Source organism: Methylorubrum thiocyanatum (assembly GCA_014138645.1).
GTDB lineage: Bacteria > Pseudomonadota > Alphaproteobacteria > Rhizobiales > Beijerinckiaceae > Methylobacterium > Methylobacterium thiocyanatum.
Window position 1 is genome coordinate 391146 of the sequence record JACJIB010000004.1, and the last position, 226671, is coordinate 617816.

Here is a 226671-nt window from a genome sequence, read left to right on the forward strand (position 1 = left end):
AGGAAGGAGCCGAACAGGAGGATCGAGCCGAGATCGCCGTTGGCGAGCAGGTGGGCGGTCGCCCAGATCTTCACCGCGAGCAGCATCGGGTGCTTGAGACGGGCGCGGAGATGGCCGGGCAGGTAGGTCGCCGCGAGGCTGATGAAGGCGAACAGGGTCAGCAGCACCGCGAGGTGCCGGGTCCAGAGCGGCGGCGACCAGACCGGGATCATGCCCTCCTGCCGGTAGAGCCCGTAGCCGTAGACGGTGAGGATCAGGCCGAGCGCCGAGAGCAGGGTGTAGCCGAGCTTGAACCGCCCCTCGCCGATCCGGCCGATCACCTCCGCACGCCGGGCGCGGGCCATGGAGAAGGCGTGCGTGCCGAGGAACAGCACGAGGCCGAGGATCAGAACCAGCATGGGGCAGCCTGTGGACGGCGCTCGCTCCGGCGGATGCGGACAAGCTCCCTGTAACGGTTCAAAACGCAATCTTTTGGCGATGTCCAGACTGACTCGCTCCCTCGTCGCAGCGCTCGCGCTCTCGTGCGGCGCCGTGCCGCCGGCCCGCGCCGCCGCGGAGCCGCCGCTCTCGGCGCTGACCCTGACGGGGCCGGAGCGGACGATCTTTTCCGCCACCCGCGACGCCTGCGACGGCGCCGACGTGCCCGACGCCTCGGCCCGCGCCTTCCGCGACGCGTCGGGGCAGATCGTGGTCTTCGGTCTGCACTACCGCAACCGGGCCCTGCGCGGCCCCGATTTCGACAGCCTGAAGATCGATTGTCGCGTGGTGCTCGATTCGGGCGAAAAAGCCGATCCGGCGCTCTACGACGACCGCTCGTGGATCACCGCCACCTGGACCGAGGACGGCACGAACATCGCCGCCCTCCTCCATCACGAGTACCAGGCCAACGAGCACGAGGGCCGCTGCCGCTCCAAGGTCTACCTGGAATGCTGGTACAACACGGTCACGGCGGCCTTCTCCCGCGACGGGGGCCTGCGCTTCACCCGCGCGACGCCGCCCGCGGTGGTGGCGGGCGCGCCGTTCCGGCAGGAGGAGGGCCAGGGCCGGCACCGGGGCTTCTTCAACCCGTCCAATATCGTCGGCGACGGGCGCACCCGCTCCTTCCTCGCCTCGACCACGGGTTGGGACCGGCCCGGCAGCGATCAGGAGGCGGGCGTCTGCCTGTTCCGCACCGAGCGGCCGGAGGATCCCACGAGCTGGCGCGCCTGGACCGGCACCGGCTTCACCGCCGCCTTTCCCGACCCCTACCGCAAGACGGTCAAGCTCGCCGACACCTGCAAGCCGATCGCACCGTTTCCCGCGCCCGTCGGCGCGGTGGTGCGCCACCGCGGCAGCGGCGCCTGGATCGCCGTGTTCATGGCGGCCAAGGGGGGCGCCTTTCCGGAATCGGGCTTCTACTGGAGCACGTCGCACGACCTGCTGAGCTGGGACATGCCGCGGCTGCTGCTCGCCGGCGCCACGCTCTACGACGATCCCTGCCAGGCGAAGGGCCGGCTGATCGCCTACCCCTCCCTGCTCGATCCGGAGGCCAAGGGCCGCAACTTCGACGATGTCGGCGAGGGCGCGCTCCTCACCTTCGCGACCCTGCGCCTTGACGGCTGCTCCATCACCTCCGACCGCGACCTCGTGCGGCGGCCGGTGGCGATCAAGGTCTGGCCGTGAAGGAGGAAGGCTTCGGGTTCGCCGGACCTGCCCCGACCCGCTTCCGCCGTCATTCCGGGGCCGCGTGAGCGGAGCCCGGAATCCACCCGTGATGCACGGTTCAACGTAGCCTCACGAATGGATTCCGGGTTCGCCTGCGGCGCCCCGGAATGACGACCTTCAGGTTTCATGGCAGCGACGCCGCATCCGGAAAGCCCATCCCGCCAAATCAGCTTCGGAGCCGTCACCAACACACACCCTCACCCCAAACCGAGCGCCGCCTTCTCCTCCAGATAGGCGGCGCGCACGGCGTCCTTGCCGTAGGCGCGCTCCAGCCGGCGCACGGTGAAGTGGGCGCGGCCCATGGACTGGAAATGGTCCATGAAGGCGGCGTTGACCGCCGCCCCTCCGAGCGCCCCGATCACCGGCACGGCCTGGGCCGCGACCTTCTGCGAGACGACGAGGCCGAACCGGGCGGCGATCTGGGCGGTGAGCCGCACCAGCGGCGGCGCCCCGGCATCGAGCAGGGAGCGGTGGGCGGCGTAGCGGGCCGCCTCCGACATGGTCTTGGCGAGCGCCGCGCGCACGGCGAAATAGCCGCTATCGGCAAGCGCCGTCTCGGCGCCCGCGCGCCCGCCGAGCGCGAAGACCTGCACGCAGGCGAGCGCGCTCTCGGGATCGCTCAGATCCTCGCCCTCCTCCCGGGCGATCTCGGCGATGGCGCGCAGCATCAGGGTCGTGGAGACCGGCAGCTCCACCGCCAGCGTCGCGAGGCCGAGCACGCCGCCGACGGCGCCGGTCACCGCGGCGAGCGCCTTGTGCCGCGTGTCGCTCGATCCCAGCAGGCGGCTCAGGCGGCTGCCGGCCTCGGTCTCGATGCGCTCCACCGCCGTTCCGGCGGGCTTCACGTCCTTGTCCGGCAGCGTCGCGAGCGCCACCCGCAGGGCCGTGCGCATGGCGCCCTCGGTGGCGCTGGCCACGGTCTCGGTGACAGGCGCCGGCAGGGCGCGACCGATCATGTCGAGAGGGGCGCCGGCCGCCGCCGAGAGCCGCGCGGCGAGCCCCGGCTTCTCCAGCACGGCCACCGCCCGCCGCAGCACGGCGCGGTCGGCTTCCGACAGCGGGGGTCCGGCCGGCGGGTCGACCGGAACGGGAAGGGTTTCTCCGACAACGGCAAGGTCAACGGCACGGTCGTTCACGTCTGCGCCCTCGCGGCTTTTGGCGAAATCTCGGGGCTGGCTTCGGCTGAGGCAAGACCGACGGGGCCGGTTGGGTTCCCCGCCCCGGTCGCGGGCGCCCCCTCCGGCTCGGCCGGCTCGGGCGCCGTCCGCTGCGGGATGCGGCCGACGGCGAAGCACAGGGCGACGACGGGAATGCCGACCGCCGCGGTCATCGCGAAGAAGGTCGGGAAGCCGTAGGCCGCCACCACGAAGCCGGAGGTGCCGGCGACCAGCTTGCCCGGCAGGGCGTAGAGCGAGGAGAACAGGGCGTATTGCGTGGCCGCAAAGCCCGGCGTGGTGAGGCTCGACATGTAGGCGATGAGCGCGATGCCGGCAAACGAGCCGCACAGGCTCTCGATCGACACCGCGATGGCGAGCCGCCACTGTTCCGGCTCGCCGAGCGCCAGCCACGCCAGCGACAGGTGCGAGGCGGCGGCGATGAAGGCGCCGATCACGAGGGTGGGGAACATGCCGAGCCGGGCGATCGACCAGCCGCCGGCGAAGCCCCCCGCAATGCCGACCCAGATGCCGAACAGCTTGACGATGGTGGCGATCTCCGCCTTGCCGTAGCCGAGCTTGATGTAGAGCGGGTTGGCCATCACGCCGGAGACGAAGTCCGGCATCCGGTAGAGCGCGACGAGCGCCAGCACCGCGAACAGGGCGTTGCCCATCCGGGCGTGGAGGTCGGTCAGCGGCTCCAGCACCGCGCGGCGCACGGCGGTGGGCAGGTCGCGCTTGCCCGTCGCCGCCTCCCGCGGCCGGTCGTAGGGCGTGGCGAGGAGCGCCGCGATCAGGCCGACGCTCATCAGCGCGGCCATCGAGAGATAGGCCAGCGTCCAGCCGCCATAGGCCGCGACGTAGAGCGCGCCGGCCCCGGCCAGGATCAGGCCGAAGCGGTAGCCGAGATTCGAGGTCGCGGCCATGATGCCCTGCAGGTCGGTGCCGGCGGCCTCGATGCGCCAGCCGTCGATCACCACGTCCTGGGTCGCGGCGCAGAAGGCGACGAGGAAGGCGCCGACCCCGAGGAGTGCGAGCTGATCCTTCGGATCGGCGAAGGCCATCAGCACCAGGGCCAGGGCGGTGGCGATCTGCGTCGTCACCATCCAGGCGCGCTTGCGGCCGAGACGCCTCGCCAGGAACGGCACGTCGACCCGGTCGATCGAGGGCGCCCAGAGGAACTTCAGCGAGTAGGGCAGCGCGACGTAGCTGAACAGGCCGATCGTCTTGATGTCGATGCCGGAATCGGCGAGCCGGAGGGTGAAGGTGCCGAGCACGAGCAGGAGCGGCAGGCCGGAGGAGAAGCCGAGCGCCAGCATCTGCGCGACGCGCTTGTCCTCGGTGATGTCCCGCAGGCGCAGCTTGCGCGGCTGCGCTTTCGGGGACGTCTTGGAATCCGCCGCCATCGCGTAAACCTCCCTGGAGCCCCCGCCGGGCGGGAGTTCGTGGACCTCGGACACCGCAAAGGCCCGGCCGCCCGGACCTTCGCGCATCTTTGACATCGACTCCGCAGAAAACATGACGGGCTTGCGGCCGTCAGCCCCACCGCGCCCCTTGCGGGCGGGGCGCGACTTAGGAATCCTCGCTTCCGTATGAGACTGACATGGTTGACGGAAACGTAACCACAGGATCCCGCATCGGGCCTGCTGCGTGCTTGGCCGCACGGAACGGGGGCGGGGCGGGCTCGTTGGAGTCGCGGGGCCGGACGCTGCGGAAAGCGTCGGGTGACTCCGGTTCGCGCGCCGTGCTCGACAGCGGCGCGCCTGTGTCGGCGTAGAGATGACGGGTTTTCCCACAGGAGCGAGCCTGCCCACGGGCGTCACGGTGGAGGTCTTCGCGGCGGCCTTCGAGGCAAGCCCGACGCCCATGGTGGTCACCGACCCGCGGCGGGGCGACAATCCGGTCGTGTGGGCGAACGGGGCCTTCCTGGCGCTCACGGGCTATGGCCGCGAGGAACTCTACGGCCACAATTGCCGCCTGCTGCAAGGCCCCCTCACCGACGAGGCGGTGCTGCAGCGGATGCGGGTGGCGCTCGCCGCCGGCCGGCCGTTCGAGGGCGAATTGCTGAACTACCGCAAGGACGGCACGACGTTCTGGAACGGCATGACGATCAACCCCGTGCGCGACGAGGCCGGGGAGGTGGTGTTCTTCTTCTCGGCCCAGGCCGACATGACCGACAAGCACCGCCTGGAAGTGGCGATGCGCGACGCCAACGACGCGCTGGAGCGCGAGGTCGCCGAGCGCACCGCCGACCTGCGCTCGGCGCTCGAACAGAAGACCGCCCTGCTCCACGAGGTCGATCACCGGGTCAAGAACAACCTCCAGGTCATCTCCTCGCTGATGCTGCTGAAGGCCCGGCGCACACCGGAGGGCGATGCCCGCGACGCGCTCCAGGCCATGGCCGACCGGATCGGCGCCCTCTCCACCGCCCACCGGATGCTCTATTCCGAGGGCGACGTCTCGCGCTTCGATTTCCGGGAATTCACCGCCGACCTCATCGCCGACCTCGCCGCCGGCCTCGACGAGGAGCGTACCCGGATCGAGACCGAGGTCGATTCGCTGGCGCTCTCCGCCGCCATGGCCGCGCCGCTGGCGCTGCTGATCCACGAGCTGGCGACGAACGCCCTGCGCCACGCCTTCCCGGAGGCGCGCCGGGGCCGGGTCGCCATCGAGGCGCGGCGCTGCGCGGCGGGGATGCGTCTCGTCATCGAGGATGACGGTGTCGGCATGGCCTCGGCGCCCGACAATCCCGCCGGCTTCGGCCGGACCCTCGTCGAGATGGTGGTGCGCCAGTTGCGGGGAAACCTCGAATGGTCGGATGCGGGGCCCGGCACCCGGATCGCGATTACGATCCCGCTCACCGAGGCCGACGCGCCGTGACCGGCCCGCTCGTGGACCATCCACTCCGTCTCCGCCGGATACGAGGGGCACGCGGAGGCGTTCCGTCCGCAGCCGATCCGGCGAAGCTCCCCGTTTCGCGGAGAGGAACGAGGATGGGGGAGCCGCGATGGCCGAGGTGAGGGAGGTGTTGGGAGAGGCGCCGGAAGAGACGGCCTTGCGCATCCTCGTCGTCGAGGACGAGGTGCTGATCGCCCTCGAACTGGAATGCCTCCTCGAAGATCTCGGCCATGTCAGCGTCGGCGTGGCCGGCTCCTCGGCGGATGCCATCGCGCTGGGCCGCACCGCCTCCCCGGACGTGGCGCTGGTGGACATCCACCTCGTCGACGGCCCGACCGGGGTGGAGGTGGCGCGCCAGTTGAGTCGCGATCCGCACATCACGGTGGTATTCATGACCGCCAACGCCAAGCGCATCCCGCCGGATTTCGCCGGTGCGCTCGGGGTGATCGTCAAACCCTATTCCGAGCGCGCCGTGGCGGGCGCCCTCGCCTACGTCGCCCAGTGCCGGGCCGGCCGGCCTCCATCCGCCGACGCCCTCGACGGCTTCCATCTCGCCCCGGCCCTGGGCGGCGGGGCCTGGACCGGAGGGGCGCCGTAACGGACGGCCCCCCGCCCCCCTCACGCCTTCGGCACGTTGCGCTCCAGTTCGTCGAGCCACGCCCGGGCGCTGGCATCGGACGGCGCGCGCCAGTCGCCGCGGGGCGAGAGCGAGCCGCCGGCCGAGACTTTCGGGCCGTTGGGCAGCGCCGAGCGCTTGAACTGGCTGAAACGGAAGAACCGGTCGAGGAACACGGCGAGCCAGCGCCGGATCTCCGGCAGATCGTAGGCGACGCGCTTGGCCTGCGGGAAGTCCGGCGGCCAGTCGCCGGCCGCCGCATCGCCCCAGGCATGGAGCGCGAGGAAGGCGATCTTCGACGGCGGGAAGCCGTGGCGCAGGGTGAACCACAGGGAGAAATCCTGGAGCGCGTAGGGGCCGATCTTCCCTTCCGTGCTCTGCGGCCCCTCGCCTTCCGCGGCGGGCACCAGTTCCGGCGAGATCTCGGTGTCGAGCACCGCCCGCAGCGTACGGTTCTCCTCCTCGCCGAACTGGCCGGAGGCGATCACCCAGCGGATCAGGTGCTGGATCAGGGTCTTGGGCACCCCGGCATTGACGCCGTAATGGCTCATCTGGTCGCCGACGCCGTAGGTGCTCCAGCCGAGCGCCAGTTCCGAGAGGTCGCCGGTGCCGATGACGATGCCGCCGTTCTGGTTGGCGAGCCGGAACAGGTAGTCGGTGCGCAGGCCCGCCTGCACGTTCTCGAAGGTGACGTCGTAGACCGCCTCCCCGCGCCCGAACGGGTGGCCCATATCGGCCAGCATCTGCCGGGCGGCGGGGCGGATGTCGATCTCCTCCGACGTGGTGCCGAGCGCCCGCATCAGGGCGTGGGCGTTGGTCTTGGTCTCATCCGACGTGGCGAAGCCCGGCAGGGTGTAGGCCAGGATGTCCTTTCGCGGCAGGCCGAGCCGGTCGAAGGCCTTGGCCACGACGATGAGCGCGTGGGTCGAGTCGAGGCCGCCGGAGACGCCGATCACCGCCCGCTTGGTCCCCGTGGCGGCGAGCCGCTGGGCGAGGCCGGCGACCTGGATGTTGTAGGCCTCGTAGCAATCCTGCGCGAGGCTGGCCGGATCGGAAGGGACGAAGGGGAAGCGCTCGACCCGGCGCTCCAGGCCCAGATCCCCCTGCGGCGGGTCGAGCCGGAAGGACACGGTCCGCCACGGCCGGAGGCCGTGATGGCGGGCGTTGTCGTCGAGGCTGCCGGCCTGGAGCCGCTCCTGCACGATCAGGTCGAGGTCGATATCGGCGAGCGTGACGACCGGGCCTGCGGGAAAGCGCTCGCCCTCGGCCAGCCGCTTGCCGACCTCGTCGATGCTGGTCTGCCCGTCCCAGGACAGGTCGGTGGTGGATTCGCCCATGCCGGCGGCGGCGTAGACGTAGGCGCACAGGCCGCGCATCGAGGCGGCGCGGGTGAGGAGCGCGCGGGAATCGGCCCGGCCCACGGTGATCGGGCTGCCCGACGGGTTGGCGATCACCGTGGCGCCGGCCAGCACCGCCTCCATGCCCGGCGTCTGCGGCACCCAGAGATCCTCGCAGACCTCGATGGCGAGGCGGAAACCGGGCAGGTCGTCGGCGGCGAAGATCAGGTCGGTGCCGAACGGCGCCTCCGCCCCGCCGAGGCGGATCGTCTCGCCCAGGATGCCGGCGCCGGAGGCGAAGTGGCGCTTCTCGTAGAACTCCCGGTAGTTCGGCAGGTAGCTCTTCGGCACGACGCCGAGCAGCCGCCCGCCCCGGATCGCCACGGCGCAATTGTAGAGCCGGTTGCGCCAGCGCAGGGGCGCGCCGACGACGAGCAGCGGCGTCAGCCCGGCGCTCTCGGCGACCAGCCGCGCGACGCCCGCCTCCACCGCGTCGAGCAGGGTCGCCTGCAGCAGCAGGTCCTCGATGGCGTAGGACGAGACGCAGAGTTCGGGAAAGACCGCGAGCGCCGCGCCGGCCCCGTGCGCCTGCCGCGCGAGCCCCAGAATGTCGGCGACATTGGCCGCCGGATCGCCCGGATGGCTGCGCCCGGTGCAGGCGGCGACGCGGGCGAAGCCGTGCCGGTAGAGGGAGCGGAAGTGCTTCGGAGTCGATGTCTCTGGGCTCGGAGTCGTCACCGGGTCTCGCAGCTCACCTGATACGGCAGAAAGTCCTGCCAAGCGCCTCTGCGGACAACCGATTTCGGTCCCGAACCACGGCCGCCCCGGAGGCGGGCCGCCGTTTGCCATCGGATCTCGAAAAAGCACCGCAAAGCGCCAACCGCGTTCGACGATATCCGGTTCGCGCCGCGCTTGCACCGGCCGGGCTGGGGAGCGGGGCTGGGACGGCCTGCCGGAGGGGAGGGCAAGCGTTCGTTAACGACGATCCGCCTACCGTGGGGCTCGAACCGCTCCGCAGGAGCCGGACCTTGTTTCGAGTCATCTCACAGATCATGCGCGCATCGGGACGGCCTCCCCATTCCCATCGTGATCCCTCGCGGCCGAGCCGCGGCGGCGACCGCCTCGACCGGTCGATCGGCGGCATCGCCCATCGGCTGATGAGCCTGCGCTCCAATCTCGCCCGGCGCATCGCCGGTGCCCCGCCGGCCCCGCCGCGGGCGCTGCCGCACGCGCTTCCGCATCCGGCCCTGCCGCATCCGGGCGCCGACGGGTTCGACGCGGGCACGGTCCCGAGCTGGCTGGTGCCGCCGGGGACGATGCTCGGCCGTGCGCCGGCCGGGCAGGAACCGTGGACGTCCGAGCCGTGGGCGCCTGCGGAGGAGGGGCTGTTCGAGATGCCCGCCCCGGTCCATCCCGGCCAGCACGGCGCCACCCAGGGTCTCGTTCATGACGGCCAGCCGGACATGCCGTTCGAGAGCCGCATCGATCCCCGCGCCTCCGGCCCCGGCGTTCTCGTGCGCACCCCGCGCCGCCCGGCGGCGATCGCGCCGGAGACCGGCACGGTCGCGCACGCCCTGCCCGTGTCCCAGCCCGCCCCGGGCGGGTCCTACGGCGTGCCGCAGGCGCCGCTGCCCGAGGCGGTGCGCTTCACCCGCACCCCCGACACCGTTCTGATGGAGCGCCGCCGCCAGGCGCTGGAGGCCGAGCGCGAGGCGCAGGCCCGAGCCCAGGCCCTGCTCGACGCCCAGGCCGCCGCCGAGGCCGCGGCTTTGGAGGCGCAGCGGGCCCGCGAGGCGGCGGAGCACGAGGCCGCCGAGCGCGCGGCGCAGCTCGCCGCCGAGGAGGCCGAGGCCGCCCGGCTGCGCGCCGAGCAGGCCGTCTCGGAGGTGCCGAGCTGGCGCCGCCCGTTCGTGCCGCCGCCGGGCGTGAGCTTCTTCCGCACTCCCGACCGCCGCCCGAAGCCCGTCGTTCCGATGCAAGGGAGTGGGCAAGGGGCTGGGCAAGGGACTGGGCCGGGGGCTGGGCAAGGGGGCATACAAGAGGCCGGCGCCGTGCCGCAGCCCATGCCTGAGCCCGTGATCGAGGCACCGCGGATCGAGGCGCCGCGCGCCGAGGCCGAATCGGCCACGGCCTTCGCCTCGCTGTATGCGCCCTTCATTCCCCCGGTCCCGGCCGAGCCGTCCGACTGGTCGGACGTGCCGGACTGGTCGGCGCTGCACGGCTGGTTCGGCCCGGCCGAGGCGATGGTCGAGGTCGCCGAGACGGTCGCGCCTGCCGCCCCGCGTCCGGTGCTGAACGCCATGGCCGCCCGCGCCGCGATCCGCTCGGCCCGCTCGGCCCTCGCCGAGGCCGCGCCCATCCTCCCCGTCCTGCCGCACGCCGTGGCGCCCGCTCCGGTCGCCGCCGCGGCGCCGGTGCCCTTCGCCGCGCCGCCGGTCGCGGTACAGCCGGCTCCCGCTCCGATCGCGATGGCGCCGCAGATCCCCTCCCCTGCCCCGCAGGCGGCGGCGCCGCTGACGATCGCGGCGCGGCCGGTCCTGCTGCGCACCAAGCCCGGCAGCGAGAGCGAGGAGCCGGCCGCCGAGGTCGTGCCGGCATTCGTCACCGAGACGTTCGAGGAGAGCGCTCAGGAGGCCGCTCCCGAGATCGCCCCGGAGACCGCCTACGCGTTCGAGGAAGGCGCCGCGGAGTCCGTGGCCGCCGTCGAGCCCGCCCCTGAGAACCGTCCGCGGGCGATCCTGCCCGAGCGGCCGATGCTGATCCCCGCCGGCCGCCATCTGGAGGCATCCTTCGTCGGCAACGCCGATTACGAACTGCCCTCGCTCGAACTGCTGGCCGAGCCGCCGGTCGGCGATGGCGAGGAGGTCGATGCGGACGAATTGGAGCAGAACGCCCTCAACCTCCAGCAGACCGTCCAAGACTTCGGCGTGCGCGGCGACATCCTGGCCGTGCGCCCCGGTCCCGTCGTCACCCTCTACGAATTGGAGCCGGCCCCCGGCACCAAGTCCTCCCGCGTCATCGGCCTGTCGGACGACATCGCCCGCTCGATGTCCGCCGTCTCCGCCCGCGTTGCCGTGGTGCCGGGCCGCAACGTGATCGGCATCGAGCTGCCGAACCCGGTGCGCGAGACCGTGTACCTGCGCGAACTCCTGGCCTCGGTCGATTTCGTCGAGACCAAGCACAAGCTCGCCCTGTGCCTCGGCAAGAACATCGGCGGCGAACCGATCATCGCCGATCTGGCCCGCATGCCCCACCTGCTGGTGGCCGGCACCACCGGCTCGGGCAAGTCGGTGGCCATCAACACCATGATCCTGTCGCTGCTCTACCGGCTGAAGCCGGAGGAGTGCCGCCTGATCATGGTCGATCCCAAGATGCTGGAGCTGTCGGTCTACGACGGCATCCCGCACCTGCTCTCCCCCGTCGTCATCGACCCGAAGAAGGCGGTCATCGCCCTCAAATGGGCCGTGCGCGAGATGGAGGAGCGCTACAAGAAGATGTCGAAGATCAGCGTGCGCAACATCGACGGGTACAATGCCCGGATGAAGGAGGCGCGCGAGCGGGGCGAGATCATCACCCGCACGGTCCAGACCGGGTTCGACCGCACCACCGGCGAGGCGGTGTTCGAAGAGCAGGAGATGGACCTCTCGGCGCTCCCCTACATCGTCATCGTGGTCGACGAGATGGCCGACCTGATGATGGTGGCGGGCAAGGACATTGAGGGGGCGATCCAGCGCCTCGCGCAGATGGCGCGTGCGGCGGGCATCCACCTGATCATGGCGACGCAGCGTCCCTCGGTCGATGTGATCACCGGCACGATCAAGGCGAACTTCCCGACCCGGATCTCCTTCCAGGTGACGAGCAAGATCGACTCGCGCACGATCCTGGGCGAGATGGGTGCGGAGCAGTTGCTGGGCCAAGGCGACATGCTGTTCATGGCCGGCGGCGGGCGCACCACCCGCGTGCACGGACCGTTCTGCTCGGATTCCGAGGTCGAGACGGTGGTGGCCCACCTCAAGGCGCAAGGCCGGCCCTCCTATCTGGAGGCGGTCACGGCCGACGACGGCTCCTCCGACCAGCCGGAGAAGCCGGCCAAGGGTTCCCGCGCCGCGGCCAAGGCCGAGAAGGACGACTTCGCCGAGGCCGAGGAGGCCGACGCCCCGGTCTTCGACATCGGCGCCTTCGCGGCGACCGCGGGCGCCGAGGGGGGCGAGCTCTACGAGCAGGCCATCGCCGTGGTCCTGCGCGACCGCAAGGCCTCGACGAGCTACATCCAGCGCCGCCTGCAGATCGGCTACAACCGCGCCGCCTCGATCATGGAGCGGATGGAGATCGAGGGCATCGTCGGGCCGGCCAACCATGCGGGCAAGCGCGAGATCCTGGTCGAGGGTCTCGCGGGCGCCCCGTCCGGCGGCTACGACGACGAGTGATCCAGATCCGGCCCCCGTCGCATATTCGCCACAGGGGCCGGCTCTACCCGCGAACACGACATCCGACGCGCCGCCGTGCCGGTGCGTCCGCCCCCGGGACGACCCGCGCCCCGCGCGCCCGTAAGCTTTCGGAGATGCCCACACGATGACTGGCCGACGCCTCTCCCTCGCCGCCGGTCCGCTGCTCGTCGCCGCGCTGGCGCTCCAGCCTCTCCCGGCGGAGGCCCAGGTCTCGTCCTTCCTCGACGGCCTGTTCGGCCGCAAGGAGGAGCCGGCGCCCCCGCCCCCCGCCCCTGAGCCGGAGGCTGCCCCGGCCCCGGCCAAGAAGGCGGCGCAGAAGCCCGGCAAGGCGACGGACAAGGCGGCGGAGAAGGGCTCGGACAAACCGGCCGAGAAGACCGGCAGCCTCAAGGCGGCGGCCAAGCCCGGCGCGGCGACGCCGGCGACACCTGCGGCGAGTTCCGGCACGCGGGTCGCGGCGGTGGGCGCGCCCAATCTCGGCGCCTCGCTGCAGGACGCCGACCCGGCCACCGTGGTGGCGGCGGCCAATGCCTATTTCAACGGCTTCCAGACGCTGACCGGCGGGTTCATCCAGATCGGCGCCGACGGGCGGCGCATCGGCGGCAAGCTCACACTGGCCAAGCCTGGGCGCCTGCGCTTCGAGTACGACCAGCCCTCCCCGCTCGAAGTCGTGGCCGACGGCACCTCGGTGGCGGTGCGCGACCGCAAGCTCGGCACGCAGGATCTCTACTTCATCTCGCAGACACCGCTGAAATTCCTGCTGCGCGACAAGATCGACCTCGCCCGCGACCTGACCGTGACCGAGGTCACCAACGATCCGGGCGGCGTGCGCATCGCCCTGGAGGACCGCTCGACGCTCGGCGGCACCTCGAAGATCCAGCTCTTCTTCGACGGCGAGCTGAAGACCCTGTCGCAGTGGCGGATCACCGATCCGCAGGGCTACCTCACCACCGTGCAGCTCTCGAACCTGCAGAAGGGCAAGGCGGTCGATGGGTCGCTGTTCTTCATCAATTACGGCCGCTCCGAGGACAAGGCGATGCAGCGGCAGATCGACGGGCAGAATCCCTGAGGCATGGAGCCGGACTGCGGAAGACAACATGGATTGATTTCCGCCCCGAGCCGTCAGATCTCTTCACAGCATCCTATGTTATGGCCGGCAATATTCTTGGAATAACTTCGCGAATACGATTGCCCGAGGGCGCGTTTTAAGGATCCGTTGAGGAAGCGGCGGCCCAATGGAGGGGCCGCCCACGCGGGGTGGTCTTAACGGAACGCTGTCCGGCCGCATGTCCGCCCTCGCCGCCCCGTCGCCTCCGGCCACCCCGTCGTTCGCGGCGGCGCTGGCCGAGATGGCCGTCCCGCTTCTCCTGCTCGACGCCGCCGGCACGATCACCTTCGCCAACGCCTGTGCGGCGGCGCTGCTCGCCTGCCCCGCGCCGGCCGGCCTTCCCCTCCCCGCTCTGCTGGCGGCCTGCGGTGCCGCGGAGCCGGAGGGCGGTATCCTTCCGGAGGCGCTGCGCGCCGCGTGGCCTGTCCGGTCGCGCCTCACCCTCGGCGACCGCCTCGTGGAGGCCGCGCTGGCGCCGCTCTCGTCCGGCGGCTTCGCCCTCACCTTCGAAGACGTGACCGAGCTGCTGCGCGGCGCGGCTCTGGCGCGGCAGGAGCCGCTCACCGGCCTGTGCAACCGCGTCGGCCTGCACGACCGCCTCGACGCGGCGCTGGCCGAAGCGGCTCACTCGGACGCGCCCCTCGCGGTGCTGATGCTCGACCTCGACCGGTTCAAGGCGGTCAACGACACCCTCGGCCACCCGGTCGGCGACGCGCTCCTGCGCAAGGTCGCCGAGCGCCTGCGCAAGGCCACCCGCAGCGGGGACGTCGTGGCGCGGCTCGGCGGCGACGAGTTCGCCATCATCCAAGGCGGCCCCTCCTCCGGCGCCGAGCAGCCGCAGGCGGCCGAAGCCCTGGCGCGCCGCCTCGTCGATCTCGTCGGGCGCACCTACGTCGTCGACGGCCACATGCTCAATGTCGGCGTCAGCGTCGGCGTCGCGCTCAGTCCCGCCGACGGGCGCAACGCCGACGACCTCCTGAAGCATGCCGACCTCGCCCTCTACCGGGCCAAGGCCGAGGGCCGGGGCACCTACCGCTTCTTCGAGCCGGCGATGAACGCGCAGATGCAGGCGCGCCGCAGCCTGGAGATCGACCTGCGCCGGGCGCTCGCCCTCAAGCAGTTCGACCTCGCCTTCCAGCCGCAGATCCAGCTCGAAACGGGGCAGGTCGTGGGCTTCGAGGCGCTGCTGCGCTGGAACCATCCCGAGCGCGGCCCGGTCTCGCCCGCCCTGTTCATTCCGCTGGCCGAGGAGATCGGCCTCATCGTCGGCATCGGCGAATGGGCCCTGCGCACCGCCTGCCGCGAGGCGGCGGGCTGGACGCAGCCCGCCTCGATCGCCGTGAACCTGTCTCCGGTGCAGTTCCGCGGCGGCCGGCTGGTCGAGACCGTGATGCACGTGCTCGCCCAGACCGGCCTCGACCCGGCCCGGCTGGAACTGGAGATCACCGAAGGCGCGCTCTTGGAGAACACGGACAGCGTGCTCGACGTGCTGAACGGCCTGCGCGCGCTGGGCGTGAAAATCTCGATGGACGATTTCGGCACCGGCTACTCGTCCCTGAGCTACCTGCAGAAATTTCCCTTCGACAAGATCAAGATCGACCAATCCTTCGTCCGCGGCATGGAAGGCAATGCCGAGTGCGGGGCGATCGTGCGGGCCATCGCCCGGCTCGGCGCCAGCCTCGGCATGCGCACCACCGCGGAAGGGGTCGAGACCGCGACGCAGCTCGACGCCATCCGCGCCGAGGGCTGCACCGAGGTCCAGGGCTACCTGACCGGGCGTCCGATGCCCGCCGCCCAGGCCGCCGCCCTGCTCATTCCCTCCCCCGCCGCCCTTCCCGCCGACGCCGCCTGACGCGCCAGGAGTTTTCCGTGAGCCAGCCCGTGCCGACCCAAGATTCGGGAAACCAAGCCTCGCCGAACAAAGATCTGCGCCGCCTCGTCTATTACAGCCGCAACCGGGTCACCGGCGCGCCCGCGGCGATGGACGAGACGATCCGCGGCATCCTCGCCGCGAGCCGCACCAACAACGCCCGCGTCGGCGTCACCGGGGCGCTGATGTTCAACGCCGGCTGCTTCGCGCAGGTGCTAGAGGGTCCGGGGGCGGAGGTGGAGACCACCTTCGAGCGCATCCAGCAGGACGAGCGCCACGGCGAGGTCTCGCTGCTCGCCTTCGAGGCGGTGGAGAGCCGGCTCTTCACCGACTGGTCGATGGCCTATGTGGGCGCCTCGCCGACGGATGCGGCCCGCTACGGCGACATGGCCGGCGAGAGCGGCTTCGATCTCTCCCGGATGACGGGCGACCGGCTCTGCGCCGTGCTGCACGGCCTCGCCCTGGAGGAGGAGGCCGCCGCGGCGTGACGGTTTTACGAGGCGCGCGGGTTGGGCTAACGGGGCGGCATCCCTCGCCCCGCTTCGCAGGCTTCTCCCGTTGCGCCTCACCGTCACGACCTGGAACATCAACTCGGTGCGCCTGCGCATCGAGTCCGTGCTGCGCTTCCTGCGCGAAGAACAGCCCGACGTGCTCTGCCTGCAGGAGACCAAGTGCCCGGACGAGCTGTTCCCGCTCAAGGCGTTCAAGGGCTCGGGCTACGAGAACATCGTCTTCGCCGGGCAGAAGGGCTATAACGGCGTCGCGATCGTCTCGCGCTTTCCCCTGCTCACCCGCGACGTGATGCGCTTCTGCGAGCGGGCGGATGCGCGCCACATCTCGGCGGTGCTCGGGCCCGAGGCGGGGCCGGCGGCGGGGATCGTGCTGCACGACTTCTACGTGCCGGCTGGCGGCGACGTGCCCCACCGCGACCTCAACCCGAAATTCGCGCACAAGCTCGACTTCCTGTCCGAGCTGCGCGCCTGGGGCGGGCGGCGCGTCTCCGGTCCGGCGATCCTGGTGGGCGACCTCAACGTCGCGCCGCTGGAGCACGACGTCTGGTCGCACAAGCAGCTCCTCGACGTGGTGAGCCACACCCCCGTCGAGACCGAGGCGCTGGAGACCCTGCGCGGCGAGGCCGGCTGGATCGACGCGGCCCGGCTCCTCACCCCGGAGCCCGAGAAGATCTACACGTGGTGGAGCTACCGCTCGCCGAACTGGGAGCTGGCCAACAAGGGCCGGCGGCTCGACCATGCCTGGGTCTCGCCGGACCTCGCCGGCACGGTGCGCAAGGTCGCGGTGTTCCGCGCGGCGCGCGGCTGGGAGAAGCCGTCCGACCACGTGCCGGTCACGCTGTCGCTGGAACTCTAGCCGGGGAACGCGGACGCCCCTCCGGGCATTTGGCCTCCAACGGAACCGTCACATGGAGTCCCACCGGATGCGCTCGATCCTGCGCCAGATCCTCGTCGTCTTCCTGCTGCCCAAGGCCATCTCGTACCTGCGTCGCCGCTACGGCGGCGGCCGCGCCGCGGGTCATCACCGCTCGTACTAAGATCCGGGATTCCAAAGGGATCATCCCTTTGGCGGGGCGCCGGGGTGGAACCCCGGCTTCCCGTCAACCAGGGCTCCGCCCTGGACCTGCGAAAGGACTTGTCCTTTCGAAACCTGAATTGGCCGCCACGCGCCGGCGGCTGTAGCCGAACCAGATCGCCAGCCCAAGGCCGAGCCAGGCTAGCAGCCGCAGCCACGTATCGCCGGGTAGGCTCACCATCAGGGCGAGGCAGGCGAGGATCCCGAGCACCGGGACGACCGGACCACCGGGCACCCTGAAAGGCCGCGCCCGCTCCGGCTCCGTCCGGCGCAGGATCAGCACGCTGGCACAGACGAGAATGAAGGCGAACAGCGTGCCGATGCTGACGAGTTCGCCCAGGACATCGATCGGCACCAGCGCCGCGACCGCGGCGGTCGCCAGCCCGATCAGCCCCTGCGCGACGAACGGCGTCCGGCTCCGTGCGCCGATGCGCGAGAAGACATCCGGCAGCATGCGGTCGCGGGCCATGGCGTAGCAGATCCGCGCCTGCCCATAGAGCGCGGTCAGCGCCGCCGTGGTGAGCCCGATCAGGGCCCCCAGCTTGATCGCCGCCGAGAAACCGGTGAGCCCCGTCACCGCCATCGCCTTGGCGATCGGATCGGCCACGTCGAGCTCGCGATAGGGCACGAGGCCGGTGAGCACGGCGGCCACCGCCACGTAGAGCGCCGCGGTGACGAGGAGCGAGCCGAGCAGGCCCACCGGCGCGTCCCGCTGCGGGTTGCGGGTCTCGCCGGCGGCGGTCGAGATCGTCTCGAAGCCGACATAGGCGAAGAACACGACGCCTGCCCCGCGGAAGACCCCACTCCAGCCGAAGGCGCCGAACGCGCCCTCGTTCGCCGGCACCAGCGGGTGCCAGAGGTCAGGCCGCAGATGCAGGGCGCCGAGACCGAGGAAGGCGAGGATGATCGCCACCTTCAGCACCACCAGCACGGCATTGGTATGGGCGGCGCCGCGGTTGTCGCGCATCAGCAGCGCGGTGAGCGCCAGCGTGACGAGGGCCGCCGGCAGGTTCACGAGACCGCCCTCCGCCGGCGCCGCGGCGAGGGCGGCCGGCAGCCGGAAACCGGCATCGGCCATGAGGCTCTGCGCGTAGCCCGACCAGCCGACCGCGATGGTCGCCGCGGCCATGGCGAATTCGAGCACCAGATCCCAGCCGATGATCCAGGCCGGCAGGGCGCCGAGCGTCGTGTAGGTGTAGGAATAGGTCGAGCCGGCCACGGGGATCATCGCGGCGAGTTCCGCGTAGCAGAGCGCCACCAGCCCGCTCGCCACCGCACCGAGCACGAAGGAGAGCATCAAGCCCGGCCCGGCGAAGTGGGCCGCCGCCGTGCCGGTGAGCACGAAGATGCCCGCCCCCACCGTCGCCCCGACGCCGATGCAGACGAGGCTGAACGCCGAGAGGTTCTTGGCCAGCGTCGGCCCGCCCGCAGCGGCCTCGTCGGCGACGAGGGCGGCGATGGGCTTGCGGGCGCCGAGGGCGGGATGGGGCATGAGGTCTCGCGGGCCTTGGAGCGGATCGCGTCCGGCAACGCGAAATCCACGCCGGTTGTGAGGCACGCGGAAGCGGATGTCGCCGGGGCGGCGGCGGCACTGGCACTTCCCGGGATTTCGTGTATGGTCCGCGCCGCCTCGACCCGGCTGACGGGCGGGGCTTGTGCCGCTTGCGGCTGACCGTGCTGGACGACATCCCGGCACCGGCCCGACCGCGAGTATTTCAAAGGCGCCCTTCCCCTCCCGTGGGCGGCGCCTCCGACCCAAACCTCATCTGAAAGGCCTGCGATGTCGATCACGGCAGAGCGCAAGACCGCGCTCATCAAGGAATACGCCAAGGGCAACAAGGACACCGGCTCGCCGGAGGTCCAGATCGCCATCCTCACCGAGCGGATCACCAACCTGACCGCCCACTTCAAGACCCACGGCAAGGACAACCACTCCCGCCGCGGCCTCCTGAAGCTGGTGTCGCAGCGCCGCTCGCTGCTCGACTACCTGAAGCGCAAGGAAGAGGCGCGCTACCGCACCCTCATCGAGCGCCTCGGCATCCGCCGCTAAGGCCATCCACGCGGTCCTTCGGGGCCGCGTTTTCACACGTGCTCTCAGCCGAAGTGGAGACCGGTTCGGCGCCAAGAGAGCACGGCACACCAAGAAGGATTGTCCGGGCATGGGGCCCGGCCGATCCGCACCGGGCGGCTTGAAGGCAAAGGGCGCCAGGGCAGGATCGCGAGACGCTTCCGTTCACGCTGGAGCGTCTCGCCGTCTTGCCTCTGGCGGCGCCGGGTTCGCCCGACCCGCATGTTCGAAGGCAGAAGACACACATGTTCGACGTACAACGTGAAGAGCTGATCTGGGGCGACCGCAAGCTCGTCCTCGAGACCGGCAAGACCGCCCGCCAGGCGGACGGCGCCGTGGTCGCCACCTACGGCGAGACCACCGTGCTGGCCACCGTGGTCGCGGCCAAGGAGCCCAAGGCCGGCATCGACTTCATGCCGCTGACCGTGAACTACCAGGAGCGCGCCTACGCCGCCGGCCGCATCCCGGGCGGCTACTTCAAGCGCGAGGGCCGTCCCTCCGAGAAGGAGACCCTGGTCTCCCGCCTGATCGACCGTCCGATCCGTCCGCTCTTCGTCGAGGGCTGGCGCAACGACACCCAGGTCGTCGTCACCGTCCTTTCGCACGATCTCGAGAACGATCCCGACATCGTCTCGATGGTGGCGGCCTCCGCCGCGCTGACGCTGTCCGGCGTGCCGTTCATGGGCCCGATCGGCGCGGCCCGCGTCGGCTACCTCAACGGCGGCTACAAGCTGAACCCGCTGGTGACCGAGGTCGCCGAGTCCACCCTCGACCTCGTCGTCGCCGGCACCCAGGATGCCGTGCTGATGGTCGAGTCCGAGGCCAAGGAACTCTCCGAGGACGTGATGCTCGGGGCCGTGATGTTCGGCCACAAGCACTTCCAGCCCGTCATCGAGGCGATCATCCGGCTGGCCGAGAAGGCCGCCAAGGAGCCGCGCGACTTCTCCCCACCGGAGAACGCCGACGTCGAGAAGGCCGTCCTCGACATCTGCGAGTCGGAGCTGCGCGACGCCTACAAGATCACGGTCAAGCAGGACCGCTACAAGGCCGTCGACGCCGTGAAGGCGAAGGTGGTCGCCGCCCTCTGCCCGGCCGAGGGCGAGCAGAAGTTCAGCCCTGAGAAGGTCAAGGCCGCCTTCAAGGAGGCGCAGTCGAAGGTGGTCCGCTGGAACATCCTCGACACCGGCTCGCGCATCGACGGCCGCGACGTGAAGACCGTCCGTCCGATCGTCTCGGAAGTCGGCGTGCTGCCGCGGGCCCACGGCTCGTCGCTGTTCACCCGCGGCGAGACCCAGGCCCTGGTCGTGGCCACGCTGGGCACCGGCGAGGACGAGCAGTTCATCGACGCGCTCGAAGGGACGTACAAGGAGCGCTTCCTGCTCCACTACAACTTCCCTCCCTACTCCGTCGGCGAGACCGGCCGCATGGGTTCGCCCGGCCGCCGCGAGATCGGCCACGGCAAGCTCGCCTGGCGCGCGATCCGGCCCGTGCTGCCGCCCGCCCACGAGTTCCCGTACACGATCCGCGTGGTCTCCGAGATCACCGAGTCGAACGGCTCCTCCTCCATGGCCTCGGTCTGCGGCGGCTCGCTGTCGCTGATGGATGCGGGCGTGCCCCTGCGTCGTCCGGTGGCCGGCATCGCCATGGGCCTCATCCTCGAGGGTGAGCGCTTCGCGGTGCTGTCCGACATCCTCGGCGACGAGGATCACCTCGGCGACATGGACTTCAAGGTGGCCGGCACGGACGAGGGCATCACCTCGCTCCAGATGGACATCAAGATCGCCGGCATCACCGAGGAGATCATGCGCGTCGCCCTCGCCCAGGCGAAGGACGGCCGTGCCCACATCCTCGGCGAGATGGCCCAGGCCCTGACCGCGGCCCGTCCCGAGCTCGGCGAGTACGCGCCGCGCATCGAGACGATGCAGATCCCCACCGACAAGATCCGCGACGTGATCGGCACCGGCGGCAAGATCATCCGCGAGATCGTCGAGAAGACCGGTGCCAAGATCAACATCGAGGATACCGGCGTCGTGAAGATCGCCTCCTCCGACGGCAAGGCGATCAAGGCGGCCTATAACTGGATCCGCTCCATCGTCGCCGAGCCCGAGGCCGGCACGATCTACGACGGCACGATCGTCAAGATCATGGAGTTCGGCGCCTTCGTGAACTTCTTCGGCGCCAAGGACGGCCTCGTCCACATCTCCGAGCTGGCGCCGCAGCGCGTCGCCAAGGTCGGCGACGTCGTCAAGGAAGGCCAGAAGGTCAAGGTGAAGTTCCTGGGCGCCGACGAGCGCGGCAAGATCCGCCTCTCGATGAAGGTCGTCGATCAGGAGACCGGCGAGGACATCACCGAGAAGCTGAAGGCCGAGCGCGCGGAGCGCGGCGAGCCGGAGCGCGAGGAGCGCAGCGACCGGGGTGATCGCGGCGACCGCGGCCCGCGCCGCGACCGCGGCGAGCGCCGCCGGGAGTCGTCGGGCGAGTAAGCCCTCCCTCACCTCTCCATCGCGTACTTGGAAGAGCGCGGTCCCTCCGGGGGCCGCGCTCTTTGCTTATGGACCGAAGCTTGTGGCCGAGTGGTTTGCACGGCACCCGGCCGCGCCGACGACTTGCGCAAAAGATTTGCTGCGTTCGATGCTGCTCGGCTCCGCCGCCTGTACAAGCATCGCACCGGTTTTAATCCAATCCATTCAGGCGCAAGTCACCGAAATCAACACCGGCCTGCCGACGGCTCAAGCGGTCCATCCGCTCGCCGCGTCCCCCTCGGTCGGTGGCATCACCCTCGACATGATCAGCCTCGCCGGTTCCGGGCTCGGGCGCGGCGTCGTGGTCGACAGTTCGGGCTCGCAGGTCGGCTATGTCGCCCAGCGCCTGCGCTCCGCCACCAAGACCGACACGCCCTTGATCGACACGCCGCAGGCGATCTCGGTGGTGACGGAAGCGCAGATCCGCGACCAGAACGTCCAGTCGATCGGCGAGGCTTTGCGCTACGTTCCCGGCGTTGCCATCGCCCAGGGCGAGGGCCACCGCGACGCGATCCTGATCCGCGGCCAGCGCACGACGGCCGATTTCTTCGTCAACGGCATCCGCGACGACGCGCGCAACTACCGCGACCTCTACAACACCCAGCGCATCGAGGTGCTCAAAGGCCCCAACGCGATGACCTTCGGCCGCGGCGGCGGCGTGGTCAACCGCGTGCTCAAGGAAGCCGACGGGCTACCTCTATCAGGACGCCAGCTTCGCATCGTCGGACAACGCGGTGCGCCTGCCGAGCTTCTCGCGGTTCGATGCCGGCGTGTTCTACGAATTCAGCGAAACCATGCGCGCTCAGGTCAACATCGAGAACCTGTTCGACCGGCGCTCCATCATCTCCGCGCACAACAACAACAACAACATCCTGCCCGGCGCGCCCCGGACCGTGCGCTTCCAGCTGATCGCCCGGTTCTGACCCCCGGGACCTCGCCATCTTGAGCCTTCCGGGGGAGTCGCGCAGAACGCGCTGTACGATCCCGGGAGGCCCATGATGTCCGACGATCTCGTCTTCTACACCCACCCGATGTCCCGCGGCCGGATCGTCCGCTGGATGCTGGAGGAGGTCGGCGCGCCCTACCGCACCGAGATCCTCGGCTACGGCGCCTCCATGAAGGCGCCGGCCTACCGGGCGATCAATCCGATGGGGAAGGTGCCGGCGCTGCGCCACGGCGGCACGGTCGTGACCGAGTGCCCGGCGATCCTCGCCTATCTCGCCGACGCCTTCCCGCAGGCCGGGCTCGCCCCGGCGCCGGATCACCGCGACCGCGGCCCCTATTACCGCTGGCTGTTCTTCTGCGCCGGCCCGCTCGAAGCGGCGGTGACGAACGGCGTGCTCAAGGTAGCCGTGCCCGACGATCCGCGGATGCAGGGCATGGTCGGCTACGGCAGCCTGGAGGCGGCGCTCGACACCCTCGAAGGCGCGGTCTCCGGGGTTGCGTTCGTGGCGGGCGACCGCTTCAGCGCCGCCGACCTCTACGTCGCCTCGCATCTCGGCTGGGGGATGCAGTTCGGCACGATCCCGAAGCGCCCGGCCTTCGAGGCCTATGCCGGGCGCCACCTCGCCCGGGAGGCCGCCGTGCGGGCGCGGGCGATCGATGACGGGCTGCTCGCCGAAGCCGGACAAGCCTCGTAAGCCGCCTCGCGACGGAACGGCCCTGCCCGCTCCGCGTTCGCCCCGCGAGCGCCAAGAGGAGCTGATCCACCGTGAACGAGATGATCGAAGACATTTTTTCGGGCGAGCCGAACCTGAGCATGACCGAGCGGGCGGTCTCCGTCGCGCTGGGGCTCGGCATCGCCGCCGCGGCGGCCCAACCCCGGCCGAACAAGCTCCTGAGCCTCGCCGCCCTGGTGGTCGGCGTCGGGCTGGCCGTGCGCGGCGCCACCGGCCACTGCGCCGTCAAGGCCGTCACCGCGGGCGGACGCGACCTGACCGGTTGATCGCCTCCGCAGATCCGGACCGGCCGGCGGTCTCTTCGCTTCATCGCCGCCCGGTCCGACCCCCCGCAACGAAAAAAGGGGCGCTCCCGAGGAGCGCCCCTTTTGACTGTCGCCGTGGGCCGGATGTCAGAGCGAGCGGCTGCTGGTGCGGCCGGCGATGAAGCCGTAGATCGCGAGCACGACGCAGGCGCCGACGATCGAGCCGATGAAGCGGGCCCCCTCGTTGGGTCCGTACCAGCCGACCGCCTGACCGATGAAGGTCGCGACGAAGGCGCCGACGATGCCGAGGATCGTCGTCATGATGAAGCCGGCGGGCTCCTTGTCGCCGGGCATGATGAACTTGGCGATGACGCCGGCTACGAAGCCGATGATGATGGTCCAGAGAATTTCCATGTCGTTCCAACCCCGAAAAGCGTCTTCGATCTGAAGTTCCGGCCGGAAGACTTGGCCGTATTCGCAGGGCAAACGCACGAGCCACGATGCCGGTTGCCTCGGGAAATGCGCGAGCGGCCAAAAAATCGGGGTGTGCCGCCCCGGCCCGATCTCCGGTCCGGTGCCGCTTCCTCCGGCGCGGCGCACGAACCTCTTTACGGGCAACCGCTCGGGACGGCAGAAGGGTCCGCCTCCTTCACGAACCGAGACCGGCGACCACGACCATGACCATCGAACGCTACGAAACCGGCCCGCGCATGTCCCAGGCGGTCGCCCACGGCGACCTCGTCTTCCTGGCGGGCCAAGTGGCCGCCGACGTGGTCGGCACCGGCGTCACCGCGCAGACCCAGCAGATCCTGGAGCAGATCGACCGGCTGCTCATGGCGGCCGGCAGCGACAAGTCCCGCATCCTGTCGGCGACGATCTACCTCGCCGACATCGCCGGCTTCGCCGAGATGAACGCCGCCTGGGACGCCTGGGTCGACAAGAACAACCCGCCGGCCCGCGCCACCGTCGAGGCGCGGCTCGTCGCCCCCGAATACCGCGTCGAGATCGCCGTCACCGCGGTGCGGGGCAAATCGTGATCCGGCGGCGCCTGCTGGGAGGGCTCGCCGCCCTCCCCCTCCTCCTCGCCGCGACCGTTGGGGTGCGGGCCGAGGAGCGGGTCGTCAACATCTACAACTGGTCGGATTACATCGACCCGAAGGTGCTCGACGACTTCACCAAGGAGACGGGGATCAAGGTCGTCTACGACACCTACGACAACAACGAGATCCTCGAGACGAAGCTGCTCGCCGGCAAGTCCGGCTACGACGTCGTCGTGCCCTCCGGCCCGTTCCTGCAGCGCCTGATCCGGGCCGGGATCTTCCTGCCCCTCGACAAGGCGAAGATCCCGAATCTCAAGCACGCCTGGCCCGAGATCACCGGCCGGCTCCAGGCCTACGATCCCGGCAACACCTACGCCGTCGATTACATGTGGGGCACGACCGGCATCGGCGTGAACCTGGGCGCCGTGCGCGAGCGACTGGGGGCGAACGCGGCGCTGAACAGCTGGAGCCTCGTGCTCAATCCGAGTTCGATGGCCAAGCTCAAGGATTGCGGCGTCATGCTCCTCGATTCCCCCGAGGATCTGATCCCGTCGATTCTGCCGTTCTACGGCTACAAGGCGGATTCGAAGCGCTGGGACGACATCACCACCGTCACCGACGCGCTCTACAAGGTCCGCGGTTCGATCCGAAAATTCCACTCCTCGGAATACATCAATGGTCTTGCCAACGGCGATATCTGCCTCGCGGTCGGCTATTCCGGCGACGTGATGCAGGCGAAGAAGCGCGCCGAGGAATCGAAGAACGGGGTCGAGATCGCCTACTTCATCCCGAAGGAGGGCACGCTGATGTGGTTCGACACCTTCGCGATCCCGAAGGATGCCGCCCACCCGGCCGAGGCCCACGCCTTCATCGACTACATGATGCGCCCCGAAGTGGCGGCGGCCAACACCAACTTCGTGGCTTACGCCAACGGCAACCTCGCCTCGCAGAAATTCGTGAAGCCGGAGATTCTCAACAATCCCGGCATCTACCCGGACGCGGCGACGATGCAGCGGCTCTCGGTCAACACCGCCTGGAACGACTCGACCCAGCGCTTCGTCACCCGGGCATGGACACGGGTGCGCACGGGGCGCTGATCCTGTTCGGCGGGTTTCGAACGCAACACCCTCGGCGGGGATGACCCTCCACCATCGCGATACCCAACGGCTGCAGCGGCGTGGTGCGGCCCGCCACGGAGTCCGGGTTCGCTGATCAGCGAACCCGGAATGACGGCGGTGAGGGGATGGGTTCGAAGCCCTGCGGTGCTGGGGGCGTCGCGGTGGCGCCGGAAGACGTTCTCGGATCGGACACGAAAAAGGGCGGCCTCTCGGCCGCCCTTTTTCCGTTTCGAGCGTCTGCTCCCGCCCGCCTTACTCGGCCGCGGCCGGGGGCAGTTCGCTGAGTTCGGCGGCGTTGGCCGCGTTCTCGGCGGAGCGCTGCTGCAGGATCAGGCTGTCGCGGCGGCGCGCGATGGAACGGATGTCCGCCGCGAGCGAGCCGGTGCCGGCCGGGATGAGCGAGCCGACGATGACGTTCTCCTTCAGGCCCTCCAGGGTGTCGACCTTGCCGTTGACCGCCGCCTCGGTGAGGACGCGGGTGGTCTCCTGGAACGAGGCCGCCGAGATGAACGACTTCGTCTGCAGCGACGCCTTGGTGATGCCGAGCAGGACCGGAACGCCCTGGATCGGCTTCTTGCCCTCGGCGAGCAGCTTCTCGTTGTACTCGGCCAGCTCCGTCCGGTCGATCTGGTCGCCCGTCAGGATGTCGGAGTCGCCGCCGTCGGTGATCTCCACCTTCTGCAGCATCTGCCGGACGATCACCTCGATGTGCTTGTCGTTGATCGACACGCCCTGGAGCCGGTAGACCTCCTGGATCTCGTTGACGAGGTAGGCGGCCAGCTCCTCCACGCCCTTGATCGCCAGGATGTCGTGCGGCGCCGGGTTGCCGTCGACGATGTAGTCGCCGAGTTCCACCACGTCCCCGTCCTGCAAGTGGATGTGCTTGCCCTTAGGGATCAGGTACTCGACCGCCTCCGAACCGTCATGCGGCGTCAGCGTCAGGCGACGCTTGTTCTTGTAGTCGCGGCCGAACTGAATCGTGCCCGACTTCTCGGCGATGATCGCCGCGTCCTTCGGACGACGCGCCTCGAACAGCTCCGCCACCCGCGGCAGACCGCCGGTGATGTCGCGGGTCTTGGCAGACTCCGTCGAGACGCGGGCCAGCACGTCGCCGGCCTTCACCTTCGCTCCCGGATCGAGACCGATGATGGCATCGACCGGCAGGAAGTAGCGGGCATCGGAGCCGCGGGCGAGCTTCACCGGCTTGCCGTCCTGATCCAGCACGAGCATGGCCGGCTTCAGGTCGGAGGTGCGGGCCGAGCCGCGCCAGTCGATGACGACGCGCTTGGCGATGCCGGTCGACTCGTCGGTGGTCTCCGTGATGGACTGGCCATCGTAGAGATCCTCGTAGCCGACGATGCCATCCACCTCGGCGACGATCGGACGGGTGTAGGGATCCCACTCGGCGATCCGCTGCCCGCGCTTGATCGTGTCGCCCTCGTCCACGCGAACCTTGGCGCCGTACTGCAGACGGTGGACCGCCCGCTCGGTGCCGTCCGGCCCGACGATCACCACGGCGACCGAGCGGCCGGTGGCGATGAGATCGCCGTCCGAGTTCTTGGCGAGCGACCGGTTGCGGATCTTGATCGTGCCTTCGAAGCTCGACTCGATGAAGGACGAATCCGCGATCTGCGCCGCGCCGCCGATGTGGAAGGTGCGCATGGTGAGCTGAGTGCCCGGCTCGCCGATCGACTGCGCCGCGATGACGCCGACGGCCTCGCCCATGTTGACGGGCGTGCCGCGGGCGAGGTCGCGCCCGTAGCAGGTGGCGCAGACGCCGCTCTTGGTCTGGCAGACCAGCACCGAGCGGATCTTCACCTCCTGGATGCCGGCGGCGTTGATCGCCGGCAGGTGGCGCTCCTCGATCGTCTCGCCGGTCTTGACGATGACGGTGCCGTCCTGGGCCACCAGATCCTCGGCCGTGGCACGGCCCAGGATGCGGATGGCGAGCGGGGCGACGACCTGGCCGGCATCGATGATGGCGCGCATCTTGATGCCGTTGGTGGTGCCGCAATCCGTCTCGCGGATGACGGCATCCTGCGCCACGTCGACGAGGCGGCGGGTCAGGTAGCCCGAGTTCGCGGTCTTCAGCGCCGTGTCCGCGAGGCCCTTACGGGCGCCGTGGGTGGAGTTGAAGTATTCGAGAACGTCGAGGCCTTCCTTGAAGTTCGAGATGATCGGGGTTTCGATGATCTCGCCCGAGGGCTTGGCCATGAGACCGCGCATCGCCGCGAGCTGCTTCATCTGCGCGGGCGAACCACGGGCGCCCGAGTGGCTCATCATGTAGATCGAGTTGACCTGCTTGTCGGCCCCCTTGTCGTCCTTCTGGACGGCGGAGATCCGGCCCATCATCTCGGCGGCGAGCTTGTCCGAGCACTTGGCCCAGGCATCGACGACCTTGTTGTACTTCTCGCCCTGGGTGATCAGGCCGTCGTTGTACTGCTGCTCGTAATCCTTCACGAGCGCGCGGGTGTCGTCGACGATCGACCACTTGTTCTCCGGCACGACCATGTCGTCCTTGCCGAACGAGATGCCGGCGCGGAAGGCGTGGCTGAAGCCAAGCGCCATGATGCGGTCGCAGAAGATCACCGACTCCTTCTGACCGCAGTGGCGGTAGACGGTGTCGATCATCGCCGAGATTTCCTTCTTGGTCATCAGCTTGTTGACGACGTCGAAGGGCACCTTCGGGTGCAGCGGCAGCACGCCGGACAGGATCACGCGGCCGGGCGTCGTGTCGTAGATCTTCGACACCGGCTCGCCGTCCGGCCCGAGGCCGCGCCAGCGCCACTTGATCTTCGAGTGCAGCGACACGGTCTTGGCCGCGAGCGCGTGCTCGAGCTGACCAATATCGCCGAACACGCCCTGCATCGGGTTGTTCTTGTCGTCGGCCTTATGCTCGCCGACCGCGCCGTCGGCGACGATCGAGAGGTAGTAGAGGCCGAGAACGATGTCCTGCGACGGCACGATGATCGGCTGACCGTTGGCCGGGTGCAGGATGTTGTTGGTCGACATCATCAGGACGCGCGCTTCCAGCTGAGCCTCGAGGCTCAGGGGGACGTGCACGGCCATCTGGTCGCCGTCGAAGTCGGCGTTGAACGCGGCGCAGACCAGCGGGTGGAGCTGGATCGCCTTGCCCTCGATCAGCTTCGGCTCGAACGCCTGGATGCCCAGCCGGTGCAGCGTCGGCGCGCGGTTCAGCATCACCGGATGCTCGCGGATCACCTCATCGAGGATGTCCCAAACCTCCGGCTTCTCCTTCTCGACGAGCTTCTTGGCCTGCTTGACGGTGGCCGAGAAACCCTTGGCGTCGAGGCGCGCGTAGATGAACGGCTTGAACAGCTCGAGCGCCATCTTCTTCGGCAGGCCGCACTGGTGCAGCTTCAGCTCCGGGCCGACCACGATGACCGAGCGGCCCGAGTAGTCGACGCGCTTGCCGAGCAGGTTCTGGCGGAAGCGGCCCTGCTTGCCCTTCAGCATGTCGGCGAGCGACTTCAGCGGGCGCTTGTTGGCGCCCGTGATGACGCGGCCGCGGCGGCCGTTGTCGAACAGCGCATCCACCGCCTCCTGAAGCATGCGCTTCTCATTGCGGATGATGATGTCCGGCGCGCGCAGCTCGATCAGCCGCTTGAGGCGGTTGTTGCGGTTGATGACGCGGCGATAGAGGTCGTTGAGATCGGACGTGGCGAAGCGGCCGCCGTCCAGCGGGACCAGCGGGCGCAGGTCCGGCGGGATGACGGGCACGACCGTCAGGATCATCCACTCGGGCTTGTTGCCCGAGAGCTGGAACGCCTCGATGATCTTGAGGCGCTTCATCAGCTTCTTGGGCTTCAGCTCGGAGGTCGTCGTCGCGATCTCCTCCTTGAGCGCGGTCGCGATGCCCTCAAGGTCGAGCTCCTGGAGGATGCGCCGGATCGCCTCGGCGCCGATCATCGCCGTGAAGCTGTCCTCGCCGTACTCCTCCTGCGCGCGCAGGTACTCCTCCTCCGACAGGAGCTGACGCTCCTTCAGGGGGGTGAGGCCCGGCTCGATGACGACGTAGGATTCGAAATACAGGATCCGCTCAAGATCCTTGAGCGCCATGTCGAGCAGGAGGCCGATGCGCGAGGGCAGCGACTTCAGGAACCAGATATGCGCGACGGGAGCGGCCAGCTCGATATGGCCCATGCGGTCGCGCCGCACGCGCGCGAGGGTGACCTCGACGCCGCACTTCTCGCAGATGACGCCCTTGTACTTCATGCGCTTGTACTTGCCGCACAAGCACTCGTAGTCCTTGATCGGCCCGAAGATGCGCGCGCAGAACAAGCCGTCGCGCTCGGGCTTGAAGGTGCGGTAGTTGATCGTCTCCGGCTTCTTGATCTCGCCGTAGGACCACGACAGGATTTTTTCGGGCGACGAGATCGAGATCTTGATCTGGTCGAAGCTCTGCGGCTGGGCCTGCTGATTGAAAAGGTTCATGACCTCTTGGTTCATGATCCGCTCCTTGCTCGCCGGCTGCCCCGCGCCTGGGCAGTCACGGCTTGATCCTCATGGCGCCGCGCTCGTCCGGAGCGCCGCTGGCCGTCGTCATGTTCGGAAGGCCCCGCCCCTTCCCGCTCGACCGCAGCGGCGCCTCGGGAGAAGCGCCGCCGCGGGAGGTGAACCCGGTCGTTACTCGGCCGCGTCGGCCGGCGGTTCGATCTGGTCGTTGGCCGCCTGCTGCTTGGAGTTCGTCAGCTCGACGTTGAGGCCGAGCGAGCGCATCTCCTTGACGAGCACGTTGAAGGATTCGGGGATGCCGGCCTCGAAGGTGTCGTCGCCGCGGACGATCGCCTCGTAGACCTTGGTGCGGCCGGCCACGTCGTCCGACTTCACCGTCAGCATCTCCTGCAGCGTGTAGGCCGCGCCGTAGGCCTCCAGCGCCCAGACCTCCATCTCACCGAAGCGCTGGCCGCCGAACTGCGCCTTGCCGCCCAGCGGCTGCTGGGTGACGAGCGAGTACGGGCCGATCGAGCGCGCGTGGATCTTGTCGTCCACGAGGTGGTGCAGCTTCAGCATGTAGATGTAGCCCATGGTGACCTTGCGGTCGAAGGGCTCGCCGGTCCGCCCGTCGTAGAGCGTCGACTGCGCCGAGCGGTCGAGCCCGGCCATCTCCAGCATCGTCTCGATGTCGGCTTCCTTGGCGCCGTTGAACACCGGCGTCGCCATCGGCACGCCGCGGCGCACGTTGTTGCCGGCTTCCGCCAGAGCCTCGTCGGAGAGACCCTCCAGCTCGGACGGCGAGTAGATCGCTTCCATCTCGGCCCGCAGCGGCGCGATGTCCTGGTTCTTCAGGTAGGCATCGACCGCCTTGGAGACCTTGCGACCCAAGCCCGCAGCCGCCCAGCCGAGGTGGGTCTCGAGGATCTGGCCGACGTTCATGCGGCTGGGGACGCCCAGCGGGTTGAGCACGATGTCGGCATGCGTGCCGTCCTCGAGGAACGGCATGTCCTCGATCGGCACGATGCGCGACACGACACCCTTGTTGCCGTGGCGGCCGGCCATCTTGTCGCCGGGCTGGATCTTGCGCTTCACCGCCACGAAGACCTTGACCATCTTCATGACGCCGGGCGGAAGCTCGTCGCCGCGCTGCAGCTTCTCGACCTTGTCGAGGAAGCGCTGCTCGAGGCGCTTCTTCGACTCGTCGTACTGCTTCTGCATCGCCTCGATCTCCGTCATCAGACGGTCGTCGACGACGGCGAACTGCCACCATTGCGAGCGGGGATACTCGCTGATGCCCTCGCGGGTCAGCGTGGTGTCCTTGCGGAAGCCCTTCGGACCGGCGATCGGCGACTGGCCGATCAGCACCTCGGCGAGACGCGCGTAGGTGTTGCGGTCGAGAATGGTCTGCTCGTCGTCGCGGTCCTTTGCGAGACGCTCGATCTCCTCGCGCTCGATGGCTTGCGCGCGCTCGTCCTTGTCGACGCCGTGGCGGTTGAACACGCGAACTTCGACAATGGTCCCGGTGACCCCGGGCGGGACCCGGAGCGAGGTATCGCGCACGTCGGACGCCTTCTCACCGAAGATGGCGCGGAGCAGCTTCTCCTCCGGCGTCATCGGGCTCTCACCCTTCGGCGTGATCTTGCCGACGAGGATGTCGCCGGCATGCACCTCGGCGCCGATATAGACGATGCCGGCCTCGTCGAGGTTCTTGAGCGCCTCTTCCGAGACGTTCGGGATGTCGCGGGTGATCTCCTCCGGACCCAGCTTGGTGTCGCGGGCCATCACCTCGAATTCCTCGATGTGGATCGAGGTGAACACGTCATCCTTCACGATCCGCTCGGAGAGCAGGATCGAGTCCTCGAAGTTGTACCCGTTCCACGGCATGAACGCGACGAGCACGTTGCGGCCGAGCGCGAGTTCGCCGAACTCGGTCGAGGGACCGTCGGCGATGATCTCGCCCTTCTTCACCGGCTCGCCGACGCGCACCAGCGGCTTCTGCGTGATGCAGGTCGACTGGTTGGAGCGCTGGAACTTCTGGAGGCGGTAGATGTCGACGCCGGGTTTGGTCGGGTCGGTCTCCTCCGTCGCGCGAATGACGATACGGGTGGCGTCCACCTGATCGACGATGCCGGAGCGGCGGGCGGCGATGGCCGCGCCGGAGTCGCGGGCGACCACGGCTTCCATGCCGGTGCCGACGAAGGGCGCGTCGGCGCGAACCAGCGGCACCGCTTGCCGCTGCATGTTCGAGCCCATCAGGGCGCGGTTGGCGTCGTCGTTCTCGAGGAACGGGATCAAGGCCGCGGCGACCGAGACGAGCTGCTTGGGACTCACGTCCATGAGGTCGACGCGGTCGGGGGCGACCACGATGACCTCACCCGCGCGGCGGCAGACCACGAGGTCGTCCGTCAGCTTGCGGGCGGCGTCCATGCCGGCATTGGCCTGGGCGACGTAGTACTTGGCCTCCTCCATGGCGGAGAGGTAGGCGACCTCGTCGGTCACCACGCCGTCCTTCACCCGGCGGAACGGCGTCTCGATGAAGCCGTACTTGTTCACGCGGGCAAACGTCGCCAGCGAGTTGATCAGGCCGATATTCGGGCCTTCCGGCGTCTCGATCGGGCAGATGCGGCCATAGTGCGTCGGGTGCACGTCGCGCACCTCGAAGCCGGCGCGCTCGCGGGTCAGACCGCCCGGGCCGAGCGCCGAGAGACGGCGCTTGTGCGTCACTTCCGACAGCGGGTTGGTCTGGTCCATGAACTGCGAGAGCTGCGACGAGCCGAAGAACTCGCGCACCGCGGCGGCCGCGGGCTTCGCGTTGATGAGATCCTGCGGCATCACCGTGTCGATATCGACCGAGGACATGCGCTCCTTGATGGCGCGCTCCATCCGCAGGAGACCCAGGCGGTACTGGTTCTCCATCAGCTCGCCGACCGAGCGGACGCGGCGGTTGCCGAGGTGGTCGATATCGTCGATCTCGCCCTTGCCGTCGCGCAGGTCGACGAGCGCCTTGACGACCGCGAGCATGTCCTCGCGGCGCAGCGTGCGCACGGTGTCGGCGGCGTCGAGGTCGAGGCGCATGTTCATCTTCACGCGGCCGACCGCGGAGAGGTCGTAGCGCTCGGCGTCGAAGAACAGCGAGTGGAACATCGCCTCCGCGGTGTCGAGCGTCGGCGGCTCGCCGGGGCGCATGACGCGGTAGATGTCGAACAGCGCGCCCTCGCGGGCCGAGTTCTTGTCCACGGCCAGCGTGTTGCGGATGTAGGGACCGACATTGACGTGGTCGATGTCGAGCACCGGGATCTCGGTGACGCCGACATCGTCGAGCGCCTTCAGGAGCTTCTCGGAGATCTCGTCGCCGGCCTCGGCCCAGATCTCGCCGGTCTTGGCGTTGACGAGATCCTCGGCGATGTACTGGCCGACGAGATCCTCGTCGGTCGCCTTGAGGAACTTGGTGCCCTTCTCGCCGATGAGCCGCGCGTTGCGGGCGTTCAGCTTCTTGCCGGCTTCGAGCACCACCTCGCCGGAATCGGCGTCGATGAGGTCGACGGAGGCCTTGAAGCCCTTCAGACGCTCGGCGTCGAACGGCACGCGCCAGTCCGCCCCGTCCCGCTCGTAGGAGACGCGGTTGTAGAAGGTCGAGAGGATTTCTTCGCCGTCGAGGCCGAGGGCGAACAGCAGCGAGGTGACCGGCAGCTTGCGCTTGCGGTCGATGCGCACGTGCACGATGTCCTTGGCGTCGAACTCGACGTCGAGCCAGGAGCCCCGGTAGGGGATGATGCGGGCGGCAAACAGCAGCTTGCCCGAGGAATGCGTCTTGCCCTTGTCGTGGTCGAAGAACACGCCCGGCGAGCGGTGCATCTGCGAGACGATGACGCGCTCGGTGCCGTTGACGATGAAGGTGCCGTTATCCGTCATGAGCGGCATGTCGCCCATGTAGACGTCCTGCTCCTTGATGTCCTTGACGGACTTGGCGCCGGTATCCGGGTCCACATCGAACACGATCAGGCGCAGCGTCACCTTGAGCGGGGCCGCGAAGGTGATGCCGCGCTGGCGGCACTCGTCGACGTCGTATTTCGGCTGCTCGAAGGTGTAGCGCACGAACTCCAACAGCGCCGTCGAGGCGAAGTCGGAGATCGGGAACACCGACTTGAAGACGCTCTGCAGGCCTTCGTCGGCGCGTCCGCCTTCCGGCTCGTCCACCATCAGGAACTGGTCGTAGGACGCCTTCTGAACCTCGATGAGGTTCGGCATCTCGGCGACTTCCCGGATCTTCCCGAAGAACTTGCGAATGCGCTTGCGACCGACCAGCGTATTGGCCATGAGACCTCGCTCCACCACCTCAGCGTAGGGTGTCCGGGGAAGGCCAAACACCTCCCGCCACCGGACCAAGAAGGGCCGCCCCGCCGGACGATCAGCCCACCCGAACCGAATTCGTCTTCGTTCGCCGCACGATCCCGCCCTCGGAAACGACGGCCGCCCGAAGCGGCGTTAGCCCGCGAGCCGGAGCCCGCGGGCGTGAAGGCCGGCACACCCCCGGGGGGAGTGCGCCGGATGCGATGGGCCGGATCGGCCCATCGACGGATTACTTGAGCTCGACCTTGGCGCCGGCCTTCTCGAGCTGGGCCTTGAGCTTCTCGGCCTCGTCCTTGGCCACCGACTCCTTGACCGGCTTCGGGGCGCCCTCGACGAGGTCCTTGGCCTCCTTGAGGCCGAGGCCGGTGATCGCGCGGACCTCCTTGATGACCTCGATCTTCTTGTCGCCGGCCGAGGCCAGGACGACGGTGAACTCGGTCTGCTCCTCGGCAGCCGGGGCGGCGGCGCCACCACCAGCCGGACCCGCGGCGACGGCGACGGCGGCAGCAGCCGAGACGCCCCACTTCTCCTCGAGGAGCTTGGCGAGCTCGGCGGCCTCGAGAACGGTCAGCGAGGAGAGGTCCTCGACGATCTTGGCGAGATCAGCCATGTGCGTATTCCTTGCGTATATCGGTTTGAACGGATGGTTTCGCTAGGGGCGAACGGCTCAGGCCGCTTCGTCCTTCTTGGCATAGGCCCCGAACACGCGGGCGAGCTTGGCCGCCGGCGCGTTGACGACCTGGGCGACCTTGGTCGCGGGAGCCTGGATGAGGCCCACGAGCTTGGCGCGCAGTTCGTCGAGGGACGGGAGCGTGGCGAGTGCCTTCACGCCGTCCGGGTTCAGGGCAGTCGTTCCCATGGCGCCGCCGAGAATCACGAGCTTGTCGTTCGTCTTGGCGAAATCCACCGCAACCTTGGCGGCCGCGACCGGATCGCTCGAATAGGCGAGCAGGGTCGGACCCTTCAGGAGGGGCTTGATGGAGGCGACGTCCGTGCCATCGAGAGCGATGCTGGCGAGCCGGTTCTTGGCGACCTTCACGGTGGCGCCGGCCTGCTTCATCTGCGAGCGCAGCTTCTGCATGTCGGCGACCGTGAGGCCCTTGTAGTGGGCCACGACGACGACGGCGTTCGTGGTGAACACGCCGTTGAGCGTCGAGACGAGATCAGCTTTTGCTGTCCTGTCCACTGGTGCTCTCTCCGGTTGGCGGAACCTGAGGCAGGTCCGCCGGTTGCACTTGCCGCCCGGAACGGATCTCGGCTGAGAAGCCGGAACCGTCGCCCGGGCGACGTCTCACGGCCCTGTCCCCTTGAAGCGCCATCAGGCCCCTCGCGGGTGAGATTGGTTCAAACCGATGCCTCCCTCCGGTGCCTTGGCGGCCCCGAAGCGAGGAGTGAAAAATTCGGTCTTCCCCGTCTGTGCAGGCTGTCGCCGATTAAGCCGGTTGCCCGGCGCCTGCAGTCTCGGACAGGACATAGCCGGAAACGGCGCTCAGAGCGGCTGCCCCGAGACCCTTCCGGCCATCACCACCCGGTTGCCCGGGCGGCATCTCGAATGGAAACCGACCGATCGGCCGATCCCTTCCAATGGGTTGAATTCGTGGAGCGCGGTCTATAGCGGCGTGCAAGCCGCCTGCCAAGTCCCGCACCGCGACTTTTCCGTCGCAGGCAAGTCCGCAGGCGCACGCGGGTGCCCCCCGGCCGGCCTCACCCGCGGCCCGGTCCGCCCGGTCGCCTTAACCGTCCGTTGACTCTGCTCCCGCCGCGCCGGCCGCGGGGCAGGATCCGTGTGCGCCAGCGCATCCCCCGGCCTGCGGCGGCGGCCCTACACCGCAGCGCACAAAACAGGGGATGGTTCGGGCGATGGCCTCGAAGGTGTTGCTGGCTTTGGTGGTGCTCGTCTTCCTCGTGGACGGCCACCTGCCCGGGACGCGCGAACTGCGCAACCCGGACGCCGAGGGCGGCAAGGGCGCCGGCCGCTCCTCGCTCCTGTCGAAGCGGTCCGAGGCCTGAGCCGCGGACCGCCCCGCTCCGGATCAGTAGTTGATCTGCAGCTGTCCGCGGAACAGGTCGCCGTTGGCTTGGCCGAAGCGGCCGATATTGGCCTCGCGGCGCTTCATATTGGCGTAGGCGAGCGTCAGCTCGACCGACTTGATCGGCTGGAACTCGACGCCGAGTTCCAGTTCGTCGGTGTCGAGGCGCGGCGCGTTCGTGGCCACCTTCCAGCCGCCGTCGTAGGTCTGCCAGCGGATGTAGGGCATGAACGGGCCGACCGGGGAGTGATCGACCTTGTACATCGCCTGGACGTAGCCGCCCTGGAGCGGCTTGGTCAGGATCGTGCGGGCGATGGGATCGTATTCCGGGCCCCGGCCCCAGTTCCACTCCGCCTGGAGACCGAAGGGCTGCGGATACAGGATCGCGTGCAGGCCGACGCGCTCGTCGTCGAAGCCGCGGGCCAGCGCCGTGGTGGTGCCGAAGGTGGCCTCGGGCCGGAAGCGGTTGCGGTAGGCCGAGCCGCCGACCTCGAGCACCTGCCCGCGGAAGGCCTCGCCGAGGCCGTCGAGCTCGAACGGCCAGGTCGCCATCATGACCGTCATGAGGTCGTTGTTGGCCTCGATCCGGTTGATGGTCTGGCCGTTGTAGATGCCGACGCCGAAGGCGCCGTAATTGCCGAACAGCTTCTGGCCGCCCTTGGCGAGGCGGTCCCAGATGCGCTGCACGTGCCAGGGGGTGTAGTAGTAGGTGATGCCGATGTCGCGCTCGCCGGGAATGGCGCTGTTGATCGCATCGGAGCGGTCGAGCGTCAGGCGGTTCTGCGAGGATTGCAGGTTTTCCCAGCCGTAGGGCACCTTCTGCTGGCCGAAGCGCAGGCGGGTGCGGCGTTCGTCGTCGAGGAACACGTCGGCATAGGCATCGCGCAGCTGCGTGAAGTGCTGGCGCACCTCGCTGCCGGCCTGGTTCGAGACGTTCACCGCGAAGTCGGGCTGGATGTAGAGGAACACCCGCTCGTGGATGTCGCCCTGGATGATCAGGCGCACCCGGCGGAAGGTGAAGTTGTTGCGGTCGGTGATGCCGCTGTCATGGACCGAGCGCAGGCGCGAGCGGCCGGCCGGGGCGGTGTCGTCGCCGGACAGGAACTCGTTGCCGCGCAACTGGGTGTAGCCGCGCAGGGACAGGCGCTCGAACCAGGTCTTGGGCCGGCCCGCATGCCTCGGGTCGTCGGCGAGCAGCTCGGGCGCGGGCGGCACCAGCGCGTCGTACCACGTATCCGGCTCGTCGAGGGCGAAGCGGTGCGGGACCGGGCCGGGCACGGCCGGCTGCGCCACCGCGGATTCGATCGGCCGGCCGGCGGCCGGGAAGGTGCCGGCATCGGTGGTGCGGGCGTTGGCCGGGCGCGTGGCGACGGGGGTCGCGCGCCGGGCTCCCCTGCCCTGCGCCTCGGCCTGCGCCTTGATCATCGCCTTGAGCTCGTTGATCTGGCGCTGCAGCTCGGCGACCGTCTGGGCCTGAGCCCGGGCCGCCGGCAGAACCAGTGCACTCGATAAGAGCAGCGCGGTCAGAAGACGTCGTTTCATCTGTCGAACCCCTTTTGCCGCGTTCCAGTCCGGCGTGATGACGTTCGCCGTGTTGTGCTGGGACGGGCTCCAGCCATCGGTCTTGAAGTATCCGGCACGGCGCGAACCCCGGACGGCCGAACGCACCACCGCCTCCGCCCCTGCCGCGGACGCGCAGGAGCCGGCGAAGTCGTTAGTCGGCTCAATCGCTTAGCGATCCCGGCGGCACGCCCCGCAGCCACGCTTGGCCGATAGCACCGCTCTGGAAGGATTAAAAGTAATTCTCAAAGAATCATGAGGATTCAACGCACACATTACTTATATTACGCGCTAGAGACTGGATTAATCCGTGAACTTGCAAGTTTATTTCGTCATAAAAGTGACGTCATAATGTGGTTTATTGTATTGTTACGCAATCCGATCTGCACGGCTTTTTCCGGCAGACTCTCAACCAGAGATCGGCCGCCGCGGACATGTGATCGCGGCCTCGAGAGGCAGAATCGTCACGTGCAAGCGTCGACAGGCGGACATCGCGCCGGATCGGCCGGTTTCGCGCATGCATCCACCGCATGCCGGCGGCCCGCGAGCCCCGGCTGTGTCCCCGAAGCCGCATCGGCCCGGGATCGACAGCGACATCGGCACCGGGATCCGGCAGCCCACACGACGATGTGATTCAGGCGTCTGCGGCCGCTTCCGCTCGCTCCCGCCGCTTCCGCTGCGAAGCGCCGCTCGGGCGTGTCCGCACGCATTCCGCACGCATCGTGTCGCGTCAAAGAGGGGACGCCAACGCGGCCGGCTGTGCTAGATAGGGGGCCATGCGTTGCCCTCTTCCCATCTCCTCCCGTCGGCGCATCCTGTGCGTCTTCCCGGCCTACACGCCGTCCTTCGGGACCTTCTCCCACGCCTACCCGCTGATGGGCGGGGTGAAGGCGTTCATGCCGCCCCAGGGGCTCCTGGTGATCGCGGCCTACATGCCGGAGACCTGGGAGTGCCGGTTCATCGATGAGAACATCCGGCCGGCCTCGGCCCGAGACTTCGCCTGGGCCGACGCGGTGTTCGTGTCGGGCATGCACATCCAGGAGGGACAGATCCACGATATCGGCCGGCGGGCGCACGCGGCCGGCAAGGTCGCGGTGCTCGGCGGCCCCTCCGTCTCGGGCGCGCCGGAGAAGTATCCGGACTTCGACTATCTCCATGTCGGCGAGATCGGCGACGCCACCGACCGGCTCATCGAGATCCTCGACCGCGACCTCGCGCGGCCCGCGGCCCAGGTCGTGCTCGACACCAAGGACCGTCTGGCGCTCGGCGACTTCCCGGCCCCGGCCTACGAGGCGGTGCCGCTCAAGCGCTACCTGATCGGCTCGCTGCAATTCTCGTCCGGCTGCCCCTATCGCTGCGAGTTCTGCGACATCCCGCAGCTCTACGGCCGCCAGCCGCGGCTGAAGAGCCCGGAGCAGATGTGCGCCGAACTCGACGCGATCATCAGCCAGCCGGGGCATCCGGCCGTGGTCTACTTCGTCGACGACAACTTCATCGGCAACCGCAAGGCGACCCGCGAGATGCTGCCGCATCTGGTCGAGTGGCAGAAGAAGAACAACTACCCGCTCCAGTTCGCCTGCGAGGCGACGCTGAACATGGCCAAGCAGCCCGAGATCCTCGAGCTGATGCGGCAGGCCAACTTCATGACGGTGTTCGTCGGCATCGAGACGCCGGAGGCCGACGCGCTGAAGGGCATCGACAAGACCCACAACGCCGCCGTGCCGATGTACGAGGCGATCGAGACGCTCAATTCCTACGGCCTCGAAGTGACCTCAGGGATCATCCTCGGCCTCGACTCCGACACCGACAAGTCTGAGCAGAACCTGATCGACTTCATCGACCGGTCGGCCATCCCCGTGCTGACGATCAACCTGCTCCAGGCGCTGCCCAAGACCCCGCTCTGGGACCGGCTGGAGCGCGAGGGCCGGCTCCTGCACGACGCGAGCCTCGAATCGAACGTGCTGTTCAAGCGCCCGCACGACACGGTGGTGAGTTCCTGGCGGCGCGCCATCGCTCACGCCTACGCGCCCGAGCACCTGTTCGAGCGCTTCAAGCACCAATGCGACGTGACCTACGGCAACCGCATCGTCACGCCGACCAAGGGCAAGCTCACCTTCACCAACCTGCGCCGCGGCCTGATCCTCGGCTTCAACATCATCACGCGGGTGGGCCTCCTGTCCGATTACCGCCGGCCGTTCTGGCGGGCGGCGGGCCACGCGCTCAAGCGCGGGCAGATCGAGGCGGTGTTCAACATGGGCTTCGTCGCCCACCACCTGATCCGCTTCACCCGCGAGGCGCTGCGGGGCGAGCACAACGCCTCCTTCTACGCCGCCAAGGCGGCGGAGGCCGAGGCGCAGCGCCAGCGCAGCTGGTGGGAGAACACCCGCCGCCGGTTCGTACCGGAGCGCGAGGCGGCCTGATTCCGCAGGCCGGGGCTTAGGCGCAGGCCCTCGCGGACGTCTCGCCGAACAGAGCGCGCAGCCGCGCCCGCTCCCGATCCGCGGAGCCGGCCTGCGACAGCTCCGTCATCGGGGCGGGCCGGGCGAACAGGTAGCCCTGCATCTGGTCGCAGCCGAGTTCGCGCAGCATCGCGAGCTGCTCTTGCGTCTCCACCCCCTCGACCGTGACCTGAAGCCCGAGATTGTGCCCGAGATGGGTGATCGCGCGCACGATTGTCAGGGTGTCGGCGTGCCGCCCCAGCCGGCGCACGAAGGACTGATCGACCTTGATCTTGTCGAACTTGAACCGCTGCAGGTAGCTCAAGCTCGAATAGCCGGTGCCGAAATCGTCGAGCGCGAGGCGCACGCCGAGGGTGCGCAGCGCCGTGAGCACCTCCACCGCCATCGTCGCATCCTGGATGAACACGCCCTCGGTGATCTCCAGAACCAGCCGGCCCGGCGGGAGCCCGTGGCGGCCGAGCACCGCCGCGACGCCCGCGGCGAAGCCCGGCTGGCGGAACTGCTTGGGTGAGACGTTGACCGAGACCCGCCAGGGATGCGGCCAGGCGGCGGCGGCGGCGCAGGCGGTGTCGAGCACCCAGGCGCCGATCCGCCCGATTTGGTCGGTCTGCTCGGCGAGCGGGATGAAGTCGGCCGGGGGCACGCAGCCGCGCACGGGATGGTGCCAGCGGATCAGCGCCTCGAAGGTCTCGATCTCGCCGGTGCGGCCGTTGACGATCGGCTGGTAGTAGAGCTGCAGCTCGCCCCGCGGGATCGCCCCGCTCAGCTCGTGCTCGATCCGGCGGCGCGCCTGGAGCTGCTCGTCCATCGCGGCCTCGAAGAAGCGCACCGTGCCGCGCCCCTCGTCCTTGACCCGGTACAGGGCGGTGTCCGCGGCCCGCTTGAGGGTCTCGGCGGTGCTGCCGTCGCTGGGATAGACGGCGATGCCCGCCGAGGCGCCGATCTCGATGCGTAGACCCTCGCTCGTGCCCTCGCCCTTGCCCTCACTTTTGCCCTCGCCCTCGTTCCGGCCCTCGAGATGGAACGGGCGGCCGAGCGCCGCGACCAGCCGCGCCGCGGTCTCGGCGATCTGGGCGAGGGTGCGGGTATGGGCGAGGACGATGACGAACTCATCGCCGCCGATCCGGGCGAGGGTGTCGGTCGGGCGCAGCTCGGCCAGCATGCGCTTGGCCGCCTGCACCAGCAGGGCGTCGCCCGCGGCGTGGCCGTGGAAGTCGTTGACGGGCTTGAAGCGGTCGAGGTCGAGATAGACCAGCGCCACGCTCGCCCCGTTCTCCGCCGCCGTCTCCAGGGCGAGGCTCAGGCGCTCCTCCAGCAGGGTGCGGTTGGGCAGGTCGGTCAGGGCGTCGTGCAGGGCGAGGTGGCGGATGCGCGCCTCGTCGCGGCGGCGCTGGCTGAGATCGCGCAGGGCCACCGCGGTGGCCGGGCGGCCGAGATACTCGATGGCGCGGCATGAGAGTTCCACCGGCACGGCGAGGCCCGCAGCCGTGCGGATCTCGAACTCCTCCGGACGCAGCTCCTCCGGCCGGCAGCGGCTGCGCCGCAGCAGGGCCGGAGCGTCGGCATCGGCGAACAGGTCGAGTAACGGCCGGCCGACGATCTCCTGAAGCGTGGTCTCGAACAGGCGCAGGCCCGCTTGGTTGATCTCGACCACCCGTCCGTCGCGGTGGATGAGCAGCACCTCGTGGGCGAGGTTGCCGAGCAGGCGCATGCGGCTCAACTCGTCCATGCGGCGGCGCATGAGATGCCGCTGCATCAGCAGCGCGGCGAGCCCGGCGGCGAGGACGACGAGGCTCACGAGCCCCACCGCGAGGCCGAGCTGCGTCGAACCGAGGACGGCACCACCCTCCTCCAGGGGCGCCGCGGGCGCGACGGTCAGCGCCGTCATACCGGTGAAGTGCAGCCCGCAGATCGCCAGCGCCAGCCACAGGCTGACCTCGATGCGTCGGCCGAGCCCGGTGAGGTCGCCGGCCCGGGCGAGGGCGGTCACCGCCAGGATCGCGCAGAGCCCGAGCGAGGCGTGGACGTAGGCGCCGTCGAACAGGAGCAGGCTGTTGGCCGCCATCGCGCCCACGCCCGCATAGTGCATCCCCGCGATCGCCGCCGCCATCAACATGCCGGCCGCGGCCAGCTTGAGCGGGTGGTGATCCGCCCGGCACCAGATCAGGAGCGCGATCAGCGCCCCCATCACCGCGATGCCGATCGAGGCCGCGGTGGGCAGCAGACCGTAGGCCGCCTGGGCGCTGGGCCGGAAGGCCAGCATCGCGACGAAGTGCAGCGACCAGACGCTGCAGCCGAACACCGCCGCCGCCGCGATCAGCCAGGGGACGAGGGCTCGCCGCTCGGCGCCTGCGGCCTCGGCCATCAGGGTCACGGTGGAGAAGCAACCGAGCAGGCAGATGCCGGCGGAGACGGCGACGAGGCCGGGATCGTGCTGGTTCGTGACGCAGGCGACGATGTTGAGCATGGATGGAGAGCGAGCCCGATAACCGAAGCTTGGCCTAGGCATCGCGTCTTAAGGTGCCGTTGCTCAAATTCTTTTCAGTTTTCTCATTTTCGTGAGCAAAACCAGATAAATAACGTAAGTTATGTTTCGAATATGGTTGGGATAGATCGAATCCGAAAGAGTTTTTCTCATGAGGAACCTGACACAACCATGAATACACACGATCATTGACGGCGACGCTCGATCCGCCCTAAAGGCGTCCCATCATGACGAGCCTCCTCCTCTCCGGATCGTATCGCGCGCCGCTCCCCTAAGCGGCCCCGGACTCGTCATGTCTTCAGCCGCTGCGTCGCCGGCGGCCTGAGGATCGTGGACACCCATCCCGAAGCGGACCGCCGGCCTCCCCTCCGAGGTCACACCGTGTCTGTCCCGCATCCTTCCCCTCGCCTATCGATCGGTCTCGTCGGCTTCGGCGCCTTCGGCCGCCTGATCGCCCGCCACCTCGCCCCCTACGCCACGCTGACGATCCACGATCCGTACCTGCCGGCCGGACGGGTCCCGGCGGAGCCGACGGCGGTCGCGGGCGATCTGCGGAGCGTGGCGGCCTGCCCGGTGGTGATCCTCGCCACGCCCGTGGCGAGCCTCGCCGAGGTGGTGCAGGCGCTGGCCCCCCATCTGCGGCCGGGCACGCTGGTGGTCGATGTCGGTTCGGTGAAGGCGGGCCCCGCCGCGATCCTGCGCGCGGGGTTGCCGGCCGAGATCGAGATCCTCGCGACCCATCCGCTGTTCGGGCCGCAGAGTGCCGGAAACGGCGCGGGCCACGGCCTCCGCGGCCTCAAGATCGCCGTCTGCCCGATCCGCGGACGGCGCCCCTTGCGAGCGGCGGCCTTCCTGCGGCGCGGGCTCGGCCTCGACGTCATCCTGACGACGCCGGAGGCGCATGACCGGGCCATGGCCTCGGTCCAGGGCCTGACCCACCTCATCGCCAAGGTGCTGGTGGCGATGGAGCCGTTGCCGACGCGGATGACGACGCGCAGCTTCGACCTGCTGATGCAGGCGGTCGACATGGTGCGGCACGACGCGCCGGACGTCTTCCACGCCATCGAGCGCGCGAACCCGCACGCGGCGGAGGTGCGGCAACGCTTCTTCGCGCTGGCCCAGCAGCTCGACGCCGCGCTGTCCGCAGAGACGCTGGATGCAGGCCCGGACCCGCTCGCCTCGTAGAAGCGCTATGCCCGGCGCCGGACCGTTTCAGGTCCGGCGCCGGGCATGCTGCGGCGATCAGCGATCAGACGGGGATCAGAACTTGCGCACCAGCGGCGCCGGAGCGACGGCGGCCGGGGCATCCCACTGGTAGCGGAACCCGACCGAGACGACGTCGGCGCTGACGTCGGTGGAGGCCGCGAGCGGGATGTTGCCGATGTTGTAGTCGCGGCCGGGGCCCGCCAGGAGAAGGCCGCGGTCGAAGAAGGCGTGGGCGTAGCTGGCCGTCAGCAGCACCGTCTCGCTCCAGCGATAGCTGCCGCCGATCGAGACGACGTAGCGGTCGCTGTCGGGCAGGCGCGCCGAGCGGTTCGAGAAGTCGATCGGCACGTTGTCGTAGCCGAAGCCGGCCCGCAGGGTCAGGTTCGGCGACCAGTCGTACTCGGCACCGATCGAGTAGAAGAACGAGTCCTTGAAGTTGAGCGGCAGGTGGTTGACCGTCACGCCCAGCGCCCGCGAGACGATGCCGACATCGCCGAGCCTCGACCAGTTGTCCCACTCGAAGCCGAGATTGATCCGGGTGACCGGGTTGATCGCCTGGGTCAGGCCGACGCTGACCTTCTCGGGCGTGTTGAGGTTGGCCCGCACCTGCCCCAGGGCGATGGCCTGCCGCGGGTCGGGGAAGCCGATCGAGCCCTCGATGTCGTGGTGGACCGAGGAGCGGTAGCCGACGCCGATCGCCGTGCCGGCGGCGGGAGTGACCAGGACACCGGCGGTGAAGCCCACGCCCCAGGACTCGCCCTTGATGAAGCCCGACGGGTAGAGGCCCGGGAAGGTGCCGGGCACCGGCACGGCCTGGCGCAGGGTCAGGCGGAAATACTCGACGCTCGGGCCGGCGGCGACGGACAGCCAGTCGTTGACCTTGAAGCCGACCACCGGGTTGAAGGCCAGGGAGAAGATCCGCGAGGAGCGGGCATAGACCGAGCCCGCCCAATCCTGGCGCGGCTTGGTGACGAGGCCGTAGGGCGCCCCGGTCTGGATACCGACCCAGAGCCGGTCGGTGAGCTGGTAGGAGGTCGCGCCCGAAGGCACCACGGCGCCCTGGCCGACCTCGCCGGAGGCGCCGAACGGCAGCAGGCCCGGCGCGGTGCCCACCGTCGGCGTGATCTCGCCCGAGAGATTGATGAAGCTCAGGCTCTGCTCGCTGGCGAAGCCCGGTCGCATCGTCACGGTCGCCGGGTTCCAGAAGATCGACGAGACGCCCGCCCCGCCCGAGGCCGCGCCCGCGAAGGCCACGCCCAACCCCTGTGCGCTCTGCTCGCGCAGGCCGAAGGCACCGGCCTGCGCTCCCGTCGCACCCGCCACCGAAGCGGCCGCGACGGCCCCCGCGAGCCCGAGCGCGCGGATCGTCCCCCCCGTCATTCTTATTCTCCGAAGCGTCTTCTTTGTAGACCCAAGTCCCATCCGGGATGGAAGAGGATCGCACGCGTCCGGTCCAGAGGGGGACATCCGAAAATAGAATTATATGTCAATTGAGGAATTTATGTCACGGAACCGCGGTGCCCCTGCCCACCGGGTCACGCCGCGGCATCGACTCCCCGGGCCAGAGACGGGACGGAGGCGGCCCGAGGCGGCGCTTGCACCCCGGAGCGGTCGCAGCCATGCTCTCACGCCGCGGAGAGACCTCGAGCAGGACGGAGACGCCGACGATGAAGTTGATCCGGCACGGTGCGAGCGGCGACGAGAAGCCGGGCCTCGTGGACGCGAAGGGGGGCTTGCGCGACCTGTCGGGCACCCTGCGCGACATCGCCGGACCGGGCCTCTCGCGGGAATCCCTCGACCGGCTCGCGCGGATCGATCCCGAGAGCCTGCCGCTGCTGCCGCCCGGCACCCGGCTCGGCCCCTGCGTCGGCGGCACCCGCAACTTCGTGGCGATCGGCCTGAACTTCGCCGACCACGCCGCCGAGACGGGCGCCGCGATCCCGGCCGAGCCCATCATCTTCAACAAGGCGCCCTCCTGCATCGTCGGCCCCAACGACACAGTGATCCTGCCCAAGGCCTCGGCCAAGACCGACTGGGAGGTGGAACTCGCCGTGGTGATCGGCGCCCGCGCCTCTTACGTCCACGCCAACGAGGCCCTGCGCTACGTGGCGGGCGTGTGCATCTGCAACGACCTGTCCGAGCGCGAATTCCAGATGGAGCGCGGCGGAACCTGGACCAAGGGCAAGGGCTGCCCGACCTTCGGCCCCCTCGGCCCCTGGCTCGTGACGCTGGACGAGATTCCGGACCTCAAGAACCTGTCGATGAGCCTCGACCTCAACGGCCAGCGGATGCAGACCGGCTCGACGGCGACGATGATCTTCGACGTGGCCCAGCTCGTCGCCTACGTCTCGCACTTCATGATGCTGGAGCCCGGCGACGTCATCACCACCGGCACGCCGCCCGGCGTCGGCCTCGGCATGAAGCCGCCGCGCTTCCTCAAGAGCGACGACGAGATGGTGCTGCGCATCGACGGCCTCGGCGAGCAGCGCCAGCGGGTCGTGGCCTTCGACGACTGGACCGCGAAGGTCGCCGCCGGCGAGCCGACCAACTGACGGACGATCCGGACCTCGGATGAGCGACTCCCTGCAGAACCGGTCCGGCCCGCTCGTCTTCCTCGGCGGCGGCCCCGGCTTGGCCGTCGCCTACGCCGCCGAACCGCTGCGGCGCGCGGGTCTTTCGCGCGATTGGGCCTTCTTCGAGCAGCCCGGCTGCTCCGGCGAGCCTGAGCCCGTGACCGCGGACAGCGTGCGCGACGCGGCCGCCGCCTTCGTCGCCGGGCGCGCGGGGGAGGGGCCCGTCACCCTCGTCGCCCATTCCTGGGGGGCGTGGCTCGCGCTCGCTCTCCTCGATCGCCTGCCGGCCGGGACGATCGCCCGCGCCGTGCTGCTCCACCCCGCCCCGCCGACCCGCGCCGGGCTCGACGCGGCGGTCACCGCCCTGTTCGGCCGGCTCTCGCCCGAGGCGATGGGCCGGGCCGCGCCGCTGATGGCGCGAACCGACCCGGAAGCCGGCCGGACGATCATGACGATCCTGCTGCCGGCCTATTGCGGTCGGGAGACCGACCTGCCGGATCTCGACCTCGCCCTGGTCCCGCCGGTCTATCACGGCGTCTCGATGAGCCTCGGCGCCTACGACCAGCGCGCGGTCGTGGCGGCCCATGCGGAGCGCCTCACCCTGGTCTTCGGCGAGGCCGACGTGTTTTCGCAACGGCTCTACGCGCAGCATTGCGGCGACCTGAGCGGACTGGACGTCGCCACCCTGCCCGGCGGTCATTTCGGCTTCCTCGAAGACCTCGCCGGCTTCGAGGCCATCCTGCGCGAGCGGGGCATACGCTGACACCCCGCCATGGCGCCCCCTTCCCTGCCGCTGCCGCTGCCGGACCGGCCCTCGGTCGCCGTGCTGCCCTTCGCCGATCCCGAAGGTGATTTCGACACGCAGGCCCTGGCCGACGGCCTGTCCGAGCACGTCACCGACGCCCTGGCTTGCACCCCCGGCCTGTTCGTGAGTGCCCGCAACTCCGCCTTCACCTTCAAGGGCCGCGCCGTGCCGCCGGACGAGGCGGCGGGGCGGCTCGGCGTGGCGCATGTCCTCACGGGCACGCTGTCACGGACGGGCACCCGCCTGCAGGTCCGGGCCCGGCTGCACCGGGCGGCGGTCGAGACGCCGGTCTGGATGCAGGATCTCGACGCGGACGAGGGCGCGCTCCACGCCCTGCGCAGCCGGATCGTCGCCGCGACGGTGGCGGCGGTGGCGCCCGGCCTCGCGCTCGACGCCGCGCCGGAGCGGGCCGGACCGCCGCTCGATGCCGGCGTCTACGCGCCGTTCCTGTCGGCCTACGCGAACCACGCCATGCCGAGCGCCGAGAGCGTGCGCCTGCGTATCGCCTCGATCGAGGCCGTGCGCCGCCTCGTGCCGGAACACCCCCTGCCCTACGCGCTCCTGGCGCAGTGCTACACCAACCTCGTGGTGCAGGGCTGGAGCCCGGACGCGGCGGCCGATTGCGCCGAGGGCGCCCGCCTCGCCCGTCTCGCCCTGGAGCGCGACGCGGGCGATCCGGCGGTGCTGATGATGGCCGGGCACACCCTCGCCTTCCTGGCGCAGGACTACGATGCGGCGCTCGGCCTGCTCGACCGCTCGCTGGCCCTCAACCCCAACAGCGCCGCCGCCTACGAGCGCAGCGGCTGGGTGCGCTGCTATGTCGGCGAGGCGGATTGGGCCGCGGCGCATTTCCGCGCGGCCAAGCGGCAGAGCCCGCTCGACCCCACCACCTTCCGCTTCGAGTCCGGCCTGGGACTCGCCCTCTGCATGGCCGGCGCGCACGAGGAGGCCCTGGCCTGGCTCGACCGCTCGATGGCCGAGGACCCGACCTGGACCAGCACCCACCGCGTCCGCGCCGCCACCCTCGCCTGGCTCGGGCGGCAGGCGGAGGCCGAGGCCGCCGCCGCCCGCTTCATGGAACTGGAGCCGAGCTACCGGATCCATCGCGCTATGCGCCTCTACCGGCCCTCCCCCGGCAAGGAGCGGTTCGTCGAGGGGATGCGGCGGGCCGGGGTGCCGTTCTGACAGACTCCACGGACCGGGCCCGTCAGCGACGCAGCGGGGCCGTCGCGCGGTTCTGCTCCGCGAGGATCCGGCCGATCAGGCCGTCGCAGTTTTGGGTCCGCCCGACACACTCGGCCGACAGATGGATCTTCACCTGCCCGTCCTCCTGCACGACCCTCCGGCAGATATAGGCGGCCGGTTGATCGCCGATCGGCTTGGCGAGCGTCCAGATCATCAGCCGCTTCGGGTCGTGGATCTCCACGAACGACGCGGTTTCGCGCGACACCTCCGTCCCCGGATCGGTCTTGATGGCCGCGGCCATCTCGGCAAAGGGCAGGACCTCGCGTCCGCAGAGCGGCTTGGCCGTGGCAGGCCAGGGAATAAGCGCCGCAAGAGCCGCCGATAAAAACAGCCTGACCGACCAGCGCATCGCGGAGCCTCGTGGATGACGTGCATCGAATAAGCACCACGCCTTATGGCTGCAAGAGCAGCCAGGCTCCCGTCCGCGGCTGACCGCCCGTTCGTCCGCAAAGGAGGTCCGCCGAGCATCCCGCGCGAAGCCCCTCCTCCCAAATTCCACCCCGGCCGACCGATCGGCTGGCCTAAGGCGAGGCTTGATTTTTCCCCCGGCTTCGCCCTCAAAGAAGCGCATGAGCGATACCGTGGTCTCCCTCGCCTCCTCTCAGGCGCCCGACGCCGCCATCCGGCAAGACATCCGGCATGATTGGACCCTGGCCGAGATCCAGGCGATCCACGACATGCCGTTGCTCGATCTCGTCCACCGGGCGGGCACCGTGCATCGGGCGCACAACGACCCCGCCGACATCCAGCGGGCGGCGCTCCTGTCGATCAAGACCGGCGGCTGCCCCGAGGATTGCGCCTATTGCCCGCAATCGGCCCACCACAAGGGCGCCAACCTTCCCCGCGAGCGGCTGATGCCGGTGGACGCCGTGCTGAAGGAGGCCGCCGCTGCCAAGGCTAACGGGGCGCACCGCTTCTGCATGGGCGCGGCGTGGCGCAAGCCCAAGGACGGACCTGAATTCGACGCGGTGCTGGAGATGGTGCGCGGCGTGCGCGGCCTCGGGATGGAAGCCTGCGTCACGCTCGGCATGCTGACCCAGAGCCAGGCCCAGCGCCTCGCGGAGGCCGGGCTCACCTCCTACAACCACAACCTCGACACCGGCCCCGAATTCTACGGCGACATCATCTCGACCCGTACCTACGACGACCGGCTCCAGACCCTGGAGCATGTCCGGCAGGCCGGCATCGGCGTCTGCTGCGGCGGCATCGTCGGCATGGGCGAGCGGGTGCGCGACCGGGCCGAGATGCTTCTGGTGCTCGCCAACCACGCGCCGCACCCGGAGAGCGTGCCGATCAACGCGCTGGTGGCCGTCGAGGGCACGCCGCTGGAGGATCGGCCGCCGATCGACCCGCTCGACCTCGTGCGGATGTGCGCCACCGCCCGCATCGTCATGCCCAAGGCCCGGGTGCGCCTCAGCGCCGGCCGCAAGAGCCTGACCCGCGAGGCGCAGATCCTGTGCTTCCTGGCCGGGGCCAACTCGATCTTCTACGGCGAGCGCCTGCTCACCACCGCCAACAACGAGGCCGATGCCGACGCCGAGTTGCTGCGCGACATCGGCGTGCCGGTGCCCGAGGTGACGCTGGCTGCTGCGGAGTAGGCGCAGCGGCCCCGCAGGGCCGCTTCGCCTTGACTTCACCCGCCTCCCGTGAATGGTGCCGGCTCACTCAAAAGAGCCCGCCATGCACCGTTACCGTACCCATACCTGTGGGGCGCTCCGCCCGTCCGATGTCGGGCAGACCGTGCGCCTGTCCGGCTGGTGCCACCGCATCCGCGACCACGGCGGCGTGCTCTTCATCGACCTGCGCGACCATTACGGCCTGACGCAGTGCGTGATCGATTCCGACTCCCCCGCCTTCAAGGCCGCCGAGACCGCGCGCTCCGAGTGGGTGATCCGCATCGACGGCCGGGTCCGCACGCGGCCCGCCGGCACCGAGAACGCCGAGCTGCCGACCGGGTCGGTCGAGGTCTATATCGACGATCTCGAAGTGCTCGGCCCCGCGGGCGAGCTGCCGCTGCCGGTCTTCGGCGATCAGGAATACCCGGAGGAGACCCGGCTCAAGTACCGCTTCCTCGATCTGCGCCGGGAGAAGCTGCACGCCAACATCATGAAGCGCGGCGCGATCATCGACTCGCTCCGCCGCCGCATGCGCGAGGGCGGCTTCTTCGAGTTCCAGACGCCGATCCTGACCGCTTCGAGCCCCGAGGGCGCGCGCGACTATCTCGTGCCGTCCCGCGTCCATCCCGGAAAGTTCTACGCGCTGCCGCAGGCGCCGCAGCAGTTCAAGCAGCTCACGATGATCGCGGGCTTCGACCGCTACTTCCAGATCGCGCCCTGTTTCCGCGACGAGGACGCCCGCGCCGACCGCTCGCCGGGCGAGTTCTACCAGCTCGACATCGAGATGAGCTTCGTCACGCAGGAGGACGTGTTCCAGGCGGTGGAGCCGGTGTTGCGCGGCGTGTTCGAGGAATTCGCGAACGGCAAGCGCGTGACGAAGGAATTCCCGCGCATCACCTATGCCGACGCGATGCTGAAATACGGCGTCGACAAGCCGGACCTGCGCAACCCGCTGATCATCGCCGACGTCACCGACGAGTTCGCCGACGACGCGGTGGAGTTCAAGGCGTTCAAGGGCGTCATCAAGTCGGGCGGCGTGGTGCGCGCCATCCCCGCGACCGGCGCCGCCGGCCAGCCGCGCTCGTTCTTCGACAAGCTGAACGACTGGGCCCGCTCGGAAGGCGCGCCGGGGCTCGGCTACATCGTGTTCGAGGAAGAGGGCGGGGCGCTCACCGGCAAGGGGCCGATCGCCAAGTTCATCCCGCCTGAGATCCAGGCGCGGATCGCGCAGAAGGCCGGGGCCAAGGCCGGTGATGCGGTGTTCTTCGCCGCCGGCACCGAGGCCAAGGCCGCCGCGCTCGCCGGCAAGGCGCGCATCCGTATCGGTGACGAGCTGAAGCTCTCCGACAAGGACCAGTTCGCCTTCTGCTGGGTCGTCGACTTCCCGATGTACGAGTGGAACGAAGAAGACAAGAAGATCGACTTCTCCCACAACCCGTTCTCGATGCCGAACTACGATCGCGACGCATTCCTCGCCTTGGGCGAGGAAGACGCCGAAAAGATCCTCGGGATCAAGGCGTTCCAGTACGACATCGTCTGCAACGGCATCGAGCTGTCGTCCGGCGCGATCCGGAACCACCGCCCCGACGTGATGGAGAAGGCCTTCGCCATCGCCGGCTACGGCCGGGACGTGCTGGAGGAGAAGTTCGGCGGCATGCTGAACGCGCTGCGCCTCGGCGCCCCGCCGCACGGCGGCATCGCGCCGGGGGTGGACCGCATCGTCATGCTGCTGTGCGAGGAGCCGAACATCCGCGAGGTCGTGCTGTTCCCGATGAACCAGCGCGCCGAGGATCTGATGATGGGCGCGCCCGCCGAGGCGACCCCGAAGCAGCTGCGCGAGCTGCATATCCGCCTGAACCTGCCCGAGAAGAAGGGATAGTTCTCGGACCCTCCCCCTCTGCGGGGGAGGGTGCCCGCGGAGCAGGCGGGTGAGGGGTTGGCTCCGCACCTTCCGGAAACGGCGCTCCCCCCTCCCGACCCCTGCTGACGCAGGGGCCACCCTTTCCCGCAGGGGGGAGGGAATCTGCGCGGGACCTGATGTCGCCCGATCCCACTCCCCTCACCGCCATCGTCGTCGCCCACGACAGCGCGGACGCCCTGCCCGCCTGCCTCGCGGCGCTGGCCCGCGAAGGCATCCCGGCCATCGTGGTCGACAATGCCAGCCGCGACGCCTCCGTGGCGGTGGCGCGGGCCCAGGGCGCGCGGGTGATCGCCCATCCCCGCAACGAGGGCTACGGCCGGGCCAACAACATCGGCGTGCGCGCCGCCGAGGGGACGGGCCGCGTCCTCATCCTCAACCCCGACCTCGTGCTGCAGCCGGGCGCCGCCGCCGCGCTGCTTGCGGCCGCCGAGGCGTGGCCCGATGCCGGCCTGCTGGCGCCGCGGATCCACGAGCCGGACGGGCGCTTCTTCTTCCAGCCGCGCTCGCTGCTCGCCCCCTATCTCACCAATCCGAAGGGCCGGCTCGCGCTGCCCGAGGGCGATGCCTGCGCCCCGTTCCTGTCCGGCGCCTGCCTGATGATCGAGCGGAGCTTCTTCCTCGAACTCGGCGGCTTCGATCCGAACATCTTCCTGTTCTACGAGGACGACGACCTCTGCCGCCGGGTGGCCGATGCCGGCCGCGCCCTGGTCCACGTCCACGGCGCCGTGGCGCTGCACGGGCGCGGGCGCTCCTCGGCCCCGGCGCCGGGCCGCACCTTTCGCACCCGCTGGCATCAGGCGTGGTCGCGGGCCTACGTCTCCAGAAAATACGGCCTGCCCGATCCGAGCCCCGGCCTCCTCGCCGCCAACGCGCCGAAGGCGGCGCTCTCCGCCCTGGTCCTCCGCCGCGCGGGGCTGGAGCGCTACGGCGGCTCGGCGGCCGGCGCGCTGGCCGCCCTGCGGGGGCAGAGCGCCCTGGCCCGCGAAGGATTGGCGCCGTGAGCCTGTTCTCGGGGCCGACCGTGGCGGAGGCGCTGGCGCGCCCGCACAACGCCTTCTCCGGCCTGCGGCTGGCGCTCGCCCTGATGGTGGTGGTCTCCCACGCCTTCAGCGTCGTCTCCGGCAACGGACTCGACGAGCCGCTCGCCCGCAGCACCGGCTTCTCGCTCGGCGAGCACGCGGTGAACGGCTTCTTCGCCGTCTCCGGCTTCCTCGTCACCATGAGCTACGACCGGCGCGGCTGGCGCGACTACGTCATCGCCCGCTCGTTGCGGATCGGGCCCGGCCTCGTCGCCGCGACCCTGGCGGTCTCGCTGCTGCTCGGCGGCGCCCTCACCCGGCTGCCGCTCAGCGAATACCTCGCCGCGCCGGAGCTGTGGCGCTTCGTGCGCGGCACGCTCCTGTCCTTCAAGAGCAATGCCAGCCTGCCGGGCCTGTTCGAGACCAATCCCCTGCGCAGCCCGCTCGGCACGGTCTGGACCCTCAAATACGAGACGATCTGCTACGCGGGCGTCCTCGTGGTCGGGCTGTGCGGGCTGCTGCGGCGGCGCTGGGCCGTGCCGGCGCTGACCGCCGCCCTGGCGCTCGCCCTGGCGGTGCTGGAAGTCGTGCGGCCGGAGATGCCGAAGGGGACCGAGACCGCCCTGCGGCTTCCACTCATCTTCGCCTTCGGCGCCTGCCTCTACCTGTGGCGCGACACCGTCCGCCTCACGCCGTGGCCGCTGCTCGGCCTCGCCGCCGCCCTGCTGCTTCAGGGCCACGCCCCCGCTCGGACGCTGCTGTTCCTGTCGGAGAGCTACGCGGCGGTCTGGCTCGCCTTCCTGCCCCCCCTCGCCCGCCCCGCCCTCGACCCGCCCGCCGACCTCTCCTACGGGGTCTATCTCTACGGCTGGCCGATCCAGCAGAGCCTGCATGCGTTGTTCCCCGCCGCCTCGGCGCTCGCGCTGCTGCCCCCCGCGCTTCTTCTCGCCCTGCTCGTCGCGGCGCTCTCCTGGTACGCCGTCGAGAAGCCGGCCCTGCGCCTCAAGGCGCGGGCGCTCGGACGGCGCACGCTGGGCACCATCGAGCCCGCCGGCCCCTGAATCCGAATTGATCCATCCGCGCCCCGAGCGCGTTCGAAGAGGGCGAGGCGTGTCGCCGTGCCGCCGTGGTGGGGCGCCCCGCGCGCCCTAGCTACGGTGCCGGGCCGCTCGTCCGCCGTCGGCCCGCCCTCTTCCCGGAAACCCGGATCACCGCCTGCCATGAAGGTCGTCGTGGACCTCAACCGCTGCCAAGCCTACGCGCAGTGCCTCTACGCGGCCCCAGGGCACTTCGCCCTGCACGGCAAGGAAGCCTTGGTCTACGACCCCTCCCCCGACGAGGCGGCGCGGGGCGAGATCGAGCGGGCCGTCCACGCCTGCCCGGTCCGGGCGATCACCGCCTATTCGGACGACACGACCGCCGGAGAGGCGGCGTGACGACAGCTCCCGAGCGCATCGTCGTCGTCGGCGCCTCCCTGGCGGGCCTCACCGCCGCGCAGCACCTGCGCGCGCGGGGCTATGCCGGGGCGCTCACCCTGGTCGGCGACGAACCCCATCGCCCCTACGACCGGCCGCCGCTCTCCAAGCAGGTGCTGCGCGGGCTCTTCTCCGCCGACACCACCCTGCCCCATCCCCCCGATCTCGGCGTGGAATTCCGCCTCGGCCAGCCGGCGACCCGGCTCGACCTGTCCGAGCGGGCGGTCGAACTCGGCGACGGCAGCCGCCTGCCCTACGACCGCCTGCTGATCGCCACCGGCACCCGGGCGCGGCCCTGGCCCGACCCGGAGGAAGCCGCGCTTGCCGGCGTCTTCACCCTGCGCGGGCGGGACGACGCGCAGCGTCTCGGTGCCCGTTTGCAGGCAAGGCCGGACCGCGTCGTCCTCGTCGGCGGCGGCTTCATCGGCTTCGAGGTCGCCTCGACCTGCCGCGATCTCGACATCCCGGTCACCCTGCTGGTGCGCGATGCCGTTCCGCTGGCCGCGGCGCTCGGCCCCCGCCTCGGCGGCCTGATCGGCGACGTGGCGCGCGAGAAGGGCGTCGATCTGCGCCTCGAATCTGAGATCGAGCGGATGGAGGCACGAGACGGACATCTCGTCGCCGTGACCCTGAAGGACGGCACGCGGATCGAGTCCGACTGCCTCGTCGCGGCGATCGGCACCCTGCGCAACGTCGAATGGCTCGCGGGCTCCGGCCTGGAGGCCGACGCGGGGGGCCTGCGCTGCGACGCCTTCTGCCGCGCGCTGCACGAGGACGGCGGCGTCGCCGAGGGCGTCTTTGCTGCGGGCGACGTCGCCCGTTGGCCGAACCCGCACGACGACGATGCGCTGGTGGCGGTCGAGCACTGGGGCAATGCCCGGGCGCAAGGAGAGACCGCCGCCGCCAACATGCTGGCGGGCGACGCCTCGGCGATGCGCCGCCACGACCACCTGCCGGATTTCTGGTCGCAGCAATTCGGACTGACGATCAAGCTCGTCGGCTTGGCCGAGGGCGCCGACAGCTTCGCCGTGATGCACGGCTCGCTGGAGGAGCGCTGCCTCTTGGCCGCCTACGGCCGGGACGGCCGCACCATTGCGGCGGCCTCGATCGACAGCGCCCGCTGGCTGCCCGCCTACAAGGCCGCGATCCGCGAGCGCGCCCCGTTCCCGCCGATCGCGGACGCCGTCGATCAGCCCCGCCTCCGTGTGCAGGAGCCGTAATCCCGTGAGCGGAAGCACGCTGTTCGAACAGATTCTCGATCCCGCCCACCGGGCGAACCCCTACCCGCTCTACGCGGAGATGCGGCGGGTGCCGGTGGCGCGGCAGGCGGACGGCACCTACGTCGTCAGCACCCACACCGAGCTGGCGCGGCTGATCTCCGACCCGCGGATCAGCTCGGACGACCTGCCCGACCCGCAAAAGTTCCGCTGGACCGGGCACCCCGTCACCGACCTGCTGGTGCGCCCCGTGCGCGCCGAGATCCGCAAGCGCCACCGTCCCTTCATCTTCCGCGACCCCCCTGACCACGACCGCCTGCGCGGTCAGGTGATGCGCTGCTTCACCCCCGAGCGGGTGCGCGGCATGCGGGGCAAGACCCAGAAGATCACCGACGACCTGATCGGCAAGATGCGGGGCAAGACCCGGATCGATCTCGTCGACGACTTCTCCTACCCGCTGCCCGTCACCGTGATCTGCGAGTTGCTCGGCGTCCCGCCGGAGGACGAGGCGCAGTTCCACGGCTGGGCGACGCAGCTCGCCACCGCGCTCGAACCCAACCAGCGCGGCGACGAGGAGACCCAGGCCAAGAACGAGGTCTGCTTCAACGAGATCGCCGACTACCTCCAGGGGCTGATCAAGGAGAAGCGCAAGGACCCGCAGCAGGACATCCTCTCCGACCTCGCCAATGACGGGGACGGGATGAACGACTTCGACCTGATCGCCACCGCGGTGCTGCTGCTGGTGGCGGGCCACGAGACCACGGTGAACCTGATCACCAACGGCATGCTGACGCTGCTGCGCTTCCCCGAGCATGGGGCGCGGCTGCGCGCCGAGCCCGACCTCGCGCCGCGGCTGATCGAGGAATTGCTGCGCTACGAGCCGCCGGTCCATTACCGCACGCGGCTGGCGCTCGCCGACATTCCGGTGGCCGGGATCACCATCCCGAAGGACGCGCCGGTGATCTTCTTGCTGGCCGCCGCCAACCGCGATCCGACCCGCTTCCCCGATCCCGACCGCTTCGATCCCGACCGGCCCGACAACCGCCATCTCGGCTTCGGCGGCGGGCTCCACTACTGCGTCGGCGCCCCGCTCGCACGGATCGAGGCGGAGGTTGCCCTGGTCAGCCTCGTGCGGCGGCTGAAGGGCGTGTCCCTGATCGAGGACCCGCCGCCCTACCGGCCGGGGGCCTCGCTGCGGGGGCCGCGGCATCTGCGGCTGGCGCTGGAGGGCGTGGCGGAGTGATCGCGTCCGGCGGCCGTTGGGCATCCCCTCTCCCCGCGTGCGGGGAAAGGGGATCCGCCCGCGACGCAACAGGTCATCGAGAACGTTGAAGCCAAAAGAAAAGCGCCCGGCCTCTCGGCCGGGCGCTTCTCCAAAACGTCCTGTGCGGAACGCGTCTTACGCGGTCAGCACCGTCGAGGGCTCGACCTTCACGCCCGGGCCCATCGTCGAGGTGACGGCGATGCGCTGGATGTAGGTGCCCTTGGCGCCGGCGGGCTTCGCCTTGGCGACCGCATCGGCGAAGGCCTTGATGTTCTCGACGAGCTTCTGCTCGTCGAAGGACACCTTGCCGACGCCGGCGTGGATGATGCCGGCCTTCTCGACGCGGAACTCGACCGCGCCGCCCTTGGCAGCGGCGACGGCGCCCTTCACGTCCATGGTGACCGTGCCGACCTTCGGGTTCGGCATCAGGCCGCGCGGGCCCAGCACCTTACCGAGACGGCCGACCAGCGGCATCAGGTCCGGGGTCGCGATGCAGCGATCGAACTCGATCTTGCCGCCCTGGACGATCTCGAGGAGATCCTCGGCGCCGACGATGTCGGCACCGGCCGCCTTGGCGTCGTCCGCCTTGGCGCCGCGGGCGAAGACCGCCACGCGGACCGTCCGGCCGGAGCCGTTCGGCAGGTTGCAGACGCCGCGGACCATCTGGTCGGCGTGGCGCGGGTCGACGCCGAGATTCATCGAGATCTCGACGGTCTCGTCGAACTTGGCCGAAGCCTTCGACTTCACCAGCTTGATCGCCTCGTCGATGGCGTAGAGCTTGGTCGGCTCCAGACCCTCGCGGGCGGCGCGGATGCGCTTTCCTTCGCGTGCCATGATGCCCTCCTTACGCGACGACTTCGAGGCCCATGGCTCGCGCGGAGCCACGGATCATCGCGACCGCCGCATCGACGGAGTCGCAGTTCAGGTCGGGCATCTTCTTCTCGGCGATCTCGCGAAGCTGGGCTTCGGTGATCTTGCCGACGGTCGGGCCCTTGCCCGGGGTCTTGGAGCCGGAGGCCGGCTTCTTGCCGATCTTCAGGCCAACCGCCTTCTTCAGGAAGAAGGTGACCGGGGGCTGCTTCATCTCGAAGGTGAAGGAGCGATCCTGATACGCGGTGATGATCACCGGGATCGGGGTGCCCTTCTCCATCTGCGCGGTCTTCGCGTTGAAGGCCTTGCAGAATTCCATGATGTTGAGGCCGCGCTGACCGAGCGCGGGGCCGATCGGCGGCGACGGGTTGGCGGCGCCGGCCGGGACCTGAAGCTTCACGTAGCCCGTGATCTTCTTCGCCATGGGACTGCTCCCAAATGTTGCGCGTCGCCGGGCTGCCGAGGCACGGACGGACGGGCGGTTGCAGGTCGCGGTGCGATCCGTGGATCCCGGAGGCGAAGCCGGGCGGATCTCCCGCGGGTTGTGGCGGTGCTTCCGAGGAAGCATCGCCGTTTCCGGGCCGCGGCGGGGCCACCGGCCGGAAAGGCTGACGATCAATCAGTCTTGATTGATCGCGAAATGCAAAAAAATCAGACCTTCTCGACCTGACCGTATTCCAGCTCGACCGGGGTGGCGCGGCCGAAGATCGACACCGCCACCTTGAGACGCGAGCGGGCGTCGTCGATTTCCTCGACGGTGCCGTTGAAGGAGGCGAAGGGGCCGTCGGAGACCCGCACCGTCTCGCCGATCTCGAAGGAGACCGTGTGCTTGGGGCGGTCCACGCCCTCCTGCACCTGCCCCTTGATGCGCTCGGCCTCCGCATCCGGGATCGGCACGGGCTTGGCCTTGTCGGCCCCGAGGAAGCCGGTGACCTTCGGGGTGTTCTTGATGAGGTGATAGACCTCGTCGGTCAGGTCGCACTTCACCAGCACGTAGCCGGGGAAGAACTTCCGCTCGGCGTCCACCTTGCGGCCACGGCGGACCTCGGTGACCTTCTCGGTCGGCACCATGACCTCGTCGAACAGCTCGGTCAGCCCGCGCTGGGCCGCCTGATCCTTGATGGACTGGGCGACCTTGTTCTCGAAGTTCGAGTAGGCGTGGACGATGTACCAGCGCTTCGACACGGGTCTCTCAACTCCTCGGCGTCCTGGGACGCCTGAAAAAATCTTAAGCGCCGATCCCGAGGATCAGGCCGACGCCGAAGCGCATCACCTGATCGACGGCGACGAAGAACAGGCTCGCCACCACCACCATGATGAACACCATCACGGTGGTGATCGTGGTCTCCTTGCGGGTCGGCCACGTGACCTTGCGGGCCTCGTCGCGCACCTCGCCCAGGAACTCCACCGGGCCCACCCGCTTCGGCGCGGGGCGCGCGGGCGGGGTCGGGCGCTGGGGCGCAACGGGCGCCGTGCCGCGCTTGGGGCCGCGCGCCGCGTCGGCTTTCTTGGTCGCTTCGTTCGATGCCATGGCGCAACTGAAACCGGACAGGGCTCCGGAAACCACCGATCGCGGTGCGGGGACGCTTGCGTCCCACACCGACAGCATCTGAGGATCTCGGAATGCGCCCGCTCTAGCGCAAGTGATCCGGCTTGTCGATGGGCTCGGAGGGTCTGCCGCTTGCGGGGTCTGGAGCTGCGCCGTGGCAGGAGTGGAGGGACTCGAACCCCCAACCCCCGGTTTTGGAGACCGGTGCTCTGACCAGTTGAGCTACACTCCTACGGCGCGCGCGGCGCGGTTCGCGTCATGCCGCAACCGGCGGCCCAAAGCAAGGGCGGAACGCGACGGGGCGGCCGGGGCTACCCGTCTTCCCCCTCCTCCGGGTCGAAATCCCCGCCGAGGAAGGGATAGGCCGCCTCGACGAGATAGGGACCGCCGCCCCGCGAGGTGCGGGCCGAGAACAGGGCGGCGCGCCGCGCCGTGAAGGTCAGGCGGGGAAACACGCCGGCCTCGGTGAGGGTGCGCGCCACCGCCTCCGGTCCGGCCTCGCGGTTGAGCCGGGCGAGCGTCACATGCGGCGTGAACTTGCGCCGCTCCGGCGCGGCGCCGGCCCGGCGGGCGATGCGCTCGTGCTCCTCCTGCAGGTCGGTCAGCTCCGGGCTCGGCACGACGGAGGCGTAGATCGCCCGCGGCCGGTCGCCGCCGAAGCTCGCGAGCCCGTCGAGGGTCACGGTGAAGGCCGGGCGCGCCCGCGCCTCCGCCAGACCCGCATCGAGATCGGCGGCGATGACGTCATCGACCTCGCCGAGGAAGCGCAGGGTGATGTGGTAGTCCGACGGCTCGATCCAGCGCGCCCCGGGCAGGCCGCCGCGGAAGAACGACAGCCGCTCGGCGATCTCCGCCGGGATCTCCAGCCCCGTGAACAGGCGCGGCATCGCTACTGTCCCTTCTGCTCCGGCTTCTGCTGCCCGAGGCGGCCGAGGAAGGTCTCGACGGCGGGCAGGATACCCTCGACGACCCGCTCGACGCCCTTGGCGGTGGGGTGCAGCCCGTCATCCATGGTGTTGGCGCGCTGGCCCGCCACGCCGTCGAGGAAGAACGGGTAGAGCACGAGGCCGTAGGTCTTCGCGAGATCGGGATAGATCGCGTCGAACCGGGCGCGGTACTCGGTGCCGAGATTGGGCGCGGCGAGCATGCCGGCGAGCAGCACCGGAATGTTGCGCTCCTTCAGCCGCGCAATGATCGTGTCGAGCGCCTTGCGGGTCACCGCCGGATCGGTGCCGCGCAGCATGTCGTTGGCGCCGAGTTCGAGGATCACGCCCTGCGTGCCGTCCGGCACCGACCAGTCGAGCCGGTCGAGCCCGCCGGTGCTGGTGTCGCCCGAGACGCCGGCATTGGCGATCTCGACCTTATAGCCCTTGGCCTTCAGCGCCCGCTCCAGCACGGCGGGAAAGGCGGCGTCGGCCGGCAGGCGGTAGCCCGCGGTGAGGCTGTCGCCGAGCGCCACGAGCTTGAGGGGTGAGTCGTCGGCCCGCGCCGCGCGGGGCAGCAGGCCCGCGGCGGCGACGAGCGTGGCTGCGGCGAAGAGGAGCATCAGCGCGGCCCTGCGCCGGAGCCGGGCCGGCCCCACATCGGAGCGTGGCGCCGCGCACCGAGGATCCTCGCGCCGTTCGCCCAAGCGTGACACAAGCCCGTTGCCGGGTCCGGCTTCCGCCTCGTTCGCGTGGTGCAAGACCGTATCCCTTCGCTCGAACCTGCCCCATTGCTTGCCAAGATCGGTCGGTGCCTGATGTCGAACAAGGCCGTCTCCCTGTCGCAGATCGAGCTGAGCCTCGGCCGCGGCCCCGCGCGGGTGCATGTCCTGCGCGGCATCTCGCTCGATGTCGAGCGGGGCGAGGCGGTGGGCCTCGTCGGGCCCTCGGGCTCGGGAAAATCCACCCTGCTCACGGTGATGGCCGGGCTGGAGCGGCCCGATACTGGCTGCGTCACCATCGCCGGGACCGATCTGAGCGGCCTCGACGAGGACGGGCTCGCGCGCTTCCGCGGCCGCAACATCGGCATCGTGTTCCAGGCCTTCCACCTCGTGCCGACCATGACCGCGCTGGAGAATGTGGCGCTGCCGCTCGAACTCGCGGGCGCGCCCGACCCGCACGGGCGGGCTGCGGCGGAATTGGAGGCGGTGGGGCTCGGGCACCGGCTGCGGCATTATCCGGCGCAGCTCTCCGGCGGCGAGCAGCAGCGGGTGGCGATCGCCCGCGCGCTCGCGCCCGATCCGGCGATCCTGGTCGCCGACGAGCCGACCGGAAACCTCGACGAGGCGACGGGGCGGCAGATCGTGGACCTGCTGTTCGGGCTGAAGCGGGACCGCGGCGCGACGCTCGTGCTGGTGACGCACGATCCCGGCCTCGCCCGGCTGTGCGACCGCACGGTGCGCCTGCGCGCCGGCCGGATCGAGGCACCGGCTGACGCCTGACATCCGGGGGAAATAAAAAAACCTCCCGGCGCCGGATGGACGCCGAAAGGCTTGCGAATCGAAGAGGTTGGCGCACGCGGCTCGCGCGGTGCCTCAGGCCCGCGCGGGGTGCGCCAACGGCTCAGGCGCTCAGCGGAGCGCCGATCCGGGCGCGGAGCTGGGCCCGCAGGTTCTGGTTGGCGGCGCTGCGGTCGGCATCGAGGGCCCACATCAGGCGCAGGAGCCGGCTGATCGGCAGCGCCCTGTCCTCGATGGCCTCGGCAACCTGCTGCTGGAGAGATTTCGAGGTCGTCATGAACGTCTCGGCCGTGCTCTGCATGGGATCGCATCCGGAAGCGGGCTCGCCCCCCGCGGGGCGGGCTCTTAAACGGTTCCAAATCGCAAAGCCATAGGTTTGCCGGCTCGCGGTTAGCGCTTCCTTGGAGAACAGGAAGCATCCCTCACAGCTTTGTGAAGCCGGCTCACCTCAAGCCAGCGGCGAGCGGGCATAGCCGTCGAGCAGATCCTGCGGGTCGCGATAGATCGCGACGCAGCCAGCCGCCGAAAGCTCGGCTTCGGGAAAGCCGCCGCACAGGACGCCGATCGTGGAAAGTCCAGCGCGTGCCGCGGCTTGCACATCGTAGGGCGTGTCGCCGACCACCATCACCGCCTGCTTGGAGAGGCCGGGGAGCTTGTCCAGCACCGCCTCGAAGATATCGGGATGCGGCTTCGAGCGGTCGGCGTCGTCGGAGGTGGTGACCACATCGACGAGGCCGGTGATGCCGAGGATCTTCTGGTAGTTCTCGACCTCGTCGGCCTTGCCGGAGGAGGCGAGCGCGACGGTCTGGCCTGCATCGCGAACATGGCTGAGCAGTGCCTTCACCGCCGGGAACGGCTTGGCCTGCGAAAGATAGGACCGTTTGAACAGATCCGAGCGGTAGGATTCGATCGCCTCGCCCTCGCGGGCCAAGCGCGCCTCGTCCACGAAGACCGGCAGGAGCTGGTCGCCGCCCTTGCCGATCTGGCGGCGGACCTCCGCCTCCTGCGTCTCGATCCCGAAATGCGCGAAGGCCTCGACCCAGGCGCGGGCATGCAGGTCGACGCTGTCGAGCAGGGTGCCGTCGATGTCGAAGACGACGGCCTTGATGCGGGGGGACATCCGGGGGGCTCGCCGTCAGCGCGGGAAGAGCTGGAGGCCGTCGTCGGGGAGGAGGTTGCGGGCCGGGCCGCCGGTCTGCTGGCCGCGGCCCTGCTGGTAGTAGGGCAGTTCGGGGCGCCGGTCGTTGCCGCTGCCGGAATCGTATTCCCAGGGCGCGTTCCAAGGCGCCCGGCCGCTCACCGCCGGGACAGCGGGCCCGGCATAGAACGAATCGCCCGGTCGCAGCGGCCCCGCGGCGGCGGCGCCGGCCGCCAGCATCGTGCCGAGGAAGACGGCGGCAGCCTCTCGTCCGATCCGCGCGCGCATCGCGTGTCCTTCCTCGATCATGGGAGCGCTCCACACCGGAAGCGCGAGGGAAACGGCCGAGCCTGACCGGTGTTCCCCTGCTCCGAGCGTCGGCCCGACGTCTCGACCGCCCGAAAAGCGAAGCCCGCCGGCCCCGGAGGGCGGCGGGCTCTCGAACCGCATCCGCTTCTGGTGGCGCGGCTCAGTGGAGGACGACGGCCTCGGCTCCGGCGCGGGCCTTGGCCCGGCTGGCGGCCGGCTTGGCCTTGGATGCGACTTTGGGCGCAGCCTTCGCGGCCTTGGCAGCGGGCTTCTCAGCAGCCGGAGCCTTGGTCTTCACGGCCTTGGCAACGACAGCCAGCACCTCGGCAGGCGCCTTCACCGCGGCCTTGGCGCGGCTGGCACGGGGCTTGGCGACCTTGGCCGGCGCGGCGACGGTCTCAGCCGCGACCGTCGCCGTCGTCTGCCGCAGTTCGGCCTCGGCCTGCAGCCAGTGGGCCTCGGCCCGGCCGAACACCCGGCCCTCGCCTTCCCAGATGTAGTAGGCGCGCTCGCGCACGCTGTTCTCGCACAGCACCATGACGCTCTCCCGAAATCGTCCGACGTGAGTTCGAACGATGGAAGGCCATGGTTAAGGAGAGGTTAAATGGCTTTCGCACCGCGGGAGAGACGGCGGTGGTTCGCCCGCACCTTGCGGCGATAGCCGGCCACCACCGCACCGTGGGACGCGCCCGTGGCGAGCTGCATCGCCGCCTCGCCGGCTGCCAGCACCTTCTCGCTGACCATGCGCTGCGCCTCGGCCTGGGCCGCGGTGCCGCCGGCCGCGAGCTTGGCCATCCGCAGGGCGATTACGGACTGCGCCTCGAAGGCGAGCAGGGTCGTGTCGAATCCGAGCTTCCACCACGCTGCGAACATCGAACCTGTCCTCTTTCCGTCACGCGGGCCCACCCCGCCGCGGCGCGCGCCGAGCGGGAGGGCATCGATGCTCAATCGAAGCTGCGGCCCTTGGCGGCGGAGCCGCCCAGGCTGATCTTCACCTTCTTCGGCTGCGCCGCCTGGGCGCTCCGGCCGCGCCCGGCCGGCACTTCGGCCTCCGGCGCCGCCGGGGCGGGCTTCAGCCGGGACTGGCCGTAGATCACCGAGCCGATCTCGCCGACCGCCCGGACCAGATCATCGCGCTCGCAGGCGCGGGCCACCTTCAGGCCGAGCTGGTGCATGTGGCTCTTGCCGTAGAGATAGGCGGCGAGCTTGGCCCGGGTCAGCGCCGGAATCGTCTCGAGGATGTAGGGCAGGTCGTAGTCGTCGGCGCGGTAGACCTCGCCGAGCAGTTCGAGGGAGACCGGGCATTCCGGATCGACGGTCGCGCCGGTGGTCGGGTGGGCCTGGGTCATGGGTCACCTGCTGTCGGTGCAAAGGGCGAAGGAGGGGGCGATGGAGAGGGTGACGAAAGCGGCGAAGGCATGTCGGAGGCCGGAGCTTCCGCCACGGAGGAGGGCATGAACGCACGCAGGGCGGAGGGCGCCGCCAAGCATCCGGTGCAGACCGAGGCGATCGCGATCCGGGCGCGCCGGTCGCTCCGCTCCCAGACGGATTCACGCGAAGGCCCCGCGGTCGCCGGCCCGGAGGTCCCGTCGAGCCGGGCATCAGGGTTGGCGCGGATGCGCAGGTAGAGCGGTTCCTGCGCCCGCACAGCGGGGACCGGTCCGCACAGGATCCCGTACAGCACGAGCCCGCACCGGACGACTGCGCGGCGCGCGCGCCAGCCCCGACGCGCAGAGGCCGTCCGCCGCGCGGCGCATCCGGCCGTTCGGTCCGATGTCCTGCCGGTTGTCATGCGGGTCTCGCCGTGGCGGTTGCGGGGCGCCGGTTCCCGCCGTCGCGGGATTCCGGGCCGGGCAGGATCGGCCGGTATGGTCAACAAGACCTTAACCGCAGCCTGCGCCGGAGGCGAGCCGTTCCCCCGAGAACGGCCATGAGAGCCGCAATGAGAGCCGCAATGAGAGCCGCCATGAGAGCCGCAACGCGAAAAAGCCCGGCACGCGGCCGGGCTTTTCCTTCGGAAAGTCCGGCGGTCCGGTACGGGACCGCCGGGGATCCGGGTCTTAGTACGAGCCGAACTTGTAGTTCAGGCCGGCGCGGACGACGGCGAACTCGGTGTCGCGGACCTGCTGGCCACCGCTGACGAGCACGGTGCCGGGGTTGCCGACGGAGACCGTGCGGCCCTGGTTGTCGACGGCGAAGGCGCCGCGGCCACCGGAGTTGCGATCGAGGTTCACGTACAGGCCTTCGACCTTCAGCGTCACGGCCGACGACTTGAAGAAGTTCAGGAACGAGTCGGTCGGGAGAGCGTACTCGACACCGCCACCGGCGACCCAGCCGGTCTGGAAGTCGTCGCTCGACACGCCGGTGCCGAACTCACGACCGCCGCCGGAGCCGTAGGCGAAGCCGCCGGTGCCGTACACGAGGGTGCGGTCGAAGGCGTAGCCGAGGCGACCGCGGACGGTGCCGAAGAAGTCGAGGCCCGAGAGACCGGCCGGGTTGAACACCTGCTGGGCGGCCAGCGGGCTGGTCGAGACGAAGCGGTTCCGGTTACGGCCGAAATCGGCGTACTGGGCGTCCGCCTCGACGCCGATCACGAAGCCCGAACCCGGGGTGAACTGGTAGTTGTAGCCGATCTGACCGCCGCCGACGAAGCCCTCGTTGGACTCGCGGTTGCTGAAGGCCACCACGGCGGTGGTGCCCGGGGGCACGAGCAGGGAGGCCGGGCCGACGCCGATCACGGTCGGAGCGCGGTCGTCCTGGGTGCCGAAGCCGTAACCGGCGTTGAAACCGGCATAGAAGCCCGTCCAGGTGAAGACCGGCACCGGCTGGAACACCGGCGGCGGGGCCGCGCGGCGCGGAAGGTCGGCGGCCGAGGCGGCGACCGTGGCGGCAACGAGCGCGCTCGAGGCGAGAAGCAGGCTTTTCATCGTGTCGTGTCCTGGTTTGGCGGGAGCCGGTGTTGGTGTGAAGTGGTCCGGGGGATCTCCCCGGTATCCGTCGCCCTCCTGCGATGAAGCGATGAATGCACCCGAACCCGTCAACGAAAGGTGAAGCTTACCCAGCCGTGAGCATGCGATCAGGCCCGATGTGTCCTTGCGCACATCGACGGCTCGTCTTGTCGAGAATCAGCAACAGTCAAATCCCGGAAGCAAAACATGCGGCATTACGGTTAACGAGCGGTAGCGGCCGCCGCGCAAGTTCGTATTAACCATATCGGCTCTACGCTCCAGCGTGCCGACGCTCCGATTCCGGACCCGGCCGCCTCGACGGATCGCGCTGTCCATGTCCTTCGATTCCGGTTCGCCCCGACCGCGGGGGCCTCTCGCGTGGACGATCAAGATGACGCTGATCGTCGGCCTCGGCGCCACGGCGCTCGCCCACCACCTCACCAGACCGGCCGGCATGCCGGCCGATCCCGAGGTGACGGGCTCGATCGGCGTCAAGGCCCAGGCGACGCGGCTCGATCCCTGCGCGCTCCGCGGAACCAGCGCACGGAACTGACCGCGCGCGAGGATCGGCCCGCGGCGCCCGGCACGGTCATGGGCTGAAAAACACCGTTTCGCCGCGCCTGAAAGGCCGCTCGACGGCTCCGCGATACCGGCGACGCAACCGTCTCCAGCACAGGCGGGAGGGACCGGCGCTATCGCGGTCGATTGACAAGCAGGCACAGGGGTCTAAGTGTCGCGCGCGTTCGGACGCGTGACGGCGTACCGCGCACGGCTCTCGCGATCATCCGCCGGCGCGAGCTCTGAGCCCCGGATCGGCCCACTCCACGCGCGCAAATGGTTTCCGATACACGATGTCTTTCGCCGATCTTGGACTGAGTGACAAGGTACTCCAAGCCGTCTCCGCGGCCGGCTACACCGAGCCGACGCCGATCCAGGCCCAGGCGATCCCGCACGTGCTCGCCCGGCGCGACGTGCTCGGCATCGCCCAGACCGGCACCGGCAAGACCGCCGCCTTCACCCTGCCGATGCTGACGATGCTGGAGACGGGCCGCGCCCGGGCCCGCATGCCGCGCACGCTGATCCTGGAGCCGACGCGCGAACTCGCCGCGCAGGTCGAGGAGAATTTCGAGCGCTACGGCACCAACCACAAGCTCAACGTGGCGCTGATCATCGGCGGCGTCTCCTTCGCCGACCAGGACGCCAAGCTGACCCGCGGCACCGACGTGCTGATCGCGACCCCGGGGCGCCTGCTCGACCATTTCGAGCGCGGCAAGCTGCTGCTGACCGGCGTCGAGCTCCTCGTCATCGACGAGGCCGACCGGATGCTCGACATGGGCTTCATCCCCGACATCGAGCGCATCGTGAAGATGGTGCCCTTCACGCGCCAGACGCTGTTCTTCTCCGCCACCATGCCGCCGGAGATCGAGCGGCTGGCGGACATGTTCCTGCACAACCCGCAGCGGGTCGAGGTGGCCCGCCCCTCCTCCACCGCCACGACCATCGAGCAGCGCCTCGTGGCGACGGGCGCCGAGGGCCACGAGAAGCGCAAGATCCTGCGCCACCTCATCCGCTCGGCGGACGAACTGCAGAACGGCATCATCTTCTGCAACCGCAAGCGCGACGTGGCGCTGCTGCAGAAGTCGCTGGCGAGCCACGGCTTCAACGTCGCCGCGCTGCACGGCGACATGGACCAGCGCGCCCGCACGGCGGCGCTCGACGGCTTCCGCAGCGGCGAGGTTCCGCTGCTCGTGGCCTCGGACGTGGCCGCCCGCGGCCTCGATATCCCGGCGGTGAGCCACGTCTTCAATTTCGACGTGCCGCACCATCCCGAGGACTACGTCCACCGGATCGGCCGCACCGGGCGCGCCGGGCGCGCCGGGCACGCCTTCACCCTGGCGAGCCGCGCCGACGAGCGCTCGCTCGCGGCGATCGAGAGCCTGATCGGCCGGCCGATCGAGTGGCTCGACGGCGACCTCTCCACCGTGACCGACGACACCGAGGGCGACGAGCCGCGCCGCCGCCGCGGCGCCCGCCGGGCCAGGGGAAGCGAGAAAGGGAGCGAGCGGGGCGCCGAGAAGGCCGCCGAGCGGACGGCCGAGCGGCCGAGCGAGAGCCGCTCACGCGGAGGCCGCCGCCCGGCCTCCGGCCGCAGCCGCGGCGAGGAGAGCGGACGCGAACCGATCCGCGAGGCGGAGCCGGTCTCCCCGGCCCGCGAGCCCGCCCGAAGCGCTCCCGACCGCGCCCGCTCCGAGCGCCGCCCCCCGCGCCGCGACGAGGACGACGACACGCCGGTGGGCCTCGGCTCGCACGTGCCGGCCTTCCTTCTGAAGCCGACCGGGTTCGGGAAGAGCAAGTAGCGCGTCCCGAGCGCGCTCCCCGCAGGCCGTCCTGTCCGACGGCTCTGTCGTCTGACGGCTCCCGATGATGGCGCCGTCGGCCACGGCCGGCGCTTTCTTTGCGCGCCCCTTAACGTCCTGGCGAGGTTCTGCGGCGACACTCCGGTGGAGCGGATGCTGCGGGCGGTGTGCCCCGTCCGCAGGAGCCTACGTCACCGGATGAGCCTCGGCCCCGATTCCGACCGTGATCGCAGTTTCACGCTCGCGCAGCGCAGCTTCGAGCTGATGCGCGACTACTGTGCCTGCGCGACCCCGCGCGCCTACGCGGTGTGGTATCTCTACGTGTCCGGCACGCAGCCGCTGCTGAACGATGCCGTCAAGCGGCTCACCACGCAGAACGGCACGCTGACGAGCGCCGACATCGACGGGCTCCACGACACCTATATCGACGGGCGCCGCCTCGCCGTGGAGGTGGACCGGATGAATTCGAGCCTCATCGCCGAGGTCGAGGGCATCATGGAGATGATCGAGGTCTCGATCCGCTCGACCGCCCAGTACGGCGAGTCGCTCCAGGCTTTGACCCACGACATCGCCAACACGGCCACCAGCCGGACGCGCCTGCGCGAGATCGTCACGACGATCGTGGCCAACACCCGCGACGTGACCGCCAACAACCGCACCCTCGAAGCGCGGATGCGCGAGAGCCGCAGCGAGATCGAGACCTTGCGCGAGACGCTGGAAGCGGCCCGCCTGGAGAGCCTGACCGATGCCCTGACGGGACTCGGCAACCGCAAGAGCTTCGAGGAGGCGCTTCGGCGTACCGTCGACGCGTCGCCGACCTCGGCGCATGGCGGCAAGCCGACGAGCCTGATCGTGCTCGACATCGACTCCTTCAAGCGCTTCAACGACCTCTACGGCCACCTGACGGGCGATCAGGTGCTGCGCCTCGTCGCCATCGTGATGCGCGAGCATGTCGGGCAGACGGGCGCGACGCTGGCCCGGTTCGGCGGCGAGGAGTTTGGCATCGTCCTGCCGGAGACCGGGCTGGAGGACGCCCGCGCCATCGCCGAGCGGGTGCGCAACGGCGTCACCGGGCGCGAGTTGGTGAAGCGCTCGACCGGCGAGTCGCTTGGCAAGGTCACGGTCTCGCTCGGCGTCGCGACGCAGCGGGGCGACGACAACGCGGTCTCCCTGCTGGAACGGGCGGATGCCTGCCTGTTCGCTGCCAAGCGCGCCGGCCGCAACCGCACCTACGACGAGACCGAGGTCGACGCCCTGCGCGACGTGGCGTGACGGGGCGGCGGCGCACCGCCTTCCCCATCCGCCGGCATCCGCGCCCCGATCAGGCCGGGGCGCCGGCCGCCAGGCGCTCCGGGTTCGCGGGCGTGATCGCCACGGACTCGCCGCAGCCGCAGGCCGAGGTCTGGTTCGGGTTGTTGAACACGAACTGGGACGACAGCTTGGTCGTCTGGAAGTCCATCTCGGTGCCGAGCAGGAACAGCACCGCCTTGGGATCGATGAACACGGTCACGCCCCGGTCCTCGATCACGTCCTCGCCGGCCTTCCGCTCCTCGGCATATTCCATCGTGTAGGACATGCCGGCGCAGCCGCCGTTCTTCACGCCGACGCGCAAGCCGGCGATCGGCTTCTCCGCATCGGCCATAATCGCCTTGAGCCGATCCGCGGCGCGGTCGGTCAGCGTGATCACCTTGAAACCTGACATCGTGGTCTCTCTCCTGCGGCCGGGTTCAAGGCCCGGGCGGGTGAGTCTTTTTCGGGACTAGCAAGAGATAAGCACTCCCGGGGCAGGGGTCCACCGGTGCGCCCGGCGCACCGGGCGAATGCAGCCGTGCTATGCTCAATCGGTGACGGAGGGTGCGATGGCCGATCCTGCGCAGCGGCGGATGACGCCGGACGAGTTTTTCGCGTGGCAGCTCCATCAAGACGAGCGCTACGAACTCGTCGACGGCGTGCCGGTCCTGCGCCATCGGATGATGACGGGCAGCAGCGCGCAGCACGACCGAGCCACCGTCAACATCCTCGCCTCCCTGCATACGCAGCTCCGCGGCTCGGGCTGCCGGCCGACGACGGCGGCTATCGCGATCCGAACCGGTAGTCGCGGCCTGCGACGCCCCGACGTGATGGTCGAGGGCGCCGAACTCGTCCGTGACACCTACGAGGCCCGCGAACCGCGGCTGGTCGTCGAGGTCGCCTCCCCCTCGACGAGCGCCGTCGATCGGACGCGCAAGCTGGAGGAGTACAAGCGCCATCCGACCCTGCGCTGCATCCTCCTCGTCGAGACCGTCCTGCCGCAGGTTCTTCTCTATCGCCGCAACGGCGAGGACTGGGCGATCGAGACGTTCGACAGTCTCGAAGCGATCATCGATCTTCCCGAGATCGGTGCGCGGCTGACGCTGTCGGACATCTACGACGGATTGACGTTCGAACCGCGGTGGGATCCGACCGCTCCTCCGATGGAGGGCTGAAGCGCCGACCCTGCAAGGACCGCAAGGCCGGTCGGATCTTCCCTCACCACATGTCGAGGGCGACGCGGGCCTCGTCGGACATCCGGCTCTGATCCCACGGCGGGTCGAACACCATCGTCACTTGGCAGGATTGCACGCCCGGCACCGCCGAGACCGCGTTCTCGACCCAGCCCGGCATCTCGCCGGCCACGGGGCAGCCCGGCGCGGTCAGGGTCATGTCGATCAGCACGCGCCGGTCGTCCTCGATCTGCACCCGGTAGATCAGGCCGAGTTCGTAGATGTCGGCGGGGATCTCGGGATCGTAGACGGATTTCAGCGCGACGACGATCTCGTCCGTCAGGCGGTCGATCTCTTCGGCCGGGATCGCGGAGGCCGCCGCGAGGGCGGGGGTGTTGGTGCCCCCGGTGATGGTGGCGTCGGTGCTCATCGGATCACTCCTTCCGGCCGCCGCGTCCGACGGCCGAAACGTTCCAAAACTTACGCGAACAGCATCTCGGCCTTGGCCAGGGCCTCGGCGAGCGCGTCGATCTCATGGGTCGTATTATACAGACCGAACGAGGCGCGACAGGTGGAGGTCACGCCGAAGCGGGTCAGCAGCGGCATGGCGCAGTGCGTGCCCGCCCGCACCGCCACGCCCTGCCGGTCGATCACGGTGGCGATGTCGTGGGCATGCGCACCCTTCACCTCGAAGGCGATGACGCCGCCCTTGTTCCGGGAATTGCCGATCTGGCGGATCGAATTCATCGCGCCGAGCCGCTCCTGCGCGTAGGCCGTCAGCATCGCCTCGTGCGCGGCGATGTTCTCGCGCCCGAGCTTCATCATGAATTCGAGCGCGGCGCCGAGGCCGACCGCCTCGATGATCGCCGGCGTGCCCGCCTCGAAGCGGTGGGGCGGGTCGTTGTAGGTGATCGAATCCTGGCTCACCGTGCGGATCATCTCGCCGCCACCCTGGTAGGGCGGCAAGCGGTCGAGCCACTCCTTCTTGCCGTAGAGCACGCCGATCCCGGTCGGGCCGTAGACCTTGTGGCCGGTGAAGACGAAGAAGTCGCAATCGAGCGCCTGCACGTCGATCGGGCGGTGGACCGCGCTCTGCGCCCCATCGAGCAGCACCGGCACGCCGTGGGCGTGGGCGATGCGCACGATCTCCTCCCCCGGCGTCACCGTGCCGAGCACGTTCGACATGTGGGTGAGCGCCACCATCTTGGTGCGGGGGGTGAACAGCTTCTCGTATTCCTCGACGAGGAAGTTGCCGTCGTCATCGACCGGCGCCCACTTGATCACCGCCCCGCGCCGCTCGCGCAGAAAGTGCCAGGGCACGATGTTGGAGTGGTGCTCCATGATCGAGAGGATGATCTCGTCCCCCTCCCCGATCAGCCCGGCCCAGCCCATCGAGGATGCGACGAGGTTGTAGGCCTCCGTCGCGTTGCGGGTGAAGATGATCTCGTCGGTGGAGCGGGCATTGAGGAACTGGCGCGTGGTCTCGCGCGCGCCCTCGAACCCCTCGGTCGCGGCGTTGGCCATGTAGTGCAGGCCGCGATGGACGTTGGCGTAGCCGGTCTCCATGCAGGAGACCATGGCGTCGATCACCGCCTTGGGCTTCTGCGCCGAGGCCGCGTTGTCGAGATAGACCAGCGGCTTGCCGTAGACCTTTTCCGAGAGGATCGGGAATTCGGCCCGGATCGCCTCGACGTCGTAGGGGGTGGCGGGAACGGGTGCGTTCATGGTCGCGACCTTGGATCCTTTGATGTCCGGGTCCATCGCCGCCCGCCGGAACAGGTTCGGCGTCAATGTGCTCGGCCGGCTCCCCTGGGGGAGCCGGCCGGCAGGGTCAGCCGCGTGCCGCCAGCCAGGCCTCGATCCCGCCGATCAGCGCTTCGCGTGCGCCCTCGTGCGTGACCGTCTCCACCGCCTCGCCGACGAAGGCCTGGACCAGCAGGCTCTCGGCGGTGGCGCGCGGCAGGCCGCGGGCCATGAGGTAGAACAGCAGGTCCTCGTCCGGCGCACCGCAGGTGGCGCCGTGGCCGCAGGCGACGTCGTCGGCGAAGATCTCCAGCTCCGGCTTGTTCATCATCTGACCGTCGTCGGTCAGGAGCAGGCAGTCGGACTTCATCTTGCCGTCGGTCTGCTGCGCGACCTGGCGGACGATGATCTTGCCCTGGAACACGCCGGTGGAATCGCCGTCGATCACCGTCTTGAACATCTCGCGGCCGACGCCGCCCGTCGCCGCGTGGTCGGCAAGCAGGGTCGAATCCGCGAGCTGGCCGTGGCCCAGCAGCGTCGCGCCGTTGACGACCGCGTTGGCGTCCTCGCCCGCAACGTGCAGGTAGATCTGGTGACGCGAGAGCTTGGCGCCGGTGACGAGGTTGACCGTCTCGAGCTGCGCCCGGGCGTCGAGCCGCACCGAGATCGTCGAGAGGGCGATCGCCGCATCCCCTTCCCGGTTGAGCCGGGTGTGGCGGAAGGCGGCCTCTTCGCCGATGCGCACGTCGAGGGCGTCGTTGGGCTGATAGGTCAGCCCGGACGGCCCCTCGTGGCTCTCCAGGAGGAAGAACTCGGCACCGGCCCCGATCTCGACCAGCACGCGGGTGGCGGTCGAGAAAGCCGTCTCACCCGTGCCGACGAAGCGCAGGTGAACCGGCGTCTGCGGCTTGGCGCCGGGGGCGACCGAGATCAGCGCGCCGTCCGCCAGGAAGGCGGTGTTGAGCTGGTAGATCGGGTTCTCGCGCACCTGCTCGACGGGGGCGAGGAGCTTGAGGCGGGCATCGCCTTGCGCCAGCGCCGCGTTGAGCGGGGTGACGGTCACGCCCTCGGGGATCCGGTCGAGGTCGGAGAGCGCGGCCACGAGATGGCCGTTGACGAAGGTGAGGCGCGCGGCCTCGACCTCGGCGAAGCCCGCGGCCCCCGCGACCGCAGCCCGGGCGGCGTCCTCGGACGGCGCCTCGGCGGGCGGGGCGGCTTCCGTGATGGCGGCGCGGAGATCCGTGTACTTGAACGCCTCGACTCGGCGGCTCGGCAGGCCGGTCGCCTCGAAGAAGCGGAACGCCTCCTCGCGGCTGATCGCCTGCTCGCTGGCGAAGGCCTTGCGCGAGGACTCGAACAGCTTCGAGAGACCGGCCTCGGCGGGAGAGCGGAGATTGGTGACGTCGGCCATTACGCAGCCTCGCTCGTGCGGTACTCGGCGTAGCCGGAGGCTTCGAGTTCGAGCGCCAGCTCCTTGCCGCCGGTCTTCACGATCTGGCCCTTCGACATGACGTGCACGGTGTCGGGCACGATGTGGTTGAGGAGGCGCTGGTAGTGGGTGATGACGAGGAACGAGCGGCCCTGCGCCCGCAGCGCGTTCACGCCCTCGGAGACGATGCGCAGCGCGTCGATGTCGAGGCCGGAATCGGTCTCGTCGAGGACGCAGAACTTCGGCTGCAAGAGCGCCATCTGGAGGATCTCCATGCGCTTCTTCTCGCCGCCGGAGAAGCCGACATTGAGCGCGCGCTTGAGCATCTCCTTGTTGATCTCGAGCTTGTCGGCGGCCGCGTTCACCGCGCGGATGAAGTCGGGGGTCGAGAGCTCGTCCTCGCCGCGGGCCTTGCGCTGCGCGTTGAGGCAGGCCTTGAGGAAGGTCATCGTGCCGACGCCGGGAATCTCCAGCGGGTACTGGAAGGCGAGGAAGATGCCGGCGGCGGCGCGCTCGTCGGCCGCCATCTCCAGCACGTTCTGCCCGTCGAGCAGGATCTCGCCGTCGAGGACCTCGTAATCCTCCTTGCCGGCGATGACGTAGGAGAGCGTCGACTTGCCCGACCCGTTCGGGCCCATGATCGCGGCGACCTCGCCGTCGTTCACGGTCAGGTTCAGGCCGTTCAGGATGCGGTTGTCCTCGATCTGCACGACGAGGTTTTTGATCTCAAGCATCGTTCGATAGTCCTAATTCGGTTCCGATAACCGCCCTCCCCCTCTGCGGGGAAGGGGGGCCCTCGCGTCAGCGAGGGTCGGGAGAGGGGAAACCCGGCGAACGGAAGAGGCGAGCCTGTCGGGACGTGCGCAGCCCTCGGCTGCACCGTCGCTCCTCTCTCCCGTCGCCCTTCGGGCGCCACCCTCCCCCGCAGAGGGGGAGGGGTAAGGCGCGGGTGTCGTGATCGATCAGCCCACCGAGCCTTCGAGGCTGATCGAGATCAGCTTCTGGGCCTCCACCGCGAACTCCATCGGCAGCTGCTGCAGCACGTCGCGGACGAAGCCGTTGACGATGAGCGCGGTCGCCTCCTCCTCGGAGAGGCCGCGCTGCTGGCAGTAGAACTTCTGGTCCTCGGAGATCTTCGAGGTGGTGGCCTCGTGCTCGAACACCGCGGAGGCGTTCTTCGACTCGATGTAGGGCACGGTGTGCGCCCCGCACTGGTCGCCGATCAGCAGGCTGTCGCAGTTGGTGAAGTTGCGCGCGCCCTTGGCCTTCTTGTGGGCCGAGACGAGCCCGCGGTAGGTGTTCTGCGAGCGGCCCGCGGAAATGCCCTTCGAGATGATCCGGCTGGTGGTGTTCTTGCCGAGATGGATCATCTTGGTGCCGGAATCGACCTGCTGCATGCCGTTCGACACCGCGATCGAGTAGAACTCGCCGCGGGAATCGTCGCCGCGCAGAATGCAGGACGGGTACTTCCACGTGATCGCCGAGCCGGTCTCGACCTGCGTCCACGAGATCTTCGAGCGGGCGCCGCGGCAATCGCCGCGCTTGGTCACGAAGTTGTAGATGCCGCCCTTGCCCTCGTTGTCGCCGGGGTACCAGTTCTGGACGGTCGAGTACTTGATCTCGGCGTCCTCCAGAGCGACGAGCTCGACCACCGCGGCATGGAGCTGGTTGTCGTCGCGCTTCGGGGCGGTGCAGCCCTCGAGATACGAGACGTAGGAGCCCTTGTCGGCGATGATCAGCGTGCGCTCGAACTGGCCGGTGTCGCGCTCGTTGATGCGGAAATAGGTCGACAGTTCCATCGGGCAGCGCACGCCCGGCGGGATGTAGACGAACGACCCGTCGGAGAAGACCGCCGAGTTGAGCGTCGCGAAGAAGTTGTCGGTCACCGGCACGACCGAGCCGAGATAGGTCTTCACGAGGTCCGGGTATTCGCGGATGGCCTCGGAGATCGGCATGAAGATCACGCCGGCCTTCTCCAGTTCCTTCTTGAAGGTGGTGGCCACCGAGACCGAGTCGAACACGGCATCGACCGCGACGCGGCGCTCGGGCGCGATGCCTTCCAGCGCCTCGACCTCCCGCAGCGGGATGCCGAGCTTCTCGTAGGTCTTGAGGATCTCGGGATCGATCTCGTCGAGCGATTCCGGGCCCTTACGCTTCGGCGCGGCGTAGTAGTAGATGTCGTTGTAGTCGACCTTGTCATAGTCGACGCGGGCCCATTCCGGCTCCTTCATCGTGAGCCAGCGCTTGTAGGCGTCGAGGCGCCATTCGAGCATCCATTCCGGCTCGTTCTTCTTGGCCGAGATGAAGCGGATCACGTCCTCGGAGAGGCCCTTCTCGGACTTCTCCATCTCGATGACGGTCTCGAAGCCGTACTTGTACTGATCGATGTCGATCGAGCGGACCCGATCGATGGTCTCCTGCACTGCAGGCATTCAGCGTCTCCTACCGACTCCGGCGTCAAGGACCGGGGGTTTCCAACGAAACGGCGGGTTGGCCGCCGAGAAAATGGCTTGGGCGGGCGGTGCTGAGGGTTCCTCACGAAAAGCCCGGCCCGGGCGCTTCGTGAGAGAGTCTCAGGCTGCCTGCCCTCGCCGCTGATATAGGGACGAAACGACCCGTTCGAACCCCGCCACAAAGCGTGACAGGTCATCCGCGCGCGAATTCCAGCCGAAGCTGACGCGCAGCGCCCCTGCGGCGAGCGCAGGGCTCACGCCCATCGCCGCGAGCACGGGGGAACGGGCCACTTTGCCCGAAGCGCAGGCCGAGCCCGACGAGACGGCGAGGCCCGCGAGATCGAGAGCGATCAACGCCGTGGAAGCCGGAAGGCCCGGCACGGCGAAGCTGAGCGTATTCGGCAGGCGCGGCGCGCCCGCCCCGAACACGACGACGTCGGGAGCGAGTGCCCGGAGCTGCGCTTCGAGCGCGTCGCGCAGGCCCCCGAGCCGCACCGCCTCGCTCTCCAGTGCAGCCTGGGCGATTGCTGCCGCCGCGCCCATGCCGACAATGCCCGAAAGATTCTCGGTGCCGCCGCGCAGGCGCGCCTCCTGGCCGCCGCCGCGCAGGAAGGCCGCCTCCAGGCTCACCCCCTCGGCCAGCACCAGGGCGCCGACGCCCTTCGGCGCAGCGAATTTGTGGCCGGACAGGGTCAGGGCGTCGAGGCCGAGGGTGGAAAAATCGAGCGGGATCTTGCCGACCGCCTGGACCGCGTCGCTGTGGACGAGCGCCCGCCCGTGGGCGCGGGCCAGCCGCACGATCTCGGCCAGAGGCTGCACCACCCCGGTCTCGTTGTTGGCGGCGTGGACCGAGACCAGCACGGCCTCGTCGCGGTAGGCGTCGAGGCGCGCCGCCAGGGCGTCGAGGCGCAGCAGGCCCGCCGCGTCCACCGGCAGCACCTCGACCGCTTCCGGCGCGAAGCGGTGGCCGGCGGCGACGCAGGGATGCTCGGTGGCCGAAATCATCAGGCGGGCGGGGGCGGGAAGGCCCTCCTTGCGCAGGGCGCCGGAGAGAACGGCGTTGGCCGCCTCGGTGCCGCCGCTGGTGAAGGTGACGCGCTCCGGGTGCGCCCCGAGCAGGGCGGCGAGCTGCGCCCGCGCCGTCTGCAGCGCGTGGCGCGCCGCGCGGCCCTCCGCATGGATCGAGGAAGGATTGCCGGGCAATTCGAGCGCGCGCGCGACCGCCATCGCGACCTCCGGACGCACCGGGGACGTCGCGTTGTGATCGAGATAGCTGCGCGCCGCTGACGTCATCCCGCCGTTCCGCTCCGCATCGCCCTGACAATTCCTGATTTTCTTGATTTCGCCCCCCTCCCCCGTGCTAAGCCGCGCGCAACGCGCGCCTTTTGCATCGAAGACCGAGGCCGAAACCTTGTTTAGAATAATTCCAATCGCCTAGAATTATTCTAAGAGCGCTTGTAAGTGGCGCGCGCAGCGAGTCAAGCCATCGCCGGCCGGAGGCCGGCCCGGTTCCCCGTGCCTTCCGGATGCGAGTGGGGCGGGAAGCGGATCATCTCGAGGACACCATGCCCGAAGTCATCTTTTCCGGCCCTGCCGGCCGCCTGGAAGGCCGCTATCAGGCGCCCAAGAAGAAGGGCGCGCCGATCGCGATCGTGCTCCACCCGCACCCCCAGTTCGGGGGCACGATGAACAATCAAATCGTGTACAATCTTTTCTACACCTTCGCCAATCGCGGCTTCGCAGCCCTGCGCTTCAATTTCCGCGGGGTCGGGCGCAGCCAGGGCGCCTTCGATCACGGCTCGGGCGAGCTCTCCGATGCGGCGGCAGCCCTGGACTGGGTGCAGTCAGTCAATCCGGAGGCGAAGTCCTGCTGGATCGCGGGCGTGTCGTTCGGCTCGTGGATCGGGATGCAGCTGCTGATGCGCCGCCCGGAGATCGAGGGCTTCATCTCGATCGCCGCCATGGCCAACCGCTACGACTTCACCTTCCTGGCGCCCTGCCCCTCCTCCGGCCTGTTCGTGCACGGCTCCGAGGACCGGGTGGCGCCGGCCCGCGAGGTGATCCCGGTGATCGAGAAGGTGAAGACCCAGAAGGGCGTCATCATCGAGCACCAGATGGTCGAGGGCGCCAACCACTTCTTCGACGGCAAGGTCGACGAACTGACCCAGACCGTGGACACCTATCTCGACAAGCGCCTCGGGGCGAAGCCGGAAGGGGCGTGAGGCGTGGCAGCCCGCTGGCTCGGCCAGCGGGCGATCGTCATACGAGTTCGACCCGCAAATCCCGCCCGACCGCGCGCGCGGCGCGAACCAGGGACTCCAACGTCGCGGCCCCATTCGACGGATCGAGGAGGCGGTCGACCTGAGCGCGGCTCGTGTGCATGAGTTCGGCCATTCGAACCTTGCTGATCTTCTGACGCTTCATCTCCAAGGCGATCTGCTCGGCGATGATGCTCTTGGCCGCCGCCCCCTTGACCTCTTCGGCAATGCCCTCGGCTTCGAGCCAGCTCTCGAAGGTCGATCCAATATGGGGATTGTCCGCTTTCATCTCGTCACCTCCTTTCAAGCGCCGCCGCGCCAGCTCAAGCTCTGCCGCCGGCGTCCGCTGCGTCTTCTTGATGAAGGCATGCAGGGCGATCAGCCGACCTTCATGGAAGCCGAACAGCAGGCGGGCTTCGCGGCGGCTCGGAAGCGTCGAACGCACCTCGAACAATCCGCCCGCCATCGGTCGGCAGACCGGCAACCCGATCGGCCAACCCAATTGGACCCGACGAGCATCGAAGCCGACAACGCGCTTGTCCTCTGGCGGTAGTCGCTTCAGCCATTCGCGGACCGGCTCCTGGCCGGACGCACTTCGATAGAAGACCAGAGGGATGGCCGGCGCAGCGGTCATCCGCGGAAAGTACCATTATTGGTACGCCCCGCAAGCGCTGCGCGCCCGTTCACGCCGCCTTGGCCACCGGTTCGGCCACCGCATGCACCACCGGCACGGCGGGCGCGCCCTCCCACTCGGAATGCGCGGGAATCGACTCGCCCTTCATGACGATGGTGAGCGGGCGCAGCCGCGCGTAGTCGCCGACATGGCTGTCGTAGAGCACGGTCGAGAAGGCCCCGACCGACACGCCGCGGCCCACCACGACGCGCCCGACCTTCATGATGCGGTCCTCGTAGAGGTGGGTCTGGAGCGCGGCCGAGCGGTTGATCGCCGCGTAATCGCCGATCTCGACGCAGTCGAACTCGGTGATGTCGGTCATCAGCAGGCAGGTGCCCTTCCCCACCTTCACGCCGAACAGGCGCAGCACCCAGGGCAGGAACGGCGTGCCCATCAGGTGCTCCAGCAGGACCTTGCCGGCCAAGCCCCAATAGGCCACCGCGATGGCCTCGGTGCGCATCGCCCACCACGACCACATCGGCCGCATGCCGGGGCGGTAGACCCCCATCAGCAGCCATTTGAGACAGATGACGCTCGTGGTCTGGATCAGGGCGATGACGAGGCTCACCGCCACGAAGGCGAGCGCCAGCCCGCCCCAATCCTCGGCCAGGATCGCCGGATAGAACACCCAGTCGATCGCGCAGATGGCGAGCGAGATGTAGAGCATCGGCGAGAACGAGGTGGCGAAGGCCTCGAACAGGCCGCGCCGCAGCTTGGCCCAGACGCTCGGCTCGAAGGTCTGCGCATGCGAGCCGAGATCGACCTTCTGGCGCACCGGCAGGCGGATCGGCGGCGAGCCGAACCACGTCTCGCCCGGCCCCATCTCCGCGTTGGCCGGCGGCTTCGACTTGATGCCGATCAGGACGTCGTCGGGCAGGCGCGTGCCCAGCGGCAGCACGCCGTCATTGCCGACGAAGACGCGGGCGCCGGTCTCGACGGTGTGAAGATGCATCCAGCCGCGGCGGATTTCCTCCTCGCCGACCACCACCTCGTCGGCGATGAAGTTGTTGGCGCCGACCGAGACGAGGTCGTGGCGCGAGCCGAGATTGGTCGAGATCTCGGCGCCCCGGCCCATCTTTGCCCCCATCAGCCGGTACCACGCCCGCATGTAGACGGTGGCGAAGAGCGAGGAGAGCGTCTCCAGCGTCACCTCGGAGGCAAGCGCCACCAGCCACTTGCGCAGGTAGAAGCCCGACCAGATCGAGTAAGTGCCGGACGTCGCCCGCTGCAGCACCGCCCAGCGGATGGCGGCGATGAGCAGCACCGTGCCCGCCGTCATCAGCATGGCGGTCGGCCAGGTCAGCAGCGGCAGGTAGGCGTGGTAATCGAGGTCGGTGATCTCGGAGAGGTGATCCGAGATCTGGTCGAAGATGTAGAAGGCCGGGAAGATCGGCAGCAGGCCGACCGCCGGCACCGCCGCGAGCAGGAAGGCGTAGACCGCGCCGAAGGCCGCCCGTCGGGCGGGCGAGGCGGTGGCCGGCTCGGGCAGGGCGGAGAAGTCCACGGTGCCGACCCGGCGGCCGGGCGAGCCGTCCCAGGCCTCGGCCGGACCGACCTCGGTGCCCGCCGGCACGGTGGTGAGATCGGCGATCTCGGCGTGATCGCCGATGGTCGTGTCCGGGCCGATGACGCAGGAGGTGCCGATGGCGACGTCCTCGCCGATCTCGACGGAGCCGATGACGAGTTCGTTGCCGACGACCTCGGCATTGGCGATGACGAGCCGCCCGCCCAGCGACGAGCCGCGGCCGATCGTGAGGAGATCGGCGGCGCCGACATCGAGGTCGGAGACCAGCACGTCGTCGCCGATCCTCGCGCCGAGCAGGCGCAGATAGGTGACGATGACGGGCGAACCCTGGAGCCACTTGATGTGCACCAGCGGCGTCAGGCGCTGCGCCAGCCACCAGCGGTAATAATAGACGCCCCAGAGCGGATAGCGGCCGGGCCGCGTCCGCCCGAGGATCAGCCATTTGGCGGCGATCGCGATCGTCGCGGTGACCGCGTTGATGCCGATATAGACGAGGAGCAGGACGCCGAGTTCGCCCCAGAAGCCGAGCCCGCCGCCGGTGAGCAGCAGGTAGGTGACGAAGATGCCGAGCCACTGCGCCGTGGCGAGCGCGATCACGAAGGGCAGGGCCACCGCCTGCGCCAGCCCGCACAGGACGCGGCGCAGGAGCGGGGGCGGGGCGAAGCTCAGGTCGCGGATCGCGGTCTGCGCGCCGACGCCGCCGCTGCGCTCGATCAGGCTGGCCGCCATCGCCCGGAGCGTGCGGCCGGCATAGACGTCCTGCAGGGTGATGCCGGCGAGCGCGGGCGTCTCGCGCACGGCGCCGACGAAGCGGGCGGCGAGCAGCGAGTGGCCGCCGAGTTCGGAGAAGAAGTCGGCCTCGAGCCCGATCGGCCCGTCGCCGAACACCTTCTTGGCCGCCGCCAGCAGGGCGGCCTCGGTCTCGTTGTCGGGAGCCTCCTGCTCGCCGTCGGCCGTGGCGACGGTGAGCGGGGCGATCCGCAGGGCCTTGCGGTCGACCTTGCCCGAGGTGAGCCGGGGCAGGGTCTCGACCGTCTCGAAATGGCCGGGCACCATGTAGGGCGGCATCTGCGCCGCCAGATTTTTTCGGAGATTCGCGCGGTCGAGGTCGGCGCCGCGCTCGGGCACGAGGAAGGCCACGAGGCGGTCGACCTCGTCGTCGCGCCGCAGGACCACCGCCGCCTGGTTGATCCCCGCCTCGCCGCGGATGCGGGCCTCGATCTCGCCGAGTTCGACGCGGAACCCGCGGATCTTGACCTGATCGTCGATGCGGCCGTGGAAGACGATGTCGCCGGCCTCCGTCATCGAGACGGCGTCGCCCGAGCGGTAGAGCACCGGGTCGGTCCCGTCGGACGGATAGGGGTTGGCGACGAACTTCTCCGCCGTCAGCTCGGGCCGCTTGAGGTAGCCCATCGCCACGCCGGGGCCGCCGATCAGCAGCTCGCCTTGTTCGCCGGGCCGGAGCAGGTTCAGCGCCTCGTCGGCGACATAGACGGAATAATTCGGGATCGGGCCGCCGATGGTGACGGGCCGGCCCGGCCGCATCTCGGCGGCGGTCGCCACCACGGTGGCCTCGGTCGGGCCGTAGGTGTTGAACAGGCGCCGCTCGTTCGTGGCCCAGCGCGCCACCAGCGGCTCGGGCAGGGCCTCGCCGCCGAGCAGGACGAGGCGGACGCTCGGCAGATCGCCGGGGATCATCGCGAGCAGGGTCGGCACGGTGTCGAGCACGGTGACGCCGGCTTCCGCGATGATCGCGGGCAGCGACTCGACATCGCCCATCATGGCGGGGCTCGCCACGAACAGGCAGGCGCCGACGAGATAGGGGACCCAGATCTCCTCCATCGAGAGATCGAAGGCGACCGAGGCGCCCTGGAACACCACGTCGTCGGCGCGCAGGCCGTAGACGGCGTTGCCCGAGCGCAGGAAGTGGCAGATGTTGGCGTGGCTGATGCTGATGCCCTTCGGCACGCCGGTCGAGCCCGAGGTGTAGATCAGGTAGGCCGGGTGCTCCGGGGTGAGACCCGCCGCATCCAGATCGGGCGGGGAGGCCCCTTGCCCGGCTCCTTGCCCGGCTCCTTGCCCCGCCGCCAGAACCGCGGCGGTCGTGAGCGCGGGCGTGCCCTCCGGCGCCTGGGGATGCAGGGCTTCCGAAACGAGGAGCGCCTTGGCCTCCGCATCGCCCAGGCACACCGCGACCCGCTCAGCTGGCGCCTCGGCGTCGAAGGGAAGCCAGGCGGCCCCGGATTTCGTGATGCCGATCTGCGCGATCAGCAGCTCCGTGCCGCGGGCCATCCAGAGGCCCACCACATCCCCTGGGCCGACACCGCGGGCGAAAAGTCCGGCGGCGATGGCGTCGGAGCGGGCATCGACCTCCGCATAGGTCAGAACCGGGCGGCGGCCGCCGGAGCCGGGCTCGGCGGCATCGATCAGGCAGGGGGCGTCCGCGCGCGCCCGCGCGCTCGCCCGGAACAGGGCGGCCAGGGTCTCCCGCCGGATCAGGTCGGGGCGGGCCGGCCCGCGCAGGACGGCGCGGCCGTCAGGGCCCCCGCCCGGCCCGTCCTCCCGCCGCCCCGCCTCGGCGAGGCCGCTCATCCGATGCTCTGCTGCCGATTCCACGTGCTGCCCATTCCCGGATCGGTCGAACCCCGCGCCGACGCCCAGGGCGCGCGCGATCACGCGCCCCATGCGCGGCACCCTTGGCGGTTTTGCGACAGGATCGCGCCCTACGGATGATTGCGGCCCGCCGGCCCGACCGGACGTCCCGCACAAGGTCCATATACGGGATGAGCGGCCGGGGAACCGGTGTTCCCGAACACGCCGGCCGCCGTCCCGTCAGCCCGTCACGAGGTGCAGCACCCGGTCGGCCGGGGCGATCCGCACCTGCCGGCCCCAGCCGAACCCTAAAAAATCCTGCTCGATGCCGTCGGCGAAGACCACGCCGCCCTCGTTCATCCGCGAGGTGACGACGAGGTCCGCGTCGGTGAGCTTGCCGGCCCGCAGCCGGGTGGCGGTGGCGACGCTGGGGAAGGGCTCGCGGACCCAGTAGCCCACCGCCCGCTCGTCGGGGGCGAGCGACAGGTCGAGCCCGGTCGCTTCGGAGATCGAGCGGGCCCAGCCGGTGGCGCCGGTGCCCGAGGCGACGATGAGGCCGCTGGAGGACTGGTCTTCCGATGCCGTCCCGGCCTCGATCCGGTAGCGGGCGGATTGGTGGCTGCGATGGCCAACAAAAATCTCGTTGAGGGCGAACAGGCGCTCCGTCCCGTCGATCACCGCCTCGACCATGGTGCGGCGCTCGAGGGCGACATCGCCCGCCACGCTCGCCGGCAGCAGCCGGGGGAGCCGCTCGACGGGGTTGCGCGCCAGCACGCCGTCGTAGAGGTCCGGCGCCGGGTTGACCCCGATCACCGGCTGCGCGCCGAGATACTTGGCGACGTTGGCGATCAGCCCGTCCTGCCCGACGGCGACGACGACGTCGTCCGGCCCGAACAGGAAGCGGTCGAGGTCGGCCCGCCGCACCAGGGCCTGGCGCCATTCGTCGGGCACCGCGGCGCGGGCCCGCGCCAGCACCGCGTGGAAGCGCTCGTGGCGGGCCTCGACCTGCGCCAGGCCCTCACCACGGCTCTCCAGGAAGAAGCGGGCCTGTCCCCGCGTGGCGTGGCGGGCGATCAGCAGCTCGTAATCGGTCTCGCGGGTGACGAAGACCGCCCGCGGGGTGAGCGCGGCCATGGCCTCCTCCCTCAGCGGGCCGGGAGGCCGCCGGGCCGGCGGACCTCGCCGAGCACGGTGGCGAGCAGGTCCGGGGTGACGTTGACGTGCTCGATCGTGTCGAGCTTGCCCGCCAGCGCCTGGGCGGCCAGCCCGAGCAGGATGCCCGGCGCCACGTCGCGGTAGATCGCGATGCGCGCCCGCTCGGCCTCGGCCCGCGCCCCTTCGACCACGCGGATGCGCTCGGCCTCGGCACCGGCCGCGATCCCTTCCGCCTCCGCCCGTCCTTGCGCCCGGTTGCGGGCGTTCTGCGCCTCCTCCGCGATCAGCAGGCTCTCGCGCCGGGCGAGCTCGGTCTTGGTGGCGAGTTCGTTCTCGGCGATGGCGCGCTCCTTCTCCACGGCGAGCGCCCGGCGGGCGAAGGTGGCCTCGTCGGCCTTCTGCTGCAGCGCCTCGTAGGTCGGCGTCTGCAGGGCGCGCTCCAGCTCGCTCGACGGGGCGAGGTTGGTGAGCCGCACCGAGACCACCGCGACGCCGATCTCGGCGAGCGACGGCTCGGCGGCAAGCGCCGCCTGCAACTGCCCGCGCAGGGATTCCGGCCCGGCATCGAGCAGGGCGCGCACGGGCGCCTGCCCGAGGAATTGCAGCACGGTCTGGTTGGCGAGCCCGGCGATGCGCGCCTCGATCCGCTCGACCGGCTCGCCCTGCAGCCGGCCGGTGCGCAGGTCGAGGGAGAAATCGACGCGGGCGGCGAGCCGCTCGGGATCGGCGACGTGCCAGCCGATGCTGCCCTGTACCGCCACGCTCTGGAAGTCCGCGCTGCGGCCGCGCACGAACAGGGTCATCTCGCGGTCGTCCATGGGGAGTTCGCTGATGCTCGCGGTCTCGGGGCGGAACCAGAAGACGAGCCCGCGCCCGCTCTGGCGCGGACGGCCGTTGCGGTAGCGGATGACGTAGTGGCTCGCCTCGCTGCGCAACTGGGAGAGCACGCCGAAGCGGCGGATCGTGGCCATGTCAGTCTCCTTGCGAGGGGGAGGTTGGACGGAAGCGGTACAGCTCGGCGGGGCGGTAGGAGGTGCCCGTCTCGAACCGGCCGGTGGGTTCGAGCCAGCCGCGGTCGAGCATCCGGCGGCGGAAGGCGGGCTTGTTCAGCGGCGTGCCGAGGATCGCCTCGTGCACGTCCTGGAGCTGGCGCAGGGTGAACAGCTCGGGCAGCAGGCGGAAGCCGACCTCCGAATAGTCGAGCTTGCCCCGCAGACGCCGCATCGCCAGCGCGACGATCTCGGCATGGTCGAAGGCCAGCCTCAGCGCCTCGCCCGTCGGCGACAGGACCGTCACCGGCGCTGCCGCTTCGGCCTCGTCCGCCACGCCGCGTCGGGGCAGCGCGACCGTGCCGAAGCTCAGCGTCGGCGCGCGCTCCAGCGCCTCGGCGAAGGCGGCCTCGGCCAGGAGCGCGAGATAGGCGACCGTGACGATGCGCATGCGCGGATCGCGCTCCACGGCGCCGAAGGTATAGAGCTGCTCCAGATGGGCCGGCACCCCGCCCGCCTTCTCGCGCAGGACGCGGGCGGCGGCGTCCTCCAGCGCCTCGTCGATCCCGACGAAGCCGCCGGGGAGCGCGTGGCGCCCCGCATGCGGGTGCCGGTCGCGCCTCAGGAGCAGGAGGGCGGGACGCCCGGCCGAGAGCCCCATGAGCACCAGATCGACGGCAACGGCCGGCCGCGCGTAATCGGCGGGATCGTAGCGCGCCAGGAAGGCGGCCTCGGATTCGCTGGGGCTCATGGACGCGACCTCGACTCGCTTATATCCGAACTGCGTCTTAGTTATTTTTGAGATGAATATAAGTCAAGGCGCGCGGTGCCCGTTCCGCGCGTCGCGCCGGCCAAGGCGGCCTCGTCCAACCCCGTACGGCCCCGGATTCACGCGCGCCGGATTGCCTGTTCGCGCATCATGACGCGCCGCAACCAAGCGGCGTCCCGGACCGTTCTGAAGACCCAACCAACCCGAGAACGGGACACCCGCCATGAAGACGACCGCCCTGCGCCTCACCGCCGCCACCGGCCTGCTGACCCTGATGACGGGTCTCGCCGCGGCCCAGAACCCCGACCTGACCAAGAACCCGGAGAATACCGGCCGTGCGCCCACGGCGACGGAGGCCACCAAATCCAACAGCGACCTGAAGGAGTGGCAGGTCGCCAAGTCGGCCAAGGTCGACCTCGCCCAGGCGATCGCCACCGCCGAGGGCAAGGCCGAGGGCGAGGAGAAGGGCGGCAAGGCGATCGACGCCGATTTCGAGAAGGCCGACAGCAAGAACCCGGCGCACTACTCGATCAAGGTCGTGTACCCGAGCGGCAAGCTCGTCGAGCACGGCATCAACGCCGACACGGGCGACCTCTACAAGAGCGAGAACCAGCCGATCGAGCGCTACTTCACCCGCCTGAAGGCGAGCGACTTCCAGAACGCCAAGGTCTCGCTGAAGGACGCGATCAAGCTCGCCGAGCAGAAGGCCCCCGGCAGCAAGGCCTACGAGGCCGAGGTCGAGCGCGAGGGCAACGCGGTCGAGTACGAGATCAAGCTGGCGCTCACCGACCGCGAGCAGGAGGTCAAGGTCGGCCCGGACGGCACCGTCAAGAACGACTGATTTCGCTCAATTCCTCCCTGCCGGAGGGGTGACAGCGCGAAGGGCCGCCCGGGAACCGCAGGGAACCCGGACGGCCCTTCGCAGGGCGTCCTGCAAGGCTTCGCACGCCGTCGCGTCGCGAGACGGACGGTTTCTCGGCGCGCGCGCGAGACCTCAACGGCTCTCGTGGCCCTGGCCCTTGGCGCCGGGCGAAGCGCCGGAGCCGGCATCGTTGGCGCCGGTGCTGTTGGCGGTGCCGGAGCGGCTCTTGTCGCCGGAGGTGGGGCCGCTTCCGGCCGCCCCGGGCGACGATCCCGAACCGGCATCGTTCGGCCCCGTGCTGTCGGCCGTGCCGGAGCGGCTGGTGCCCGACGCGCCCGAACCCTCGGCGGCGAAGGCGGCGGGCGCGAGCACGAGAGCGCCGGCAAGTGCGATGGTCACGGCCTTGATGGTCACGGCCCTCATGGCGGATCTCCCTGTTTTCTGGTGCGGTCGACCCTCGGGAAACCGGCGCTCCGGGGCCCTGTTCCGCCCTGCCCTCGCCCTGCCGCGACACGCCGATGGACGAGCGGGCATCGGCCCTGACCGGACCGGGGCCCGCCCGAGGCCCGGACGGGGTCGGGCGCGCGGATCCTCCGCCCGAGCCTCCCGAAGACACACTTTTGTGATGGATTAGGTCGGAACAGAGGGGCCCGGAACATCTTGAGCGGCGGCTGCCCATACGGGGCCTGTGCGCCGCCGGGGTGAGGGCCTCTTGGACGAGGCATCGCTCCTGCAAGGATCCCACACGGATCCCGGCGCGACGGGCGCTCCGCGAAGCAGGCCACCGTTCCCAGGCCCCGGACCCCGGCCCATAACCCGACGGAGGCGGCCGACGATGAGCGCACGCGACGATCTCCTCGTCTTCGCCCATATCGGCGACCTGCACCTCACCGATCCGCAGGCCGGGAACGCCCGCGACTACCGGGCCCTCATCGCCCAACTCGACGCGGCCGACGGGCTCGATTTCGTGTTCCTGCCCGGCGACAACGCCGACAACGGCCGTCCGGAGCAGTACGCGCTCGTCCGCGCCGGCCTCGACGGCCTGCGGCTGCCGGCCCACGTCATCACCGGCGACCATGACATGGAGGGCGGGAGCCTCGACGCCTTCTATGCCGGCCTCGGCGTGCCGCGCCTGCCCTACGCCGTCACGGTCTCCGGCACGCGCTGCCTGTTCCTCGATCTCTGCGGCTCCGGCTCGGGCGGCCCGGATTTCCGGCTCGGGTCCGAACAGCTCTCGTGGCTCGAACGGGAACTGGCCGGGGCCGAGGCGGAGGGCCGGGACTGCGCGCTGTTCATGCACAGCTACCCGGCCGACCTGAAGGCCGAGGGCGAGGGGGCCCGCGTCGCCGAACTCGTCCACCGCGGACCGGTCCGCCTCGTCGAGATGGGCCATACCCACTACAACGAACTCGCCAATGACGGCCGCACCGTCTACGCGGCCTGCCGCTCCACCGGCCAGATCGAGGAGGGGCCGGTCGGCTACGCCATCGCCGCCCTCGATCGCGGCGGGGTGGCGTGGCGCTTCAAGGAACTCGACCGCCCCTGGCCCTTCGTCCTGATCACCGCCCCCGCCGACCGGCGGCTGGGGTTGCACGACCATGGCCGGCCCCCTTGCCACGGCGCCGAGGGGCCGCCCAAGAACGCTCGCGCGGACGGCACGGAGATCCGCGCCATCGTCCTCGGATCGGCCGCGATCACCCGGTGCGAGTACAGCCTCGACGGCGGACCCTGGCAGCCGATGCAGGCCGGCGACGGCGACCGCCGCTATCGTGCCCGCCTCGACGGGCCGCCCTCCGCATCCTGCGCCCGGCGGATCGCGGTGCGGGCGCTGGATGCGGAGGGCGGCACGGACGAGGACGCGGTCGAGCCGGCCGGCCCTCACGCGCCGCCCCCGGTCTCGAAGGGGATCGGCAGCGACGCCGATGCGGTCGGGGCCTGGCCGGAGAAGGGCCTGATCGGAACGCAGCTCGGCCCGAACCGGAACGGGCGGCAATGGTGATCCGCAGCCCGGCCCGCGTCTCGGCAAGCGCTCCTCACGCTCTCTCGAACCACACGGAAAAGGACACCGGACGCCGATGGGCGCGCTCAGCCTGACCCCGAACCTCGCGACCTGGGGCATCGCCGCGCTGGCGACCCTCGGCGTGATCCTGCGCCCCTTCGCCTGGCCCGAAGCGATCTGGGCGGTGCTCGGCGCAGCCCTCCTCGTCCTGCTCGGACTGATCCCCTGGCAGGCCGCCCTGGAGGGCGTGGCCAAGGGCACCGACGTCTACCTGTTCCTCGTGGGCATGATGCTGCTCTCCGAGATCGCCCGGAAGGAGGGCTTGTTCGACTGGCTCGCCGCCCATGCGGTGCGGGCCGCCAAGGGGTCGGCGACGCGGCTGTTCGCCCTCGTCTACGTCGTCGGCACGGTGGTGACGATCTTCCTCTCCAACGATGCCTGCGCGGTGGTGCTGACCCCGGCCGTCTTCGCCGCGACCCGGGCCGCGGGGGTGAAGCAGCCCCTGCCCTACCTGTTCGTCTGCGCCTTCATCGCCAACGCGGCGAGCTTCGTGCTGCCGATCTCGAACCCGGCCAACCTCGTCGTCTTCGCCGAGCACATGCCGCCGCTCTCGCAATGGCTCGCCACCTTCACCCTGCCCTCTGTCCTCGCCATCGGCGCGACCTACGCCGTCCTGCGCCTGACCCAGAACGCGCGGCTGAAGGCCGAGACGGTCGCCGCCGACATCGCGATCCCGGCCCTCGGGCGCGGCGGCACGATCGCGGGCATCGGCATCGTCGCCACCGGGGCGGCCCTGATCGGCGCCTCGGCCGCCGGGATCGAACTCGGCCTGCCGACCTTCCTCGCCGGTCTGGCCACCGCCCTCGTCGTGCTGGCGATCAACCGGGGCGGGCTGGTCGAGGTCGCCCGGGACGTCTCCTGGGGCGTGCTGCCCCTGGTCGCCGGGCTCTTCGTCCTCGTCGAGGCCCTGGAGAAGACGGGCCTGCTGACGCGGCTCGCCGACTGGCTGGGGCACGCCGCGCAGGGTGATCCCGCCGCCACGGCCTGGGCCGGCGGCGCGCTGGTCGCCTTCGGATCGAACCTCGTGAACAACCTGCCGGCGGGCCTCCTGGCGGGCGCCGCGGTGCAGGCCGCGCATGTGCCGGACACGGTCGCGGGGGCGATCCTGATCGGCGTCGATCTCGGGCCGAACCTCTCGGTCACGGGCTCGCTCGCCACGATCCTCTGGCTCACCGCGATTCGCCGCGAGGGCGAGGACGTCTCCGCCTGGGCCTTCCTGAAGCTCGGCGCGCTCGTCATGCCGCCCGCGCTCGTCCTCGCGCTTGCGGCCCTGCTGCTCGTCTGATCCCCGCCCCTCTCCGATCCGGAGGCCGACCCGCGTGAGTGCCGCCCTTCTCTACCCCTTCATCATCGTGGCCGGCGCGCTGCAGGCGCTCGGCAATTCCATGAACGCGCAGTTGCGGGGGCGCCTCGTCAACCCGTTCCTGGCGGCCTCCGTCTCCTTCCTGCCGATCGTCTTCGTCTTCGCGACCCTGTTCCTCGTGATGCCGACGCCGCTGCCGAGCCTCGACACGCTGGCGGCGATGCCGTGGTATGCGCCGCTCGGCGGCGTGGCCGGGGCGGTGGCGGTGTTCGGCGGCCTCGCCTTCGTCGACAAGGTCGGCGCCGGCCCCTTCAACGGCCTGACCCTGACGGCCAACATCCTGACCTCGCTGGCGATGGATTCGCTCGGCCTGTTCGGATTGCCGGGCGGCGGCTTCAAGCCGATGCCCTGGCTCGGCGGGCTGCTCATGGCCGTCGGCGTGACGTTCATCGCCCGCGTCACCCCCGACAAGGGGCAGAAATCGGGGCAGAAATCGGGACAGGAGTCGGACGAGGCGGAGGCGGGGCACGGCCTCAACCCGCGGCTGCTCTACCCCTTCATCGTCGTCGCCGGCGCCCTGCAGGCGGTCGGCGTGGTCTGGAACGCGCAGTTGCGCGGGGCCCTGGTCAATCCGTGGCTCGCGGCCCTGGTCTCGTTCCTGCCGGTGGTGTTCGTCTTCGTGCTGGTCTTCCTGCTGCGGCCGAAGCCGCTGCCGCAGCGGACGGATGTCGAGGGGGTGCGCTGGTGGATGCCGCTCGCCGGCCTCGCGGGCGCCGTGGCGGTGTTCGCCGGCCTGCTGTTCGTCGACAAGGTCGGCGCGGGCGCCTTCAACGGCCTGCTGATCACCGCCAACCTGCTGACCTCGGTGGCGCTGGACCATTTCGGCTGGGTCGGCATGAAGCGGGTGCCCGCCGGCCCCTCGCGACTGGGCGGGGCGGCCCTGATGGTGGCGGGCATCGTCCTCATCTCGCTGTTCTGACCATCGGAGAAAACGTGCAGCGAAAGCCTCGCCCTTGCGCTCCCGACCTGACACGCGCAACCCGGCCCCAAGCTTCGGTCGCACCTTAAAAGGCACTGTCAAGGCAGATCGATACAAAACACGATGTTTTGATCGTACAATTCACGGGCTCGCCCGACATCCTGGCGACTAGCTGTCAGACTCTATTCACCATGGAGAAATCTACTCGCGATTCTGCCACATTGCACAATCTTGCTGTCCGGATTAGCCTCTTGTAAGCGCCCAATACGCTCCGATCCGGGAAGGACGATGCCGACGAACGACGCTGATGCCATCGCCGAGGTGGCCGCGCTGTGTGTGGCCGCCCGCGCGAAGCTTCCAGCCTCGGGCTTTCACCGGCTCCGCGTCCTGCTCGACATGCTCCTGATCGATCTCGACCGCGAGACGCCGCCCCCGGGCGAGTCCGGGGGAGAGAGCCGGCCGGGTGTCAGGGCGTCGTCGGAGACTTCGTCGGACCGCGCCTGATCGGGGCGCGAGCCTTGAGGCCGGCCGGCCTCAAGCGTCGTCGATCTGGCACACGAGGCGGATCGTCATCACGCTGTCGCCGCTGCCGTTGCGCACGGTCAGAACCAGGGTGCAATCCTGGCTGTCCTCGGCCTCGGCGGCCATCAGGGTCGTCATCACCCGCAGGGCCTCGCGGCGCAGGGCGAGCGGATCCCGGATCTCGCGGCCCACCTCGTCCTGCAGATCCGTGCCGTCGTTGATATCGAAGAAGTAACGCGGCATCGAAACAGCGCTGTATGGAAAAACCGTCCCGCTTCAATCGGATGCCGACCCGATTGCACGGAGCGGCGCCATCCGAATCGACTCGAGCAACGCCCCAAACTCGAACAACGTACGGAAGCGGGGCCCGGTTGCCGCCGTACGAGGCGCTACTCTACGACCGGAACGCCGCGACGGGGAGAGCCGGCGCCGAGATATCGGCGTCAATGTGCGAGGATCTTCGACAAAAACTGCTGAGCCCGCTCGCTGCGGGGCCGGTCGAAGAAGGTGTCCTTCGCCACATCCTCGACGATCTCGCCGCGATCCATGAACACCACCCGGTCGGCCACCTTGCGGGCGAAGCCCATCTCGTGGGTCACGACCATCATGGTCATGCCGTCGCGGGCCAGCTCCACCATCACGTCGAGCACCTCGCCGACCATCTCGGGATCGAGGGCCGAGGTCGGCTCGTCGAACAGCATCACCACCGGGTCCATGGCGAGCGCACGGGCGATCGCCACCCGCTGCTGCTGCCCGCCCGAGAGCTGGCCCGGATGTTTTTCCGCATGCGCCGAGAGTCCGACGCGGGCCAGCAGATCGAGGCCGCGCTGGGTCGCCGCCGCCCGCGAGCGCCCGAGCACCTTGCGCGGGGCGAGGGTGAGGTTGTCGATGACGCTCAGGTGCGGGAACAGCTCGAAATGCTGGAACACCATCCCGACCCGGGCGCGCAGCCGCGGCAGGTTGGTGGCCCGGTCCCGCACCCGCGTGCCGTCGACGGTGATCTGCCCCTCCTGGAACGGCTCCAGGGCGTTGACGCATTTGAGCAGCGTCGACTTGCCCGAGCCCGAGGGGCCGCAGACCACCACCACCTCGCCGCGGGCGACCGCGGTGGTGCAGCCGGTCAGGACGCGGACCTCGCCGTACCACTTCGACACCGCCTCGATGGCGATCATCGGGCCGCCCGCTTCGGCCGGCTGCGGCGCTGAGGTCATCGGCCCACCCTCATCGTGTTGCCCTCTCACCGGACGATCGCCGTGCGGGCCTGGAGCCGGCGCACCAGCAGCGAGGCCGCGAAGCAGATCGCGAAGTAGACGAGCGCGGCGAACAGGTACATCTCCACGAGCCGCCCGTCGCGCTGCGCCACCTTGGAGGCCGCTCCCAGGAAGTCGGTCAGCGAGAGCACGTAGACGAGGGAGGTGTCCTGGAAGAGCACGATCGTCTGCGTCAGCAGGAGCGGCAGCATGTTGCGCATCGCCTGCGGCAGCACCACGAGCCGCATCGCCTGCGCGGGGCTCATGCCGAGCGCCCGCGCCGCCGCGCCCTGGCCCTTCGGGATCGACTGGATGCCCGCCCGCACGATCTCGGAGAAGTAGGCCGCCTCGAACAGGGTGAAGGTGACGAGCGCGCTGGCAAACGCCCCGACCTGGATCGGCGTGTCCGAGCCGATCGCCCAGGCCCCGAGATAGGGCACGAGGAAGTAGAACCAGAAGATCACCAGCACCAGCGGCAGGGCCCGCATCAGCTCGACATAGAGCTTGGCCGCGTGCGTCAGGCCCGGCACGCCCGACAGCCGCAGCAGCGCCAGCCCGGTGCCGAGCACGAGGCCGCCGCTCGCCGCCAGCGCGGTCAGCGTCAGGGTGAACACCATGCCCTGCGCGAACAGGTAGGGCAGCGCGTCGCGGATGACGGAGAGGTCGAATTGTCCGAACATCAGCGCCCTCCCGGCACGGCGACGCGCCGCTCCAGAAGCGTCGCGCCCGCGATCACCACGAGGTTGAGGGCGACGTAGAGCAGCGTCGCCGCGGTGAAGGCCTCGAACACCTGGAACGAGAATTCCTGCATCGCGCGGGCCCGCGCCGTGAGTTCCAACAGGCCGATGGTGAGCGCCACCGAGGTGTTCTTGAGGTTGTTGAGGAATTCCGAGGTCAGCGGCGGCAGGATGATCCGGTAGGCGTTGGGCAGGAGCACGTGGCGGTAGGTCTGCGCCCGCGTGAGGCCGAGCGCGAGGGCCGCCTGCGTCTGCCCCCGCGGCAGGGAACGGAGGCCCGCCCGCACCTGCTCGGCCACCCGCGCGGCGGTGAAGAAGCCGAGGCACAGAACCGCCGTATAGAACGGCGCGTCCGGCATCTGCTTCACCGCCGTACCGAGATCGCGGGGCAGCAACTCCGGCAGCACGAAGTACCAGAGGAACATCTGCACCAGCAGCGGCACGTTGCGGAACCCCTCGACATAGGCCGCACCGACCGCGTTGGCCGCCCGCGAGGGCAGCGTGCGCATCACGCCGACCACCGAGCCGAGGGCGAAGGCGATGATCCAGGAACAGAGCGCGGTCGCCACCGTCCAGGCCAGCCCCGAGAGCAGCATGTCGGCATAGGTGCCGGCGCCCTCGGGGGAGGGCTCGAAAAAGATGCCCCAGTTCCAGGTGTAGGTCATCGACAGATCATCGGGCGCAGGCCATCCGCTTCGGTCGGGGCAGTCAGTAGGCGGCCGGGTCCGGGCTGTCGCTGGGGTTGGCGAAGACCTTCTGCATCGCCTCGCTCATCGGCAGCTTCAGGTTGATGCCCCGCGGCGGGATGGGTTGGGTGAACCACTTCTCGTAGAGCGCCCGCCCCTCCGGGCTCTTGTAGAGCGCGGCGGTCGCGGCATCGACCACGGCCTTGAAGGCCGGATCGTCCTTGCGCAGCATGATGCCGTAGGGCTCCGGCCGCGACTGCGCCTCCGAGGAGATCGCGTAGGCCTCGGGCGTCTTCGAGCCGGCGACGAGGGCGGCGAGCAGCACGTCGTCCATCACGAAGGCGTCGGCGCGTCCGGTCTCGACCATCAGGAAGGCTTCCGCGTGGTCCTTGGCCGGCAGGATCCGCATCCCGAGGCCGCGGGCGGTGTTGATCTCGTTGATCTGGCGGATGTTGGTGGTGCCCGAGGTCGAGACCACGGTGCGGCCCTTGAGGTCGTCGGTCTTGTCGAGCCCCTTCTCCCGCTTGGCGACGAAGCGCGTCGCGGTGAGGAAATGGGTGTTGGTGAAGGCGGCCTGCCGCTGCCGGTCGGCGTTGTTGGTGGTCGAGCCGCATTCGAGGTCGATCGTCCCGTTGGCGATCAGCGGGATGCGGGTGGCCGAGGTGACCGGATTGAGCCGCACCTCCAGCGTGTCGCGCTTCAGATGCGCTTTGACCGCGTCGGCGACCTTGAGACAGATCTCGAAGGCGTAGCCCACCGGCTTCTGATTCCCGTCGAGATAGGAGAACGGCACCGAGGCGTCGCGGTAGCCGATGGTGATCGCGCCGGTGTCCTTCACCTTCTTGAGGGTTCCGCTCAACTCCTGCGCGCGGGCCGGCGCGGTGGCCGCCGAAATCGCGAGGGCGGCGAGGAGAAGCGCGTGACTCAGGTGCATCCGGCGGACCTTCCTCTGACGACGACCGCCCCGTTGCAGCCGGGACGACATGCGTGACGGGCACGCGATCTGAACCGCATAGTGATGCTGAGCGAAGCGCTTGTCATCCGATCCGGACAGGCGCGCCGAGGCAAAGCCCAGACCATCGGCGCGACGCGCCGCTTCCCGGGGGCCGTCGGCGGGCGGACCCTCAGAAGTCGCGCTGGACCCTGATGCGGATCTGCGTCGTGTCGTAGCGATTCTCGGTATAGACCGGCAGGCCGTTCAGGGTGACCGGGCGGGTCACGTCGGCGTCGCGCCCGCCGAGCAGGCCGGTGCCGAGATAGATTCCCTCGATGCCGATATCGAGATCCTTGACCGGCGACCAGATCAGGCTCGCGCCGGCGATGATCTGGTAGGTGTCGCGCAGGATCGGGTTGGATGCAAAGGCCGCACCGATCGGCGGCGCGGTGGAGCCGACGAGGCTGTTGACGAGACTGAACGCCTCGCGCGTGCCGCGCCGAAACCCGACCTCGCCGTAGCTCCCGAAGACGGCGGAGCGCCATTCGGGCGTCCAGTAATGCAGGAGCGAGGCGGCCGCCGTGAAGCTCTTCGACAGGTCGATCCGGCCGGTCAGCGGGTTGATCACCGCGTCGGCCAGGGCCTGTACGAAGGGGCCGCCCTGCACCGGGGTGAGCTGGCTGCTATAGTAGCCGGTGAAGAACGAGTAGCCGGTATAGACCAGCGCGCCCTCGCCGTAGGCGCCCTGCAGGTAGATCCCGTCACCGGAGGCGAGCCAGGGCAGGTTGAGCTTGAGGCCGCCCTGCACCGCCCAACCGTAATCGGTCTGCGATCCCGATGCGATGCCGCGGGCGGCGAGCAGGGCTGCGGCGGCGCCGGCGCCCACCGGCCCCGTCGCGGAACCCGGCGCGGCGGTCAGGGTGGAGATGCCGGAATTGGCGATGAAGCCGCCGATATTGACGTCCTTGACGGCAGCCGAGAGCTGGGCCGAGCCCCAGCCCGCATCGTAGCGCAGCGCCCCGACGAAGTCCGGCATGCGCGAGCGCTGAACCGTGTCGACGAAGGCGGCGGTGTTGGCGGTACCGTTGGCGTTGGTGCCGAGGATGACGGGGCTCGGAGCGGTGACGAAGATGTTGTTCAGGCCGCTCTGGCCGGGGATGGTCCCGGTAGGGGCGGCCGAAGCGGCGTAGAACGGGTTCTTGCGGAGGTTCGGATCCTCCATCGCCAGCGTCGCCGACCAGCCCTCCCCCATCTTGGACGTGTAGGCCAGGAGGTTGGTGGAGGGCATGTCCGACCCCGCCGTCGCGCCGCTCAGCTCGTAATCGTGGGCGTAGAAGTCGAAGAACGAGGCGGCGCGGCCCGCCGTCAGCCCGGCGAATTGAACGAAGGCCTTGTCGGTCACGACGTAGTTCTGGACCCGGCCGAGCGCGTCCTGGCCGGTCGCCGGAAAGGCGTTGCCGATGCGCTGCTGGGTGCCCGACGCCATGGTCACGCCGACGCGGCTCGCCGCCTCCACGCGCAGGAAGGCGCGCAGGGTCCCGTAGCCGGTCTGCGTGCGCGCATCGACGTTCATGCGCAACAGCCCGCGGTACTGCGACAGGTCGCCCGCGCTGTTGGTGCGGTTCTGGACCGGGATGTACCCGGCCTCGAAGCGGGCGCGGCCCGAAACGCGCAGGCAGGTGTCGGTCCCGGGGATGTAGAAGAAGCCTGCACCGCTCGCGCTGCAGACCCGAACGTATTCGATCGGAACCGCCTTCCTGACGGGCAGGTCAGCCGCCCGGGCGGTGTCGACGGCCGTCGCGGCCGTGACGGCGATCGCGGCGCCCGCGAGACCCGCCGTTGCAACCCGCCCCATCCACCGGACCTCCACCATCCGTCCCGCCCCCTCACAGCGCCGCGTCGCCTGCCATGCCGCCTCCTTGAGGAGGCATGACGATGGCCTAGGGCACGACTGCATAACCGTTGTGCAAACCTGATTTATCCCTAGGCAACCCTAGAGAAGCTTGTTCAATACTGATACGATACAAATCTATATTTGATGCGTCACGCACAATCGCACGTTGCCGCGGATCGGCGCCGGCCTGTGACGTTTCAGCCGCACTTCCCCCCGGAACGCGACCGGCCAGGATGAAGCGGAGGAACTGATCGTGCCGACGGGACGGCTCGATGCGCGGGCGCCGGATCGGGCGGGCTCGGCCGCGAAGCGCCCCTGCCGATCCCTATGCCGATGCCCCCTGCACGGAGAGATTGAGAGACCTGCCCCCCAGCGGACGGCCCGAGAAGAGCAAATCGATTTAATCCCGAAAAATTCAGGTCATCACGGGATTTCGTCCGGGCCGTTGCAGACGGGGGACAAAGGACGAAGGCATTCCAGGGATTAAAAGACGCAGTTCAAATCCCTGATTTCGTTCCGTTTTGGACGTGTGCCTCCATGTGGAAAACCCGTTGCTGCGGGATCGGCGGATTCATGGCTCCGCCGACAAAATGCATCGATCAAAGCGGGGGTCCTTGCACTGGTATACCAGTCTAGGCGATCTCTAGCCGGCCCCGAACGAACTCTGCGGAAGAACAGGAGGCGGTGTCGTGAAGCGATCGGTTCTGTGCGCGTCGTTGCTTGCCGGCGCCTTTATTCCTCCCCTTGCCCTCGCCAGCCCCGCCCTCGCCCAGAGCGGATTTCTGGCCGGACCGGCTCCGACCGCCACGGAGGTCGCGACCGCAAAGGTGCAGGCGGGGATTACCGCATCCCGCAAGAAACAGGACGGGCCCTACTTCGCGGCCCAGCCGGCCCAGCCGCCGAACTTCCTCTACCGGGCGCTCGGCGAGCCGGAGAACTGGCGCATCAGCGGCTCGTTCCGGCCGCGGGTGGAGGGCATCGCCAACCAGTTCCGCCCGGTTCCGACCTTCCCCGCCAACGACATCCTGAACTCGTATCTCACCACGCTCTACGTGGAATACGGGATCAAGGGACCGGTGCGGTTCGGCGTGGAGCTGTTCGACAGCCGCGGCTACTTCCAGCAGCGCAACTCCTCCGCCTTCACCACGGAGATCAACGCCCTCGAACCGGGCCAGGCGTACCTCAACTTCGATACGGGCGATCTCGGCGGCGAGGGCTCGAAGAGCAGCCTGACGGTGGGCCGCTTCACCAAGAACATCGGTTCGCGCCGCCTCGTCTCGCGCCAGCAGTTCCGCAACACCATCAACGCCTATACCGGCGTGAGCTTCGACTGGCAGGGCTTGGGCAAGGACAAGTTCACGGCGCTGTGGGTGATGCCGCACACGCGTTTGCCCGACGATCTCAACGGGATCCTCGACAACGGCATCGAGTTCGACCGCGAGAGCCTGAACCTGCAGCTCTTCGGCGCCTCCTACACCTTCGCCAACATCTTCGGCGGCACGTTCGAGCTCTACGGCTACGGCCTCTACGAGCAGGATTCGGGCACCGGCCTGCGCTCGGTCCAGACCCGCGACCGGCGCCTGTTCACCCCCGGCCTGCGGCTCGCCCGCCAGCCGCGGGTCGGCGAGTTCGACTACGATTTCGAGGGGATCTACCAGACCGGTCTCGCCCGCGAGACCGCCGCGGCCGCCGACCAGCGCGACCTCACCGTCTCGGCCTATTTCGTCCATGCCGAGGTCGGCTACACCCTCGACCATGAATGGAAGCCGAGGCTGTCGCTGCATTACGACCATGCCAGCGGCGACCGGAACAACGACGGCAAGTTCACCCGCTTCGATACGCTGTTCGGCGCCCGGCGCTTCGAGTACGGCCCGACCGGCCTCTACGGCCCGGTCCAGCGCGCCAACCTGATCTCGCCCTCGATCCGCGCCGAGATCACCCCGAGCCCGGTCTGGGACGCCTTCATCGCCTACCGCCCGCTCTGGCTGGAGAGCGCCACCGACACCTTCGCCGCGACCCTGATCCGCGACCGCACCGGCCGCTCCGGCACCTTCGCCGGCCACCAGATCGAGGGCCGCCTGCGCTACTGGATCATCCCCAACGAGATGATCCTCGACACCGGGCTGGCCTACCTCGCCAAGGGCGACTTCCTGCGCAACGCTCCCAACGCGCCGGATACGGGCGACACCTTCTACGGCTATCTCAACACGACGCTGTTCTTCTGAGTGTCTCTCTTGAAACGCCCGCCGCGCCCGCAAGGGCGGCGGGCGGAGACCGGGCCTTCGTGAGGGAGGCTGAGCCGGCGTGGGTGACGACCCGTCGCCCCTGACAGGAAGCCCCGGCGGCAGGCGATTGACAGAGCCACCCGCACGGATCTCAACACCGTCCCGGCGGCAGCCGGCCGCGCGGATCCGACACCCCGGCCGGCCCGAGCATCGACCGGGGAGGCTCGCGTGGCGAAGACGACGGCGGACACCGAGACCCAGCGCTCGGCAGAGCACTCGGGCAAGGGCACGAAACCGGGCAAGAAACCGGGCAAGAATCCAGACAAGCGGGCGGGCAAGGGCAGGGGTAAGAGCGGGGGCAAGGGCGCCGCCAAAAAGGCCCTCCGCAAAGCCTCCCGGAACACCGTCGGGACGGAGCCCTCCCGCTCCGAGGAGGATCTGGCCGTCGCCACCGTGCGCAAGGTGGCGATGGAGACGGCCAAGACCCGCCCGGAACACGACCTGCTCGGTGAGGGCGAGGTGCCGGCCGACGCCCTGTGGGGCATCCACACCAAGCGGGCGGTGGCGAACTTCCCGATCACCGGTGTGCCGGTCGGGCATTATCCGGAACTGGTCCGGGCGCTCGCCCTGGTGAAGCAGGCCGCGGCGCGCGCCAACCACCGGCTCGGCTACCTCTCGAAGGCGAAGGCCGAGGTCATCGACGAGGCCTGCACCCTGGTCGCCACCGACCCGGTCTATGCCGAAGCCTTCGTCGTCGACGCGATCCAGGGCGGGGCCGGCACCTCGACCAACATGAACGCCAACGAGGTCATCGCCAATGTCGGCCTACGGCTGATGGGCCGGGCGCCCGGCGACTACGCCGCGCTGCATCCCAACGACGACGTCAACATGGCCCAGTCCACCAACGATGCCTACCCGACGGCCTTGCGGCTCGCGGTGATCTTCGCCACGCAACCCCTGGTGAAGGCCCTCGACGACCTCGCCTACGCCTTCAAGAGCAAGGCGGTGGAATTCGCCGACGTGCTGAAGATGGGCCGGACCCAGCTCCAGGACGCGGTGCCGATGACGCTGGGCCAGGAATTCGACGGCTTCCACGCCACCATCAAGGAGGACGTGGCGCGGCTGACCGAGATCGTCGGCCTCTTCCGCGAGGTGAATCTGGGCGCCACCGCGATCGGCACCGGCATCAACGCCGACCCGCGCTACGCCGCGCTGGCGGTGGAGGAGCTGTCGCGGCTCTCCGGCCAGCCGATGGTGCTGGCCTCCAACCTGATCGAGGCGACCTCCGATCTCGGCGCCTTCGTGCTGTTCTCCGGCACGTTGAAGCGCGTGGCGGTGAAGCTCTCCAAGATCTGCAACGACCTGCGCTTGCTCTCGTCCGGCCCCCGCACCGGGCTCGGCGAGATCCGGCTGCCCGCCGTGCAGGCCGGCTCCTCGATCATGCCGGGCAAGGTCAACCCGGTGATCCCGGAGGTGGTCAATCAAGTCGCCTACATGGTGATCGGCCACGACCTGACCGTGACCCTCTGCGCCGAGGGCGGCCAGCTCCAGCTCAACGCCTTCGAGCCCACCATCGGCTACTGCGTGCTGAGCTCCTTGCGGATGCTGAGCGCGGCCATCGACACCCTGACCAAGCGCTGCGTCGAGGGCATCGAGGCCGACCGCGAGCGCTGCCGCAGCCTCGTCCAGGGCTCGATCGGTCTCGTCACGGCGCTGGCGCCGACGCTCGGCTACGAGGCGAGTTCCCGCATCGCCCGCCGCGCCCTCAAGGAGAACCGGCCGGTCGCCGAGCTGGTGCTGGAGGAGGGCCTGCTGACCGAGGCCCAGCTCAACGCGCTGCTCGAACTCGAAGCCATGACCCATCCGACCCGGCGGCAGAAGGCCGGGACGGCGGGGTGAGATCCGCTCAGGGAATGACCCGGTCGGCCCGCAGCCGCTCGAACAGGTCGAAGAAGGCGTCGTCCGAGGGCTGGTAGTCGAGAAAGCCCAGGCGCCGGCTCTTGCTCATGTCGGTGACGACCTCGATTGGGCGGCCGAGATCGGCATCGGTGTGCCAGGCCGAGGCGAGGCGGTTCAGGTCGGGTTCGATCAGGCCGTGGCGCGCCGCGATCTCCGCCCAGAGCGGGGCGGCCCCCGCCAACTGGTGTTCGAGCGGGTTGACCTCGCCGTCGAAGGGGGCGGGCGTGATCCCGAACCACCGGGCGATCCGCCCCCACATCCATTGCCAGCGGAAGACGTCGCCGTTGACGACGTTGAAGGCCTCGTTGTGCGCGGCTGGCGTCACCGCCGCCCATTCGAGGTGGCGGGCCAGAAGCCGCGCGTCGGTGACGTCGGTGAGGCCGTTCCACTGCGCCGCCGAGCCGGGGAAGCGGAAGGGGCGCCCGGTCTCCCGGCACAGCGTGGCGTAGACGGCGAGCGTCACGCCCATGTTCATGGCGTTGCCGAGCGCGTAGCCGACGATGGTGTGCGGGCGGTGCACGCTCCAAGTGAAACCATCGCGCGCGGCGGCCTCGAACACCGCATCCTCCTGCGCGTAGTAAAAGTTCTCGACAGGGAGGCGCGGGAGTTCCTCGCGGAACGGCGTCGGCGGCAGGCTGCCCTTCCCATAGGCCTCGAACGGCCCGAGATAGTGCTTGAGCCCCGTCACCAGGGCCACGTGGCGCAGGCTCGTCGCCGGGCGCAGGGCGTCGAGGAGGTTTTTCACCATCGCCGCGTTGACGCGGATGTTCTCGGCCTCCGTGGCTTGGCGCAGCCAAGTGGCGAGGAAGACATGGGTCGGCGCCTGCCCGTCGAGCGCCCGGGCAAGGGCGGCCGGGTCGAGCAGGTCAGCGGCGACCGGGGTGACGCCGGCGATCTCGGGCGGGCGGCGGGCGAGCCCCGCCACCGTCCAGCCCCGCCCCACCAAGTGCCGCGCGAGATTGTTGCCGACGATCCCGCCGACGCCCGCGATCAGTGCCGTTCCCGCCATACCCGACTCCGGTCGTGTCCTCGGCTCCGTCACGACCGGTGCACGACCGGCGCGGCGCCTTACCCGTCGGAAACCGGTCTCGGGGCCATCCGTTCGGTCATACCCTCCATGCGCGGACTCGTTGTTTTTGCATCGTCCCGAAAGCCGGCGACGTTTCGGGACGAGGCTCTAGCCGGCGGTGAGGTCGACGCTCTCGCGGCCGTCGAGCACCCGCTCGGCGCGTTCCCGGTCGAGGTCGCCCTCCCAGGCGGCGACGACGATCGTGGCGACGCAATTGCCGATCAGGTTGCCGGCCGCCCGGGCGATGCCGACGAACCAATCGACCGAGAGCACCAGCACGAGGCCGATCGCGGGAATCGAGGGGACGGCGTTCAGGGTCGCGGCCAGGATCACGATGGCCGAGCCGGGCACGCCGTGGGCGCCCTTCGAGGTGATCAGCGAGACGCCGAGCACCAGCATCAGGTCACCGAACGAGAGCGGCGTGTTGGTCGCCTGGGCGATGAAGACGACCGCGAGCGTCAGGTAGATCGAGAAGGCATCGAGGTTGAAGGAATAGCCCGTGGGCACCACGAGACCGACGGTGGACTCCTTCACTCCGAGCCGCACGAGCTTGCGCATGACCTGCGGCAGCACCGCGTCGGAGGAGCTGGTGCCGAGCACGATGGTCAGCTCCTCGCGCAGATAGATCAGCAACTTGACGAGGCTGAGGCCCGCGAGCCGCATCACCGCGCCGAGGATCACGAACACGAACAACGCCACCGCGAGGTAGAACAGGGCCACGAGCGAGAGGAGCTGCGCCAGCGAGCCGATGCCGTAGCGGCCGACCGTGTAGGCGACGGCGCCGAACACCCCGAGCGGGGCCACCCGCACGATCAGGCCCATGGCCTTGAACAGCACCGTGGCCAGCGCGTCGATCAGGTCCGAGACCGCCCTGGCCTTCTCGCCGCCGACCAAAGCGAGGCTCGCCCCGAACAGTACGGCGAAGAACAGCACCTGCAGGACGTCGTTGCGGGCGAGCGCGTCGAACACGGTCTTCGGGATGACGGCGAGAAGGAACTGCGCGATGCCGCCGCCCTGCAGCTTGTGCGCGGAATCGGCGTAGCTGCCGAGCGCCCCGGCATCGAGGCCTCCGACATCGACATTCATGCCGTGGCCCGGCCCGACGAGGTAGGCGAGCGCGAGCCCGAGCACGAGGGCCACGCTCGTCATCGCCTCGAAGTAGATCAGCGCCTTCACGCCGACCCGCCCGACCTTCCTGAGGTCGCCGGCCCCGGCGATGCCGTGCACGACGACACAGAACACGATCGGCCCGACGATCATCCCGATCAGCCGGAGGAAGGCGTCGCTCAGGACCTTCAGCACCCCGGCGACGCCGGGCGCCAGCACGCCGACGAGGATGCCGGCCAGGAGCCCGGCGATCACCTGCACGAACAGGGACTTGTGGAGCGGCGCACGCGCGGAAGGCAGGGTGGCGGCTGTGCTCATCGATGGGGGCCTCCGGGGGTTGTCCATCGCGCCCCGTTGCCGCCGGACCGGCCTTAGCCTCGGCCTGAGATGCGCTTTCAGCGCATCAGGGCGCAACGTCCGATAGCCACCCGCGCAACGTAGGCGGGCACAATCCTAGACCAAGCCGGTCAGGTAGTAGACCCCGATCACGAAGAATACGGCCACGGTCTTGATGATCGTGATGGCGAAGATGTCGCCGTAGGACTGCCGGTGGGTGAGCCCCGTGACGGCGAGCAGCGTGATGACGGCGCCGTTATGCGGCAGGGTGTCCATGCCGCCGCTCGCCATGGAGGCGACCCGGTGCATCACCTCCAGCGGGATGCCCGCCGCCTGCGCCGCCTCGATGAAGCGGCCGGACAGGGCGGCGAGCGCGATGGAGAGCCCGCCCGAGGCCGAACCGGTGACGCCGGCCAGGACGTTGACCGTCACCGCCTCGTTGATGAGCGGGTTCGGGATCGCCGAGAGCGCGTCGGAGATCACCTTGAAGCCGGGGAGCGCGGCGATGACCGCGCCGAAACCGTACTCGGTGGCGGTGTTCATGCCGGCGAGCAGCGCGCCCGCCACCGCCGCCTTCGACCCCTCGGAGAAGCGCTCCGCGAGGTTGCGGAAGCCGAGGATCACGGTGGCGACGATGCCGAGCAGAAGCGCGCCCTGCACCGCCCAGATCGCCGCCACGGTCTTGATCGGCACGGTCACGGGGTGGGCCGCCATCTCCGGCGTCAGCGCCGCGCTCGCCTGCTCGCCGTAGGAGGCGGTGATCCACGCGAGCAAGAGCCGGTTGCCGATCCCGACGACGAGGAGGGGCAGGAGCGCGACCAGGGGGTGGATGACCACCCAATCCTCGACCGCCTGCGGCTCGTTGGTATGGCCCTCGCCGTAGCCCTCGTCCCCGGCCCGGCGGCGGCGCCATTCGAGGTAGGCGACGCCCACGCCGAACACGAAGAGCGCGCCGATCACCCCGAGCCAGGGGGCGGCGTAGGCGTCGGTCTTGAAGAAGGAGGCCGGGATGATGTTCTGGATCTGCGGCGTGCCCGGCAGGGTGTCCATGGTGAAGGTGAAGGCGCCGAGGGCGATCGTGCCGGGGATCAGGCGCTTCGGAATGTTCGAGCGGCGAAAAAGCTCGGCGGCGAAGGGGTAGACGGCGAAGACCGCCACGAACAGCGAGACGCCGCCATAGGTGAGGATGGCGCCGACCAGCACGATGGCGACGATCGCCCGCCCCTCGCCCAGGAGCCCGGTGACGGCGCCGACGATGGAGCGGGCGAACCCCGAGATCTCGATGAGCTTGCCGAAGACGGCTCCGAGCAGGAAGACGGGGAAGTACAGCTTCAGGAAGCCGACGAGCTTCTCCATGAACAGCCCGGAGAACAGCACCGGCACGGCGGCCGGATCGGTCAGCAGCACCGCGCCCATGGCGGCCACGGGGGCGAACAGGATCACCGAGAAGCCGCGATAGGCGATCCCCATCAGGAAGAAGAGCGCCGCGAGGCAGATCAGGAAGCTCAAAGCGGTGCCCTCCCGGAGCACTGTTCCGACGGGCCGGCCATCGGCGTACGGAGGACAATGCGAAGTCGCAGGCCTCTGGCCCCCGAGTGTCTCTCGACCATCATGTCCGTGCCGCGGGCCGTTTCAATACGGCCGCGCTACAAACCGGCCGGGACGCGTTGCCCGAACCCGGTTGCTTTGGTGCAATGGTTGCACCATGATTTGGCACGAAGAGCCGACGTGCCGTGCCGACCTATAAGATCTTCGATGCCTTCCGGATCGAGCTGCGCTCGCGGGATCATGCCCCGCCCCATATCCATGTGGTCGGTCCAGACTTCCACGCCCTGATCACGATCCGGGACCTGCAGGTGCTGCGCGGCACGATCACGCGACGGGCGCTGACCGAAGTGGTGGCTTGGGCCGAGGGACGGCGCGACGAACGGATGGCCGAATGGAGGCGCCTCAATGAGCGCGACTGACAGGATTACGGTGGGAGAGCCGCTGCCGCGCCTCGCTTCGGTCGTGGCGGGCGGGCCCTACGAGGTCGCCCTCACCTGGGCGGAGGGCGCGCGCGTCGGCCGCAGCGATGTCGTCGATCTCGCTCCGATCATCCTGACCTACAAGGTCTTCCGCCCCCTGCGCGAAGACGCCGCCCAGTTCCGCGCCGTCCGGCTCGGCGAAGGGGGTCGGTCCATCGTCTGGCCGGACGACGCGGACCTCGACATCGGCGCCGACAGCTTGGAGGGGCTGGCCGAGGAAACGATGACGAACGCCGATTTCGCCGCCTTCCTTCAGCGCCACGGGCTGACCTACGACGCGGCGGCGGCCCATCTCGGCATTTCCCGGCGCATGGTCGCCTATTACGCGAAGAGCCACGCCGTACCGCGGGTCCTGGCGCTCGCCTGCCGGTACATCGATCTTCAGGCCGACGCCTCCCGCGCGGCATAGGGACCGTCGCGGCTCCTCAAGCCGCCTCACAGGCTCCGGTGCATCACCAGCGCATCGACCGGCCCGTGCACGGGATGGCGGAACACGCCGGGCAGGCGGCCGACCTCCCGCAGGCCGAGGCTCGTCCACAGGGCGACGGCATGGGTGTTGGTGGCGACGACGATGTTGAACTGCATCGCCGTGAAGCCCTGAGCCCGGGCGGCCTCGAAGGAATGCAGGCCCATGGCGCGGGCGACGCCGCGGCCCCGCGCCATGGGATGCGTGGCGTAGGCGCCGTTGGCGACATGGTCGCCGGCCCCGAGTTGGTTGGCGCGGATGTAGTAGCTGCCCAGCACCGCGTCGGCGTCCTGCGCGACGAAGACATGGTGGGCCGGGGAGAACCAGTAGGCGAGCGCCCGCGCCCGGTCCCAGTCCCGCGGCAGGGCGTAGGCCTCGCCCGCGCGCAGGATCGGCTCCAGGATCGTCCAGATCGCGTCGTGGTCGCGGCTCTGGGCCGGGCGGATCAGCAGGTCGGTCATCGTGTTCGGGAAGGGGTCAGGGAAGGGGTCGGCGGTCGAGAACGGTGCCCGCACCGGTAGCACGAATCGGGGGCGGCCGGATCTTCCGGCTTAGGCACCTGCCCCATTCGGACGACGCGCCACGCGCGCGCAGACGAAACGTGTCCCAAGATGCGGAAGAAGCTCGAAGAATGGCCTTTCCTCCCTGCCCGCGCCCGGCGTTGACGGCAGGATTTTTCTTCAATGAGACTTCCCGTGCGGTCGCGCCGCGCGGCTGCCCAACACGATGTTCGAGGGAGCAAACGCGATGTATCGCAGATCGACGATCCTTGCCGTCCCCCCTGCCGCCGCCTTTGCCGCCGCTTTGTCGCTGGCCCCGGTCCTTCCGACGGCCGCCCTCGCGATGCCGATGGGCGGAAGCTTCACCGGCCGCGTCGACAGTCAGGCGCCGCAGGTGCTGGGGCCCAACGAGGTCAAGCTCCAGCAGACCGCCTCCGGGATCAACACCGGCCCCGGCACCCCGCTCGACGGCGCCCGGGTGCAGTGGGTGGAGACCGTCACGCTCAAGAACGGCCAGGGGCCGGTGCAGGGCACCATCACCTTCACGACGCCCGGCGGCACGACCTCGAGCCTCTACCGGGGGACGGTCACGACCGACGCCCAGGGCCGCGTCACGGCAACCGGCACCTACCGGGACAGCGCGGCCACCGGTGAGTTCGCGGGCACGAAGGGCAAGGGCAGCTTCTCCCTCGCCTACACGTCGAAGACCGAGTTCGCCGGCCAGTGGCAGGGTGAGGTGACGCTGCCGGGCCAGAAATCCTCGAAGCGCTGAGGCCCCCTTCCGGGGACATCTCAGCCGGAGACGGGGCGGGTCGCCGAACGGGGCTCCGGCGACGGCACCGCCTTGCCCGCGTCTGCGCCGGGAATCAGCGCGATCCGGCCCCAGCCGGGCAGCTTGAGGGCCGGGCGGCGCCAGTCGAGACCCGCCACCGCGCCGAGCAGGTTGAGTTCCAGCCCGTCGACCCAGCCGAGCGTGAGGCCGACATAGCCGCGCCAGGACAGGCGCAGGCCGGTGCCGCTCGGGGTGAGTTCGGCGAAGCGGCCCGGCGGCGTCCAGTCCTTGCCCAAAGCGGTCGGCGGCAGCGGCACGTCGTTGTCGGGGATGCGCGCGACGACGTGGGCGGCGAAGGTGTTCGAGTTCGGCCCCGGCCACGCCCGATAGGAGCCCTGGCTGCGATAGGGATAGTCGGCCACCGCCGCGCGGATGCCGGGGATCGCCCGCGCCGCTGCCTCGCCGTCGAGGGCCAGCACGCTCTCCGGCGCGTTGCCGAACCAGCGCCCGTCCGGCGCGTAGGCGTCGGTGCGCACGGGCGCGCCCCAGCCGACCACGTCGTAGCGGGTGTAGCGGGGCGCGCCCGCCTCCTTGATCACCACCCAGCTGTGATGGGCGAAGATGCCCCGCCAGCGCCCGACCCGGGCGGCGTAGACCCGCACCATCGCTCCCGGCACGGCGGCGGCCGGCGGCAGCAGGCCCGCGCTCGACCAGTCGGCCGTCGACCAGTTCTCCGCACGTCCCCCTTTCGCATTCCACCACAGGGCGTGGGTCGCGAGCGGCACGAGGAAGAGCAGGACGAGGAGGGCGAGAGCGAGGAGGAGAAGGCGGAGGGCAGGCAGGAGCACGTCGGGAGGCACGCTGGCAGACATCGGGTTCCGGAACAGAAGATCCCGACAGGCAACACCCCCCCCGGAACGAGACTGCAATGTCACGTCCGGCCCCGCTCGGTACAAGCGCCTGCGACGCCGCGCACCGGCCCACGCAGCGCGCGCCGTGCAGCCGCGCACCGAACGTGCCTCTGATGCAGGCCGGCCACACATCGAGGCTCGCGGCGGAAGGCGGGGCGGATAGGCCTTGCAACGTTGTAACACCCCTGTGATGAAACATTGTAACGTGACAAGGTTGGATCGACGGGAATGCGGCGCGGACGTTCGGGACGGATGCTGCTGGCGGCGGGGGCGGTGCTGAGCGCGGCCCCCGGAACCATCCCTGCGCTGCGGGCGCAGGAGGCGACCACGCTGGAGGAGATCAGCGTCACCTCGGTGAGCCCGATCCAGGGCCGGCCCGCCGCCCCCTCGCCCGCGCCGGCCACCCTCCCCGCCCGTGCGGCCGAGGTGCTGCCGGTGGTGACCAACACCTTCTCGCCGGTGACGGTGGTGCCGCAGGAGCGGATCGCCCGCGACCAGCCGCGCACGCTCGGCGACGCGCTGTTCGACCGGCCAGGCATCTCCGCCTCGACCTACGCGCCGGGGGCGGCCTCGCGGCCGATCATCCGCGGCCTCGACAACGCTCGGGTGCGCATCCAGGAGAACGGCATCGTCAACGGCGGCGTGTCCGATCTCGGCGAGGATCACGCGGTGCCGATCAACCCGCTCAACGCCAGCCGGATCGAGGTGATCCGCGGCCCCGCGACGCTGCGCTACGGCTCGGGCGCGATCGGCGGCGTGGTCTCGACCGAGAACAACCAAGTGCCGACCTTCATCCCGGCGCGCGGGGTCACCGGGCAGGTCACGACGGGCTACACCACGGTCGATAACGGGCGGACCGGCGCGGCGAGCGTCGATGCGGGTGCCGACGGCATCGCGGTCCACGCCGACGGCTTCAAGACCGCCACCGATTCCTACGCGATCCCCGGCGGCATCCAGCGCAATTCGGCCACCGAATCGCAGGGCGGCTCGGTCGGCATCTCGGCCATCGGCGACCGCGGCTTCCTCGGCCTCTCCTACAGCCATTACGACGCGATCTACCAGATTCCCGGCGGCGAAGCCGAGGAGGCGCGCACCCGGCTGACCCCGAATCAGGACCGCCTGCTCGCCCGCGGCGAGTACCGGCCGCTGAACGGGCCGTTCGAGGTGCTGCGGTTCTGGGCCGGCGGTTCGGTCTACCGCCACGAGGAGATCGGCATCGGCGAGGACGGGGTCGAGGGCGTCCAGGCGATCTTCAAGAACCGCGAGGTCGAGGCCCGCTTCGAGGCCCAGCACGTTCCGGCCTTCACCGCGCTGGGCACGCTCACCGGCGCGGTCGGCGTCCAGGCGGGCCGGCGGGTGCTGAACTCGCAGCTCGAGAGCTTCCTGCCGCCGACCGAGTCGCGGATGCTCGCCGGCTACCTGTTCGAGGAGCTGGCGGTGGGCGGCGGCCTGCGATTCCAGGCGGCGGGCCGGATCGAGGGCGACCGGCTCAACAGCATCGCGACGCTGTTTCCCGGCGACTTCCTGCCCGACGGCACCGATCCGGCGAGCTTCGCCCTGACCCGCCGCTTCGCCCCGAAGAGCGCCAGCATCGGCGCCCTGCAGGATCTGCCCTACGGCTTCGTGGCGAGCCTCAACGGCTCCTATGTCGAGCGCGCGCCCACCGGCTACGAGCTGTTCTCGCAGGGGCCACACGATGCCACCGCGACCTTCGAGATCGGCGATCCGACCCTGCGGCTGGAGCGCGCGCGCACCGTCGAGATCTCCCTGCGCCGGGCGGACGGGCCGCTGCGCCTCGACGCCACCGGCTACTACACGCGCTACACCGGCTTCATCTTCAAGCGCGACACCGGCAACCGCTGCGACGACGACTTCGCCTCCTGCGGCACCGGCGACGAGCTGCAACAGGTCGTCTACTCGCAGGCCAACGCCACCTTCTACGGGGCCGAGATCGGCGCGCAGCTCGACCTGTTCGCGGTCGGCGACGGCTGGGCGGGCCTCGAGGCGCAGTACGACTTCGTCCGCGCCCAGTTCGACGACGGCTCCTACGTCCCGCGCATCCCGCCCCACCGGCTCGGCGGCGGCGCCTTCGTGCGAGCGAACGGCTGGTTCGCGCGGATCAACCTGCTCCACGCCTTCGACCACACCGAGATCGCCCCGTTCGAGACGGTGACGCCGGGCTGGAACGACCTGCGCGCCGAACTCGCCTACACCCAGGCGCTCGACCCCGCGGTCTACGGCGCCACCGAGGTGACGCTCGGCCTCCAGGGCCGCAACCTGCTCGACGACGACATCCGCAACTCGGCCTCGTTCAAGAAGGACGAGATCCTGCTACCGGGCCGCAACCTCCGCCTGTTCCTGACGGCGCGGTTCTGAGACCGCGCGGCCTAGGGGCTGCCCGCGCCGCCTTACTTGCCCGCCGGGTTGCCGCCCGCCGCATTGCCGCGGGGCGGCTTTGCCGCCGGGGCCGCCGGGCGCTCGGGCGGCGTGACGGCGCCCGCCACCGTCCAGTGGCACACCGCCGTACCCTTGAGGGTGAGGCAGTCGTAGGCGCGGCCGTTGAGGGCGACGTGGTCGGCGAGGCCCATGACCGCGGCCCGATCCACGGGGCGGCAGCCGAGATCGGATTTCGGATCGGTCGCGAGGGCGAGCGCGGCGGCGCGATCCTCCCCCGCGCTGCGCAGGAGGCTGCGCAGGTTGGCCAGCGAGGTGCAGCCGACCGCGGAAGCCGGCCGGGCCTGCGCCTTCGGATCTCCCGCCCTGCCCCCCGTGCCGGGCGCGGTGGCCTGCGCGAAGGCGGCCGGCGCGGACAGAGCCAGAGTTACGACCGCCGGAGCGGCGAGGGTCCGGAAGACGCGGAGCAGCGGGCGGGACATGGATCGGCCTCGGGCGGCAGAACCCCTTCCCGCATGGCCGTTGCCGGCCCCCGGACCGGAGCACTGAAGCCCGCCATACCATGCCCGAGGCCCCGCACCGAGCGCCGCCGCCCCGGCGCCGCGCCTCACGATCCCGCGCGCGCCTGCTGCGTCCGCAGCTTGGCGAAGCGCTTGAGGACGCGCTCGCGGCGCAGCCGGCTCAGCCGGTCGATCCAGAAGATCCCGTCGAGCTGGTCGATCTCGTGCTGGAGGCAGGCGGCGCGCAGGCCCTCGGCCTCCTCCTCGTGCTCGGCCCCGTCGAGGTCGCGGTAGCGCACCCGGACCCGCGCGGGCCGCTCCACCGGCTCGACGACCCCCGGCATCGAGACGCTCCCCTCCGGATGCGCGGCCCGCTCGGGCGAGGCCCAGACGAGGACGGGATCGACATAGACCGCGTGCGGCTCGTCCGGTTGCAGGCGGATCACCACCACCCGTTCGGGACGGCCGATATGGATCGCGGTCAGCCCCATCGCCGAGACGGCGCCGAGGGTGTCGAGCACGTCCGCCGCCAGCGCGCGCACGCCCTCCCCCGTGGCGGTGACCGGCCCGGCTGCCCGGTGCAGGCGGGGATCGGGATAGAGGACCAGCGGACGGGCGGGCATGGCACGGCTTCCAGGCAGGACGTCTGTTCCGCTCCGTGCCCGATCGGGCCCCGCGGCGGAACGCTTGCGGGCTCCCATACCAGAGTGCGCCGCCGATGCCGCGTCAGGCGATTTCTAGGAGCTCCCATCGCGGGCCGGACCGATCGGGCCGGCGGGGGCGGCCTTTCGCCTGCACCGTGCCCATAACGATGCGCGGCGGACCCGGGCGACAAAGACGTTTTGCAATGGAGGGCGGCCGATCCGCTGTCAGAGGCCGGATCAGGGAAATATCGGAACCTGATCAGCGCCGATGCATTGGCCCCCGAACCCAGAGGGAGCAAGATATCATGACGAAGACCATGACCGCCCTGCTCGCCGGCACTGTCGTCGCGGCGAGCATCACCGTCGCCGCCCCGGCCTCGGCGCAGTCGATTACCATCGGCCCGAACGGTCCGGGGATCGACCTTCGGTCCCGGGGGCAGCGTGAGCGCGACTACGACCGCGAGATGCGTCGTCGCGACCGGGACGATTATTACCGCGAGCAGCGCTTCCGGGAACGCGACCGCGACGACCGGCGCGGTTACGGCCGCCGCAGCTACGATTACTGATCGCGGATGCGGAACGCGGATGGGGGCGGATCCCGCTTCCCATCGGCGCCGTGCTGATGCCGCGAGCGGCACAGCGCCTCGATTCGATTGAGATTCAAGGGCCGGGACACCGGCCCTTTTCGCGTTCCTGAGGGCGGCCGGTAGCCCCGAAGCGAGAGGGATACCGAAAAGGGACGCGATGCCTGTTTCGGTTGAGGGACGACCGGATTTCTCTCGCGGAATGCCTGCAAGCCCACCGCAGCGCCAACAAATGTTGTCGTAACTCAAAGATGATAGGAAAATCGGCCGCGGGATTTCACATAATTTTGAATGTCACCGCCCAAACTGCCAAGTTACCGACCCGCGTTTTTCCCGCCGACGAAGCAACCGTTCGCGAGGAAACCTTTGCGCGGCTTGCACGGTTGCCTCATCGAACATAACTATGCCTTGTCGATCGGTGGCCGACCCTGACAAGGCCTTCGATGCCCCCGGACGGGACGCGGCACCGGCTCATCTCCTCGCTCGCTTCGACGAACGGGACGGCCTTTTTCGGCCGATGGCGGGACGCATTCCGTGCGGGGTGCCGCGGCGAGCGGAGGAGGAACCCGGATGAACACTGGCACTGTGAAATGGTTCGATGAGATCAAGGGTTACGGGTTCATCCAGCCCGATACCGGCGGCAAGGACGTGTTCGTCCACATCTCCGCCGTCCAGCAGGCGGGCCTGCGCGGCCTCGTCGAGGGCCAGAAGGTGACCTTCGACGTCGAGAACGACCGCCGCAGCGGCAAGCCGGCCGCGGTCAACCTGCAGGCCGGATGAGGCCGGACCTTCGGGCTTCCGGTCCCGAAACCTGCCCCGAAACCTGATTCCGTCCCGCAACAGATCGAAAAATGTTACCGGAGCCGCCTTAAACAGGGGCGACATCTGTTGCGTGTTGCGGCGCACTCGTGCATCGACTGCGCCCGTTCTATCATACCCCGCGCCGAGTCCCGACCGTCCGGAACCTTGAGTGATCCGGCGGTCGGCCGTGTCACCGCATGAGAAAGGTCATATGAGCGCATTCGACTTCAGGAACTTCGAAGACCGCCGTCAGAACTCCCAGGCCGCCAAGGCGGCATTGCTCGAGAAGTTCAAGGCCCGTCCGGCTCTGGACGATCCGGAAGTACGGGCCAAGGCCCAGGCGCGTGCCGAGGTTGCGCGTGCCCGTGACGAGCGTGCCCGCGAGCGTGAGCGCATCCGGATCGAGACCGAGCGCAAGGCCGCGGAAGAGAAGCGCCTGCGCGAGGAAGCGGAGCTTGCCGCTCAGCTCGCCCGCGAGGCTGCCGAGGCCGCTGCGCTCGCCGAGCGCAAGGCCGCCGAGGCTGCGGACAAGAAGGCCGCCCGCGACGCGCGCTACGCCGCCCGCAAGGCCAAGGTGAAGATCCGCCGCTAAGCCTCCCGCGCGGCTCCCGGCGCCCGGGAGCCCGCATGGAACGCTCTGCCAAGCGGTCGCCCTGTCGAGACGACCCCCACGCGCCGGACGCTTCGAGCCCGGCGCGTTTTCTTTTGTCCCGGCTCCGCGCGGCAGCGAAGGACGTTCCCCCGGCGGCGCAGACCCGCCCGCCTCGACGGTCATCCGCCGCGGGATTGTCTGTGGGCAGACGACGCAGGGGCCTGCCGCAATCGTCCGACGACGCTTGGCAAGGCCGGCTCCCGCGACGTTAGATCGCCGCCGCTTCGATGATGCGCATCGCGCCGCAGGCGAAGAGGGAGGGCCAAGCCTTGCGTATCCTGGGCATCGATTTCGATCCGCCGGCCCGCCGCGGTCCGGCCGCGGCCGGCCTGCTGCTCGGGCTGGGATTGGGGCTCGGGCTGTCGTCCGCCGCCGCGCAGAGCGAGCCGCCGATCCGCAGCGCGGAGGATGCGTTCTGCCGCAGCGAGGCGCGGGCGCAGGTCTTTTCCGCACCGGACCCGCTCAATCTGGGACTGCGCGAGATCGGCCGCCGCATCTGGGCGAGTTGCATGGAGCGGACCCAGCGCAAGGGACAAGTCAAGGGACAGAAGTCGCGCAAGCGCCGCCACCGCTGAGCCCGCCTCCCTCGCGTCCGAGCGCGACCGTCCCCACATCCTGCCGGAGACAGGCGGGCGACAGGCAGGAGGCGGACACGATGGGCTTTCTCGACGGGCTGCTCGGGCACGGCAGCGACCTCTCCGCGGACGAGGTGGACCGGCAGCTCGCCGGGGTGCTGGCTCCGGGCGAGAGCGTGCGCGTCGCCTTCAAGGTGATCCGCGACCTGATGGTCTTCACCGACCGGCGGCTGATCCTGGTGGACCGCCAGGGCATGACCGGCCGCAAGGTCGAGTACCTGACCGTGCCCTACCGGGCGATCACCTCGTTCTCGGTCGAGACCGCGGGCAGCTTCGACATGGATTCCGAGCTCAAGATCTGGATCTCCGGCCGGCCCGAGCCGATCCAGCGCACGCTCAAGCGGGGCGCCGACATCCTAGGGATTCAGCAGGCCATCGCCGGCTCCTTGAAATAGACCTCCGCCATGGATTCGGAGGATGGGGCGTCGAAGGATGGGTCCGGGCCGGGCTTCGCGGTCCGGCGCCTCGGTCCCGGCGGCATCCCGTCGATGCGCGCCCTCAACGCCCCTTTTGGGCTCGCCGACCGGCTCGGCGCCCGCAAGGAAGTCCTGCCTTTCGACCTGCCGTCGGCGCCCGGCCCTTGCCATAGGGAGCGAATCCCTCTAAAGGCGCGGCCTTCGCGTTCGCTCCGGCCGGGGGCTGAACGGACGGTGCCGCAAGAGACAACCTCTCTCGGCACAGGGTTTTTCGAAGAACCCGTCGTCCGGTGTCTCCGCCTTCGATCAACCGCTCGGGCCATCATCACGGCTCGAAGGGCTTGGCGCCGAGAGAACGCGAGAGAACCGGCCCGATTCAACCCGCGATGCGCGGGCGGGCTTCCTTATGGCAAGGAAAGGCCCAAAAATGCCTCTCTACGAGCACGTCTTCCTGGCGCGCCAGGACGTGACGGCCCAGCAGGTCGAGACCATGGTCGAGACCTACAAGGGCGTCATCGAGACGGGCGGCGGCACGATCGAGAAGATCGAGTCCTGGGGCGTCAAGTCCCTCGCCTACCGTATCAAGAAGAACCGCAAGGCGCATTTCACGCTCCTCAACATCTCCGCCCCTCCGGCCGCCCTGGCCGAGATGGAGCGCCAGATGCAGATCTCCGAGGACGTGCTGCGCTTCATGACCGTCCGCGTCGAGCAGCTGGAGGCCGAGCCTTCCGCGATGATGCAGAAGCGCGACCGCGACGACCGGAAGGACCGCGACCGCGGTGACCGTCCGCGCCGCCGCGACGACGACTTCGGTGGCGGCGACCGTGGGGATCGCGGCGACCGCGGCGACCGTCCCGAGCGCAACTTCGGCGGGGAGAACTGATCATGGCCTTCGGTGCTGGTGGTGGCGGCGGTGGCCGTCGTCCGTTCTTCCGTCGTCGCAAGAGCTGCCCCTTCTCGGGCGAGAACGCTCCCAAGATCGACTACAAGGACGTGAAGCTGCTCTCCCGCTACGTCTCGGAGCGCGGCAAGATCGTGCCGTCCCGCATCACCGCGGTCTCGGCCAAGAAGCAGCGCGAGCTCGCCCAGGCGATCAAGCGCTCGCGCTTCCTCGGCCTGCTGCCCTACGTCATCAAGTAGGTCCTTGCCGGTTCGCCCTCGGGCGGACCGACCCATCATCGCGAGGGCGGCTCCCCGCAAAGGGGCCGCCCGATCGTTGGGGCGCCGTCTTCAGCCCCTAACCCTGCCCAACCGGGACAGCGGGACAGCGGACCTTATGACCAAGGACATTCCTGTCGGCGCCGGAGCCGGCCTCGTGGCGGCGCTCCTGTTCGGCGTGCTGCTCAAGGCCACGACGCTCGCCATCCTCCTCTACCTGCTCGCCCCGCTGCCGATCCTGATCGTCGGCCTGGGCTGGAGCCACCGCGCGGCGCTCGCCTCCGTGGTCTCGGGGGCGCTAGCGCTCGCTCTCTTCGTCTCGCCCTATCTCGGCCTGGCCTTTGCGGCCTATCTCGCCCTGCCCGCCTGGTGGCTCGCCTATCTCGCGCTGCTCGGCCGTTCCAACGCGGACGGCACGATCGAGTGGTATCCGACGGGCCGCCTGCTCGCCTGGGTCGCCGGCACCGCGGCGCTGGCCTTCATCGCGATCGCCGTCATCGCCTCGCCCGACTACGACACCTTCCGTGCGCAGCTCACGTCGATGAGCCGCCGGGTCGTGCAGGTCCAGGTGCAGCGCGGCCGGATCCCGCCGCCCGCCCAGACCGCCCCCTCGAACGAGGCACAGTCCGGCAACACGGATCAGCCCGCCGAATCCACCGCTCCGCAGCCGCAGGACGGGGCGCAGACCGGCGAGAAGACCGACGACCTCGCCAGCGAGGTCGCCGACGCGCTCGCCACCGTCGCGCCGGCGATCGCCGCCCAGGGTCTGACGATCCTGTTCACCTTCTATCTCTGGGCCGCCGCCCGCATCGTGCAGATCTCGGGGCGCCTGCTCCGGCCCTGGCCCGACCTGCCCTCGACGGTGATGCCGCGGGCCGCCCTTCTGGTCTTCGCCGCCGCCCTGACGCTGGCGATGGTGCCCGGCTATCCGGGCGCCCTCGGCATCGCCCTGATCGGCGCCTTCAGCGCGGCCTTCGCGCTCCAGGGGCTCGCCGCCTTCCACGACCGCAGCCGCGGCCGGCCGGGGCGCTTCGCCCTGCTCGCCGGGCTCTACGTGCTGCTGTTCCTCACACAAGGCGTGGCCATGCTCGCCCTGATCCTGTTCGGCATCGCCGACACCGCCCTCGACCGGCGCCGCCCGAAACCCCGCGGCGACGCCTGATCGAACCCCCGCTTCCAAGCACCCGAAGGAGAAGCCCCATGGAAGTCATCCTGCTCGAACGCGTCGCCAAGCTCGGCCAGATGGGCGAGACCGTGAACGTGCGCCCCGGCTACGCCCGCAACTTCCTGCTCGCCCGCGGCAAGGCCCTGCGCGCCACCGAGAACAACAAGAAGCATTTCGAGGCCCAGCGCGCCCAGCTCGAGGCGCGCAACCTCGAGCGCCGCAACGAGGCCCAGACGGTGGCCGAGAAGCTCGACGGCCAGAGCTTCGTGCTGATCCGCCAGTCCGGCGAGACCGGCGTGCTCTACGGTTCGGTCTCCACCCGCGATCTCGCTGAGGTCGTCACCAAGGAGGGCTTCACCGTCGAGCGCGGCCAGTTCGTGCTCAACCAGCCGATCAAGACGCTCGGCCTGCACACCGTGCCGGTGACCCTGCACCCCGAGGTCGAGGTCAAGGTGACCGTCAACATCGCCCGTTCGCCGGAAGAGGCCGAGCGTCAGGCCCGCGGCGAGTCGGTGACCGAGCGCGAGCAGTTCAACCTCGACGACCTCGGCCTCGAAGTCGGCCAGGCGCTCGCCGATGCCGGCGAGGGCGCCGACGACCGCGGCTAAGTCCCGGGTTCCCAAAGGGATCATCCCTTTGGCGGGGTCTCGGGGCAGCGCCCCGAGCTCCCTTCACCAGGGCTCCGCCCTGGACCCGCGAAAGGGCTTGCCCTTTCGAAACCCCCGACTTCGGCGATGAGGGCCCCCTCATCGCCGGCGGCCCTCGCGACGGCGAGGCGGCGGGCGTCCGCCGAACGCGATGATGCCGACCATGGGTCGGGATCATCGCCTCTTGGTATAAGCGGTGGAGAACGGGGATGCGCCGGGCTTCGGCGTTGACTTGTTCTCAATCCGTTCCAGCATGACGCCCGCGATTCCCGCCGCCCGGGAGCCGCGGGCGTCTCGCGTTTCGGGGCCCGTGGCGTGCGTGTTGCAGCCGGCCCGGACCGGGTCGGCTAAGGAAGGCTTCACCATCCCGAGGCAAGGTCCGGCGGGCATGAAACGGGGCGGCCGAGCCGCCCGCATCGGAGCGACGGACAAGCGCCATGGCCCTGCCCAACGCCCTCACGGCCAACTTGGAGGCGGTGCAGCCCGAATACCGGGTGCCGCCGCACAACATCGACGCGGAGCAGGCCCTGCTCGGCGCGATCATGGTCAACAACGACGCCTATTACCGCGTCTCGGACTTCCTCCTCCCTGAGCATTTCATGGAGGCGGTCCACCGCCAGATCTTCGAGGTCGCGGTCTCGCTGATCAAGGCCGGCAAGCTCGCCACGCCGATCACGCTGAAGACCTATCTCGGCGACGCCGATCTCGGCGGCGTCACGCCGATGCAGTATCTCGCCCGGCTCGCGGCGGAGGCCACCACCGTCATCAACGCGGGCGAGTACGGCCGCACCATCTACGATCTGGCCATCCGCCGCCGCCTCATCACCATCGGCGAGGATCTGGTCAACGGCGCCTTCGAGGCGCCGGTCGAATCCCGGCCGCGCGACCAGATCGAGGCGACCGAGCGCCGGCTCTACGAACTCGCCGAATCCGGCAAGTACGACGGCGGCTTCCAGAAATTCTCCGACGCGCTGACCGCGGCCATCGACATGGCGGCCAAGGCCTACCAGCGCGACGGCAAGCTCTCGGGCATCTCCACGGGGCTGACCGACCTCGATGCCAAGATGGGCGGCCTGCAGCCCTCCGACCTCATCATCCTCGCGGGGCGCCCGGCCATGGGCAAGACCTCGCTCGTGACCAACATCGCCTTCAACATCGCCAAGGCCTATCGCGGCGAGAAGCAGCCCGACGGTACCATGCAGACCGTCAACGGCGGCATCGTCGGCTTCTTCTCGCTCGAAATGTCGGCCGAGCAATTGGCGACCCGCATCATCGCCGAGCAGTCGGGCGTGCCCTCCTACAAGATCCGCCGCGGCGACATCCGCCCGGAAGACTTCTACAAGATCACCGACGCCGCCCGGGACATGCAGACGATCCCGTTCTACATCGACCAGACCGGCGGCATCTCGATCGCCCAGCTCGCCGCCCGGGCGCGACGCCTCAAGCGCCAGAAGGGCCTCGACCTTCTCATCATCGACTACCTTCAGCTCCTCTCCGGCTCCGGCAAGAAGAGCGACAACCGCGTGCAGGAGATGACCGAGATCACCACCGGCATGAAGGCGTTGGCCAAGGAGCTGGCGGTGCCGATCATCGGCCTGTCGCAGCTCTCGCGTCAGGTCGAGAACCGCGACGACAAGCGGCCCCAGCTCTCGGACCTGCGCGAATCCGGCTCGATCGAGCAGGACGCGGACGTCGTGATGTTCGTGTTCCGCGAGGAGTACTACGTCGGCAACAAGAAGCCGCGCGAGGGCACGGAGGAGTTCTTCGCCTGGGAAGCCGAGATGCAGCGCGTCCACGGCAAGGCCGAGGTGATCCTCGGCAAGCAGCGCCACGGCCCGACCGGCACGGTGGAGCTGCAGTTCGACGCCAACATCACGCGGTTCTCGAACCTGGCGCAAAGCGACCGGATGCCCGAGCAGATGTGATAAGGTCTGTCCGTACTGGCTGACCGGAGAGACGACGTGGCTCTCGCACCGAAGGCGCGGCCGCCCGCGCCGCCGACGCTGAACGAGGTCTTCGAGGCCGAGCAGCAGCTCGTCGGCCTCATCCTGGCCGAGCCCGCCATCTACGGCCGGATCGCCGCAATCCTGCGCGACGACGATTGGACCGAGCGGCTGCATCGCGGCGTCTTCGAGGTCGCGGGCCGATTCATCAGAGAGGGCCGGCCCATCTCGCCCGTGTCGGTGTTGCCCAGGGTCAGTGACGTCGCGCCCGATGGCGGACCGGCCCTTCGCTACCTCGTGGCCCTTGTCGCGAAGGCTCCCCCTCCAGCGCTCGCCGAGCCCCTTGCGCGTCTGCTGTCCGAGGCCGCGCAGGCCCGCACCGGTCCCGACCACCTCGACCGCGACCTCTATGCCTGGGCCTACGAGCAGGCCCAGGCGCTTCGCCGCGGGCAGTTCGACGCCCTCGACGCGCTCAATCTGGCCGAGGAGATCGAGGACTTGGGCGGCGAGATCTACAACAAGCTGGAGAGCGCCTTTCGGATCATCCTGATGCATCTCCTGAAGTGGGATCATCAGCCCGAGCGACGTTCACGGAGCTGGACGATCTCCATCCGGGTCAAGCGTGTTGATGCCGAGCTTCTCCTCGAACGTTTCCCGAGCCTCAAGCACCGCCTGCCGGGCGCCATGCGCGACGCCTATCGCCGGGCGCGAATCGAGGCGGCCGGTGAGACCGGGCTCGACGAGGATCTATTCCCCGCCGAATGCCCCTACAGCTTCGAGGCGATCATGACCCGGCCGGTGCCCTGGCCACCGGAGAGCGGGGAGTCCTGACCATTTCCGGAGACAGTTTCGCGGATCCGGGCCACGGCGCCCGCCTGACGGTCGATCTCGCGGCGATCGCCGCGAATTGGCGTGCGCTCGGGGCGTGCGCCCCGCAGGCCGAGTGCGGCGCCGTGGTGAAGGCCGATGCCTATGGCTGCGGCCTCGCGGCGGTCGCGCCCGCCCTGTGGCGGGCGGGCTGCCGGACGTTCTTCGTCGCGCATCTCTCCGAGGGCATCGCCGCGCGAAAAATCCTGCCGGAGGCGGCGATCTACGTGCTCAACGGGCTTCCGCCCGGCCATGCGGAGGTGTTTCGCGCCCACGGCCTGCGCCCCGTCCTCGGCGACCGCGGCGAACTCCTCGAATGGGCCGCCGCGACGGACGGCGCGGCGCCGGCCGCGCTCCACGTCGATACCGGCATGAACCGGCTCGGCCTGCGGGTCGAGGAGGCGCTGGCGCTGGCCGGCGATCCCCTGATCGCGCGGGCCGGGATCGACCTCGTGATGAGCCATCTCGTCAGCGCGGAGCTGCCGGACGACCCGCTCAACGCCGGCCAAGCCGAAGCCTTCGCCCAGGTGCGGGACGCCTTCCCCCCTCTGCGGGCCTCGCTCGCCAATTCCTCGGGCACCTGCCTCGCGGCGCGCGCCCGCCACGACCTGCTGCGGCCGGGCTACGCGCTGTTCGGCGGCAATCCGGAGCCCGGTCAGCCGAACCCGATGCGGCCGGTGGTGCGGCTCGAGGCGACGATCCTCCAGCTCCGCGCCGTCGAGGCCGGCGAGAGCTGCGGCTATAACGGCCGCTGGCAGGCCCCCGCCCCGCGCCGGCTGGCCACGCTCTCGCTCGGCTACGCCGACGGCTATCCCCGCTCCGCCAGCAACAGCGGCCACGCCCTGGTCGGCGGCGTGCCCTGCCCGATCGTCGGCCTGATCTCGATGGACCTCATCATCCTCGACGTCACCGACGCATCCGAGGCGCGGCGCGGCGCCACCGCCACGCTGATCGGCGACAGCCTCGACATCGACACGGTGGGGCAGGCGGCCGGTACCATCGGCTACGAGATCCTCACGGGCCTGGGTTCCCGTTATGTTCGCTCTTATGTAGAGTGATCGTTCGAACCGAATTCCCCTGCGCGTCCTCATCCTGAGGTGCCGGAGCGAAGCGTCGGCCTCGAAGGATCCTCCAGCCGGCCGCGCGATCCCTGGACGATCCTTCGAGACCGCTTCGCGGCACCTCAGGATGAGGCTGTGGGTTGGACGCCCCGAAAACCGCTCGGCCCCGAAGACATCCCGCCCCATGGCAAAGATCCAACAGACCTTCGTCTGCCAGTCCTGCGGGGCGGTCTACAACCGCTGGCGCGGGCGCTGCGAGGCCTGCAACGGCTGGAACACGATCCAGGAGGAGGTGCCCAGCGCCGGCCCGCAATCGGGTCCGGCGGCGACCCGGCCGTCGCGGGCGCGCGGCCGCGTCTTCCCCCTCGAAGGCTTGACCGGCGAGGCCAAGGAGGCGCCGCGCACGCCCTCGGGCATCAACGAACTCGACCGGGTGACCGGCGGCGGTTTCGTGCGCGGCTCGGTGATCCTGCTCGGCGGCGATCCCGGCATCGGCAAGTCGACGCTGCTGATGCAGGCCTCCGCGGCCATGGCGAAAAGCGGGGAGCGGGTCGCCTACATCTCCGGCGAGGAGGCGGTGGGGCAGGTGCGCCTGCGCGCCGAACGCCTCGGGCTGGCGGGGCACCCGGTGGAGCTGGCGGCGCAGACCAATGTCGAGGACATCGTCGAGACGCTGTCGCAGGGCCATCCGCCGGCGCTGACCATCATCGACTCGATCCAGACCATGTGGACCGAAACGGTGGAATCGGCGCCGGGCACCGTCACCCAGGTGCGCTCATCGGCCCAGGCGTTGATCCGCTTCGCCAAGACCACGGGCACGGCGGTGATCCTCGTCGGCCACGTCACCAAGGACGGGCAGATCGCGGGGCCGCGCGTGGTCGAGCACATGGTCGATGCGGTCGCCTCGTTCGAGGGCGATCAGGGCCACCATTTCCGCATCCTGCGCGCGGTCAAGAACCGCTTCGGGCCCACCGACGAGATCGGCGTGTTCGAGATGACCGATGCCGGGCTCGCCGAGGTGCCGAACCCCTCCGCCCTGTTCCTGGCGGGCCGCGACCACGCCGCGCCGGGCACCGCGGTCTTCGCCGGGATGGAGGGCACGCGGCCGCTTCTGGTCGAGATCCAGGCGCTGGTCGCCCCCTCGTCCCTCGGCATGCCGCGCCGCGCCGTGGTCGGCTGGGACCCCAACCGCCTGTCGATGGTGCTCGCCGTGCTGGAGGCCCATGGCGGCATCCGACTCGGCGGCCACGACGTCTACCTCAACGTCGCGGGCGGCCTGCGCATCACCGAACCCGCCGCGGATCTCGCGGTCGCCGCCGCCCTCGTCTCCTCGCTCTCGGGCGCGGCGCTGCCCTCGGACTCGGTCTATTTCGGCGAACTCGGCCTGTCGGGGGCGGTGCGGCCGGTCTCGCAGGCGCCGGCCCGGCTGAAGGAGGCGCTGAAGCTCGGCTTCGGCAAGGCGATCACCCCGCAGGGGCGCGGCGAGAGCGGCGAGCGGGCGCTGCCGACGGAGGCGCTGCGCCACATCGCCGACCTCGTCGCCGGCATCGCCTCGGGGGCGCCGCGGCGGGTCGGGGGCAAGCGGGAGCGCTCGCGCGACGATTACGCGGTGCCGGACGATCCGTTCTAGAGCATCGTCCCGAAAGGTGGCTGCCGGCTTTCGGAAAAAGACGATTTAAAAACAAGAGCCTAGCGCATCGTGCTAGATCCGATATCCAGCACGATGCGCTAGGGTCCTGGCCCGCCGCCACGGATGGGCAAAAGCCTTGATTTTGCGGCGATCGATGCAATGATCCCCGAAAGACCGGGGTGCGCGAACACTTCGGTCGTCCACGGAATGCCATGGCAGCATGGCTCTTCGTGGAGCGGGCCGAGAGACCGCGAAGTCTCCCGACCCGTGTGGCGATACCGCTACCCGAGCGATACGCGGAGGATCAGGTGAACGCTGGTCCTCCGCACTCGGCGGAACATCACACTCACGCGGATGCGTGGCACGAACCACATCATCGTTGTGCTCCGTCATGCAATCGAACGATGCCGTCGCCCGCAGACACCCGGCGGCTCACCGGGTGCGGGGCCCGTTCCAGCCCTGGCGTTTCCGCACGATTGCATACACAACCCTCGCATGAGCCCGCCACGGGCTCAGCCTTAAGGTCCGCACATTGAAAAGGCCTTCCGCGAAGCCGCCAGGGCCGAAGGTGACGGCCGAGGTTCGCCGGGGTATATCGTTAAGAACGACTGAGGACGCGCGGGCCGGGGGAACCGTCGCGATCCGGGCAAGGCTGCCTCGTCCCGCCCCTGCGAACCGAATCCTGCGATGCCGTTTTCCGTCCTCGACCTCGTGGTGCTCGGCATCGTGCTCGTCTCGGCGCTGCTCGCCGCCGTGCGCGGCGTGACGCGCGAGGTGCTCGCGATCATTGCCTGGGTGGCCGCCGCCGCGGTGGCGTGGTCGCTCCATCCGCTGCTGCTGCCGACCGTCAAGCAGCACATCTCCAGCGACACCGTGGCGCTCGTCGCCTCCATCGCCGCGATCTTCCTCGCCACCCTGATCGTGGTCTCGCTGGTGACGGTGAAGATCTCCGACCTCGTGCTCGATTCGCGCATCGGCGCCGTCGACCGCTCCCTCGGCTTCCTGTTCGGGGCGGGCCGCGGCTTCCTGATCTGCGTGATCGGCTGGGTGTTCCTGGCTTGGCTCGTCCAGGGCAAGGTGCCGGACTGGGCGGCCCAGGCCAAGAGCCGGTCGCTGCTGGAAAGCTCGGGCGAGGCGCTGGTGGCGCAACTGCCCGACAACCCTGAGGGCTTCCTCAAGCAGTTCCGCAAGCCGAAGGGCGAGGGACCGGCCGAGGAGCCGCCGCCGGAGACCGACCTCCCCGCCCAGCGCCGCAGCGAGGCCGGCCCCGAGCCGAAGCGCTAGCCTTCCGTTCCTGCCTCTGTGCCCGCGTCATCCCGAGAGCCGGAGACCGCCTTCGGGATGATCCGGACGATGCGTGGGCGCCGATCGCGCCCCATCCAGCCTCTCGCATCCGAAATCTGCCTTGCGCCAGCAATGCAGCCGGATTGCGCGCGATATGCTGGAATCGGTCTTGGTTGCGACGAAATCCGAGCCTAGGTAACGGTTTCACGACGGTCCCGGCGTCATCCCTCGCGGCAGAGGCCGCGGGCGAGAGGCGCCTCCGGCCGTTTCCCGCCGTGCCGGATGCGAGGCCCGCGTGACCTGCGTGCCTCCAAGATTCGAGATCGACATGTCAGCTGTCAGCGCGAGCGCCGATGTCCGGGATCTGGATATCGACGGCGATACGCTTCGCGAGGAATGCGGCGTCTTCGGCATTTACGGGCACGACGACGCCTCGGCGATCGTGGCGCTGGGCCTGCACGCCCTGCAGCACCGCGGCCAGGAGGCGGCGGGCATCGTCTCCTACGACGACGGCGTGTTCCACTCCGAGCGCCGCCAGGGCCTCGTCGGCGACAACTTCTCCGACCGCGGCACGATCGAGCGGCTAGCCGGCCGCTCCGCCATCGGCCACGTGCGCTACTCGACCACCGGCGGCACCATCCTGCGCAACGTCCAGCCGCTGTTTGCCGAACTCGCCAGCGGCGGGCTGGCGGTGGCCCATAACGGCAACCTGACCAACGCGCTCTCGATCCGCCGCGACCTCGTGCGCGACGGCGCCATCACGCAATCGACCTCGGACACCGAGGTGATCCTGCATCTGGCGGCCCGCTCGCGCAAACCGCGCATCGTCGAGCGCTTCATCGACGCGCTGCAGCAGATCCAGGGCGCTTACGCCATCGTCGCGCTGACCAACAAGAAGCTGATCGGCGCCCGCGACCCGCTGGGCATCCGCCCGCTCGTGCTCGGCGAACTCGACGGGCGCTACATCCTCGCCTCCGAATCCTGCGCCCTCGACATCATCGGCGCCCGCTTCATCCGCGATGTCGAGAACGGCGAGGTGGTGGTGATCTCGGAAGAGGGCGTCGAGTCGATCCGCTTCAGTGAGAAGCAGCCGATGCGCCCCTGCATCTTCGAGTACATCTACTTCGCCCGTCCCGACTCGGTCGTGAACGGCAAGAGCGTCTACGCCGTGCGCAAGGCCATCGGCCAGGAACTCGCCCGCGAGGCCCTGCCCGAGGCCGACGTGGTGATCCCGGTGCCGGATTCCGGCGTGCCGGCGGCGCTCGGCTTCGCCCAGGAAGCCGGCCTGCCCTTCGAGATGGGCATCATCCGCAACCACTATGTCGGGCGTACCTTCATCCAGCCAACCCAGACCGTGCGCGAACTCGGCGTGCGGATGAAGCACTCGGCCAACCGCGCCGCGGTCGAGGGCAAGCGCATCGTGCTCGTGGACGACAGCCTCGTGCGCGGCACGACATCCGTGAAGATCGTGCGGATGATGCGGGACGCCGGGGCCCGCGAGGTGCATTTCCGCATCGCCTCGCCGCCGATCACGTACCCCGACTTCTACGGCATCGACACGCCCGAGCGCGAGAAACTCCTGGCCGCCACCCACGACCTCGAGGGGATGCGCAAATACATCGGCGCCGATTCGTTGGCCTTCCTGTCGATCCCCGGCCTCTACCGGGCGATGGGCGAGGAGGCGCGCAACGCCGACTGCCCGCAATACACCGACCATTGCTTCACCGGCGACTACCCGACCGGCCTGACCGATCTCGCCATCGCCGGGCCGAAGCGCTTCGCGATGCTGGCCGAGGCGGACTGAACCGCATGGCCGACAAGATCCTCGACGGCCGCGTCGCCGTCGTCACCGGTGCCTCCCGCGGCATCGGTCGCGCCGCGGCGCTCGCGCTGGCCGGGGCCGGGGCCCACGTCGTCGCGGTCGCCCGCACGCAGGGCGGCTTGGAGGAACTCGACGACGCGATCCGGCGGGCCGGCGGCAGCGCGACGCTGGTGCCGCTCGATCTCACCGATTACGAGGCCATCGACCGCCTCGGTGCTGCGCTCAACGAGCGCTGGGGCCGGCTCGACGCGGTGGTCGGCAATGCCGGCATCCTCGGCAACCTGATGCCGGTGAGTCACGTCACGCCCAAGGTCTGGGATCAGGTGATGGCGATCAACGTCACCGCCAACTGGCGCCTGATCCGCTCGTTCGATCCACTGCTGCAGCGCTCGGATGCGGGACGCGCGATCTTCGTCTCCTCGGGTGCGGCCGCGAAGTGCCGGGCCTATTGGGGCCCGTATTCCGTTTCCAAGGCGGCGCTGGAGGCGATGGTGCGCACCTACGCCGCCGAGAACGAGCGGACGGGGGTGCGCGCGATGCTGCTCAATCCCGGCCCCCTGCGCACCCGCATGCGCGCGGCGGCGATGCCGGGCGAGGATCCGGCCACGCTCAGGACGCCGGAGGATCTGGCGCCGCATTTCGTGCGCCTCGCCTCGCCCGATTGGAACGAGACGGGCAAACTCTACGATTTCCCGAGCGACCGGGTTCTCGCCTTCTCCGCACCCCAGTAAGGGGGTCCGGGGCCAAGGCCCCGGCGGGTGACGGGCAGGGCCCGTCTTGTTGTAGGGTTGCTTCCATGATCGACGTCCGCTGCATCTGCGCCATCGGCCAGCGGGGCCAGCTCGGCCTCAACGGGCATCTCCCCTGGGAGGGCAACACCGATCCGCTCTTCGTCGAGGACGTGACGCGCTTCTTCGCGCTCACCATGGGCCACGTGCTGATCGCCGGCCCCAAGACCGTGGCCTCGGTGCCGGAATTCGCGTTCAAGGACCGCACCATCGACGTGATCCGCTCGCACGAGGATCCGGAAGCGGTGCTGGCCCGCTATCCCGGCCGGCGCATCTTCGTCGGCGGCGGCATCGCGGTCTGGAACGTCTACGCCCCCTACATCCAGCACTGGGACGTCACCCGCCTGCCCTACGACGGCGAGGCCGACCGCTGGTTCGACCCGGCCTGGCTCGTCGGCGGGCCGCTGCGGGCCGAGTGACGGCTTCAGGGCGCGGCAGGGCGCTACAGGCTGCCACGATGCCGGGCCGTCCCCCCAACGGATGACCATGTTCTCTCGCAAGCGCAGGCCGGTCGCGCCCCCTCCCGTCTTCGTCGGCAGCCTCGACGGCTTCGCGAACGGGCGCCTGCACGGCTGGATCTGCGACTTCCTGCATCCGGGCGACACGACGTATGTCGAGGTGCATTGGCGCGGGACCCTGCTGATGCGTCTGCCGGCCAACCTGGACAGGCCCGACGTCAACGCGATCGGCGTCGCGGGCAATCACGGCTACTGCTTCCTGCTGCCCACCCTTCCCCCCTTCGCCCGCGGCGAACTGAGTCTGGTGGCGGAGTGCAGGGGCGCGCTCCATCCGATCGCCCTCGATGCCGTGGAAGATCAGCTCGTCGCCTTCTTCGGCGCCGACCCCGAGCGCACGCCCCTCGAGCGGTGCCAGCTCCTGTGGGGGGCGAATCAGGCGCGCGACACCGTTTCGTTCAAGACCTACGAAGACGCAATCTACCTGCCCTTCACCGCGGGCAAGTTTCTCGATCACGATCCGCGCTGGGGCCTCTACACCGCCGACGGGCATCTCATCCCGGAAGCGGCCTATCGGCGCGGCAGCGACCTCGCCCTCGTCGGCCAGAGCGAGCGGATTGACGTCGGACACGAGGCGATCGACGCGGCGCCCTTCGACACGATGGTCTATGGCGGGCCTCTCCTGGCGCATTACGGTCATTTCCTGCTCACGACCCTGGCCCGCTGCTGGGCGCTCGACGGCTCCCATCCGGTGCTTTTCCACTCCTCGCCCCCGGTCCGGGACCATGAGGCGGGCTTCATCCTCGAACTGCTCCGATATGCCGGCCTGGAAGGGCGCAGCTTGTCCTTCGAGCGGCCGACCCGTCTCAGACGAGTGATCGTTCCCGAGCCGGCCCTCTACGAACAGCACAGCATCGGGACGCATTACGCGACCGCCATGGCCGCGATCGGGCGCAACATCCCCTCCCTCCCCTCGCCCGCGCCGAAGAGGGTGTACCTGTCGAAATCCCGCCTGAGTTCCGGCGTGAACGGGCTGGACGGCGAGTACTTCATCGACCTCAAGATGCGGCAGGCCGGCTTCGACATCGTCCATCCGGAGCGCCTCGGCCTTGCCGAACAGGTCAATCTCTTCCGCAAGGCCGACCTGATCGTGGGGACGGCCGGATCGGCGTTCCACACCCTCGCCCTGACCCCGCACACGCCGGCGCGGCGCATCGTCCTCACGCTGGAGCACTTCCTCAACACCAACTTCCTGCTGATCGACCGCGCCTGCTGCGGGACATCGGACTACTTCACGATCAAGGACGCGCTGCTGCCCTCGGAATCCGAGCGGTTCGCCATGAACCACGTCGTCAAGAACGCCAATCATCTGGCCGACCGGATCATCGCGCTCGCGCTCTGAGAACCGCGGCTCCGGCGCCGCTCCGGGCCGCGACCGGAGGAACGGAGGCGGCGGCCCTCTCCCGCATGGCGGTTCCGGCCCGCATTCGCTAAGGAGGCTCGGCCCGAGCCCGCGAGCGGCGGCGGGCGAGCGCAGGGTATGAAGCGGATGAGCGGAACGGACGCGAGAGCCGGCGACAGCGAGGCGACCACCGATTTCGGCTACGAGCGCGTGCGCCTCTCCGAGAAGCAGGCCCGCGTCGACGACGTGTTCCGCTCGGTCGCGCGCCGCTACGACCTGATGAACGACCTGATGTCGGGCGGCCTGCACCGGGCCTGGAAGTCGCACCTGATCTCGATGCTGCGCCCGTCGCGCACCCGCCCCTACCATCACCTGGACGTCGCCGGCGGCACCGGCGACATCGCCTTCCGCACGCTCGCGGCGGGCGGCCCCGAGACGCACGTGACCGTGCTCGACATCAACGAGGCGATGCTGCGGGTCGGCGCCGAGCGCGCCGGGCATACCTACGACGGCCAGATCGACTTCGTGACCGGCAACGCCGAGACGCTGCCGCTGCCGGCGAACCATTTCGACAGCTACACCATCGCCTTCGGCATCCGGAACGTGCCGCGCATCGACGCGGCCCTGCGCGAGGCGCACCGGGTGCTCAAGCCGGGCGGGCGCTTCCTGTGCCTGGAATTCTCCCGCGTCGACCTGCCGGTTCTGGAGAAGATCTACGACGCCTATTCCTTCCACGTGATCCCGCGCATCGGCGAGCGGGTGGCGGGTGATCGCGACTCCTACCAGTACCTCGTCGAGTCGATCCGCAAGTTCCCCTCCCCCGAGGCGTTCGCCCGGATGATCGAGGCGGCGGGCTTTGCGCATGTCAGCCACCGCCGGCTCTCGGGCGGCATCGTCGCGATTCATTCCGGCTGGAAGATTTCTTGATCCCCCGAGAGCGAGGCGCACAGCGATGCTAGGCGCGGTCTTCCACCTCGCCCGCGGCGCCCATGTCGGCTTCGTGCTCGCCCGCGAGGGCGGGCTCGCGCTGATCGACGCGGCGCAATTGCCGCCGCACCTGCGGCTCGCGCTCAAGCTCGGCCGCTCGCTGGAGCGGCGCGGCATCGCGGAGGATCCCGGCGCGAGCCCGCTGGAGCGGGCACTGACCCGGCTCGGCCCCTCCTACGTCAAGTTCGGCCAGTTCCTGGCGACCCGCCCCGACATCGTCGGCATGGCCGCCGCCCGCGACCTCGAGCGCCTTCAGGACCGGGTCCCGCCCTTCCCCCAGGACGTGGCGATACGGGTCGTCGAGCAGGATCTCGGCAAGCCGATCGCGGCCCTGTTCACCAGCTTCAGCGAGCCGGTGGCAGCGGCCTCCATCGCCCAGGTCCACAAGGCGACCGTCCTCGACACCGACGGCACGCAGCGGACGCTCGCCGTCAAGGTGATGCGGCCGGGCGTGCGCGAGCGCTTCGCCCAGGATCTCCAGGCGATGCGGTTCATGGCCCGCATCGTCAACGCCCTGCTGCCGGACGCCGAGCGCCTGCGCCCGCGCGAGGTCGTCGAGATCCTGGCCCGCTCCGTCACCATGGAGATGGATTTCCGCCTGGAAGCGGCGGCGATGTCGGAACTCGCCCAGAACACCAAGGGCGACGCCGATTTCCGCACGCCGCGCCCCGAATGGGCGATGACGGCGCGGGACGTCCTGACCTCCGAGTGGATCGACGGCGTGCGCCTCAACGACCGCGCCGGCATCGTCGCGGCGGGCCACGACCCGAAGGCGCTCGGCCGCGTCGTGATCCAGTCCTTCCTGAGGCAGGCGATCCGCGACGGCTTCTTCCACGCCGACATGCACCCCGGAAACCTGTTCGTCGATCCGCAGGGGCGGCTCGTCGCGGTCGATTTCGGCATCATGGGCCGGCTCGGCCACGCGGAGCGGCGCTTCCTCGCCGAAATCCTTCTCGGCTTCATCACCCGCGACTACCGCCGGGTGGCGCAGGTGCATTTCGAGGCGGGCTACGTGCCGCGCCACCACTCGGTGGACGATTTCGCGCAGGCGATCCGGGCGATCGGCGAGCCGATCCACCAGCGCCGGGCCGACGAGATCTCCATGGCCAAGGTGCTCACGCTGCTGTTCGACGTGACCGCCCTGTTCGACATGAGCACCCGCACCGAACTGGTGATGCTGCAGAAGACCATGGTGGTGGTGGAGGGCGTCGCCCGCTCGCTCGATCCGCAGCTCGACATGTGGACCGGCGCCGAGCCGGTGGTGCGCTCGTGGATCACCCGCCATCTCGGGCCCGTCGGTCGGCTCGAAGGCGGGGCGCGGGCCGCGATGACGCTGGCCGAGGTCGTCTCCGACATCCCCGACATCGCCCAGCGCATCCGCCGCATCATGATCCGCCTCGACGAGGAGGGCACGCGCGACACCAAGGCGATCGAGCGGCTGGTCAAGCTGGAGCGGCGCCACGCGATCATGACCAGCCTGGCCCTGTGGGGGATCGCCGTGGGGGCGCTGGTGCTGGCGTTCCGCTGACGGGCCTTCTCACGGGGCGGATTTCTCCTACACTCCCCCCATGACCGATCTGCTCGACAAGGCGATCACCGCCGCACGGAACCTCCCGCCCGAGGTGCAGGATGCGATCGCGCGCATGGTGCTGAGCTATGCCGGCGAGGGAGAGGCCGTCTACCGCTTCACCCCGGAGGAGGAAGCGGAGCAGGATGAGGCCGATGCCGCCGAAGCGCGGGGCGATTTCGCGACCGACGAGGAGGTGCGTACGATCTGGGCCAAGTACGGGCTGTAAGACGCGTGACTTGTGAAGCTGCGCCTCACACGCCCCGCCGCACGCCAGCTTGATCAGGCGCTCGCCTACATCGCGCAGCACAATCCGCAGGGCGCGAATCATGTGCAGGCGCGCCTGTAGGAGCTGATGCTCCTGTTGCCTCAACATCCTTTTGCTAGGCAGGCAACCGTACGGCGCGGCGTTCGACGTATCGTCGCTTCACCCCATCCTTACGTACTGACCTACCGCATCAGAAACGACGAGATCATCATCCGCAGCGTGCGTCACACCGCACGGCGTCCCCTGACCTGATCACCCGATCATCGCAGCAGCGGTCGGAACGTGCCGCATCGCACCCCTCCGGTTCTGAACCCGCGGCCGGGGAGGTCGGGGCTCGGCCCCTCGATCAAGGGCAGCCGCTGATGGCCTCGCCGCTCTTCCCCGCTCTTGACGCGCCGCCCGCAAATCCCCGTTCTGCGCCCATGACCTCTTCGTCCCCGAAGGCCCTCGCCGGCCGCCGCGTCCTGCTCATCGTCGGCGGCGGCATCGCCGCCTACAAGGCGCTCGACCTGATCCGGCGCCTGCGCGAGCGCGGGGCGCAGGTGCGCCCGCTGCTGACCGAATCCGCCCAGGAATTCGTCACGCCGCTGGCGGCGGCCGCGCTCGCCGGGGAGCGGACCCATACCGACCTGTTCGACCGGGAGAGCGAGGCGGATATCGGCCATATCAAGCTCGCGCGCGACGCCGACGCCATCGTCGTGGCGCCGGCCACCGCCAACCTGATGGCACGGATGGCGACCGGCCACGCGCCGGACCTCGCCTCGACGGTGCTGCTCGCCACCACCCTGCCGATCCTGATCGCCCCGGCGATGAACGTGCGGATGTGGCTGCATCCGGCGACGCAACGGAACCTCGCGACCCTGAAGACCGACGGCGTGGCGGTGGTCGGCCCCAACGAGGGGGCGATGGCCGAGGCCGAGTTCGGCCCCGGACGCTTGGCCGAGCCGCACGAGATCGCCGATGCCCTCGAAGCCCTGCTGGCACAACGCTCGGGGGGTCAGGTCTTGGGATTCCTGGCGGGCCGCGAAACCCTGAAAAAACCGCTGGCGGGGCGGCACGTGCTCGTCACCTCGGGGCCGACCCACGAGCCGATCGACCCCGTGCGCTACCTCGCCAACCGCTCCTCGGGGCGGCAGGGCCACGCGGTCGCCGCCGCCGCCGCCGCGGCCGGCGCCCGCGTCACCCTGGTCTCGGGGCCGGTGGCGATCCCCGATCCGGCGGGCGTGACCGTGGTGCGGGTCGAGAGCGCCCGCGAGATGCTGGCGGCGGTCGAGGCGGCCCTGCCCGCCGATCTCGCGATCTTCGCCGCCGCCGTCGGCGACTGGCGCCCGGCCGAGACCCGGGCGGGCAAGATCAAGAAGGACGGCAGCACGCCCCCGCCCCTGCAGCTCGTCGAGAATCCGGACCTCCTCGCCACCATCGCCGGCCGGGGCGAAGGGCGCCCGCCCCTCGTCGTGGGCTTTGCGGCCGAGACCGACGACGTGATCGCGAACGCGCAGAGGAAGATCGCGCGCAAGGGCTGCGACCTGATCGTGGCCAACGACGTCTCGGCGGCGGGCGGGGTGATGGGCGGGCTGGAGAACACGGTCCATCTCGTCGCCCGCGACGGCAGCGTCGAGACCTGGCCGAAGCTCGCCAAGGAGGAGGTCGGGCGGCGGCTGGTGGCGCGGTTCGCGGAACGGCTCGCGGCGACGTCGCGCTGAGCATCGCGCAGATTTCGAACCGTATTCGCCGATCGGTGGAAGCGTCGACGTGACTTGCGCGGAAACAACGCCTCGATCATCGGCGACGCAGAAATGTTCCGCGGCGGACGTCTTTTAAGTTTTCCGCTGCTCAGCTTGCCCTCTTCGGCCCGGCACCCAGATCTGTCCTCCACGTCATCATGAGCGACAGGAGCGACATCATGGCCAAGGCCGACCGGCACAGCATGGGGCCCGGCGCGCAGGGCAAGGGCGACGGCACCGGCGCCATGACCGAGCTGCCCGAGGGCATCCTCGGGGAGAACGAGGTTCTGAGCAACCGCGACAAGTCACGGCACTCCGACGAGCGCGGCCTCGACAGCCGCCACGTCCAGACCGAGCAGTACCACGACCATGTCGGCGCGCGCCAAAGCGGAGGCCGCGACGGCGAGGCGGAGTCCAATTCCAGCGGCCCCGCCGGGCCGATGACGAACACCTCGGGCGACACCAGCAGCCTGCGCTCGAAGCAGCGCGGCTGATCCGCGGCTGATCCTCTGCGGGGAGGGCGGCGTTCGGCCGCCCTCCCCGGCCCGGTCTCAGCGCCGACGTCCGCTCTTGCGTCAGCTGGGGCGCAGGAACAGGCCGGCGCGCCTTGAGGCTTGCGGAGGGACCGTCCCGGCGGCTTGATGCGGATCGCGAGGGAACACCGCACCGGGAAGGATCGTCATGGCGCAGGACAGCGAGGCCGCAGGCGCGCGGGCGGAACGGCTGGCGCGGTTCCGGCCCGCCTCGGGGATGGTGACGCCGCGCTTCTCCGGTCTTTCGAGCTTCATGCGGCTGCCGGTGCTCGATCCCGGGGCGGCCGCGGGCGCGGTCGAGATCGGCCTGATCGGCATTCCCTTCGACGGCGCCACCACCAACCGGCCCGGCGCCCGGCTCGGGCCGCGGGCTTTGCGCGAGGCTTCCACCGGCACGCGGGCGCTCAACCACGCCACGGGGGTGGCGCCCTACGCGCTCGCGGCGTGCGCCGATCTCGGCGACGTGCCGGTCAACCCGGTGGACGCCGCCGAGACCGCCCGGCGGATCGAGGCGTTCTACCGGCCGCTCGCGGAGGCCGGGATCGTGCCACTCACGGTCGGCGGCGACCATTTCGTCACCTACCCCGTGCTGCGGGCCCTCGGCGCCGCCCGGCCGCTCGGGCTGATCCATATCGATGCCCACAGCGACACCGACGATGCGCAGTACGACGGGTCTCGGCTCACCCACGGCACGCCGTTCCGGCGCGCCATCGAGGCGGGGGTGCTCGACCCGCGGCGCTGCATCCAGATCGGCATCCGCGGCAGCATGGACGCGGCCGACGAGCGCGACTGGGCGCTGGCGCAGGGCCTGCGGATCATCGCGATGGAGGAGGTCTGCGCCCGCGGCCTGCCGGAGGTGGCCGCGGAGGCCCGCGCCGTCGTGGGCGAGGGTCCGACCTATCTCAGCTTCGACATCGACGCCCTCGATCCCGCCTTCGCCCCCGGCACCGGCACCCCGGAGATCGGCGGCTTCACCACGCGGGAGGCACTGCACCTGCTGCGGGCCCTGCGCGGCCTCGATCTCGTCGGGGCGGACGTGGTCGAGGTCGCCCCCTCCCTCGATCCCGCCGGCCTCACGGCACTGGCCGGCGCCGGCATCGCCTTCGAGATCCTGTGCCTCCTGGCGGAGCGGGTCGCGGCCCGCGCCTGACCGCGCCGCGATAGGTCAGGTTTCGAAAGGACGAGTCCTTTCGCAGGTCCAGGGCAGAGCCCTGGTCGAAGGGAGGCCGGGGTTCCACCCCGGCACCCCGCCAAAGGGATGATCCCTTTGGAATCCCGGGATCAGTCCAGAACGGACGGTCCACCGGCGGCGGCGCCGGCGCGGGCGATGATCGGGCGGTAGACCCGGAGCAGGTCGGGATCGAGCGGGCCGGCCTGGGCCTGCATGATCGCGGCGGCCTCGGCGGCGGAGAGCGGCGCGCGGTAGACCCGGCGCTCGGTCAGGGCGGAGTGGACGTCGCAGATCGCCACGAGCCGCACGAGATCGCCGATCCGCGCCCCCTTCAGCCCCTCGGGATAACCCGATCCGTCGAGGCGCTCGTGGTGGTAGCGCACCACGTCGAGGATCTCGGGCTCGAAGGCGCCCTCCTTGGCCAGCAGGTCGGCGCCCAGCGCGGCATGCCGGCGCATCACCGCCATCTCGTCGGGGGTCAGCGGGCCCGGCTTGTTGAGGATGGTTTGCGGGATCAGCGCCTTGCCGACATCGTGCAGGAGCGCGGCCTTGGCCAGCCGCTGCCGGTCGCTCCGGGAGAAACCGAGTTCGGCCGCGAAGGCGGCGGCGAAGCCCGCCACGCTCAGGGAATGCTGGTAGACTTGGAGGTCGTGGCGCCAGACGAGGTCGAGCCAAGCGCGGATGCCGACCTCGGAAACCGTGTCGAGCACGATGCGCGTGCCCTCCTCGGCCTCCTCCGGGCTCGGGGGCCGGCCGGCGGCGGCCTCCTCGAACAGGCGGGTGACGAGGGCGGTGGCCCGCTCCACCCGCGCCTCGGGGGGCCCGCCCGTCCGCCGCCCCCGGCCGGACACGCCGCTCCCCGCCTGACCCCGTGCCTGACCTCGTGCTTGGCCCCGCGCCTGGCTCTCCGCGACGAGGCGCATGAGCGTCGGGACGATGCCGGCGGACTGGCGCGGATCGATCACCGTCGGCGTGCCGAGCAGGCGCACCGCCGCCATGTCCTGGGCGGCGTTGCCGCGGGCGAGATAGAGGCAGGGCAACCCGCTCTCACGGACGCGTTCGGCGAGCCAGACGATCCAAGCACTCCCCCGTTCGGCGGCGAGATCGGTGGCGAGGTCGACGACGAAGGCGATCGGTCGATCGGAGGGCAGGGCCGCGCCCGGCTCGATCACCCGGCAGGGCAGCACGAGGGCGATGCCGCGGGCGAGGCGCTCCGCCCGCTCGCGGCGATCCGAGACGAGGACGACCACATCCTCGCGGTGCGTGCCCTGACGCTCGTATCGGTCGCGAGGTTCCTGCATCGGTCATCCGTGGCCGCGAGGCCCGTGGCGGACTCGAAGCGTGTTTTTGCGGGATACAACAAAAGTGTTGCGAAATGCTTCGCATCGTCTTGACGGTACAACCCTGACGGTTTCGGGCAGCACAGAGTTCTGCCGCGGGAGCAATACAGCCGGAGCTGGGCTCACCCAGTGACGGCCTCGAAGATGAATTCGCGACGATTTCATGATCTATAGACTGCCCGTCATCGGTTCGGGCCAAGCACAAAGCCTTGCATTCCGCGCGCAACGCGTCTCCGCTCAAGCTCCTTTAGCCCTCGGAAGGATCGCTAGACGCCGCCATGGGGCCGCTGTCCTTCGGGACCTGACGGGCAACGGCGGATCGCGCCCCTCGGCGCCGCCCGAATTCAGTAATGTGATTTCCACATTTCCCACGCCGTCATCCGCCGCGCAGGCGTCGGATCACTCGGCGGCGACCCGTCGGCGACCGAGATCGGCGGCGTTGGCGGGCGGACCCGGACGATAGGCCTCGTCCCCGCCCGCCTCCGGCTCGTCCGTCCCGCCGATGAAGCGGCCGAACAGGCGCACGAACAGCCGCGACAGGTCGTCGACCAGCAGGAAGATCGCCGGCACGAAGACGAGCGACAGGCCCGTCGAGACGATCAGCCCGCCGATCACCGCCACCGCCATCGGCGCCCGGAACTCGCCGCCGATCCCGAGCGCCATGGCGGACGGCACCATGCCGGCGGCCATGGCGATGGTGGTCATCACGATGGGCCGGGCCCGCTTGCGCCCGGCATCGACGATCGCCGTGACGCGATCGACGCCGCGGGCCATCTCCTCGATGGCGAAATCGACCAGCATGATCGCGTTCTTGGTCACCACGCCCATCAGCATCAGGATGCCGATGACGACGGGCATCGAGATCGGCATGCGGAAGACGAGGAGGCCGAGGATCGCCCCGCCGATGGAGAGCGGCAGCGAGAACAGGATGGTGAGCGGCTGGAGGAAGTTGCCGAACAAGAGGACGAGGACGCCGAACACCATCATCAGCCCGGCGCCCATGGCGAGCGCGAAGCCCTCGAACACCTCGCCCATCACCTCGGCGTCGCCGGTCTGGCGGATGGTGACGCCCTCGGGGAGATCGGTCGCGGCGGGCAGGGCCATCACCTGCTCGATGATCGAGCCCAGCGCGTCCGAGCCCTGGAGGTCGCCCTCGACGGCGACGCGCACGGTGCGGTCGTAGCGGTCGATGGCCGTGGGGCCGCGCCCGAGCGTCAGGTCGGCGACGGTGGCGAGCGGCACCGCCGCGCCGGCCTTCACCGGCACCTTCAGGGCGGCGATCTCGGGGAGCTGCCCGCGCAGGCGCTCGGGCAGCATCACCCGGATCGGGATCTGGCGGTCGCGGGCGTTGAACTTGGCGAGGTTGGCCGCGATGTCGCCGATGGTGCCGACCCGCACCGTCTCGGCGATGACGTCGGTCGAGACGCCGAGATCAGCGGCGACGCCGGCTTTGGGCGTGATGCGGATCTCGGTGCGGTCGAGGGGGGCGGTCGACATCACGTTGACGAGATGCGGCACGCCCATCGCCTCGCGCTGGAGCCGGGCGGCGACATCGGCGACCACGGCCTTGTCGGGCCCTGAGACGATCAGCGCGAATTCCCGCTGCCCGCCCTCCTGCAGCGACCAGAAGCGGATGTCGGGGACCTGCCGCAGGACGTTCGAAATCTTGAGATCGACCTGTTTCTGGGTCAGCGCCCGCTCGCTCTTCGGCGTGAGATTGACGGTGAGGCTCGCGAGCCTGACCTCCTTCTTGCCGGGCAACTGGCGCCCGCCATCGACGAAGACGGAGCGGACCTCGGGCATCTGCCGGAGGCTCTCGACGAGGCCGTCGGAGAGGCGCTGCGTGTCGTCGAGCCGGGCACCGGGGGGCAGCTCGACCACGAACATCGTGCGGGCCGCGTCCTCCGCCGGGATGAAGCCCGCCGGCAGCAGCCGGGTCGAGGCGATCGAGCCGGCAAAGCAGGCAAGCCCCAGGATCAGCGTCAGATATTTGTGGCGTACCGACCACGCGACGAGGCGGGTATAGGCCCGCATCACCGCGCCCTCGCGCTCGTCCTCCTCGCCATGGTCGCGCAGGAAATAGGCGGCGAGCAGCGGCGTGATGAGGCGGGCCACCAGCAGCGACATGAACACCGCCGCCGCGATGGTCAGCCCGAACTGCTTGAAGTACTGGCCGGCGATGCCCGGCATGAAGGAGACGGGGGCGAAGATCGCGATGATGGTCGCGGTGATGGCGATGACCGCGAGCCCGATCTCGTCGGCGGCTTCCAGCGCCGCGCGGTAGGCGGATTTGCCCATCCGCATGTGGCGGACGATGTTCTCGATCTCGACGATGGCGTCGTCGACGAGGATGCCGGTCACCAGGGTGATCGCGAGCAGGCTCACCGCGTTGAGCGAGAAGCCGAGCGCGCTCATCACCCAGAAGGTCGGCAGCACGGAGAGCGGCAGCGCCACCGCCGCGATGAGCGTGGCGCGCCAGTCGCGCAGGAACAGGAACACCACGATCACGGCGAGCGCGGCGCCCTCCAGCAGGCCCATCATCGCCGAGTGGTAATTGCCGATGGTGTTGACGACGCTGGTGTCGATCAGGTCGAAGCGCACGCCCGGATTCTCGGCGTGCAGCGCCTCGATGCGCCCGGCGACCGCCGCCGCGACCTCGGCGTCGCTCGCCCCCATCGCCCGGGAGATCGCGAAGCCCACCACCGGCTCGCCGTTGAAGCGGGCGAAGGTGCGCGGCTCCTCCGCCGCATCCATCAGGCTTGCCAGTTCGTCGAGGCGCACCTTGCGCCCGCCGGGCACGACGATGGAGGTGGCGCCCAGCGTCTCCAGGCTCGACGAGGCGCCCAGGGTGCGGATCGACTGTTCGCCGCCGGCCAGCTCCCCGCGCCCGCCGGCCATGTCGGCGGAGGTGAGGCGCAATTGCCGGTTCACGTCGGCCGCGGTGATGCCGAGCGCGAGCAGCCGGTCGGGCTTCAGGGTCACGCGGATCTCGCGGGCGACGCCGCCGAGCCGCTCGACGCCGCCCACGCCCTTCACCCCCTGGAGCTGGCGGGCGACCACGTCGTCGACGAACCACGACAGGTCCTCGGGCGTCATGGCAGGCGCCGACGCGCCGTAGATCATGATCGGCAGGCCGGCGATCTCGACGCGGCTGATGATCGGCTCGTCGATGGTGCGCGGCAGGTTGATGCGGATCTTCGCGATCGCGTCCTTCACGTCGTTGACGGCGCGGTCCTGATTCACCTCCAGGCGGAACTCGATCGTGGTGACCGAGGCGCCCTCCGAGATGGTCGAGAGGATGTGCTTGACCCCCTTCACCCCGGCCACCGAATCCTCGACCCATTTCGTGACCTGGGTCTGCAGCTCGGAGGGGGCGGCGCCCGACTGCGTCACCGTCACCGAGACGATCGGGATGTCGATGTTGGGAAAGCGGGTGATCGGCAGGGACCGGAAGCTGACGAGGCCGAGCACCATCAGCACGAGGAACAGGACGAGGGAGGGGATCGGCTTGCGGATCGCCCAGGCCGAGACGTTGAGGCGCATGGGGTGATCCTCAGCGGGTCTCGGCAGCGTGCGCCGCCGCGGGGAGCACCGGGCGGACCCGGTCGCCGTCGCGCAGGAACGAGCCGGCGCGGGCGACCACGGCCTCCCCGGCCGCGATGCCGGAGCGCACTTCCGTAAAGCCTTCGGCCGAGAGGCCGGTCTCGACCCTGCGGGCGGAGACGCGGCCATCCGCGACGGCGAGCACGCTCGCCGAGCCGTCGGCGGCGTAGAGCACGGCGGCGAGCGGGACCGCGACGCCCTCGCGCCGGGCGACCTCGACCCGGCCGCGGGCGAAGGCGCCGATATGCAGCGCCGGATCGGCCTCGAGGCGGATGCGGACCTTGCCGAGGCGCGTCGCCCGCTCGACCTCCGGGTAGACCCGGCGCACGGCGCCGGGGGTCACATGCCCGTCCTCCCATTCGAGGCGGGCCGGGGCGCCGGCCTTCAACCGCGGCAGGGCGGTCTCCGGTACCTCGCCCTCCAATTCGATCTCACCGCGGGCAATCAGGCGGAACAGCGGCTCGCCGACCGCACTCGCGGTGGCGCCGACCCGCGCCGTGCGGCGGCTGACGAGGCCGGCCTCCGGCGCGCGGATCTCGGTGCGGGCCCGGCGCAGGCCGATCTCGCGGCCTTGCGCCCGTGCCGCGGCGAGATCGGCCTCGGCGAGCGCCAGCCCGGCCCGCGCGGCGGCGAGCCGGCCGTCGGCGCCTTGCGCCGCGGAGACCCGCTGCTCCAGGGTGACGGCGGTGGCGTTGCCGGTCTTCACCAGGGCCTGCGCCCGTTCCAGGGCCTTCTGTGCCTCGACCTGGGCGGCCTCGGCCTGGACGATCTGGCTCCTGGCCTGAACGATGGCGGCTTGCGCCTTCGCGGTGGCGGCGAGGTTGGCGGCTTCCTGCGTCTCGATCATCTCCAGCGAGAGCCGCGCCAGCACCGCGCCGCGCTCGACCCGGTCGCCCTCCTCGACGAGCAGGGCGACGATGCGCAGGCCCTCGACCTCGGGGGCGACGAGGATCTCGTCGCGGGGCACCAGCGTCCCGGTCACGACCGCCTGCTCGACGATCTCGCGCCGCTCGGCCGGGACCACGCTCACCGCAGGCAGGAGCGCGGCGGGATCGGGCACGCCGGCGGTCGGCGGCTCGGCGGCACGGGCTGGCAAAAGACCGGGCAAGAGACCGGGCAAGAGACCGGGCAAGAGACCGGGCAAGAGACCGGGCAAGGAGCTGGGCAAGAGGCCGAGGCAGGCGGCCGCCAGCAGCAGGACGGCGGATCGGGGGAGAATACGGGCCGGCATCGCGAATCGCCTCAAGGGGCGCGCCGATGCGCCGCAGCCTGCATCGGAAGGACAACCGGCGATTTCGTGGCGCGGTCACGTCACCGGCCGCATTCGCGCAGGGAGGCAGCCGGATTCGTCACAGGGGCGCACCATACCGGCTTGCGCCCGGACCTGCATCCTTAGAAACGATCGTCGTGTCGATCTCGTCCGTCACCGTGGGAGCAGGTACCCCCCGGACACAATCCGCGTTGCAACCGGGCTCGATTCACCGGGTTGTCTCGTCAAGAGATTCCCGACGACGGACGGTTCACGATGAGCATCTTCCAGATCCGGCAGAAGACCAGCGGCGCGATCCTCTGGACCGGCAGCGCCGACGACGAGCACACCGCCCTCGACGCCATGGCCCGCGAGGCCGGCTATCCCGATTACTCCGCCCTGCCCGACACCCTGCGGGCGGCGGGCTTCGAGACGGCCAAGCTCGATCTCATCTCCTGACGGTCCGTCCGGCTTTCCCTTCCTCGACAGGGCGTCCGCGGCGCGGGCGCCCTTTTTCCATCGCGCCTCAGGCGCAGCAGCCCCGTCCGGAGGAGAGCGGCGCAGGGTCCGGCTGGCGCCGCCCGGAGACGCGCTCGGCGGGCTGCGCCAGGCGGCGGACCTGCAGCCGGTCGCGGCCCTGGCGCTTCGCCTCGTAGAGCGCCGCATCGGCCAAAGCCGTCAGGGTCTCGAGTTTTGCGCAACCGCCGGCGAACAGGGCGGCGCCGATGCTGACCGTGGCGCCGGCCGGCCGCTCCCGGCCGCCCTCGCGCGCCATGCGGACACGGATCGCCGCGCCGAGGTCGCGAATCGCCGCCTCGTCCAGTCCGGACACCAGGATCACGAACTCGTCCCCGCCGAGCCGGGCCGGGATCGCCTCCCGCTGCGGGCCGGCTTCGCGCCCCTCCGCAGGACCGCTCGCAAGAACCTTCGTAAGAACCTCGGCAAGCGTCACGAGGAGGCGGTCGCCGACGGCGTGGCCGAAGCTGTCGTTGACCGCCTTGAAGCGGTCGATGTCGAGCAGCAGCAGCGCCCCCGGTTCCTGCCGCGCGGCCATCGTGCCGAGCAGGCCGGCCGCGCGGCTCTCGAAGGCGCGACGGTTGAACAGGCCGGTGAGGCCGTCGCGCTCGGCCAAAGCCGTCATCGCCTCCTCCCGGCGGCGGCGCACCGCGGCGGCCATCATCAGGGCGAGCAGCACCTCGACGACGATGCCCTCGACCAGCGAGACCTGGATCAGCAGGCCCTTGAAGCCGACGATGCTGACGAAGGCGCCGGGCAGCGGCACCAGCAGGGCCTTGGCGGCGTAGAAGGCGCCGTGAACGGTAAAGACGAAGCCGAGGCCGTCGGAAGCCGCGGTGCGCTCCTCGAAGGGCGCGCCGGCACGGGACAGGAGGCCGTGGGCGGCCCTCAGCGCCACCAGCGCGACGAGGGCGGAGTTCAGGATCGCGAAGACGGGGGTGGGGTCGAGCCCGGCGGGCAGGAGCAGGAGCCCGGCCCAGGGCAGCAGCAGGCCCCACCAGAGCGGCGCGATCCGTCGCCCGGTGAAGCGCGCGACGCCGAACAGGAACAGGAGATGGGCGACGACGAGCAGGCCGTTGGCGACCCAGACCCCGACAAGGAAGGAGATGGGTCGCAGCAGCGACAGCGAACTGCCGAGGACGATGACGGCGAAGCCGGCGCTCCAGAACAGCAGCACCCGGTTGCGCAGGGTCCGCCATTCAAAGGCCAGGAAGCCCGCGGCGGCGGCGGCCGCCACGAGGCTCATGAACAGCATGGTGACCACGTCCATCGCGATCAGGCACCCGTGCAACGGTGGCGTTGCTTTACCCGATAGCGACTGCGGTTGAACAAAGCGTTCCGCTGCGCGTTTCTACCCTTCGGCCGCGCCGGGCGGGATCACGCTCAGTTCGCGTGGCCGATCCGCATACGGTAGGCGCCGTCGGCGCTGCGCTCGAATACCTCGTTGATGCCGGCATGGCGCAGGGCCTCGCCGGAGGTGTCGGGCACGAGGTTCTGCTCCGAGACGTAGGCGACGTACTCGCTGTCCGCGTTCTCGGCGAGCAGGTGGTAGAAGGGCTGGTCCTTGCGCGGCCGGACGTCCTCGGGAATGGCGAGCCACCATTCCTCGGTGTTGGCGAATTCCGGGTCCACGTCGAACACCACGCCCCGGAACGGGTAGATCCGGTGCCGGACCACCGCCCCGAGGCCGAATTTGGCGGTTCTCATGCTGGTCTGGGTCATGACCGATAGATAGGCCTCGCGCCCCTTCCGTTCCAACGCGAGGCCAGCATGCGCGACGATCAGGGCAGATTGTAGGCCTTGGCCAGATCCGGATCCTTCTCGGCCACCAGCCGGGCGAGATCGACGATCACCTTGGCCTGCTTCCAGGTGGCATCGTCCTGCATCTTGCCGTCGATCATCACCGCACCGGTGCCGTCGGGCATCGCCTCGACGATGCGGGAGGCGAAGTTCACCTCGGCCGGGTCGGGGGCGAACACGGTCTTGGCCAGCGCCACCTGGCTCGGATGCAGGGTCCAGGCGCCGGCGCAGCCCATCAGGAAGGCGTTGCGGAACTGCACCTCGCAGGCGGCCGAATCGGAGAAGTCGCCGAACGGGCCGTAGAACGCCTTGATGCCGTTGGCCATGCAGGCATCGACCATCCGGGCGATGGTGTAGTGCCACAGATCCTGCTGCGCGGATGCGCGCTCGGCATCGCCCTTGGGATCGGACAGGACGCGATAGTCCGGGTGGCCGCCGCCGACGCGGGTGGTCTTCATGCCGCGGGACGCCGCGAGATCGGCCGGCCCGAGGCTCATGCCGTGCATGCGCGGCGAGGCGCAGGCGATGGCATCGACGTTGGCCACGCCCTCCGCCGTCTCGAGGATGGCGTGGACGAGGATCGGCTTCTTGACGCCGTGGCGCGCCTCGAGCTGGGCGAGCAGCTGGTCGATGTAGTGGATGTCCCAGGGACCCTCGACCTTGGGCACCATCACCACGTCGAGCTTGTCGCCGACTTCCGCCACGAGGGTGAAGAGGTCGTCGAGGATCCAAGGCGAGTTCAGGGCATTGATGCGGGTCCACAGGCCGGTGCCGGAGGCGGCGAAATCGGTGGCCTTGGCCATCTCGACGAAACCCTTGCGCGCCGCCTCCTTCTGGTCGGCGGGGACCGCGTCCTCCAGGTTGCCGAGCACCACGTCGACCGTCTTGGCGAGTTCGGGCACGCGGGCGCGGACCTTGTCGTTGTGCGGCGGCACGAAGTGGATCATCCGCTCGAGCTTGATCGGCAGCTCACGGAAGGGCTCGGGCGCACCCGCGGCGAGCGGCTGGAAGAAGCGGCGCGGCAGTTTCATCGGCTCTCGGTCTCCGGCTTCGCGTCGGGCTTGGCGTAGGCCCTCAGCTTATCGGCTTCGCGTTAGAGCACGGCGCCCCCCGGCGTAAAGCCGACCTTGGTCGGCTCCCTTGGTCGGCTCCGTTGGAGAACCCCGCAATTCCCGGACTGGACTCTTCTGATTGCGCGCACAAATCCGTGGCGCATCCGGGCCTTGAGGATTGCGCCACGAGCCCGATCGGAAGACGATCCCTCACGGCTTCGAAGGTTTCATCACGCGCTCCTCCGCATTCGCGCCTCCGGCCCGAAGGCCGGGATGTCCCGGAGCCGGGCGCGAAACGGCAAAGCTTGCCCGGCAAAGCATCCGGTGCAGGGCAGGCCGGACGGAACACGCCGCCGCGACCGGTGTTTCTCGGCCGAGGCGGGCTGTCGAACACAGTCGGGAGACGTGCGTCGATGCCGAAACTGTACAACGAACCGAGCTTACGGATCGCCTGGGCGGACCGGAGCCTTGCCGGGCGGCGTTGGTCCGGCCTGGGCCGTCCCCTGGCGGGCGTCCTCGTGGCGCTGACCCTGTCGCAGGGGGCGCTGGCGGGCGAACGAACGAAAAAACCTGCCGACGCGCGGCCGGACTACACCGCCGCCCAGGCCGCGACCGCGCGGCCCGAGGGCCTGCCGGCCTCGGTGCGGATCGCGGGTGACGACGTGAGCGCCTTCCAGGCGCTGATCGACGGGGCGCCCCGCGCCGCCGATCCCTGGCTGGTGCTCTCCGGCGGCGGCGAGAACGGCGCCTTCGCCGCCGGCCTGCTGGCGGGCTGGTCGGAGCGCGGCGACCGACCCGATTTCGGCGTGATCACCGGCGTCTCGACCGGCGCGCTGATCGCGCCCTTCGCCTTCGCGGCGCCGACGATCGGGGCGAAGGCCGACGCGGCGCTGAAGGCGAACTACACCGAGATCTCGGCGGCGGACGTGTTCGAGTTCGGCGGCACGCCGGATTCGCTCACCGACACGTGGCCGCTCAAGGAGCGGATCGGGCGCGCGGTGACGCCGGCCCTGCTCAAGGCGGTGGCGGCCGAGCACGCCAAGGGCCGCCGCCTGCTGATCGCCACGACGCAGGTCGACAGCGAGCGGCCGGTCCTGTGGGACATGGGCGCGATCGCTCAGCGCAACGCCGAGACCGGCGATCCCCGGGCGCTGGCCCTGTTCCGCGCGATCATCCTCGCCTCGACGGCGGTGCCTGGCGTCTTCCCGCCGGTGGCGATCCCCGCCGAGGCCAAGGATGGGGCCAATGACGGGGGCAAGGACAAGAGCTTCGCGGAGCTGCACGACGACGGCGGGGCGATGGCCCCGTTCTACCTCGCGCCGGCCGCCGCCCTGGAGGGAGAGGCGCGGCTGCGCCTGCCGACGGACCGGGTCTACCTCGTCGTCAACAACCGGCTCGAACCGGAATTCCAGATGGCCTCGCGCACCACGCTCTCGGTGCTCGGCCGCACCATGTCGGCGGCGATCAAGGCACAGACCCGCGCGGCGCTCGCGCTCTCCAAGGGCTATGCCGAGCGCACCGGCCTCGACCTGCGGATCGCGCTCATCGACGGGCGCTTCGCCAAGACCTCGGAGAAGCCGTTCGACCAAGCCTACATGAAGGCGCTGTTCGCCCACGGCGAGGCCCTGGCCCGCGACGGCAGCGCCTTCGTCCAGGCTCGCCCCCCGGCCACGGCCGCGAGCCGGCCCATTCCCTCGGAGACGACCGGCAGCGTCACGGCCTCGCGCTGAGGGGAAAACAGACGACACGCCGATTGTCGGCGATGGCCGCGGAAGCTATGTTTCGCGTTGGGAACCGGACGAGGTTTGGACCCCCGCCCGGCCCCCTGCGGGCTAGAAGGTGATGGCGAGGATCAGTCGCCAATCCCTCCACCGCAGAGTGACCGAGATGGTAACCATCTCGTCCTCCTCTGTGGTATCCGGCGGCCATCGCCGGACAAGGCATTAACAATCGGAGGCTGCACAACGGTCAAGCGATCGCTGTGCAGCCTTTTTCTTGCCCCCTCATCGAGCCTCCTCGTCGGCCGAGGCCGCAGGCGCCCCAGGGTGCGTGACGACGGCGAAGGCCGCCGAGCGCATCGTGCTGGATATCGGATCCAGCACGATGCGCTCGGCTTCTGTTTTTGCATCATCTTTTTTCGAAAGCCGGAAACCACCTTTCGGGATGATGCTCTATCCCTCCTCCGCATCGGCGGGGGCGTAGACGGCCTCCCCCAGGCGCTTCAGCGGGCCGCCGGGGCCGGAGCGCTTCCAGAGCCGGGTGTTGAGCGCCGCCACCGGATCCTGGCCCGGCAGGGAAAAGCCCTGCTCGGCGATCCGCGCCAGGATCTCGCTGGCGTGCAGCGGGCGGCCCGCCTCCTCGAGGGCGGCGAGCGCCGCCTCGATCACCGCCCGGCCGTAGCGGCGGGCGAGCACCGTCTCCGACAGGCCGGCCTCTTCGGTCGGATCCTCGGCCGGATCGGGGAAGGCGGGCACGGGCGGCCGCTCGGGCCGGGCGGGGGGCTGGGCCGAAGGGGCCGCAACGGTGGCGGCGACCGGGGCCGGCGCCGGAGGCGGGGCGGGCACGTCCATCTGAGGGGCCGCGTCCACCGCGGCCGGAGCCGGAACGGAGGGGCCGCCGAGGCGGCGTCCGAGATCGAGATAGAGGAGGAGGTCGGCGATCTGCCGTTCGAGCGCGTCGCGCTGCCGACGCAGCTCCTCCAGCCGCGCCAGGGCCTCGGCTTCCGACAGGACCATGAGGGCGTTTCCGGTCGCTCGTTCCGAAGAAGGGAAATGGGACGGAACGGACGATACAAGGGAATGGAACGGAAGACCAGGGAATTATTCCGGACACTTCATTCCATACGAGCCATTTCAGACGCTCCAAAGGAAGGAATACCCGACCTCCGAATGCCGCTGCCTCCTCTCGTTCCCTTGCGATTGGAACGCCGAAGGAATGAGAGGGGCAGAGCAGATGGAATATTCCGAATCTGCGCCTGTACGGAATGCAATCTGAGAGAACGGGCCGTCGGCCATCGCGCGACAAAAATTCCGTCAGGCGCGAGCCGCCGCGCGCGCGGGGCGGGCGGCCTTGGGCGGCACCAGCAGGCTGCCGGGATCGGCCGGGTGGAGCAGCATGCCGCCCTCGTCGAGGTCGATCCGCAGCCGCGGAAACACCTCGAGCAGGCCGGCGAGGTCCGCCTTGAAGGCCTGGCGGAAGCTGCGCAGGCTGGCATTCTCGGCGCCGAACTGGCGGTGCAGGTTGTCCCAGGTCAGCCGCAGGGGCCGCTGGAGGGCGCGGAGCCGGTAGCCGGTCCAGAACAGGAGGTCGAGCTTGCGCGCCGAGCCGGAGAAGGCGCGGGCCGCGCGGATATCGACCGGCAGGGCGTGGCGGATCAGGCTGTCGTAGAAATCCTGATGGAACGAGACGGTGCGCTGCCAGACGAGGCCGTCTTCGCCGCGCCGCCACAATTCGAGCTGGCGGAAGGGCGGCACGTTGAGGGTCGAGGCCTGCCCCTCCCCGTCCCACAGGCCGAGCTGCATCGAGCAGGCGGCGAGGCGGTTGAGCTGTTCCTTGAAGGCGCCGATGGTGCCGCGCTCGCCGCCGGTGACGGCGAAACCCATGGCCTTCATGAAGCCGGAGAGGCTGTCGGCGACCTCGATGGTCGGGCTCCTCTGGCGCACCGCCTCGGTGCAGAGGTGCAGCAGCACCAGCCGGGCCTTGGGGCCGTAGGGCAGGCCCTGCAGCTCCATCTCGCCGGTGACCGGGTTCTTGAGGCGCCCGGCCGAGAGGCTGAGCGAGTTGCGGCCGTATTCGCGCACGAAGTCGCGGGCATCGCCCGGATCGCGGTAGGGCAGGCCGCAGAGCGCCAGCACGGAATGCAGGTGCTGCAGGTTCTCCGGGCCCGTCGGCTCGTTCTCGATCACCTCGCGCACGGCGTCGCGGCGGCGGCGGTCGCGGCCCATGGCCTCGCGGGCCTCGGCCTGCGCGCCCTCCTGCGCCCGGGCGGCATCGCGCTCGCGCTGGCGGAACAGCAGATGCTCGACGATCGGCGCGAACAGGAACCCGCCCCGCGCCGCCTCCAGCTCCGCCAGCAGATCCGGGTCGCGGATCGCGGCGATCTTGGCCTCCAGCCCCGACATGGCGCGCTCTCAGAACCTCCCGCTGCGTGTCACGTCGGATCCGCCCCTCAAAGCCTTCGGTCCTGACCCGGGCGAACACCGCCGGTCTCCTCAGGTCCGCAACCGATCTGTCACGATTCGGCTCCGCGGAGTCCCGTGGCCGATCGGAGTTTTCCCGGGAATCCACGCTTGGCGCCCGGAATCCTGCACAGGCGCGTCGTCCCCGGCCGGAGGAGGGGCGGTTTTTGCGCACGCAGAGTTTCATACGCCGGCCCGCCGGCCCGAATCCGCCCGCGCAGAGTTCGATACGCCCGCCCGACCCGGACTTGTCCCCGCTCTTCCCCGGCCGAACCGGTTTTGCACGCTGAATCCGGTACGCCCCCGCGCAGAATCCGATGCGGACGACCCCGGACGGCGCGCAGAATCCGATGCGAGGCCGCGCAGAGTCCGATGCGGTTTCGCGCAGAGTTCGATGCGCGAATGGGTCTCAAGTCACGGAGCCGACACGGTTTTTCACCGCCCCATATAACCTGCTGAACTGACTCCCTAAGAATCCTTAACAGATAGCTTTCCTAAGGAGGGCAGAGGTGCGTTCGCCAAACCGAACGACGTCTTTCTCTCTCGTTTTCAAAAGGAATACAGGGAATTTTGCACAGGCTGTCCCCTTCCCTCCCCCGGATGACGCCGTCCGGCGGGCGCTGCGCCGTCCCGCCGGACGGTTTATGAGCGCAGGCGTGCCCGGAACCGGGCGGCGGATGCGGGATGAGGGTTCGAGCGATGGACGGGGCGCCGATCGACAGGCTGCGGGCGCTGATGGCGCGGTTGCGCGATCCGGAACGGGGCTGCGCCTGGGACGTGGAGCAGACCGCCGCGACCATCGTCCCCTACACGATCGAGGAGGCCTACGAGGTCGCCGACGCGGTCGAGCGCGGCGACCGGGCCGATCTGCGCGACGAACTCGGCGACCTGCTGCTGCAGGTCGTGTTCCAGGCCCGGATCGCCGAGGAGGAGGGCGCCTTCCGCTTCGACGACGTGGCCGAGGCGATCTGCGCCAAGTTGATCCGGCGCCACCCGCACGTCTTCGACGCCTCGGGCGATTTCCTGCCCCCCGACGAGCGTCCGACCGATCCGGCGGCGATCAAGGCGGCCTGGGACGTGATCAAGGCGGGGGAGCGTGCGGAGAAGGCGGCGGCCGGCAAGGGGGAGACGGGACCGCTGGCGGGTGTGTCCCGCGCGCTGCCCGCCCTCGCCCGGGCCGACCGGATCTCGAAGCGGGCAGCCGCCGTCGGATTCGACTGGCCGGACGCGGTCCAGGTCCTCGCCAAGGTGCGCGAGGAGGTCGACGAGGTCGAGGAGAGTCTCGGCGCGGGTGAACCGGACGCGGTGTTCGAGGAGATCGGCGACCTGCTGTTCTCGGTCGCCAACCTCGCCCGCCATGCCGGTGTCGATCCGGAGGAGGCTTTGCGCCGCGGCACCCTCAAGTTCGAGCGCCGCTTTACCGCCATGGCGAACCGGCTCGCCGCCGAGGGTCGGGCCCTGCAGGACACCCCCCTCCCCGCGATGGAAGCCGCTTGGCAGGCGGTGAAGCGCGACGAGAAAAAGTGAGGTCCGATCCCGGGGATCCCGAAGGGCCTTGAGGCCCTTCGGCGGGTGTTCAGGGCAGAGCCCTGAAGGCGGCGGAGCCGCTTCGCCGGGCGCTGCCCTGCACTCGCGAGAGGACTTGTCCTTCCGAAACCTTTACTTCTTCGTCCGGGGATCGCCCTTCTTCGCCGGGGTCGGACAGGGCGGCTTCGGCTTCAGGCGCTCCACGATCTGCTCCAGGGCGCGTTCGACCGCCGCCTGCTCCGGCGGTGCGGCACCGTCCTGCGGGCGGTTCGTCCGGTTCGAATCGCGGCTCTTCGGCATGGGGGCGAGCCTAGACAGGGTCGCGGGCCGAAGACCACCGGTTGAGCCGGCCCGGATACGCTGCCGGCACCGTTTTCCTCAGAGAAAAGCCTTTTTCAATTCCGGATTAAGCTTAACGAGGTGCTCCGCTCGCGCCCGTTCTTCTCGCCGCGAACGGCCAGTCGATGGCGCGCACGGCGTAGAGCGCCCACCACACCATCACCGGCTGACAGGCGAGACGGGGGCCGTGATACCACCACGTGTCGGGGATCGGCGGCACGGCAATCCCCTCGACCGCCTGCTTGATGTTGGCCGGGAACACGCAGACCGCGTAGAGCGCCAGCATGATCCCGGCGAGCCGCCGCAGCCGCGGCACGAACAGCGCCAGGGCGCCGGCGATCTCGCACAGGCCGGTGCCGACCACCACGAGGCGCGGGGCAGGCACCCAGCCCGGCATGATCGGCAGGAACCGGTCGGTGGCGGCGAGATGGACGACGCCGATGAAGCCGTAGAGGCCGATCAGGCCGAGGCGCAGCCCGCGGCGGTCGTCGCGCATCGGGGGATGCGTCAGGCGGAGCGGTCGTCCTCGGCCTGACGCTTGTCCTCGCCCGTCTTGGTGTTGCCGCGGGCCGCTTCCTCGGCCTCGGTGCCGGCGCGCTCCATCGGTCCGGGTTGCGACTTCAGCTGACCCGTCACCGGGTCCTTGGGGGAGACCGCGGCCTCGTTGCTCTGGTCGCGCTGCGCATCCGCCATCGTTGCCTCGTCCGGTCGTTGATCGTGACGGGGCAACGTTTTCGCGCGGGCAGCGGTTCGCGTGCGAGCCTCCGGCTCCGCCCGGGCCCTCGCCCGGCCCCTACACCGCGATGCCGTGCAGGTCGTAGGCGTCGGCCCGCTCGATCTTCACCGTGACGATATCGCCGGGCCGCAGCGGGCGGCGCGAGGCGACGTGAACGCTGCCGTCGATCTCCGGGGCGTCGGCCTTGGAGCGGCCGCGTGCCCCGCCCGGGCCGGCCTCGTCGATGATCACTTGCAGGCGCTTGCCGACCTTCGCCCGCTGGAGCTTGAGCGAGACGCCGGCCTGCGCTTCCATGAAGCGGCGCTTGCGCTCGGCCTTCACCTCCGGCGGCACCAGCAGGCCGAGATCGTTGGCGGGCGCGCCCTTGACCGGCTCGTATTCGAAGCAGCCGACCCGCTCGAGCCGCGCCTCGCGGATCCAGTCGAGCAGCTCCTCGAACTCGGCCTCGGTCTCGCCGGGGAAGCCGACGATGAAGGTCGAGCGGATGGCCAAGTCCGGGCAGATCTCGCGCCAGCGCCGGATGCGGTCGAGTTGGCGTTCCTGGTTGCCGGGCCGGCGCATCCGCTTGAGCACCGAGGGGCTGGCGTGCTGGAGCGGCATGTCGAGATAGGGAAGGATCTTGCCCTCGGCCATCAGCGGGATGACCTCGTCGACATGCGGGTAGGGATAGACGTAGTGCAGCCGCACCCAGGCGCCGAGCTCGCCGAGTTCGGAGGCGAGATCGTAGAAGCGCGCGCGCACCTCCCGGTCGCGCCACGGGCTCGTGGCGTAGCGGGTGTCGATGCCGTAGGCCGAGGTGTCCTGCGAGACGACGAGCAGCTCCTTCACCCCGGCTTTGACGAGCTTTTCCGCCTCGCGCAGCACGTCGCCCGCCGGGCGGCTGACGAGGTCGCCGCGCAGGCTCGGGATGATGCAGAAGGTGCAGCGGTTGTTGCAGCCCTCGGAAATCTTCAGATAGGCGTAGTGGCGCGGGGTGAGCTTGACCCCCTGCGGCGGGATCAAGTCGAGGAACGGGTCGTGGGCCGGCGGCACCGCCTCGTGCACGGCCGCGACCACGGACTCGTAGGCCTGGGGGCCGGTGACGGCGAGCAGGTTCGGATATTTCTCGCGGATTTCCTCCGGCTGCGCGCCCATGCAGCCGGTGACGATCACCCGGCCGTTCTCCGCCATGGCCTCGCCGATCGCCTGAAGCGATTCCGCCTTGGCGGAATCGAGGAAGCCGCAGGTGTTGACGATGACGACGTCCGCCCCGTCATGGCGGCGCGACAGCTCGTAGCCCTCGGCCCGCAGGTGGGTGAGGATGCGCTCGGAATCGACGAGCGCCTTGGGGCAGCCCAGCGACACGAAGGAGATCCGCGGCGCGGCGGCGCCCTTGGTGTCCGAGGGGGAGGCGGTTGCGGTCATGACGGCTCGTTGAGGCAGCCCTCCGGAACGGAGGCCCGCGCGTCCTGCATCGATGGCGGTGGATGGCCCGATATAACCGCATTGGGGCGCGGTTGCGAGCGTGGCCGGACGCTTGCGTTTCGCCACGACGCGCGGCCGACCCCCGTCGCGAGGCTTGGATCGCTTCATCGATGCTGGCGATGACGGAGCTGCGAACTCCGCCGTCCTCGCGAGGCGAAGCCGAAGCCATCCCGCCGCACCCTCCCTCATGAAGGCAGACCGCGATGGAGCGATATGAGTAAAATCATTCAGATCAATGCGTTGGAATAGATATCGAAGAAATTAGTTCAGGGCTGGAACGGCCGCGGCGCATACCCCTCCCGCGAGCCCGGAACGCGGGAACGATTGACGGGAGGCTGCCGCGCGCCCTTGGGTAAATCATAAAACGAGCGCCGCACGAGGCATGACGGCCGAGCCCATGGTCTGGACCCGCGAGATCCCCTTTATCGACCCGGTCGCGGCCGCGGCGCGGCTCGCCCGGCTGCCCGGGCTCGCCTTCCTCGACAGCGCCATGCGGCACGACACGCTGGGCCGCGTCTCGGTGCTGGCCGCCGACCCATTCGCGCGGTTCCGCTATCGCGACGGGGGGGCCACCCTGGATGGCCGCCCGATCCCCGGCCCCCCGCTGGAGGCGCTGCGGGCCTGCCTCGCGCCCTATCGTCTCGCGCCGCAACCCGACCTGCCGGCCTTTCCCGGGGCGGCGATCGGCTACTTCGCCTACGATCTCGGGGGGAGCCTGGAGCGGGTCGATCCACCGGCGCGCCGGGCGGGACTGACCGACGACATCGCCTTCAACCTCTACGACACGCTGCTCGCCGTCGATCACGGACGGCGCAGCTGCCTCCTGATCGCCACCGGCTTCCCCGAGACCGATCCGCAGGCCCGCGAGGCGCGCGCAAGGGCACGGCTCGATGCCTTCGCCGGCCTGCTCGCCGCAGGGGCCGAACCGTCCCCGGAATGGACCGGAGTCCAGCTCACATGGCGCTCGAACTTTTCGCGACAAGCGTATGAAGATGCTGTCGAAAAGGTTCGTGATTACATCCGGGCCGGCGACATCTACCAAGCCAACATCGCCCAGCGCTTTTCCGCCGACCTGCCACCCGGCTTCGACCCTTTCGCCTTCTACCGGCGGCTTCGCGAGACCAACCCCGCGACCTTCGGCGCCTATCTCGCTTTCGAGGGACTGACGGTGGCCTCCTCCTCGCCCGAGCGCTTCCTGAAGCTGGAGGGGCGGGCGGTCGAGACCCGGCCGATCAAGGGCACGGTGCGCCGCGATCCCGATCCCACCCGCGACGCCGAGATTGCTGCGGCGCTCCAGGCCAATCCGAAGGAGCGGGCCGAGAACATCATGATCGTGGACCTGCTGCGCAACGACCTGTCGCGGGTCTGCGAGCCCGGCAGCGTGCGGGTGCCGACCCTGTGCGGGGTGGAATCCTATGCCGGCATCCACCATCTCGTATCGGTGGTGACGGGCACGCTGCGCGCGGGTGCGGACGCCCTCGACCTCATCGAAAAGACCTTTCCCGGCGGCTCGATCACCGGCGCGCCGAAGCTCAGGGCCATGGACATCATCACCGAGATCGAGAGGGACGCGCGCGAGCTCTATTGCGGGGCGATCGGCGCGCTCGGCTTCGACGGATCGCTCGACACCTCGATCGCGATCCGCACCGTGTTCATGGACGGCGCCCAAGCCGTGCTCCAGGCGGGCGGCGGGGTGACGCTGCTCTCCGAGCCCGGCCCCGAATACGAGGAGACGCTGACCAAGGCGGCCCGCGTCTTCGCGGCCTTCGAGCCGGCCTTCGAGGAGGAGGGCACGCCGTGATCCTCGTCATCGACAACTACGATTCCTTCGTCTTCAACGTGGTGCGCTACTTCGAGGAGCTGGGCGAGACGGTCGAGGTCGTGCGCAACGACGCGCTCGATGTCGCCGGCATCCGCGCCCGGAACCCGGAGGCGGTGGTGATCTCGCCGGGCCCCTGCACCCCGGCGGAGGCCGGCGTGAGCCTGCCGGCGATCCGCGACCTGTCGGGCGAAGTGCCGATCCTCGGCGTCTGCCTCGGGCATCAGGCGATCGGCGCGGCCTTCGGCGGCCGGGTCGAGCGGGCGGGACGTCCGCTCCACGGCCATGCCACGCCGATCCGGCACGGCGGCGAGCGGCTTTTCGCAGGGCTGCCGCAGCCGATGCAGGTGGGCCGCTACCACTCGCTGATCGTGGCGCCGACGCCGGAGATGGAGCGCCACCTCACCGTCGACGCCGCCTCGGGGGAGGGTGAGGTGATGGCGCTGTCGCACCGCAGCCACCCGACCTGGGGCATCCAGTTCCACCCGGAATCGGTGCTGACCGAGAACGGCCACGCGCTGTTTTCCAACTTCCTCAAGGGCGCCCGCGCGTGGCGCGCGGAGACGGATCCGGCGCGCACCGACAGGCTCGCCGATGCTGTGGTCTGACGGGCGGCTGGTCGAGGGCGGCACTCTCCCCTTCGCCATGGCCGACCGCGGCCTGCTGCTCGGCGACGGGGTGTTCGACACCGCCCTCGCCGTTCAGGGCCGGGTCGCTTTCGAGGCCGCCCATGCCGACCGCCTCGCCGCCGCTGCGGCGGCGCTCGGCTTTTCCGTCGAACGGGCGCGGATCGTCGAGGCGATGCGCGCGCTCGCGGGCACCGCCCCGCTCGCGGCGATCCGCACCACGCTGACCCGCGGCCCCGGCCCGCGCGGGCTCGCGCCGCCGGCCGAGCCGCAACCGTTCCTGTTCGGCAGCGCCGCGCCGGCCCGCGCCGCCCTGTTCTTCGCGCCCCTGCGGCTGATGCCGACGGAGATTGCCCGCAACGAGACCTCGCCGGCCGCCCGCCTCAAGACGCTCGGCTATCTCGACGCGGTGCTCGCCGCCCGGGATGCGCAGGCGCAAGGCTTCGACGAGGCCCTGTTCCTCAACACCGCGGGCCGCGTCGCCTGCGCCGGCACCGGCAATGTTTTCGCGATCCTTGGCGCGACGCTGGTGACGCCGCCGCTCGGCGAGGGCGTGCTGCCGGGGATCGTCCGCGCCGAACTTCTCTCGAACCTCGCGCCGGGGCTCGGCCTCACGGTCGAGGAGCGCCCTCTCCTGCCCTCCGAACTGGAGGCCGCGGAGGCCCTGTTCGTCACCAACTCCCTGCGCCTGCTCGCGCCCGTGACGGCGCTCGGCGCGCGCGCATACGACAGCGCCGGGCACGGCACGGTTCGGCGTCTCGGCGCGGCTTTGCGGGAGGCGGTGGCGGCGGAATGCGCGGTCGGGGCGGACGCGCTCGACCCGTGATCTCAGGGTGTCAGGCGAGGGCCCCGCTCTCGACGCGCCCGACCCCTGCCCGCTCCATCGCGTCCCAGGCCCGCGCCAGCGACCCGTCGAGGTCGATGCCGCGCACGGCGTCCTCGACCACGAAGACCTCGAATCCGTCCCGGCGCGCGTCGAGGGCGCTCCAGAGGACGCAGAAATCGGTGGCGAGTCCGGCCAGCAGCAGGCGCTTCAGGCCGCGCTCGGCGAGGTAGCCGGTGAGGCCCGTGCGGGTCCGGCGGTCGGCCTCCAGGAAGGCCGAGTAGCTGTCGATGCCGGGGTGATAGCCCTTGCGGATCACCAGCTCGGCCCGCTCCGTGTTCAGGCCGGCGGCCAGTTCGGCGCCGCGCGTGCCCTGCACGCAGTGCTCCGGCCACAGCACCTGCTCGCCGTAATGCAGGTCCGCGATGTCGTAGGGCGCCTTGCCCGGATGGCTTCCGTGGAAGGAGGCGTGGCCGGGCGGGTGCCAGTCCTGGGTGAGGACGACGTGGGGCACGCGCTCGGCCAGCCGGTTGATCGGGGCGATCACCGCATCGCCCTCGGGCACGGCCAGCGCGCCGCCGGGCAGGAAGTCGTTCTGCACATCGATGACGAGCAGAACGTCGGTGCTTGTGAGAGGCATGGCAAAGTCCGAAGGTCCCGAGGGACGAGTCCGTCGGCGGGTCCGGGCGGAGCCCGGAATCCTTTGATCCTATGAGCGGGGGATCACGGCGTCATCACCGTCGTGCCGGTGGTCTGCCGCCCGGCGAGGTCGCGGTGGACCTGCGCCGCATCGGCGAGCTTGGCCCGGGCGTGGATCGGGATCTTCACCGCGCCGCTGGCCACCACCTCGAACAGCTCGGCGGCGTTGGCGTCGAGGCTCTCGCGGGTGGCGATGTGGGTGAACAGGGTCGGGCGGGTGGCGTAGAGCGAGCCCTTGGCGGCGAGGATGCCGATGTCGAACGCCTCGATGGCGCCGGAGGACGAGCCGAAGCTCGCGAAGATGCCGAAGGGGGAGAGGCAGTCGAGGGAGGCGGGGAAGGTCGCCTTGCCGACGCCGTCATAGACCACCGGCACGCCCTTCCCGCCCGTGATCTCCTTCACCCGGGCGGCGAAGTCCTCGTCGCGGTAGAGGATGACGTGGTCGCAGCCGTGTTCGCGGGCGAGTTCCGCCTTCTCCTGCGAGCCCACGGTGCCGATCACGGTGGCGCCGAGATGCTTGGCCCATTGCGTGGCGATGAGGCCGACGCCGCCGGCGGCGGCGTGGAACAGGATCGTGTCGCCGGGCTGCACCCGGTAGGTCCGGCGCAGCAGGTACTGCGCGGTGAGGCCCTTGAGCATCATCGCCGCGGCGGTCTCGTCGGAGATCGAATCCGGCACGTGGACGACGCCCTTGCTGTCCACCACCACTTCCTCGGCATAGGTGCCGGTAGCGCCGGCATAGGCGACGCGCTCGCCGACGCGGAAATCGGTCACGCCCTCGCCGAGCGCATCGACCACGCCCGCACCCTCCTTGCCGAGGATGAAGGGCAGCGAGGGGGCCTTGTAGGCGCCGGAGCGGAAGTAGATGTCGATGAAGTTGACGCCGATGGCGGTCTGGCGGACGCGGATCTGGCCGGGGCCCGGCTCGGGCGAGGGCACGTCCTCGTAGACCATCGCTTCCGGCCCACCGTAGGCGTGCACCCGGATCGCCTTCATCGCGCTCTCCCACCCGTTCCCGTTCTCGGATGACAGGCGAGATATCGGTCCGGCGCGGACAGGCAAGGGGCGCACGGCGCTTATGCCCGAACCTCACCGGCCGGGCGCCCGGGGCGCGCCCAGAGGCATTGGGGGGCCTACTCTTCCCGGACCGCGACCTGCATGCCCATGCCCGACAGGCAGCGCTCGATGCGCTCCGTGAGTTCGGGCGTCAGCTCGCGCACCTGGACGTGCAGGGTGCCGGTGTCCTCCGGGCGCACGATGACCCGGTAGCGCAGGCCCTCATCCTCCATCTGGCGCAGCAGGTTGCTGCTCGCCGTGGTCATCGCGGCAATGTGCTGATCGATCAGTTCGGGCTTCATCATCCACGGCCATCCTGTCCGCCGGCCGTGCCGGCCTGTCGGGGCGCGGCGGCGGCCTCGCCCCCGTCCCGCGGCGGCCGGACGTTCTGGACGGGCGGAAACAGCCGCGCGAGCCCGCGCGCCACCCCGGAGAGGACGGGGTCGAAGGACGAGTTGAACCGTGTCCGTACGACGTCCGGCTGCGAGGTGATGAACGGCTTCATGGAACGCCCCTCAGACGTCTTGACCACTGCGACTTCGAGACCGTGCGGCGAGACCGCGCAGCGGCTTGAACATAGGTTAGCAATGCTGCAGGCGGGATTTGGTTCATTCCGACCGGCTCCTAAACCGCACGCCTGCATCGTACCCTTGAGCCGTACCCTTGCGCCGCACTTGACCCCGCGCGGCCCGCGCCTCTGTAGGAAGGCGAGGAATGCCGGGCCGCCACGGTCCGCTTGACGGTCCGCCCGCAAGCCCCTTCCGGGCTTCGATCCCGGTGTCCTGCAGTCCTCTCCCGCCGGCCCGGTCGCCGACCGGCCGGCGCGGGGCTTTTCGAGGGTGTTTCAAGGAGTCTCCCATCGTGACGGTCCCGGTGCCGACCTCCCCCGCCCGCCCCTCGCCCGCCGCCCCGCCGGCCTTCGCGGTCGCGGTGGTGGGAGCCGGAGCCGCGGGGCTCGCCGCCGCCCTGGCGCTCGCCCGCGACGGGGTGGAGACGGCCCTCGTCGGGCGTCACGCGCCGGTGGCGGACGGGCGCACGGTGGCCCTGCTCGACGGCTCGGTGCGCTTCCTCACGGTCCTCGGCGCCTGGGCCGAGATCGCGCCGCATGCGAGCCCGCTCGCCGAACTCCAGATCGTGGACGATACCGGCAGCCTGTTCCGGCCGCCGCCCGCCCGCTTCTCGGCCGCCGAGATCGGCCTGCCCGCCTTCGGCTGGAACGTCGAGAGCGCCCGCCTCGTCGAAACCCTGCGGGGTCAGGCCCGCACCACGCCGGGCCTGACCCTGTTCGAGGCGGATTCGGCCGGCATGCGCCTCGCGGACGGGGCCGCCGTGCTGGACCTGGAGGACGGGCGCAGCCTCGCGGCGCAGCTCGTCGTCGGCGCCGACGGGGGCCGCTCGCCCCTGCGCGCGGCCTCGGGCCTGCGCAGCCGGGAATGGTCCTATCCGCAGGCGGCGCTCACCACCCTGCTCGCCCACGAGCGGCCCCACCGGGACATCTCCACCGAATTCCACACCCGCAACGGGCCCTTCACCCTCGTGCCGCTGCCCGGCGGGCACCGCTCCAGCCTCGTCTGGGTCACGACGGAGCGGGCGGCCAAGCGCCTCTCGGGGCTCGAAGACGGCGGTCTCGCTGCGGCGGTGGAGCATCAGGCCCGCTCGATGCTCGGCGCCATGCGGATCGACGGCCCGCGCGGGCTGGTGCCGATGCGCGGCCTCTCGGTGGAGCGGCCGGTGGCCGAGCGCCTCGCCCTGATCGGCGAGGCCGCCCACGTCTTCCCGCCGATCGGGGCGCAGGGGCTGAACCTCGGCCTGCGCGACGCCGCGGCGCTACGCGATGCGGTGTTCTCCGCCCGCGAGGCGAACCGCGATCCGGGCGCTCCGGCCTCGCTCGCAGGCTTCGGGCGGGCGCGGGGCGTCGATGCGCGGCTGCGCGGCGCGGCGGTGGACATGCTCAACCGCTCGCTGCTCACCGATCTCCTGCCCGTCGATGCCCTGCGCGGCCTCGGGCTCGTGGTGCTCGGGGCGATCCCGCCCCTGCGGCGCCTCGTGATGCGCGAGGGCGTGCAGCCGCGCCTGGGCGCGCCGAGCCTGATGCGCTGATTTTTGGGGAGTTTCCGGAGCAGCCGCAGCACGCGGTCAAGCTCCGAAAAAATCACAGAAAATCGCCGTAGAGATCGACCGTCTCGAAGCCGCGCGGGGCCAGCCGCTCCGCCAGAACGCGGCGGTGGCAGCGGGCCGGGTCGCGCTCGAAGCAGAGCAGGCAGACCGGACGCTCGGCGGCCAGATCCGCCAGGGCGTCGAGGGCGAGCCCGCCGTCGGCGGTGTCGAGCACCTCCTCGCAATAGATCCGGCGCATCAGCCCGGCATCGTGGGCGCGGGCCGCCTCGCGGCCGGATTTCGGCGTGCCGAGGCTCCGGAAATGCTCGTAGCCGAGCCCGGCTTCCACGAGTCCCGCCTTCAGCGCGCCTTTCGAGAAGCCGCGCTTGCGCGAGTTGGCCACCGCCCGCACGTCGGCGAGCACGGCCACGTCCGCCGCCTTCAGCGCGGCGTGCAGACGGTCCGGCGACAGGCCTTCGTATCCGATGGTGAACAGAGTCTTGCGCATCGCGGTCTCAGGGAAAATTCAGGATCGACAAGCTTTTAGATGGGGGCGTCCCGGCCGCCGGACAGCACGGGCGGCATCTATGTGCCTGCGGCGCAACGCCTTCCGGAATTCCGCCGCAATGACGGCAAAGTTCTGTTAACCGGACCGGAGGCATCGAATACCCATTGAAGTCGCACGCAAGAAGTGGCGGGCCGTCGATGTCGCTGGACACCGAAATTTCCTCGAGGCGCGCACCGGCTCCGCGCGGCTGGCTCAAGCGCGGGCTCGCCGCCCTGCTGCTGTCCGGGCTCGCGGCCTGCGCCGCCCAGAACGACTTCTATCCCACCAAGGGCGATGCCAAGCCCCATCCGGGCGTGGCACGGGCCAAGAGTCACCCGATCCAGGGCATCGACATCTCGAAATGGCAGGGGCCGATCAACTGGGCCTCGGTCAAGAGCGCGGGCACGCAGTTCGCCTATATCAAGGCGACGGAGGGCGGCGACCACGTCGACGAGCGCTTCCGCGAGAACTGGGACGGCGCGGGCCGGGCCGGCGTGCCGCGGGGCGCCTACCACTTCGTGTTCTGGTGCCGCTCGGCCGAGGACCAGATGGCGTGGTTCAAGCGCAACGTGCCGAACGATCCGACCGCCCTGCCCCCGGTGCTCGACGTGGAGTGGAACGGCCACTCGGCCAAGTGCCCGAAGAAGCTGCCCAAGCCCCAGGCGCTCGCCATGATCCGCTACATGCTGGACGAGATGGAGGCCTATACGGGCAAGCGGCCGATCATCTACACCGACATCACCTTCCACAAGGACGTGCTGGAAGACGAGCTGCCCGACTACCCCCACTGGGTCCGCTCCACCGCGGCCGAGCCCGAGCAGCGCTACGCCAACCGCAAGTGGATGCTCTGGCAGTTCACCTCGACCGGCCGCGTGCCCGGCGTGCGCGGCGACGTCGACCGCAACGCCTTCTACGGCACCCCGACCGAATGGGCCTCGTTCCTCGCCACCGATTGCGATCCGCGGGAGCATCGGCGCCTGTCGAGCCAGGGGCTCTGCACCGGCAAGTAGGACGGGCGACCAAGACGAGCGCCCGGGTGGGACAGACAAAAGGGCCGAGGCGGAGAAGAAGGAGCCGGCTATCCTGCCGCCAGCTCCCGAGATCATCTTATCCTATGTTATGATTTTTCGCGGCTTGCTCCTGAAGAGGCTCGGGGCGTAACTTGGCCGTGACTGCAATTTTTTCGTGCGCGGAAGCCCATATGTCTACTTGTAGACAGACTGCGCGCCGAGCGTTGCGCTAGGAGCCGCCTCCTGCGACCAGACGGACTTCGAGCTAGACATGCCTTCGGCCACAGAGCGGTGCTTTGAAGGCAATCTGCTCCTCGCGTGTCTGAGCCCCAAGGATCGCGGCCTGCTCCTGCCCGACATGGAGCGGCTGGAATACCAGCGCGGCGAGACGCTGTTCGCCGCCGGCCGCGAGGTGGATTTCATCACCTTCCCCCTCGACCAGACCGTGGTCACCCTGCTGATCTCGATGATCGACGGGCGCAGCGCCGAGACCGCCACGATCGGCCGCGAGGGCGCGGTGGGCGGCGTGGTCAGCAACGGCGGCCTGCCGGCCTCGACCCATGCCCTGATCCAGATCGCCGGCCCGATCCTGCGGATGGAGTCGGTGCGGCTGCAGGAGGCCAAGCGGCGCTCGGAATCCCTGCGCAACCTGTTCACCCGCTACTCCGACTGCCTGCTCGCGCAGGTGCTGCAATCGGTGGCCTGCAACGCGCTCCATCCGATCGAGGAGCGCTGCCTGCGCTGGCTGCTGACGCTTCAGGACCGGCTCGACAGCAACGTCCTGCCGATCACCCAGGAGGCGCTCGCGGCGATGCTCGGCGTGCAGCGCACCTATCTCACCCGCATCCTGCGGATGCTGCAGCAGCAGGGGCTGATCGAGGTCGGGCGCGGGCGCATCACCGTCCTCAACCGAACGGCGATCGAGACGGTCGCTTGTGAGTGTCATGCCTGCGTCAAGCGGCATTACGAGACCGTGCTCGGCGCCGTCTACAGCCCGAGCGGGCGGCTCGTCGCGATCGAGCCGCCCGAGTAGGGCCCGGGATGGGACCCCGGATTCACCCCGGGCGGTGGTCGCCGGTTTTCGGATTAAGACGATGCAGCAACAGGAACTTGACGCGTCGTCCCGGACCGGGCTTGCCCGACGCGGCGCCGGGGCGCCCACTCCGAAGGGGCATCCCGGATTCTCCACCGGGCGGCTCGGGGATTCCGGCTGGCGTCTTGTGCCCGACACATCGCCGATGCACCATCCTGGCCGTCCGGATGGCAGGTCACCGCGAGCGGCTCCGGGGGAAGGGCGCCGCGATCGTCCGGGTCACTGGGCGCGCCCCTGCCAGGGGCGCCTTTGCCGGGTCCGTCCATGAGCCGACCGCCCGACGCGTTCGCACATCCCCCCTTCGAGGCCGAGCGGCTGGCCGCGCTCGACCACTACGGCATCCTCGACACGCCCGCCGAGACCGCCTTCGACGATGCCGTTGCGCTGGCCGCGCAGCTCTGTGGAGCACCGACCGCCCTCGTCAGCCTGCTGGCCAGCGACCGGCAATGGTTCAAGGCCCGGCTCGGTTTCGCGCCCGGCGAGACCGGACTCGACCACTCGATCTGCGTTCACGCGCTGGCCGAGCGCGCCCTCCTGGTCATTCCCGACCTTGCCGCCGACCCGCGCACCCGTGCCAATCCCCTGGTCACGAAAGAACCCGGAATCCGCTTCTATGCCGGCGCGCCCCTGATCACCCCGGAAGGGGTGGCGATCGGAACCCTGTGCGTGCTCGACACCGTGCCGCGGCCCTCGGGGCTGAGCGACGCGCAGGGCGCGGGCCTCACGGCGCTCGCCCGCACGGTGATGACGCAGCTCGAACTGCGCCGCGGCATCGCCGCGCGCAAGTCCGAAGCCGCAGCCCTGGCCGACAGCGAACTGCGCCTGCGGCTCGCGGTCGAGGCGACCGGGGCCGGCATCTTCGACGACGACCTCGTGGCGGGCACCCTGGCCTGGGACCGGCGCACCCGGGCCCTGTTCGGGGTCGGGCCGGACGAGCCGGTGAGCTATGCCGGCACCTTCCTCGCCCGCCTCCATCCCGAGGACCGGGCGCGCACCGATGCCGCGGTACAGGCGGCCCTCGACCCCGCCGGACCCGGCCTGTTCGACTGCACCTATCGCACGATCGCGGCGGACGGCACGGTGCTCGCCTGGGTCGCGGCCCGCGGCACCCTCGTCGTCGAAGGGAATGGCGGACAACGGCGGGCGCGCCGCTTCGTCGGCACGGTGCGGGACGTGACCGCCGAGCGCGCGGCGCAGGCCGCCGTCGCGGCCACCGAGGAGCGCTACCGCCTCGTCACCCGCGCCACCAACGACGCGATCTGGGACTGGGATCTCGTCGCCGACCACGTGCTGTGGAACGAGGCCCTGCAGGCCGCCTACGGCTGGGCACCGGAGGCGGTCGAGCCGACCGGCCGGTGGTGGCTCGACCGCATCCATCCCGAGGATCGCGTCCGCGTGGAGGCGGATATCCGCCGCGTCATCGACGGCGACGGACAGGACTGGCACCACGAATACCGGTTCCGCCGCGCCGACGGCGCCTATGCCGACGTGCTCGACCGCGGCTCGATGGCGCGCGGGGCCGACGGCAGGCCGCAGCGCATGATCGGCGCCATGCTGGACCTGACCGAGCGCAACCGCGTCGCCGCCCAGCTCCGGGCGGTGGTCGAGGGCGCCAATGTCGGCATCGTGCAGATCGATCCGCGCACGATGGTCGCGCTGGAGGCCAACGCCAAGCTCTGCGCGATCTGGGGCGCGGAGGAAGCCGACATCGTCGGGCATTCCGTCGCCAAGTGGACGCCGGAGGCGGATGCGGCGGAGCGCGACCGGCTGCACCGCCGGCTGGCCGCGGGCGAGATCGTGCGCGAGACCCTGGAGAAGCGCTACCGCCGCAAGGACGGGCGCCTGATCTGGGGCCGGGTCAACCTCGTCTCGCAGGTGCGCGGCGAGGCGATCCAGGCCACGGCGATGATCGAGGACATCACCGCGGAGAAGGCGGCCGAGGCGCGCCAGGCGGCGCTGATCGAACTCGGCGACGGATTGCGCGACGCCGCCAGCCCCCTCGAGATCCGCGGGATCGTGGCCCGGGTTCTCGGGCGCACCCTCGGCCTGCGGGATGCGGGTTACGCGGCGGTCGATGCCGCGGATCTCAAGGGGACCGGCGGCGCCGCGCGCGAAGGAGCGGACGCAGGAGCGGAGGAGGGAGCGGACAGGGGAGCAAATCGGCGTGCCGCCTCCGCGCCGTTGCCGGCCACGCTCGCGCGGCTGCGCCGCGGCGAGACCCTGGCCGTGGCCGATCTGAGCGCCGATCCCGGCCTCGCACCGGATGCAGGCGGCTACAGGGCCGCCGGCATCCGCGCCCTGATCGCGGTGCCGCTGATGCGGCGGGGCGCGTGCGCCGGCCTCGTCTACGCCCACGCCGCCGAACCCCGGGCCTGGGACGCGGGCGAGATCGATTTCGTCCGCGAGGTGACCGGCCGGGTCTCGGTGGCGCTCGCCCGCATCCAGGCCGAGGAGCAGCAGCGCTTCCTCAACCGCGAGCTGAGCCACCGCCTGAAGAACACCCTGACCATGGCCCAGGCCATCGCCTCGCAGACCCTGCGCAACGTCAGCGACATCGCCGTGGCGAAGGAGGCGCTGGTGGCCCGGCTGGTGGCACTCGGCAAGGCGCACGACATCCTGCTCTCGGGCGAGGGCGAGGGGGCGGCTTTGGAGGCGGTGATCGCCGGAGCGCTCGCGATCCACGACGACGGCGAGCCCGGCCGCATCCACCTGTCCGGGCCGGCCCTGGAAGTCGGGCCCAAGGCCGCCCTGTCGCTGGCGCTGATGATCCACGAACTCGCCACCAACGCAGCCAAGTACGGCGCCTTCTCGGTGCCGGGCGGGCGCGTCGGCGTGGACTGGACCGTCGCGCACGGGCGCTGGCCGGAGGATTCGCAGGACGCCGAGCCGATCGTGACGATGACCTGGGTCGAGAGCGGCGGGCCGCCGGTCGCCGCGCCCACCCGCAAGGGCTTCGGCTCGCGTCTGATCGAGCGTGGATTCTCGGGGGCGGTCGGCGGCGAGACGCAGATGACTTACGCCCGCGAGGGCGTGACCTGCCGGATCCGCGCCCCCCTGAAGGGGCTTCTCGAAAAAGAATAGGACGAAAAGCGAGGCTCCGGGCAACGAACCGGCCGTTCGCCGCTTGTCGGCAAGGACGCGCCCGAGGAGCTTCATGGACAGGCCCGCTTCCCCCGACCCGCACAACGCCGTGCGGCCGCTGGCTCTCGTCGTGGAAAGCGAGACGGATGCGCGCATCGCGACGGCGGATCGTCTGGCGGAGGCGGGCTTCGAGGTGCTGGAGGCCTGGAGCGCGCAGAGCGCCCTCCTCCAGATCGAGCGTCACCCGCGGCTGCGCCTCGTCGTCGTCGATGCCGACCTGCCCGGTGCCGAGGCCCGGTTCGCCCTGACCTGCGAGATCGCTCGGAGCCGGCCGGATCTCGCCCTCATCGTCCTCTCGGCCGGCCCCGCCCCCGATCCCGGCGCGCTGCCCGAGGGCGCCCGCTTCGCCGCCAAGCCTCTGACCGCGGCGCGGGCGCGGGTGTTGCTGGACGGGCTCGTCGCCTGAGGCAGGCTCACTCCGCCGGTGTCGGCCTGGCCTCCCCGCCGCTCGCCTTCGCCCCCTCCCCCCGCAGCCGCTCGGCGGCGACGTAGAAGACCGGGGTGACGAACAGGGTCAGGATCGTCGCCACGAGGAGGCCGCCGATCACCACCGTGCCCATGGAGAGTCGGGCATTCGCCCCCGCCCCGCTGGCGATCGCGAGCGGCACCGAGCCGAGGATGAAGGCGAACGAGGTCATCAGGATCGGGCGCATGCGCATCCGCGTGGCGTGCCGGGCCGCCTCCAGGGCGTCCTCCCCCTGCTGGCGCAGATCCTCGGCGAAGGAGACGAGCAGGATCGCGTTCTTGGCGGCGAGGCCTACGAGAAGCAGCAGGCCGATCTGCCCGAACACGTCGAGCGGCATGCCGCGCAGCGCGAGGAACCCGACCGCGCCGAAGATCGCGAGCGGCGTGGCGAGCAGGATCACCAGCGGCAGGCGCAAGCTCTCGTACTGCCCGGCCAGGAAGCAGAAGATCATGAACACGCCGAGGGCGAAGATCAGCGGCGCGACGTTGCCGGCGATCTTCTCCTGATAGGCGATCTCGGACCACTCGATGGAGGTGTTGCGCGGCAGATCCTCGGCCAGTTCCTCGATCGCCGCGATCACCGTGCCGGAACTGGATCCGGGGGCGACCGTCACCGCCACCTCGATCGCCGGATAGGTGTTGTAGGACAGGACCGCCGTCGGCCCCGTCGTGAACTTCGCTTGCACCAGGGAGCCGAGGCGCACGGGCTCGCCTTGGGCGTTGAGCACCGTCAGCGCCTCCAGATCCTGGAACAGCCGCCGCCCGGACGCATCGCTCTGGACGTAGACCTGGTAGACGAAGCCGAAGCGGTTGAAGAGATTGACGAAGCTCGACCCGACATAGGTGCCGAGCGTCTCAAACAGGCGCGCCAGCGGCACGCCGAGCTGCTCGGCCTTGGCCCGGTCGATGTCGAGGCGGATCTGCGGCACGCCCCATTGCGTGGTGGGCGTGGCGCTCGCCACCCCCGGCAGCGCCTTGATCCTGTCGATGAACGTGCTGGCCGTCCGCGCCAGATCGAGGCCGCCGTTGCCGGAGCGGTCCTGGATCTCCAGCGTCAGGCCGCCGCGGGAGCCGAGTCCCGGCAGCGGCGAGGGATTGGCGATGTTGACCTGCCCGTCGGGGTCGTTCCTGAAGCGCGCCTCCATGTCCCGGATCAGGTCGTCGACGGTGGTCGTGCGCTCGTCCCAGGGCTTCATGATCGGGATGTTGAAGCCGTAGAACGGGGCGACCGTATCCGCGAGGAAGCTGCGCCCGCTGACCCCGATGGTGTGATCGACGTCGTCGCGGTCGCGCAGGGCGGTGCCGAGGCGGGCGTTCATCGCCTCCGTGCGCTGCAGTGAGGCGCCCAGCGGCATCACCACCTCGACATAGGCATAGCCCTGGTCCTCGTCCGGTACGAAGCCGGTCGGGCGCTGCATCAGCAGCAGCACGGTGGCGCCGGCAAACAGCGCGAAGACGACGAGCGTCAGGACGACGTGGCGGGCGAGCCCGCCGATCACCCGGACGACGAAGCCGGCCGAGCGCTCCAGGGCCCAGTTGAACCCCTCCAGCGGCTTGCGCCACCAGCGCGTCGTCCGGTGCTGCTCCGGCGGGTGGGGCTTCAACAGCAGGCCGCACAGGGCCGGCGTCAGGGTCAGCGAGACGACCGCCGAGATCAGCACCGAGATGGCGATGGTGAGCGCGAACTGGTTGTAGAGCTGTCCCGTCAGGCCGGGGATGAAGGCCACCGGCACGAACAGCGCGGCGAGCACCAGCGTCGTCGCGATGACGGGACCGCCGATCTCGTTGACCGCCTCGCGCGAGGCGGGCTTGGGCTCCATGCCCTCCGCCATCAGCCGCTCGGTGTTCTCCACGACGATGATCGCGTCGTCCACCACGAGGCCGACCGCGAGCACGAGGCCGAGCAGGCTGAGCGTGTTGAAGGAGAAGCCGAGCAGCGCCATCGGCCCGAAGGTGCCGATCAGCGCGATCGGCACGGCGATGGTCGGGATCAGGGTGGCGCGCCAGTTCTGCAGGAAGAGGTAGGTGACGACCGTGACGATCAGGATCGCCTCGATCAGGGTGCGCACCACCTCGTAGATCGCTTCCTTGACGAACTCGGTCGAGTCGAGGGCAACCGCGTAGTGCAGCCCGGGCGGGAAGCGCTTGGCGAGGTCCGCCATGGTCGCGCGCGTCCCGTTCATCACGTCGACCGCGTTGGCGTCGGGATTCTGGAAGATGCCGAGCGTGGCCGAGGGCTTGCCGTCGAAGTTCGAGGTGACGCCGTACTGCTCCGAGCCGAGTTCGACGCGGGCGACGTCCGAGACGCGCACCACCGAGCCGTCGGGGTTGGCCCGCAGGACGATGTTGCCGAACTCCTCCGGCTTCATCAGCCGGCCCTTGGTGACGAGCTGCAGTTCGAAGGGCGTGGCGCGATCGATCGGCAGCTTGCCGAGCGAGCCCGTGGTCACCTGCGCGTTCTGCGCCTCGATCGACTGGAGCACCGTCTCGGTCGAGAGGGCGAGCGCCTCCATCTTGGCCGGATCGAGCCAGATGCGCATGGCGTAGCGCATGTTCGAGAAGTTCAGGATGCGGCCCATGCCGGTGACCCGGCGCAGGGGCTTGATGACCTGGGTCTCGGCGTAGTTGGCCAGGAACAACTCGTCGAAGCCGGTGCCCTCGTCGGCGTAGAGCACGACGTTGCCGAGGCGCTGGCGCGACGATTTCTGGATCTCCAGCCCCTGCGCTCGCACCGCCTCCGGCAGCTTGGCCTCGGCGCGGCTCGACCGGGTCAGCACTTCCGCGGCGGCGGCGTCGAGGTTCGAGCCGACCTCGAAGGTGGCGTCGATCGAGACGCTGCCGTCGGTGGAGGAGGTCGACTGGATGTAGATGAGGTTGGGCGCGCCGTTGATCTCCTGCTCCAGCGGAATCGCGATCGACTCGTAGGCCTGCTGGGCGGAGGCGCCGGGATAGGTCGCCTGGATGTTGATGATCGGCGGCGCGATCTCGGGATACTGCGCCACCGGCAGGGTCAGCCCGGCGACGATGCCGATCACCGTGATGATGACCGAGATCACCCCCGCGAGGATCGGCCGGTCGACGAATCGGGCGAACATCCGAGGGGCCGGCTCCGAAGATTCAACGCTGCCGTGAAAGTCCCGCGTGCAACGTCTTGGGACTCCGCGTGTTCCCTTCGGTGCCCGCCGGGCGGGTTCGGGCGGGCACCCCCGTCCTGCTGTGGAGAATGGATCACGTGCGCGCCGGCGTCGGCTTCGTCATCACCGGCCTCGTCGTCGGGGCTCTCGGGATCGCCGGAGGGGCATGGTGGGGGATGGGCCATCCGATCCCCGGCTTCCTCGCCCATCACTTCAAGATGGCGAGCCGCGCCGAGACGAAGAAGGGCAACGAGGAGAAGCCGCTGGCGGTGCGGGTGGTGCGCGCCAGCCGCCAGGACGTACCGGTCGCCTTCGAATATACCGGCACGATCATCTCGCCTCGCGACGCGGAGCTGCAGGCCCGGGTGACCGGCTTCGTGGTGGAGCGCCCGTTCGAGCCCGGCGGCATGGTCAAGAAGGGGCAGGTGCTGTTCCGCATCGATGCGCGCCCGTTCGAGGTCGCCCTGAAATCCGCCGAGGCCCTGCGCGACCAGGCCAAGGCCACCCTCGCCTTCGCCCAGGCCGAGGTGAACCGCACCGAGCAGCTCGCGGACAAGGGCTTCGCCACCGAGCAGCGGGCGCAGCAGAACCAGTCCAACCTCGCCTCGGCCACCGCCAAGCTCGACGAGGCGGAGGCCGCCATCGCCCGTCAGCGGCTCAACCTCGAATACGCGGTGATCCGCGCGCCCTTCGACGGGCGCTCCAGCCTGTCGCTGACCAATGTCGGCGACATGGTGATCGAGAACCAGACCAAGCTCGTCTCCGTGGTCCAAGTGAACCCGATCGACGTGCAGATGGCCCTCTCCTCCGAGGATGCGGAGGCGGTGCAGGTCGCTCAAGGAGAGGGGCGGGTGAAGGTCCAGCTCCTCGACGCCCGGCGCGAGCCCGTGCGCGAGGCCACGATCTACCGGCTCGACAACCGCTTCGATCCCCGCACCGGCCGCCGCCTGATCCAGGCGTGGCTCGACAACGCGGACGAGCGCTACCTTCCCGGCCGCTTCGTGCGCGCCCGGATCGAGGTCGGGCGGCAGGAGCGCCTGCTGGTGCCGACGATCGCCCTCTCGGCTCAGCTCGACCAGCAGGTGGTCTGGACGGTGGACGAGGCCGGCACGGTGCACATGACCGCGATCGAGGTCGGCGACGTCTACGGCGACAACACCGCCGTGCTCAAAGGCCTCAAGCCGGGCACGCTGGTCGTGACCGACCATCTCCAGAGCCTGCGCCAGAACCTCAAGGTCGAGCCGCGCATCGGCGACGCGGTCAGCGCCGTGGGCGACACCCCCGCCCAGGGCGAGGCGCGGCACTGATCCTGAGATTCCGAAGGGATCATCCCTTCGGAGGGGTATCGGGGCAGCGCCCCGATCTCCCTTCGACCAGGGCTCCGCCCCGGACCCGCGAAGGAATCATCCCTTTCGAAGCCCCTGACTCAGGCCGCTCGCACCTGAGCGAGGAAGCCGCCGACCTCCGTGCGCAGGGCCGCGGCCTGACGGGCGAGGTCGCTTGCCGCGCCGAGCACTTGGTTCGAGCCGGCGCTGGCGTCGTCGGCGGTACGGGCGACGCCCGCCACGTCGTCCGAGGCGCGGCGCGCGCCTCCCGAGGTCTCGACGGTGGTGCGGGCGATCTCGGCGGTCGCCGCGCCCTGCTGCTCGACCGCGGCGGCGATGTCGCCCGAGATCCGCGACAGGTCGCGGATGGTGCGGGCGATGCCGGTGATGCCCGAGACCGAGGCGCCGGTGGCGGCCTCGATCTCCGCCATCCGCCCGGCGATCTCGTCGGTGGCCCGCGCCGTCTGGGCGGCGAGCCCCTTCACCTCGGCCGCGACGACGGCAAAGCCCCGGCCCGCCTCGCCGGCGCGGGCCGCCTCGATGGTGGCGTTGAGCGCGAGCAGGTTGGTCTGGCCGGCGATCTGCGAGATCAGGCCGACGATCTGGCCGATGCTGTTTGCGGCCGTGGCGAGGCGCTCGACCTCCCCGGCGGTGCGGGCCGCCTCCTCCTCGGCGGCGCTCGCCGCCAGCGCCGAGGAGCCGACCTGGGCGGAGATCTCGCGGATCGAGGCCGAGAGTTCCTCGGTCGCCGCGGCGATGCCGTCGGAGGAGCGCGCCGCCTGCGCCGAGGCCTGCGCGGCCGAGGCGCTGAGGGCGGAGGTGTCGCCCGCCGCCGTGCTCAGCGCCTGCGCGGCGCCCTCCAACTGCTGGGCTGCGGCCGAAACCGCCTCGACGATGCCGCCGACCCGGGCCTCGAAGCCGTCGGCCACCGCCATCATCGCCGCGTGGCGCCGGACGGCCTCCTCCTCGGCGCCGCGCTCCTGGGCGGCGCGGATGCGGGCGCGCTCGGCCACGCTGTCGCGGAAGGCCACCGCCGCGGCGGCGATGGCGCGCAGCTCGCCCGGACCCTTCACCGGGATCTCGACCTGCGTCTCCCCGCGCCCGATCGCGGTGAGCGCGCGGGCCATCCGGCTCAAGGGGCGCGCGATGGCCGAGCCGAGGCCGAAGGCCAGCGCCACCGAGAGCAGCAGGGTGGCGAGCGCCGCCCCGGCCCAGAGCCACACGGTGCGCTCGGCCTGCGACCGGGCCGCGCCCGCCTCCCGCGCCAGGGCGGCGGTCAGCTGGTCCTCGATCCCCTTCAGCCCGTCGATGCGCCCCGTGGCGAGCCGGAACCAGCCCTTGGCGTCGGTGAAGCCGGGCGTCTGTCCCGGCGCCGTGTCGAGGGCGAGGGCACGGATCCGGGCGACCTCGCGGGCGGATTCCGACGCGTTCGCGGAATCGAGCGCGGCGATCGCCTCCGCATGGCCCGTCTCGCGGAACAGCCCCTCGAAGGTCGTCTGATCCGCCGCCAGACCGGCGAGGCGGCGCAGGCCGGCGAGGTCGATCGCGCCCGCGGCGAACACGGCCGAGGCCGCCGCCCGCTCCTGGCCGGCGAACTCCTTGAGCGAGAGGAAGGCGGACAGGGCGGAGACGCGGGCGCCGATCGCCGGGTCGGCGGCGATCTGGGCCACCTCGCGCACGGTCCCGAGCGCGCCCGCGATGATGCCGGTATAGACAGCGAGGTTGGCCGGAACGCCGACTTCGAGCCGATCCACGGCGCCGCGATGGCGCTCGATCCCGGCGAGCCGCTCGCGCAAGGCCGCCGCCTTGCGCGCGAAATCCGCGTCGTCCCCCGCCCCGGCTTCGCGATCGGCGGCGTCTAGATCGGCGATCAGGGCGGCGCGCGCCGCATCCGTCAGCGTGCGCTGCGCGGCGAGTTCGGGAGCGAACTGGCTGCCCTTCGAGCCGAGATAGAGGCTGGAGGCGCCGCGCTCCTTCTGCGCCTCGTGGACGAAGGCGCCGATCCGCACCGAGAGGCCGACCCGTTCCTCCATCCGCGCCATCGCCCGGCCCTGTCCCGCCCGCTCCGTGACCGCCACCCCCGCGACGGCGCCGAAGGCGAGGCAGGGGATCAGGGCCACCGCGACGATGCGGGCGCGCAGGGACGACGGCAGCACCGCGGAGGGGAGGGAAACGGGCAGAGGCATGATGGAACGGTCCGTACCGAAAACGGCCGGAGCATGCGGCTCGAACGTAAACCCAAAATTGCCGCCAAGAAGAAATGCCTAATTTTTGCGCAATCAGGCTATAATTTCCGCTCAGATGGTCGTGTCGGGCGGACCGAGCGTTCCATGGTTGCCTGCGTGGTTAATCCCGCCCGGTCTCAATTAATCCGTTGCTCGATGACACCGCGCCAGCCCAGGCCACGATACGTTTCGTAGCCCGGTGTTTCGTGGAAGGCGACGAGATGTCCTTGTGAATCCCAGTAATGTCCCTGGGGCTGACCACCGGTGCGAAGCGGATAAGTCTCGGTCAGCACGCCCTCGTCCCGAGAGCAGGCGATCACGCGGTTTCGGGCATCCAAGAGCATGACACGGGTGCGGTCCTTCTCGCCGGCTCCCAGCCGGACCCCCTGGACGATGGCGCGGGCCTGGGGCCGCCAGTCGAAATGGATGGCCAGGACGCCGAGCGGGGCCCCGTCGGAGCGGCCGTCGGCGCGCACGCTCGCGCAGTAGGTCGCGACCTGCGCCCCGTCCAGGCGGGCCTCGGTCCGCACGTCGGCCGCCGTGAACGCGTCCCCGTTGCGAAGCGCTGCCGCTTCTCGGAACCAGGCTTCGGCGCCGACCTGCGACCCGATCGCGTCCGGATAGGCGTCGGGACGGCCATTGGCGATCACCCGGCCCTCGAGGTCGCACAGCCAGAGATCGAGGTAGACCGTGTAGGCCGACAGGATCACGCCGAGTCGCTCGGAGGCATGGGCCACGGCCGTCGGCGTCGGATCCAGGCCGCAGGCGACCACGGCGGCATCGGTGGCCCACCAGCGCACGTCGCAGGTGCGCTCGTAGAGGTTGCGGTCGATCAGCTCGACGGCATTCAGGGCGAGATCGACGCAGCGCGTCGCCCGCGCCTCGCTCGCGAGCCGTTCGACGGCTCCGGTCAGCTCGTCCACCCCCGTGCTGAGGCCGCGCCCGAGGGCCGCCGCCAGCGTCTCGACCTCGGTCGAGACCGTCCGGACCTCCTGGGCGACGACGGAGAACCCGGCGCCCTTCTCGCCGGCATGGGCCGCCTCGATCAGCGCATTCAGCGCCAGCAGCTTCATGCGGCTGGCGATCGACTGGATCGAGCCGAGATTGGACGAGGCATTGGATTTCAAGGTGTGCGCGGATGCGTTGACGACGTGGGCGAGTGTCAAGTTGCTCATACGAACCCCCGAGATCGATCCGTGCCGGCGCTTCCGAAACCGCACCCGATCGCGTGGATCGAGCGGTGTGTCGGGGTCTTTGGCTCGAAGCACATCCTTGCACCGAACCATCATGTGGTTCGAAGAATCATGCTCCTGCTTCGCTCGGCAGTGTCGATAAGATCGGGTTGTTTTATTAATACAAATCTAACTCAAGAGAAATCCTTATTGGGCTCGATTTGTGCTTTGGCTGCTTTTTAAGCTGCTTGGTTGATTCGTAGCGTGACTGCCGTGCCGATGAGCATGATCTCTCCAATATGATCAGGTTGCGGGCATTGGCTGCGGCATGAAGGTGCATCGGGATTCGTGGCACGGGATGTCGCACCCGGGTCTCGACATCGGTGGCCGGTGGCACATGTCCACGAAGAGTGGCACGCGGTCTTCAAGAGCAACCTGACGCCTGCCGATGCGCGGGGAGAGCACCATGTCCGCATCCGATGGAGCCGGAGGGGCCTTGTCGCCCGACGCGGCGGGTGGCCGCTTCGACCTCCACGCCATCGCGAAAAGCCTTCCCGCGCACGCATCGACCCTGCTGGTCGATACCTACCTGTCCGACCGCGCGGCGGCGAGCGTGCGGGTGTTCCGGGTCTACCGCCCGACCCCGCCGCACGACCACGAGACCTGCGACGAGGTGCTCGTCTGCCTGTCCGGCCGCGGGACGTTCTGGATCGGCGAAGCGGGACGCGAGGCGGAGTTCGGCCCCGGTCAGCTCCTGCTGTTCGACCGGCGCACCGTCCACGCCCTGCCGCAGATCCTGGAGGAGCCGCTGGTCTTCCTCTCCGTCGACACGCCGCGGCGCGAACCCACCGACATCGTCTTCGTGAACCCGGAGGACGGGACGCCCGCGACCTTCATGGCGCGCAATGCCGGGGATGGGGGAGCGTAGCCGCCCGATGATCCCCGGCCTCCTCGCCCTCGTCATCGCCGCCCTGTTCACGGGGGCCGCCCTCTACATTCTCGTCGCCGAACAGCCGGCGCGCCTGCTGATCCCCGAGCCCGCCCTGCTGGTGCAGTGGCGCCGGGCCTATCGCGGCGGCACCGCCATGCAGGGAAGCCTCGCGGTCGCCGGCTTCCTCTGCGCCGCGCTGGCGTGGTGGCTCACCGGGCGGACGGGCTTCCTGGTCGGAGGCTTCGTGCTCGTGGCGAACTGGCCCTACACGCTGATCGTGATCATGCCGGTCAACCGGCGGCTGGAGGCGCTCGAACCGCCCGCTGCGGGGCCGGAGATCCGCGCCCTGGTCGCGCGCTGGGGGCGCCTGCATGCGGGCCGCTTCGGGCTCGGGGGCGCGGCGACGCTGATCCTGCTCGGGACGCTCGCAAGCTTGACCGTTGTTTGAGCGTTGCCTGAACGTTTCGGGCCGGCATTGCCGTCGTACCCGTTCCGTTCTAGTGGTTTCGGGCCGCCCGGAACCCATCTTCCGTCCCCGGAACCTGTCTTGCGCGCGCGGCATATCCGTTGCCCGTCCGAACACAGAGGGCGCCGCATCGGTTCGCCCGGATCGTCGCAGAGAACTTGTCGTCCATGGCCAAAGCCAAAGCCCGCAAAGCCGAGACCGCGGCCGCAACCGAGGAACAGACCGACGCACGGCTCTCCGCCCTGTTCGATGCCGCCGGTTCGGCCCCGCGCGACACCCGCGTCATCTCGGTGCGCGGCGCCCGCGAGCACAATCTCAAGAACGTCGATCTGACGATTCCCCGCGACAAGTTCGTGGTGTTCACCGGCCTGTCGGGTTCGGGCAAGTCGTCGCTGGCCTTCGACACGATCTACGCGGAAGGGCAACGCCGCTACGTCGAGTCGCTCTCGGCCTATGCCCGCCAGTTCCTGGAGATGATGTCGAAGCCCGATGTCGATCAGATCGACGGGCTCTCGCCGGCGATCTCCATCGAGCAGAAGACCACCTCGAAGAATCCGCGCTCCACCGTCGGCACCGTCACGGAGATCTACGACTACATGCGCCTCCTGTGGGCGCGGGTCGGCATCCCCTACTCGCCCGCCACCGGTGAGCCGATCGAGAGCCAGACCGTCAGCCAGATGGTCGACCGGGTGCTGGAACTGCCCGAGAAGACGCGGCTCTACCTGCTCGCGCCCGTGGTGCGCGGGCGCAAGGGCGAGTACCGCAAGGAAATCGCCGAGTTCCAGAAGAAGGGCTTTCAGCGCCTTCGCATCGACGGCGAGTACTATCCGATCGACGACGTGCCGAAGCTCGACAAGAAGCTCAAGCACGACATCGACGTGGTGGTGGACCGCATCGTCGTGCGCGACGACATCGCCAGCCGCCTCGCCGACTCCTTCGAGACCGCGCTCGATCTCGCCGACGGCATCGCCGACATCGAGTTCGCCGATGCGCCGGAAGGCGAAACCCCGAAAAAGATCACGTTCTCGTCGCGCTTCGCCTGTCCCGTCTCCGGCTTCACGATTCCCGAGATCGAGCCGCGGCTGTTCTCGTTCAACAACCCCTTCGGCGCCTGCCCGACCTGCGGCGGCATCGGCCACGAGATGCGGATCGACCCCGAACTCGTGATCTCCGACCCCGCGCTGACCCTGAAGCGCGGCGCGGTCGCTCCCTGGGCCAAATCGACCTCGCCCTATTACGACCAGACGCTCGACGCGCTCGCCAGGCATTTCGGCTTCAAGACCAGCGTGGCGTGGTCGGCGCTCCCCGCGAGCGCCCGCGACGTGATCCTGTTCGGCACGGGCAAGGAATCGGTGCGCTTCGACTACAACGACGGCCTGCGCTCCTACTCGGTCAACAAGCCGTTCGAGGGCGTGATCCCGAACCTGGAGCGGCGCTACAAGGAGACCGAGAGCGACGCCTCGCGCGAGGAGATCGGCCGCTTCATGAGCGCGACGCCGTGTGCCGCCTGCGGCGGCAAGCGGCTCAAGCCCGAGGCGCTCGCGGTCAAGATCGACCGGCAGGACATCGGCGACGTCACCGCTTTGTCGGTGCGCGAGGCCCATCGCTGGTTCTCCGAGATCTCGGCAAAGCTCACCGACAAGCAGAACGAGATCGCCGTCCGCATCCTCAAGGAAATCCGCGACCGGCTGACCTTCCTCGTCGATGTCGGGCTCGAATACCTGACGCTCGCCCGCGGCTCGGGCTCGCTCTCGGGCGGCGAGAGCCAGCGGATCCGGCTCGCCTCGCAGATCGGCTCGGGGCTCACGGGCGTGCTCTACGTCCTCGACGAGCCCTCGATCGGCCTGCACCAGCGCGACAACGAGCGCCTGCTCGGCACCCTCAAGCGCCTGCGCGACCTCGGCAACTCGGTGATCGTGGTCGAGCACGACGAGGACGCGATCCTCCAGGCCGACTACGTGGTCGATGTCGGGCCGGGCGCGGGCATCCACGGCGGCGAGATCGTCGCCCAGGGCACGCCGGAAGAGCTCCTGAAGGATCCGGCCTCGCTCACCGCGAAGTACCTGACCGGCGAACTCTCGGTGCATACGCCCAAGGCCCGGCGCAAGCCCGGCCGCGGGATGCTGCGGCTGGTGGGCGCGCGCGGCAACAACCTGAAGAACGTGACCGCCGAGATTCCGCTCGGCACCTTCACCTGCATCACCGGCGTCTCCGGCGGCGGCAAGTCCACGCTGGTGATCGACACGCTCTACAAGGCGGCGGCCAAGCGCCTGAACGGCGCCCTGGAGCACCCGGCGCCGTTCGAGCGGATCGACGGGCTGGAGCATCTCGACAAGGTCATCGACATCGACCAGTCGCCGATCGGCCGCACCCCGCGCTCGAACCCGGCGACCTATACCGGCGCCTTCACCCCGATCCGCGACTGGTTCGCCGGCCTGCCCGAGGCCAAGGCCCGCGGCTATCAGGCGGGCCGCTTCTCCTTCAACGTGAAGGGCGGGCGCTGCGAGGCCTGCTCGGGCGACGGCGTCATCAAGATCGAGATGCACTTCCTGCCCGACGTCTACGTCACCTGCGACGTGTGCAAGGGCAAGCGCTACGACCGCGAGACGCTGGAGGTGCGCTACCGCAACAAGTCCATCGCCGACGTGCTCGACATGACGGTGGAGGAGGCGGCGGATCTGTTCAAGGCCGTCCCGTCCATTCGCGAAAAGATGGAGACGCTGGCCCGGGTCGGCCTGCACTACGTCCGCGTCGGCCAGCAGGCGACCACGCTCTCGGGCGGCGAGGCGCAGCGGGTGAAGCTCTCGAAGGAGCTGTCGAAGCGGGCCACGGGGCGTACCCTCTACATCCTCGACGAGCCGACCACCGGCCTGCACTTCCACGACGTCGCCAAGCTGATGGAGGTGCTCCACGAGCTGGTCGAGCAGGGCAACACCGTCGTGGTGATCGAGCACAACCTGGAGGTCATCAAGACCGCCGACTGGGTGATCGACATGGGCCCCGAGGGCGGCGACGGCGGCGGCCGCGTCGTGGCGCAGGGCACGCCGGAGGAGATCGCCGCGAGCACGGCGAGCCATACCGGCCGCTTCCTGCGCGAGGTGCTGGCGCGGCGCCCCGCCGGCAAACCGCCCAAGCCGGGGGCCGGCAAGGCTGCGGACAAGGCCGCGGACAAGGCACCCTCGAAGGCCGCACCGCGCCGCCGCGGGGCGGCCGCGGGTCGCCAGGCCGCCGAGTAGGGGCCGGCTCCGGGGCCGGTTCGGCGGGGCGCGCAACCTGGCGGCAGCCGGGTCGTCCCCGCCCCGGAAACGGGCCGGAGCGACGATTCGGCCGGCTGCGCCGCTCCGGTCGTCCCGCCCGTGGGCCGGTCCACGCCGGCGAGGGGCGGATCCCTCGTTCGCACTTGCGCAATCGCCCGGACCGTCCTGCCGAAGCATCCCGGCCGGGAGACGCGTCCAATGGCTTGATGGCAATGTACTATTTCGCTTGAATGCCGCCCTGCACCGTCGCCGGGCCAAGATCGACTGCATTAACGGATCGTTAAGAACCCTGTTGCTCCGCAGCGAAAATGCGGCTTTTGCGCAACGGTAGGGTCCGAACTGCCGAGATTGGAGGCAATCCCCTGTCTTTCGCAGCCGGTCTGTAGAATAGTTCCCGACGTCGAGACTTGAGGTGCGGCCGTAAGGGGGCCCCGGCATCACACCAGCCATCCCACTCTGGGGAGAGAGGGAGGCCAGAGGGGTGCGGGCGCTACGGGGCGGACGCCTGAAATCCTTGGGAAGGAACGAGAAAAATGATGAAGAACTGGCTCGCCGCAGGCGCGATCGCGCTCACGGCCGGAATGACGACGACCGTCGCCCAGGCGCAGACGACCACGGTTCCCGGTGAGCAGGTCGGTCTGGCCGTTGGCGCGCCGCTCCCCGAGGGCATCTACGCGATCAACACCTTCACCTACCGCAGCCCGGATGGCCCGAACGCGACCGCGGTCGACACCGCCGTCAACATTCCGATCCTGGTGTGGGCGACCCCCTACGTGCCGTTCGGCGGCCGGCTCGAGTTCGTCGTGGCCCCCCCGACCGTGTTCACCTTCAGCCGCGCCGCGGGCGGCCGTGACACCTCGATCAACGTCGGCACCTTCGTCGGCGCGATCTGGGCGTTCGACCTCGGCGGCAACATCGGCGTCAGCCTGCTCGGCGGTTCGTACCTCAACGAGCTCAACGCCGGTCGCGGCGGCGGCCTGAACATCCTGGCCTCCAACACCTACCGTGTCGGCGGCGCGATCAGCTACACCGGCGACGGCTGGAACCTGACCGCCAACCTGACCTACAACTTCTACGACTCGCCCAGCCGCTTCGACGGCCGCAACGGCATCCCCGGCTTCTTCGGCCCGGTGCAGATCTCGGACGCGTTCAACCTCGACCTGACCGCGACCAAGAAGTTCGGCAAGTTCGAGATCGGCGCGATCGGCTACGGCACGGTCAACCTCGACCCGAACCTGCTCGCCTTCGTGAACGACCCGACCAGCCGCATCGGTCGCGGTGGCCGGTTCGCCCTCGGCGGCCTCATCGGCTACGACTTCGGACCGTTCTCGGTTCAGGCCTACGTCGCCCGCGACGTCGTGACCTCGGCCGGCGTCCGCGAGAGCACCGATGGCTGGTTCCGCATCATCGCTCCGCTCTACACCCCGGTGGCTGCGGCCGCTCCGGCCCCGGCTCCGCTGGTTCGCAAGTACTGATCGCCACGCGATCGCTTCGGTCGGGGACGCGCGCAGCGTCCCCGGTCACAAGGGTGACGAAGCCGTCCAGCCGCAAGGCCGGGCGGCTTCGGCCGTTTCGGGACCGTGGCGCGGGACCGTGGCGCGGGCGCCTTTCGACGCGGCCCCGGGCGGGTGTCGGGGCGGCCGGCGCCGCCTTATCTTGTCGGAAGCGCCGCCCGGCCGGCCCCTCGCGAACGGGAGACGGACGCGTGGCGCCCACGGGCTCGCCGTCCCGGAGACCGGTCCTCGGGTGCGGTTCACGGATGGCGCGGGGCGCAGGGAAATCGAACATGTCCGCGCACGGCGAATTCAGGATCCCGGCCGCCCTGCAGCCGAAGGCCGGCGACTATTCCTACGATCTGGAGCGGGCGCTGACCTCGGTCGTCTCGCTGTCCAGCCGGGTGCCGGCGGAGGCCTTCACCGCGGAGACGCTCGGCACCGAGCGGGCGGGCAACGGCGTCGTGATCCGCGAGGACGGGCTCGTGCTCACCATCGGCTACCTCGTGCTGGAGGCCGAGAGCGTCTGGCTCACCACCCATGACGGGCGCTCGGTGCCGGCCCACGTCGTCGGCTATGACGGGGAGACCGGCTTCGGCCTCGTCCAGGCGCTGGGCCGCCTCGACCTGCCGGCGCTGCGGCTCGGGCACTCGGACGCGCTGCAGGTCGGCGAGCGGGGCGTGATCGCCGGCGCCGGCGGGCGCTCGCACAGCCTCTCGGTCGAACTCGTCGCCCGGCAGGAATTCGCCGGCTACTGGGAATACGTCCTCGACGAGGCTCTGTTCACCGCTCCCTCCCACCCGCACTGGGGCGGCACCGCCCTGATCGGACCCGACGGCGCCCTGATCGGCATCGGCTCGCTGCAGCTTCAGCAGGGCGGTTCGGGCGCGGGCCGGGCGATCAACATGGTCGTGCCGATCGAGCTCCTGCCGCCGATCCTCGCCGATCTCGAAACCCGCGGCCGGGCCGACCGCCCGCCGCGTCCCTGGCTCGGCCTCTACGCCACGGAGACCGAGGACGGCGTCGTGGTGATGGGGATCGCCGACAAGGGCCCGGCGGAGGCCGCCGGCCTGCGCGCGGGCGACGTTCTGGCCGAGGTGGCGGGCGAGCCGGTGACCGACCTCGCGGGCTTCTTCCGGCAGGTCTGGGCCCTCGGCCCGGCGGGGGTGCGGGTGCCGCTCACGGTCAACCGGGACGGGCGCCTGACACGGCTCGCGCTGACCTCGGTGGACCGCGACCGCTTCCTGATCGGGCCGAAGCTGCACTGACGGCCGGCGCCTGCCGCCGACGCGTGTCGCCGATGCGTGCGCGAGGGGGATCACACGATGAGGAAGTCCGTGTGGTCGAGGGTGGCGTGGTTGTCGAGCACGGCGATCAGGACGGCTTCCTTTCGGCCGCTGCCGTCGGCGTCGTAGAACAGCTCGCCCGTCTTCTGCTTGTAGAGGATGCGGTCGTCGGCATCCGTCTTCGCCGCCTGGGCCGCCTTGGCCGGGCCGAGGATCTTGAACTGCCCCGGCGCCAGCACGCCGATGTCGAGGCGCGAGAAGACCGCGTGGTCGAGTTGAAACACGTCGTCCGACGACGCGAAGTCGCTGACGTGATCGACATTGCCGCGGCCGGGCCGGGTGTCGAACACGAAGGTGTCGGCGCCTGATCCCCCCGTGAGCCGATCGTCGCCGAGCCCGCCCGCGAGGCGGTCGTCGCCGCCGCCGCCGTCGAGCCGGTTGTCGCCGGCATTGCCGACGAGCGTCTGGCCGAAGGCGTTGCCGGTCAGCGACAGGGGCGCCCAGCCGGTGCCGCCGGCCCCCTTGGCGAGCTGCAGGATCTCGATCTCCTGGCCGTCGGCGAGCCGGTAGCTGCTCGTCGCCACGATCCGGTCGGTGCCGTGCCCCGTCCCCTCGAACACGCGGTCGCCGGGCGTATCGACGAAGTAGGTGTCGTTGCCCGCCCCGCCGACGAGTTCGTCGCGCCCGGCCCCGCCGCGCAGGACGTCGTCGCCCGCGTCGCCGAACAGCCGGTCGGCCCCGGCGGTGCCGATGAGCGTGTCGTCGCCGGCAAAGCCGAGCACCGGGTTGCCGCTCCCGTCGGCTTCGAGCCGGTCGTCGCCCCGGCCGCCGACGATGTACGCGGTGCCCTCGTCCTTGTTGAGGAAGCCGTAATCGATCCCCGTCGCCTGGCTCGCTGCGGCGACGAGATTGCCGAAGGCCTCCGCCGGGGTGTCCGCGGCGGGGCGAAGGGCGAGATCCCCATAGAAGCGCGCATAGGCCTCAAGGCCGAAATCCTCGTAGACTTGGTAGAGCAGCGAGGCGGCGAGGTCCGCAGGCCCCCAGCCGTTGCCGTTCGGAACGCCGGTCGCCGCGCCGAGCGTGTTGGCGAGCGTGGTGCCCGCCTCCCCGAAGAAGGTCTGCGCCAAGTCTTCGAGGATGGATTGCTTGAATTCGCCGAAGGGCAGCGCGCCGAATGCGCTGCCGGGAATCCCGGCCTCCTCCATGGAGACGAAGCGGTTGACGATCGCGAACCCGGTGACGAAGGCATCCACCGTCCCCAGTTGCGGGCCGTAGAACCAGAAGTTCCGTCCGAGTTCGTAGAAGACCGTCTGATCGAAGGTGCCGTCGGCGGCCGCACCGGCGTAGAGCTGATCGAAGGCGGCGGTGGTGAGCTCGATGCCGGAGGCGCCGAGATAGCCGATCGCGTTCGCCGCGCCGCCGAGCGCCGTGGGTACCTCGGCGATGGTGAGCAGGCCGTTATAGAGCTTGTATGGGGCCGGAGCCTGCCCGGTGAGGCCGAGATAGACGTCGTAGGCGGCGTCGATCCGGTTGAGGATGTCCTCCATCACATCGCCGTCGAGGTCGTTGGCCGATGTCAGGAGGGCGACGCGCTGGCCCTGCCACGGATAGAGCGAGACGAGATAGCCGTCGGCGACGAAGTAGGGGAGCGCTCCGTCGGGACTGATCGCCATGGCCGCCCTCCTCCGCTTGGTCTCGCGCCTGTTCGGTTGGGAACGAAGGCGGCGAGGGTAGCGCGGGCGGGCGCGTCCGGGATCGGCGGCGATGGGGCACCTGCCGGCAATTGCGGCTTAAGTCTTCCGAAGTGGTTCGGCCCGTTCGCGGGGCGCCGGCCTGATCCGGCCCGGGGGCCTGGGCCGGCTTCGAGCGATGTTCAAGCGCCTCCGCCGCGACAGCGGACACCCTGCGCGACGGCGCGCCACCCTCTCGGGAGTGTCGGGAAGCCCGGGCCGATCGACGGCTTTTGCCTTGAGCCCGCCGACCGATCCAAGAGGGTAGTGTGAGCGGCGCATCCCGATGAGGGGACGAACAGAGCTCAAGAAATATAACACATGTTTATAAGATCAGCGTCCTGAATCCGTCGTCGCCTCAGTGGAGCTTGCAAGGAGAGCGTCCGGAGGTTCGAAACATCCGGGATCGGCGGGAATAATGCGCAAGATTTGCGGGTCTTTAACGTTCGATATTTTATCGAGTGTCGTCTTTTTCTGCGAGCCGATCCGACGACATGCCGAGCCTGCAACGCATCAGCACCCGATTGCCCGCGGCCACGATCGGCCTCGCGCTGCTCAGCGCGACAGCGATGGGAGCCTTGAGCTGGTCATCGGCCAAGTCGGGCCTCGTCGAGGCCGCGGGCGAGCGCCTGCAACTGGCCGCCGAGGCGCGGCGCGACGCGATCGAACTCGTCGCCGACCGGATGCTGGCCGACTTCCTGTCGGTCGCCGGGCACCCGCAGGTCGCCTCGAACGCCCCCGACCTGATCGAGACGCTCGATCCCGCCAAGCCCGATTACGCCGCCGTCACCACCGCCCTGCGCGATCTGGCGACGCCCGAGGCGCGCCTCGCTTTCGAAGCGCCCAGCACGATGTATGGCCGCCGCCACGGCAAGGTGCAGGAGGTGGCCCGCCGCCTCATCGCCGATCCGGGCTACGGCGACCTTATCGTCGTCGATGAGCAGGGCCGCATCGCCTACACCACCACCAAGGGCGCGGATTTCGCCCAGTCCCTCGACGATCCGGCGCTCGCCGGCAGCGGCCTCGCCCGCCTCGTCGCGCGGCTGAAGGCGCAGGATTCGGACGCGCCCGTGTTCGAGGATTTCGCCGCCTATCCCGTGGGTGAGGGCCCCTCCGCCTTCATCGGCCGGGTGATCACCAAGCGGGCGAACGTCGCCATGGGCACAGGGCAGGCGGCGGAGCGGTTCGGCTTCATCGCGCTGCGCGTGACGCCCGCCCTGTTCGACCGGACCCTGGCCAAGCGCGTGGGCCTCGGCGAGACCGGGCAGGTCGTGGCGGCGGGCGCCGACGGGCGCCTGCGCTCCAACCCGCCCCTGAACCAAGCGGTGCGGGCCGGCACCGCGCTCGCCGAGATCGGCATCCCGGCCGAGCGGACCCGGACGCGCGGCAGCTTCGCCTACGCGACGCCCGGGGGCGGCCACATGGCGGCGAGCGCGCCCGTCTCGGTGCTCGGCGCGCCCTGGGCGGTGATCGCCGAGCAGAGCGAGGCGGAGGCCGTGAGCGCGGCGAACGCCCTCTCGCGGACGCTGGCCCTGATCGGCCTGTGCGTGCTCGCCGGCACCGGGCTGGCCGGCCTGCTGCTCACCCGCTCCCTGGTCGTGCCGCTCGGCGCGCTGACCCGCGCGCTGCAGGCGCTGGCCGCCCGCCAGCCCCTGGCCGAGGTGCCGGGTCACCGCCGCCGCGACGAGATCGGCGACATCGCCCGCGCCGTGGTGACGATCCGCGACCTGTCGCTGGAGGAGGCGGCCCAGCAGCTCAAGACCACCGAGGCGGCACGGATGCGCGAGGAGCAGGAGCGACGCGTCCTCCTGCGCGACCTCGCCGACCGCTTCGAGCAATCGGTCGGCGCCATCGTGGCGCGGGTCTCGGAGGCGGTCGGCGGGCTCCAGGCCTCGTCGGGCCGGATGCGCCACTCGGTCGAGAGCACGGCCGCCCGCTCCACCAGCGTCGCGGGCGCTGCCCAGCAGACCGCCGGCAACGTCAACGCCGTGGCGGCGGCGGCCGAGGAACTCGGCGCCACCGTCGAGGAGATCGGTCGTCAGGTCGAGCAGGCCGCCGGCATGTCGGCGCAGGCGGTGGAGGCCGCGGGCCGCACCGAGACGACGATGGCCGCCCTCTCCGCGGCGGCCAACCGCATCGGCGACGTGGTCGGCCTCGTCTCGACCATCGCCGGCCAGACCAACCTTCTGGCGCTCAACGCCACGATCGAGGCGGCCCGCGCCGGCGAGGCCGGCCGCGGCTTCGCGGTCGTGGCGGCCGAGGTGAAGGAGCTGGCCTCCCAGACCGCCCGCGCCACCGAGGAGATCGGCCAGCAGGTCGGCGCGATCCAGGCCGCCGCCGGCGGCGTTTCCCAGGCGATTCAGGAGATCGCCGCGCAGATCCAGACCATGAGCGGGGTGACCACCAGCATCGCCACGGCGGTGGAGGAGCAGGGCGCCACGACCCAGGAGATCGTGCGCAGCATGGCCCAGGCCTCGACCGGCACCGGCGCGGTGACGGCGAGCATCGCCGCGGTGGCCGAGGAGGCGGACGATGCGGGCCGTGCGGCCGGCGCCGTCGCCGCGGCGGCGGACGCGCTCGCCGAGCAGTCCCACGCCCTGCAGGCGGAGATGGAGCAGTTCCTCTCCAACGTCCGGGCGGCCTGATCACCGATCCTCAACCCGAGGCGGTCGTCGGCCGCCTCGGGAAGTCCCCATGCGACGCCTCGGCCTACGCCGAGACCTGGCGCTGAGATCTGGCGCCGAGACTTGGCGCAGAGACTTGGCGCCGAGGCCCGCCCCGTGCGCTCACGCGCATTGATCGCGGGCCGGCGTGGTTCTATCCCGTCGCGATGACGAACCCGATCCATATCGTCGGCGGCGGTCTCGCCGGTTCCGAGGCCGCTTGGCAGATCGCCCAGGGCGGCCGCAGGGTCGTGCTGCACGAGATGCGGCCCCATCGCGGCACGGAGGCCCACCAGGGCGAGGGGCTGGCGGAACTCGTCTGCTCCAACTCCTTCCGCTCCGACGACGCCAACGGCAACGCCGTCGGCCTGCTGCATCAGGAGATGCGCAGCCTCAACTCCCTGATCATGCGCGCGGCCGATGCGAACCAAGTGCCCGCGGGCGGCGCGCTCGCCGTCGACCGCGAGGGGTTTTCGCAGGCCGTCACCGCGGCGCTCGAAGAGCACCCCAACGTCACCATCCTCCGCGAGGAGGTCGCGGGCCTGCCGCCCGAGACGTGGGGCTCGACCATCCTCGCCACCGGCCCCCTCACCTCTCCGGCTCTGGCCGAGGCCGTCGGGGCGCTGACGGGCCGGGACGCGCTCGCCTTCTTCGACGCCATCGCTCCAATCGTCCATCGCGACTCGATCGACATGGGCAAGGCGTGGTTCCAGTCCCGCTACGACAAGGCGGGCCCCGGCGGGACGGGAGCGGACTACCTCAACTGCCCGATGGACCGGGAGCAGTACGAGGCCTTCGTCGCCGCCCTGATCGCCGGCGAGAAGACGACGTTCAAGGAATGGGAGGCCACGACCCCCTATTTCGACGGCTGCCTGCCGATCGAGGTGATGGCCGAGCGCGGCCCCGAGACCCTGCGCCACGGGCCGATGAAGCCGGTCGGGCTCACCAACCCGCACAACCCGACGGTGAAGGCCTACGCCATCGTCCAGCTGCGCCAGGACAACGCGCTCGGCACCCTGTTCAACATGGTGGGCTTCCAGACCAAGCTGCGCCACGCCGAGCAGGTGCGCATCTTCCGCACGATCCCGGGGCTGGAGAACGCCGAGTTCGCCCGGCTCGGCGGCCTGCACCGCAACACCTATCTCGACAGCCCGCGCCTGCTCGACGCGACCCTGCGGCTGAGGGCGCGGCCGCAGCTCCGCTTCGCCGGCCAGATCACCGGCTGCGAGGGCTATGTCGAGAGCGCCGCGGTCGGGCTGATGGCCGGCCGCTATGCCCTGGCCGAGGCCGAGGGGACCACGCTCGCCCCCCTGCCCCCGACCACCGCGCTCGGTGCTCTGATCGGCCACATCACCGGCGGTCATCTCGAGGCGAGTGAGGATGCGGGGGCCAACGCGCCGCGCTCGTTCCAGCCGATGAACGTGAATTTCGGGCTGTTCCCGCCGCTCGAGCGGATGCCGCGCAACGAGACCGGCAAGCGCCTGCGCGGTCCCGAGAAGGCGGCGCTGAAGAAGCGCGCGCTGACCGACCGGGCGCGGGACGACCTCGCCGCCTGGATCGGGGGGACGGGCCTCCCGCACGCGGCGGAATAGAACGCGGCTGCGCCGGCTTCAGGGCGCTGCCCTGAACACCCGCCAAAGGGCCGTAAGGTCCTTTGGAATCCCGGGACCTCAGAACGGGCCGGGCTTCGACCAGACGGTGTGGTTGACCTGATCGATATAGGACAGGACGATCCGCACCACCTTGGTCGAGACCGCGCCGCCCTGGTAGTCCGGCACGGCGCCCGCGAAGCGGCGGCCCTCGCCGATGCCGTCGCGCACCGCCCGCACCGCCTCGACGAGCGAAGCCTTGCCGAGGGGCGCCACGATCAGCGTGCCGGCATCCATGCCCTCGGGCCGCTCATGCGCGTCGCGGAAGGTCACCGCCGGCAGGTCGAGCAACGCCGCCTCCTCGGCGATGGTGCCGCTGTCGGACAGGACGCAATGGGCGCTGGTCTGGAGCTTCACGTAGTCGATGAAGCCGAAGGGCGGCAGGAAGCGCACGCTGTCGGGCTGCGCGAGATCGCCGATCGCTTCCAGCCGGGCGCGGGTGCGCGGATGGGTCGAGACGACGATGGGCAGGCCGAAGGCCGCGTGCAGCCGGCCGAGCTCTTCGAGGAAGACCCGCAGCCGCGCCGGCGAATCGACGTTCTCCTCGCGATGCGCCGAGACGATGAAGAACCGGTCCGGTTCGAGGCCGAGCCGGGCCAGCACGTCGGAGGCCTCGATCTTCGGGCGGAACGCGGCCAGCACCTCTTCCATGTGCGAGCCGACCTTGAAGATGCGCTGCGCCGGCAGCCCCTCCGCCAGCAGGTAGCGGCGGGCATGCTCGGTCAGCACGAGGTTGACGTCGCTGAGGTGGTCGATGACCTTGCGGTTGATCTCCTCCGGCACCCGCGGGTCGAAACAGCGGTTGCCCGCCTCCATGTGGAAGATGGGGATCTTGCGCCGCTTGGCCGGGATCACCGCGAGCCCGGAATTGGTGTCGCCGTAGATCAGCACCGCGTCGGGCTGCTCCTGTTCGAGCACGGCGTCGGCGCGCTCGATCACGCGGGCGATCGTCGCCGCCGCGTTCGGCCCGGCCGCTTCGAGGAAGTGGTCGGGCTTACGGATGCCGAGGTCGTCGAAGAAGACCTGATTGAGTTCGTAGTCGTAGTTCTGGCCGGTATGGACGAGCACGTGGTTCGTCAGCCGATCGAGCGCCCGGATCACGAGCGACATCTTGACGAGTTCGGGCCGCGTCCCGACCAGGGTGAGAACTTTTCGCAATATGCTCGCCGCAGCGGCCCGCAAGGACTACGACGACCGCCGGCGCCGCCAAGCGCAGGGACAGGCCAAGGCGAAGGCTGAGGGCCGCTACAAGGGCCGTGTGGAGGACGTCGAGCGGAACAGAGGGATCGCGGCGATGCTCAGCAAGGGCCTGTCGTGGTCGCAGATCCAGGCTGCCACCGGCTGCAGCCGTGCCACCGTCGCCAAGATAGCGAAGCGGGCGGGTTAGTTGCCGTGCCTACCCGGTGCTGACCTGGGCGGCTAAGCCGCGAGTGCCGCAGGATCGGCAACTCGAAAAGACTATGTTCTTCAATGAGACGAATGGCGCGCCCGAAAGGATTCGAACCTCTGACCCCCAGATTCGTAGTCTGGTGCTCTATCCAGCTGAGCTACGGGCGCCTTTTTTATCGTTTCGTCGCCTTTGTGAGGCGTTTCTCTTCTTTCTTGGTCGGAGTGGCAGGATTTGAACCTGCGACCCCCACGTCCCGAACGTGGTGCGCTACCAGACTGCGCTACACTCCGATGCCGCCCCCCGAGGGCCGGCGAGCGGGCTTATAGCCGGCACTTTTCGCGCTCGCAAGCGGGTCGGTGCGCTTCTGGGCGCTTCTTTCCGAAAACAGGGCCCATTTCATCCCTGCCGCCGCGGGAAACTGAGCGCTAAGTCATTGATCGGACATGCTATCCAAAAAACTTCGCTGTTCGAACAAGAAGGTCCCCGTCGCGGGAGCGCGGCAGGGGGGCGAGGACGCCCAGGTCCGATCCGATCCATCCGACCGGCTGTCCGGGGTGAGCTTCATCGCGCAAGACCTCATCCGGCGTGTGTCGGCTGTCGGGCTGCCGGGGCTTCGACGTTCGGTCCCTTGCCGGGCCGGGGATCGGCCGACCGGGGCCGCGGAAATGGTTCCGCGGAGGTCTCCGGGGAACGGATCCGGCGCCCGCGTGCGGACAAGTCATCCGCGCGTCATCCGCGAGCGCGCCCGCGAGGCCGGCCCACGCCTCCTGAGGGATCGCCCGGCGCATCCGACCGCACAGCCCACGATTGCGGAATGATTTTTCCAATAAGCGAAACAGTTTTTTCCTGCGCGAACTTTGGTATGCTCGCTGTGGTTATGAGCGGATGTGATAGACGGCAGGGAGGGTTGCGCGTGGTTTCCGTTCAGCGGTTGAGCGCGACGTCACGTACTGACTGGGTGGACCGCGCAAAGATGCCGCATCCTCAACTGCTGCGAGACATGGCTCTCTTTGTAGAAGTCGCTCGAAGGAAAAGCTTTAGTCAGGCAGCTGCCGCGCTCGGTATGCCGATTTCTTCCCTGTCGCGTCGGATTACTATGTTCGAATCGACAGTGGGCTTGCGGCTCCTCGACCGCACCACACGCAAGCTGGCGTTGACCTCCTACGGCGAGGCCTACCTCGCTCAGGTCTCCCGGCTCGTCGACGAGGCGCAGCGCACCTTCGACGACATGATGGCGGTGGCCAAGGGGCCGAGCGGCTTCCTCAAAATCGCCGCGCCGCCGGATTTCTGGGTTCTGCGCCACCTCTCGGGGGTGATCACGGAATTCTCCGCCCTCCACGAGCACATCCACGTCCACGTCGACCTGAAGCCCGCGCCCGTCGATCTGGTGAGCGACAACTACGATCTCGCCGTCGCCATCGAGGAGCCGCGGGAGACCTCGTTGATCGTGCGCAAGGTGGCCGAGGTCGAGAACGGCATCTTCGGGGCGCCCGCCTATCTGGCCGAGCGCGGGGCGCCGATGACGCCGTTCGATCTCGAGGCGCATCAGGTCATCGTGCCGATGCAGGGCACCTCCGCCACTTGGACGCTCACCCGCGGCAGCGAGACCGTCGCGACCACCGTGGGCGGCCCCCTCTCCTGCAACTCGCTGAGCCTCGCCCGGCGCTTCGCCGTGGCCGGCCAGGGATTGACCCGGGCCAATGTGATCAACGTCGACAACGACCTCACCACCGGCCGCCTCCAGCGCGTCCTGCCGGATTGGAGCCTGCCGGCGACGCCGGTCTACTTCGTCACGACCTCGCGGCTCCTGCCGGCCAAGGCCCGCAGCTTCATCGATTTCGCCACGAAGCGGCTCGCGGCCGTGCTCGCCAACGCCTCCGGCGATCCGCGCCGCGGTGCCCGCGCCGCCCGTCCGGTCGAACGGGCTTCCCTCGCCCCCTGAAGGCCGCCTGCAGGCCGCTCACGGCAAGGCCCAGCCGCCATCGCGTCCCGCGTGGGGGGCGGCGCACCCAGGGGTGGGCGTTCTCCGCAGGGGGGCGCCCCGAAACGCAAAGGGCGGCGCGATGGCGCCGCCCTTCCGCTCGAATTCGTGTCAGTTTCTTGGATGTCAGGCGTAGACGCTCGCCGGCGCCTGCGGGAACTTCTCGGCCAGGGCCCGGCGCAGCTTCTCCAGGGCCCGGTTCTCGATTTGGCGGACCCGCTCCTTCGAGATGCCGAGGCGGTGGCCCAGGGCTTCGAGGGTCGCCTGATCCTCCGCGAGCCGCCGCTCCCGCAGGATGCGCAGCTCGCGCTCGGAGAGCACCGTCAACGCCTGCCGCAGCCAGACCAGGCGCCGCTCGCCGTCGACCAGGGCGGAGACCGTCTCGTCGGGCAGGGCCGCGTTGTCGACGAGGAAGTCCATCCGCTCGGAGGAGGCCTCGCTCTCCTCCCCGACAGGCGCATTCAGCGACATGTCCGGGCCGGACAGGCGCGCATCCATCAGCGCCACGTCCTCGCGGGAGACGCCGATCGCGCTGGCGATCCGCCCGTGGATCTCGGAGCCGACCTGCTCCTCGGTGGATTGCATCAGCCGGGCGCGCAGGCGGCGCAGGTTGAAGAACAGCGCCTTCTGCGCCGAACTGGTTCCGCCGCGCACGATCGACCAGTTGCGCAGGATGTAGTCCTGGATCGAGGCGCGGATCCACCACGTGGCGTAGGTGGAGAAGCGGACATCCCGCTCCGGCTCGAAGCGGGCGGCGGCCTCCATCAGGCCGACATGGCCCTCCTGCACGAGGTCGGCCATCGGCAGGCCGTAATGGCGGAAGCGGCCGGCGAGCGCGATCACGAGGCGCATATGCGCGGAGATCAGGCGGTGCAGGGCGCGCTCGTCGCGCGCCTCCTTCCAGGCCACCGCCAGCCCACGCTCTTCTTCCCTCGCTAGGAACGGCGCCTCCATCGCTGTTCGAATGAACTGACGCCGCATCCCCGCGATCTCTGCCATCCCCGCCTCTCTCGTTCGAGCGTTCTTGGTTCGAGCGTTCCGGATCAGCCCTCTTCGAGCCTCTTGGCCGGCGACACGCCGGACGAGGCCGTGGGGGCAAGCCATCCGTGGCAGAGGCACAACACATCGGTGCGACGCTTGTTCCCTGCGGGCGCGTGGCGTCGGAGAGGAAATGATCAAGAGGGATGCGGGCGGCGCATGAAAAAAGGGCCCGGCGTGGCGCCGAGCCCTCTGGTTAACAAATGCGAGCCGTGCAGCGTCGCGATTCGCTGGGAAGGCGCCGCCTCAGGCGGCCTCCTCCTGCACGTCGTCGTCGCCCTCGGCGTCGGCTTCCGCCTCCGCGTCGGCCTTGGCGCGGCGCGGCGACTTGGCGAGGCTCTGCTCGATCAGTTTCAGCGCCTCGGTCTCGGTGATCCGGTTCACCGAGGAGATCTCGCGCACGACGCGGTCGAGGGCGGCCTCGTAGAGCTGGCGCTCGCTGTAGGACTGCTCGGGCTGGGCCTCGGAGCGGTAGAGGTCACGCACCACTTCGGTCACCGAGATCAGGTCGCCGGAATTGATCTTGGCCTCGTATTCCTGGGCGCGGCGCGACCACATCGTCCGCTTGATGCGGGCGCGGCCGGTCAGCACGTCGAGGGCCTTCTTGACGAGTTCGGGCTCGGCGAGCTTGCGCATGCCGACGCTGTTGGCCTTCGCGGTGGGCACGCGCAGGACCATCTTGTCCTTCTCGAACGAGACGACGAACAGCTCGAGCTTGTAGCCCGCGATCTCCTGCTCCTCGATCGCGGTGATCCGCCCGACGCCATGCGCCGGATACACGACCGCCTCGCCGGTCTTGAAGCCTTGGCGGCCTGCTGCCGTCGTCTTCTTGGCTGTGGTCATGCGGAATGAGCCTCCACTGTCATTCACGCGGGGGCGCGCATCCACGCCCGCACGTTCGTCACCTCCGGGGCGGGACACCCGGCGCCTGCCCTTGTCCGGCGGCGCGCCCTCAGGCGCGGGCCGGTTCCCAGGCTTTCGCGTTGCTCCCACCACACGAAGGAACGCGCCGGGAGCGAAATGCTTCCGGCGGTCGATCGCAGCCAACCTCTTTTCCAGAAAGATGGAACTCGCCTTGCGGGCGATGAAAGGAGGGGCGCATCGGGCGTGAGCGACGGCGAGCCCTCATGTAACACGAACGGGCCGGCGAATCAAAGGATTGCCGGCGCGCGAACGCGTCCCCGCATGGGAGGATCGAAGGTTTTGCACGGCTCGGAAAGAGCGTCGCCGAAGGGATCGGCGGATCTTTCGAGGGAGGCCGTGGCGCGTTCGGATATCCGCCCGGACGGCCCACCTGCGGCGAGAAGCCGCCGCGCTGCGCGGCGGCCCGTCGGCGGGCGCGTGGCGGCGGTCAGTCGCCGGAGCCGGGATTGGGCGAGAAATGCGCCTCCAGCTTGCCGCCGACCCCGTCCCACTGCTTGGCGTCGGCGGGGGCGTCCTTCTTCTGGGTGATGTTGGGCCAGGTCTTGGCGTAATCGGCGTTGAGCTTCAGCCAGCTCTCGAGGTTGCCCTCGGTGTCGGGCTTGATCGCCTCGGCGGGGCATTCCGGCTCGCACACGCCGCAATCGATGCATTCGTCGGGATGGATGACGAGCATGTTCTCGCCCTCGTAGAAGCAATCCACGGGGCACACCTCGACGCAGTCCATGTACTTGCACTTGATGCAGTTGTCGGTGACGACGTAGGTCATGGGCCGTTCGGTCCTTAGATCCGCTTGTCCTCGCGGGGTCGGGCGTGCCTCTCGACCGGCCCGCCACCCGCTCTCGGCGCGGATGCGATCCCCTGATGCGGCGGTGTCATGCGATCCGGGCGCCGCCGCCGCCCGATTTGGAAGCGCTCTAGCCCCTGGCCGAGGGGCTGACAAGCGCGCCCTTCCGCCCGCCCTCCCCTTCGTCGCCTCTGCGCGGCGCGGAGGACATTTCGGCAACGCCCCCCGCCCGGTCTTCGATCCCGCGCGAGCACGCCGCCCGGCGGGAATCCGAAGTCGATCCGGAGTGATTTAGGTCTGCGTAGTCTTAGTCGTTGGTTAATTTTACTGTCTTCGACAATTGAGCTTGTCCCATCGGCAACCTTGACCGCTATCTGTACGTCGAACGGCGTACGCTGCCCCGGTCCCGCACGGGACGCGCGGCGGCGCCGAAGCCCATTCGAAGTCGCGTCGCGTTCCGAGGTTGTTCCATGGCCACCCCCCTGCCCCGCTCGAGCCTGTTTCCGTCCCTCGCCGCCGCCGTCGCGGTGTTCGCCCTGGCCGCGCCCGCGCAGGCCGGAGGGGCTTGCGTCAGCGCCGAGTGCTATCGCCGCGTCGTGACGCCGCCGGTCTACGACACCGTCGCGGAGCGGGTGCTGGTCCAGCCGCCGCGCACCGTCTACCGCACGACGCCGCCGGTCTACGACACGGTGTCCGAGCGGGTGCTGGTCGCCCCCGGCGGGCGCCGCTGGGAGACGCGGGTCGACGCCTACGGCCAGCTCGTGGGCTGCTGGGTGACCACGCCGCCGCGCTACGCCGTGCAGACCCGCCGCGTGCTGGTGCGGGCGCCGGAAGCGATCCCCCATACCCTGCCGCCGGTCTACGCCACCACGCAGCGCCGGGTGCTGGTGCAGCCCGCCCGTGCCGCCTGGGTACCGGCCGCCGAGCCCAGCTTCGGCGGCCCCGGCTACGGTCCCCTCGGCGTCGGCTCGATCCCGGACGCCCTCGGCATCGCCGGCGCCTCCTCGGCCGATGTGGCGGTCGGCCTCGGCTTCTCGCAGGGCAGCATCTACGACGGCTACTGAGCGCTTCCCGGCGGACTTGATTCGAGGCGGGGCCGCCGTAGCTCCCCTCCCGGCGCGCGACGGGAGGAGCGGATCATGGCAACGTTCAGGGCCTGGGTGATCGAGAAGGGCGAGGCCGGCCAGAGTCTCGCCCTGCGCGACTTCGACGAGGCCGACCTGATGGACGGCGACGTCACCGTGCGGGTCAGCCATTCGGGCCTGAACTACAAGGACGGGCTCGCCATGACGGGGAAGATGCCGGTGGTGCGGCGCTTTCCCATGATCCCCGGCATCGACTTCGCCGGCACCGTCGAGGCCTCGGCCCATCCCGATTACAAGGCCGGCGACGCGGTGGTGCTCACCGGCTGGGGCGTCGGCGAGACTCATCTCGGCGGCCTGGCCGAGCGCGCCCGGGTGCGCGGCGACTGGCTGGTGCCCCTGCCCGACGGCCTGAGCCCGGCCGAGGCGATGGCGATCGGCACCGCGGGCTACACGGCGATGCTCTCGGTTCTCGCCCTGGAGCGGCACGGCCTCACCCCCGGCGACGGACCGGCCCTGGTCACGGGCGCCTCCGGCGGCGTCGGCTCGGTGGCGGTGGCACTGTTGAAGCGCGCCGGCTGGCACGTCATCGCCGCGACGGGGCGGAGCGGCGAGGCCGAGTACCTCAAGGGGCTCGGCGCCGCCGAGATCCTGGAGCGCGAGGCGCTCGCGGGCGAACCGCGCCCGCTGGCCAAGGAGCGCTGGGCCGCGGGCATCGACGCGGTCGGCGGCAAGGTGCTCGCCAACGCCCTCGCGATGACGAAGTCCGGCGGCGCCATCGCCGCCTGCGGCAATGCCGGCGGCATGGACCTGCCGAGTTCGGTCGCGCCCTTCATCCTGCGGGGCGTCTCGCTGCTAGGCATCAACAGCGTGACGACCCCGCAAGAGCCCCGGCGCGAGGCCTGGGCCCGGCTCGCCCGCGACCTCGACCGCGGCGGGCTCGCGGCGATGACGCGGACCGTCTCCCTGGACGAGGCCGGCGGCCTCGCGAAAACCCTGCTCGAAGGTCAGGTGCGGGGCCGCACCGTCGTGGTGATCGACGGAACCGCGCCCCAGGCTTGAATGTTGCCTATCTTATGAGCAGAGCATTCGTCCGCGAGCCGGAGGGCGGCGAGGCCTTCGAGGACCTCCCCGACCGTCCGATCTCTTCCCATCCCAACTACGTGACGCCCGAGGGGCTTGCGCGGATCGAGGCCGAGGTGGCGCGGCTGGAGGCTGAGCTGTCCGGCCTCTCGCCGCAGCAGGACAAGGCGGATCACGCCCGCCTCTCGCGCGACCTGCGCTACTGGAGCGCGCGGAAGAACTCGGCCGAGCTCGTCGAGGCGTTCGAGGGCGACACGGTGCGCTTCGGCGCGACAGTGACGGTGCTGCGCGAGGACGACACGCGCCAGACGTTTCGGATCGTCGGCGAGGACGAGGCCGATCCGGCGACCGGCTCGATCTCTTACGTGGCGCCCCTCGCCCGCGCGCTCACCGGCAAGGGCGTCGGCGACACCGTGACGGTGAACGACCACGAATTCGAGATCGCCGAGATCCGCTGAACGGAAGTCGGGGGTTTCGAAAGGGCAAGCCCTTTCGCGGGTCCAGGGCGGAGCCCTGGTTGAAGGAAGGCCGGGGTTCTACCCCGGCGCCCCGCCAAAGGGATGATCCCTTTGGAAGCCCGGACCTAATCAGGTGAACAGGCTCGACACGCTCGATTCCGTGGCCGTGCGCCCGATCGCCTCGCCGAGCAGCGGCGCGATCGAGATCACGCGGATGTTGCGGGCGAGCTTCACGGCTTGCGTCGGCAGGATCGAGTCGGTGATCACGAGTTCCTTCATCCGCGAGGCGGCGATGCGCGAGACCGCGCCGCCCGAGAGAACCCCGTGGGTGATGTAGGCCGACACGTCCTTGGCGCCGGCGTTGAGCAGCGCCTCGGCGGCGTTCACCAGGGTGCCGCCGGAATCGACGATGTCGTCCACGAGGATGCAGGACTGGCCCTCGACGTCGCCGATGATGTTCATCACCTCCGACTCGCCCGCCCGCTCGCGGCGCTTGTCGACGATGGCGAGCGAGGCGTCGATGCGCTTGGCGAGCGCACGGGCGCGCACCACGCCGCCGACGTCCGGCGAGACCACCATGCGCTCGCCCGGCGCGAGGCGCTCCTTGATGTCGCGCACCATCACGGGTGCGGCGAACAGGTTGTCGGTCGGGATGTCGAAGAAGCCCTGGATCTGGCCGGCATGGAGGTCGAGGGTCAACACGCGGTCGGCCCCGGCCTCGGTGATGAGGTTGGCGACCAGTTTGGCCGAGATCGGCGTGCGGCCCGAGGTGCGCCGGTCCTGCCTTGCATAGCCGAAATAGGGGATCACCGCCGTGATGCGCCGCGCCGAGGACCGACGCGCGGCGTCGATCATGATCAGCAGCTCCATCAGGTGGTCGTTGGCGGGAAACGAGGTCGACTGGACGATGAACACGTCCTCGCCGCGCACGTTTTCCTGCAGCTCGACGAAGATCTCCATGTCGGCGAAGCGCCGGACCATGCAGTTCGCCAGCGGCAATTCGAGGTAGCCGGCGATCGCTTCCGCGAGCGGGCGGCTCGCGTTGCCGGCGATAATCTTGATGGACGACGTCATGCCGGGCGTCTCTCGGCTCGCTCTTCAAGTCATTCGCGGGACGCTACGCGAAACGATTACGTCCGAGACCGCATCAGCATCCGGCCGCGCGGCTCATACCAGCGGGGCCGGGCCCTCACAATGGCTTCCGTCACAAGGGCTTCATGCCGGTGCCCCGCCCCAGCGCGATTACGGTTCGAGCAGGCGGTGCAGGTGGACGATGAAGTAGCGGGTCTGGGCGCTGTCGACGGTGGCCTGCGCCTTGGCGCGCCATGCGGTCTGGGCCGAGGCGTAGTCGGGGAAGATGCCGACGATGTCGAGATCCTTGATGTCCCGGAAGCGCACGCCCGAGACGTCCTCGAGTTCGCCGCCGAACACGAGGTGGAGCTTCTGGTCCGAGTCGATCGTCGTGGTCACGCGCCTCTCCTGCGGGATGCCGGGCCCGCCGCCGGTGAGGCACGAGCCGTGCCGCTCGGTCGCAGAGGCGGCGGGGCCGGTCAAGCCGCCGCGCGCGCAAGGAGGGGGTGCCGCGGGGGCGGGGCGCGCGTCAGAACAGCGACCCCTGCCGCGCCGCCGGCTCGGATACCGCCTCCGTAGGCGTCCGAGCCGGTTCGGGCGCCGCCCGGCGCGGGGCGCGCTTCGGGCGCGACGCCGGTGGCGGCGGGATCTCGGCCGGGCCCTCCTCGGTGCGCGCGAACACCGCGCCGTCGGCGAACTGGAGCTGGAGCCGCGCGGAGGCGGCGGCAGCGCCCGCGGTGCGCACCGGCAGGCCGTCGGCGTCGCGCACGAGCGCGTAGCCGCGGGCGAGCACGGCCTTGTAGCTGAGCGCCCCGAGCAGGCCGGCCTGCGCCCCGAGCCGGTCGCGGCGGCGCTCGATGATGCGGGCGATGGCGGTGCGCGGACGGTGGTCGATGCCGGCGAGCCGCGCCCGCGCCTCGGCCAAGGCGATCGCCGGCGAGCGCCGGGTCAGGCGGTCGGCGAGGCGGTTCAGGCGCTCGCGGGAATCGCGGGCATTGGCGGCGAGCGCGGGGCGCAACCGCGCGTCGGCGAGGTCGAGGCGCTGGCGCTTGGCCGCCAGGAAGGCGTCGGCGCCGGGGATCGCCCGCACCAGGGCGCGGAAATCCGCCCGCTCGCGCTCGATCCGCCGCAGCATCGTGCCGCCCTGCCGGGCGCCGAGATCGTGGATCTGGGCCAAAAGTTCGGCGCGCACCGGCACCGCCATCTCGGCCGCGCCCGTGGGGGTCGGCGCGCGGCGGTCGGAGGCGAAGTCGATCAGTGTCGTGTCGGTCTCGTGGCCGACCGCCGAGATCAGGGGAATGCCGGATTCGGCGGCGGCGCGCACCACCGCCTCCTCGTTGAAGGCCCACAGATCCTCGATCGAGCCGCCGCCGCGGGCGACGATCAGCACGTCCGGCCGCGGGATCGGGCCGTCGGGGATGAGCGCGTTGAAGCCCCGGATCGCCGCGGCGATCTCGTCTGCCGCCCCCTCCCCCTGGACCCGCACCGGCCAGACCAGCACGGGCCGGGGAAAGCGGTCCTCCAGCCGGTGGAGGATGTCGCGGATCACCGCGCCGGTGGGCGAGGTGACGACGCCGACCACCCGCGGCAGGAACGGGATCGGCCGCTTCCGCTCCGCCTCGAACAGGCCCTCCGCCGCGAGAAGGCGCTTGCGCTCCTCGAGCAGGGCCATCCAGGCGCCGATGCCGGCCGGCTCCATCGAGTCGATGACGATCTGGTACGAGGATTTTCCGGCAAATGTCGTGATCTTGCCGGTGGCGACGACCTCCAGCCCTTCCTTGGGCTTCTGGCGCAGGCGCCCGAGCACGCCCTTCCACACCACCGCGTCGATCTTCGCCGAGCCGTCCTTCAGCGAGAAATAGGCGTGGCCCGAGCCGTGCGGCCCGCGATAGCCGGAGATCTCGCCGCGCAGGCGCACATGGCCGAAGGCGTCTTCCAGGGTACGCTTGAGGGCGGCGGCGAGGTCGCCCACCGACCATTCGGGCGCGTTGGCCTGGAGCAGCGCCGAGGGCGCCGGCTCTCCCGGCGGCGGGGCGGCAGGGGCGGTCGCAGGACGTGGCGGGGGCACGAGCGGCATGCGCCGGACGCTAGGGAACGGGCCGGGGGAGGTAAAGGCCGGGCGGCCGATCGGTTGGGGAAGGGCGTGCGGGTGTGGCGCAGCAGCCGCGTTCCCCCTGCCGCTCCGGCGGCGCGCGCACGCGCGGCAAGAGTGCGCGGCAAGAGATGGGGTTCCGGCTGTAGCCCTAAGAACGGCGCCCGGTCTCGGGATGCCTCAGATCAGACGCGTGAGGATCAGCGCCGCCGTCACGGCCGGGGCGGCGGCGGCCACCATGGCCCAGGGCCAGACCGGCGCGAGGCGGGAGCGGCGGTTGTCGTTGGCGGCCCGGGGGGCCGAGCGGCGCTGGACCACGTAATCCGACAGCCGAACGATCGCGGCCTCGCGGCGCGGGCGGGGGGAAGAGGCGATCGAGTGGCGACAGATCGGCATGGCAATCAACAACAGGCAAGCCCCGCCACCCGTTCCGTCGCATTTGCGGGAAACATGCTGCGACGACGGCAGGCCCTGGACGATTCGTGCCGGCCCGCTCACCACAGCGAGAATTCCGTTGCGAAATCCGTGGTCCGCAGCGGGCATTTCGGGGCGGGGCAGGGCTCGACGGGCACGGTGGCGAGCCCCCCATCCGCCCCCGCCTCGAAACGCAGGCGCACCGGCCGGTCGTCCTCCTTGGCGTAGGCGAGGCGCACCTCGAAGCGCACCGCGTCGAAGCTCTTGCGGTCGGCGTAGACGATGACGTCGCGTGAGACGGATTCGCCCGGGTTGAGCTCGGAGGGCTCGCTCGGCAGTTCGGTCGCGCCCGAGAACAGCACCCCCTGGCGCAGGATCGGCGCGCCGCCGCTCTCGCGCTGGTAGTCGCGGGCGGCGTCGAGGCTCGCCGTGCCGGTGAGCGACGCGCGGAACGCGGCCTCCCGCGCCGCGTCGCCGCCGCCCGGCTCGGAGAAGCGGGTGCGGATGCCGATCACGGTATAGGTGAGCCCGAGCACGCGCACGCCCGCCTGCCCGACATTGGTGCGGGTCACGGTCGAGCGGATCGCCACCCGGTCGCCGCGCTCGCCGACCCGGGCGAGGTCGGTCTTCACCGAGACCGAGGGCGGGGCGAGCCCCGGCTTGATCCGCGCCTCGTAGACGAAGGTGTAGACGCCCCAGACCCCTGCCCCGAGGATCGCCAGCGTCTGCACCAGGGTGTTGGCGCCCTCCAGGCCGAGCCGGCGCCGCGCCTTTCGCGGTCCTTGAGAGTCCATGCCCTGGGTCGTCATGCGGCGGGGTCTCCCTTCGCGTCGTCCATCGCGTCGCCTCGGCAACGCGAAACGCCCTTCCCCCGGCCCGGATTTTTTGGGAAGGGGTCTCGTCATGACCGAGCCCTTCTCCATCCTGCTCATCGGCTCCGGCGGGCGCGAGCACGCGCTGGCCTGGGCCATCGCGAAGTCGCCGCTCTGCGCAAGGCTGTTCATCGCCCCCGGCAATCCGGGAACGGCGCAGCACGGCGAGAACCGGCCGGATCTCCCCGTCTCCGACCACGCGGCGGTCGCCGCCTTCTGCAAGGCGGAAAAGGTCGGGCTGGTGGTGGTGGGGCCGGAGGCGCCGCTGGTGGCCGGCCTCGTCGACGACCTTCAGGCCGCCGGCATCCCCGCCTTCGGCCCGACGAAGGCCGCCGCGCAGCTCGAAGGCTCGAAGGGCTTCACCAAGGATCTGTGCGCCGAGCGCGGGATTCCGACGGCCGCCTTCGCCCGCTTCACCGAACTCGAGCCGGCGCTGGCCTACCTGAGCGCCCGCGGCGCGCCGATCGTCGTCAAGGCCGACGGGCTCGCGGCGGGCAAGGGCGTGACGGTGGCCGAGACGCTGCCGGAGGCCGAGGCCGCCGTGCGGGCGATCCTCGACGGCAGCGAGGGCGGCGCCCTCGTCATCGAGGAATGCCTGTTCGGCGAGGAGGCGAGCTTCTTCGCGCTCTGCGACGGCACCCGCGCGGTTCCGATCGGCACGGCGCAGGACCACAAGCGCGTCCATGACGGCGACCGCGGCCCCAATACCGGGGGCATGGGCGCCTACTCGCCCGCCTCCATCGTCACGCCGGCGATCGCCGAGGCGGTGATGACCCGGATCATCGCGCCGACGCTCGAAGGCATGGCGGCGAAGGGCACGCCGTTCTCCGGCATCCTCTATGCCGGGCTGATGCTGACGAGCGAGGGCCCCAAGCTCATCGAGTACAACACCCGCTTCGGCGATCCCGAAGCGCAGGTGCTGATGCCGCGCCTCACCGGCGATCTCGTGCCGGCGCTGCTGGCGGCGGCCAAGGGCGATCTCTCGGGCGTCGACATCGGCTTCGATCCGCATCGGGCCGCGCTCACCGTGGTGATGGCGGCCCAGGGCTATCCCGGCGCGGTCAGGCGCGGCACGGAGATCCGCGGCGCCGAGGCAGCCGGCGCCGAGGGGATCGTGGTGTTCCAGGCCGGCACCCGCCGGGACGGCGAAAGGCTGCTCGCCGATGGCGGCCGGGTGCTCGCCGTCACGGCGCTCGGGGCCAGCGTGCGGGAGGCGAAGGACCGCGCCTACGCGGCGGTGCGGCGGATCGACTGGCCGGACGGGTTCTTCCGGACGGATATCGGCGGTCGGGAGGTGGCCCGCGAAGAGGCCGCCTCCGGCGACTGATGCCCGATTTCCTCGATCTCGCCTTCACCGCCGCCCGTGAGGCCGCGGCGCTCGGCGAGGTGCCGGTCGGCGCGGTGGTGGTGCGCGACGGCGCAGTCCTGGCGGTCGCGGGCAACCGGCCGCGGGCGCTGTCCGACCCCACGGCGCATGCCGAGATCCTGGCGATCCGCGCCGCCTGCGCCGCGCTGCGCGACGAGCGGCTCACTGGCTGCGACCTCTACGTGACGCTCGAACCCTGCCCGATGTGCGCGGGCGCCATCGCCTTCGCCCGCATCCGCCGGCTCTACTACGCCGCCTCCGACCCCAAGGGCGGCGGCGTCGAGCACGGTCCCCGGGTGTTCAACCAGCCGACCTGCCACCACGCACCGGAGGTCTATTCGGGCTTTCGCGAGGGCGAGGCGGCGGGGCTCCTCAGGGACTTCTTTTCGCAGCGGCGGGGGTGAGCCGGGAGGCGGCGTCGAACCGCGGCCGGGCGCGGCGCGTTCGGCCCACGTCTCACGCCTCGAGTCTCTCGGCTTACGCCCGCGACGCAGCATGGAGCCCGTCCCATGGTCCCGACCTACCAGCGCGCCCTGATCGTCGGGGCCGGCTCCGGCCTCAGCGCCTCGCTCGCGCGCCTGTTTTCGGCCGAGGGGCTGAAGGTCGGGCTCGCCGCGCGCAACGTCGAGAAGCTCGCGGATCTCGCCGCGGAGACCGGCGCCGTGGTGCATGCCTGCGACGCCACCGATCCGGGCGCGGTCGAGGCGCTGTTCCCCCGCCTCGAACCGGCGCTCGGCGGATCGCCGGACGTCGTGGTCTACAACGCCAGCGGCCGGCTGCGTGGCGCCACCGTCGATCTCGATCCGGAGGCGGTGGCCCGCGCGCTCGCGGTCTCGGCCTATGGCGGGTTCCTCGTCGCCCAGGCCGCCGCCCGGCGGATGCTGCCCCACCGCCACGGGGCGATCCTGTTCACCGGCGCCTCGGCGAGCGTGAAGGGGTTTTCGGGGTCCGCCCCCTTCGCCATGGGCAAGTTCGCCCTGCGCGGCCTCGCGCAGAGCCTCGCCCGCGAGCTTCAGCCCCAGGGCATCCACGTCGCCCATGTCGTGATCGACGGCGCCATCCGCTCCGCCGCCCGGCCCGACCCGGAGGGCCGGCCCGACGCCACCCTCGACCCGGACGCCATCGCGAAGGGCTACCTCGCCCTCCTGCGCCAGGACCGCAGCGCCTGGACCGACGAGATCGCCCTGCGGCCGTGGGTCGAGACGTTCTGATCGGGCATGCGCCGGAGGCGTTCGGTTCGGCCCCGACCCTCCTCATTCCGGGTCGCTGACAAGCGAACCCGGAAGCCACGACCGGCCTGACGCCAAATTGCACCGACGCATCACGGGTGGATCCCGGGTTCCGCCGAGCGGCCCCGGGATGACGAAGAGGCGAGGGTTCCGAAGGGATCGACCCGAGCAGGATGCGGCCTACGCTTCGAGGAAATCCCGCAGCGCCCGCAGCGTCGGCTCCGGCGCCTCCTCGGCCATGAAGTGGCCGGAGGCGATGGACACGCCCTCGGCCTTCGGCGCGAAGGTCCGCTGCCACGCCGCCAGCGCGGTCTCCGGCTTGTCCCGGTCGAGATAGGCCTCGCTCGCCAGCACCAGCACCGGCATCGCCAGGGTCCGGCCCGCGGCGAGGTCGTCGCGGTCGGCGGCGCGGTCCGGCCCGTTGGCGCCGCCCGCCCGGTAATCCTCGCAGAACGCGCGGATGCGCTCGGGCACGTTCCAGGCCTGACGGTAGAGGGTGAGGGCGCGGGCGTCGAAGGCGGCGAGGTCGTGGCCCGCGGTCCAGTCGCGCAGCAGCCCTTCGAAATAGCCGTCCGGGTCGCGGCGGATCATCGCCTCCGGCTCCGGGGCGGGGCGCGACAGGAACGGCCAGTGCGGGTTCGCCCCCGGATTCGCCTCGATCCGCGCCCACTGCACCTCGGTCGGCACGATGTCGAGCAGCGCGAGCCGCTCGATCCGGCCGGGTTCGTCCAGCGCCAGCCGGTAGCCGACCCGGGCGCCGCGGTCGTGGCCGGCGAGCGCGAAGCGGATATGGCCGAGCCGCTCCATCACCGCGACGATCTCCGCCCCGATCCGCCGCTTGGCGTAGGCGGTCCCGGCGGCGGTCTCGGCCGATCCCGAAGCGGGGGCCGCCGACCATCCGTAACCCTTCAGGTCGAGGGCGATCACCCGGTGCGTCCGGGCGAGCGTCGGCGCCAGCCGGTGCCACATGGCGTGGCTCTGCGGGAAGCCGTGCAGCAGGAGCAGCGGCGGCGCCTCCGCGGGGCCGCCGGCCCGGCCGAACCACCGCCCCGCCGGCCCTTCGATCCAGAGCGGCTCGAAGCCGGGAAACAGGTCGTCGCCCTCCGCCATCCGTCCCTCCGCCCGGTCCCACCGCCGCGCCGCCTGCATGCCCGCGGACAACGGCCCGGCGCGGCGAAGGCTCCGGCCCCCGCGCAGAGCGCGACCGCCGCCTTCCGGACCGGCCGGCGCAGGCTGTCGGGACGACGCGACAGAAAAGCCGGCGCCGCAGGACCGCGCTGGCGGCCGCCTCGAACGTTCGCCGACGGATGAAGCCGGCGGAAAGATCCGGTCTTCGGGCAGTCACGCGGCGGGCTCTGCGACCGGTACACTTGGCGGCGCAGATCTTGAGCAAACTGACGAAGTTATGAGCAAGACGAATTGTTTACACTTGCCGTGGGACAGTCCGGATGTCCTACGGGGAAGCCATGCCCTTGAACGATTTCGAAGCGTTGGCGCGAATCGCCTTCGATTGGCTCTGGGTCACCGATGCCGAGGATCGATTCAGCTACATCTCTCCGGGCGCCGAGCCGATGCTGGGCCGCCCGCCCACGAGCCTGATCGGCACCAAGCGATCGGCCATGATCTGCGAGGCGGCGGGCGCGAGCCTGGCCACCTATCGCGAGACGATCACCGCCCGCCGCCCGTTCCGTGAACTGACCTACGTCTACCGGCATCCCGACGGCACGCCGCGCTGGTTCGAGATCAGCGGGCGCCCGCATTTCTCGGCCGAGGGCACGTTCCTGGGCTACCAGGGGGTCGGCAGCGACGTCACCGAGCAGCACCGGACCCGCCTCGCCCTCGTCGAGGCGCATGCCGAACTCAGCGAGCAGAACCGGCGCTTCGACGCGGCGCTGGAGAACATGACCCACGGCCTGTGCATGTTCGATGCGGAGCAGCGGCTGCTGGTGTGGAACCGGCGCTACCTGGAGATCTTCGGCCTGCCCGAGGGCGCGCTCCATGTCGGCATGGGCCAGCGCGCCATCATCGAGGTGCTGGTGGCGCTCGGTCGCTACAAGCGCGGGCTGACCGTCGATGCGGTGAGCGAGGGCACCCGCACGTCGCTGACCGACGAGGGGCCGAAGGCGGTGCTGCGCGAACTCGCCGACGGGCGGGTCATCGCGGTGACCCACCGGCCCATGGCCGAGGGCGGCGGCTGGGTGGCGACCTTCGAGGACATCACCGAACGGCGGCGCAACGAGGCGCGCATCATCCACATGGCCCGCCACGATGGGCTTACCGACCTGCCCAACCGAACCCGCCTGCGCGAGATCGGGGCCGAGCGGGTCGAGGCGCTGCGGACGGGCGCGGACGGGCAGCTCGCCGTGCTCTGCCTCGACCTCGACCGGTTCAAGCCGGTCAACGACAGCTTCGGCCACGCGGTGGGCGATGCCCTGCTGCGGGCGGTGGCCGGGCGGCTGCGGGGGCATGTGCGCGGACACGACGTGGTCGCCCGGCTCGGCGGCGACGAGTTCGCGGTGCTCTCCCACGTCGAGGACGCGGCCGGGGCCATGGGGCTGGCCGAGCGCCTGATCGAGATCGTCGCCGCGCCCTACCGCCTCGACGGGATCACCGTCGAGATCGGGATGAGCGTCGGCATCGCTCTGGCAGGGGCCGAGGACGACCTCCCGCGGGACATCGAATGCCTCCTCAAGGAGGCCGACATCGCCCTCTACGAGGCCAAGACGGGCGGGCGCGGCACCGCCCGCCTGTTCGAGCCGCAGATGGACGCGACCCTGCGCGAGCGGCTCGGCCTCGAACGCGAACTGCGCGAGGCGCTGGCGCAGAGCCGCTTCGAACTGCACTACCAGCCCCTCGTGGATCTCTCCGACAACCGCATCACCGGCATGGAGGCGCTGGTGCGCTGGCGCCATCCCGAGCGCGGCCTCGTGAACCCGGCGGTGTTCATCCCGCTGGCGGAGGAGACCGGCCTGATCGTGCCGATCGGCGAGTGGGTGCTGAGCCAGGCCTGCCGCGACGCCGCCGCCTGGCCGGACGCGATCAGCGTGGCGGTCAACGTCTCGCCGCTGCAGCTGCGCAACCGCGGCTTCGTTCAGAGCGTGCTCGGCGCGCTGGCGACCAGCGGCCTCAAGGCGAGCCGGCTGGAACTGGAGATCACCGAGAGCGTGCTGCTCGACGACACCGAGGTGAACCTCGAGACGCTGCACAGCCTGCGCCGGCTCGGGGTGCGCATCTCCATGGACGATTTCGGCACCGGTTATTCCTCGATCAGCTATCTGCGCCGCTTCCCCTTCGACAAGATCAAGATCGACCGCTCCTTCGTGCCCGACTCCGCCGGGCAGTCGGATGCCGGCGCGATCATCCGCGCCATCGTCAGCCTCGGAGCGAGTCTCGGCATCACCACGCTGGTCGAGGGCGTCGAGACCGAGCCGCAGCTCGCCACCATCCGCGCGGAGGGGGCGCAGGAGGTGCAGGGCTACCTGTTCAGCCCGCCCCGGCCCGTCCACGAGATCGCGGTCCTGCTCGAAGCCGGGATCGCCTCCGGGGCCGGCAAGGCGGCCAATCCGGCGGAAATCCCGGCCCGGACGCTGGCGGCCTGAGGCGGCTTCGAAGTCTGCCCGGCCGGGAACGCCGGCGCGATTTTCGAGCGAGATCCTTGAGAGAGATCCTCGGCAGCGGTCCTGCGCGCGGGCCGGAGGCGCCTTCGGGCCGCCGCCGATCCGGAACGCTTGGCGTCCGGCGGCGGTTTTCAGCGCCATCGACGGAACGAATCCGGCAGCTTGGCAATTTTCCAAGCCAGGAAAGACTTCCGAAACACTGCAGGACCCCGTCGGACGACGGACGTCAGGAGGATACCATGATCGGCTGGGCTGTTACCTTTCTCGTCGTCGCCCTGATCGCCGCGCTGCTCGGCTTCGGCGGCATCGCCGGCACCGCCATGGAGGCGGCCAAGATCGTGTTCTTCGTCGCGATCGCGCTGTTCCTGATCTCGGCGGTGATGGGCGCGGTGCGCGGTCGTTCCCCGCGGTTGTGACGGCGCCGCTTCTCTCGAAGCGTGCCATGAAGGGCGGTCCCGCGCGGGACCGCCTTTTCCTTTTGTGCGGACCGCCGCTCTGGTAAGGGGCGCGGATGACCGACATTCCAGACCCCTCCCCGGCCGCGCCCGCGGACCAGACCGCGGATCAGCCCGCCGCGCCCGAGGGCGAGCGCATTGCCAAGGCCATTGCCCGCGCCGGCATCGCGTCCCGCCGCGATGCGGAGGCGATGATCGAGGCCGGCCGCGTCAGCCTCAACGGCAAGATCCTGACCTCGCCCGCAATCAACGTCACCGAATCCGACCGCATCGCGATCGACGGCGAGCCTCTGCCCGCCCGCGAGCGCACCCGGCTGTGGCTGCTGCACAAGCCGCGCGGCGTCGTCACCACCGCCCGCGACCCGGAAGGGCGCCAGACGGTGTTCGACGGGTTGCCCGACGACCTGCCGCGGGTCGTCGCCATCGGCCGGCTCGACATCAACACCGAGGGGCTCTTGCTCCTCACCAATGACGGCGGGCTCGCCAAGGTGATCGCCCATCCCGATACCGGCTGGCTGCGCCGCTACCGGGTGCGCGCCTTCGGCGACATCACCCAGGCCGATCTCGACCGGCTCAAGAAGGGCGTGACCGTCGACGGCATGGAGTACGGCCCCGTCGAGGCGACCCTCGACCGGGTGCAGGGCGACAACCTCTGGCTCACCCTCGGCCTGCGCGAGGGCAAGAACCGCGAGGTCAAGCGCATCCTCGAACATCTCGGCCTCTCGGTGAACCGGCTGATCCGGCTCTCGTTCGGGCCGTTCCAGCTCGGCGATCTCGAAGTCGGGCTGGTCGAGGAGATCCGCACCAAGGTGCTGAAGGAGCAGCTCGGTAAGAGCCTCGCCGAGCAGGCCGGCGTCGATTTCGAGAGCCCGGTGCGCGAGGCCATCGCCCCGTTCGGCAGTCCGAAGAAGGCGGCCCGCGCCGCGCAGAGCCCGCGAGCCGAGGCGCCCGCGGGGCGGGGCGGCCGTCAGGGCGCCCACGACGAGGGACGCTCGGAGCCCCGCCCGGGCGCCCGCGGCGGGACGGCGGGCCGTCCGCCGCGCGATCCCGCCCGTCCGGCCGCGCCGCGCGCCGGTGCGCGCCCGGCCCAGCGGGCGCCCTCGCCCACCGTGTGGCGGGCCGATGACGAGACCCGCCCCCGCGCCAGCAAGGTGCCGCGCCGCGGCACCGATCCGAAGACCGCCCGCGCGGCGGCGGCCGAGCGCGGCCGCGAGCGGGTCGGCGCGATCCAGGCGGCCGGCGAGCGCCGGGTGCTGGTCGAGCGGCTCCAGCCCACGCCGGAGACGCCCGCCCCCGAGCCGCACCGCCGGGTCCGCTTCCGCACCGAAGAGGAGCGCTCCGCGCGTCAAGAGCGGCCGGAGCGTCAGGAAAGACCGGAGCGTTCGCGCGAGGACCGGCCGCGCCGGGATGCGCCTGCGGGCGATGCCCGTCCCCGCCGTCGCGAGGCCGGAGAGGGCGCCGCCCCCGAGCGGCGCGGGCCGCCGCGCGAGCGCCGCTTCGAGGGTGAGGGCCGTCCCGAGGGCCGCCCGCCCCGCGAGCGCAGCGAAGGCCGGCCCCAGCGCGACCGCGGCGAGGGTGCCCCCCGCCGCGAGCGTTCCGCCGAGGCGGGGGCGCCCGAGCGCCGCGGCCCCCCGCGCGACCGGCCCCGCGCCGCCGAGGGCGAGCGCCCGGCGCGTCCCCCGCGCGGGGCCGACGCGCCCGAGCGCGGCGGTTTCCGCAAGGGGCCGGGGGGCGGCTCCGGCGGCAAGCCCGGCTTCAAGGGCGGTGCCCGCGACGGCGCCAGGGGTGATTTCAAGGGCGGCGCGAAGGGCGGCCCCCGGGGCGACTTCAAGCCCGGCGGTGGCGGCGGTGGCCGGCCCGGCGGGCGCCCGGGTGGACGTCCCGGCGGAAAGCCCGGTGGCGCGCCTGGGGGCCGTCCCGGCGGCAAGCCGGGGCCGCGGGGGGGCGGCCGTCCGCCCCGCGGCGGGGCCTGAGGCCTGACGCGTGCGGATCGTCGGCGGCGAATGGCGCGGGCGCAGGCTGATCGGGCCGAAGGCGGAGGGCATCCGCCCGACCTCCGACCGCCTGCGCGAGGCCCTGTTCAACGTGCTGGCCCACGCCTACGACGACGCGGCCGAGGAGGCGGTGGTGCTCGACCTGTTCGCGGGCACCGGCGCGCTGGGCTTCGAGGCGCTCTCCCGCGGCGCGGCCCGCGCGCTCTTCGTGGATGAGGGGCGCCAGGCCGGTCTGCTGATCCGGGAGGGGATCGCCGCGCTCGGCTGCGCGGCCCGCGCCCGGCTGATCCCGCGCGACGCGACCCGGCTCGGGCCGGCCCTGGATCAGCCGGCAACCCTCGTCTTCTGCGACCCGCCCTACGGTAAGAACCTCGCCCCCGCCGCGCTCACCGCGGCCGCTTCCGGCGGCTGGCTCGCGCCCGGCGCCCTCGTCCTCGTCGAGGAGGCCGCCGCGGCCGGCCCCGTCCTGCCGCCGGGGTTTTCGGAGCTGGAGCGGCGCGGCTACGGCGAGACCGCGGTGACGTTCGCGCGGTTCGCGGGGTGAGGGTAGCGGCTACCTCTGTAGGGCTTAGCCAGTAGAGCGCGTCGAGCGGCTCACTGTTGCCGATGCATGTCCCGTCCGCAAGCGCTCGCGCTCTGCATCGATCGCTGCGGCGCCTCGCCGAATACTGCGCCAGCCGAACCAAGCCGCTACCAGAGCGAAGAGCGGGGGGAAAAGTAGCCAGAGATGGTTCATACCCGTCATCTAAGCCCGTCGAGCATGGTTCTGCCCCAATTATGTAAGCCTACCGCGACCAAAGCCCAAACGATCATTGTGATGAGCGTCACCTGCCCTTCAGGCGGAGCGGATGAGAGCGGGAAGCTGAGGCCGATGATCGGCAGCAAAAATCCTCCACCGAAGAGCGCAATGGCGATGTTATTGGCCGCCGATGCGGTGAGCTTGGTCTTCTCGTTGTGGACGAGGATGTGACGCTTGAGAGCGTCCGTGTCCTCTGCCGGGGAAGGGGGCGAGCCCGATGTCATATGAACTCCGATTGATCTCGCCCTGCTCCCGGCTCTGAAGCCACCCAGTCGCAAAGAGAGTTTAGGCCGCGGTCTCCCAGCCAATCAACCCAGGGCTGTATGAATCGCTCGGCGACCGGCCAGCTCCGGACCCGGCTGAGAACCGTTCGAGGGTGGTCGATGGTCGCATCGCATGGCTCGCCGCGCCTTTGCGGGCCGCTGCCCTATCTCGCTCGGGCTACGCCCATCCGCGAGAAGGAGGCCCGCGTCCATGCCGCCTGCCCTGCCGCCCGTTCCCCCGCTCTCCCGCCGAATCCTGCTCCAGGGTGCCGCCGCCCTGGCCGGGGCAGGGCTCGCCCCGACGCTGCTGCGCCCGGCCCGCGCCGCGGAGGCCCTGATCACCCGGCCGATCCCCTCCTCCGGCGAGCGGCTGCCGGCCATGGGCATCGGCACCTCGCGCCGCTACGAGGTGGCGGTGACGCCTGAGGCGACCGCGCCCTTGCGCGAGGCGGTGGAGCGCTTCGTGGCGCTCGGCGGGCGGGTGATCGACACCGCCCCGAGCTACGGCACCGCCGAGGACGTCCTCGGCCTCATCCTCCAGGGTCTGCGCGAAAAGATCTTTCTCGCCACCAAGGTCGCGGCCCGCGGCCGCGAGGCCTCGGAGGCCGAGACCGCGCGCTCGTTCCAGCGCCTGCGCACGGACACGATCGACCTCATTGCCGTGCACAATCTGGTCGATACGGAGACCAACCTCGCCGTCCTGCGCGCCCTCAAGGACAAGGGCCGCATCCGCTACCTGGGCGTCACGGTCTGGCGCGACGAGCAGTTTCCCGATCTCGAGACGGTGATGAAGCGGGAGAAGCTCGATTTCGTGCAGGTGAACTACGCCCTCGACAGCCGGCTGGCGGCCGAGCGCGTCCTGCCGCTCGCCGCCGAGCGCGGCGTGGCGGTGATGGTCAACGTGCCCTTCGGCCGCGACCGCCTGTTCAAGGCCGTGAAGGACAAGCCCCTGCCTGATTTCGCAACTGAGTTCGGCTGCAGGAGTTGGGCGCAGTTCTTCCTCAAATACGTGCTCGCCAACGAGGCGGTGACCTGCCCGATCCCGGGCATGGCCAAGGCGAGTTACGTCGAGGACAACCTCGCCGCCGCGACCGGGCGGCTGCCGGACGCTGCCGAGCGGCGCAAGATGGAGGCCTTCATCGATGCGGTCTGATGCTTTTGTCACTTTCGCGCGGCGCGGGGCGCTAGCGGCCATTCTGTGCACGCTCGCCCTGCCCGCGCTCGCCCAATCCGAGAACAGCAAAAAAATCGGGATCGTCGGGGCCGGCAATATCGGCGGGACGCTCGGCCGGCTCTGGATCAAGGCGGGCTACGAGGTGTTCTTTTCGTCCCGGCATCCGGAGGAGCTGAAGCCGCTCGTGGACGAACTCGGCTCCAAGGCCCATGCGGGCACGCCGGCCGACGCCATCGCCTTCGGCAACGCCGTGCTGATCGCCGTGCCCTACAAGGCCTATCCGGAATTGGGGCGCGAGAACGCCGCCGGGCTCAAGAACAAGGTGGTGATCGATGCCGGCAATGCGGTGAAGGCCCGCGACGGCGCGGTCTACGACGAGGTCGAGCGCGACGGCATCGGCGCGACCTCCGCCAAGTATCTGGCCGGTGCCCGGGTGGTGCGCGCCTTCAACGCGGCGAACTACAAGGTCTTCCAGAAGAACGCCGGCCGGCCCGAGCCGCGCATGGCGGTGCCGATCGCCGGCAACGACCCGAAGGCGCTGGAGACCGCGCGGACCCTGGTCGCGGATGCCGGCTTCGATCCCGTGGTGGTCGGCGAACTGAAGGCGGCCGACACCTTCGCCATGGGCTCGCCCGGCTTCGGCCACGACCTCTCGGCACCGGAACTGAAGCAGAAGCTCGGGGTGAAGCCTTGAGCGAGGCCCCGGCCTCTTCGTCGATCTCGAACCGCCTCGCCCGCCTCATCGACGTGAGGCCGGGCGAGGGCCCGGCGCTCGCATGGTCCTGGGCCTACATCTTCGCGCTCTTGGCGAGCTACTACGTGCTGCGCCCGATCCGCGACCAGATGGGCGTGGCGGGCGGGCTCGAAAACCTGCCCTGGCTGTTCCTGGCGACGCTGGCCGGCATGCTGGCGCTGAACCTGCCCTTCGCGTGGCTGGTGAAGCGCCTGCCGCGGGCGCGCTTCGTGCCCCTCACCTACCGCTTCTTCATCCTCAACATCCTGATCTTTGCCGGCCTCATCGCCGTGGCCGAGGGCGAGACCGCGGTCTGGGTCGGCCGCGCCTTCTTCGTCTGGCTCTCGATCTTCAACCTGTTCGTGGTCTCGATCTTCTGGGCCACGGTGGTGGACGTGTTCTCGACCGACCAAGGCAAGCGCCTGTTCGGCTTCATCGCCGCGGGCGCCACGCTCGGCGCCATCTGCGGCTCGGCGGTGACGGCGACGCTGGCGCGCGACGTGCCGACCTGGGCGCTGCTGCTGACCGCCGCCGTCCTGCTGGAGGCGGCGGTCTTCGCCATGCGGGGGCTCGCCCGCCTGATCGGGCGGCTGCACGAGGTGCCGGAGGAATCGCGCGCGGGCGAGACCATCGGCGGCGACGTGCTCGCCGGCGTCCGCCGGACCTTCGCCTCGCCCTACCTGCTCAACATCGCAGGGTTTCTGGCGCTGTTCTCGGTCACCGCGACCTTCCTGTATTTCGAGCAGGCGGGGATCGCCAAGCGCAGCTTCCCCGACCGGGGGGCGCAGACCGCCTTCTTCGCCAGCGTCGATCTCGCGGTGAACGCCCTGACGCTCGGGGTGCAGCTCTTCCTCACCGGGCGCATCACCCGGTGGCTCGGGGTCGGCGTGACCCTGGCGCTGCTGCCGGCGGCGAGCATCGTCGGGTTCGCCGCGCTGGCGCTGTCGCCGAGCGTCGCCTCGGTGGTGGTCATCTACGTGCTGCGGCGTGCCGGCAACTTCGCCATCGCCCGGCCGGTGCGCGAGGTGCTGTTCACGGTGGTGCCGCGGGAGGACCGCTACAAGGCGAAAAGCTTCATCGACACGGTGGTCTACCGCCTCGGCGATCAGGTCGGCGCGTGGTCCTATACCGGGCTGTCCGCCCTCGGCTTCGGCGGCCACGCGGCGGCGGTCGTGGCGGTGCCGCTCTCGGCCGCCTGGCTCCTCAACGCGCTCTGGCTCGGGCGGGCCCAGGCGCGGCGGCAGGCGGTGGCGCAGCAGGACAGTTCAGCGTCGTTGTCACCCCGGACGGCCTGAGACGTCCTCTTCCCTCCTGGCTGTCATTCCGGGGCGCTGACAAGCGAACCCGGAATCCACGACGAGCCGCGCTATTGCCATGTGTCCCGCATCACGGGTGGATCCCGGGTTCCGCTTCGCGGCCCCGGGATGACGAGAGCCGATGGCACGGAAGCGATCATTCGGAGATCGCATGAGGCGCCTTGTTGGGAAGGTTATTGTAAGGTCAGACTCGTTTCGTCTCCGACGACGGCTGTCTGACTCGCCGGAGCCGGTGACGATGCGGCATCGCATCACGCCGAGTGTTTCCGTGTCCGATCGGACATAGAACAGAAACACGGGCCGTGCTGTCATCCCGCGCCCTCAAGTCTCCCCGCCTCTCCGGCCGGCTCACCGGGAATCCATGGGACTCGTCCAGTACGCCCTCAAGTTCCGCATCACGACCTACGTGCTGGCCGTGCTGATGATGCTCGGCGGGGCCGGCGCGATCGTCGTGACACCGAAGGACGTGCTGCCCGCCGTCGACATCCCCGTCGTCGTCGTGGTCTGGACCTATACCGGCCTGTCCGCGCCGGAGATGGAGAAGCGGATCACGACCTATTCCGAGTTCGGAATCTCCAACAACGTCAACAACATTGCCCGGATGGAATCGACGAGCCTGCAAGGCACGTCGGTGATGAAGATCTATTTCGACCAGAGCGTCAGCATCGATCTCGCCATCGCCCAGGTCGTCTCCTCCACGAACTCGATCCGCGCGCTGATGCCGCCGGGCGTGCAGCCGCCGGTGATCGTGCGCTTCTCCGCCTCCTCGGTGCCGGTGATCCAGCTCGCGCTGACCTCGGCCAAGGACAGCCTCAACAAGGTCTACGACTACGCCCAGTACCGCATCCGCCAGCGGCTGACCCAGGTGCCGGGCTCGACCCTGCCCTCCCCCTTCGGCGGCGCGCCGCGGCAGGTGATGGTCGATCTCGACCTGCACGCGCTCCAGGCGCTCGGGATGACGCCGCTCGAAGTCACCAACGCGGTGACCTCGCAGAACCTGACGATTCCCTCGGGGCTCGCCAAGATCGGCGAGCAGCAATACCCGGTGCAGATGAACGCGACGCCGGACGCGATCGCGGCCTTGAACGAGATCCCGATCAAGGTGGTCAACGGCCAGCCGGTGCTGGTGCGCGACGTGGCCTATGTCCGCGACGGCGGCCCGCCGCAGGTCAACGTGGTGCGCGCCGACGGCCAGGCCTCGGTGCTGATGCGGGTGCTCAAGAACGGCACCGCCTCGACGCTCGACGTCGTCAACAACGTCAAGGCGGCGCTGCCCGACATCCGCGCGGCGGCCCCCGAGGGCATGGAGATCAAGCCGCTCTTCGACCAGTCGGTCTTCGTCTCGAACGCGATCGAGGGCGTGTGGCACGAGGCCGTCATCGCCGCCTGCCTCACGGGTCTCACCATCCTGCTGTTCCTCGGCTCGTGGCGCTCGACCCTGATCGTGCTCGTCTCGATCCCGCTCTGCCTCATGACCTCGCTGGCGCTGCTCGCCGCGCTCGGTCACACCATCAACGTGATGACGTTGGGCGGTCTCGCGCTCGCCGTCGGCATCCTCGTCGACGACGTGACGGTGGCGATCGAGAACACATACCGCCTGTTCGAGGAGGGCAAGCCGTTCCGCAACGCCGTGGTCGAGGGCGCGGCGGGCATCGCCAAGCCGGCCCTGATCTCGACGCTGTCGATCTGCGCCGCCTTCGTCTCGGTCTTCGCGCTCACCGACACCCCGAAGTACCTGTTCACGCCGCAGGCGCTCGCGGTCGTGTTCGCGATGCTGACCTCCTACCTCCTCACCCGCACCCTGGTGCCGGTGCTGATCGACGTGCTGGTCGCCCGCGAATACCTCCAGCACCATGGCGGCGCGGAGGACGCGCCGCGCCGCGGCCGCGTCGAGCGGGCGCTCGGCTGGCTGCTCTCGCCGCTCTTCCGCTTGGCCGGCGCCTTCCGCCGCGGCTTCGAGGCGCGGTTCGAGCGGTTCCACCGCGGCTATGTCGGGCTGCTCCACGCGGTCCTGCGCCACCGCATCGCGACGATCGTCGTGGTCGGCCTGCTGTTTGCCGGCACCGGCGGGCTCTTCGTCTTCACCGGCCAGGACTACTTCCCGCAGGTCGAATCGAGCCAGATGACGCTCCACCTGCGCACCCGCCCCGGCATGCGCATCGAGACCGCCGAGCAGACCTTCGCCGCGGTCGAGGCCGTGGTGCGCGAGACCATCCCCGAGGGCGAAATCGACCAGATCCTCGACAACATCGGCATCCCGTCGAACAACTACAACTTCGCCTTCTCCGACGGTTCGTTCGTCTCCTACAACGACGGGCAGATGCTGATCGACCTGAAGGACGAGCACGGCCCGGTGGCGGAGTATCAGCGGCGCCTGCGCGAGACCTTGCGCGAGCGCTTCCCCGACATGATCGTCTACTTCCAGCCCTCCGACATCATCACGCAGATCCTCAATTTCGGGGTGATCGCGCAGATCGACGTGCAGGTCTCGGGCCGCAACACCGTCAAGGATCTGGAGGTCGCCCGACGCATCGAGGCACGGCTGAAGGAGACGCCCGGCCTCGTCGACGTGCACCTGCACCAGATCGTCGACACGCCGCAATTCTTCGTCGATGTCGACCGGCGGCTCGCCTCCGAACTCGGCCTGACCCAGCAGCAGGTGGCCCAGAGCCTCAACGTGTCGCTGTCGGGCTCCTTCCAGGTGAACCCGAATTTCTGGACCGATCCGAAGACCGGCATCCCCTACCAGCTCTGGGTCCAGACGCCGGAATACCGCAACGACTCGCTGACCGCCCTGCAGAACACGCCGCTGTTTGCCCGCGCCAATGCAGGGGGACGTGACGGCACCGGGCCGGGCGCACTGACGCTGCTCTCCAGCATCGCGACGATCACCCGCCAGCCGACGCAGACGGTGATCAACCACGTCAACACGCAGCCGACCTTCAATGTCTACGCCGCGGTGCAGGACCGCGACCTCGGCTCGATCGCGCGCGACATCGACCGGATCGTCGCCGAGGAGCAGACGGCCCTGCCGGCCCCCGACAAGATCACCGTGCGCGGGCAGATCGAGAACATGCGCGCCGCCTTCTTCCGCCTCGGCATCGGTCTCGGCATCGCCATCGTCGCGGTCTACCTCCTGATGGCGGTGAACTATCAGAGCTGGGGCGATCCCTTCGTGGTGCTGGCCGCCCTGCCGGTCGCCTTCTGCGGCATCGTCGCGAGCCTGTTCATCACCGGCACCGCCTTCTCGATCCCCTCCCTGTTCGGGGCGATCATGTCGGTGGGCATCGCCTCGGCCAACTCGATCCTGCTCGTCACCTTCGCCAAGGAACATCGGGAGGCCACCGGCTGCTCGGCGCACGAGGCGGCCATCATTGCGGGCGAGACGCGGCTGCGGCCGGTGCTGATGACCGCGAGCGCGATGTTCCTCGGCCTCGTGCCGATGGCGCTCGGCACCGGCGAGGGCGGCGAGCAGAACGCGGCGCTGGCGCGGGCCGTGATGGGCGGCATCGCGCTCGGCACGCCCTCGACGCTGCTGTTCGTGCCCTTCCTCTACAGCCTGTTGCGGCGGGGCGAGGCCAAGCCGCTCGAGGATTATGTATGATGCGGGCCTATGTTGATGACGCTCGTCATCCGCCCATCCCCTCTCCCCGCACGCGGGGAGAGGGGGAATTCAGCTGGACCCAATAGAATCACTCGGTATCGGGACCCTCTAGGTTTCCGACGACCACGCCCACAGCGATCACAGGACGAACCGGTGAGCGAGAGAGACGGTAAGCCGGCGGCCGACATTCCGCCTCCACCCAGGAAGCGCGGCTTCGTGCTGGCCGGGCTGATCGCGGCGGGCCTGCTGGCTTACGGCGGCTACGGGCACTGGCAGCGGGCGGCCCGGGCCGAGGCGACGCGGACGAAGCAGATCGAGTTCGTGCCCAAGGTCCGCACCGAGGAGGCCAAGCGCCTCGACGGGCCGATCGAGCTGACCCTGCCGGGCCAGACCGAGCCCTTCGCCACCGCGCGGATCTATCCCCGCGCCACCGGCTATATCGCCGAGCGCCATGTCGATATCGGCGCGCGGGTGAAGAAGGGCGACGTGCTCCTGCGCATCGCCGCCCCCGACCTCGACCAGCAGCTTGCCCAGGCCGAGGCGCAACTCGGCCAGCTGGAGGCGCAGCTGCTGCGGGCGAAAGCCATGGTCGATCAGGCGCGGGCCAACGTGAACCTCGCCCAGGTCACGAATTCGCGCACCTCGACGCTGGCCGGCCAGGGCTGGGCCTCGAAGCAGAACGCCGACAACACCCAGGCCGGCGTGCTCTCGCAGCAGGCGACCCTCGCCTCCGCCGAGGCCGACGTGAAGGTGGCCCAGGCCAACATCAAGGCGCAGCAGGCCACCGTCGGCCGCCTCAAGGCGCTGACCGGCTTCGAGATCGTCACCGCGCCCTTCGACGGCGTGATCACCACCCGCAACGTCGATGTCGGCGACCTCGTCCAGGCCGATGCCGGCTCCGGCTCGCCGCTCCTGTCGATGGACCGGGACGACGTGCTGCGCATCTCGGTCAACGTGCCCCAGAACGCGGCGGTGGGCGTGCAGCCCGGCATCCAGGCCCGGATCAAGGTGCCGCAGATGCCCGACCGCCACTTCACCGGCGAGGTCGAGCGCAGCTCGGTGGCGCTGCTGGCCGCCTCGCGCACCCTGACGACCCAGGTCGACGTGCCCAACCCCGAGCGGACCCTGCGTCCGGGCCTGTTCGTCTACGTGACGCTGGCGATCCCGCGCACCGGCAGCGCCACGGTGGCGGTGCCGGCCGAAGCCCTGGTGTTCAACCAGTCCGGCACCCGCGTGGCGGTCGCCCGCGAGGACGACCGCGTGACCTGGACCGACGTCCACGTCGCCCGCGACAAGGGCACGATGGTGGAGGTGGACAAGGGCCTCTCGGGCGGCGAGCGCCTCGTGCTGAGCCCGCCCGCCGACCTGAAGGACGGCGGGCGCATCGCGCCGCAGGCGCCCAAGTCGGACAAGCCGATGCAGGCCGCGCAGCGGTAAGGCCTCTCGGACAGCGCCGATCCTATCCATGCCCTCGACCTGAGGCGGCGGGCGGGATCGGCGCCAGCTCGCCCGTTGGCCTTATCGACAGGTTGCGCGGACGGTCCCCCTCGGCTCACATCGCGTCCGGAAACGCGTCCCACGAGAAGGCTTCAGCCATGAGCGACCTCAAAACCCTTCGCAGCCTGTCCGGCCTGCCGCCGGAGCCCGCCGCTCTCAAAGGCTCGGCCCTGGTAATGATCGATCTGCAGAACACCTACCGCGAGGGCGTGATGCGCCTGGAGGGCGTCGAGCCGGCGATCCGCGAGGCGAAGGCTCTTCTGGAGCGGGCGCGCAACGCCGGCATCCCGGTCTTCCACGTGCGCCACGATGCCGGACCGGGCTCGCCCTACGACGTGACCGCGCCCATCGGCCAGATCAGCGAGGAGGTCGCCCCGCGGGACGGCGAGGCGGTGATCACCAAGGCCTATCCGAGTTCCTTCGTCGGCACGGACCTTCAGGCCCAGCTGGAGGCGGCGGGCGTCAAGGACGTGATCCTGGCCGGCTTCATGACGCATATGTGCGTGAACTCGACCGCGCGGGGTGCCTTCAACCTCGGCTTCCGCCCGACCGTGGTGGCCGCGGCCACCGCCACCCGCGCCCTGCCGGGGCCGGACGGCGCGACCGTCCCGGCCGCGGCGGTCCAGGCCGCGAGCCTCGCCGCACTGGGCGATTTGTTCGCGGTGGTCGCGCCGGATGCGGCGGCGATCCGGGAATAACACGGCCTCACGAAACTCCCGTTGTCGACCGTTCACGGGCTGGCGACGCGTGGGCGGCGGGCGTTTTGTGAGAGATGCGAAGCCGGTCCCGCCCGCCGACCGGCGCCGGGGCCGTCGGCGATGCCGCGCACTACAGGATCGCGTCGATGCCCTTGCGCTCGGCCAAGTTCAGGAGCTTGAGCGACGGCCCGCTCGGCTTCTTCTCGCCGCGCTCCCATTGGCTGACGAGCGAGGCGGTCACGTTGAGGGCCTTGGCGAAGACCGCCTGACTCATGCTGCTGGCCTCGCGGATCTGCCGGATCGCCTCTGGTTCCAAAGGCTCCACAGGCGTCAGGCAGGACAGGTCGAACCGGCGCATGGTTGCCTTGTCGATTGCACCCACGGCGTGGAGATCCGACGCGACCGCGTGGATCGATCCCAGCAGGTCACTGACGGGCGTCTTTCTCGAGGGGCTCATCGTCGATCTGCCTCCAGCCTCTCTCCGAAGCCAGCCGTGCAAGCTGTTCGTCGCTGAGGCGCGTCAGGTATCCGGCCAGGGCGCGCAGCGCCTCCGTCTCGGCCTCGGTCAGGTTCGCCTTCGCGTTCTTGGCGAAGATGTGCAGGAACACCGCCAGCTTTCCGCGCTCGTAGGCCACGATCGTGCGAAAGCCGCCGGAGCGCCCCTGCCCCCGTCTCGGGATACGCTGCTTGATGAGGGAGAGGCCGAGCTGGGCATCGATCAGGCCGCGATCCGCGCGCGCAACCGCTTCGCGCAAGCTTCCATCGGAAACACCCTCCTTCGAGGCCCGCTTCGCGAAATCCGGCGGAAGAAATGCTTTCATGGAAAGGCTCCATGAGGCCGAACATTTCAAACCCGCCGTGCCTCCCGAAACGGGAGACTTCAAGAGCATGCCGTCGGCGATTGCGCCGTCACCACCGCCAAGGCGATTGCGTCGAGCGCAGGCGCAATCTATCGCACAGAGTGTTATAGTTCAAGGATGGTCGATGCGGCGATCGGGGGAGGGATCAGGCCGCGCGGGCGCGGGGCTGCGCGGCCTGTTCCGTCGGCTGCGCGCCGCCGAACAGGCGCTGGTAGAGGGCGGCGGGGCTGTGGCTGCGGCCCTCCGAGTCGACGATTCGCACGTCGCTCAGGCCGGAGGTGATCAGCGAGAGGCCCTGCTCCAGGGCGCTCAGCAGCGAGCCGTGCTGCCAGGAATAGACGCGCGAGGCGGTGTCGGCGCTGACGGTGAAGCTCACGGAACGCATTCCCGATGTTGGATGCCGGCCGGCGACGGTGCGGCCGAGCTTGTCGAACAAGACCCGGGTGCGGGCCGTGTTCCGTAAAACTTGAGCTTTAATAGTGGCTCTTGGTTGACGAAGTCTTTGCGGAACCTGACCCTTTCGGTGGCGGAACCGCGGGCGCCCCATGGCGGTATGATGGCAGCGGCGCCATTCGCGCCCCGCAGGGCGGCCGCCCGGTCGCCTGCGTTGCCGGCCCGCGCCGGTCCCCTCACGATCGAGCGGGCGGCGCGTCTCGGGGGCCGCCGCCCGACAGCCACAGCGGAGTGATTCCATGGAATACCGGCAGTTCGGACGCTCGGGCCTCAAGGTGCCGGTGCTCAGCCTCGGCACCGCCACCTTCGGGGGCACCGACGCGTTCTTCCAGAACTGGGGCAGCACCGGCGTCGCCGAGGCGAGCCGCCTGATCGACCTCTGCCTCGATGCGGGCGTCAACTTCCTCGACACCGCCGACCTCTACTCGAGCGGCGATTCCGAAAAGATCCTCGGCGAGGCGATCAAGGGCCGCCGCGACCGGCTCCTGATCTCGACCAAGGCGACCTTCCGGGTGGGCGAGGACGTCAACGCGGTCGGCTCGTCGCGCCACCACCTGATCCGCGCCTGCGAGGACAGCCTGCGGCGGCTCCAGACCGACCATATCGACGTCTACTTCATGCACGGCTTCGACGCGCTCACCCCCGTCGAGGAGACCCTGCGGGCGCTCGACGACCTCACCCGGGCGGGCAAGATCGGCTATATCGGCGCCTCGAACTTTTCCGGCTGGCAGCTGATGAAGGCGCTGGCGACCTCGGAGCGGTACGGGCTCGCCCGCTACGTCGTCTACCAGGGCTACTACTCGCTGATCGGCCGCCACTACGAGTGGGAGCTGATGCCGCTCGGCCTCGACCAGGGCGTCGGCCTGATGGTGTGGAGCCCGCTCGGGTGGGGTCGGCTCACCGGCAAGATCCGGCGGGGGCAGGCGGCCTCGGGCGGGCGCCTCTCGACGGCGGGCGGTGCCGAGGGCGGGCCCACCGTCTCCGACGACTACCTCTACGACGTGGTGGACGCCCTCGACGCGGTCGCCGCCGAGACCGGCAAGACCGTGCCGCAGGTGGCGCTGAACTGGCTGCTCAGCCGCCCGACCGTCTGCAACATCGTCATCGGCGCCCGCAACGAGGAGCAGTTGAAGCAGAATCTCGGCGCGGTCGGCTGGTCGCTGAGCGCGGACCAGATCGCCCGCCTCGACGCCGCGAGCCGGGAAAACCCGATCTATCCCTACTGGCACCAGATCGGCTTCGACGAGCGCAACCCCAAGCCGACGGCGTGGTGAGGCGGTAACCCCCCTCTCCCCGCCTGCGGGGAGAGGCCCGTGGGCACCCCGTCGTGCCCACGGGGAGCGGAGGCGAAGCCGAAGCGGGGGTGAGGGGGCGGCTCGGAATAAGCCTCCGACGGCCACGCCCCCTCACCCTCAGCTGCCGCCTCGCTTCATGCCCCGACAAGGGGGCATGAAGCCCTCTCCCCGCAAGCGGGGAGAGGGGAGGATCGGCGACCGCAGTGATCAGCCGAGAAGGGGCGTCACATGCTGAATTCGGGCCCGTGCTTGTCGCCGTCGTCCGGCACGGGGCCGGCCTCGCCCGCCCAGGGCAGGCTCTGCCAGGGCGGCTGGCCGGCGCGAGCCTCGTATTCCTCCAGCGGCAGGGTGGCCTCGCCGCCCTCCGCGTCCCGGACCCGGACATGGGTCGGGCGCGGCTGCTTCGGCGGGCAGAGATGCAGGCCCTTGAACGAGGTCGCCATTCACAGCCCCTCCGGCTTCTCGCCCTGGGGCGAGCGGTGTTCGTGGGCGGGCCGCGTCCGCAGATAGCCCTTGAAGCGCAGATACTCGGCGACGATCTCGCAGATCGCCCGGTCCCGCGGCAGGCGCTCGACGGCACAATGCTCGTCCAGGGCCGCCACCACCTCCGGCGGGAAGGTGAGGATGCCGGCAAGCTTGGGTTGGGATGGGGTCTCGCTGTCGCTCACGCTCGTCTGCCCTTTCGCGTCATACGCCCGATCCGGCCGGCGGCAGGCCCTGTTCGGGGGTCGGAGCCACGCCGAGCCCATCCGCGTCGCCGGGCCCGGTCGCGCCCATGCGGCGCAGCAGCGCCTCGTAGGTCTGCACCGCCGGGGAGTGCGACTGAACCTCGCGGGTGTCCGCCAGCAGCCGCCGGACATCCTCCACGAACAGCGTCCGCGCCTGCCCGCCCCCGGGGCTCGCCTCGAACAGCCGGGTCAGCGCCAGTTCGAACACGCTCACGAGAAGGCCGAGCCGTTCGGTCTCGTCCGCCATGGGTCTCTCCGCTCCGGCGGCCTCCGGGGGCGCCGGGGGAGGAACGCCGCGAAGGCGCGCCGCGGTTCCCCGGTGCCGAGGGCTCGCGACTTCGTGTAAGCCCGGCCCGGAACCCCTGCCGCGCTCTTCGGGCTGTCGGTTGGCCCCCATGTCGCTGAGCTGCCGGTGCCCCCTCCCACGATCCTGTCCCTGGTCCGGCTCGGCCCGGCCGCCCATGCCGATTTGGCAGAAGAGTGCTCGGCAGACGATCGCCCGGCGCACGACGACGCGGCCGGCGCCGGCTCGTCCGGAGACGCGGTGCGGGAGACCGGGCCTCCGGCCCGTCGCGCGGGTGCCGCCGACGATGCCCATGGCAGTTTCCCTGTCGAGGGTCTGGCGCGGCTGCGCCGGGACGGGCTGCTCGCGGCGCCCCTGCCCGCTTCGCTCGGCGGCCGCGGCCTGTGCGAGCCGGATCGCGCCGACGCGCTGCGCGCCCTGCTGACGGCGGTCGGCCGCGAAAGTCTCGCCCTCGGGCGGCTCTACGAGGGGCATGTCAACGCGCTCGCCCTGGTGCTGCGCTACGCGGCCCCCGATGCCGCCGGCCGGCTCGCCCGCGATGCGGCGGAGGGCCACCTGTTCGGCGTGTGGAACACCGAGCCGTCGGAGGGCGGCCTCGTCCTCGACCCATCGGATCGGCTCCACGGCGTGAAGAGCTACGCCTCGGGCGCGGGCTCCGTCACCCGCCCGCTGGTGACGGCGCGGATCGAGGACGGGCGGCGCCTGATGCTGGTGATGCGGCTCGAACCCGGCACCCGGGCCGACCTGTCGGCGTGGCGGGCCCACGGCATGCGGGCTTCGGCCACCGGCACCGTCGACTTCTCCGGGCTCGCCGCCGCGGACGGGACGGTGATCGGCGCGCCGGACGATTACGGGCAGCAGCCCTTCTTCTTCGCGGGCGCATGGCGCTTCCTCGCGGTCCAGCTCGGCGGCATCGAGGCGGTGGTCGAGGCGCACCGCGCCCATCTCGCCGCGACCGGGCGGGCTGACGACCCGCACCAGCAGGCTCGGTTCGGGCGCGCCATGGTGGCGGTGGAGACGAGCCGCCTCCTCGTCGCGCGGGCGGCGCGTCTCGCTGCGGCGGAGGAGGCGGCGGCGGAGCGGATCATCGCCTACGTCAACCTCGCCCGTGCCGCGGTCGAGCAGGCGGGGCTCGACGTGATCGCCCTGGCCCAGCGCTCGGTCGGCCTTGCGGGCTTTCTCGAAGCGCATCCCCTGGAGCGGCTGATGCGCGACCTCGCCACCTATCTGCGCCAGCCCGCGCCGGATGCCGCCCTGACCGGCATGGCCGCCCATGTGCTGGCGGCCGGCGCGCCGCTCCACGCCCTCTGGCCCGAGCCCGCCCGGCCCGGCCCGGCGCGCCCCGCGGAGGTCGCCGGATGAGCGGGCGGCGGACGCAGACCCTGCCGGAGCGCTACTTCGCGGAGATCTACGCCTCCGATCCCGATCCCTGGCGCTTCACCACCAGCGCCTACGAGGCGGAGAAATACGCCGCCACGCTCCAGTCGCTGCCGCGGGCGCGCTACGCGCACGCCCTGGAGGTCGGCTGCTCGATCGGCGTGTTCACCCGCGCGCTCAGCCCCCGCTGCGGCGCGCTCACCGCCCTCGACATCGCAGAGGCGGCGCTGGCGGCGGCCCGTGCCCGCTGCGCCGACCGGTCCGGGATCCGGTTCGTCCGCGGCGCGGTGCCGGGGGACTGGCCGGAGGGCCGGTTCGACCTCATCGTCTTCGGCGAGGTGCTGTACTTCCTCAGCCCGCCGGACCTCGCCCGCCTCGTCGCGCGGGTCGAGGCGAGCCTCGTGCCCGGCGGTGACTGCGTCCTCGTGCACTGGCTCGGCGAGACGGACTATCCCCTGTCCGGCGATGCGGCGGCGGAGGGCTTCATCGCCGCCGCCCCGTTCGCCCACCGGCTGCACGGCGCGCGCACCGACGCCTACCGCCTCGACGTGCTGCGGCGGGCGGGCCCGCGGTGACGGCGCGTGCGCGCACAGTCCGCCACCCGCTCTGGGTGCGCCTGACCCACTGGGTGAATGCCGGCGCGTTCCTGGCGCTCCTCGTCAGCGGGTTCGCGATCCTGCTGGCGCTGCCGCGGCTGTTCTGGGGCGAGACCGGCTCCAACAGCGCCCCGGCCTGGCTCGTCCTGCCGCTGCCGGTGAACCTCGAACAGACCGG

At 70.1% G+C, this 226671-nt stretch carries 202 protein-coding genes, 3 tRNA genes and 2 pseudogenes (2 of these 207 running past the window's edge); 113 read left to right on the forward strand and 94 right to left on the reverse strand.

What is annotated here, in order from left to right; translation table 11 throughout:
* Nucleotides 1-398, reverse strand: partial view of an NnrU family protein gene (locus HNR51_RS13080; protein ID WP_141953434.1) — the 5' portion only. The gene continues 208 nt to the left of window position 1, outside the view; 398 of the gene's 606 nt are visible here — the first part of the coding sequence; the start codon lies at nt 396-398; its stop codon lies off the left edge, out of view.
* A gap of 79 nt (nt 399-477) precedes the next feature.
* Between HNR51_RS13080 and HNR51_RS13085 the strand changes: the two genes are divergently transcribed.
* A complete protein-coding gene (locus HNR51_RS13085) occupies nt 478-1662 on the forward strand; it encodes a hypothetical protein (protein ID WP_182555204.1) in 1185 nt (394 codons plus the stop codon).
* A 239-nt stretch (nt 1663-1901) separates the two neighbouring features.
* On the opposite strand, the gene HNR51_RS13090 is transcribed toward HNR51_RS13085, so the two are convergent.
* Together HNR51_RS13090 and HNR51_RS13095 are read right to left on the reverse strand one after the other, a co-directional pair.
* Nucleotides 1902-2840, reverse strand: coding sequence for an EcsC family protein (locus HNR51_RS13090; RefSeq protein WP_012456221.1), 939 nt, complete (start codon nt 2838-2840; stop codon nt 1902-1904).
* Nucleotides 2837-4264: an AmpG family muropeptide MFS transporter gene (locus tag HNR51_RS13095; protein WP_182555205.1), complete on the reverse strand. Its 1428-nt coding sequence runs from the start codon at nt 4262-4264 to the stop codon at nt 2837-2839. Before HNR51_RS13095 ends, HNR51_RS13090 begins: the two co-directional genes overlap by 4 nt.
* Before the next feature lie 373 nt (nt 4265-4637).
* Between HNR51_RS13095 and HNR51_RS13100 the strand changes: the two genes are divergently transcribed.
* Together HNR51_RS13100 and HNR51_RS13105 are read left to right on the forward strand one after the other, a co-directional pair.
* A complete protein-coding gene (locus tag HNR51_RS13100) occupies nt 4638-5738 on the forward strand; it encodes a histidine kinase dimerization/phosphoacceptor domain -containing protein (protein WP_141953429.1) in 1101 nt (366 codons plus the stop codon).
* 127 nt (nt 5739-5865) lie between these two features.
* Nucleotides 5866-6354: a response regulator gene (locus HNR51_RS13105; RefSeq protein ID WP_182555206.1), complete on the forward strand. Its 489-nt coding sequence runs from the start codon at nt 5866-5868 to the stop codon at nt 6352-6354.
* Between the two features lie 20 nt (nt 6355-6374).
* Here the strand turns inward: HNR51_RS13105 and HNR51_RS13110 are convergent, their stop codons facing one another.
* A complete protein-coding gene (locus tag HNR51_RS13110) occupies nt 6375-8447 on the reverse strand; it encodes an NAD(+) synthase (RefSeq protein WP_182555207.1) in 2073 nt (690 codons plus the stop codon).
* A 419-nt stretch (nt 8448-8866) separates the two neighbouring features.
* Between HNR51_RS13110 and HNR51_RS13115 the strand changes: the two genes are divergently transcribed.
* From HNR51_RS13115 to HNR51_RS26730, 6 genes are all read left to right on the forward strand, one after another.
* Nucleotides 8867-12136: a DNA translocase FtsK gene (locus HNR51_RS13115; protein ID WP_182555363.1), complete on the forward strand. Its 3270-nt coding sequence runs from the start codon at nt 8867-8869 to the stop codon at nt 12134-12136.
* 145 nt (nt 12137-12281) lie between these two features.
* A complete protein-coding gene (locus HNR51_RS13120; protein ID WP_012456215.1) occupies nt 12282-13226 on the forward strand; it encodes a LolA family protein in 945 nt (314 codons plus the stop codon).
* Between the two features lie 217 nt (nt 13227-13443).
* Nucleotides 13444-15117, forward strand: a complete 1674-nt coding sequence (locus HNR51_RS13125) for a putative bifunctional diguanylate cyclase/phosphodiesterase (RefSeq protein WP_182555208.1) — start codon at nt 13444-13446, stop codon at nt 15115-15117.
* A 17-nt stretch (nt 15118-15134) separates the two neighbouring features.
* A complete protein-coding gene (locus tag HNR51_RS13130; protein WP_012456213.1) occupies nt 15135-15623 on the forward strand; it encodes a BLUF domain-containing protein in 489 nt (162 codons plus the stop codon).
* A gap of 70 nt (nt 15624-15693) precedes the next feature.
* Nucleotides 15694-16503: an exodeoxyribonuclease III gene (gene xth / locus HNR51_RS13135; RefSeq protein WP_141953420.1), complete on the forward strand. Its 810-nt coding sequence runs from the start codon at nt 15694-15696 to the stop codon at nt 16501-16503.
* A 52-nt stretch (nt 16504-16555) separates the two neighbouring features.
* On the forward strand, nt 16556-16684 hold the full coding sequence (locus tag HNR51_RS26730) for a hypothetical protein (protein ID WP_276508070.1): 129 nt from the start codon (nt 16556-16558) through the stop codon (nt 16682-16684).
* Between the two features lie 63 nt (nt 16685-16747).
* On the opposite strand, the gene HNR51_RS13140 is transcribed toward HNR51_RS26730, so the two are convergent.
* Entirely contained in the window at nt 16748-18214 is a 1467-nt protein-coding gene (locus HNR51_RS13140) for an amino acid permease (protein ID WP_182555209.1), read from the reverse strand.
* Nucleotides 18215-18502: 288 nt separating this feature from the next.
* Here HNR51_RS13140 and rpsO point away from each other — a divergent pair, with 288 nt between their 5' ends.
* From rpsO to HNR51_RS13170, 5 genes and pseudogenes are all read left to right on the forward strand, one after another.
* Nucleotides 18503-18772, forward strand: coding sequence for a 30S ribosomal protein S15 (gene rpsO / locus HNR51_RS13145; RefSeq protein WP_009864833.1), 270 nt, complete (start codon nt 18503-18505; stop codon nt 18770-18772).
* A 263-nt stretch (nt 18773-19035) separates the two neighbouring features.
* Nucleotides 19036-21273, forward strand: coding sequence for a polyribonucleotide nucleotidyltransferase (gene pnp / locus HNR51_RS13150; RefSeq protein ID WP_012456208.1), 2238 nt, complete (start codon nt 19036-19038; stop codon nt 21271-21273).
* 136 nt (nt 21274-21409) lie between these two features.
* A pseudogene (locus HNR51_RS13155) lies at nt 21410-22012 on the forward strand (TonB-dependent receptor plug domain-containing protein); the annotation flags it as partial.
* Between the two features lie 298 nt (nt 22013-22310).
* Nucleotides 22311-22952 (forward strand): glutathione S-transferase family protein, encoded by a 642-nt coding sequence (locus HNR51_RS13165; RefSeq protein WP_152278344.1) that lies wholly within the window; start codon nt 22311-22313, stop codon nt 22950-22952.
* 80 nt (nt 22953-23032) lie between these two features.
* Nucleotides 23033-23257 carry a YgaP-like transmembrane domain gene (locus HNR51_RS13170; RefSeq protein ID WP_210279257.1) on the forward strand — a complete coding sequence of 75 codons (225 nt, stop codon included), beginning with the start codon at nt 23033-23035 and terminating at the stop codon, nt 23255-23257.
* A gap of 126 nt (nt 23258-23383) precedes the next feature.
* Here the strand turns inward: HNR51_RS13170 and HNR51_RS13175 are convergent, their stop codons facing one another.
* Nucleotides 23384-23650 (reverse strand): GlsB/YeaQ/YmgE family stress response membrane protein, encoded by a 267-nt coding sequence (locus tag HNR51_RS13175; protein WP_012456206.1) that lies wholly within the window; start codon nt 23648-23650, stop codon nt 23384-23386.
* A gap of 263 nt (nt 23651-23913) precedes the next feature.
* On the opposite strand from HNR51_RS13175, the gene HNR51_RS13180 reads away from it, so the two are divergent.
* A complete protein-coding gene (locus HNR51_RS13180; RefSeq protein ID WP_012456205.1) occupies nt 23914-24273 on the forward strand; it encodes a RidA family protein in 360 nt (119 codons plus the stop codon).
* The gene (locus tag HNR51_RS13185) at nt 24267-25373 is read left to right on the forward strand and encodes a polyamine ABC transporter substrate-binding protein (RefSeq protein WP_373325216.1); all 1107 of its coding nucleotides are present in this window, start codon (nt 24267-24269) and stop codon (nt 25371-25373) included. Before HNR51_RS13180 ends, HNR51_RS13185 begins: the two co-directional genes overlap by 7 nt.
* A gap of 273 nt (nt 25374-25646) precedes the next feature.
* Here HNR51_RS13185 and rpoC read toward each other — a convergent pair whose 3' ends face one another.
* The 4 genes from rpoC to rplJ all read right to left on the reverse strand — a co-directional run bounded on the left by rpoC (nt 25647) and on the right by rplJ (nt 35388).
* A complete protein-coding gene (rpoC, locus tag HNR51_RS13190) occupies nt 25647-29864 on the reverse strand; it encodes a DNA-directed RNA polymerase subunit beta' (protein ID WP_012456203.1) in 4218 nt (1405 codons plus the stop codon).
* 177 nt (nt 29865-30041) lie between these two features.
* A complete protein-coding gene (gene rpoB / locus HNR51_RS13195; protein WP_012456202.1) occupies nt 30042-34169 on the reverse strand; it encodes a DNA-directed RNA polymerase subunit beta in 4128 nt (1375 codons plus the stop codon).
* A 262-nt stretch (nt 34170-34431) separates the two neighbouring features.
* Entirely contained in the window at nt 34432-34812 is a 381-nt protein-coding gene (gene rplL / locus HNR51_RS13200; RefSeq protein ID WP_012456201.1) for a 50S ribosomal protein L7/L12, read from the reverse strand.
* 57 nt (nt 34813-34869) lie between these two features.
* Nucleotides 34870-35388: a 50S ribosomal protein L10 gene (gene rplJ / locus HNR51_RS13205; RefSeq protein WP_012456200.1), complete on the reverse strand. Its 519-nt coding sequence runs from the start codon at nt 35386-35388 to the stop codon at nt 34870-34872.
* Nucleotides 35389-36062: 674 nt separating this feature from the next.
* On the opposite strand from rplJ, the gene HNR51_RS13210 reads away from it, so the two are divergent.
* Nucleotides 36063-36212 (forward strand): hypothetical protein, encoded by a 150-nt coding sequence (locus tag HNR51_RS13210; RefSeq protein ID WP_012456199.1) that lies wholly within the window; start codon nt 36063-36065, stop codon nt 36210-36212.
* A 23-nt stretch (nt 36213-36235) separates the two neighbouring features.
* Here the strand turns inward: HNR51_RS13210 and HNR51_RS13215 are convergent, their stop codons facing one another.
* On the reverse strand, nt 36236-37774 hold the full coding sequence (locus HNR51_RS13215) for a porin (RefSeq protein WP_041371689.1): 1539 nt from the start codon (nt 37772-37774) through the stop codon (nt 36236-36238).
* A 794-nt stretch (nt 37775-38568) separates the two neighbouring features.
* On the opposite strand from HNR51_RS13215, the gene HNR51_RS13220 reads away from it, so the two are divergent.
* Nucleotides 38569-40212 (forward strand): B12-binding domain-containing radical SAM protein, encoded by a 1644-nt coding sequence (locus HNR51_RS13220; RefSeq protein WP_012456197.1) that lies wholly within the window; start codon nt 38569-38571, stop codon nt 40210-40212.
* 16 nt (nt 40213-40228) lie between these two features.
* On the opposite strand, the gene HNR51_RS13225 is transcribed toward HNR51_RS13220, so the two are convergent.
* Entirely contained in the window at nt 40229-42718 is a 2490-nt protein-coding gene (locus HNR51_RS13225) for a bifunctional diguanylate cyclase/phosphodiesterase (protein WP_182555211.1), read from the reverse strand.
* Between the two features lie 399 nt (nt 42719-43117).
* Here HNR51_RS13225 and HNR51_RS13230 point away from each other — a divergent pair, with 399 nt between their 5' ends.
* Nucleotides 43118-43921: a prephenate dehydrogenase/arogenate dehydrogenase family protein gene (locus tag HNR51_RS13230; protein ID WP_182555212.1), complete on the forward strand. Its 804-nt coding sequence runs from the start codon at nt 43118-43120 to the stop codon at nt 43919-43921.
* Nucleotides 43922-43996: 75 nt separating this feature from the next.
* On the opposite strand, the gene HNR51_RS13235 is transcribed toward HNR51_RS13230, so the two are convergent.
* A complete protein-coding gene (locus HNR51_RS13235; protein WP_182555213.1) occupies nt 43997-45322 on the reverse strand; it encodes an OmpP1/FadL family transporter in 1326 nt (441 codons plus the stop codon).
* Between the two features lie 287 nt (nt 45323-45609).
* On the opposite strand from HNR51_RS13235, the gene HNR51_RS13240 reads away from it, so the two are divergent.
* Genes HNR51_RS13240 through HNR51_RS13250 form a run of 3 tightly spaced genes read left to right on the forward strand, consistent with a single transcriptional unit; the run spans nt 45610 to nt 48505 of the window.
* Nucleotides 45610-46494 carry a fumarylacetoacetate hydrolase family protein gene (locus HNR51_RS13240; protein WP_012456193.1) on the forward strand — a complete coding sequence of 295 codons (885 nt, stop codon included), beginning with the start codon at nt 45610-45612 and terminating at the stop codon, nt 46492-46494.
* A gap of 19 nt (nt 46495-46513) precedes the next feature.
* The gene (locus HNR51_RS13245; protein WP_182555214.1) at nt 46514-47278 is read left to right on the forward strand and encodes an alpha/beta fold hydrolase; all 765 of its coding nucleotides are present in this window, start codon (nt 46514-46516) and stop codon (nt 47276-47278) included.
* 9 nt (nt 47279-47287) lie between these two features.
* Entirely contained in the window at nt 47288-48505 is a 1218-nt protein-coding gene (locus tag HNR51_RS13250; protein ID WP_182555215.1) for a tetratricopeptide repeat protein, read from the forward strand.
* Between the two features lie 22 nt (nt 48506-48527).
* On the opposite strand, the gene HNR51_RS13255 is transcribed toward HNR51_RS13250, so the two are convergent.
* On the reverse strand, nt 48528-48914 hold the full coding sequence (locus HNR51_RS13255; protein WP_182555216.1) for a hypothetical protein: 387 nt from the start codon (nt 48912-48914) through the stop codon (nt 48528-48530).
* Between the two features lie 220 nt (nt 48915-49134).
* Here HNR51_RS13255 and bioB point away from each other — a divergent pair, with 220 nt between their 5' ends.
* The 7 genes from bioB to HNR51_RS13290 all read left to right on the forward strand — a co-directional run bounded on the left by bioB (nt 49135) and on the right by HNR51_RS13290 (nt 57056).
* Complete coding sequence (gene bioB / locus HNR51_RS13260; RefSeq protein ID WP_182555217.1) at nt 49135-50163, forward strand: biotin synthase BioB; 1029 nt, start codon at nt 49135-49137, stop codon at nt 50161-50163.
* A gap of 82 nt (nt 50164-50245) precedes the next feature.
* Nucleotides 50246-52060, forward strand: coding sequence for an aspartate--tRNA ligase (gene aspS, locus HNR51_RS13265; protein WP_182555218.1), 1815 nt, complete (start codon nt 50246-50248; stop codon nt 52058-52060).
* A 158-nt stretch (nt 52061-52218) separates the two neighbouring features.
* Nucleotides 52219-53103 (forward strand): glycosyltransferase family 2 protein, encoded by an 885-nt coding sequence (locus tag HNR51_RS13270; protein ID WP_152278337.1) that lies wholly within the window; start codon nt 52219-52221, stop codon nt 53101-53103.
* Nucleotides 53100-54182: an acyltransferase family protein gene (locus tag HNR51_RS13275; RefSeq protein WP_182555219.1), complete on the forward strand. Its 1083-nt coding sequence runs from the start codon at nt 53100-53102 to the stop codon at nt 54180-54182. Before HNR51_RS13270 ends, HNR51_RS13275 begins: the two co-directional genes overlap by 4 nt.
* Before the next feature lie 159 nt (nt 54183-54341).
* The gene (locus HNR51_RS13280) at nt 54342-54557 is read left to right on the forward strand and encodes a ferredoxin (protein ID WP_141953396.1); all 216 of its coding nucleotides are present in this window, start codon (nt 54342-54344) and stop codon (nt 54555-54557) included.
* Nucleotides 54554-55816 carry an NAD(P)/FAD-dependent oxidoreductase gene (locus HNR51_RS13285; RefSeq protein WP_182555220.1) on the forward strand — a complete coding sequence of 421 codons (1263 nt, stop codon included), beginning with the start codon at nt 54554-54556 and terminating at the stop codon, nt 55814-55816. The genes HNR51_RS13280 and HNR51_RS13285 overlap by 4 nt, the downstream gene beginning before the upstream one ends.
* Before the next feature lie 4 nt (nt 55817-55820).
* A complete protein-coding gene (locus HNR51_RS13290; protein WP_182555221.1) occupies nt 55821-57056 on the forward strand; it encodes a cytochrome P450 in 1236 nt (411 codons plus the stop codon).
* Between the two features lie 156 nt (nt 57057-57212).
* On the opposite strand, the gene rplA is transcribed toward HNR51_RS13290, so the two are convergent.
* The 7 genes from rplA to HNR51_RS13325 form a co-directional block, all read right to left on the reverse strand.
* Nucleotides 57213-57911: a 50S ribosomal protein L1 gene (gene rplA / locus HNR51_RS13295; RefSeq protein ID WP_012456183.1), complete on the reverse strand. Its 699-nt coding sequence runs from the start codon at nt 57909-57911 to the stop codon at nt 57213-57215.
* A gap of 10 nt (nt 57912-57921) precedes the next feature.
* Nucleotides 57922-58371 (reverse strand): 50S ribosomal protein L11, encoded by a 450-nt coding sequence (rplK, locus tag HNR51_RS13300; RefSeq protein ID WP_003597508.1) that lies wholly within the window; start codon nt 58369-58371, stop codon nt 57922-57924.
* Nucleotides 58372-58598: 227 nt separating this feature from the next.
* A complete protein-coding gene (gene nusG, locus HNR51_RS13305) occupies nt 58599-59132 on the reverse strand; it encodes a transcription termination/antitermination protein NusG (protein ID WP_003597503.1) in 534 nt (177 codons plus the stop codon).
* 43 nt (nt 59133-59175) lie between these two features.
* Nucleotides 59176-59478 carry a preprotein translocase subunit SecE gene (gene secE, locus HNR51_RS13310; RefSeq protein WP_041371686.1) on the reverse strand — a complete coding sequence of 101 codons (303 nt, stop codon included), beginning with the start codon at nt 59476-59478 and terminating at the stop codon, nt 59176-59178.
* A 173-nt stretch (nt 59479-59651) separates the two neighbouring features.
* Nucleotides 59652-59728 (reverse strand) — tRNA-Trp (locus tag HNR51_RS13315).
* A 79-nt stretch (nt 59729-59807) separates the two neighbouring features.
* Complete coding sequence (gene thpR / locus HNR51_RS13320; protein ID WP_182555222.1) at nt 59808-60383, reverse strand: RNA 2',3'-cyclic phosphodiesterase; 576 nt, start codon at nt 60381-60383, stop codon at nt 59808-59810.
* A 2-nt stretch (nt 60384-60385) separates the two neighbouring features.
* A complete protein-coding gene (locus HNR51_RS13325; RefSeq protein WP_182555223.1) occupies nt 60386-61042 on the reverse strand; it encodes an arylesterase in 657 nt (218 codons plus the stop codon).
* 195 nt (nt 61043-61237) lie between these two features.
* Here HNR51_RS13325 and HNR51_RS13330 point away from each other — a divergent pair, with 195 nt between their 5' ends.
* Nucleotides 61238-61921: an ABC transporter ATP-binding protein gene (locus HNR51_RS13330; protein ID WP_182555224.1), complete on the forward strand. Its 684-nt coding sequence runs from the start codon at nt 61238-61240 to the stop codon at nt 61919-61921.
* Nucleotides 61922-62042: 121 nt separating this feature from the next.
* Here the strand turns inward: HNR51_RS13330 and HNR51_RS13335 are convergent, their stop codons facing one another.
* The 6 genes from HNR51_RS13335 to HNR51_RS13360 form a co-directional block, all read right to left on the reverse strand.
* Nucleotides 62043-62240, reverse strand: a complete 198-nt coding sequence (locus HNR51_RS13335; protein WP_012456178.1) for a hypothetical protein — start codon at nt 62238-62240, stop codon at nt 62043-62045.
* Nucleotides 62241-62387: 147 nt separating this feature from the next.
* Nucleotides 62388-63059: an HAD family hydrolase gene (locus tag HNR51_RS13340; RefSeq protein ID WP_182555225.1), complete on the reverse strand. Its 672-nt coding sequence runs from the start codon at nt 63057-63059 to the stop codon at nt 62388-62390.
* Between the two features lie 15 nt (nt 63060-63074).
* Complete coding sequence (locus HNR51_RS13345) at nt 63075-63365, reverse strand: hypothetical protein (RefSeq protein ID WP_182555364.1); 291 nt, start codon at nt 63363-63365, stop codon at nt 63075-63077.
* A 181-nt stretch (nt 63366-63546) separates the two neighbouring features.
* The gene (locus HNR51_RS13350) at nt 63547-63924 is read right to left on the reverse strand and encodes a DUF2934 domain-containing protein (RefSeq protein WP_182555226.1); all 378 of its coding nucleotides are present in this window, start codon (nt 63922-63924) and stop codon (nt 63547-63549) included.
* A gap of 62 nt (nt 63925-63986) precedes the next feature.
* Entirely contained in the window at nt 63987-64259 is a 273-nt protein-coding gene (locus tag HNR51_RS13355; RefSeq protein ID WP_182555227.1) for a hypothetical protein, read from the reverse strand.
* Nucleotides 64260-64330: 71 nt separating this feature from the next.
* A complete protein-coding gene (locus HNR51_RS13360) occupies nt 64331-64735 on the reverse strand; it encodes a hypothetical protein (protein ID WP_012456173.1) in 405 nt (134 codons plus the stop codon).
* A gap of 105 nt (nt 64736-64840) precedes the next feature.
* On the opposite strand from HNR51_RS13360, the gene HNR51_RS13365 reads away from it, so the two are divergent.
* A complete protein-coding gene (locus tag HNR51_RS13365; RefSeq protein ID WP_182555228.1) occupies nt 64841-65014 on the forward strand; it encodes a hypothetical protein in 174 nt (57 codons plus the stop codon).
* Between the two features lie 432 nt (nt 65015-65446).
* Here the strand turns inward: HNR51_RS13365 and HNR51_RS13370 are convergent, their stop codons facing one another.
* Nucleotides 65447-66313 (reverse strand): outer membrane protein, encoded by an 867-nt coding sequence (locus HNR51_RS13370; protein WP_012456171.1) that lies wholly within the window; start codon nt 66311-66313, stop codon nt 65447-65449.
* A gap of 355 nt (nt 66314-66668) precedes the next feature.
* Between HNR51_RS13370 and HNR51_RS13375 the strand changes: the two genes are divergently transcribed.
* The 3 genes from HNR51_RS13375 (at nt 66669) to HNR51_RS13385 (ending at nt 69963) form a co-directional block, all read left to right on the forward strand.
* Complete coding sequence (locus HNR51_RS13375; protein ID WP_182555229.1) at nt 66669-66887, forward strand: hypothetical protein; 219 nt, start codon at nt 66669-66671, stop codon at nt 66885-66887.
* Between the two features lie 298 nt (nt 66888-67185).
* Complete coding sequence (locus HNR51_RS13380) at nt 67186-68691, forward strand: DEAD/DEAH box helicase (RefSeq protein WP_182555230.1); 1506 nt, start codon at nt 67186-67188, stop codon at nt 68689-68691.
* A gap of 198 nt (nt 68692-68889) precedes the next feature.
* The gene (locus tag HNR51_RS13385) at nt 68890-69963 is read left to right on the forward strand and encodes a GGDEF domain-containing protein (RefSeq protein WP_141953378.1); all 1074 of its coding nucleotides are present in this window, start codon (nt 68890-68892) and stop codon (nt 69961-69963) included.
* Nucleotides 69964-70012: 49 nt separating this feature from the next.
* On the opposite strand, the gene HNR51_RS13390 is transcribed toward HNR51_RS13385, so the two are convergent.
* A complete protein-coding gene (locus HNR51_RS13390) occupies nt 70013-70393 on the reverse strand; it encodes a HesB/IscA family protein (RefSeq protein ID WP_012456167.1) in 381 nt (126 codons plus the stop codon).
* A gap of 157 nt (nt 70394-70550) precedes the next feature.
* On the opposite strand from HNR51_RS13390, the gene HNR51_RS13395 reads away from it, so the two are divergent.
* Nucleotides 70551-71156 (forward strand): Uma2 family endonuclease, encoded by a 606-nt coding sequence (locus HNR51_RS13395; RefSeq protein WP_182555231.1) that lies wholly within the window; start codon nt 70551-70553, stop codon nt 71154-71156.
* Between the two features lie 43 nt (nt 71157-71199).
* Here HNR51_RS13395 and HNR51_RS13400 read toward each other — a convergent pair whose 3' ends face one another.
* The 6 genes from HNR51_RS13400 to HNR51_RS13425 all read right to left on the reverse strand — a co-directional run bounded on the left by HNR51_RS13400 (nt 71200) and on the right by HNR51_RS13425 (nt 78071).
* Nucleotides 71200-71583: an SUF system Fe-S cluster assembly protein gene (locus tag HNR51_RS13400; RefSeq protein ID WP_012456166.1), complete on the reverse strand. Its 384-nt coding sequence runs from the start codon at nt 71581-71583 to the stop codon at nt 71200-71202.
* A 50-nt stretch (nt 71584-71633) separates the two neighbouring features.
* Nucleotides 71634-72878, reverse strand: coding sequence for a cysteine desulfurase (locus HNR51_RS13405; protein WP_141953375.1), 1245 nt, complete (start codon nt 72876-72878; stop codon nt 71634-71636).
* A gap of 106 nt (nt 72879-72984) precedes the next feature.
* Entirely contained in the window at nt 72985-74307 is a 1323-nt protein-coding gene (locus HNR51_RS13410; RefSeq protein WP_182555232.1) for a SufB/SufD family protein, read from the reverse strand.
* Nucleotides 74307-75059, reverse strand: coding sequence for a Fe-S cluster assembly ATPase SufC (gene sufC, locus HNR51_RS13415; protein ID WP_012456163.1), 753 nt, complete (start codon nt 75057-75059; stop codon nt 74307-74309). The genes HNR51_RS13410 and sufC overlap by 1 nt, the downstream gene beginning before the upstream one ends.
* 228 nt (nt 75060-75287) lie before the next feature.
* Nucleotides 75288-76757, reverse strand: coding sequence for a Fe-S cluster assembly protein SufB (gene sufB / locus HNR51_RS13420; protein WP_012456162.1), 1470 nt, complete (start codon nt 76755-76757; stop codon nt 75288-75290).
* A 141-nt stretch (nt 76758-76898) separates the two neighbouring features.
* On the reverse strand, nt 76899-78071 hold the full coding sequence (locus tag HNR51_RS13425) for a cysteine desulfurase family protein (protein WP_182555233.1): 1173 nt from the start codon (nt 78069-78071) through the stop codon (nt 76899-76901).
* Between the two features lie 272 nt (nt 78072-78343).
* Here HNR51_RS13425 and HNR51_RS13430 point away from each other — a divergent pair, with 272 nt between their 5' ends.
* A complete protein-coding gene (locus HNR51_RS13430) occupies nt 78344-79000 on the forward strand; it encodes an alpha/beta hydrolase (RefSeq protein WP_182555234.1) in 657 nt (218 codons plus the stop codon).
* 37 nt (nt 79001-79037) lie between these two features.
* On the opposite strand, the gene HNR51_RS27005 is transcribed toward HNR51_RS13430, so the two are convergent.
* The 5 genes from HNR51_RS27005 to HNR51_RS13460 form a co-directional block, all read right to left on the reverse strand.
* Complete coding sequence (locus tag HNR51_RS27005) at nt 79038-79670, reverse strand: type II toxin-antitoxin system RelE/ParE family toxin (protein ID WP_373325215.1); 633 nt, start codon at nt 79668-79670, stop codon at nt 79038-79040.
* Between the two features lie 49 nt (nt 79671-79719).
* Nucleotides 79720-83826, reverse strand: coding sequence for a Pls/PosA family non-ribosomal peptide synthetase (locus HNR51_RS13445; protein ID WP_182555235.1), 4107 nt, complete (start codon nt 83824-83826; stop codon nt 79720-79722).
* 240 nt (nt 83827-84066) lie between these two features.
* Entirely contained in the window at nt 84067-84960 is an 894-nt protein-coding gene (locus tag HNR51_RS13450; protein ID WP_182555236.1) for an NAD(+)/NADH kinase, read from the reverse strand.
* An 11-nt stretch (nt 84961-84971) separates the two neighbouring features.
* The gene (locus HNR51_RS13455; RefSeq protein WP_182555237.1) at nt 84972-85952 is read right to left on the reverse strand and encodes an SPFH domain-containing protein; all 981 of its coding nucleotides are present in this window, start codon (nt 85950-85952) and stop codon (nt 84972-84974) included.
* A 1-nt stretch (nt 85953) separates the two neighbouring features.
* Nucleotides 85954-86721, reverse strand: coding sequence for an NUDIX domain-containing protein (locus HNR51_RS13460; RefSeq protein ID WP_182555238.1), 768 nt, complete (start codon nt 86719-86721; stop codon nt 85954-85956).
* 241 nt (nt 86722-86962) lie between these two features.
* Between HNR51_RS13460 and HNR51_RS13465 the strand changes: the two genes are divergently transcribed.
* Nucleotides 86963-87580 carry a PepSY domain-containing protein gene (locus tag HNR51_RS13465; protein WP_141953360.1) on the forward strand — a complete coding sequence of 206 codons (618 nt, stop codon included), beginning with the start codon at nt 86963-86965 and terminating at the stop codon, nt 87578-87580.
* A 153-nt stretch (nt 87581-87733) separates the two neighbouring features.
* Here the strand turns inward: HNR51_RS13465 and HNR51_RS13470 are convergent, their stop codons facing one another.
* Nucleotides 87734-88009, reverse strand: coding sequence for a hypothetical protein (locus tag HNR51_RS13470; RefSeq protein WP_041372140.1), 276 nt, complete (start codon nt 88007-88009; stop codon nt 87734-87736).
* A gap of 427 nt (nt 88010-88436) precedes the next feature.
* On the opposite strand from HNR51_RS13470, the gene HNR51_RS13475 reads away from it, so the two are divergent.
* The 4 genes from HNR51_RS13475 (at nt 88437) to HNR51_RS13490 (ending at nt 92446) form a co-directional block, all read left to right on the forward strand.
* Nucleotides 88437-89600, forward strand: a complete 1164-nt coding sequence (locus HNR51_RS13475) for a metallophosphoesterase family protein (RefSeq protein WP_182555239.1) — start codon at nt 88437-88439, stop codon at nt 89598-89600.
* Nucleotides 89601-89676: 76 nt separating this feature from the next.
* The gene (locus HNR51_RS13480; RefSeq protein ID WP_182555240.1) at nt 89677-90945 is read left to right on the forward strand and encodes an arsenic transporter; all 1269 of its coding nucleotides are present in this window, start codon (nt 89677-89679) and stop codon (nt 90943-90945) included.
* A gap of 34 nt (nt 90946-90979) precedes the next feature.
* Entirely contained in the window at nt 90980-91942 is a 963-nt protein-coding gene (locus tag HNR51_RS13485) for a DMT family transporter (RefSeq protein WP_012456149.1), read from the forward strand.
* Between the two features lie 288 nt (nt 91943-92230).
* Complete coding sequence (locus tag HNR51_RS13490) at nt 92231-92446, forward strand: hypothetical protein (RefSeq protein WP_182555241.1); 216 nt, start codon at nt 92231-92233, stop codon at nt 92444-92446.
* A 30-nt stretch (nt 92447-92476) separates the two neighbouring features.
* On the opposite strand, the gene HNR51_RS13495 is transcribed toward HNR51_RS13490, so the two are convergent.
* The 6 genes from HNR51_RS13495 to HNR51_RS13520 form a co-directional block, all read right to left on the reverse strand.
* Complete coding sequence (locus tag HNR51_RS13495) at nt 92477-92707, reverse strand: DUF6894 family protein (protein ID WP_012456147.1); 231 nt, start codon at nt 92705-92707, stop codon at nt 92477-92479.
* 200 nt (nt 92708-92907) lie between these two features.
* Nucleotides 92908-93636 (reverse strand): amino acid ABC transporter ATP-binding protein, encoded by a 729-nt coding sequence (locus HNR51_RS13500; protein ID WP_085985431.1) that lies wholly within the window; start codon nt 93634-93636, stop codon nt 92908-92910.
* Nucleotides 93637-93701: 65 nt separating this feature from the next.
* Nucleotides 93702-94394 carry an amino acid ABC transporter permease gene (locus HNR51_RS13505; RefSeq protein ID WP_182555242.1) on the reverse strand — a complete coding sequence of 231 codons (693 nt, stop codon included), beginning with the start codon at nt 94392-94394 and terminating at the stop codon, nt 93702-93704.
* Nucleotides 94394-95116: an amino acid ABC transporter permease gene (locus HNR51_RS13510; RefSeq protein ID WP_141953349.1), complete on the reverse strand. Its 723-nt coding sequence runs from the start codon at nt 95114-95116 to the stop codon at nt 94394-94396. Before HNR51_RS13510 ends, HNR51_RS13505 begins: the two co-directional genes overlap by 1 nt.
* 43 nt (nt 95117-95159) lie before the next feature.
* Nucleotides 95160-96071, reverse strand: a complete 912-nt coding sequence (locus tag HNR51_RS13515; protein ID WP_182555243.1) for an amino acid ABC transporter substrate-binding protein — start codon at nt 96069-96071, stop codon at nt 95160-95162.
* Between the two features lie 190 nt (nt 96072-96261).
* Nucleotides 96262-97926: a porin gene (locus HNR51_RS13520; RefSeq protein WP_182555244.1), complete on the reverse strand. Its 1665-nt coding sequence runs from the start codon at nt 97924-97926 to the stop codon at nt 96262-96264.
* 728 nt (nt 97927-98654) lie between these two features.
* Here HNR51_RS13520 and HNR51_RS13525 point away from each other — a divergent pair.
* A complete protein-coding gene (locus HNR51_RS13525; protein WP_182555245.1) occupies nt 98655-100190 on the forward strand; it encodes an alginate export family protein in 1536 nt (511 codons plus the stop codon).
* Nucleotides 100191-100418: 228 nt separating this feature from the next.
* Nucleotides 100419-102089: an aspartate ammonia-lyase gene (locus HNR51_RS13530; protein ID WP_182555246.1), complete on the forward strand. Its 1671-nt coding sequence runs from the start codon at nt 100419-100421 to the stop codon at nt 102087-102089.
* A 7-nt stretch (nt 102090-102096) separates the two neighbouring features.
* Here the strand turns inward: HNR51_RS13530 and HNR51_RS13535 are convergent, their stop codons facing one another.
* The 3 genes from HNR51_RS13535 to HNR51_RS13545 form a co-directional block, all read right to left on the reverse strand.
* Nucleotides 102097-103158: an SDR family oxidoreductase gene (locus HNR51_RS13535; protein WP_182555247.1), complete on the reverse strand. Its 1062-nt coding sequence runs from the start codon at nt 103156-103158 to the stop codon at nt 102097-102099.
* Nucleotides 103159-103326: 168 nt separating this feature from the next.
* The gene (locus tag HNR51_RS13540) at nt 103327-104643 is read right to left on the reverse strand and encodes a dicarboxylate/amino acid:cation symporter (protein ID WP_182555248.1); all 1317 of its coding nucleotides are present in this window, start codon (nt 104641-104643) and stop codon (nt 103327-103329) included.
* Nucleotides 104644-104778: 135 nt separating this feature from the next.
* Nucleotides 104779-106170, reverse strand: coding sequence for a GntP family permease (locus HNR51_RS13545; protein WP_182555249.1), 1392 nt, complete (start codon nt 106168-106170; stop codon nt 104779-104781).
* Between the two features lie 224 nt (nt 106171-106394).
* On the opposite strand from HNR51_RS13545, the gene HNR51_RS13550 reads away from it, so the two are divergent.
* On the forward strand, nt 106395-106628 hold the full coding sequence (locus HNR51_RS13550) for a DUF4160 domain-containing protein (protein ID WP_210280008.1): 234 nt from the start codon (nt 106395-106397) through the stop codon (nt 106626-106628).
* On the forward strand, nt 106615-107097 hold the full coding sequence (locus HNR51_RS13555; protein ID WP_182555250.1) for a DUF2442 domain-containing protein: 483 nt from the start codon (nt 106615-106617) through the stop codon (nt 107095-107097). The genes HNR51_RS13550 and HNR51_RS13555 overlap by 14 nt, the downstream gene beginning before the upstream one ends.
* 26 nt (nt 107098-107123) lie before the next feature.
* Here HNR51_RS13555 and HNR51_RS13560 read toward each other — a convergent pair whose 3' ends face one another.
* Complete coding sequence (locus HNR51_RS13560; protein WP_182555251.1) at nt 107124-107615, reverse strand: GNAT family N-acetyltransferase; 492 nt, start codon at nt 107613-107615, stop codon at nt 107124-107126.
* A gap of 286 nt (nt 107616-107901) precedes the next feature.
* Between HNR51_RS13560 and HNR51_RS13565 the strand changes: the two genes are divergently transcribed.
* Nucleotides 107902-108426, forward strand: a complete 525-nt coding sequence (locus HNR51_RS13565) for an Ig-like domain-containing protein (RefSeq protein ID WP_182555252.1) — start codon at nt 107902-107904, stop codon at nt 108424-108426.
* A gap of 20 nt (nt 108427-108446) precedes the next feature.
* Here the strand turns inward: HNR51_RS13565 and HNR51_RS13570 are convergent, their stop codons facing one another.
* Nucleotides 108447-109298, reverse strand: coding sequence for a DUF3750 domain-containing protein (locus tag HNR51_RS13570; RefSeq protein WP_210280009.1), 852 nt, complete (start codon nt 109296-109298; stop codon nt 108447-108449).
* Nucleotides 109299-109589: 291 nt separating this feature from the next.
* Here HNR51_RS13570 and HNR51_RS13575 point away from each other — a divergent pair, with 291 nt between their 5' ends.
* Entirely contained in the window at nt 109590-111713 is a 2124-nt protein-coding gene (locus HNR51_RS13575) for a TonB-dependent receptor (protein WP_182555367.1), read from the forward strand.
* Nucleotides 111714-111745: 32 nt separating this feature from the next.
* Here the strand turns inward: HNR51_RS13575 and HNR51_RS13580 are convergent, their stop codons facing one another.
* On the reverse strand, nt 111746-112213 hold the full coding sequence (locus HNR51_RS13580) for a hypothetical protein (RefSeq protein WP_182555253.1): 468 nt from the start codon (nt 112211-112213) through the stop codon (nt 111746-111748).
* Nucleotides 112214-112338: 125 nt separating this feature from the next.
* Entirely contained in the window at nt 112339-112854 is a 516-nt protein-coding gene (locus HNR51_RS13585) for a peptide deformylase (protein ID WP_182555254.1), read from the reverse strand.
* A gap of 326 nt (nt 112855-113180) precedes the next feature.
* On the opposite strand from HNR51_RS13585, the gene HNR51_RS13590 reads away from it, so the two are divergent.
* The 25 genes from HNR51_RS13590 (at nt 113181) to speB (ending at nt 136414) form a co-directional block, all read left to right on the forward strand.
* Nucleotides 113181-113441 (forward strand): hypothetical protein, encoded by a 261-nt coding sequence (locus tag HNR51_RS13590; protein WP_012456129.1) that lies wholly within the window; start codon nt 113181-113183, stop codon nt 113439-113441.
* 588 nt (nt 113442-114029) lie between these two features.
* Nucleotides 114030-114239, forward strand: coding sequence for a cold-shock protein (locus tag HNR51_RS13595; protein WP_012456128.1), 210 nt, complete (start codon nt 114030-114032; stop codon nt 114237-114239).
* Between the two features lie 232 nt (nt 114240-114471).
* The gene (locus HNR51_RS13600) at nt 114472-114852 is read left to right on the forward strand and encodes a DUF6481 family protein (RefSeq protein WP_012456127.1); all 381 of its coding nucleotides are present in this window, start codon (nt 114472-114474) and stop codon (nt 114850-114852) included.
* A gap of 329 nt (nt 114853-115181) precedes the next feature.
* Nucleotides 115182-115487, forward strand: a complete 306-nt coding sequence (locus HNR51_RS13605) for a hypothetical protein (RefSeq protein ID WP_182555255.1) — start codon at nt 115182-115184, stop codon at nt 115485-115487.
* Between the two features lie 80 nt (nt 115488-115567).
* Nucleotides 115568-115942, forward strand: a complete 375-nt coding sequence (locus HNR51_RS13610) for a PH domain-containing protein (protein ID WP_012456125.1) — start codon at nt 115568-115570, stop codon at nt 115940-115942.
* A 448-nt stretch (nt 115943-116390) separates the two neighbouring features.
* Entirely contained in the window at nt 116391-116846 is a 456-nt protein-coding gene (rpsF, locus tag HNR51_RS13615) for a 30S ribosomal protein S6 (RefSeq protein WP_012456123.1), read from the forward strand.
* A 2-nt stretch (nt 116847-116848) separates the two neighbouring features.
* Nucleotides 116849-117103 (forward strand): 30S ribosomal protein S18, encoded by a 255-nt coding sequence (gene rpsR, locus HNR51_RS13620; RefSeq protein WP_004446294.1) that lies wholly within the window; start codon nt 116849-116851, stop codon nt 117101-117103.
* A 136-nt stretch (nt 117104-117239) separates the two neighbouring features.
* Nucleotides 117240-118283, forward strand: coding sequence for a DUF2232 domain-containing protein (locus HNR51_RS13625; protein ID WP_182555256.1), 1044 nt, complete (start codon nt 117240-117242; stop codon nt 118281-118283).
* A 38-nt stretch (nt 118284-118321) separates the two neighbouring features.
* Complete coding sequence (rplI, locus tag HNR51_RS13630; RefSeq protein WP_012456121.1) at nt 118322-118894, forward strand: 50S ribosomal protein L9; 573 nt, start codon at nt 118322-118324, stop codon at nt 118892-118894.
* A gap of 476 nt (nt 118895-119370) precedes the next feature.
* A complete protein-coding gene (locus tag HNR51_RS13635) occupies nt 119371-120858 on the forward strand; it encodes a replicative DNA helicase (RefSeq protein ID WP_012456119.1) in 1488 nt (495 codons plus the stop codon).
* Nucleotides 120859-120894: 36 nt separating this feature from the next.
* Nucleotides 120895-121707 (forward strand): DUF29 family protein, encoded by an 813-nt coding sequence (locus tag HNR51_RS13640; protein WP_182555257.1) that lies wholly within the window; start codon nt 120895-120897, stop codon nt 121705-121707.
* A gap of 2 nt (nt 121708-121709) precedes the next feature.
* Nucleotides 121710-122801: an alanine racemase gene (gene alr / locus HNR51_RS13645; protein ID WP_182555368.1), complete on the forward strand. Its 1092-nt coding sequence runs from the start codon at nt 121710-121712 to the stop codon at nt 122799-122801.
* 187 nt (nt 122802-122988) lie between these two features.
* Nucleotides 122989-124434 carry a DNA repair protein RadA gene (gene radA / locus HNR51_RS13650; RefSeq protein WP_141953322.1) on the forward strand — a complete coding sequence of 482 codons (1446 nt, stop codon included), beginning with the start codon at nt 122989-122991 and terminating at the stop codon, nt 124432-124434.
* A 687-nt stretch (nt 124435-125121) separates the two neighbouring features.
* Entirely contained in the window at nt 125122-125718 is a 597-nt protein-coding gene (locus HNR51_RS13655; protein ID WP_182555258.1) for a CvpA family protein, read from the forward strand.
* A 328-nt stretch (nt 125719-126046) separates the two neighbouring features.
* Nucleotides 126047-127522, forward strand: coding sequence for an amidophosphoribosyltransferase (gene purF / locus HNR51_RS13660; protein ID WP_182555259.1), 1476 nt, complete (start codon nt 126047-126049; stop codon nt 127520-127522).
* Nucleotides 127523-127527: 5 nt separating this feature from the next.
* Nucleotides 127528-128271 (forward strand): SDR family NAD(P)-dependent oxidoreductase, encoded by a 744-nt coding sequence (locus tag HNR51_RS13665; RefSeq protein ID WP_141953318.1) that lies wholly within the window; start codon nt 127528-127530, stop codon nt 128269-128271.
* Between the two features lie 65 nt (nt 128272-128336).
* On the forward strand, nt 128337-128747 hold the full coding sequence (locus tag HNR51_RS13670; RefSeq protein ID WP_012456112.1) for a dihydrofolate reductase: 411 nt from the start codon (nt 128337-128339) through the stop codon (nt 128745-128747).
* A gap of 67 nt (nt 128748-128814) precedes the next feature.
* Nucleotides 128815-130185, forward strand: coding sequence for a glycosyltransferase family 61 protein (locus HNR51_RS13675; protein ID WP_182555260.1), 1371 nt, complete (start codon nt 128815-128817; stop codon nt 130183-130185).
* A gap of 147 nt (nt 130186-130332) precedes the next feature.
* Entirely contained in the window at nt 130333-131112 is a 780-nt protein-coding gene (gene ubiE / locus HNR51_RS13680) for a bifunctional demethylmenaquinone methyltransferase/2-methoxy-6-polyprenyl-1,4-benzoquinol methylase UbiE (protein ID WP_041372133.1), read from the forward strand.
* 25 nt (nt 131113-131137) lie between these two features.
* A complete protein-coding gene (ubiB, locus tag HNR51_RS13685) occupies nt 131138-132700 on the forward strand; it encodes a 2-polyprenylphenol 6-hydroxylase (RefSeq protein ID WP_141953315.1) in 1563 nt (520 codons plus the stop codon).
* A 40-nt stretch (nt 132701-132740) separates the two neighbouring features.
* Entirely contained in the window at nt 132741-132968 is a 228-nt protein-coding gene (locus HNR51_RS13690; protein WP_182555261.1) for a hypothetical protein, read from the forward strand.
* A gap of 126 nt (nt 132969-133094) precedes the next feature.
* Nucleotides 133095-133259, forward strand: coding sequence for a type II toxin-antitoxin system RelE/ParE family toxin (locus HNR51_RS26735; RefSeq protein ID WP_239681557.1), 165 nt, complete (start codon nt 133095-133097; stop codon nt 133257-133259).
* A 170-nt stretch (nt 133260-133429) separates the two neighbouring features.
* A complete protein-coding gene (gene coaBC, locus HNR51_RS13700; protein WP_182555262.1) occupies nt 133430-134710 on the forward strand; it encodes a bifunctional phosphopantothenoylcysteine decarboxylase/phosphopantothenate--cysteine ligase CoaBC in 1281 nt (426 codons plus the stop codon).
* A gap of 200 nt (nt 134711-134910) precedes the next feature.
* Nucleotides 134911-135225 carry a hypothetical protein gene (locus tag HNR51_RS13705; protein ID WP_182555263.1) on the forward strand — a complete coding sequence of 105 codons (315 nt, stop codon included), beginning with the start codon at nt 134911-134913 and terminating at the stop codon, nt 135223-135225.
* A gap of 187 nt (nt 135226-135412) precedes the next feature.
* Nucleotides 135413-136414 (forward strand): agmatinase, encoded by a 1002-nt coding sequence (gene speB, locus HNR51_RS13710; protein ID WP_182555264.1) that lies wholly within the window; start codon nt 135413-135415, stop codon nt 136412-136414.
* 131 nt (nt 136415-136545) lie between these two features.
* Here speB and HNR51_RS13715 read toward each other — a convergent pair whose 3' ends face one another.
* The 3 genes from HNR51_RS13715 to HNR51_RS13725 all read right to left on the reverse strand — a co-directional run bounded on the left by HNR51_RS13715 (nt 136546) and on the right by HNR51_RS13725 (nt 142609).
* Nucleotides 136546-137736, reverse strand: a complete 1191-nt coding sequence (locus tag HNR51_RS13715) for an HD-GYP domain-containing protein (RefSeq protein ID WP_182555265.1) — start codon at nt 137734-137736, stop codon at nt 136546-136548.
* A 438-nt stretch (nt 137737-138174) separates the two neighbouring features.
* Nucleotides 138175-141318, reverse strand: coding sequence for an efflux RND transporter permease subunit (locus HNR51_RS13720; protein ID WP_182555266.1), 3144 nt, complete (start codon nt 141316-141318; stop codon nt 138175-138177).
* Between the two features lie 10 nt (nt 141319-141328).
* Nucleotides 141329-142609: an efflux RND transporter periplasmic adaptor subunit gene (locus tag HNR51_RS13725; protein WP_182555267.1), complete on the reverse strand. Its 1281-nt coding sequence runs from the start codon at nt 142607-142609 to the stop codon at nt 141329-141331.
* 294 nt (nt 142610-142903) lie between these two features.
* Here HNR51_RS13725 and HNR51_RS13730 point away from each other — a divergent pair, with 294 nt between their 5' ends.
* A complete protein-coding gene (locus HNR51_RS13730; RefSeq protein ID WP_012456101.1) occupies nt 142904-143086 on the forward strand; it encodes a hypothetical protein in 183 nt (60 codons plus the stop codon).
* Between the two features lie 67 nt (nt 143087-143153).
* Here HNR51_RS13730 and HNR51_RS13735 read toward each other — a convergent pair whose 3' ends face one another.
* From HNR51_RS13735 to HNR51_RS13745, 3 genes are all read right to left on the reverse strand, one after another.
* Nucleotides 143154-144413, reverse strand: coding sequence for a GGDEF domain-containing protein (locus tag HNR51_RS13735; RefSeq protein ID WP_182555268.1), 1260 nt, complete (start codon nt 144411-144413; stop codon nt 143154-143156).
* Between the two features lie 113 nt (nt 144414-144526).
* Entirely contained in the window at nt 144527-144865 is a 339-nt protein-coding gene (gene hspQ / locus HNR51_RS13740; RefSeq protein WP_012456099.1) for a heat shock protein HspQ, read from the reverse strand.
* Between the two features lie 59 nt (nt 144866-144924).
* A complete protein-coding gene (locus HNR51_RS13745; protein WP_012456098.1) occupies nt 144925-145974 on the reverse strand; it encodes an HpcH/HpaI aldolase/citrate lyase family protein in 1050 nt (349 codons plus the stop codon).
* 434 nt (nt 145975-146408) lie between these two features.
* On the opposite strand from HNR51_RS13745, the gene HNR51_RS13750 reads away from it, so the two are divergent.
* The gene (locus tag HNR51_RS13750; protein WP_182555269.1) at nt 146409-147725 is read left to right on the forward strand and encodes a patatin-like phospholipase family protein; all 1317 of its coding nucleotides are present in this window, start codon (nt 146409-146411) and stop codon (nt 147723-147725) included.
* A gap of 441 nt (nt 147726-148166) precedes the next feature.
* Here HNR51_RS13750 and HNR51_RS13755 read toward each other — a convergent pair whose 3' ends face one another.
* Together HNR51_RS13755 and HNR51_RS13760 are read right to left on the reverse strand one after the other, a co-directional pair.
* A complete protein-coding gene (locus HNR51_RS13755; RefSeq protein ID WP_182555270.1) occupies nt 148167-148730 on the reverse strand; it encodes an HTH domain-containing protein in 564 nt (187 codons plus the stop codon).
* A gap of 297 nt (nt 148731-149027) precedes the next feature.
* Nucleotides 149028-150116 (reverse strand): replication protein RepA, encoded by a 1089-nt coding sequence (locus HNR51_RS13760; RefSeq protein WP_012456095.1) that lies wholly within the window; start codon nt 150114-150116, stop codon nt 149028-149030.
* Nucleotides 150117-150872: 756 nt separating this feature from the next.
* Here HNR51_RS13760 and mazG point away from each other — a divergent pair.
* On the forward strand, nt 150873-151700 hold the full coding sequence (gene mazG / locus HNR51_RS13765; protein WP_182555369.1) for a nucleoside triphosphate pyrophosphohydrolase: 828 nt from the start codon (nt 150873-150875) through the stop codon (nt 151698-151700).
* A 132-nt stretch (nt 151701-151832) separates the two neighbouring features.
* Here mazG and HNR51_RS13770 read toward each other — a convergent pair whose 3' ends face one another.
* The 4 genes from HNR51_RS13770 to rimO form a co-directional block, all read right to left on the reverse strand.
* The gene (locus tag HNR51_RS13770) at nt 151833-152000 is read right to left on the reverse strand and encodes a hypothetical protein (protein ID WP_012456093.1); all 168 of its coding nucleotides are present in this window, start codon (nt 151998-152000) and stop codon (nt 151833-151835) included.
* A 112-nt stretch (nt 152001-152112) separates the two neighbouring features.
* On the reverse strand, nt 152113-152535 hold the full coding sequence (locus HNR51_RS13775) for a DoxX family protein (RefSeq protein WP_182555271.1): 423 nt from the start codon (nt 152533-152535) through the stop codon (nt 152113-152115).
* 11 nt (nt 152536-152546) lie between these two features.
* Nucleotides 152547-152732: a hypothetical protein gene (locus HNR51_RS13780; RefSeq protein ID WP_012456091.1), complete on the reverse strand. Its 186-nt coding sequence runs from the start codon at nt 152730-152732 to the stop codon at nt 152547-152549.
* Between the two features lie 100 nt (nt 152733-152832).
* Complete coding sequence (rimO, locus tag HNR51_RS13785; protein WP_141953287.1) at nt 152833-154179, reverse strand: 30S ribosomal protein S12 methylthiotransferase RimO; 1347 nt, start codon at nt 154177-154179, stop codon at nt 152833-152835.
* Nucleotides 154180-154621: 442 nt separating this feature from the next.
* Between rimO and pabB the strand changes: the two genes are divergently transcribed.
* Genes pabB through HNR51_RS13800 form a run of 3 tightly spaced genes read left to right on the forward strand, consistent with a single transcriptional unit; the run spans nt 154622 to nt 157510 of the window.
* Nucleotides 154622-156040, forward strand: a complete 1419-nt coding sequence (gene pabB / locus HNR51_RS13790; protein WP_182555272.1) for an aminodeoxychorismate synthase component I — start codon at nt 154622-154624, stop codon at nt 156038-156040.
* Complete coding sequence (locus tag HNR51_RS13795) at nt 156037-156666, forward strand: anthranilate synthase component II (RefSeq protein WP_182555273.1); 630 nt, start codon at nt 156037-156039, stop codon at nt 156664-156666. The genes pabB and HNR51_RS13795 overlap by 4 nt, the downstream gene beginning before the upstream one ends.
* Nucleotides 156653-157510, forward strand: coding sequence for an aminotransferase class IV (locus tag HNR51_RS13800; RefSeq protein WP_182555274.1), 858 nt, complete (start codon nt 156653-156655; stop codon nt 157508-157510). Before HNR51_RS13795 ends, HNR51_RS13800 begins: the two co-directional genes overlap by 14 nt.
* Nucleotides 157511-157520: 10 nt before the next feature.
* Here HNR51_RS13800 and pncA read toward each other — a convergent pair whose 3' ends face one another.
* From pncA to HNR51_RS13820, 4 genes are all read right to left on the reverse strand, one after another.
* Nucleotides 157521-158147, reverse strand: coding sequence for a bifunctional nicotinamidase/pyrazinamidase (pncA, locus tag HNR51_RS13805; RefSeq protein WP_182555275.1), 627 nt, complete (start codon nt 158145-158147; stop codon nt 157521-157523).
* Nucleotides 158148-158230: 83 nt separating this feature from the next.
* Nucleotides 158231-159202 carry a quinone oxidoreductase family protein gene (locus HNR51_RS13810; RefSeq protein ID WP_182555276.1) on the reverse strand — a complete coding sequence of 324 codons (972 nt, stop codon included), beginning with the start codon at nt 159200-159202 and terminating at the stop codon, nt 158231-158233.
* Between the two features lie 137 nt (nt 159203-159339).
* Entirely contained in the window at nt 159340-159567 is a 228-nt protein-coding gene (locus tag HNR51_RS13815) for a hypothetical protein (protein ID WP_182555277.1), read from the reverse strand.
* Nucleotides 159564-159767 carry a hypothetical protein gene (locus HNR51_RS13820; RefSeq protein WP_012456081.1) on the reverse strand — a complete coding sequence of 68 codons (204 nt, stop codon included), beginning with the start codon at nt 159765-159767 and terminating at the stop codon, nt 159564-159566. Before HNR51_RS13820 ends, HNR51_RS13815 begins: the two co-directional genes overlap by 4 nt.
* Nucleotides 159768-160123: 356 nt before the next feature.
* Here HNR51_RS13820 and HNR51_RS13825 point away from each other — a divergent pair, with 356 nt between their 5' ends.
* Entirely contained in the window at nt 160124-161362 is a 1239-nt protein-coding gene (locus HNR51_RS13825; protein WP_182555278.1) for an FAD-dependent monooxygenase, read from the forward strand.
* Between the two features lie 52 nt (nt 161363-161414).
* On the opposite strand, the gene HNR51_RS13830 is transcribed toward HNR51_RS13825, so the two are convergent.
* The gene (locus tag HNR51_RS13830) at nt 161415-161867 is read right to left on the reverse strand and encodes a DUF488 domain-containing protein (RefSeq protein WP_012456079.1); all 453 of its coding nucleotides are present in this window, start codon (nt 161865-161867) and stop codon (nt 161415-161417) included.
* A 197-nt stretch (nt 161868-162064) separates the two neighbouring features.
* On the opposite strand from HNR51_RS13830, the gene HNR51_RS13835 reads away from it, so the two are divergent.
* The 4 genes from HNR51_RS13835 (at nt 162065) to HNR51_RS13850 (ending at nt 167556) form a co-directional block, all read left to right on the forward strand.
* Nucleotides 162065-162916 (forward strand): glycoside hydrolase family 25 protein, encoded by an 852-nt coding sequence (locus HNR51_RS13835; RefSeq protein WP_012456078.1) that lies wholly within the window; start codon nt 162065-162067, stop codon nt 162914-162916.
* A gap of 271 nt (nt 162917-163187) precedes the next feature.
* Complete coding sequence (locus tag HNR51_RS13840; RefSeq protein ID WP_182555279.1) at nt 163188-163949, forward strand: Crp/Fnr family transcriptional regulator; 762 nt, start codon at nt 163188-163190, stop codon at nt 163947-163949.
* 324 nt (nt 163950-164273) lie between these two features.
* The gene (locus HNR51_RS13845; protein ID WP_182555280.1) at nt 164274-167090 is read left to right on the forward strand and encodes a PAS domain S-box protein; all 2817 of its coding nucleotides are present in this window, start codon (nt 164274-164276) and stop codon (nt 167088-167090) included.
* Between the two features lie 73 nt (nt 167091-167163).
* Nucleotides 167164-167556 (forward strand): DNA-binding transcriptional response regulator, encoded by a 393-nt coding sequence (locus HNR51_RS13850; protein WP_182555281.1) that lies wholly within the window; start codon nt 167164-167166, stop codon nt 167554-167556.
* Between the two features lie 7 nt (nt 167557-167563).
* On the opposite strand, the gene HNR51_RS13855 is transcribed toward HNR51_RS13850, so the two are convergent.
* Entirely contained in the window at nt 167564-170710 is a 3147-nt protein-coding gene (locus tag HNR51_RS13855; RefSeq protein WP_182555282.1) for an efflux RND transporter permease subunit, read from the reverse strand.
* Between the two features lie 137 nt (nt 170711-170847).
* Between HNR51_RS13855 and HNR51_RS13860 the strand changes: the two genes are divergently transcribed.
* Nucleotides 170848-172056, forward strand: a complete 1209-nt coding sequence (locus tag HNR51_RS13860) for an efflux RND transporter periplasmic adaptor subunit (protein ID WP_141953263.1) — start codon at nt 170848-170850, stop codon at nt 172054-172056.
* A 119-nt stretch (nt 172057-172175) separates the two neighbouring features.
* On the opposite strand, the gene HNR51_RS13865 is transcribed toward HNR51_RS13860, so the two are convergent.
* On the reverse strand, nt 172176-174260 hold the full coding sequence (locus tag HNR51_RS13865) for a methyl-accepting chemotaxis protein (RefSeq protein WP_182555283.1): 2085 nt from the start codon (nt 174258-174260) through the stop codon (nt 172176-172178).
* A 176-nt stretch (nt 174261-174436) separates the two neighbouring features.
* Entirely contained in the window at nt 174437-175474 is a 1038-nt protein-coding gene (locus HNR51_RS13870) for a methyl-accepting chemotaxis protein (protein WP_182555284.1), read from the reverse strand.
* A 463-nt stretch (nt 175475-175937) separates the two neighbouring features.
* Here HNR51_RS13870 and HNR51_RS13875 point away from each other — a divergent pair, with 463 nt between their 5' ends.
* The 5 genes from HNR51_RS13875 (at nt 175938) to HNR51_RS13895 (ending at nt 182886) form a co-directional block, all read left to right on the forward strand.
* Nucleotides 175938-176399 (forward strand): cupin domain-containing protein, encoded by a 462-nt coding sequence (locus tag HNR51_RS13875; protein WP_182555285.1) that lies wholly within the window; start codon nt 175938-175940, stop codon nt 176397-176399.
* A 7-nt stretch (nt 176400-176406) separates the two neighbouring features.
* Nucleotides 176407-176850: an anthrone oxygenase family protein gene (locus HNR51_RS13880; RefSeq protein ID WP_182555286.1), complete on the forward strand. Its 444-nt coding sequence runs from the start codon at nt 176407-176409 to the stop codon at nt 176848-176850.
* Between the two features lie 185 nt (nt 176851-177035).
* Nucleotides 177036-180104, forward strand: a complete 3069-nt coding sequence (uvrA, locus tag HNR51_RS13885) for an excinuclease ABC subunit UvrA (protein ID WP_182555287.1) — start codon at nt 177036-177038, stop codon at nt 180102-180104.
* 554 nt (nt 180105-180658) lie between these two features.
* Nucleotides 180659-181600 carry a transporter family protein gene (locus HNR51_RS13890; RefSeq protein WP_012456067.1) on the forward strand — a complete coding sequence of 314 codons (942 nt, stop codon included), beginning with the start codon at nt 180659-180661 and terminating at the stop codon, nt 181598-181600.
* A gap of 311 nt (nt 181601-181911) precedes the next feature.
* The gene (locus HNR51_RS13895) at nt 181912-182886 is read left to right on the forward strand and encodes a S1C family serine protease (protein ID WP_141953253.1); all 975 of its coding nucleotides are present in this window, start codon (nt 181912-181914) and stop codon (nt 182884-182886) included.
* Nucleotides 182887-182936: 50 nt separating this feature from the next.
* Here the strand turns inward: HNR51_RS13895 and HNR51_RS13900 are convergent, their stop codons facing one another.
* Nucleotides 182937-184577 (reverse strand): calcium-binding protein, encoded by a 1641-nt coding sequence (locus tag HNR51_RS13900; protein ID WP_182555288.1) that lies wholly within the window; start codon nt 184575-184577, stop codon nt 182937-182939.
* 551 nt (nt 184578-185128) lie between these two features.
* On the opposite strand from HNR51_RS13900, the gene HNR51_RS13905 reads away from it, so the two are divergent.
* On the forward strand, nt 185129-187279 hold the full coding sequence (locus tag HNR51_RS13905; protein WP_182555289.1) for a methyl-accepting chemotaxis protein: 2151 nt from the start codon (nt 185129-185131) through the stop codon (nt 187277-187279).
* 185 nt (nt 187280-187464) lie between these two features.
* The gene (trmFO, locus tag HNR51_RS13910) at nt 187465-188889 is read left to right on the forward strand and encodes a methylenetetrahydrofolate--tRNA-(uracil(54)-C(5))-methyltransferase (FADH(2)-oxidizing) TrmFO (protein ID WP_182555290.1); all 1425 of its coding nucleotides are present in this window, start codon (nt 187465-187467) and stop codon (nt 188887-188889) included.
* A gap of 78 nt (nt 188890-188967) precedes the next feature.
* On the opposite strand, the gene HNR51_RS13915 is transcribed toward trmFO, so the two are convergent.
* Nucleotides 188968-190056 (reverse strand): UDP-N-acetyl glucosamine 2-epimerase, encoded by a 1089-nt coding sequence (locus HNR51_RS13915; RefSeq protein WP_239681598.1) that lies wholly within the window; start codon nt 190054-190056, stop codon nt 188968-188970.
* A gap of 46 nt (nt 190057-190102) precedes the next feature.
* On the opposite strand from HNR51_RS13915, the pseudogene HNR51_RS13920 reads away from it, so the two are divergent.
* A pseudogene (locus HNR51_RS13920) lies at nt 190103-190333 on the forward strand (helix-turn-helix domain-containing protein); the annotation flags it as partial.
* A 93-nt stretch (nt 190334-190426) separates the two neighbouring features.
* On the opposite strand, the gene HNR51_RS13925 reads toward HNR51_RS13920, so the two are convergent.
* Nucleotides 190427-190503: transfer RNA gene (locus tag HNR51_RS13925), tRNA-Arg, on the reverse strand.
* A 46-nt stretch (nt 190504-190549) separates the two neighbouring features.
* Nucleotides 190550-190626, reverse strand: a tRNA-Pro gene (locus HNR51_RS13930).
* A 710-nt stretch (nt 190627-191336) separates the two neighbouring features.
* Between HNR51_RS13930 and HNR51_RS13935 the strand changes: the two genes are divergently transcribed.
* On the forward strand, nt 191337-192278 hold the full coding sequence (locus HNR51_RS13935; protein WP_239681594.1) for a LysR family transcriptional regulator: 942 nt from the start codon (nt 191337-191339) through the stop codon (nt 192276-192278).
* 165 nt (nt 192279-192443) lie between these two features.
* On the opposite strand, the gene HNR51_RS13940 is transcribed toward HNR51_RS13935, so the two are convergent.
* The 3 genes from HNR51_RS13940 to fdxA form a co-directional block, all read right to left on the reverse strand.
* Nucleotides 192444-193316, reverse strand: a complete 873-nt coding sequence (locus HNR51_RS13940; RefSeq protein WP_012456051.1) for an RNA polymerase factor sigma-32 — start codon at nt 193314-193316, stop codon at nt 192444-192446.
* 285 nt (nt 193317-193601) lie between these two features.
* A complete protein-coding gene (locus HNR51_RS13945; RefSeq protein ID WP_012456050.1) occupies nt 193602-194198 on the reverse strand; it encodes a CarD family transcriptional regulator in 597 nt (198 codons plus the stop codon).
* 508 nt (nt 194199-194706) lie between these two features.
* Nucleotides 194707-195045 carry a ferredoxin FdxA gene (fdxA, locus tag HNR51_RS13950; protein ID WP_141953210.1) on the reverse strand — a complete coding sequence of 113 codons (339 nt, stop codon included), beginning with the start codon at nt 195043-195045 and terminating at the stop codon, nt 194707-194709.
* Nucleotides 195046-195533: 488 nt separating this feature from the next.
* On the opposite strand from fdxA, the gene HNR51_RS13955 reads away from it, so the two are divergent.
* The 3 genes from HNR51_RS13955 (at nt 195534) to greA (ending at nt 197686) form a co-directional block, all read left to right on the forward strand.
* On the forward strand, nt 195534-196127 hold the full coding sequence (locus HNR51_RS13955; RefSeq protein WP_152278226.1) for a hypothetical protein: 594 nt from the start codon (nt 195534-195536) through the stop codon (nt 196125-196127).
* Nucleotides 196128-196202: 75 nt separating this feature from the next.
* The gene (gene acuI, locus HNR51_RS13960; protein ID WP_182555292.1) at nt 196203-197207 is read left to right on the forward strand and encodes an acrylyl-CoA reductase (NADPH); all 1005 of its coding nucleotides are present in this window, start codon (nt 196203-196205) and stop codon (nt 197205-197207) included.
* A 14-nt stretch (nt 197208-197221) separates the two neighbouring features.
* Nucleotides 197222-197686 (forward strand): transcription elongation factor GreA, encoded by a 465-nt coding sequence (greA, locus tag HNR51_RS13965; protein ID WP_012456046.1) that lies wholly within the window; start codon nt 197222-197224, stop codon nt 197684-197686.
* Nucleotides 197687-197815: 129 nt separating this feature from the next.
* Here the strand turns inward: greA and HNR51_RS13970 are convergent, their stop codons facing one another.
* The 5 genes from HNR51_RS13970 to HNR51_RS13990 form a co-directional block, all read right to left on the reverse strand.
* A complete protein-coding gene (locus tag HNR51_RS13970; RefSeq protein WP_012456045.1) occupies nt 197816-198760 on the reverse strand; it encodes a ribose-phosphate pyrophosphokinase in 945 nt (314 codons plus the stop codon).
* A gap of 168 nt (nt 198761-198928) precedes the next feature.
* Nucleotides 198929-199156: a DUF4170 domain-containing protein gene (locus HNR51_RS13975; protein WP_063987092.1), complete on the reverse strand. Its 228-nt coding sequence runs from the start codon at nt 199154-199156 to the stop codon at nt 198929-198931.
* 130 nt (nt 199157-199286) lie between these two features.
* Nucleotides 199287-200834 carry an exodeoxyribonuclease VII large subunit gene (gene xseA, locus HNR51_RS13980; RefSeq protein WP_182555293.1) on the reverse strand — a complete coding sequence of 516 codons (1548 nt, stop codon included), beginning with the start codon at nt 200832-200834 and terminating at the stop codon, nt 199287-199289.
* A 195-nt stretch (nt 200835-201029) separates the two neighbouring features.
* Nucleotides 201030-201245: a hypothetical protein gene (locus HNR51_RS13985; RefSeq protein ID WP_012456042.1), complete on the reverse strand. Its 216-nt coding sequence runs from the start codon at nt 201243-201245 to the stop codon at nt 201030-201032.
* 98 nt (nt 201246-201343) lie between these two features.
* Nucleotides 201344-202072 carry a hypothetical protein gene (locus HNR51_RS13990; protein WP_182555294.1) on the reverse strand — a complete coding sequence of 243 codons (729 nt, stop codon included), beginning with the start codon at nt 202070-202072 and terminating at the stop codon, nt 201344-201346.
* A gap of 94 nt (nt 202073-202166) precedes the next feature.
* On the opposite strand from HNR51_RS13990, the gene purD reads away from it, so the two are divergent.
* From purD to HNR51_RS14005, 3 genes are all read left to right on the forward strand, one after another.
* Nucleotides 202167-203462: a phosphoribosylamine--glycine ligase gene (gene purD / locus HNR51_RS13995; RefSeq protein WP_182555295.1), complete on the forward strand. Its 1296-nt coding sequence runs from the start codon at nt 202167-202169 to the stop codon at nt 203460-203462.
* Entirely contained in the window at nt 203462-203905 is a 444-nt protein-coding gene (locus tag HNR51_RS14000) for a nucleoside deaminase (protein ID WP_108941596.1), read from the forward strand. Before purD ends, HNR51_RS14000 begins: the two co-directional genes overlap by 1 nt.
* A 105-nt stretch (nt 203906-204010) precedes the next feature.
* Complete coding sequence (locus tag HNR51_RS14005) at nt 204011-204712, forward strand: SDR family oxidoreductase (RefSeq protein WP_012456038.1); 702 nt, start codon at nt 204011-204013, stop codon at nt 204710-204712.
* A gap of 198 nt (nt 204713-204910) precedes the next feature.
* On the opposite strand, the gene HNR51_RS14010 is transcribed toward HNR51_RS14005, so the two are convergent.
* The gene (locus tag HNR51_RS14010; protein ID WP_182555296.1) at nt 204911-205840 is read right to left on the reverse strand and encodes an alpha/beta fold hydrolase; all 930 of its coding nucleotides are present in this window, start codon (nt 205838-205840) and stop codon (nt 204911-204913) included.
* 356 nt (nt 205841-206196) lie between these two features.
* On the opposite strand from HNR51_RS14010, the gene HNR51_RS14015 reads away from it, so the two are divergent.
* The 4 genes from HNR51_RS14015 (at nt 206197) to rsmD (ending at nt 211340) form a co-directional block, all read left to right on the forward strand.
* Nucleotides 206197-208329 (forward strand): putative bifunctional diguanylate cyclase/phosphodiesterase, encoded by a 2133-nt coding sequence (locus HNR51_RS14015; RefSeq protein ID WP_182555370.1) that lies wholly within the window; start codon nt 206197-206199, stop codon nt 208327-208329.
* Nucleotides 208330-208586: 257 nt separating this feature from the next.
* The gene (locus HNR51_RS14020; protein ID WP_012456035.1) at nt 208587-208763 is read left to right on the forward strand and encodes a DUF1328 domain-containing protein; all 177 of its coding nucleotides are present in this window, start codon (nt 208587-208589) and stop codon (nt 208761-208763) included.
* A 95-nt stretch (nt 208764-208858) separates the two neighbouring features.
* Complete coding sequence (locus HNR51_RS14025; protein WP_182555297.1) at nt 208859-210775, forward strand: pseudouridine synthase; 1917 nt, start codon at nt 208859-208861, stop codon at nt 210773-210775.
* A gap of 10 nt (nt 210776-210785) precedes the next feature.
* The gene (gene rsmD / locus HNR51_RS14030) at nt 210786-211340 is read left to right on the forward strand and encodes a 16S rRNA (guanine(966)-N(2))-methyltransferase RsmD (RefSeq protein ID WP_182555298.1); all 555 of its coding nucleotides are present in this window, start codon (nt 210786-210788) and stop codon (nt 211338-211340) included.
* Between the two features lie 197 nt (nt 211341-211537).
* Here rsmD and HNR51_RS14035 read toward each other — a convergent pair whose 3' ends face one another.
* Nucleotides 211538-211819, reverse strand: a complete 282-nt coding sequence (locus HNR51_RS14035; protein WP_182555299.1) for a hypothetical protein — start codon at nt 211817-211819, stop codon at nt 211538-211540.
* Nucleotides 211820-212069: 250 nt separating this feature from the next.
* Here HNR51_RS14035 and HNR51_RS14040 point away from each other — a divergent pair, with 250 nt between their 5' ends.
* The 6 genes from HNR51_RS14040 to HNR51_RS14065 all read left to right on the forward strand — a co-directional run bounded on the left by HNR51_RS14040 (nt 212070) and on the right by HNR51_RS14065 (nt 220880).
* Nucleotides 212070-213011: an aldo/keto reductase gene (locus HNR51_RS14040; RefSeq protein ID WP_182555300.1), complete on the forward strand. Its 942-nt coding sequence runs from the start codon at nt 212070-212072 to the stop codon at nt 213009-213011.
* On the forward strand, nt 213001-213726 hold the full coding sequence (locus HNR51_RS14045) for an NADPH-dependent F420 reductase (RefSeq protein WP_182555301.1): 726 nt from the start codon (nt 213001-213003) through the stop codon (nt 213724-213726). Before HNR51_RS14040 ends, HNR51_RS14045 begins: the two co-directional genes overlap by 11 nt.
* Nucleotides 213723-215060, forward strand: a complete 1338-nt coding sequence (locus HNR51_RS14050; RefSeq protein WP_182555302.1) for an NTP/NDP exchange transporter — start codon at nt 213723-213725, stop codon at nt 215058-215060. The genes HNR51_RS14045 and HNR51_RS14050 overlap by 4 nt, the downstream gene beginning before the upstream one ends.
* A gap of 382 nt (nt 215061-215442) precedes the next feature.
* Nucleotides 215443-218685 (forward strand): efflux RND transporter permease subunit, encoded by a 3243-nt coding sequence (locus HNR51_RS14055; protein ID WP_141953182.1) that lies wholly within the window; start codon nt 215443-215445, stop codon nt 218683-218685.
* Between the two features lie 153 nt (nt 218686-218838).
* Entirely contained in the window at nt 218839-220122 is a 1284-nt protein-coding gene (locus HNR51_RS14060) for an efflux RND transporter periplasmic adaptor subunit (RefSeq protein WP_182555303.1), read from the forward strand.
* Between the two features lie 158 nt (nt 220123-220280).
* Complete coding sequence (locus tag HNR51_RS14065) at nt 220281-220880, forward strand: cysteine hydrolase family protein (RefSeq protein ID WP_182555304.1); 600 nt, start codon at nt 220281-220283, stop codon at nt 220878-220880.
* A gap of 130 nt (nt 220881-221010) precedes the next feature.
* Here the strand turns inward: HNR51_RS14065 and HNR51_RS14070 are convergent, their stop codons facing one another.
* The 3 genes from HNR51_RS14070 to HNR51_RS14080 all read right to left on the reverse strand — a co-directional run bounded on the left by HNR51_RS14070 (nt 221011) and on the right by HNR51_RS14080 (nt 222116).
* Entirely contained in the window at nt 221011-221337 is a 327-nt protein-coding gene (locus tag HNR51_RS14070) for a helix-turn-helix domain-containing protein (protein WP_012456025.1), read from the reverse strand.
* A complete protein-coding gene (locus HNR51_RS14075; protein ID WP_306424268.1) occupies nt 221306-221770 on the reverse strand; it encodes a type II toxin-antitoxin system RelE/ParE family toxin in 465 nt (154 codons plus the stop codon). Before HNR51_RS14075 ends, HNR51_RS14070 begins: the two co-directional genes overlap by 32 nt.
* A 115-nt stretch (nt 221771-221885) precedes the next feature.
* Nucleotides 221886-222116 carry a hypothetical protein gene (locus HNR51_RS14080; protein ID WP_182555306.1) on the reverse strand — a complete coding sequence of 77 codons (231 nt, stop codon included), beginning with the start codon at nt 222114-222116 and terminating at the stop codon, nt 221886-221888.
* A 316-nt stretch (nt 222117-222432) separates the two neighbouring features.
* On the opposite strand from HNR51_RS14080, the gene HNR51_RS14085 reads away from it, so the two are divergent.
* Nucleotides 222433-223467, forward strand: a complete 1035-nt coding sequence (locus HNR51_RS14085) for an aldo/keto reductase (protein ID WP_182555307.1) — start codon at nt 222433-222435, stop codon at nt 223465-223467.
* A gap of 245 nt (nt 223468-223712) precedes the next feature.
* Here HNR51_RS14085 and HNR51_RS14090 read toward each other — a convergent pair whose 3' ends face one another.
* From HNR51_RS14090 to HNR51_RS14100, 3 genes are read right to left on the reverse strand one after another with little or no spacing between them, the layout of a single operon-like run.
* Nucleotides 223713-223931 (reverse strand): hypothetical protein, encoded by a 219-nt coding sequence (locus tag HNR51_RS14090; RefSeq protein ID WP_141953173.1) that lies wholly within the window; start codon nt 223929-223931, stop codon nt 223713-223715.
* The gene (locus HNR51_RS14095; RefSeq protein WP_182555308.1) at nt 223932-224156 is read right to left on the reverse strand and encodes a hypothetical protein; all 225 of its coding nucleotides are present in this window, start codon (nt 224154-224156) and stop codon (nt 223932-223934) included.
* A gap of 19 nt (nt 224157-224175) precedes the next feature.
* Nucleotides 224176-224463 carry a hypothetical protein gene (locus HNR51_RS14100; RefSeq protein WP_182555309.1) on the reverse strand — a complete coding sequence of 96 codons (288 nt, stop codon included), beginning with the start codon at nt 224461-224463 and terminating at the stop codon, nt 224176-224178.
* Nucleotides 224464-224760: 297 nt separating this feature from the next.
* Here HNR51_RS14100 and HNR51_RS14105 point away from each other — a divergent pair, with 297 nt between their 5' ends.
* The 3 genes in view from HNR51_RS14105 to HNR51_RS14115 are tightly spaced (each overlapping or abutting the next) and all read left to right on the forward strand, a layout consistent with a single transcriptional unit that may run on beyond the window.
* Nucleotides 224761-225882: an acyl-CoA dehydrogenase family protein gene (locus HNR51_RS14105; RefSeq protein WP_239681600.1), complete on the forward strand. Its 1122-nt coding sequence runs from the start codon at nt 224761-224763 to the stop codon at nt 225880-225882.
* Nucleotides 225879-226472: an SAM-dependent methyltransferase gene (locus HNR51_RS14110; RefSeq protein WP_182555311.1), complete on the forward strand. Its 594-nt coding sequence runs from the start codon at nt 225879-225881 to the stop codon at nt 226470-226472. The genes HNR51_RS14105 and HNR51_RS14110 overlap by 4 nt, the downstream gene beginning before the upstream one ends.
* Nucleotides 226469-226671: the 5' portion of a cytochrome b/b6 domain-containing protein gene (locus HNR51_RS14115; RefSeq protein ID WP_182555312.1), read on the forward strand. It continues 487 nt past the right edge of the window; 203 of the gene's 690 nt are visible here — the first part of the coding sequence; it begins with the start codon at nt 226469-226471; the stop codon falls past the right edge of the window. Before HNR51_RS14110 ends, HNR51_RS14115 begins: the two co-directional genes overlap by 4 nt.

Excerpts from the sequence above, each read along its gene's own strand:
- pncA (WP_182555275.1), bottom strand. The coding sequence starts at position 158,147 with ATGCCTCTCACAAGCACCGACGTTCTGCTCGTCATCGATGTGCAGAAC.
- HNR51_RS13240 (WP_012456193.1), top strand. The coding sequence starts at position 45,610 with ATGAAGTTGATCCGGCACGGTGCGAGCGGCGACGAGAAGCCGGGCCTC.
- rpoC (WP_012456203.1), bottom strand. The coding sequence starts at position 29,864 with ATGAACCAAGAGGTCATGAACCTTTTCAATCAGCAGGCCCAGCCGCAG.
- HNR51_RS14000 (WP_108941596.1), top strand. The coding sequence starts at position 203,462 with ATGCCCGATTTCCTCGATCTCGCCTTCACCGCCGCCCGTGAGGCCGCG.
- thpR (WP_182555222.1), bottom strand. The coding sequence starts at position 60,383 with ATGCCGCGCCTGTTCACGGGGCTGGAGATCCCGGCGGAGATCGCCGAG.
- radA (WP_141953322.1), top strand. The coding sequence starts at position 122,989 with ATGGCAAAGATCCAACAGACCTTCGTCTGCCAGTCCTGCGGGGCGGTC.
- HNR51_RS13215 (WP_041371689.1), bottom strand. The coding sequence starts at position 37,774 with ATGAAACGACGTCTTCTGACCGCGCTGCTCTTATCGAGTGCACTGGTT.
- hspQ (WP_012456099.1), bottom strand. The coding sequence starts at position 144,865 with ATGACCCAGACCAGCATGAGAACCGCCAAATTCGGCCTCGGGGCGGTG.
- HNR51_RS13280 (WP_141953396.1), top strand. The coding sequence starts at position 54,342 with ATGAAGGTCGTCGTGGACCTCAACCGCTGCCAAGCCTACGCGCAGTGC.
- HNR51_RS13250 (WP_182555215.1), top strand. The coding sequence starts at position 47,288 with ATGGCGCCCCCTTCCCTGCCGCTGCCGCTGCCGGACCGGCCCTCGGTC.
- HNR51_RS13735 (WP_182555268.1), bottom strand. The coding sequence starts at position 144,413 with ATGGACGTGGTCACCATGCTGTTCATGAGCCTCGTGGCGGCCGCCGCC.
- HNR51_RS13840 (WP_182555279.1), top strand. The coding sequence starts at position 163,188 with ATGCCTTCGGCCACAGAGCGGTGCTTTGAAGGCAATCTGCTCCTCGCG.
- HNR51_RS13940 (WP_012456051.1), bottom strand. The coding sequence starts at position 193,316 with ATGGCAGAGATCGCGGGGATGCGGCGTCAGTTCATTCGAACAGCGATG.
- HNR51_RS13255 (WP_182555216.1), bottom strand. The coding sequence starts at position 48,914 with ATGCGCTGGTCGGTCAGGCTGTTTTTATCGGCGGCTCTTGCGGCGCTT.
- HNR51_RS13585 (WP_182555254.1), bottom strand. The coding sequence starts at position 112,854 with ATGCCCGCCCGTCCGCTGGTCCTCTATCCCGATCCCCGCCTGCACCGG.
- HNR51_RS26735 (WP_239681557.1), top strand. The coding sequence starts at position 133,095 with ATGCTCCTGTTGCCTCAACATCCTTTTGCTAGGCAGGCAACCGTACGG.
- pnp (WP_012456208.1), top strand. The coding sequence starts at position 19,036 with ATGTTCGACGTACAACGTGAAGAGCTGATCTGGGGCGACCGCAAGCTC.
- HNR51_RS14110 (WP_182555311.1), top strand. The coding sequence starts at position 225,879 with ATGAGCGGGCGGCGGACGCAGACCCTGCCGGAGCGCTACTTCGCGGAG.
- HNR51_RS13715 (WP_182555265.1), bottom strand. The coding sequence starts at position 137,736 with ATGCAGGAACCTCGCGACCGATACGAGCGTCAGGGCACGCACCGCGAG.
- ubiB (WP_141953315.1), top strand. The coding sequence starts at position 131,138 with ATGCTAGGCGCGGTCTTCCACCTCGCCCGCGGCGCCCATGTCGGCTTC.
- HNR51_RS14070 (WP_012456025.1), bottom strand. The coding sequence starts at position 221,337 with ATGAGCCCCTCGAGAAAGACGCCCGTCAGTGACCTGCTGGGATCGATC.
- HNR51_RS13900 (WP_182555288.1), bottom strand. The coding sequence starts at position 184,577 with ATGGCGATCAGTCCCGACGGAGCGCTCCCCTACTTCGTCGCCGACGGC.
- HNR51_RS13535 (WP_182555247.1), bottom strand. The coding sequence starts at position 103,158 with ATGGCGGGAACGGCACTGATCGCGGGCGTCGGCGGGATCGTCGGCAAC.
- HNR51_RS13610 (WP_012456125.1), top strand. The coding sequence starts at position 115,568 with ATGGGCTTTCTCGACGGGCTGCTCGGGCACGGCAGCGACCTCTCCGCG.
- HNR51_RS13815 (WP_182555277.1), bottom strand. The coding sequence starts at position 159,567 with ATGATGAAGCCCGAACTGATCGATCAGCACATTGCCGCGATGACCACG.
- HNR51_RS13755 (WP_182555270.1), bottom strand. The coding sequence starts at position 148,730 with ATGGTCCTGTCGGAAGCCGAGGCCCTGGCGCGGCTGGAGGAGCTGCGT.
- rpoB (WP_012456202.1), bottom strand. The coding sequence starts at position 34,169 with ATGGCCAATACGCTGGTCGGTCGCAAGCGCATTCGCAAGTTCTTCGGG.
- HNR51_RS13170 (WP_210279257.1), top strand. The coding sequence starts at position 23,033 with ATGATCGAAGACATTTTTTCGGGCGAGCCGAACCTGAGCATGACCGAG.
- HNR51_RS13770 (WP_012456093.1), bottom strand. The coding sequence starts at position 152,000 with ATGCCGAAGAGCCGCGATTCGAACCGGACGAACCGCCCGCAGGACGGT.
- HNR51_RS13355 (WP_182555227.1), bottom strand. The coding sequence starts at position 64,259 with ATGTTCGCAGCGTGGTGGAAGCTCGGATTCGACACGACCCTGCTCGCC.
- HNR51_RS13775 (WP_182555271.1), bottom strand. The coding sequence starts at position 152,535 with ATGCGCGACGACCGCCGCGGGCTGCGCCTCGGCCTGATCGGCCTCTAC.
- HNR51_RS13590 (WP_012456129.1), top strand. The coding sequence starts at position 113,181 with ATGACGAAGACCATGACCGCCCTGCTCGCCGGCACTGTCGTCGCGGCG.
- speB (WP_182555264.1), top strand. The coding sequence starts at position 135,413 with ATGGCGCAGGACAGCGAGGCCGCAGGCGCGCGGGCGGAACGGCTGGCG.
- HNR51_RS13865 (WP_182555283.1), bottom strand. The coding sequence starts at position 174,260 with ATGCCTCTGCCCGTTTCCCTCCCCTCCGCGGTGCTGCCGTCGTCCCTG.
- HNR51_RS13820 (WP_012456081.1), bottom strand. The coding sequence starts at position 159,767 with ATGAAGCCGTTCATCACCTCGCAGCCGGACGTCGTACGGACACGGTTC.
- HNR51_RS13880 (WP_182555286.1), top strand. The coding sequence starts at position 176,407 with ATGATCCCCGGCCTCCTCGCCCTCGTCATCGCCGCCCTGTTCACGGGG.
- HNR51_RS13830 (WP_012456079.1), bottom strand. The coding sequence starts at position 161,867 with ATGCGCAAGACTCTGTTCACCATCGGATACGAAGGCCTGTCGCCGGAC.
- HNR51_RS13720 (WP_182555266.1), bottom strand. The coding sequence starts at position 141,318 with ATGCGCCTCAACGTCTCGGCCTGGGCGATCCGCAAGCCGATCCCCTCC.
- HNR51_RS13745 (WP_012456098.1), bottom strand. The coding sequence starts at position 145,974 with ATGAAACTGCCGCGCCGCTTCTTCCAGCCGCTCGCCGCGGGTGCGCCC.
- HNR51_RS13580 (WP_182555253.1), bottom strand. The coding sequence starts at position 112,213 with ATGTCCCGCCCGCTGCTCCGCGTCTTCCGGACCCTCGCCGCTCCGGCG.
- HNR51_RS13670 (WP_012456112.1), top strand. The coding sequence starts at position 128,337 with ATGATCGACGTCCGCTGCATCTGCGCCATCGGCCAGCGGGGCCAGCTC.
- greA (WP_012456046.1), top strand. The coding sequence starts at position 197,222 with ATGAGCAGAGCATTCGTCCGCGAGCCGGAGGGCGGCGAGGCCTTCGAG.
- rplI (WP_012456121.1), top strand. The coding sequence starts at position 118,322 with ATGGAAGTCATCCTGCTCGAACGCGTCGCCAAGCTCGGCCAGATGGGC.
- purD (WP_182555295.1), top strand. The coding sequence starts at position 202,167 with ATGACCGAGCCCTTCTCCATCCTGCTCATCGGCTCCGGCGGGCGCGAG.
- HNR51_RS13705 (WP_182555263.1), top strand. The coding sequence starts at position 134,911 with ATGGCCAAGGCCGACCGGCACAGCATGGGGCCCGGCGCGCAGGGCAAG.
- HNR51_RS13425 (WP_182555233.1), bottom strand. The coding sequence starts at position 78,071 with ATGACGTCAGCGGCGCGCAGCTATCTCGATCACAACGCGACGTCCCCG.
- HNR51_RS14005 (WP_012456038.1), top strand. The coding sequence starts at position 204,011 with ATGGTCCCGACCTACCAGCGCGCCCTGATCGTCGGGGCCGGCTCCGGC.
- mazG (WP_182555369.1), top strand. The coding sequence starts at position 150,873 with ATGGACGGGGCGCCGATCGACAGGCTGCGGGCGCTGATGGCGCGGTTG.
- HNR51_RS13970 (WP_012456045.1), bottom strand. The coding sequence starts at position 198,760 with ATGACGTCGTCCATCAAGATTATCGCCGGCAACGCGAGCCGCCCGCTC.
- HNR51_RS13405 (WP_141953375.1), bottom strand. The coding sequence starts at position 72,878 with ATGAACGCACCCGTTCCCGCCACCCCCTACGACGTCGAGGCGATCCGG.
- HNR51_RS13990 (WP_182555294.1), bottom strand. The coding sequence starts at position 202,072 with ATGACGACCCAGGGCATGGACTCTCAAGGACCGCGAAAGGCGCGGCGC.
- uvrA (WP_182555287.1), top strand. The coding sequence starts at position 177,036 with ATGGCCAAAGCCAAAGCCCGCAAAGCCGAGACCGCGGCCGCAACCGAG.
- HNR51_RS14025 (WP_182555297.1), top strand. The coding sequence starts at position 208,859 with ATGACCGACATTCCAGACCCCTCCCCGGCCGCGCCCGCGGACCAGACC.
- HNR51_RS13340 (WP_182555225.1), bottom strand. The coding sequence starts at position 63,059 with ATGTCCCCCCGCATCAAGGCCGTCGTCTTCGACATCGACGGCACCCTG.
- HNR51_RS13360 (WP_012456173.1), bottom strand. The coding sequence starts at position 64,735 with ATGACCCAGGCCCACCCGACCACCGGCGCGACCGTCGATCCGGAATGC.
- ubiE (WP_041372133.1), top strand. The coding sequence starts at position 130,333 with ATGAGCGGAACGGACGCGAGAGCCGGCGACAGCGAGGCGACCACCGAT.
- HNR51_RS13335 (WP_012456178.1), bottom strand. The coding sequence starts at position 62,240 with ATGCAGAGCACGGCCGAGACGTTCATGACGACCTCGAAATCTCTCCAG.
- HNR51_RS13450 (WP_182555236.1), bottom strand. The coding sequence starts at position 84,960 with ATGGCCGCGCTCACCCCGCGGGCGGTCTTCGTCACCCGCGAGACCGAT.
- rplL (WP_012456201.1), bottom strand. The coding sequence starts at position 34,812 with ATGGCTGATCTCGCCAAGATCGTCGAGGACCTCTCCTCGCTGACCGTT.
- rpsO (WP_009864833.1), top strand. The coding sequence starts at position 18,503 with ATGTCGATCACGGCAGAGCGCAAGACCGCGCTCATCAAGGAATACGCC.
- HNR51_RS13210 (WP_012456199.1), top strand. The coding sequence starts at position 36,063 with ATGGCCTCGAAGGTGTTGCTGGCTTTGGTGGTGCTCGTCTTCCTCGTG.
- HNR51_RS14075 (WP_306424268.1), bottom strand. The coding sequence starts at position 221,770 with ATGCTCTTGAAGTCTCCCGTTTCGGGAGGCACGGCGGGTTTGAAATGT.
- HNR51_RS13380 (WP_182555230.1), top strand. The coding sequence starts at position 67,186 with ATGTCTTTCGCCGATCTTGGACTGAGTGACAAGGTACTCCAAGCCGTC.
- HNR51_RS13690 (WP_182555261.1), top strand. The coding sequence starts at position 132,741 with ATGACCGATCTGCTCGACAAGGCGATCACCGCCGCACGGAACCTCCCG.
- HNR51_RS13515 (WP_182555243.1), bottom strand. The coding sequence starts at position 96,071 with ATGCACCTGAGTCACGCGCTTCTCCTCGCCGCCCTCGCGATTTCGGCG.
- HNR51_RS13500 (WP_085985431.1), bottom strand. The coding sequence starts at position 93,636 with ATGATCGCCATCGAGGCGGTGTCGAAGTGGTACGGCGAGGTCCGCGTC.
- HNR51_RS13505 (WP_182555242.1), bottom strand. The coding sequence starts at position 94,394 with ATGTTCGGACAATTCGACCTCTCCGTCATCCGCGACGCGCTGCCCTAC.
- HNR51_RS13635 (WP_012456119.1), top strand. The coding sequence starts at position 119,371 with ATGGCCCTGCCCAACGCCCTCACGGCCAACTTGGAGGCGGTGCAGCCC.
- purF (WP_182555259.1), top strand. The coding sequence starts at position 126,047 with ATGTCAGCTGTCAGCGCGAGCGCCGATGTCCGGGATCTGGATATCGAC.
- HNR51_RS14090 (WP_141953173.1), bottom strand. The coding sequence starts at position 223,931 with ATGGCGACCTCGTTCAAGGGCCTGCATCTCTGCCCGCCGAAGCAGCCG.
- HNR51_RS13750 (WP_182555269.1), top strand. The coding sequence starts at position 146,409 with ATGCCGAAACTGTACAACGAACCGAGCTTACGGATCGCCTGGGCGGAC.
- HNR51_RS13370 (WP_012456171.1), bottom strand. The coding sequence starts at position 66,313 with ATGAAAAGCCTGCTTCTCGCCTCGAGCGCGCTCGTTGCCGCCACGGTC.
- secE (WP_041371686.1), bottom strand. The coding sequence starts at position 59,478 with ATGGCATCGAACGAAGCGACCAAGAAAGCCGACGCGGCGCGCGGCCCC.
- HNR51_RS26730 (WP_276508070.1), top strand. The coding sequence starts at position 16,556 with ATGGAGTCCCACCGGATGCGCTCGATCCTGCGCCAGATCCTCGTCGTC.
- HNR51_RS13875 (WP_182555285.1), top strand. The coding sequence starts at position 175,938 with ATGTCCGCATCCGATGGAGCCGGAGGGGCCTTGTCGCCCGACGCGGCG.
- bioB (WP_182555217.1), top strand. The coding sequence starts at position 49,135 with ATGAGCGATACCGTGGTCTCCCTCGCCTCCTCTCAGGCGCCCGACGCC.
- HNR51_RS13845 (WP_182555280.1), top strand. The coding sequence starts at position 164,274 with ATGAGCCGACCGCCCGACGCGTTCGCACATCCCCCCTTCGAGGCCGAG.
- HNR51_RS13475 (WP_182555239.1), top strand. The coding sequence starts at position 88,437 with ATGAGCGCACGCGACGATCTCCTCGTCTTCGCCCATATCGGCGACCTG.
- fdxA (WP_141953210.1), bottom strand. The coding sequence starts at position 195,045 with ATGACCTACGTCGTCACCGACAACTGCATCAAGTGCAAGTACATGGAC.
- HNR51_RS13725 (WP_182555267.1), bottom strand. The coding sequence starts at position 142,609 with ATGCCGGCCCGTATTCTCCCCCGATCCGCCGTCCTGCTGCTGGCGGCC.
- HNR51_RS13235 (WP_182555213.1), bottom strand. The coding sequence starts at position 45,322 with ATGACGGGGGGGACGATCCGCGCGCTCGGGCTCGCGGGGGCCGTCGCG.
- HNR51_RS13175 (WP_012456206.1), bottom strand. The coding sequence starts at position 23,650 with ATGGAAATTCTCTGGACCATCATCATCGGCTTCGTAGCCGGCGTCATC.
- HNR51_RS13565 (WP_182555252.1), top strand. The coding sequence starts at position 107,902 with ATGTATCGCAGATCGACGATCCTTGCCGTCCCCCCTGCCGCCGCCTTT.
- HNR51_RS13395 (WP_182555231.1), top strand. The coding sequence starts at position 70,551 with ATGGCCGATCCTGCGCAGCGGCGGATGACGCCGGACGAGTTTTTCGCG.
- HNR51_RS13165 (WP_152278344.1), top strand. The coding sequence starts at position 22,311 with ATGTCCGACGATCTCGTCTTCTACACCCACCCGATGTCCCGCGGCCGG.
- HNR51_RS13365 (WP_182555228.1), top strand. The coding sequence starts at position 64,841 with ATGAACGCACGCAGGGCGGAGGGCGCCGCCAAGCATCCGGTGCAGACC.
- HNR51_RS13350 (WP_182555226.1), bottom strand. The coding sequence starts at position 63,924 with ATGGTGCTGTGCGAGAACAGCGTGCGCGAGCGCGCCTACTACATCTGG.
- HNR51_RS13855 (WP_182555282.1), bottom strand. The coding sequence starts at position 170,710 with ATGTTCGCCCGATTCGTCGACCGGCCGATCCTCGCGGGGGTGATCTCG.
- HNR51_RS13895 (WP_141953253.1), top strand. The coding sequence starts at position 181,912 with ATGTCCGCGCACGGCGAATTCAGGATCCCGGCCGCCCTGCAGCCGAAG.
- HNR51_RS13085 (WP_182555204.1), top strand. The coding sequence starts at position 478 with ATGTCCAGACTGACTCGCTCCCTCGTCGCAGCGCTCGCGCTCTCGTGC.
- HNR51_RS13540 (WP_182555248.1), bottom strand. The coding sequence starts at position 104,643 with ATGAGCACAGCCGCCACCCTGCCTTCCGCGCGTGCGCCGCTCCACAAG.
- pabB (WP_182555272.1), top strand. The coding sequence starts at position 154,622 with ATGACGGCCGAGCCCATGGTCTGGACCCGCGAGATCCCCTTTATCGAC.
- HNR51_RS13180 (WP_012456205.1), top strand. The coding sequence starts at position 23,914 with ATGACCATCGAACGCTACGAAACCGGCCCGCGCATGTCCCAGGCGGTC.
- sufB (WP_012456162.1), bottom strand. The coding sequence starts at position 76,757 with ATGCCTGCAGTGCAGGAGACCATCGATCGGGTCCGCTCGATCGACATC.
- rimO (WP_141953287.1), bottom strand. The coding sequence starts at position 154,179 with ATGACCGCAACCGCCTCCCCCTCGGACACCAAGGGCGCCGCCGCGCCG.
- HNR51_RS14015 (WP_182555370.1), top strand. The coding sequence starts at position 206,197 with ATGCCCTTGAACGATTTCGAAGCGTTGGCGCGAATCGCCTTCGATTGG.
- HNR51_RS13985 (WP_012456042.1), bottom strand. The coding sequence starts at position 201,245 with ATGCCGATCTGTCGCCACTCGATCGCCTCTTCCCCCCGCCCGCGCCGC.
- HNR51_RS13495 (WP_012456147.1), bottom strand. The coding sequence starts at position 92,707 with ATGCCGCGTTACTTCTTCGATATCAACGACGGCACGGATCTGCAGGAC.
- HNR51_RS13225 (WP_182555211.1), bottom strand. The coding sequence starts at position 42,718 with ATGCTCAACATCGTCGCCTGCGTCACGAACCAGCACGATCCCGGCCTC.
- HNR51_RS13140 (WP_182555209.1), bottom strand. The coding sequence starts at position 18,214 with ATGCCCCATCCCGCCCTCGGCGCCCGCAAGCCCATCGCCGCCCTCGTC.
- HNR51_RS13850 (WP_182555281.1), top strand. The coding sequence starts at position 167,164 with ATGGACAGGCCCGCTTCCCCCGACCCGCACAACGCCGTGCGGCCGCTG.
- HNR51_RS14100 (WP_182555309.1), bottom strand. The coding sequence starts at position 224,463 with ATGGCGGACGAGACCGAACGGCTCGGCCTTCTCGTGAGCGTGTTCGAA.
- HNR51_RS13385 (WP_141953378.1), top strand. The coding sequence starts at position 68,890 with ATGAGCCTCGGCCCCGATTCCGACCGTGATCGCAGTTTCACGCTCGCG.
- coaBC (WP_182555262.1), top strand. The coding sequence starts at position 133,430 with ATGACCTCTTCGTCCCCGAAGGCCCTCGCCGGCCGCCGCGTCCTGCTC.
- HNR51_RS13835 (WP_012456078.1), top strand. The coding sequence starts at position 162,065 with ATGTCGCTGGACACCGAAATTTCCTCGAGGCGCGCACCGGCTCCGCGC.
- acuI (WP_182555292.1), top strand. The coding sequence starts at position 196,203 with ATGGCAACGTTCAGGGCCTGGGTGATCGAGAAGGGCGAGGCCGGCCAG.
- HNR51_RS14035 (WP_182555299.1), bottom strand. The coding sequence starts at position 211,819 with ATGACATCGGGCTCGCCCCCTTCCCCGGCAGAGGACACGGACGCTCTC.
- HNR51_RS13665 (WP_141953318.1), top strand. The coding sequence starts at position 127,528 with ATGGCCGACAAGATCCTCGACGGCCGCGTCGCCGTCGTCACCGGTGCC.
- HNR51_RS13945 (WP_012456050.1), bottom strand. The coding sequence starts at position 194,198 with ATGACCACAGCCAAGAAGACGACGGCAGCAGGCCGCCAAGGCTTCAAG.
- HNR51_RS13390 (WP_012456167.1), bottom strand. The coding sequence starts at position 70,393 with ATGTCAGGTTTCAAGGTGATCACGCTGACCGACCGCGCCGCGGATCGG.
- HNR51_RS13330 (WP_182555224.1), top strand. The coding sequence starts at position 61,238 with ATGTCGAACAAGGCCGTCTCCCTGTCGCAGATCGAGCTGAGCCTCGGC.
- HNR51_RS14065 (WP_182555304.1), top strand. The coding sequence starts at position 220,281 with ATGAGCGACCTCAAAACCCTTCGCAGCCTGTCCGGCCTGCCGCCGGAG.
- HNR51_RS13445 (WP_182555235.1), bottom strand. The coding sequence starts at position 83,826 with ATGAGCGGCCTCGCCGAGGCGGGGCGGCGGGAGGACGGGCCGGGCGGG.
- HNR51_RS13325 (WP_182555223.1), bottom strand. The coding sequence starts at position 61,042 with ATGCTCCTCTTCGCCGCAGCCACGCTCGTCGCCGCCGCGGGCCTGCTG.
- HNR51_RS13655 (WP_182555258.1), top strand. The coding sequence starts at position 125,122 with ATGCCGTTTTCCGTCCTCGACCTCGTGGTGCTCGGCATCGTGCTCGTC.
- HNR51_RS13270 (WP_152278337.1), top strand. The coding sequence starts at position 52,219 with ATGTCGCCCGATCCCACTCCCCTCACCGCCATCGTCGTCGCCCACGAC.
- HNR51_RS13800 (WP_182555274.1), top strand. The coding sequence starts at position 156,653 with ATGCTGTGGTCTGACGGGCGGCTGGTCGAGGGCGGCACTCTCCCCTTC.
- HNR51_RS13625 (WP_182555256.1), top strand. The coding sequence starts at position 117,240 with ATGACCAAGGACATTCCTGTCGGCGCCGGAGCCGGCCTCGTGGCGGCG.
- HNR51_RS13375 (WP_182555229.1), top strand. The coding sequence starts at position 66,669 with ATGTCCTTCGATTCCGGTTCGCCCCGACCGCGGGGGCCTCTCGCGTGG.
- HNR51_RS13760 (WP_012456095.1), bottom strand. The coding sequence starts at position 150,116 with ATGTCGGGGCTGGAGGCCAAGATCGCCGCGATCCGCGACCCGGATCTG.
- HNR51_RS13595 (WP_012456128.1), top strand. The coding sequence starts at position 114,030 with ATGAACACTGGCACTGTGAAATGGTTCGATGAGATCAAGGGTTACGGG.
- HNR51_RS13120 (WP_012456215.1), top strand. The coding sequence starts at position 12,282 with ATGACTGGCCGACGCCTCTCCCTCGCCGCCGGTCCGCTGCTCGTCGCC.
- HNR51_RS13465 (WP_141953360.1), top strand. The coding sequence starts at position 86,963 with ATGAAGACGACCGCCCTGCGCCTCACCGCCGCCACCGGCCTGCTGACC.
- HNR51_RS13490 (WP_182555241.1), top strand. The coding sequence starts at position 92,231 with ATGCCGACGAACGACGCTGATGCCATCGCCGAGGTGGCCGCGCTGTGT.
- HNR51_RS14045 (WP_182555301.1), top strand. The coding sequence starts at position 213,001 with ATGCGGTCTGATGCTTTTGTCACTTTCGCGCGGCGCGGGGCGCTAGCG.
- HNR51_RS13575 (WP_182555367.1), top strand. The coding sequence starts at position 109,590 with ATGCTGCTGGCGGCGGGGGCGGTGCTGAGCGCGGCCCCCGGAACCATC.
- HNR51_RS13600 (WP_012456127.1), top strand. The coding sequence starts at position 114,472 with ATGAGCGCATTCGACTTCAGGAACTTCGAAGACCGCCGTCAGAACTCC.
- HNR51_RS13955 (WP_152278226.1), top strand. The coding sequence starts at position 195,534 with ATGGCCACCCCCCTGCCCCGCTCGAGCCTGTTTCCGTCCCTCGCCGCC.
- HNR51_RS13115 (WP_182555363.1), top strand. The coding sequence starts at position 8,867 with ATGAGCCTGCGCTCCAATCTCGCCCGGCGCATCGCCGGTGCCCCGCCG.
- HNR51_RS14040 (WP_182555300.1), top strand. The coding sequence starts at position 212,070 with ATGCCGCCTGCCCTGCCGCCCGTTCCCCCGCTCTCCCGCCGAATCCTG.
- HNR51_RS13520 (WP_182555244.1), bottom strand. The coding sequence starts at position 97,926 with ATGGGGCGGGTTGCAACGGCGGGTCTCGCGGGCGCCGCGATCGCCGTC.
- HNR51_RS13105 (WP_182555206.1), top strand. The coding sequence starts at position 5,866 with ATGGCCGAGGTGAGGGAGGTGTTGGGAGAGGCGCCGGAAGAGACGGCC.
- HNR51_RS13730 (WP_012456101.1), top strand. The coding sequence starts at position 142,904 with ATGAGCATCTTCCAGATCCGGCAGAAGACCAGCGGCGCGATCCTCTGG.
- HNR51_RS13810 (WP_182555276.1), bottom strand. The coding sequence starts at position 159,202 with ATGAAGGCGATCCGGGTGCACGCCTACGGTGGGCCGGAAGCGATGGTC.
- HNR51_RS13905 (WP_182555289.1), top strand. The coding sequence starts at position 185,129 with ATGCCGAGCCTGCAACGCATCAGCACCCGATTGCCCGCGGCCACGATC.
- HNR51_RS13455 (WP_182555237.1), bottom strand. The coding sequence starts at position 85,952 with ATGGCCACGATCCGCCGCTTCGGCGTGCTCTCCCAGTTGCGCAGCGAG.
- HNR51_RS13870 (WP_182555284.1), bottom strand. The coding sequence starts at position 175,474 with ATGAGCAACTTGACACTCGCCCACGTCGTCAACGCATCCGCGCACACC.
- HNR51_RS13410 (WP_182555232.1), bottom strand. The coding sequence starts at position 74,307 with ATGGCCGACGTCACCAATCTCCGCTCTCCCGCCGAGGCCGGTCTCTCG.
- HNR51_RS13570 (WP_210280009.1), bottom strand. The coding sequence starts at position 109,298 with ATGTCTGCCAGCGTGCCTCCCGACGTGCTCCTGCCTGCCCTCCGCCTT.
- HNR51_RS14055 (WP_141953182.1), top strand. The coding sequence starts at position 215,443 with ATGGGACTCGTCCAGTACGCCCTCAAGTTCCGCATCACGACCTACGTG.
- HNR51_RS13915 (WP_239681598.1), bottom strand. The coding sequence starts at position 190,056 with ATGTCGCTCGTGATCCGGGCGCTCGATCGGCTGACGAACCACGTGCTC.
- rplA (WP_012456183.1), bottom strand. The coding sequence starts at position 57,911 with ATGGCACGCGAAGGAAAGCGCATCCGCGCCGCCCGCGAGGGTCTGGAG.
- HNR51_RS14020 (WP_012456035.1), top strand. The coding sequence starts at position 208,587 with ATGATCGGCTGGGCTGTTACCTTTCTCGTCGTCGCCCTGATCGCCGCG.
- HNR51_RS27005 (WP_373325215.1), bottom strand. The coding sequence starts at position 79,670 with ATGACCGCTGCGCCGGCCATCCCTCTGGTCTTCTATCGAAGTGCGTCC.
- xseA (WP_182555293.1), bottom strand. The coding sequence starts at position 200,834 with ATGCCGCTCGTGCCCCCGCCACGTCCTGCGACCGCCCCTGCCGCCCCG.
- HNR51_RS13095 (WP_182555205.1), bottom strand. The coding sequence starts at position 4,264 with ATGGCGGCGGATTCCAAGACGTCCCCGAAAGCGCAGCCGCGCAAGCTG.
- HNR51_RS13220 (WP_012456197.1), top strand. The coding sequence starts at position 38,569 with ATGCGTTGCCCTCTTCCCATCTCCTCCCGTCGGCGCATCCTGTGCGTC.
- trmFO (WP_182555290.1), top strand. The coding sequence starts at position 187,465 with ATGACGAACCCGATCCATATCGTCGGCGGCGGTCTCGCCGGTTCCGAG.
- sufC (WP_012456163.1), bottom strand. The coding sequence starts at position 75,059 with ATGCTTGAGATCAAAAACCTCGTCGTGCAGATCGAGGACAACCGCATC.
- HNR51_RS13510 (WP_141953349.1), bottom strand. The coding sequence starts at position 95,116 with ATGACCTACACCTGGAACTGGGGCATCTTTTTCGAGCCCTCCCCCGAG.
- HNR51_RS13245 (WP_182555214.1), top strand. The coding sequence starts at position 46,514 with ATGAGCGACTCCCTGCAGAACCGGTCCGGCCCGCTCGTCTTCCTCGGC.
- HNR51_RS13480 (WP_182555240.1), top strand. The coding sequence starts at position 89,677 with ATGGGCGCGCTCAGCCTGACCCCGAACCTCGCGACCTGGGGCATCGCC.
- rplK (WP_003597508.1), bottom strand. The coding sequence starts at position 58,371 with ATGGCGAAGAAGATCACGGGCTACGTGAAGCTTCAGGTCCCGGCCGGC.
- HNR51_RS13780 (WP_012456091.1), bottom strand. The coding sequence starts at position 152,732 with ATGGCGGATGCGCAGCGCGACCAGAGCAACGAGGCCGCGGTCTCCCCC.
- aspS (WP_182555218.1), top strand. The coding sequence starts at position 50,246 with ATGCACCGTTACCGTACCCATACCTGTGGGGCGCTCCGCCCGTCCGAT.
- HNR51_RS13100 (WP_141953429.1), top strand. The coding sequence starts at position 4,638 with ATGACGGGTTTTCCCACAGGAGCGAGCCTGCCCACGGGCGTCACGGTG.
- HNR51_RS13125 (WP_182555208.1), top strand. The coding sequence starts at position 13,444 with ATGTCCGCCCTCGCCGCCCCGTCGCCTCCGGCCACCCCGTCGTTCGCG.
- HNR51_RS13935 (WP_239681594.1), top strand. The coding sequence starts at position 191,337 with ATGGCTCTCTTTGTAGAAGTCGCTCGAAGGAAAAGCTTTAGTCAGGCA.
- HNR51_RS13345 (WP_182555364.1), bottom strand. The coding sequence starts at position 63,365 with ATGCGCGCGCGGATCGGACGAGAGGCTGCCGCCGTCTTCCTCGGCACG.
- HNR51_RS13430 (WP_182555234.1), top strand. The coding sequence starts at position 78,344 with ATGCCCGAAGTCATCTTTTCCGGCCCTGCCGGCCGCCTGGAAGGCCGC.
- HNR51_RS13460 (WP_182555238.1), bottom strand. The coding sequence starts at position 86,721 with ATGAGCCCCAGCGAATCCGAGGCCGCCTTCCTGGCGCGCTACGATCCC.
- HNR51_RS13560 (WP_182555251.1), bottom strand. The coding sequence starts at position 107,615 with ATGACCGACCTGCTGATCCGCCCGGCCCAGAGCCGCGACCACGACGCG.
- HNR51_RS14010 (WP_182555296.1), bottom strand. The coding sequence starts at position 205,840 with ATGGCGGAGGGCGACGACCTGTTTCCCGGCTTCGAGCCGCTCTGGATC.
- HNR51_RS13675 (WP_182555260.1), top strand. The coding sequence starts at position 128,815 with ATGTTCTCTCGCAAGCGCAGGCCGGTCGCGCCCCCTCCCGTCTTCGTC.
- HNR51_RS14085 (WP_182555307.1), top strand. The coding sequence starts at position 222,433 with ATGGAATACCGGCAGTTCGGACGCTCGGGCCTCAAGGTGCCGGTGCTC.
- HNR51_RS13400 (WP_012456166.1), bottom strand. The coding sequence starts at position 71,583 with ATGAGCACCGACGCCACCATCACCGGGGGCACCAACACCCCCGCCCTC.
- rpsR (WP_004446294.1), top strand. The coding sequence starts at position 116,849 with ATGGCCTTCGGTGCTGGTGGTGGCGGCGGTGGCCGTCGTCCGTTCTTC.
- HNR51_RS13555 (WP_182555250.1), top strand. The coding sequence starts at position 106,615 with ATGAGCGCGACTGACAGGATTACGGTGGGAGAGCCGCTGCCGCGCCTC.
- HNR51_RS13890 (WP_012456067.1), top strand. The coding sequence starts at position 180,659 with ATGATGAAGAACTGGCTCGCCGCAGGCGCGATCGCGCTCACGGCCGGA.
- rpsF (WP_012456123.1), top strand. The coding sequence starts at position 116,391 with ATGCCTCTCTACGAGCACGTCTTCCTGGCGCGCCAGGACGTGACGGCC.